194 protein-coding genes, 4 tRNA genes, 1 pseudogene and 1 riboswitch are annotated in these 217,586 nt (G+C 73.9%); of the genes and pseudogenes, 76 read left to right on the top strand and 123 right to left on the bottom strand.

Annotation, left to right across the window (positions count from 1 at the left end):
• Nucleotides 1-267: 267 nt before the first annotated feature.
• From EJK16_RS17440 to EJK16_RS17430, 3 genes are all read right to left on the bottom strand, one after another.
• Entirely contained in the window at nucleotides 268-1,704 is a 1,437-nt protein-coding gene (locus EJK16_RS17440; RefSeq protein ID WP_164737401.1) for a M48 family metallopeptidase, read from the bottom strand.
• A 200-nt stretch (nucleotides 1,705-1,904) separates the two neighbouring features.
• Nucleotides 1,905-2,282, bottom strand: a complete 378-nt coding sequence (locus EJK16_RS17435) for a type II toxin-antitoxin system VapC family toxin (protein ID WP_127131623.1) — start codon at nucleotides 2,280-2,282, stop codon at nucleotides 1,905-1,907.
• Nucleotides 2,279-2,536 carry a ribbon-helix-helix domain-containing protein gene (locus tag EJK16_RS17430; protein ID WP_127131621.1) on the bottom strand — a complete coding sequence of 86 codons (258 nt, stop codon included), beginning with the start codon at nucleotides 2,534-2,536 and terminating at the stop codon, nucleotides 2,279-2,281. The genes EJK16_RS17435 and EJK16_RS17430 overlap by 4 nt, the downstream gene beginning before the upstream one ends.
• A gap of 92 nt (nucleotides 2,537-2,628) precedes the next feature.
• Between EJK16_RS17430 and EJK16_RS17425 the strand changes: the two genes are divergently transcribed.
• Nucleotides 2,629-3,765, top strand: a complete 1,137-nt coding sequence (locus EJK16_RS17425) for an LOG family protein (protein ID WP_240646134.1) — start codon at nucleotides 2,629-2,631, stop codon at nucleotides 3,763-3,765.
• Nucleotides 3,766-4,237: 472 nt separating this feature from the next.
• A pseudogene (locus EJK16_RS17420) lies at nucleotides 4,238-4,375 on the top strand (zinc-binding dehydrogenase); the annotation flags it as partial.
• 16 nt (nucleotides 4,376-4,391) lie between these two features.
• Here EJK16_RS17420 and EJK16_RS17415 read toward each other — a convergent pair.
• Nucleotides 4,392-4,889 carry a MarR family winged helix-turn-helix transcriptional regulator gene (locus tag EJK16_RS17415; RefSeq protein WP_127131619.1) on the bottom strand — a complete coding sequence of 166 codons (498 nt, stop codon included), beginning with the start codon at nucleotides 4,887-4,889 and terminating at the stop codon, nucleotides 4,392-4,394.
• Nucleotides 4,890-4,921: 32 nt separating this feature from the next.
• Between EJK16_RS17415 and EJK16_RS17410 the strand changes: the two genes are divergently transcribed.
• Together EJK16_RS17410 and EJK16_RS17405 are read left to right on the top strand one after the other, a co-directional pair.
• On the top strand, nucleotides 4,922-5,812 hold the full coding sequence (locus tag EJK16_RS17410; protein WP_164737400.1) for an NmrA family NAD(P)-binding protein: 891 nt from the start codon (nucleotides 4,922-4,924) through the stop codon (nucleotides 5,810-5,812).
• A gap of 221 nt (nucleotides 5,813-6,033) precedes the next feature.
• On the top strand, nucleotides 6,034-7,350 hold the full coding sequence (locus EJK16_RS17405) for an MFS transporter (RefSeq protein ID WP_127131615.1): 1,317 nt from the start codon (nucleotides 6,034-6,036) through the stop codon (nucleotides 7,348-7,350).
• Nucleotides 7,351-7,365: 15 nt separating this feature from the next.
• Here the strand turns inward: EJK16_RS17405 and EJK16_RS17400 are convergent, their stop codons facing one another.
• Both EJK16_RS17400 and EJK16_RS17395 read right to left on the bottom strand, forming a co-directional pair.
• Nucleotides 7,366-8,031: a response regulator transcription factor gene (locus EJK16_RS17400; protein ID WP_127131613.1), complete on the bottom strand. Its 666-nt coding sequence runs from the start codon at nucleotides 8,029-8,031 to the stop codon at nucleotides 7,366-7,368.
• Complete coding sequence (locus EJK16_RS17395; RefSeq protein ID WP_127131611.1) at nucleotides 8,028-9,197, bottom strand: sensor histidine kinase; 1,170 nt, start codon at nucleotides 9,195-9,197, stop codon at nucleotides 8,028-8,030. Before EJK16_RS17395 ends, EJK16_RS17400 begins: the two co-directional genes overlap by 4 nt.
• 131 nt (nucleotides 9,198-9,328) lie before the next feature.
• Between EJK16_RS17395 and EJK16_RS17390 the strand changes: the two genes are divergently transcribed.
• Together EJK16_RS17390 and EJK16_RS17385 are read left to right on the top strand one after the other, a co-directional pair.
• A complete protein-coding gene (locus EJK16_RS17390) occupies nucleotides 9,329-10,282 on the top strand; it encodes an ABC transporter ATP-binding protein (RefSeq protein WP_127131609.1) in 954 nt (317 codons plus the stop codon).
• Nucleotides 10,279-11,136, top strand: a complete 858-nt coding sequence (locus tag EJK16_RS17385) for an ABC transporter permease (protein ID WP_127131607.1) — start codon at nucleotides 10,279-10,281, stop codon at nucleotides 11,134-11,136. Before EJK16_RS17390 ends, EJK16_RS17385 begins: the two co-directional genes overlap by 4 nt.
• A gap of 461 nt (nucleotides 11,137-11,597) precedes the next feature.
• Here EJK16_RS17385 and pgi read toward each other — a convergent pair whose 3' ends face one another.
• Nucleotides 11,598-13,250, bottom strand: a complete 1,653-nt coding sequence (pgi, locus tag EJK16_RS17380; RefSeq protein WP_370276084.1) for a glucose-6-phosphate isomerase — start codon at nucleotides 13,248-13,250, stop codon at nucleotides 11,598-11,600.
• Between the two features lie 159 nt (nucleotides 13,251-13,409).
• A complete protein-coding gene (locus EJK16_RS17375; protein ID WP_127131603.1) occupies nucleotides 13,410-14,075 on the bottom strand; it encodes an SPFH domain-containing protein in 666 nt (221 codons plus the stop codon).
• A 438-nt stretch (nucleotides 14,076-14,513) separates the two neighbouring features.
• On the opposite strand from EJK16_RS17375, the gene EJK16_RS17370 reads away from it, so the two are divergent.
• A complete protein-coding gene (locus tag EJK16_RS17370; RefSeq protein WP_164737399.1) occupies nucleotides 14,514-17,282 on the top strand; it encodes a glycoside hydrolase family 2 TIM barrel-domain containing protein in 2,769 nt (922 codons plus the stop codon).
• Between the two features lie 114 nt (nucleotides 17,283-17,396).
• On the opposite strand, the gene EJK16_RS17365 is transcribed toward EJK16_RS17370, so the two are convergent.
• The 3 genes from EJK16_RS17365 to EJK16_RS17355 form a co-directional block, all read right to left on the bottom strand.
• Nucleotides 17,397-17,891: a hypothetical protein gene (locus EJK16_RS17365; RefSeq protein WP_127131599.1), complete on the bottom strand. Its 495-nt coding sequence runs from the start codon at nucleotides 17,889-17,891 to the stop codon at nucleotides 17,397-17,399.
• Nucleotides 17,892-18,069: 178 nt separating this feature from the next.
• Entirely contained in the window at nucleotides 18,070-18,639 is a 570-nt protein-coding gene (locus EJK16_RS17360; RefSeq protein WP_127131597.1) for a hemerythrin domain-containing protein, read from the bottom strand.
• Between the two features lie 214 nt (nucleotides 18,640-18,853).
• Nucleotides 18,854-19,543, bottom strand: a complete 690-nt coding sequence (locus EJK16_RS17355) for a beta-L-arabinofuranosidase domain-containing protein (RefSeq protein WP_127131595.1) — start codon at nucleotides 19,541-19,543, stop codon at nucleotides 18,854-18,856.
• Here EJK16_RS17355 and EJK16_RS17350 point away from each other — a divergent pair.
• The gene (locus tag EJK16_RS17350; protein ID WP_127131593.1) at nucleotides 19,521-19,883 is read left to right on the top strand and encodes a nucleotide pyrophosphohydrolase; all 363 of its coding nucleotides are present in this window, start codon (nucleotides 19,521-19,523) and stop codon (nucleotides 19,881-19,883) included. The genes EJK16_RS17355 and EJK16_RS17350 overlap by 23 nt on opposite strands.
• Nucleotides 19,884-19,980: 97 nt before the next feature.
• Nucleotides 19,981-21,045, top strand: a complete 1,065-nt coding sequence (locus EJK16_RS17345) for a DMT family transporter (RefSeq protein WP_127131591.1) — start codon at nucleotides 19,981-19,983, stop codon at nucleotides 21,043-21,045.
• Between the two features lie 145 nt (nucleotides 21,046-21,190).
• On the opposite strand, the gene EJK16_RS17340 is transcribed toward EJK16_RS17345, so the two are convergent.
• Complete coding sequence (locus tag EJK16_RS17340) at nucleotides 21,191-25,588, bottom strand: ExeM/NucH family extracellular endonuclease (RefSeq protein WP_127131589.1); 4,398 nt, start codon at nucleotides 25,586-25,588, stop codon at nucleotides 21,191-21,193.
• 203 nt (nucleotides 25,589-25,791) lie between these two features.
• On the opposite strand from EJK16_RS17340, the gene EJK16_RS17335 reads away from it, so the two are divergent.
• On the top strand, nucleotides 25,792-28,104 hold the full coding sequence (locus tag EJK16_RS17335) for a glycoside hydrolase domain-containing protein (protein WP_240646133.1): 2,313 nt from the start codon (nucleotides 25,792-25,794) through the stop codon (nucleotides 28,102-28,104).
• Complete coding sequence (locus EJK16_RS17330; protein ID WP_127131587.1) at nucleotides 28,101-29,423, top strand: glycosyltransferase; 1,323 nt, start codon at nucleotides 28,101-28,103, stop codon at nucleotides 29,421-29,423. Before EJK16_RS17335 ends, EJK16_RS17330 begins: the two co-directional genes overlap by 4 nt.
• Here EJK16_RS17330 and thiD read toward each other — a convergent pair.
• Both thiD and EJK16_RS17320 read right to left on the bottom strand, forming a co-directional pair.
• Nucleotides 29,411-30,211 (bottom strand): bifunctional hydroxymethylpyrimidine kinase/phosphomethylpyrimidine kinase, encoded by an 801-nt coding sequence (gene thiD / locus EJK16_RS17325; RefSeq protein ID WP_127131585.1) that lies wholly within the window; start codon nucleotides 30,209-30,211, stop codon nucleotides 29,411-29,413. The two genes, EJK16_RS17330 and thiD, sit on opposite strands and share 13 nt — an antisense overlap.
• 69 nt (nucleotides 30,212-30,280) lie before the next feature.
• Nucleotides 30,281-30,356 (bottom strand) — tRNA-Ala (locus EJK16_RS17320).
• Nucleotides 30,357-30,597: 241 nt separating this feature from the next.
• Between EJK16_RS17320 and EJK16_RS17315 the strand changes: the two genes are divergently transcribed.
• Nucleotides 30,598-31,032: an ankyrin repeat domain-containing protein gene (locus EJK16_RS17315; protein WP_127131583.1), complete on the top strand. Its 435-nt coding sequence runs from the start codon at nucleotides 30,598-30,600 to the stop codon at nucleotides 31,030-31,032.
• Between the two features lies 1 nt (nucleotide 31,033).
• On the opposite strand, the gene EJK16_RS17310 is transcribed toward EJK16_RS17315, so the two are convergent.
• The 7 genes from EJK16_RS17310 to EJK16_RS17285 form a co-directional block, all read right to left on the bottom strand.
• A complete protein-coding gene (locus EJK16_RS17310; protein WP_127131581.1) occupies nucleotides 31,034-31,654 on the bottom strand; it encodes a histidine phosphatase family protein in 621 nt (206 codons plus the stop codon).
• The gene (rsfS, locus tag EJK16_RS17305; protein WP_127131579.1) at nucleotides 31,651-32,064 is read right to left on the bottom strand and encodes a ribosome silencing factor; all 414 of its coding nucleotides are present in this window, start codon (nucleotides 32,062-32,064) and stop codon (nucleotides 31,651-31,653) included. Before rsfS ends, EJK16_RS17310 begins: the two co-directional genes overlap by 4 nt.
• Before the next feature lie 37 nt (nucleotides 32,065-32,101).
• Nucleotides 32,102-33,853, bottom strand: a complete 1,752-nt coding sequence (locus EJK16_RS19935; RefSeq protein WP_205739818.1) for a hypothetical protein — start codon at nucleotides 33,851-33,853, stop codon at nucleotides 32,102-32,104.
• The gene (gene nadD / locus EJK16_RS17295) at nucleotides 33,850-34,554 is read right to left on the bottom strand and encodes a nicotinate-nucleotide adenylyltransferase (RefSeq protein ID WP_127131577.1); all 705 of its coding nucleotides are present in this window, start codon (nucleotides 34,552-34,554) and stop codon (nucleotides 33,850-33,852) included. Before nadD ends, EJK16_RS19935 begins: the two co-directional genes overlap by 4 nt.
• A gap of 13 nt (nucleotides 34,555-34,567) precedes the next feature.
• Entirely contained in the window at nucleotides 34,568-34,726 is a 159-nt protein-coding gene (locus EJK16_RS19715) for a hypothetical protein (protein WP_164737398.1), read from the bottom strand.
• A 132-nt stretch (nucleotides 34,727-34,858) separates the two neighbouring features.
• Nucleotides 34,859-36,181 (bottom strand): alpha-amylase family glycosyl hydrolase, encoded by a 1,323-nt coding sequence (locus tag EJK16_RS17290; protein WP_127131575.1) that lies wholly within the window; start codon nucleotides 36,179-36,181, stop codon nucleotides 34,859-34,861.
• 84 nt (nucleotides 36,182-36,265) lie between these two features.
• Entirely contained in the window at nucleotides 36,266-36,502 is a 237-nt protein-coding gene (locus EJK16_RS17285) for a hypothetical protein (protein ID WP_127131573.1), read from the bottom strand.
• 242 nt (nucleotides 36,503-36,744) lie between these two features.
• Between EJK16_RS17285 and EJK16_RS17280 the strand changes: the two genes are divergently transcribed.
• Together EJK16_RS17280 and EJK16_RS17275 are read left to right on the top strand one after the other, a co-directional pair.
• Complete coding sequence (locus tag EJK16_RS17280) at nucleotides 36,745-37,461, top strand: aspartate/glutamate racemase family protein (RefSeq protein ID WP_127131571.1); 717 nt, start codon at nucleotides 36,745-36,747, stop codon at nucleotides 37,459-37,461.
• A gap of 110 nt (nucleotides 37,462-37,571) precedes the next feature.
• Nucleotides 37,572-38,417, top strand: coding sequence for a class II glutamine amidotransferase (locus EJK16_RS17275; RefSeq protein WP_205739817.1), 846 nt, complete (start codon nucleotides 37,572-37,574; stop codon nucleotides 38,415-38,417).
• 96 nt (nucleotides 38,418-38,513) lie between these two features.
• Here the strand turns inward: EJK16_RS17275 and EJK16_RS17270 are convergent, their stop codons facing one another.
• The 5 genes from EJK16_RS17270 to EJK16_RS17250 form a co-directional block, all read right to left on the bottom strand.
• A complete protein-coding gene (locus EJK16_RS17270) occupies nucleotides 38,514-39,563 on the bottom strand; it encodes an LLM class flavin-dependent oxidoreductase (protein ID WP_127131569.1) in 1,050 nt (349 codons plus the stop codon).
• Nucleotides 39,564-39,754: 191 nt separating this feature from the next.
• Nucleotides 39,755-40,747, bottom strand: a complete 993-nt coding sequence (locus EJK16_RS17265; RefSeq protein WP_127131567.1) for an LLM class flavin-dependent oxidoreductase — start codon at nucleotides 40,745-40,747, stop codon at nucleotides 39,755-39,757.
• A 35-nt stretch (nucleotides 40,748-40,782) separates the two neighbouring features.
• The gene (locus tag EJK16_RS17260) at nucleotides 40,783-41,616 is read right to left on the bottom strand and encodes an SDR family oxidoreductase (protein ID WP_127131565.1); all 834 of its coding nucleotides are present in this window, start codon (nucleotides 41,614-41,616) and stop codon (nucleotides 40,783-40,785) included.
• A 143-nt stretch (nucleotides 41,617-41,759) separates the two neighbouring features.
• Complete coding sequence (locus tag EJK16_RS17255) at nucleotides 41,760-41,996, bottom strand: hypothetical protein (protein WP_127131563.1); 237 nt, start codon at nucleotides 41,994-41,996, stop codon at nucleotides 41,760-41,762.
• Nucleotides 41,997-42,064: 68 nt separating this feature from the next.
• Nucleotides 42,065-42,349 (bottom strand): hypothetical protein, encoded by a 285-nt coding sequence (locus EJK16_RS17250; protein WP_127131561.1) that lies wholly within the window; start codon nucleotides 42,347-42,349, stop codon nucleotides 42,065-42,067.
• Between the two features lie 266 nt (nucleotides 42,350-42,615).
• On the opposite strand from EJK16_RS17250, the gene EJK16_RS17245 reads away from it, so the two are divergent.
• The gene (locus tag EJK16_RS17245) at nucleotides 42,616-44,586 is read left to right on the top strand and encodes a patatin-like phospholipase family protein (protein WP_127131559.1); all 1,971 of its coding nucleotides are present in this window, start codon (nucleotides 42,616-42,618) and stop codon (nucleotides 44,584-44,586) included.
• A 106-nt stretch (nucleotides 44,587-44,692) separates the two neighbouring features.
• Here the strand turns inward: EJK16_RS17245 and EJK16_RS17240 are convergent, their stop codons facing one another.
• A complete protein-coding gene (locus EJK16_RS17240; RefSeq protein ID WP_127131557.1) occupies nucleotides 44,693-45,598 on the bottom strand; it encodes a glycosyltransferase family 2 protein in 906 nt (301 codons plus the stop codon).
• A gap of 267 nt (nucleotides 45,599-45,865) precedes the next feature.
• On the opposite strand from EJK16_RS17240, the gene EJK16_RS20540 reads away from it, so the two are divergent.
• The 3 genes from EJK16_RS20540 to nhaA all read left to right on the top strand — a co-directional run bounded on the left by EJK16_RS20540 (nucleotide 45,866) and on the right by nhaA (nucleotide 50,672).
• Nucleotides 45,866-47,818 (top strand): HNH endonuclease signature motif containing protein, encoded by a 1,953-nt coding sequence (locus EJK16_RS20540; RefSeq protein WP_164737397.1) that lies wholly within the window; start codon nucleotides 45,866-45,868, stop codon nucleotides 47,816-47,818.
• A 294-nt stretch (nucleotides 47,819-48,112) separates the two neighbouring features.
• Complete coding sequence (locus EJK16_RS17225) at nucleotides 48,113-49,057, top strand: CAP domain-containing protein (RefSeq protein ID WP_164737396.1); 945 nt, start codon at nucleotides 48,113-48,115, stop codon at nucleotides 49,055-49,057.
• Between the two features lie 235 nt (nucleotides 49,058-49,292).
• Entirely contained in the window at nucleotides 49,293-50,672 is a 1,380-nt protein-coding gene (nhaA, locus tag EJK16_RS17220) for a Na+/H+ antiporter NhaA (RefSeq protein ID WP_127131551.1), read from the top strand.
• On the opposite strand, the gene EJK16_RS17215 is transcribed toward nhaA, so the two are convergent.
• Both EJK16_RS17215 and EJK16_RS17210 read right to left on the bottom strand, forming a co-directional pair.
• A complete protein-coding gene (locus tag EJK16_RS17215) occupies nucleotides 50,619-51,458 on the bottom strand; it encodes a thioredoxin domain-containing protein (RefSeq protein ID WP_240646131.1) in 840 nt (279 codons plus the stop codon). The two genes, nhaA and EJK16_RS17215, sit on opposite strands and share 54 nt — an antisense overlap.
• 3 nt (nucleotides 51,459-51,461) lie before the next feature.
• Nucleotides 51,462-51,758, bottom strand: coding sequence for a UBP-type zinc finger domain-containing protein (locus tag EJK16_RS17210; protein ID WP_127131549.1), 297 nt, complete (start codon nucleotides 51,756-51,758; stop codon nucleotides 51,462-51,464).
• 140 nt (nucleotides 51,759-51,898) lie between these two features.
• Here EJK16_RS17210 and EJK16_RS17205 point away from each other — a divergent pair, with 140 nt between their 5' ends.
• Nucleotides 51,899-52,651, top strand: a complete 753-nt coding sequence (locus EJK16_RS17205) for a DsbA family protein (protein ID WP_127131547.1) — start codon at nucleotides 51,899-51,901, stop codon at nucleotides 52,649-52,651.
• On the top strand, nucleotides 52,648-52,875 hold the full coding sequence (locus tag EJK16_RS17200) for a hypothetical protein (protein ID WP_127131545.1): 228 nt from the start codon (nucleotides 52,648-52,650) through the stop codon (nucleotides 52,873-52,875). Before EJK16_RS17205 ends, EJK16_RS17200 begins: the two co-directional genes overlap by 4 nt.
• 277 nt (nucleotides 52,876-53,152) lie before the next feature.
• On the opposite strand, the gene EJK16_RS17195 is transcribed toward EJK16_RS17200, so the two are convergent.
• The gene (locus EJK16_RS17195) at nucleotides 53,153-53,722 is read right to left on the bottom strand and encodes a GNAT family N-acetyltransferase (protein ID WP_240646130.1); all 570 of its coding nucleotides are present in this window, start codon (nucleotides 53,720-53,722) and stop codon (nucleotides 53,153-53,155) included.
• Between the two features lie 198 nt (nucleotides 53,723-53,920).
• On the opposite strand from EJK16_RS17195, the gene EJK16_RS17190 reads away from it, so the two are divergent.
• Together EJK16_RS17190 and EJK16_RS17185 are read left to right on the top strand one after the other, a co-directional pair.
• The gene (locus EJK16_RS17190; RefSeq protein ID WP_127131543.1) at nucleotides 53,921-54,274 is read left to right on the top strand and encodes a YciI family protein; all 354 of its coding nucleotides are present in this window, start codon (nucleotides 53,921-53,923) and stop codon (nucleotides 54,272-54,274) included.
• A gap of 69 nt (nucleotides 54,275-54,343) precedes the next feature.
• Nucleotides 54,344-55,135, top strand: a complete 792-nt coding sequence (locus EJK16_RS17185) for an alpha/beta fold hydrolase (RefSeq protein ID WP_127131541.1) — start codon at nucleotides 54,344-54,346, stop codon at nucleotides 55,133-55,135.
• 95 nt (nucleotides 55,136-55,230) lie between these two features.
• Here the strand turns inward: EJK16_RS17185 and EJK16_RS17180 are convergent, their stop codons facing one another.
• The 4 genes from EJK16_RS17180 to EJK16_RS17165 all read right to left on the bottom strand — a co-directional run bounded on the left by EJK16_RS17180 (nucleotide 55,231) and on the right by EJK16_RS17165 (nucleotide 61,314).
• Nucleotides 55,231-57,600, bottom strand: coding sequence for a DUF3488 and transglutaminase-like domain-containing protein (locus EJK16_RS17180; protein ID WP_127131539.1), 2,370 nt, complete (start codon nucleotides 57,598-57,600; stop codon nucleotides 55,231-55,233).
• Entirely contained in the window at nucleotides 57,597-58,907 is a 1,311-nt protein-coding gene (locus EJK16_RS17175) for a DUF58 domain-containing protein (protein WP_127131537.1), read from the bottom strand. The genes EJK16_RS17180 and EJK16_RS17175 overlap by 4 nt, the downstream gene beginning before the upstream one ends.
• Entirely contained in the window at nucleotides 58,904-59,878 is a 975-nt protein-coding gene (locus EJK16_RS17170; protein WP_164737395.1) for a MoxR family ATPase, read from the bottom strand. Before EJK16_RS17170 ends, EJK16_RS17175 begins: the two co-directional genes overlap by 4 nt.
• Nucleotides 59,879-59,967: 89 nt before the next feature.
• Entirely contained in the window at nucleotides 59,968-61,314 is a 1,347-nt protein-coding gene (locus EJK16_RS17165; RefSeq protein ID WP_127131533.1) for a glutamate-5-semialdehyde dehydrogenase, read from the bottom strand.
• Nucleotides 61,315-61,482: 168 nt separating this feature from the next.
• On the opposite strand from EJK16_RS17165, the gene EJK16_RS17160 reads away from it, so the two are divergent.
• From EJK16_RS17160 to trxA, 3 genes are all read left to right on the top strand, one after another.
• Nucleotides 61,483-62,331: an alpha/beta fold hydrolase gene (locus EJK16_RS17160; protein ID WP_205739816.1), complete on the top strand. Its 849-nt coding sequence runs from the start codon at nucleotides 61,483-61,485 to the stop codon at nucleotides 62,329-62,331.
• 189 nt (nucleotides 62,332-62,520) lie between these two features.
• Nucleotides 62,521-62,670, top strand: a complete 150-nt coding sequence (locus EJK16_RS19710; protein WP_164737394.1) for a hypothetical protein — start codon at nucleotides 62,521-62,523, stop codon at nucleotides 62,668-62,670.
• A 108-nt stretch (nucleotides 62,671-62,778) separates the two neighbouring features.
• Entirely contained in the window at nucleotides 62,779-63,171 is a 393-nt protein-coding gene (gene trxA / locus EJK16_RS17155; protein ID WP_127131531.1) for a thioredoxin, read from the top strand.
• A gap of 158 nt (nucleotides 63,172-63,329) precedes the next feature.
• Here the strand turns inward: trxA and EJK16_RS17150 are convergent, their stop codons facing one another.
• From EJK16_RS17150 to EJK16_RS17140, 3 genes are all read right to left on the bottom strand, one after another.
• A complete protein-coding gene (locus EJK16_RS17150) occupies nucleotides 63,330-64,172 on the bottom strand; it encodes an LLM class flavin-dependent oxidoreductase (protein ID WP_127131529.1) in 843 nt (280 codons plus the stop codon).
• 145 nt (nucleotides 64,173-64,317) lie between these two features.
• Nucleotides 64,318-65,148, bottom strand: a complete 831-nt coding sequence (locus EJK16_RS17145) for an LLM class flavin-dependent oxidoreductase (RefSeq protein ID WP_127131527.1) — start codon at nucleotides 65,146-65,148, stop codon at nucleotides 64,318-64,320.
• 90 nt (nucleotides 65,149-65,238) lie between these two features.
• Complete coding sequence (locus EJK16_RS17140) at nucleotides 65,239-67,155, bottom strand: penicillin-binding transpeptidase domain-containing protein (RefSeq protein ID WP_240646129.1); 1,917 nt, start codon at nucleotides 67,153-67,155, stop codon at nucleotides 65,239-65,241.
• A gap of 365 nt (nucleotides 67,156-67,520) precedes the next feature.
• Here EJK16_RS17140 and EJK16_RS17135 point away from each other — a divergent pair, with 365 nt between their 5' ends.
• The 3 genes from EJK16_RS17135 to EJK16_RS17125 all read left to right on the top strand — a co-directional run bounded on the left by EJK16_RS17135 (nucleotide 67,521) and on the right by EJK16_RS17125 (nucleotide 70,320).
• Complete coding sequence (locus tag EJK16_RS17135) at nucleotides 67,521-68,240, top strand: head GIN domain-containing protein (protein ID WP_164737393.1); 720 nt, start codon at nucleotides 67,521-67,523, stop codon at nucleotides 68,238-68,240.
• A 102-nt stretch (nucleotides 68,241-68,342) separates the two neighbouring features.
• The gene (locus EJK16_RS17130) at nucleotides 68,343-69,533 is read left to right on the top strand and encodes an MFS transporter (protein WP_127131521.1); all 1,191 of its coding nucleotides are present in this window, start codon (nucleotides 68,343-68,345) and stop codon (nucleotides 69,531-69,533) included.
• Nucleotides 69,534-69,609: 76 nt separating this feature from the next.
• Nucleotides 69,610-70,320, top strand: coding sequence for a head GIN domain-containing protein (locus EJK16_RS17125; RefSeq protein WP_127131519.1), 711 nt, complete (start codon nucleotides 69,610-69,612; stop codon nucleotides 70,318-70,320).
• 18 nt (nucleotides 70,321-70,338) lie between these two features.
• On the opposite strand, the gene EJK16_RS17120 is transcribed toward EJK16_RS17125, so the two are convergent.
• The 3 genes from EJK16_RS17120 to EJK16_RS17105 all read right to left on the bottom strand — a co-directional run bounded on the left by EJK16_RS17120 (nucleotide 70,339) and on the right by EJK16_RS17105 (nucleotide 72,041).
• On the bottom strand, nucleotides 70,339-71,070 hold the full coding sequence (locus tag EJK16_RS17120; protein ID WP_127131517.1) for a VIT1/CCC1 transporter family protein: 732 nt from the start codon (nucleotides 71,068-71,070) through the stop codon (nucleotides 70,339-70,341).
• A 13-nt stretch (nucleotides 71,071-71,083) separates the two neighbouring features.
• Nucleotides 71,084-71,572, bottom strand: a complete 489-nt coding sequence (locus EJK16_RS19705; RefSeq protein ID WP_164737392.1) for a hypothetical protein — start codon at nucleotides 71,570-71,572, stop codon at nucleotides 71,084-71,086.
• A gap of 166 nt (nucleotides 71,573-71,738) precedes the next feature.
• Nucleotides 71,739-72,041: a hypothetical protein gene (locus EJK16_RS17105; protein WP_127131511.1), complete on the bottom strand. Its 303-nt coding sequence runs from the start codon at nucleotides 72,039-72,041 to the stop codon at nucleotides 71,739-71,741.
• Between the two features lie 115 nt (nucleotides 72,042-72,156).
• On the opposite strand from EJK16_RS17105, the gene EJK16_RS17100 reads away from it, so the two are divergent.
• The gene (locus tag EJK16_RS17100) at nucleotides 72,157-72,612 is read left to right on the top strand and encodes an SRPBCC domain-containing protein (RefSeq protein WP_127131509.1); all 456 of its coding nucleotides are present in this window, start codon (nucleotides 72,157-72,159) and stop codon (nucleotides 72,610-72,612) included.
• 627 nt (nucleotides 72,613-73,239) lie between these two features.
• Here the strand turns inward: EJK16_RS17100 and EJK16_RS17095 are convergent.
• The 3 genes from EJK16_RS17095 to EJK16_RS17085 form a co-directional block, all read right to left on the bottom strand.
• On the bottom strand, nucleotides 73,240-74,061 hold the full coding sequence (locus tag EJK16_RS17095) for a hypothetical protein (RefSeq protein WP_127131507.1): 822 nt from the start codon (nucleotides 74,059-74,061) through the stop codon (nucleotides 73,240-73,242).
• Nucleotides 74,062-74,281: 220 nt separating this feature from the next.
• Nucleotides 74,282-74,560 carry an isoamylase early set domain-containing protein gene (locus EJK16_RS17090; protein WP_127131505.1) on the bottom strand — a complete coding sequence of 93 codons (279 nt, stop codon included), beginning with the start codon at nucleotides 74,558-74,560 and terminating at the stop codon, nucleotides 74,282-74,284.
• Nucleotides 74,561-74,868: 308 nt separating this feature from the next.
• Nucleotides 74,869-77,799: an ATP-dependent DNA ligase gene (locus EJK16_RS17085; protein ID WP_127131503.1), complete on the bottom strand. Its 2,931-nt coding sequence runs from the start codon at nucleotides 77,797-77,799 to the stop codon at nucleotides 74,869-74,871.
• Nucleotides 77,800-78,027: 228 nt separating this feature from the next.
• On the opposite strand from EJK16_RS17085, the gene EJK16_RS17080 reads away from it, so the two are divergent.
• The 4 genes from EJK16_RS17080 to EJK16_RS17065 all read left to right on the top strand — a co-directional run bounded on the left by EJK16_RS17080 (nucleotide 78,028) and on the right by EJK16_RS17065 (nucleotide 83,866).
• Entirely contained in the window at nucleotides 78,028-79,662 is a 1,635-nt protein-coding gene (locus EJK16_RS17080) for an ABC transporter substrate-binding protein (RefSeq protein WP_127131501.1), read from the top strand.
• A gap of 99 nt (nucleotides 79,663-79,761) precedes the next feature.
• Nucleotides 79,762-80,841 (top strand): ABC transporter permease, encoded by a 1,080-nt coding sequence (locus EJK16_RS17075; protein WP_370276082.1) that lies wholly within the window; start codon nucleotides 79,762-79,764, stop codon nucleotides 80,839-80,841.
• A complete protein-coding gene (locus EJK16_RS17070) occupies nucleotides 80,841-82,055 on the top strand; it encodes an ABC transporter permease (RefSeq protein WP_127131499.1) in 1,215 nt (404 codons plus the stop codon). Before EJK16_RS17075 ends, EJK16_RS17070 begins: the two co-directional genes overlap by 1 nt.
• Complete coding sequence (locus EJK16_RS17065; protein WP_127131497.1) at nucleotides 82,052-83,866, top strand: ABC transporter ATP-binding protein; 1,815 nt, start codon at nucleotides 82,052-82,054, stop codon at nucleotides 83,864-83,866. Before EJK16_RS17070 ends, EJK16_RS17065 begins: the two co-directional genes overlap by 4 nt.
• Before the next feature lie 111 nt (nucleotides 83,867-83,977).
• Here EJK16_RS17065 and EJK16_RS17060 read toward each other — a convergent pair whose 3' ends face one another.
• The 8 genes from EJK16_RS17060 to EJK16_RS17025 form a co-directional block, all read right to left on the bottom strand.
• The gene (locus EJK16_RS17060) at nucleotides 83,978-84,277 is read right to left on the bottom strand and encodes a DUF6510 family protein (protein WP_127131495.1); all 300 of its coding nucleotides are present in this window, start codon (nucleotides 84,275-84,277) and stop codon (nucleotides 83,978-83,980) included.
• Complete coding sequence (locus EJK16_RS17055) at nucleotides 84,277-85,026, bottom strand: ferredoxin reductase (protein ID WP_127131493.1); 750 nt, start codon at nucleotides 85,024-85,026, stop codon at nucleotides 84,277-84,279. The genes EJK16_RS17060 and EJK16_RS17055 overlap by 1 nt, the downstream gene beginning before the upstream one ends.
• On the bottom strand, nucleotides 84,996-85,601 hold the full coding sequence (locus EJK16_RS17050; protein ID WP_127131491.1) for a molybdopterin-dependent oxidoreductase: 606 nt from the start codon (nucleotides 85,599-85,601) through the stop codon (nucleotides 84,996-84,998). The genes EJK16_RS17055 and EJK16_RS17050 overlap by 31 nt, the downstream gene beginning before the upstream one ends.
• Before the next feature lie 33 nt (nucleotides 85,602-85,634).
• On the bottom strand, nucleotides 85,635-86,264 hold the full coding sequence (locus EJK16_RS17045; RefSeq protein WP_127131489.1) for an NADPH-dependent F420 reductase: 630 nt from the start codon (nucleotides 86,262-86,264) through the stop codon (nucleotides 85,635-85,637).
• 276 nt (nucleotides 86,265-86,540) lie between these two features.
• Complete coding sequence (locus EJK16_RS17040; protein ID WP_127131487.1) at nucleotides 86,541-87,416, bottom strand: SDR family oxidoreductase; 876 nt, start codon at nucleotides 87,414-87,416, stop codon at nucleotides 86,541-86,543.
• A 210-nt stretch (nucleotides 87,417-87,626) separates the two neighbouring features.
• Nucleotides 87,627-88,505, bottom strand: coding sequence for a dioxygenase (locus EJK16_RS17035; protein WP_127131485.1), 879 nt, complete (start codon nucleotides 88,503-88,505; stop codon nucleotides 87,627-87,629).
• A gap of 222 nt (nucleotides 88,506-88,727) precedes the next feature.
• Complete coding sequence (locus tag EJK16_RS17030) at nucleotides 88,728-89,360, bottom strand: NADPH-dependent F420 reductase (RefSeq protein ID WP_127131483.1); 633 nt, start codon at nucleotides 89,358-89,360, stop codon at nucleotides 88,728-88,730.
• A gap of 131 nt (nucleotides 89,361-89,491) precedes the next feature.
• A complete protein-coding gene (locus EJK16_RS17025) occupies nucleotides 89,492-89,860 on the bottom strand; it encodes a DoxX family protein (RefSeq protein ID WP_127131481.1) in 369 nt (122 codons plus the stop codon).
• Nucleotides 89,861-90,030: 170 nt separating this feature from the next.
• On the opposite strand from EJK16_RS17025, the gene EJK16_RS17020 reads away from it, so the two are divergent.
• The 5 genes from EJK16_RS17020 (at nucleotide 90,031) to EJK16_RS17000 (ending at nucleotide 94,109) form a co-directional block, all read left to right on the top strand.
• Nucleotides 90,031-90,549 (top strand): MarR family winged helix-turn-helix transcriptional regulator, encoded by a 519-nt coding sequence (locus EJK16_RS17020; protein ID WP_127131479.1) that lies wholly within the window; start codon nucleotides 90,031-90,033, stop codon nucleotides 90,547-90,549.
• Nucleotides 90,550-91,194: 645 nt separating this feature from the next.
• Nucleotides 91,195-91,599, top strand: a complete 405-nt coding sequence (locus EJK16_RS17015) for a VOC family protein (RefSeq protein ID WP_127131478.1) — start codon at nucleotides 91,195-91,197, stop codon at nucleotides 91,597-91,599.
• Nucleotides 91,596-92,450: an alpha/beta fold hydrolase gene (locus tag EJK16_RS17010; RefSeq protein WP_127131476.1), complete on the top strand. Its 855-nt coding sequence runs from the start codon at nucleotides 91,596-91,598 to the stop codon at nucleotides 92,448-92,450. The genes EJK16_RS17015 and EJK16_RS17010 overlap by 4 nt, the downstream gene beginning before the upstream one ends.
• Nucleotides 92,451-92,630: 180 nt before the next feature.
• Nucleotides 92,631-93,476: an aldo/keto reductase gene (locus tag EJK16_RS17005; RefSeq protein ID WP_205739815.1), complete on the top strand. Its 846-nt coding sequence runs from the start codon at nucleotides 92,631-92,633 to the stop codon at nucleotides 93,474-93,476.
• Between the two features lie 96 nt (nucleotides 93,477-93,572).
• A complete protein-coding gene (locus EJK16_RS17000; protein ID WP_127131474.1) occupies nucleotides 93,573-94,109 on the top strand; it encodes a GNAT family N-acetyltransferase in 537 nt (178 codons plus the stop codon).
• A 113-nt stretch (nucleotides 94,110-94,222) separates the two neighbouring features.
• On the opposite strand, the gene EJK16_RS16995 is transcribed toward EJK16_RS17000, so the two are convergent.
• Entirely contained in the window at nucleotides 94,223-95,455 is a 1,233-nt protein-coding gene (locus EJK16_RS16995; RefSeq protein WP_127131472.1) for an NAD(P)/FAD-dependent oxidoreductase, read from the bottom strand.
• Between the two features lie 150 nt (nucleotides 95,456-95,605).
• On the opposite strand from EJK16_RS16995, the gene EJK16_RS16990 reads away from it, so the two are divergent.
• The 5 genes from EJK16_RS16990 to EJK16_RS16970 all read left to right on the top strand — a co-directional run bounded on the left by EJK16_RS16990 (nucleotide 95,606) and on the right by EJK16_RS16970 (nucleotide 101,391).
• Nucleotides 95,606-95,794 (top strand): DUF6191 domain-containing protein, encoded by a 189-nt coding sequence (locus tag EJK16_RS16990; protein WP_127131471.1) that lies wholly within the window; start codon nucleotides 95,606-95,608, stop codon nucleotides 95,792-95,794.
• Nucleotides 95,795-96,078: 284 nt separating this feature from the next.
• Nucleotides 96,079-98,262, top strand: a complete 2,184-nt coding sequence (locus EJK16_RS16985; protein WP_127131469.1) for an AMP-binding protein — start codon at nucleotides 96,079-96,081, stop codon at nucleotides 98,260-98,262.
• Nucleotides 98,259-99,443: a dimethylsulfone monooxygenase SfnG gene (gene sfnG, locus EJK16_RS16980; RefSeq protein WP_127131467.1), complete on the top strand. Its 1,185-nt coding sequence runs from the start codon at nucleotides 98,259-98,261 to the stop codon at nucleotides 99,441-99,443. The genes EJK16_RS16985 and sfnG overlap by 4 nt, the downstream gene beginning before the upstream one ends.
• Complete coding sequence (locus EJK16_RS16975) at nucleotides 99,440-100,897, top strand: O-acetylhomoserine aminocarboxypropyltransferase/cysteine synthase family protein (RefSeq protein WP_127131465.1); 1,458 nt, start codon at nucleotides 99,440-99,442, stop codon at nucleotides 100,895-100,897. The genes sfnG and EJK16_RS16975 overlap by 4 nt, the downstream gene beginning before the upstream one ends.
• Complete coding sequence (locus EJK16_RS16970) at nucleotides 100,894-101,391, top strand: CoA-binding protein (protein WP_127131463.1); 498 nt, start codon at nucleotides 100,894-100,896, stop codon at nucleotides 101,389-101,391. The genes EJK16_RS16975 and EJK16_RS16970 overlap by 4 nt, the downstream gene beginning before the upstream one ends.
• A 142-nt stretch (nucleotides 101,392-101,533) precedes the next feature.
• On the opposite strand, the gene EJK16_RS16965 is transcribed toward EJK16_RS16970, so the two are convergent.
• Genes EJK16_RS16965 through folE form a run of 4 tightly spaced genes read right to left on the bottom strand, consistent with a single transcriptional unit; the run spans nucleotide 101,534 to nucleotide 105,652 of the window.
• Nucleotides 101,534-102,373: a pyrimidine reductase family protein gene (locus tag EJK16_RS16965; protein WP_240646128.1), complete on the bottom strand. Its 840-nt coding sequence runs from the start codon at nucleotides 102,371-102,373 to the stop codon at nucleotides 101,534-101,536.
• A gap of 27 nt (nucleotides 102,374-102,400) precedes the next feature.
• Entirely contained in the window at nucleotides 102,401-103,537 is a 1,137-nt protein-coding gene (gene folP, locus EJK16_RS16960) for a dihydropteroate synthase (RefSeq protein ID WP_127131649.1), read from the bottom strand.
• On the bottom strand, nucleotides 103,537-104,808 hold the full coding sequence (locus EJK16_RS16955) for an NAD(P)/FAD-dependent oxidoreductase (protein ID WP_127131461.1): 1,272 nt from the start codon (nucleotides 104,806-104,808) through the stop codon (nucleotides 103,537-103,539). Before EJK16_RS16955 ends, folP begins: the two co-directional genes overlap by 1 nt.
• Before the next feature lie 22 nt (nucleotides 104,809-104,830).
• On the bottom strand, nucleotides 104,831-105,652 hold the full coding sequence (folE, locus tag EJK16_RS16950; protein WP_370276081.1) for a GTP cyclohydrolase I FolE: 822 nt from the start codon (nucleotides 105,650-105,652) through the stop codon (nucleotides 104,831-104,833).
• 90 nt (nucleotides 105,653-105,742) lie between these two features.
• Between folE and EJK16_RS16945 the strand changes: the two genes are divergently transcribed.
• Both EJK16_RS16945 and EJK16_RS16940 read left to right on the top strand, forming a co-directional pair.
• Nucleotides 105,743-106,438, top strand: a complete 696-nt coding sequence (locus EJK16_RS16945; RefSeq protein WP_127131459.1) for a metalloregulator ArsR/SmtB family transcription factor — start codon at nucleotides 105,743-105,745, stop codon at nucleotides 106,436-106,438.
• Between the two features lie 118 nt (nucleotides 106,439-106,556).
• The gene (locus EJK16_RS16940; RefSeq protein ID WP_127131457.1) at nucleotides 106,557-107,639 is read left to right on the top strand and encodes a Ku protein; all 1,083 of its coding nucleotides are present in this window, start codon (nucleotides 106,557-106,559) and stop codon (nucleotides 107,637-107,639) included.
• Nucleotides 107,640-107,689: 50 nt separating this feature from the next.
• On the opposite strand, the gene EJK16_RS16935 is transcribed toward EJK16_RS16940, so the two are convergent.
• Nucleotides 107,690-108,685, bottom strand: a complete 996-nt coding sequence (locus EJK16_RS16935) for a TIGR03557 family F420-dependent LLM class oxidoreductase (RefSeq protein WP_127131455.1) — start codon at nucleotides 108,683-108,685, stop codon at nucleotides 107,690-107,692.
• Between the two features lie 151 nt (nucleotides 108,686-108,836).
• Here EJK16_RS16935 and EJK16_RS16930 point away from each other — a divergent pair, with 151 nt between their 5' ends.
• Nucleotides 108,837-110,225, top strand: a complete 1,389-nt coding sequence (locus EJK16_RS16930; RefSeq protein ID WP_164737391.1) for an HNH endonuclease signature motif containing protein — start codon at nucleotides 108,837-108,839, stop codon at nucleotides 110,223-110,225.
• A 105-nt stretch (nucleotides 110,226-110,330) separates the two neighbouring features.
• Here the strand turns inward: EJK16_RS16930 and EJK16_RS16925 are convergent, their stop codons facing one another.
• A complete protein-coding gene (locus EJK16_RS16925; protein WP_127131451.1) occupies nucleotides 110,331-111,407 on the bottom strand; it encodes a hypothetical protein in 1,077 nt (358 codons plus the stop codon).
• A gap of 287 nt (nucleotides 111,408-111,694) precedes the next feature.
• Nucleotides 111,695-111,815: riboswitch (SAM riboswitch) on the bottom strand.
• Nucleotides 111,816-112,136: 321 nt separating this feature from the next.
• Here EJK16_RS16925 and EJK16_RS16920 point away from each other — a divergent pair.
• Nucleotides 112,137-112,670, top strand: a complete 534-nt coding sequence (locus EJK16_RS16920; RefSeq protein WP_127131449.1) for an NADPH-dependent FMN reductase — start codon at nucleotides 112,137-112,139, stop codon at nucleotides 112,668-112,670.
• The gene (locus EJK16_RS16915; RefSeq protein WP_127131447.1) at nucleotides 112,667-113,206 is read left to right on the top strand and encodes a flavin reductase family protein; all 540 of its coding nucleotides are present in this window, start codon (nucleotides 112,667-112,669) and stop codon (nucleotides 113,204-113,206) included. Before EJK16_RS16920 ends, EJK16_RS16915 begins: the two co-directional genes overlap by 4 nt.
• A 36-nt stretch (nucleotides 113,207-113,242) precedes the next feature.
• On the opposite strand, the gene proB is transcribed toward EJK16_RS16915, so the two are convergent.
• Together proB and EJK16_RS16905 are read right to left on the bottom strand one after the other, a co-directional pair.
• Nucleotides 113,243-114,388 (bottom strand): glutamate 5-kinase, encoded by a 1,146-nt coding sequence (proB, locus tag EJK16_RS16910; protein WP_127131645.1) that lies wholly within the window; start codon nucleotides 114,386-114,388, stop codon nucleotides 113,243-113,245.
• A gap of 63 nt (nucleotides 114,389-114,451) precedes the next feature.
• Nucleotides 114,452-114,955 carry a cupin domain-containing protein gene (locus tag EJK16_RS16905; RefSeq protein WP_127131445.1) on the bottom strand — a complete coding sequence of 168 codons (504 nt, stop codon included), beginning with the start codon at nucleotides 114,953-114,955 and terminating at the stop codon, nucleotides 114,452-114,454.
• A 406-nt stretch (nucleotides 114,956-115,361) separates the two neighbouring features.
• Between EJK16_RS16905 and EJK16_RS16900 the strand changes: the two genes are divergently transcribed.
• Entirely contained in the window at nucleotides 115,362-116,759 is a 1,398-nt protein-coding gene (locus tag EJK16_RS16900; protein WP_127131443.1) for an FAD-binding oxidoreductase, read from the top strand.
• A gap of 120 nt (nucleotides 116,760-116,879) precedes the next feature.
• Here EJK16_RS16900 and EJK16_RS16895 read toward each other — a convergent pair whose 3' ends face one another.
• The 5 genes from EJK16_RS16895 to rplU all read right to left on the bottom strand — a co-directional run bounded on the left by EJK16_RS16895 (nucleotide 116,880) and on the right by rplU (nucleotide 121,094).
• The gene (locus EJK16_RS16895; protein WP_127131441.1) at nucleotides 116,880-117,080 is read right to left on the bottom strand and encodes a hypothetical protein; all 201 of its coding nucleotides are present in this window, start codon (nucleotides 117,078-117,080) and stop codon (nucleotides 116,880-116,882) included.
• A 162-nt stretch (nucleotides 117,081-117,242) separates the two neighbouring features.
• A complete protein-coding gene (locus tag EJK16_RS16890) occupies nucleotides 117,243-118,640 on the bottom strand; it encodes a hypothetical protein (protein WP_127131439.1) in 1,398 nt (465 codons plus the stop codon).
• Nucleotides 118,641-118,772: 132 nt separating this feature from the next.
• Nucleotides 118,773-120,290 (bottom strand): GTPase ObgE, encoded by a 1,518-nt coding sequence (gene obgE, locus EJK16_RS16885; protein ID WP_127131437.1) that lies wholly within the window; start codon nucleotides 120,288-120,290, stop codon nucleotides 118,773-118,775.
• 178 nt (nucleotides 120,291-120,468) lie between these two features.
• Nucleotides 120,469-120,726, bottom strand: a complete 258-nt coding sequence (rpmA, locus tag EJK16_RS16880; RefSeq protein WP_127131435.1) for a 50S ribosomal protein L27 — start codon at nucleotides 120,724-120,726, stop codon at nucleotides 120,469-120,471.
• 59 nt (nucleotides 120,727-120,785) lie between these two features.
• A complete protein-coding gene (rplU, locus tag EJK16_RS16875) occupies nucleotides 120,786-121,094 on the bottom strand; it encodes a 50S ribosomal protein L21 (protein ID WP_205739821.1) in 309 nt (102 codons plus the stop codon).
• Nucleotides 121,095-121,530: 436 nt separating this feature from the next.
• Between rplU and EJK16_RS16870 the strand changes: the two genes are divergently transcribed.
• Both EJK16_RS16870 and EJK16_RS16865 read left to right on the top strand, forming a co-directional pair.
• Entirely contained in the window at nucleotides 121,531-121,980 is a 450-nt protein-coding gene (locus tag EJK16_RS16870; protein WP_127131431.1) for an SRPBCC family protein, read from the top strand.
• Between the two features lie 61 nt (nucleotides 121,981-122,041).
• A complete protein-coding gene (locus EJK16_RS16865; protein WP_127131429.1) occupies nucleotides 122,042-122,545 on the top strand; it encodes a hypothetical protein in 504 nt (167 codons plus the stop codon).
• On the opposite strand, the gene EJK16_RS16860 is transcribed toward EJK16_RS16865, so the two are convergent.
• The 6 genes from EJK16_RS16860 to EJK16_RS16835 all read right to left on the bottom strand — a co-directional run bounded on the left by EJK16_RS16860 (nucleotide 122,496) and on the right by EJK16_RS16835 (nucleotide 127,782).
• Complete coding sequence (locus EJK16_RS16860) at nucleotides 122,496-123,152, bottom strand: SDR family oxidoreductase (protein WP_127131427.1); 657 nt, start codon at nucleotides 123,150-123,152, stop codon at nucleotides 122,496-122,498. The two genes, EJK16_RS16865 and EJK16_RS16860, sit on opposite strands and share 50 nt — an antisense overlap.
• Nucleotides 123,153-123,186: 34 nt before the next feature.
• Nucleotides 123,187-124,005 carry a carbohydrate ABC transporter permease gene (locus EJK16_RS16855; protein ID WP_127131425.1) on the bottom strand — a complete coding sequence of 273 codons (819 nt, stop codon included), beginning with the start codon at nucleotides 124,003-124,005 and terminating at the stop codon, nucleotides 123,187-123,189.
• Nucleotides 124,002-124,901, bottom strand: a complete 900-nt coding sequence (locus tag EJK16_RS16850) for a carbohydrate ABC transporter permease (protein ID WP_370276085.1) — start codon at nucleotides 124,899-124,901, stop codon at nucleotides 124,002-124,004. Before EJK16_RS16850 ends, EJK16_RS16855 begins: the two co-directional genes overlap by 4 nt.
• A 106-nt stretch (nucleotides 124,902-125,007) precedes the next feature.
• The gene (locus EJK16_RS16845) at nucleotides 125,008-126,387 is read right to left on the bottom strand and encodes an extracellular solute-binding protein (protein WP_127131422.1); all 1,380 of its coding nucleotides are present in this window, start codon (nucleotides 126,385-126,387) and stop codon (nucleotides 125,008-125,010) included.
• A 188-nt stretch (nucleotides 126,388-126,575) separates the two neighbouring features.
• Nucleotides 126,576-127,175, bottom strand: a complete 600-nt coding sequence (locus tag EJK16_RS16840; RefSeq protein ID WP_127131420.1) for a hypothetical protein — start codon at nucleotides 127,173-127,175, stop codon at nucleotides 126,576-126,578.
• Nucleotides 127,176-127,368: 193 nt separating this feature from the next.
• Entirely contained in the window at nucleotides 127,369-127,782 is a 414-nt protein-coding gene (locus EJK16_RS16835; protein ID WP_240646138.1) for a DUF6318 family protein, read from the bottom strand.
• Here EJK16_RS16835 and EJK16_RS16830 point away from each other — a divergent pair.
• Nucleotides 127,679-127,987, top strand: a complete 309-nt coding sequence (locus EJK16_RS16830; protein WP_127131416.1) for a hypothetical protein — start codon at nucleotides 127,679-127,681, stop codon at nucleotides 127,985-127,987. The genes EJK16_RS16835 and EJK16_RS16830 overlap by 104 nt on opposite strands.
• A gap of 192 nt (nucleotides 127,988-128,179) precedes the next feature.
• Here the strand turns inward: EJK16_RS16830 and EJK16_RS16825 are convergent, their stop codons facing one another.
• Entirely contained in the window at nucleotides 128,180-131,851 is a 3,672-nt protein-coding gene (locus tag EJK16_RS16825; protein ID WP_127131414.1) for an Rne/Rng family ribonuclease, read from the bottom strand.
• Between the two features lie 489 nt (nucleotides 131,852-132,340).
• Here EJK16_RS16825 and EJK16_RS16820 point away from each other — a divergent pair, with 489 nt between their 5' ends.
• The 5 genes from EJK16_RS16820 to EJK16_RS16800 all read left to right on the top strand — a co-directional run bounded on the left by EJK16_RS16820 (nucleotide 132,341) and on the right by EJK16_RS16800 (nucleotide 140,806).
• Nucleotides 132,341-133,831, top strand: coding sequence for a cytochrome ubiquinol oxidase subunit I (locus tag EJK16_RS16820; protein ID WP_127131412.1), 1,491 nt, complete (start codon nucleotides 132,341-132,343; stop codon nucleotides 133,829-133,831).
• A gap of 39 nt (nucleotides 133,832-133,870) precedes the next feature.
• Complete coding sequence (cydB, locus tag EJK16_RS16815) at nucleotides 133,871-135,067, top strand: cytochrome d ubiquinol oxidase subunit II (protein ID WP_127131410.1); 1,197 nt, start codon at nucleotides 133,871-133,873, stop codon at nucleotides 135,065-135,067.
• Nucleotides 135,068-135,071: 4 nt separating this feature from the next.
• A complete protein-coding gene (gene cydD / locus EJK16_RS16810) occupies nucleotides 135,072-136,934 on the top strand; it encodes a thiol reductant ABC exporter subunit CydD (RefSeq protein ID WP_127131408.1) in 1,863 nt (620 codons plus the stop codon).
• A complete protein-coding gene (gene cydC / locus EJK16_RS16805; protein ID WP_240646127.1) occupies nucleotides 136,931-138,886 on the top strand; it encodes a thiol reductant ABC exporter subunit CydC in 1,956 nt (651 codons plus the stop codon). Before cydD ends, cydC begins: the two co-directional genes overlap by 4 nt.
• A gap of 84 nt (nucleotides 138,887-138,970) precedes the next feature.
• Nucleotides 138,971-140,806 carry a GAF domain-containing sensor histidine kinase gene (locus tag EJK16_RS16800; RefSeq protein WP_205739814.1) on the top strand — a complete coding sequence of 612 codons (1,836 nt, stop codon included), beginning with the start codon at nucleotides 138,971-138,973 and terminating at the stop codon, nucleotides 140,804-140,806.
• A 136-nt stretch (nucleotides 140,807-140,942) separates the two neighbouring features.
• On the opposite strand, the gene EJK16_RS16795 is transcribed toward EJK16_RS16800, so the two are convergent.
• From EJK16_RS16795 to rsmD, 8 genes are all read right to left on the bottom strand, one after another.
• The gene (locus EJK16_RS16795) at nucleotides 140,943-141,869 is read right to left on the bottom strand and encodes a DNA-3-methyladenine glycosylase (protein ID WP_127131406.1); all 927 of its coding nucleotides are present in this window, start codon (nucleotides 141,867-141,869) and stop codon (nucleotides 140,943-140,945) included.
• A 137-nt stretch (nucleotides 141,870-142,006) separates the two neighbouring features.
• The gene (locus EJK16_RS16790; protein WP_127131639.1) at nucleotides 142,007-142,621 is read right to left on the bottom strand and encodes a response regulator transcription factor; all 615 of its coding nucleotides are present in this window, start codon (nucleotides 142,619-142,621) and stop codon (nucleotides 142,007-142,009) included.
• A 136-nt stretch (nucleotides 142,622-142,757) separates the two neighbouring features.
• The gene (gene mutM, locus EJK16_RS16785) at nucleotides 142,758-143,798 is read right to left on the bottom strand and encodes a bifunctional DNA-formamidopyrimidine glycosylase/DNA-(apurinic or apyrimidinic site) lyase (RefSeq protein WP_127131404.1); all 1,041 of its coding nucleotides are present in this window, start codon (nucleotides 143,796-143,798) and stop codon (nucleotides 142,758-142,760) included.
• A gap of 2 nt (nucleotides 143,799-143,800) precedes the next feature.
• Complete coding sequence (rnc, locus tag EJK16_RS16780; protein ID WP_127131402.1) at nucleotides 143,801-144,568, bottom strand: ribonuclease III; 768 nt, start codon at nucleotides 144,566-144,568, stop codon at nucleotides 143,801-143,803.
• 28 nt (nucleotides 144,569-144,596) lie between these two features.
• Nucleotides 144,597-145,205: a DUF177 domain-containing protein gene (locus tag EJK16_RS16775; protein ID WP_127131400.1), complete on the bottom strand. Its 609-nt coding sequence runs from the start codon at nucleotides 145,203-145,205 to the stop codon at nucleotides 144,597-144,599.
• A 112-nt stretch (nucleotides 145,206-145,317) separates the two neighbouring features.
• Entirely contained in the window at nucleotides 145,318-145,821 is a 504-nt protein-coding gene (locus EJK16_RS16770; RefSeq protein WP_127131398.1) for a hypothetical protein, read from the bottom strand.
• Complete coding sequence (gene coaD / locus EJK16_RS16765) at nucleotides 145,818-146,321, bottom strand: pantetheine-phosphate adenylyltransferase (protein ID WP_127131396.1); 504 nt, start codon at nucleotides 146,319-146,321, stop codon at nucleotides 145,818-145,820. Before coaD ends, EJK16_RS16770 begins: the two co-directional genes overlap by 4 nt.
• Before the next feature lie 33 nt (nucleotides 146,322-146,354).
• Nucleotides 146,355-146,930, bottom strand: a complete 576-nt coding sequence (gene rsmD / locus EJK16_RS16760) for a 16S rRNA (guanine(966)-N(2))-methyltransferase RsmD (protein WP_127131394.1) — start codon at nucleotides 146,928-146,930, stop codon at nucleotides 146,355-146,357.
• A gap of 545 nt (nucleotides 146,931-147,475) precedes the next feature.
• Between rsmD and EJK16_RS16755 the strand changes: the two genes are divergently transcribed.
• Nucleotides 147,476-148,462 (top strand): LLM class flavin-dependent oxidoreductase, encoded by a 987-nt coding sequence (locus tag EJK16_RS16755; protein WP_127131392.1) that lies wholly within the window; start codon nucleotides 147,476-147,478, stop codon nucleotides 148,460-148,462.
• A gap of 71 nt (nucleotides 148,463-148,533) precedes the next feature.
• Here EJK16_RS16755 and EJK16_RS19700 read toward each other — a convergent pair whose 3' ends face one another.
• The 5 genes from EJK16_RS19700 to EJK16_RS16730 all read right to left on the bottom strand — a co-directional run bounded on the left by EJK16_RS19700 (nucleotide 148,534) and on the right by EJK16_RS16730 (nucleotide 156,512).
• Nucleotides 148,534-150,093, bottom strand: a complete 1,560-nt coding sequence (locus tag EJK16_RS19700; RefSeq protein ID WP_164737390.1) for a DUF6297 family protein — start codon at nucleotides 150,091-150,093, stop codon at nucleotides 148,534-148,536.
• A 7-nt stretch (nucleotides 150,094-150,100) separates the two neighbouring features.
• Nucleotides 150,101-150,796: an ABC transporter ATP-binding protein gene (locus tag EJK16_RS16745; protein WP_127131390.1), complete on the bottom strand. Its 696-nt coding sequence runs from the start codon at nucleotides 150,794-150,796 to the stop codon at nucleotides 150,101-150,103.
• A 195-nt stretch (nucleotides 150,797-150,991) separates the two neighbouring features.
• Nucleotides 150,992-152,494 (bottom strand): aldehyde dehydrogenase family protein, encoded by a 1,503-nt coding sequence (locus EJK16_RS16740; RefSeq protein ID WP_127131388.1) that lies wholly within the window; start codon nucleotides 152,492-152,494, stop codon nucleotides 150,992-150,994.
• A gap of 125 nt (nucleotides 152,495-152,619) precedes the next feature.
• Nucleotides 152,620-154,902: an ATP-dependent DNA helicase RecG gene (locus EJK16_RS16735; protein WP_127131386.1), complete on the bottom strand. Its 2,283-nt coding sequence runs from the start codon at nucleotides 154,900-154,902 to the stop codon at nucleotides 152,620-152,622.
• Complete coding sequence (locus tag EJK16_RS16730; RefSeq protein WP_127131384.1) at nucleotides 154,899-156,512, bottom strand: DAK2 domain-containing protein; 1,614 nt, start codon at nucleotides 156,510-156,512, stop codon at nucleotides 154,899-154,901. Before EJK16_RS16730 ends, EJK16_RS16735 begins: the two co-directional genes overlap by 4 nt.
• A gap of 295 nt (nucleotides 156,513-156,807) precedes the next feature.
• On the opposite strand from EJK16_RS16730, the gene rpmB reads away from it, so the two are divergent.
• The 3 genes from rpmB (at nucleotide 156,808) to EJK16_RS16715 (ending at nucleotide 158,331) form a co-directional block, all read left to right on the top strand.
• Nucleotides 156,808-156,999 carry a 50S ribosomal protein L28 gene (rpmB, locus tag EJK16_RS16725; protein ID WP_127131382.1) on the top strand — a complete coding sequence of 64 codons (192 nt, stop codon included), beginning with the start codon at nucleotides 156,808-156,810 and terminating at the stop codon, nucleotides 156,997-156,999.
• A 101-nt stretch (nucleotides 157,000-157,100) separates the two neighbouring features.
• Nucleotides 157,101-157,883: a class I SAM-dependent methyltransferase gene (locus EJK16_RS16720; protein ID WP_127131380.1), complete on the top strand. Its 783-nt coding sequence runs from the start codon at nucleotides 157,101-157,103 to the stop codon at nucleotides 157,881-157,883.
• 37 nt (nucleotides 157,884-157,920) lie between these two features.
• Nucleotides 157,921-158,331, top strand: coding sequence for a YkvA family protein (locus EJK16_RS16715; RefSeq protein ID WP_127131378.1), 411 nt, complete (start codon nucleotides 157,921-157,923; stop codon nucleotides 158,329-158,331).
• Between the two features lie 78 nt (nucleotides 158,332-158,409).
• On the opposite strand, the gene EJK16_RS16710 is transcribed toward EJK16_RS16715, so the two are convergent.
• Nucleotides 158,410-159,507 (bottom strand): thiamine-phosphate kinase, encoded by a 1,098-nt coding sequence (locus EJK16_RS16710; protein WP_127131377.1) that lies wholly within the window; start codon nucleotides 159,505-159,507, stop codon nucleotides 158,410-158,412.
• Nucleotides 159,508-159,572: 65 nt separating this feature from the next.
• Here EJK16_RS16710 and EJK16_RS16705 point away from each other — a divergent pair, with 65 nt between their 5' ends.
• Nucleotides 159,573-160,097 carry a DUF3515 family protein gene (locus tag EJK16_RS16705; protein ID WP_240646126.1) on the top strand — a complete coding sequence of 175 codons (525 nt, stop codon included), beginning with the start codon at nucleotides 159,573-159,575 and terminating at the stop codon, nucleotides 160,095-160,097.
• Between the two features lie 63 nt (nucleotides 160,098-160,160).
• Here EJK16_RS16705 and EJK16_RS16700 read toward each other — a convergent pair whose 3' ends face one another.
• The gene (locus EJK16_RS16700; protein WP_164737389.1) at nucleotides 160,161-161,639 is read right to left on the bottom strand and encodes an HNH endonuclease signature motif containing protein; all 1,479 of its coding nucleotides are present in this window, start codon (nucleotides 161,637-161,639) and stop codon (nucleotides 160,161-160,163) included.
• 378 nt (nucleotides 161,640-162,017) lie between these two features.
• On the bottom strand, nucleotides 162,018-163,199 hold the full coding sequence (locus tag EJK16_RS16695; protein ID WP_127131373.1) for a D-alanine--D-alanine ligase family protein: 1,182 nt from the start codon (nucleotides 163,197-163,199) through the stop codon (nucleotides 162,018-162,020).
• A 200-nt stretch (nucleotides 163,200-163,399) separates the two neighbouring features.
• Between EJK16_RS16695 and EJK16_RS16690 the strand changes: the two genes are divergently transcribed.
• Nucleotides 163,400-164,596 carry a PLP-dependent aspartate aminotransferase family protein gene (locus tag EJK16_RS16690; protein WP_127131371.1) on the top strand — a complete coding sequence of 399 codons (1,197 nt, stop codon included), beginning with the start codon at nucleotides 163,400-163,402 and terminating at the stop codon, nucleotides 164,594-164,596.
• Nucleotides 164,597-164,782: 186 nt separating this feature from the next.
• Complete coding sequence (locus EJK16_RS19695) at nucleotides 164,783-165,454, top strand: hypothetical protein (protein WP_164737388.1); 672 nt, start codon at nucleotides 164,783-164,785, stop codon at nucleotides 165,452-165,454.
• Between the two features lie 6 nt (nucleotides 165,455-165,460).
• On the opposite strand, the gene EJK16_RS16680 is transcribed toward EJK16_RS19695, so the two are convergent.
• From EJK16_RS16680 to leuC, 11 genes are all read right to left on the bottom strand, one after another.
• Nucleotides 165,461-165,667 carry a dodecin gene (locus EJK16_RS16680; RefSeq protein ID WP_127131369.1) on the bottom strand — a complete coding sequence of 69 codons (207 nt, stop codon included), beginning with the start codon at nucleotides 165,665-165,667 and terminating at the stop codon, nucleotides 165,461-165,463.
• Between the two features lie 99 nt (nucleotides 165,668-165,766).
• Complete coding sequence (locus tag EJK16_RS16675) at nucleotides 165,767-166,783, bottom strand: NAD(P)H-dependent glycerol-3-phosphate dehydrogenase (RefSeq protein WP_127131367.1); 1,017 nt, start codon at nucleotides 166,781-166,783, stop codon at nucleotides 165,767-165,769.
• On the bottom strand, nucleotides 166,780-167,577 hold the full coding sequence (locus EJK16_RS16670; protein WP_240646125.1) for a 1-acyl-sn-glycerol-3-phosphate acyltransferase: 798 nt from the start codon (nucleotides 167,575-167,577) through the stop codon (nucleotides 166,780-166,782). The genes EJK16_RS16675 and EJK16_RS16670 overlap by 4 nt, the downstream gene beginning before the upstream one ends.
• Before the next feature lie 63 nt (nucleotides 167,578-167,640).
• Nucleotides 167,641-168,246 (bottom strand): response regulator transcription factor, encoded by a 606-nt coding sequence (locus tag EJK16_RS16665; RefSeq protein ID WP_127131365.1) that lies wholly within the window; start codon nucleotides 168,244-168,246, stop codon nucleotides 167,641-167,643.
• A complete protein-coding gene (locus tag EJK16_RS16660; protein WP_127131363.1) occupies nucleotides 168,243-169,541 on the bottom strand; it encodes a sensor histidine kinase in 1,299 nt (432 codons plus the stop codon). The genes EJK16_RS16665 and EJK16_RS16660 overlap by 4 nt, the downstream gene beginning before the upstream one ends.
• A gap of 121 nt (nucleotides 169,542-169,662) precedes the next feature.
• The gene (locus EJK16_RS16655; protein ID WP_164737387.1) at nucleotides 169,663-170,505 is read right to left on the bottom strand and encodes an ABC transporter permease; all 843 of its coding nucleotides are present in this window, start codon (nucleotides 170,503-170,505) and stop codon (nucleotides 169,663-169,665) included.
• Between the two features lie 38 nt (nucleotides 170,506-170,543).
• The gene (locus EJK16_RS16650) at nucleotides 170,544-171,518 is read right to left on the bottom strand and encodes an ABC transporter ATP-binding protein (protein ID WP_127131359.1); all 975 of its coding nucleotides are present in this window, start codon (nucleotides 171,516-171,518) and stop codon (nucleotides 170,544-170,546) included.
• A 120-nt stretch (nucleotides 171,519-171,638) separates the two neighbouring features.
• Nucleotides 171,639-172,157, bottom strand: a complete 519-nt coding sequence (locus EJK16_RS16645) for a DinB family protein (RefSeq protein WP_127131357.1) — start codon at nucleotides 172,155-172,157, stop codon at nucleotides 171,639-171,641.
• A gap of 35 nt (nucleotides 172,158-172,192) precedes the next feature.
• Nucleotides 172,193-173,542, bottom strand: coding sequence for a UDP-N-acetylglucosamine 1-carboxyvinyltransferase (gene murA, locus EJK16_RS16640; RefSeq protein WP_127131355.1), 1,350 nt, complete (start codon nucleotides 173,540-173,542; stop codon nucleotides 172,193-172,195).
• Between the two features lie 204 nt (nucleotides 173,543-173,746).
• Nucleotides 173,747-174,430, bottom strand: a complete 684-nt coding sequence (gene leuD, locus EJK16_RS16635) for a 3-isopropylmalate dehydratase small subunit (protein WP_127131353.1) — start codon at nucleotides 174,428-174,430, stop codon at nucleotides 173,747-173,749.
• 20 nt (nucleotides 174,431-174,450) lie between these two features.
• Entirely contained in the window at nucleotides 174,451-175,878 is a 1,428-nt protein-coding gene (leuC, locus tag EJK16_RS16630) for a 3-isopropylmalate dehydratase large subunit (protein WP_127131351.1), read from the bottom strand.
• 89 nt (nucleotides 175,879-175,967) lie between these two features.
• Between leuC and EJK16_RS16625 the strand changes: the two genes are divergently transcribed.
• Entirely contained in the window at nucleotides 175,968-176,690 is a 723-nt protein-coding gene (locus EJK16_RS16625) for an IclR family transcriptional regulator (protein ID WP_127131349.1), read from the top strand.
• Nucleotides 176,691-176,849: 159 nt separating this feature from the next.
• Here EJK16_RS16625 and EJK16_RS16620 read toward each other — a convergent pair.
• From EJK16_RS16620 to EJK16_RS16600, 5 genes are all read right to left on the bottom strand, one after another.
• Nucleotides 176,850-176,922, bottom strand: a tRNA-Glu gene (locus EJK16_RS16620).
• Between the two features lie 237 nt (nucleotides 176,923-177,159).
• Nucleotides 177,160-177,232, bottom strand: a tRNA-Glu gene (locus EJK16_RS16615).
• 48 nt (nucleotides 177,233-177,280) lie between these two features.
• A tRNA-Gln gene (locus EJK16_RS16610) sits at nucleotides 177,281-177,352 on the bottom strand.
• Nucleotides 177,353-177,566: 214 nt separating this feature from the next.
• Nucleotides 177,567-179,099, bottom strand: coding sequence for a glutamate--tRNA ligase (gene gltX / locus EJK16_RS16605; RefSeq protein ID WP_127131347.1), 1,533 nt, complete (start codon nucleotides 179,097-179,099; stop codon nucleotides 177,567-177,569).
• A gap of 74 nt (nucleotides 179,100-179,173) precedes the next feature.
• Complete coding sequence (locus EJK16_RS16600) at nucleotides 179,174-179,947, bottom strand: fumarylacetoacetate hydrolase family protein (RefSeq protein ID WP_127131346.1); 774 nt, start codon at nucleotides 179,945-179,947, stop codon at nucleotides 179,174-179,176.
• Nucleotides 179,948-180,090: 143 nt separating this feature from the next.
• Between EJK16_RS16600 and EJK16_RS16595 the strand changes: the two genes are divergently transcribed.
• From EJK16_RS16595 to EJK16_RS16580, 4 genes are all read left to right on the top strand, one after another.
• A complete protein-coding gene (locus EJK16_RS16595) occupies nucleotides 180,091-181,035 on the top strand; it encodes a 3-methyladenine DNA glycosylase (RefSeq protein ID WP_127131344.1) in 945 nt (314 codons plus the stop codon).
• 123 nt (nucleotides 181,036-181,158) lie between these two features.
• Nucleotides 181,159-181,710 carry a hypothetical protein gene (locus EJK16_RS16590; protein WP_127131342.1) on the top strand — a complete coding sequence of 184 codons (552 nt, stop codon included), beginning with the start codon at nucleotides 181,159-181,161 and terminating at the stop codon, nucleotides 181,708-181,710.
• Between the two features lie 158 nt (nucleotides 181,711-181,868).
• Nucleotides 181,869-183,164: an APC family permease gene (locus EJK16_RS16585; RefSeq protein WP_127131340.1), complete on the top strand. Its 1,296-nt coding sequence runs from the start codon at nucleotides 181,869-181,871 to the stop codon at nucleotides 183,162-183,164.
• Nucleotides 183,161-184,546 (top strand): heparan-alpha-glucosaminide N-acetyltransferase domain-containing protein, encoded by a 1,386-nt coding sequence (locus tag EJK16_RS16580; protein ID WP_127131338.1) that lies wholly within the window; start codon nucleotides 183,161-183,163, stop codon nucleotides 184,544-184,546. The genes EJK16_RS16585 and EJK16_RS16580 overlap by 4 nt, the downstream gene beginning before the upstream one ends.
• A 121-nt stretch (nucleotides 184,547-184,667) precedes the next feature.
• Here EJK16_RS16580 and EJK16_RS16575 read toward each other — a convergent pair whose 3' ends face one another.
• The gene (locus EJK16_RS16575; RefSeq protein WP_127131336.1) at nucleotides 184,668-185,066 is read right to left on the bottom strand and encodes a VOC family protein; all 399 of its coding nucleotides are present in this window, start codon (nucleotides 185,064-185,066) and stop codon (nucleotides 184,668-184,670) included.
• A gap of 236 nt (nucleotides 185,067-185,302) precedes the next feature.
• On the opposite strand from EJK16_RS16575, the gene EJK16_RS16570 reads away from it, so the two are divergent.
• Complete coding sequence (locus tag EJK16_RS16570) at nucleotides 185,303-185,773, top strand: hypothetical protein (RefSeq protein WP_127131334.1); 471 nt, start codon at nucleotides 185,303-185,305, stop codon at nucleotides 185,771-185,773.
• Nucleotides 185,774-185,788: 15 nt separating this feature from the next.
• Here the strand turns inward: EJK16_RS16570 and EJK16_RS16565 are convergent, their stop codons facing one another.
• Nucleotides 185,789-187,258 (bottom strand): sodium:alanine symporter family protein, encoded by a 1,470-nt coding sequence (locus EJK16_RS16565; RefSeq protein ID WP_127131332.1) that lies wholly within the window; start codon nucleotides 187,256-187,258, stop codon nucleotides 185,789-185,791.
• 159 nt (nucleotides 187,259-187,417) lie between these two features.
• Nucleotides 187,418-188,863, bottom strand: a complete 1,446-nt coding sequence (locus EJK16_RS16560) for an APC family permease (protein WP_240646124.1) — start codon at nucleotides 188,861-188,863, stop codon at nucleotides 187,418-187,420.
• Nucleotides 188,864-189,036: 173 nt separating this feature from the next.
• Here EJK16_RS16560 and EJK16_RS16555 point away from each other — a divergent pair, with 173 nt between their 5' ends.
• The 3 genes from EJK16_RS16555 to EJK16_RS16545 all read left to right on the top strand — a co-directional run bounded on the left by EJK16_RS16555 (nucleotide 189,037) and on the right by EJK16_RS16545 (nucleotide 192,939).
• Entirely contained in the window at nucleotides 189,037-191,715 is a 2,679-nt protein-coding gene (locus tag EJK16_RS16555) for a DEAD/DEAH box helicase (protein ID WP_127131330.1), read from the top strand.
• 67 nt (nucleotides 191,716-191,782) lie between these two features.
• Complete coding sequence (ybaK, locus tag EJK16_RS16550) at nucleotides 191,783-192,283, top strand: Cys-tRNA(Pro) deacylase (RefSeq protein WP_127131631.1); 501 nt, start codon at nucleotides 191,783-191,785, stop codon at nucleotides 192,281-192,283.
• Nucleotides 192,280-192,939 carry a pentapeptide repeat-containing protein gene (locus EJK16_RS16545; protein ID WP_127131328.1) on the top strand — a complete coding sequence of 220 codons (660 nt, stop codon included), beginning with the start codon at nucleotides 192,280-192,282 and terminating at the stop codon, nucleotides 192,937-192,939. The genes ybaK and EJK16_RS16545 overlap by 4 nt, the downstream gene beginning before the upstream one ends.
• A 2-nt stretch (nucleotides 192,940-192,941) precedes the next feature.
• Here the strand turns inward: EJK16_RS16545 and EJK16_RS16540 are convergent, their stop codons facing one another.
• Both EJK16_RS16540 and EJK16_RS16535 read right to left on the bottom strand, forming a co-directional pair.
• A complete protein-coding gene (locus EJK16_RS16540) occupies nucleotides 192,942-193,520 on the bottom strand; it encodes an HhH-GPD-type base excision DNA repair protein (protein ID WP_127131326.1) in 579 nt (192 codons plus the stop codon).
• A gap of 19 nt (nucleotides 193,521-193,539) precedes the next feature.
• Nucleotides 193,540-194,139: a hypothetical protein gene (locus EJK16_RS16535; RefSeq protein ID WP_127131324.1), complete on the bottom strand. Its 600-nt coding sequence runs from the start codon at nucleotides 194,137-194,139 to the stop codon at nucleotides 193,540-193,542.
• A 57-nt stretch (nucleotides 194,140-194,196) separates the two neighbouring features.
• Between EJK16_RS16535 and EJK16_RS16530 the strand changes: the two genes are divergently transcribed.
• Together EJK16_RS16530 and EJK16_RS16525 are read left to right on the top strand one after the other, a co-directional pair.
• The gene (locus EJK16_RS16530) at nucleotides 194,197-194,967 is read left to right on the top strand and encodes an endonuclease/exonuclease/phosphatase family protein (RefSeq protein WP_127131322.1); all 771 of its coding nucleotides are present in this window, start codon (nucleotides 194,197-194,199) and stop codon (nucleotides 194,965-194,967) included.
• A 109-nt stretch (nucleotides 194,968-195,076) separates the two neighbouring features.
• Nucleotides 195,077-195,880 (top strand): YggS family pyridoxal phosphate-dependent enzyme, encoded by an 804-nt coding sequence (locus EJK16_RS16525; RefSeq protein ID WP_240646123.1) that lies wholly within the window; start codon nucleotides 195,077-195,079, stop codon nucleotides 195,878-195,880.
• A gap of 22 nt (nucleotides 195,881-195,902) precedes the next feature.
• Here EJK16_RS16525 and EJK16_RS16520 read toward each other — a convergent pair whose 3' ends face one another.
• From EJK16_RS16520 to EJK16_RS16480, 8 genes are all read right to left on the bottom strand, one after another.
• Nucleotides 195,903-196,952: a lipoate--protein ligase family protein gene (locus EJK16_RS16520; RefSeq protein ID WP_127131319.1), complete on the bottom strand. Its 1,050-nt coding sequence runs from the start codon at nucleotides 196,950-196,952 to the stop codon at nucleotides 195,903-195,905.
• A 237-nt stretch (nucleotides 196,953-197,189) separates the two neighbouring features.
• Complete coding sequence (gene cimA / locus EJK16_RS16515) at nucleotides 197,190-198,833, bottom strand: citramalate synthase (RefSeq protein ID WP_127131317.1); 1,644 nt, start codon at nucleotides 198,831-198,833, stop codon at nucleotides 197,190-197,192.
• Between the two features lie 349 nt (nucleotides 198,834-199,182).
• Nucleotides 199,183-200,340 (bottom strand): branched-chain amino acid aminotransferase, encoded by a 1,158-nt coding sequence (locus tag EJK16_RS16510; RefSeq protein ID WP_127131315.1) that lies wholly within the window; start codon nucleotides 200,338-200,340, stop codon nucleotides 199,183-199,185.
• A 273-nt stretch (nucleotides 200,341-200,613) separates the two neighbouring features.
• A complete protein-coding gene (locus tag EJK16_RS16500) occupies nucleotides 200,614-201,657 on the bottom strand; it encodes a 3-isopropylmalate dehydrogenase (protein WP_127131311.1) in 1,044 nt (347 codons plus the stop codon).
• Nucleotides 201,658-201,911: 254 nt separating this feature from the next.
• Nucleotides 201,912-202,940 (bottom strand): ketol-acid reductoisomerase, encoded by a 1,029-nt coding sequence (ilvC, locus tag EJK16_RS16495; RefSeq protein ID WP_127131309.1) that lies wholly within the window; start codon nucleotides 202,938-202,940, stop codon nucleotides 201,912-201,914.
• Nucleotides 202,941-203,034: 94 nt separating this feature from the next.
• Nucleotides 203,035-203,562: an acetolactate synthase small subunit gene (gene ilvN / locus EJK16_RS16490; protein WP_127131307.1), complete on the bottom strand. Its 528-nt coding sequence runs from the start codon at nucleotides 203,560-203,562 to the stop codon at nucleotides 203,035-203,037.
• A gap of 10 nt (nucleotides 203,563-203,572) precedes the next feature.
• Nucleotides 203,573-205,429 (bottom strand): acetolactate synthase large subunit, encoded by a 1,857-nt coding sequence (locus EJK16_RS16485; RefSeq protein ID WP_127131296.1) that lies wholly within the window; start codon nucleotides 205,427-205,429, stop codon nucleotides 203,573-203,575.
• A 224-nt stretch (nucleotides 205,430-205,653) separates the two neighbouring features.
• Nucleotides 205,654-206,343, bottom strand: coding sequence for a 4a-hydroxytetrahydrobiopterin dehydratase (locus tag EJK16_RS16480; RefSeq protein ID WP_127131294.1), 690 nt, complete (start codon nucleotides 206,341-206,343; stop codon nucleotides 205,654-205,656).
• 160 nt (nucleotides 206,344-206,503) lie between these two features.
• Between EJK16_RS16480 and EJK16_RS16475 the strand changes: the two genes are divergently transcribed.
• Nucleotides 206,504-208,084, top strand: coding sequence for an aspartate:alanine exchanger family transporter (locus EJK16_RS16475; RefSeq protein WP_127131292.1), 1,581 nt, complete (start codon nucleotides 206,504-206,506; stop codon nucleotides 208,082-208,084).
• A gap of 26 nt (nucleotides 208,085-208,110) precedes the next feature.
• Here EJK16_RS16475 and EJK16_RS20355 read toward each other — a convergent pair whose 3' ends face one another.
• The 6 genes from EJK16_RS20355 to EJK16_RS16445 all read right to left on the bottom strand — a co-directional run bounded on the left by EJK16_RS20355 (nucleotide 208,111) and on the right by EJK16_RS16445 (nucleotide 217,012).
• The gene (locus EJK16_RS20355) at nucleotides 208,111-208,374 is read right to left on the bottom strand and encodes a YbdD/YjiX family protein (RefSeq protein WP_240646122.1); all 264 of its coding nucleotides are present in this window, start codon (nucleotides 208,372-208,374) and stop codon (nucleotides 208,111-208,113) included.
• Complete coding sequence (locus tag EJK16_RS16465; RefSeq protein WP_127131290.1) at nucleotides 208,371-210,656, bottom strand: carbon starvation CstA family protein; 2,286 nt, start codon at nucleotides 210,654-210,656, stop codon at nucleotides 208,371-208,373. Before EJK16_RS16465 ends, EJK16_RS20355 begins: the two co-directional genes overlap by 4 nt.
• 232 nt (nucleotides 210,657-210,888) lie before the next feature.
• On the bottom strand, nucleotides 210,889-211,125 hold the full coding sequence (locus tag EJK16_RS16460) for a YbdD/YjiX family protein (protein WP_205739819.1): 237 nt from the start codon (nucleotides 211,123-211,125) through the stop codon (nucleotides 210,889-210,891).
• Between the two features lie 5 nt (nucleotides 211,126-211,130).
• Complete coding sequence (locus EJK16_RS16455) at nucleotides 211,131-213,428, bottom strand: carbon starvation CstA family protein (protein WP_127131288.1); 2,298 nt, start codon at nucleotides 213,426-213,428, stop codon at nucleotides 211,131-211,133.
• A 245-nt stretch (nucleotides 213,429-213,673) separates the two neighbouring features.
• On the bottom strand, nucleotides 213,674-215,383 hold the full coding sequence (gene ilvD, locus EJK16_RS16450; RefSeq protein WP_127131286.1) for a dihydroxy-acid dehydratase: 1,710 nt from the start codon (nucleotides 215,381-215,383) through the stop codon (nucleotides 213,674-213,676).
• 72 nt (nucleotides 215,384-215,455) lie between these two features.
• On the bottom strand, nucleotides 215,456-217,012 hold the full coding sequence (locus EJK16_RS16445; RefSeq protein ID WP_127131284.1) for a peptide MFS transporter: 1,557 nt from the start codon (nucleotides 217,010-217,012) through the stop codon (nucleotides 215,456-215,458).
• Nucleotides 217,013-217,586: the final 574 nt, after the last annotated feature.

Raw genomic sequence — 217,586 nt, 5'->3', positions numbered from 1 at the left:
CGCCACCCCGCTGCGCGAGCTCGCCGAGACCATGCCGCACGTCAGCGTCGGCTCCTACCCGTTCCGCGACGGCGACGTCCGGGGCACGAACATCGTCGTGCGCGGCACCGACCCGGCCCTCCTCGACGAGGCGGTCGCGCGGCTCGAGGCGCTCAGGGCCGCCGTCGGCTGAGGCAACCGGAGCCTCGCGCCCTTGACTCCACGGTGGAGCGAGCGATCCGCTGCCCGGTGGGCAGCGGACTTCAGCCGTCGCTGCCGTACCCAGGATCACCCCTCGACGGACGCGGGCCTCCTTCGCTCATGCTCGCGTACCTGCGCCTCGAGGTGCGCCACAAGATCGGCGCGACTCCCACGTGACTCGGCCAGCGCCAGCTCGAGCGCGAGCCGAGCACCGCCGGCGTGCTGCAGGGCGAACTGCAGGCCCGACGGCTTCTGCCGGTTGGTCACCTGGATCAGCACGGCGTCGCCACCGAGCACCCCGGACCGCCACGAGTGGTCGTAGGCCTTGTCCCAGCGCCACTCGGTGCGCCCCGCGGGCCCGCTGAAGACCACTCGGGCAGTGGTGAGCACGGCGACCCCGTCGTCGGCCACTATGAACGAGAGCTGCCCCTGCCGCGTGCGGGGCTTCACCAGCTTCGCTGGGATCGTCGCCCAGACCTGCTCGTTGCGCATCGGCGCAAAGGGCGCCGGCCCGACGATCTCCGACGGTTGAGCGTTGCGCGCGTGCGCGACCTGCGCCTCCAGTGCCGCATGCGCGTGGTCCCAGTCCCGGGCGGCGGCAGCCCCGTTGCTCTCGATCGCGCGCTCCGCACCGACCAGCCTCTCGAGCCGCTTGATGCGGCGGTCGGTGCTCGGGTGCGACGACACGATGCTGGACAAGAACCCCGGCACGAACGGCTGCACGATGCACAGCGCCGCGACTGACGCCGGAACCTCGCCCACACGCCACCGGCGGCTCGCCGAAGCCATGCGCTGCAGCGCCCTGCCCAGCGCGAGCGGATCTGGGTGGACCTGCGCCGCGAGTCGGTCTGCCATGAACTCCCGCGACCGTTGCCCCGCGGTGACCAGGAGGTATGCCGCGCCAGCACCCAAGGCAGTCAGCGCGCCGACGAACGCGGTCGACAGCCCGAGTGCGCCGCGCGCGCTCCGGCTGAACATCGCCAGGACTGCCATGCAGACCACGACGATGACGCCGAGCACCGCAATGATCGCCGTCAGCGACCACCGCACGGCATCGAAGAAGGTCATGTATGCGGAGTCGCGGTTCTTCAGGTGGCCCACCTCGTGCGCCACCACGGCGGCGAGCTCATCGTCGGGCAGCGCGTCGATGGTGGCCTGAAAGAGGCAGATGGCCCCGCCTTCTCGGTCCGTCGTGGCGAAGGCGTTCAGGACCGGCTGCGGGCTGACATAGACGGCAGGCATCGCGATGCCGAGCCTCTCCGCTGCCGCCTGGACGTGACCGAGCAGCGGCGCGTGACCGATGGGGTCGGCGGGCACCGCGTTCACCGAGGCGAGCGACGACTCATTGCGAGCGCTGAACCACCGCCATGCGAACACCACGAGCGGGACCGGCAGCAAGAACCACAGGCCCGAGTACGTGGACAGGAGGACGAACATCAGCAGGCACAGCACGATCGAGAGGATGCTCCCGGCGCCCCACCGCGCCTTGATCACCGAGGTGTGCGCGCCGTTGACGGCGTGCACGGGGGGCTCCACGGACATGGTCGATCCTCCAGCGCTGTGTGAAGCGAGACATGCCAGAGGTTAGCGGACAGTGAAGGCACGAATACGCCGACGACGAGCATCCATACGTCTCCCCATCGGGCCAGGAACGTGATGCCGGCTCGGGCACGGGACTGATGTCGAGCGGACGTGCCGCTCGAGCCCGCGCCTCGTTCGGATGCTCAGTACGGGCTGGACAGCTCCTCGAACATCGGGAAGTGCCGGACATTGCGGGTGAGCAGGTGCGCGCCGAGGGCGACGGCCGTCGCGGCGATGGCGAGATCTGCGGAGTCGATCCCGTGGTTCCCAGGGAGCCATGCGCGCCCGAGGCTACCGGCGAGCTCGGCGAGCTCCTCATCCAATGGATGCCAGGTGAGCACGCCCAGCAGCGCACGGGTCGCGCCCTCCTCTGGCGCACGCATGCCGGCCAGCACCTCCAACCGGGTCACCTCGCTCGCGTGCAGCGGGCCGACCGTCCGCGCTTCTCGGAGCACTGCGGCGGCAGCCGTATTTCCCCGAAGCACATCGATGAGCACCGACGTGTCGACGACGACCGTCACCGTGAGCCCGCCTCGTTCAGCCGGCCGCCGGTTCGCAGGCTCTCGACGTACGCCTCGCCGTCGACATCACGGCCCGCCCACGCACCCGACGCGCCGTCGATGGCCCGGAGGTCGGCATCGACGTCCCCCTGGGAGCCATAGACCTTGGCTACGGCATCGCGGATGAGGGCGGAGATTGACCGACCCGTCCGGGCGGCCTCCGCGTCGAGGAGCCGCCGGTCCGCTTCGGTTAGCGAAATCTGGGTACGAAGCATGATGTAAGATTACATCACTTCGCGGTCCCAGGCGCGCCGATCCGGCGGCGTTCCACGGCAGGGTGCACCGCGCCCGGGTAGGTTCCCCCGGTGTGAAACAACAGCGCGGGCGCACGGTCGAGATCGAGTCGTTGGCGGACTTCGACGAACGCGTCGCCTCCGGGGCGCGGGCCATGGCGGGTTGGCACCTGCAGAACGTCGACCTGCGGGAGCGCGGCCCGGTGCTGCGCCGCCTCGACCCCACCGGGGCCCTGTTCCTCGGCTGCGGGCTCGCGGAGGTGGACGAGCAGAGCCTGCGCGCCCGCGGCGCCCTGGTCTTCCCGGAGGTCCCCGACGTCCCGGTCAACCAGTACCGCGCACACCTGTACACCCCCGGTGAGCTGTACGACCACCTGGTGGCGGGCTACCACGACACCCTCGACGCGCGGGTGTACGCCTGGTCGAAGCAGGAACCGCAGCTCGACCGCAGCCTCGCCAAGGCGCTGCACGACCACTCCATCGACGACGCGCTGGACGAGTTCGTCCTCGGTCGCGGCCTCGTCGGTATCATGGGCGGGCATGCCCTGGCCCGCGGCTCGGCGTCCTACGCGGCGGCCGCCCGCCTGGCCCACCGGCTCGCCGGGGCCGGGCTCACCGTGGCCACCGGCGGCGGCCCGGGCGCCATGGAGGCGGCCAACCTCGGCGCCTACCTCTCGGCCCGGCCGGCCCGCGAGCTCGACGCCGCGCTGGAGATGCTCGCCGTCGTCCCGGGCTTCACCCCGTCGGTGGACGACTGGGCCATGACCGCGTTCGAGGTGCTGAACCGGTGGCCGGACGGCGTGCGTTCCCTCGGCATCCCCACCTGGCACTACGGGCACGAGCCGCCCAACGCCTTCGCCACGGACATCGCCAAGTACTTCAAGAACGCGATCCGCGAGGACGTCCTCCTGCACCTGGCCTCGGCCGGGATCGTGTTCCTGCCCGGCGCGGCCGGCACCGTGCAGGAGATCTTCCAGGACGCGTGCGAGAACTACTACGCTGACCGTTCCGCGGTGGCGCCCATGGTGCTCGTCGGGCGGCGGCACTGGAGCGAGACCGTGCCGGTGTGGCCCGTCCTGGAGGCCCTCGGCCGCGGCCGGGACATGGGCGCCCGCCTCCACCTGGTGGACGGCGTGGACGAGGCCGTCAGTGTGCTCGCCGCAGATGCCGGCGAGGCGGACCTTCCTGATCTGAGCGAGAGCGCCCCCTGAGCCCTGCCGCGCGAGCCGGTCGAAGCTTCTCGCGGCGGCGGGACGAACGTCCCCGTGATCCCCGTCACGGGGGTGCCAGGATGATGGCAGTTGGACGGCACGACGATCGAGCTGGTTGCAGCGGCTCGGGGGCCCACCTGGGCGACCCGAAGACGTCGCTGAGGACGGCACCCGGTCGCCGGGCTCGCTCAGCCGCAGGGAGGCATCGACGCCTCCCGAAGTCAGCGAGTGGAAGCGGGTGATGTGCACGTAGTGGGTACTCGGACATCGCTATCAGGCCGTCAGGCGACTCGCGAACGAACCGGCCGTTGATGCTGATCGAAGCACCGGCACAGTCCATGATCGGGCATAAGTCGAGCGACTGACCCTCCAGATGGTGCAAGCAGCGGCTCGGGCCCTCGTGCCCGGGCCGCTTCGCTGTGGGCCTCCTTCCGTCCCGCCGGCCGTCGAGGTGCGCCGGTGAACGCCGGACGAGGTGGTCGCCATGTACCGCGCGGGCCAGATCCGCCCCGAGGTGGAGCGCTACTCCATGGACGACGCCCTCGAGGCGTACCGCAGGCTCGAGTCCGGCCAGCTCTCGGGCCGCGCCGTCGTCGTCCCGCACGCCTGAGCGCTCGCGCCTTCGTTCACCGAGGACCGGTGGATGGCCGAGGCGGGCGGGGCGCGGTGCGCCGGGTCTGCTCGGCGAAGCGGCCGAGGGTCCGTGCCAGCTGGGCGGCCTCGGCGGGTGCCCACTCGGCGAGGATCGCGGCGAGGTGGGCCTGCCGGTGCTCGCGGGCCCGGGCGGCCAGCTCCCGGCCCGCGGTAGTCAGGTCGACGGCGCGTCGGCGCGCGTCGTGGTCGCTGGTGGTGCGGGTGACCGCGCCGGTGGCGGCGGCACGGTCGACCAGCCGGCTCGCGGTCGAGTGCGCGACGTCGAGCTCGTCCGCCAGCTCCCGGACCGACAGGGGCCGGCCGGCCGCCATGAGGACCTCGACGATGAGCAGGGTGGAGGACTCGATCACCCGATCGCCGTCGTGCACCTGCGGGGTGACAGCCGTGACGAAGCGCCGCAGCTGCAGGAGCGCGCGGTCGAGGGCGGCGAGGTCGTCGTCGTGGACGCCCGGGGTCGGGAGGGTGGTCATGCACGCAGCCTAGTTGTATGTACGCTACATACATGATGCGCGCGCCCGTCCTCGTCACCGGAGCCAGCGGCAATGTCGGCCGCGCCGTGGTCGACGCCCTCGTGCGCGCGGGCGCCGACGTGCGCGCGGCGAGCCGCGACGGCCGCACACCGCGTCCGGGTCGCGGCCCGGCACCACGGCCGGGGCAGATGACGGGCGTCCGGTTCGACTTCACCGACGAGGCGACGTGGCCCGGCGCCTTCGCCGGCATCGAGGTGATGTTCGTAGTGCGCCCGCCGGCGCTGGGCAACGCCAGGCGCGACATCATCCCGGCGTTGGCCGCGGCGCGGGACGCGGGGGTGCGCCACATGGTGCTGCTGTCGTTGCAGGGCGCCGAGCGCAACCCCGTCGTGCCGCACGCGGCGATCGAGAGGTGGCTGCGCGCCTCGGGGCTGGGCTGGACGTTCGTCCGCGCCTCGTTCTTCGACCAGAACCTCTCGACCACGCACGCGGCCGACATCCGGGACCGGGACGAGATCGTCGTGCCGGCCGGCCGCGGGGCTACGGCGTTCGTCGACGCCCACGACGTCGGCGCGGTCGCTGCCGCAGCCCTGCTCGACCCGGACCGCCACGCCGGGCGCGCGTGGACCGTCACCGGGAGCGAGGCGCTCACCTACGACCAGGCCGCCGCCATCCTGACCGCCGAGCTCGGCCGACCGATCCGGTACGCCCGGCCCGGCGTCCTGCGGTACGCCCGGCACGCACGCCGCGCCCTCCACATGCCGTGGGGCATGGTCGCGGTCACCGCCGCCATCTACACCACCGCCCGGGTCGGGCTGGCCGCCGGCCTGACGGACGACGTGCGCACGGTCCTCGGCCGCGAGCCCACCACGTTCGCGCAGTTCGCCCACCGCGAGCGCGCCGCATGGGCGCGCCCGCGGTGAGCGCGCCCGTGGGCGCGCCGAGACCAGGCAGGGTCCTGACGCGCACGGCGGGGTGTGTCGGCTGAGCGGACCGGCGCCGCCGCCGCCGCCGTAGCGGCTCTCTCACCAGCGCCATCGCGACACCGGCACCCGAAATTCCGTGGACGGCGACGGCGTTAAGGTCTCACGCTGGAGAGATCCACCGATCCGCGCCTACCCGGCGCGCGCACGAAAGAGGCACCATGTCCCGCGCCACGACGCCCGGCCGCGCCCGCCCGGGCCTCCCCCGCGCGCTGCGCCCGTTCGCCGTCGCCCAGTACCGGGTGCTGATCGGCGCCCTGACCCTGTCCCTGCTGGGGACCGGGATGTGGCTCGTCGCCGTCGTCTGGCAGGTCATCGCCCTCGGCGGCGGACCGGTCCAGCTCTCCCAGGTCGCCACGGGCTCCGCCGTCGGCGCCGTCGCCGCCGTCCTGCTCGGCGGGGTCCTCGCCGACCGGGTCTCGCAGCGCTGGATCCTCATGGGCGTCGAGGCCACGAAGGCCGTCTGCATCGGCGCCGGCGCCTGGCTCTCGCTCACGGGCAACCTCGAGCTGTGGCACATGGTGGTGCTCGCGGTCGTCGTCGGCGCGACCGACGGGTTCTTCTACCCGGCCTACTCGGCCCTCCTGCCCACGATCCTGCCGTCCGAGCAGCTCCTCGCCGCCAACGGCGTCGAGGGCATGATGCGCCCGGCGCTCATGCAGGCCGCCGGCCCGGCGCTGGCCAGCGCCGCGCTCGCCGCCGCCTCCCCCGGGCTCGCCCTGGTGCTGGTCGCCTCCCTCCAGGTGCTCGCCGTCGTCGGTCTGGCGCTCATGCGCACCCGCCCGGTGTGCCGGGAGCCGAGCGCCGCCCACCCGCTGCGCGCCATGGGCGCCGACCTGGGCGAGGGCGTCGCGTACATGGTCCGCACGCCGTGGTTGCTGGGCACGCTGCTGTTCGCCTGCGGTTGGGTGCTGCTGATGATGGGCCCCATCGAGGTGCTGCTGCCCTTCGCGGTGCGTGACCAGGCCGGCGGCGGCCCCGAGCACTTCGCCCTCGTGCTCGCGGCGTTCGGCGTCGGCAGCGCGATCGGCTCGCTCGTCGTCGCGTCCTGGCGGCTGCCGCGCCGGTACCTCACCACGCTGGTGCTCTCCTGGGCCCTGGGCAGCGTGCCGTTCGCCGCCGTCGGGCTGACCGACCGGCTGTCGGTGATGGTGGCGGCGGTGTTCGTCGTCGGCCTGACCAGCGGCGTGGGGAACGTCATCTGGGGCACGCTGCTGCAGCGGCGGGTGCCCCCGGCGCTGCTCGGCCGGGTCTCCAGCCTGGACTTCTTCGTGTCCCTGCTGCTCATGCCGGTGTCGATGGCGCTGGCCGGGCCGGTGGGCGAGGCGGTCGGGCTGCGGCCGGTGTTCGTGGTGGCGTCGCTGGTGCCGGTGCTCTTCGGCGCTGCGGCGTGGCTGCTGGCCCGGATGCCTGGCGACGAGATCGCGCACCCGCTGGACCGGACGATCCCGGAGCCGGTGCAGGTGGCTGCGGGCTGAGGTGCCGCCCGCGCCTCACCCGCCGTCGTCGACCCGCAGCCCGGACTCGTACGCGAACACCACCAGCTGCGCGCGGTCCCGCGCGCCGAGCTTGAGCATCGCGCGGCCCACGTGCGTGCGCACGGTTGCCGGGCTGACGACGAGCGCGCGGGCGATCTCGTCGTTGGACCGGCCGGTGGCGACCCACGCCACCATCTCCCGCTCGCGCTCGGTCAGCCGACCCAGCCCGGGGTGCGGCGCGGGCGCCTGCCGCGCCCGGCCGGCGAACGCCCGGATGACGGTCCGGGTGACCGACGGCGCGAGCAGCGACCCGCCGTCGGCCACCGCGCGGATCGCGCGGAGGAGCTCGGCCGAGTCGGCGTCCTTGAGCAGGAACCCGCTGGCGCCGCCGCGCAGCGCCTCGAACACGTACTCGTCCAGCTCGAACGTGGTCAGCATGATGACCCGGACGTCCGCGAGCGCCGGGTCGGCGGAGATCTCCGCGAGCGCCGCCAGCCCGTCCAGCCCCGGCATGCGGATGTCCATGAGGACGACGTCGGGCCGCACCTGGCGCACGGCCGCGAGCGCCTCGCGCCCGTCGGCGGCTTCCGCGACGAGCGCGACGTCGTCCTCGGCGTCCAGGATCGTGCGCAGCCCGAGGCGGATGAGGCTCTGGTCGTCGGCCACCACGACGCGGATCACGGCGCGTCCCCCGCCAGCGGCGGCCGGGACAACGGTCCGGCCAACGGCAGCCGGGCACGCACCCGCACCCCGCCGCCGGGGCGGCCGGCGACCTCGAGCGTGCCACCGGCCCGCTCGGCCCGCGCCCGCATCCCGGCGACCCCGCTGCCCGGCGCCAGGCCCCCGGGTGGCGGCCCGGCCCCGGTGTCCGCGACCTCGACGAGCAGCCGGCCGCGCGCCGGGTGGACGCGGACGACGGCGGCGGCCCCGGCGCCGGCGTGGCGCAGCACGTTGGTCAGGGCCTCCTGCACGATCCGGTAGGCGGCGTCCCCGACCGCCGGCGCCACCTCCGGGTCCGGCCGCGCGAGGTCCAGGCGCACGTCGAGCCCGCCGGCGCGGACCCGCCCGACGAGCGCCTCGAGGTCGTCGAGGCCCAGGGCCGGCCGGCGGGCGGCGTCGCCGCGCAGGCTCGCCAGCTCGGCGCGCAGCCCGTCGAGGGACTCCCGGCTGGTGTCGCGGATCGCCTCGAGGGCGGCGCGGGCCCGGGCGGGGTCGTGGTCGAGCACGTGCAGGCCGGCGCCGGCCTGCAGCGCGATGACGGCGAGGCCGTGGCCGACGACGTCGTGGACCTCCTGCGCCATGCGCAGCCGCTCCTCCGAGACCACCCGCAGCGCCTGCTCGGCCCGCACCCGCGCCGCGGCGTCCCGGCGGGTGCGGACCGTGACCCCGATGGCGAGCGGCAGCGCGGTCCAGACCAGCACCCCCAGCAGCTGGACGCTCACCGCGCCGGGTGCCGTGGGGGCCAGCACCGTGCGGAAGAGCACCGCCAGGGCCAGGACGACGACGGCGGCGCCGCCCGCGACCACCGCCGTGCGCAGCGGGCGGGCCGACGCCATCAGCCCGGCGGCGACGGCGCCGGTGATCATGATCGGCCCGTAGGGGTAGCCGAGCGCGAGGTAGGCCCCGAGGACGACGGCGACCGTCGCGAACACGCCAGCGGGTGCGACCCGCCAGAGCACCAGCGCCGCGGCCGCGAGAGTGGTGAGCACGTACGCGATGACGTCGGGCGGGAGGGCCTCCGGCTGGTTGAGCCCCGCGGGCACGGTGCCGCCCGCCGCGAAGAGCGCCAGGGCCCCGGCGAGGAGCACGTCCCCGGGCCTGACGCCCGACCGCCCCACGTCCGCCACGGCCCCACGATAGGCGCGCGCCCCCCGGCCGTCGTCCACCTGTGGGCGTGCCCGGCGTACGCAGATCCTCGTACGTCCCGGCCGACGCGTGGGGGACGACGGCGACGCCCCCGCCGCGGACGCTGGAACGCATGAACACACCGATCGTGACCACCAGCGGGCTGACCAAGGTCTACGGGCCGCGCCGCGCCGTCGACGCCGTGTCGATGACGGTGCGCGCCGGAGAGGTCTACGGCTTCCTCGGCCCCAACGGCGCGGGCAAGACCACCACGATGCGCATGCTGCTCGGGCAGGTCCGGCCCACCGCCGGCACCGCCGCCGTGCTGGGCGCGCCGCCGGGCACGCCCGCCGCGCTGGCCCGGATCGGCGCGCTCGTCGAGGGCCCGGGCTTCTACCCGTACCTCTCCGGCAGGGAGAACCTCCGCGTCCTGGCCCGCTACCGGGGCCTGGACGCGCGGGCCGCGGACGCCGCGCTGGCGCGCGTGGACCTCGCGGCGCGCGGCCGGGACCGGTTCCGCACGTACTCCCTGGGCATGAAGCAGCGCCTCGGCGTGGCCGCCGCCCTGCTCGGCGAGCCGGACCTGGTGGTGCTCGACGAGCCCACCAACGGCCTCGACCCCGCCGGCATGGCGGACATGCGCGACCTCCTCCTGGACGTCGCCGCCGGCGGGCAGACGGTGCTGCTCTCCAGCCACCTGCTGGCCGAGGTCCAGCAGATCTGCGACCGGGTCGGCGTCATCGCCGGCGGCCGGCTGCTGGTCGAGAGCACCGTCGCCCAGCTGCGCGGCGGGACCTCCCTGCGGCTGCGGGCCACCCCGCTGGATGCTGCGCGCGCCGTCGCCGCCCGGGTGGTGGGGGCCGGCGCCGTCGCCGTCGAGGGCGCGGCGGGCGGGGCGGACACAGCGGGTGCTGCGGGCGCGGCGGCGCTGCGGCTGGCCGCCGGCTCCGCCGTCGTGCCTGGGTTGCTCCGCGCGCTCGTGGGCGCCGGCGTCGACGTCCACGAGATCAGCCCCGTCGAACGCTCCCTGGAAGAGGTCTTCTTCGAGATGACCGCCGACCCCCGCCCCATGGAGGTGGCCCGATGAACACCGACCTGGCCCGTTCCGCCCGAGCCGAGCTGCGCCGCCTGTGGCGCTGGCCCACCACCTGGGTGCTCGTGGGGGTCTGGACGATCCTCAACCTGCTCTTCGCGTACGTCTTCCCGTACATCGGCTACCGCGGCGGCGGCGGCCCCGACGCCGCCGGCGGCCTCCCGCCCGAGGCGCTGCTCGCCGGGCTGCTGCCGGCCGCGGTGCCGGGCACGCTCGTGCAGGGCATGCCCATGTTCGGCGGCGCGATCGTCATGATCCTCGGGGCGCTGGCCATCGGCAGCGGGTACTCCTGGGGGACCTGGAAGACCGTCCTCGCCCAGGGCCCCGGGCGCGTGGCCGCGTTCGGCGGCACGCTGGTGGCGCTCGCCGTGGCGGTGGTCGGCGTCGTCCTGCTCACCACGGCCGCGGACCTGGCCGCCGCCGGGGTGATCGCCGCCGTCGAGGACGCCTCCACCGCGCCGCCCGCTGTGGGCGACCTGGCCCGGTCGGTGGGCGGCGGCCTCCTCGTGCTGGGCATGTGGGCCGCCGGCGGGGTGCTCGTCGGCGCCCTGGCGAAGGGGCCGGCGCTGGCCGCCGGGCTCGGCCTGGTGTGGGCGCTGGTGATCGAGAACCTGCTGCGCGGGGTCTCCGGCCTCATCGACGGGATGCCCGCGGTGACCGACCGGCTCCCCGGCTCGGCAGCCGGGTCCCTGGCCGGGGCGCTCGGCGCCGAGGGGATGGGCGCCGGCGGGGCGCCGGGCGTGCTGGACGTGCTCGGCGGGCCGGCGGCGGCCTGGACCTTGGCGGCGTACCTGATGGTGTTCGCGGGCGCCGCGCTGGCGCTCCTGCGGCGGCGGGACCTGACCTGACCTGCGCAGCTGCCGGGCCGGGCGGACCGGCGTCCGGACGGGGCGGAAGGCGCGGTGGCGGCGTGCGAAAGGTTCGCGGGCGGAAGAGCCCTAAGGCCTACCGCATGCCCGCCGCGGTGACTAACCTGGACGCATAAGACCGAGACTCCCCCGGGCGGAGGGGCGAGAGTGCACCCGCCTCGTCGGCGGTGGAGGATCGGTGCGGAGCCACCCTGGCAGGTGATGCGTAGCAGTGACGAGTACCGACATCGCTACCCGGCCGTCTGGCGACTCGCGACAAGTTGGCCGTTGATGCATCGCAGAGCACCTGATGCTTCGCAGAGCACCGGCACCGCCCATGATCGGGCATAGGTCGAGGAACCAGACCCACTGACGTAGCACACGCGAACGGCCCGGGACCAGAAGGTCCCGGGCCGTCCCACGTCCTGCCCCGCCGTCGGCGTCGAGCGCCCGCCGTCGGCTCAGCGCCCGCCGGCTCCGTCAACGCGGCGCTGGTCGCGGTAGCGGCGGATGAGCGCGTTGGTCGACGAGTCGTGCGCCAGGTCGGGCTCGGCGTCGTCGGTGAGCGACGGCACGATCCGGTTGGCCAGCACCTTGCCCAGCTCGACGCCCCACTGGTCGAAGGAGTTGATGTTCCAGATCGTGCCCTGGGTGAAGACCTTGTGCTCGTACAGAGCCACGAGCTGGCCGAGCACCGACGGCGTCAGCCTCGGCGCCATGATGAGTGTGGTCGGGTGGTTGCCCGCGAAGGTCTTGTGCGCCACGAGCTCCTCGGGCACGCCGTCGGCCCGGACCTCGTCGGGCGTCTTGCCGAAGGCGAGCGCCTCGGTCTGCGCGAGGAGGTTCGCGGTGAGGAGGTCGTGGTGGCCGGGCACCTCGTCGGCCGGGTGGATGAAGCCGATGAAGTCGGCCGGCACCGTCTGCGTGCCCTGGTGGATGAGCTGGTAGAAGGCGTGCTGGCCGTTCGTGCCTGGCTCCCCCCAGACGACCGGGCCGGTCTGGTAGGTGACGGGCTCGCCGTCGAGCGTGACGGACTTGCCGTTGGACTCCATGTCGAGCTGCTGCAGGTACGCGGGGAACCGGGAGAGGTACTGGTTGTAGGGCAGCACGGCGTGGGTGGAGGTGCCCTGGAAGTTGCGGTACCAGGTCCCGACGAGCCCGAGGAGGACGGGGACGTTGCGCTCGAGCGGCGCGGTGCGGAAGTGCTCGTCCATGGCGTGGAAGCCGGCGAGCATCTCGCGGAAGCTGTCCGGGCCGACGGCGATCATCACGGACAGCCCGACGGCGGAGTCGTAGGAGTACCGGCCGCCGACCCAGTCCCAGAAGCCGAACATGTTGGCGGTGTCGATGCCGAACTCGGCGACCTTCTCCGCGTTTGTGGACACGGCCACGAAGTGCTTGGCGACGGCGGCGTCGTCGCCCAGGGCGTCGAGGAGCCAGGCGCGGGCGGTCTTGGCGTTGGTGATGGTCTCGATGGTGGTGAAGGTCTTCGACGCGATGATGAACAGCGTCTCCTCGGGGTCCGCGTCCTTCAGGGCGGCGGCGATGTCGTCGCCGTCGACGTTGGAGACGAACACCGAGGTGATGTCGGGGTCGGCGTAGGGCGCGAGCGCGATGGTGGCCATCTTGGGGCCGAGGTCGGAGCCGCCGATGCCGATGTTGACGATGGTCGTCAGCCGCTTGCCGGTGTGGCCGGTCCACTCCCCCGAGCGGACCTTGTCCGAGAAGGCGGCCATGCGGTCGAGGACCTCGTGGACGTCGGCGATGACGTCCTGGCCGTCGACGACCAGCTTCGCGTCGCGCGGGGCCCGCAGGGCGGTGTGCAGGACGGCGCGGTCCTCGGTGGTGTTGATGTGGTCCCCGCGGAACATCGCCTCGATGCGCTCGGGCAGGCCCGCGGCCCGGGCCAGGTCCACCAGCAGGCCGAGCGTCTCCTCCGTGACGAGGTTCTTCGAGTAGTCGACATAGAGGTCGACGGCCTCGGCCGCGAGGCGGGTCCCGCGGTCCGGGTCGGCCGCAAACAGGTCGCGCAGATGGCTCCCCCGGGCCTCCTCGGCGGCGGCGGCCAGTGCCCGCCACTGCTCGGTCCGGGAGATGTCCTTGGTATCGGTCACGATGGTGCCTCTCGGTCGCGTTCAGCCGGCGCCGCTCGCGCGGGCGCCCCGCACCATGATGGCCCGTGGCCGACCGCTCGTCCCTCGGACGGGCGGCGGGGCGCCGGGCCGGGCCCGGCCCGGCCCGGCCCGGGAGGACTCTCCCGGGCGGGGCCGGCGTCACTGCTGCGAGTGCCGACCGCCGACCTGCAGCACGACCTGCGTGCCCGGCGGCGCCGCCTGCACCAGGCGCAGCTGGGCCAGCGCCGGGTGGTCGTCGAGCAGCCTGGCGGCGTTGGTCATCGAGCGCAGCGCCGCCGTCTCGGAGCGTGCCTGCTCGAGCATCGCCAGCCCCCGCTGGCGCGCCACGGCGACCTCGACGGCCGCCGCCCGCAGCTCGCGCGGGACGATGACGTCCTTGACCACCACCTCGGTGACCGCAACCCCGACGGCCCGCGCCGCCGCGTCGGTCGCCGCCGTCAGCTGCGCGGCGGGCAGCGCCGAGCCACGCCCGAGGTCCTCGACGGTCAGCCCGGCCAGGGCCGCGCGGAGGGCGACCTGGGTCGCCAGGTAGACGTGGCCGACCGGGTCCGTGGTCTGCTCGAGAAACCTGACGGGGTCCGTGACCGACCACCTCACGACGGCGGTGGCCTTCACGGAGACGCCGTCCGCGGTGGGCACCTCCTGAGGAGCGAGGCTCAGCAGGTTCTCGCGGAGCTCCACGACGACGTCCCGCGCACCCCAGGCCCGCGGGTGGCGGCCGACCTCGAGCACGCGCTCGGGGCGCCCGTGGCGGTACCTGACCGCCGCGCGGCGCGACTGCACCGTCATCGTGAACAACGCCATGCCCTGCTTCCTCCTTCTGATTCGTGCTCGCCTCGTGATGCGCCTCGTCGCGGTGGACGGCGCCGCCCGGCGCGGCCGGCGCGGGGGCCGTGGCTCCGTAGGGGCAGCCGCGGTCCGCTGGCGTTCAGCTCGCGTGCACCCGGGCGGCGACGTCCCCTGGGGAGTCGAACCCCTCGGTGACGAGCACCTTTGCCAGATCTGCTCCGCAGGCAGACGTCCCGGCGGGTCGACCCGCAGGACCGGGACCCGCCACGGCGGGCCGGCTGCTGACTCACCCGGACGACCCGAATGTGCCACCGGGGCGTTGCGGCGGCAACGCATTTTCTGGCGGAGGCTCACGCGGCAACTCATGGCAACTAATAGGTCCGTTGTGTCCGATACCGGAGGGTCGTCCGGGTGGCGCACGGAGGGGTGCGCCCGTGACGAGAGGACTCGATGATGATCCCCACCCAAGAGCCGACCGGCCCAAGACGCCGCAGCGTGCTGACCGGCATGGCCGCCGGCGCCGCTCTGTCCGTCCTGGCGCAGCCCGCCTACGCCCAGAACCGCCGGCCCCCGCAGGCCACCCGCCAGCGCGACCGCGAACTCCTGGGTGAGGGTTGGCGGCACATGCTCGGCGACCCCGCGGGCGCGCAGCAGCCAGGGCTCGACGCCGCGGTCTGGCAGCCAGTCTCGATCCCCCACACCTGGAACGCCGAGGACTCCCTCGATGACACGCCGGGGTTCTACCGCGGCCCCGGGTGGTACCGCCGCTCGGTGAAGATGACGGGCGCGCTGAAGAAGAAGCGAGTCTTCCTGTACTTCGAGGGCGCCTTCCAGGTCGCCGACGTCTACGTCGACGGCGAGCGGGTCGGCGGGCACGTCGGCGGCTACACCGCCTTCAGCGTCGAGATCACCGACCAGCTCCGCCGCGTCGGCCCCGGCAAGGACGCCGTCGTCGCCGTGCGCGTGGACAACACCCACATGGATGACGTCCCGCCGTACTCCGGCGACTGGACCTACTACGGCGGGCTCTACCGCAACGTCTGGCTCGTCGCCACGGACGAGGTCCACCTCGACGTCCTCGACCACGCCTCCCCCGGCGTGCGGGTCGACACGCCCGTGGCCACGGCCTCGCAGGCCACGGTGCGGGTCCGCGGGCGCGTGGTCAACGACTCCGCGCGCGCGGAGACGGCGCAGGTGCGCGCCACGGTGCTCGACGCCGACGGCCGCACAGTGGTCGAGGCCCGAACCGAGGTGCGCCTGGGCGCCGGGACCGCCGGCGAGTTCGAGCTGCGGCTGCCGGCGATCGTACGCCCGCACCTGTGGTCGCCGGAGTCGCCCTACCTGTACCAGGTGGCGACCGTCGTCGACTCCGGACAGGGCGGTCGTGACCGCGTCGACAGCCCGCTGGGCGTGCGCTGGTTCTCCGCCGACCCGGCAACGGGCTTCTCCCTCAACGGCCAGGCCTACCCGCTCCGCGGCACCAACCGCCACCAGGACATCGTCGGCCGGGGCAACGCGCTCACCGACGCCGACCACATCCGCGACCTCGAGATCATCAAGGCCATGGGCGCCAACGTCATCCGCCTGGCCCACTACCCCCAGGCGCCGGCCGTCCTCGAGGCCGCCGACGAGCTCGGCCTCCTCCTCTGGGAGGAGGCGCCCATGGTCAACAGGGCGACGATGACCCAGGCGTTCGTCGACAACCACCTCAACAACATCCGGGACATGGTGCGCCAGCACCACAACCACCCCTCGATCGTCGTGTGGGGAACGATGAACGAGATCCTGCTGCGGCTGCCCAGCCCGCAGCCCGCCGGCTACGTCGAGTTCATCCACGACATGCTGCGGCAGGGCGACGAGCTGGTCCGGGCCGAGGACGCCACCCGCCTGACCGCGATGGTCGGCCACCAGGCGGCGCTGTACAACACCTCGGGCATCGCGGACATCCCGATGGTGTGGGGCTGGAACCTCTACCACGGCTGGTACGGCGGCAAGGCGGAGCAGTTCGGCCCCTACCTCGACGCCGAGCACGCCGCTCACCCCGAGCGGGTCCTGTGGATCTCGGAGTTCGGCGCCGACTCCGACCCGCGCCTGCACCGGGTGGTCCCCGGCGACCTGCCCCGGCTCGCCGGGTACGCGAACTACCAGGACCAGAGCATCGAGTTCCAGCAGTACTACCTCGAGAGCTACCTCCGCCAGATCGACGAGCGGCCCTGGCTGGCCGGCACCACGTACTGGTCGCAGTTCGACTTCGGCTCCGAGTCCCGCACCGGCTCCGTGCCGCACGTGAACACCAAGGGCCTCATGCTCTCCGACCGCACACCCAAGCCCGTCTACCACCTCATGCAGGCCTGGCGGGGCGTCGACGTGCTCCACATCGCCACCGACCTGTGGGACCACCGCGCCGGCATCGGCCCCGACGGCGCCGCCGGCTACCAGCCGGTGGAGCAGACCGTGACGGTCTACTCCAACGCCGCCGAGGTCGAGCTTTTCCTGGGCGGCGTCTCGCTCGGGGTCAGGCCGACCGACTCCATCGGGTACGCCGCCTGGATGGTGCCCTTCGTCCACGGCACCAACGTGCTCTCGGCGACGGCCACGAGCCCCTCGGGCGACCGGCTCAGCGACGAGGCGATCGTGGACTTCACGTACCACGCCCCGCTCCTGGCCGACCCGGAGGTGCCCTTCGAACGGCTCGCCGTCTCCACCGGCGCGATCGTGCAGTACACCGACCCCGACGGCACGGTGTGGGTCGAGGACCGCGAGTACACCCCCGGGGCGTGGGGCGCGGTGGCGCCCGACTTCACCGCCGGGTACGGCTGGATGAAGAACAACTGGGTGAACGGCAGCGACGAGGACCCGCTGTACCAGACCTACCGCAAGGGCATGTCCGCCTACCGGTTCGACGTGCCCGACGGCGCGTACGAGGTCACGCTTCGGATGGCCGAGATCACCTCGGTGGGTGACGTCGGCGGCGACGGGTACGCGGTCCCCGCGCCCGACGGCACCGTCCAGGTGCCCGTGGGCTGGCGCATCTTCGACGTCGCCGTCAACGGCGCACCGGTGGAGACGGGCCTCGACCTGGTCGCCAAGGTCGGCCAGCACACGCCCTACGACGTCACCACGACGGTGACGGCGGCCGGCGGCGCCGGGATCGAGATCGCTTTCGCGCCGGTGAAGAACCTGCCGGTGGTCAGCGCGATCGACGTCCGCCGCACCGCCTGAGGTAGCGCCCCCGGCCCTCGGCGGACCCGCACCGGTTGCGGTGCGGGCCGCCGACGGCGTGGGCATCCGGCACGGGCCGCCCGGCTCGCGGCGGACGGTGTGACGGCCGCGCGCTCAGGCCGTCGGCGCGGTGCCGGCCGCCCTGCCGCCGTCCGGCTCGCCGGAGGGGCACATGCTCGGGACGCCGTCGGATCCCGCCGTGTAGAGCCACTCCCGGTCACCGCGGGCGAGGATCACGCGGTATCCCTCGGTGAGGACCTGGGTGTAGCTCATGCCGGGCTTCGGGCAGCCCAGGGCACTGTCCGGGAAAGTCTCCCGGCGAGCAATCAGGACCCGGACGGGCTCGCCGCCGGTCTCGGGTCGCGCCTTGAGGTCGGCGACTGCCGCGTCCGCGGCCGACTGCGCCTCGGGTTCCACACTCACCTCCGGGGACTGGGTCGGCGGCGTGGACCTGGGCGGGGCCGCGGGCGTGGTCGGCGCCGAGGCGCTTGGTCCCGGGCCGGGCTCGTTCCCGCCGCCGCCGCAGCCGGCCAGGAGCGCGCCGCCACAGGCCAGGACGGCGACGAGCCGCACGCCGCGGGTGGGCACGATCGCTCTCGTCCGAGACATCTTCGTCCCCTTCAGCCGAACCCGCTGCCCTCAGCCACCACCATAGGGCGCCCGGGGGCACCGGTACGGCAAAGTGTGGCGCCCGGATGAGGCACAGACGTAGCGCGGCGCGGGTGCCGGGGCAGACAGCGCGCGGCGCCGGCCAGCCCTTCGGGCTGACCGGCGCCTGCGACGGACCTCAGTCGGACTGGACGGCGTCCTTGAGCTCGTCCTTGGTCATGCTCGAGCGGCCGGGAACGTCCTGCTCCTGCGCCTTCTCGTAGAGCTCCTCCTTGGTCGGCTCCTTGCCGCCGGCCTCGGTGGCGGCCGCGGCCGGGCGGTCCCCGGCGCCCGTCTCGCGGGCGAACCGCTGCCCCATCTCCTCTCGCTCCTCCGCGCTGAGGACCTTCGCGAGCACGGGCAGGAGGTCCTGCTCCTCCTCCTCGACGTGGTGGCTCAGCTCGCCCACCAGGGCCGCGAGCTTCCCGTCGTAGCCGGGAGTCTCGGGGTCCGTGCTGACGAGCTCCTCGAGGAGCTCCTCGATGTGATGGTGCTCGGCAACGCTGTCGTGGACCTGGTCCGCCTCGTCCTCCCGGCGCTCCCGGATGGTGGGATAGACGAAGGACTCCTCCGCCTCGGAGTGCGGCTTGAGCAGGTCGTTCACCTGCTGCAGGAATCCCGCGGCCGCCGGGCCGCCCTCCTCCGCCTTCTCGAGCAGCTTCTCCACCTCGCGGTGCTGAGCCTTGATGACATCGACGATATCTGCCATGACGGTCCCTTCTTGACGTCCGTGAGTTTGCCATCTTCCCGGAGCCTGGCCGCGCGGCAACCCCAACGGTGGGGGCCACGCACCGATGTGCTGCCCGGCGCGGTGAAATCGCGCCACAAAGCCGACGGGAACGGGCCGGGCCTAAAGTCGGCACCCGCATGATTCCGCCAATTGCCCGCGACCGTGAAGCGTGTTTGTGGCGCGATCCGATCGCTCACGGCTCCGATCCGCCTGCGAACGGATCCAGAGCCACCGTCACCGGGATGAGCGCGGACAGGTGGCCCACACCGGTCGAACGGTTCTCGCGACGAGCGTGATCAGCATGGACGCGAGCATGCGCGCTGCTACGTCCCACCCGCACGGGCACGAGCACCCGGCTGTCCTCGTCCACTGGCGGCTCGACCACGACCACCTCGGCCGTCTCGACGTCGTGGCCCATGTCCACGGACTCCAGGCGGTACACGACCGGGCCGCGCTCGACGGCCACCTTCCCCCGCAACGCGTCGATCTCGGGGTCCGGCCACGTCCACCGCGCCCGCATCGGCAGGTCCAGCTCGACCGTGTCACCAGCGGCCCGCGGCCCCTCGACGGTCGCGTCACCGGGGCCCACCTCCCGGGTCACATCGCCGCGGCGCAGCGTGACCCGGTCCGCCCAGCCCGGCACCCGGAGGGAGAGCTTCCAGGCCCGGTCCGGCGTCTCGGTGACGGTGACCCGGATGAGCCCCTCCTCGGGGTAGCGGGTGCGGACCTCGAGGCCTACCACGCCGCCACCGGGGAGCTCCGTGCGGATCCCGCACTCCGCGTACTCCGCCGGCCGCGGTGGCGTCGGCCGCGTGACGCCGCGTACCGGCGGTGTCGGCGCCGTGCGGTAGACCATCCCCATGGACATCTCCGACGTGCTCACCCGGCTGCGTGCCTTCACCGACGAGCGCGACTGGGCGCAGTTCCACACGCCGCGCAACCTCACCCTCGCCCTGGTGGGCGAGGTCGGCGAGCTGGCCGAGCTCATGCAGTGGCGCACCGACGAGGAGGTCCGCGCCCACGCACGGACCGACGCGGGCCGCGACGCGCTGGCCGACGAGCTCGCCGACGTCTTCACCTACCTCGTCGAGATCGCCGACTCGCTCGGCATCGACCTGGACGCCGCCGTCCACGCCAAGATCACGAAGAATGCCGCCAAGTACCCCGTCGACCTCTCCCGCGGCTCGAACGCGAAGTACACAGAGCTGGGCGAGCCAGGATGAGGGCGGGGCTCCGGTCGGGTACGTCGCCCGCGCGCCGGAATGCGCGCCCTTGCGCCGCTGTTGACGCCCCGGGGTTCAAGCCGACCGGAAGAAGACCATGACCGCCGCCGCCCGGCCCCAGCGGGCCACCCTGCTCAAGTTCGCCGCGCTCGCGGTGATCTGGGGCGCGAGCTTCCTGTTCATCCGCGTCTCCCTCGACGGGCTCTCCCCCACCCAGGTCGTGCTCGGCCGGCTGGTGACCGGTGCCGTCACGCTGACGCTCATCATGCTCGTCACGAGGCGCCGCTGGCCCCGGGAGCCACGGGTCCTGGGGCACCTGACGATGATCGGCATCCTGCTGTGCGTGCTGCCGTTCCTGCTCTTCGCCTGGGCCGGGCAGTACATCCCGTCCGGCCTGTCGAGCATCTACAACGCCACCACCCCGATCATGACGCTGCTCTTCTCGCTCGTCGCGCTGCCGGCGGAGCGGCTGACCCGGGGGCGGACCGCCGCGCTCAGCCTCGCGGCGGCCGGCGTCGTGGTCGTCGCGGCGCCGTGGACGCTCGCCAGCGCCCCCGCGGGCGAGCACCACTACCTGGCCCAGCTCGCGGCCCTCGGCGCGACCGCCTGCTACGGACTCGGCTTCGTCTACATGCGCCGGTTCCTCACCGGGCACCGCTACGACGCCGTCACCGTGGCCGCCACGCAGATCGGCATCGCGGCGCTCATCATGCTGGTCCTCGCGCCGTTCGTCGCCACCTCGCCGGTGACCCTGACCCCGGCGATCGTGGCCTCGATCGTCGTGCTCGGCGCCCTGGGCACCGGGGTCGCCTTCATCTGGAACACCGACGTGGTCATCGCCTGGGGTGCGACCCTCGCCTCGACGGTCACCTACCTCACGCCCGTCGTCGGGGTCGTGCTCGGCGTCGTCGTCCTCCACGAGACCCTCAGCATCAACCAGCCCATCGGCGCCGCCATCGTCATCCTCGGCATCCTCATCGGCCAGGGTCACGTGCGCCTGCGGCCGCGACGGCACCACGCCGACGCTTCGACGGGCACGGGCACGGGCTCGGCGGGCGCCGTTCCGGCCGGGCTCGGCCGCCCGGACCCCGCGCGAACGGAGGGCGGGGCCCGGGAAGAGAGTGTCGGTGTCGCGGGTGGTGCGCCGGCCGACGCGGCGTGAGGTCGGGTAGACGGCCAGTCAGGGCCGTGCCGGACCGCCCGCGACGCACGAGGTCCCGCCCGCCGCGCTGTGCGCGGCCGACGGGACCTCGTGCTGGGGTGGCCGGCACCACTCGCGCTCCGCAGCGCCGTCCGCCCTCACCCGATCAGCGCCACCAGGGGAACCACGGGAGGAACTTCTTCAGCAGCTTGCCCAGCCAGCCGCGCAGCTGCTGCCCCGGCGACGGCGGCTTCTCCTCCTCCGCGTCGGCGACGGTCACCGGCACCGTCACCGTCGTGCCGTTGGAGTCCGTGACCACCAGGTCGAGCGCGCCCGTGGCGTCCGCGGGCACGGTGACCCGCACCGCCGCGCGGCCCACCTCGTCGGTGGTGTCCACCACCGCCGGGTCGACCGGGGCGGTGGCGACCTGCGTCCCGCCTAGGGTCGCGGTCGCCGTCGCCGGCTTGGGCTCGGTGGTGGAGAACGCCAGCGACGAGAGGTCGAGGGAGACCTGCTCGCCCGCCTTGTACGTGGCGCCGGGGTCGGAGACCCAGTTCACGCCGACCGCCCGCTGGCCGTAGTCGGGGCTCAGGGACGTGAACTCGCCCAGGTAGTCCACCATCGCCGTGAGGTCCGACTGGCCGGTGTCCGCGGCGTTCGTGCCCTTCCCCAGGGTGGAGAAGTTGTCCCCGCCGGCGGCGAGGAACGAGTTGGCCACCACGGTGTAGGTCGCGGCCGGGTCGAGGGCCGTGCCGTCGAGCGTCACGGAGAGGATCCGCTGCCCGGCGGCCGCGTCCGGGTCGTAGGTGTAGAACAGCCCGTCCGAGACCCCGAGCTTGAGGAACGGCCGGCTGGCGCCCGCAGGCTGCCACTGCTGCTCGAGCACCTGTGTGATCTGCTCGCCGGTGAGGTCTGTGGTGACCAGGGTGTTGGCGAACGGCTGGACGACGGCCGCCTCCTTGTAGGTCACCACGCCGTCGCCCTCGGCGCCGGAAGCGGCGAACTTCAGGTCCGCCCGCAGCCCGCCGGGGTTCATGAACGCGACGTCGGCGCCCGGGTTGGTGCGCTGCGCCGCCCAGAGCTGGACGTCCGCGACGGCGTTGCCCAGGGTGGACTCGCCGCCCCGGTTCTCCGTCTTGCCGTCGGCCTGCCGGGCCCGGTTGAGGTCCGCGATGAGGCCGCCGAGGGGCTGGGAGCCGAGCTCGTTCGCCTTGGCGGTCGCGGCGTCGACGATGCCCTTGACCGCGGGGTCGCCGGCGCAGTGCGGGCCGCTGGCGGTGACCAGGTCGACGTTCTCGGCCGTGGCCGCGGTGACGTCGCCGGTGGCGCGGTCCACCGTCAGGGTCAGGTGCCCCAGGGCCTCGCCGTACTGGCCGGTCTGGGTGACCCACATGCCGCCCACGTCCTGGACGTAGGCCTGGTGGGTGTGGCCCGAGATGATCGCGTCGATGTTCTCGTCCGCCCCGGCGACGAGGTCACCGTAGGCGGTGCCTGCGGCGCCGGCGAGGTCCGGCGTGGCCGAGCCGTCGTGCGCGAGCACGACGACGACGTCCGCCTCGCCGTTCGCCGCGTCACCGTCGGAGAGCTGCTTGGCGTAGGTGTTGGCCGCCTCCCCCATGTCGGTGAAGGTCAGCCCCGCGATGCCGGCCGGGGAGACGAGGGCGGGCATCTCCTCGGTGATGACGCCGACGAAGCCGACCGTGACGCCGTCGACCTCTCTGACGACGTACGGCTCGTACGCCGGCTTGCCGGAGGCGTCGACGATGTTGGCGGCGACGTAGGGGAAGTCCGAGGCGTCGGCGACGCGGCCGTTGACGTCGTCCTGGCCCTGGTCGAACTCGTGGTTGCCCAGGGCCGAGACGTCCAGGCCGATGGCGTTCAGGGCGTCCAGCGTGGGCTGGTCCTGCTGGATGAACGACGTGAACGTCGAGGCGCCGATGTTGTCTCCCGCGGAGACGAACAGCGTGTTCGGGTTCTGCGCCCGGAACTGGTCGACGGCGCAGGAGAGCACCGCGGCGCCGGCCGACTGGCCGTCCGCCTCGATCCGGCCGTGGAAGTCGTTGATGGACAGCAGCGAGAGGTCCACCGTCGGCGCGGCGCCCGGCACGTCCAGCGCGACGACGATCGGGTCGTGGTCGGAGGAGCGGTACGGGGTGCCGTCGACGACGTGCTCGCTGGCGAAGTAGTTGTGGCGCGAGTACTCGGCGAGCACGGACTCGGGGGCGTTGATGCGCCACACGTCCACGTCGGCGACGCGCGCCGCGGCCGAGGCGCTGGCGAAGACGTGGTCGAGGGACCCGACCTTGCCGTCGAAGACGTAGGTCGGCTCCTCCGTGTTGAGCGCGGTGTAGCCGGCGCCGGTGATGGCCGTGATCGGGGACTCCTGCGAGTAGGCGTTGAAGTCGCCCAGCAGGAAGATGTCCTCGATCCCGGCGTCGGCCGCGGTGGCCTCGGCGAAGGCGACGAGCGCGTTCGCCTGCGCCTCGCGGTCGGCGTTGAAGCAGCCCTCGACGGGCGTGCCGCAGCTCCCGCCCTTGGACTTGAAGTGGTTGGACACCGCCAGGAACGCGTAGTCGCTGCCGACCCTGAAGGCCTGGGCCAGCGGCTCGCGGGCGTTGTCGAACGCCGCGTCGGCGAGCATCACCGACTCGCCGACCGGCTCGACGGCCGCGGGCTGGTAGATGAAGGCGTTGCGGATCACGTCCTGCTCCGCCAGGTCCGGCTGCGCGGCCGGGGACTTCGCGTAGGCCCACGTCCCCGCGCCCGCCTGGGCGTTCAGGGCGTCGACCAGCGCGGCGAGGGCGGCGTCGCGGTCCTTGCCGAAGTGCGCCGAGTTCTCGATCTCCTCGAGGGAGACGACGGCGGCACCCAGGCCGTTGATGGCCGTGACGATCTTGCCCTGCTGGCGCTGGAGGTCCTCGCCCTCCCAGGCGCCGCGGGCGTCGCAGCCGCCGCTGACGGTGACCGGGTCGCCGGCGCGGTCGGTGTACGGCGTGCAGCCGGGCAGGTCCGCGCCCAGCGTGGTGAAGTAGTTGAGCACGTTGAACGAGGCGAGGCGCAGGTTGCCGCCATCCAGCTGCGGGGCGGCGTTGGCCGCCTGCGTGTTGCCGCCGTCGAAGCTCACCATGCCGTCGGCGTTGCCGGTCACCGGCGCCGTGGGCTGGAAGTTCCACTGGAAGCGGTAGTCGAGGACCACTGGCTGGTGGAAGGTCAGCGTCGCGCCCGTGCGCACGTCGGGCTCGCCGGTCAGGTACGGGACCTGGGCGCCGGCGGCCGTGCGGGCGGACTGCCCGTCGTCGAGCGTGATGGCGCGGGCGGCGTTGTCCGCCGCGATGGCGTCGATCTCGGGGGTGCCGGGGGCGGCGACGTCGCTCTCCTGCACGAGCGGCTTGTCGCCGTAGGCCAGGCCGATGGACCCGAACGCGCTGGTGCCGAAGCCGCCGAGGCCGTACGTGTCGGAGACGACGTACCCGGCGTCGGGCTCGACGAGCATGCCCTCGAAGGCCTCGCGGCGGTCCTCCGCGCGGGGCAGCGCGAAGGGCACGGGCTTGACGGCCTCGGCCGGCTCGGTCAGGACGGCGGCGCCGCCGGCGGCCACGGTAATCTGGGTCAGCCCGTTGTACTCCGACACGGCGCCGGTGACCTGCACGTGGTCGCCGGTCCTGACGCTGCCGACCGTGGCGGCGGAGTAGACGAAGAGGCCGTCCGAGGTGGTGCGGGCGCTGAGGTCCGTGTCGCCGCCGGTTCCGGGCGTCTGGAGGTAGTACCCGTTGAAGCCGCCGGTCGGGTAGACGGCGGTGACGACGCCGGAGGTGGTCACGGTCGTGCCGGCCAGCGGGCTGGCGGCACCGGTGCCCTGGACCTCGGCAATGGTGTGGGTGTCCGTGCCGGGCTCGACGGGGTCGGTCGTGGGCTCGGGGTCGGGGTCCGCGGCGCCGCCGTTGAGGGCGCCGAAGGTGCCGGCGGACGGGCCGGTCCAGGCTCCGTCGATCTTCTGCAGAGAGTGGCCCTCGGGGGTGCTGTTTGTCTCGGCGACCCCGATGTCCGTGCTCGTCCGCCCGCTCGCCGGGCCGTTCGTCGCGGCGAAGGAACCCTCGTAGGACAGGAACTCGGCCACGGTGCCGTCGGGCCGGACGAGCGCCACGCCGTCGGGCGAACCGTTCTGCAGACCGTCCTTCGCGTAGTGCTGGACGACGACGCCTGCCTCCGGAACCACGCCACCGAACGAACCCTGTGCGGCGGGGCTGCTGTAGGTGGCCCCACCGTTGCCGTTGTAGCGGACAAGCTGCCACCCGGTCAGGTCGGTGCCGGCCGGAGCCTGCACCTCTACGGCCTCCCCCGTGTCCGCCGGACCGGCGTTGTCGTAGTGGATCTCGCTGATGAAGACAGCCCCGCCGGCGGCCGCGGCTGTGTGTGCCGCCGTGGTGCTGCCTGCGTCATGCGTGGCTGGATCGACTGCGGCGAACGCCGGCGTTGCCGCCCCGGTTCCCGCCAGCGCCAGCGTGGTGAGGGCCGCCAACGGCCCCCAGGCACGCGTGCGCCCCCTGCTCCCAGTGCGTGGCATCGGTTCCCTTTTGTCGTTTTTCGGATAACTCCCTCGGCAACGTAGCGCCTCCGAGACGGAGAGATTGCGCTGGCCCGCGCTCCCGCTCAAGCGTTCACGAGATCGTCATCCCGCATTTCTGCGGACGAAACCTCGGGGTCATGACGGACACGCGACGGACGCTTCTCGCCCTATCGTCTGGCCATGGGCGACGACACGAGCGGGTGCGCGGTCCTGACCACGGGCCGGGCGCGGGTGCGGGCGCGGACGCGGACCCGGGCACGAGCGGCGACCCGGACGCGCGGATGATCGAGCGCGTCGACCCGTTCCTCGGGACCGAGCCCACCGACCTGCCCCCGCCGGTCGGGCTGGCGGCGACGTGGTGGTGGCCCAAGCCGCAGGTCGGCAACACCCACCCCGGCGCGACCTACCCGCTGGGTATGGTCTCGGCCTGCGCGTACTCCGGCGCCTACCCCACCGGCTACGGCCGCTACGACCTGAGCACCGAGGGCGTCCCGCCCCTCCTCCACGACCGCCAGCTCGCCTCGGGCTTCACCCACTTCCAGCAGTCCGGCACGGGCGCCATCCGGAAGTACTACAACTACTTCCGCGTCACCCCGATGATCGAGCCGCTCGACGCCCTGGGGACGCGGTGGGAGGTGCACGAGGAGCAGGCCGAGCCCGGCTGGTACGCGGCGACCCTCGGCCCCGGCATCCGGTGCGAGATCACCGTGGGCCCCAAGAGCGCCGTCCACCGCTACACCTTCCCCCGCCACCGCGACGCCCGCCTGGTCGTCGACCTCTCCCTCGGCGGCCTGGACATCCCCTTCGGCGCGACCGTCCCGCTGCGGGCCAAGCTCCGCTCGGTCGGCCCCGGCGTCGCGCAGGGCGAGATCGTCGTCGAGGGCGCGCCGCTGGCCGTCCACCTCGAGTGCGACCACGACCAGTGGCGCCAGATGCTCTGGTACGACCGGCGCCTCATGCCCGGCGGGACACGCCTTGACTTTGACTACATCCGCCCCACCACGCTGCGCCCGTTCGGCCTCATGTGGGCGGGCCCGAGCGAGTCGGGCCAGACGGTCGAGCTGCGGATGGGCTTCTCCCTGCGCGGCGTCGAGCAGGCCCGCGCGAACCTCTACCGCGACTGCGGGCCCGGCCCGTCGAGCTTCACCGCCCGCCGCGAGAGCACCACGAGCGCGTGGCGCGAACGCCTGCAGCTGGTCACGGTGGACACGCCCTCGCGGGACCGGCAGGCCGTGTTCTCCACGGCGCTCTACCACTCCCTCATCAAGCCCTGCCTCGCGCCCGCGGAGAGCCCGTTCTGGCCCTCCGACGGGCCGTTCGTGTTCGACATCAGCACGATGTGGGACATCTACCGCACCCAGCTGCCGCTGCTGACCACCCTGCTGCCCGAGCGGGCCGTGGAGATCGCCCGGGCGCTCCTGACCATCTGCGAGGAGGAGGGCAACTTCCCCATCGGCTACCGCATGGCCCGGGGCGCGGACCGGTTCTCCCGGCAGGGCAGCGCCCTGGCCCACACGTTCCTGGCCGACCTGTGCCAGCTCGGCCTGCCGGGCATCGACTGGGAGTGGGCGCTGGCCCACATGCACAACGACCTGCGCCGCACCTACGGCGAGGACTTCCTCCTGCGCGGGGAGGCCCACCCGATCAGCCACACCCTCGACCTCGCGTTCGGGTACTGGTGCACCGCCAGGGTGGCCCGGCACGTCGGGGACGAGGCGCTGGCCGGGGAGTTCGACGAGCTCGCCACGCGGTGGGTGAACGCCTTCGACGCCGGCACCGGGCTGCTCAAGGACTCCACGTTCTACGAGGGCGGCCGGTGGAACTACTCCTTCCGTCTGGTCCACGACATGGCCGCCCGCATCGCCCTGGCGGGCGGCGACGACGCCTTCGTCGCCCTGCTGGACGAGTTCTTCGGCGTCGGCGCCGAACCGGTCACGCAGCCGGGCGTGCGGCCCACGATCGACGAGCTCGCGCGCGGCTACGCCCTGCACCGGTTCGAGGGCCTGAACAACGAGCCCGACATGGAGTCACCCTGGGCCTACCAGTACGCCGGGCGTCCGGACCGCACCGCCGACGTCGTCCACGCCGTGCTGCACCAGCAGTTCGGGACCGGCCGCGGCGGGCTACCGGGCAACGATGACTCGGGGGCGCTCAGCTCGTGGTACGTGTGGGCCTCCCTCGGCCTGTTCCCGGTCGCCGGCCAGAACCTGTTCCTCATCAACGCCCCCTCCTTCGCGCAGTCGCGGATCCGCGTCGGGGAGGAGTCCTTCGCGGTCGAGACACGCGGCTTCGTCGAGCCGCGGCCCACCGGACCGGCGCAGTATGTACAGTCGGTCCAGCTCAACGGCGAACCCCTGGGACGCACGTGGCTGCGCGGCGACGAGCTGCACCGAGGCGGACGGCTCATCGTCGAGCTGGGACCCGCCCCCGGTGGCTGGGGAGCCCGTAACCGACCACCGTCCAGGGGCCGCCGCGCCCCGACGTCCCCGCTACCGGAGGTAACCACACCGTGACCAAGCCCCAGAACCGCCTCGTGATCATCGTGCGCGCCGACCCGGTGATCTGCGGCCACTCCGGCGAGGCCCGCAACCTCGCCGAGGCCGCCCTGACGCGGGGCTTCGACGAGGTGCGGATCGTGACGTGGCCGATCGAGCGCCTGCAGGAGGCCGGCCTGCCGCTCAAGCCGCTGGACCGCGTCCTGCCCTACAGCGAGGGCATCATCGTCGAGCGGCCCGCGCCGGTCGGGGACTACAAGGTGCCCGACGGGCGCTACCTCGCCGGCCTGACCGGCCGGCTCGTCGAGCTGTTCACCGACGGCGTGCCCACCGTGTGCCTGTCGCTGTACCTCAGCCCGCACACCGTCGTCGTCGCCGACGCCGTCCGCGCCGCCCGGGACACCGGGCTGCCGGTGAACGTCACGACCATCGCCGAGGCGGTCGGCTCCGACGTGACCAACGTGGTGCGCGCCTGCGTCGACGAGGACCGGTTCGGCGCCGCGGCGCACGTCCTGTCGAGCTACCTCAGCCAGGACCACTGCGTGGCCGTGTCCGCGTACACCCGCGACCTCATCATCGCCGAGGCCACCCAGATCGACGACCGGCACGGCACGACCTTCGCGCGGCGCTGCCGGGAGCGGGTCGGGATCTCCTACCCGGCGATCGACACCGGTGCCTACCTCGACCTCGACGACGGCGAGCTGGGCCGGACGCTCGCCCGCCGCGGCCTGGACCGCGACGGCTACGTCCTGTTCCTGTCCCGCCTGAGCAAGGCCAAGGGCGTCGACGACCTCATCGCCGGCTTCGCCCGCAGCCGCTCCCGGGAGGGGCTGCGCCTCGTGATCGCCGGCCGCGGCCCGGAGGCCGAGACCCTGCGCGAGGTCGCCGCGGCGTCCGGCGCCCGGGACCGCATCACGTTCCTCGATGACGTCGACGACGGCGAGAAGCCCTACCTCATGGCCGGCAGCGCCGCGTACGTGCTGCCCAGCAAGCCGCTGCCGGAGTTCGTCGAGACGTTCGGCATCGCCCTGGTCGAGAAGATGCTCGCCGGGGGCGGCCCCGTGATCACCACCGACGTCGGCGGCATCCGGGAGGCGGTCGGCGACTGCGCGATCTACGTACCCGCCGGGGACGCCGACGCCATCGCGGCGGCCCTGGACCGGGCCGTGCTCGAGCTCTCGCCGCAGGAGCGCCGGGTGTGGGAGGAGCGGGCCCGGGCCCACGCGCTGCAGTTCGACCGCGCCGAGGTCTTCGACCGGCTCTTCGCCCGGCTGCCCGCCGACCAGTTCCCGAACCTGCTGGCCTCGCGGGGCGTGCTGGCCGCTCAGCCCGCGTAGGCGCCCTGCCACACGGTGTCGAACGGGGTGTGGGCGGCTACCCGGCCGTTGATCCCGGCGGTGACGAAGTCCTTCGCCAGGGCGACGGCGGAGCGGACGTCCGCGCCCTTGGCGAGCTCGGCGGTCACGGCCGCGGCGAGGGTGCACCCGGCGCCGGAGACCCGCTCCTGGCCCACCTTGGGCGCGGACAGGACGGTGACGTCCTCGCCGTCGAAGAGGACGTCGACGGCGTCCTCGCCCGGGAGCTCGACGCCGCCCTTGGCCAGGACGTACTGCGGGCCGAGCGCGTGGATGCGGCGGGCGGCCTCGGTGAGCTCCTCCACGGTCTCGATCCGGTCCATGCCGGCGAGGGTGCGCGCCTCGAACAGGTTGGGGGTGACCATGGTCGCCAGCGGCAGGATCGACTCGCGCAGCGCGTTGTCCGTGTCCAGCGCCGCGCCGGCCTCCTGGCCCTTGCAGATGAGTACCGGGTCGAGGACGACGTGGCGCCAGGGCTGACGCCGCAGCCCCGCCGCGACCGTCTCGATGGTGGCGGGCGTGCCGAGCATGCCGATCTTGACGACGTCGAGGTCGTGGGCGGAGGTGGCCGCCTCCATCTGGTCCGCGATGACCCCCGGGGGCACCGGCACGAAGCGGTGTCCCCAGCCGTTCTTCGGGTCGAACGAGACGATGCAGGTGAGCGTGCCGACGCCGTAGACGCCGAGCTCCTGGAAGGTCTTGAGGTCGACCTGGATGCCGGCGCCGCCGGTCGCTTCCGAGCCGGCAATGACATAGGCGAGCTGGACCACGAACTTCTCCCTTCGGACACCCCGGAAACGACGAAGAGCCGCCCATCACGGACGGCTCTTCGGTACTGCTGGTGGAGCTAGAGGGATTCGAACCCTCGACCTCTTCCATGCCATGGAAGCGCGCTACCAACTGCGCCATAGCCCCTTGCTGTGCCCCGCGGGGCGTTGACAACTTTAAGCCATCGCCGGCCCGAAGTGCCAATCCGCGGGGCCCCTGGGCGGCGTGACCCTCGCCACTCTCCTCCCGCGGCCCTGGTTCGCCCCTTTGCTGCGGAGTACATCCCTCGGCGGCCTTCCTCCCGAGCACGTGCTTGGCCGCTCGCACGGGCGCGCGTCGGGCGCGCGCACCCCGGGACCTCATCGGCGCCGGCCTCTACCCTTGCCTCATGACCGACCAGCCTGAGGAGACCGGCCAGCCCGAGACCGGCCGGCCCGACGACGCCGCCCTGGCCTACGCGGAGCGCCTGTTCGACCTCGCCCGGGAGGGCGCCACGGCCGAGCTCGCCGCGGGCATCGACGCCGGCGTGCCCGTGAACCTCACCAACTCCAAGGGCGACACACTCCTCACGCTCGCCGCCTACCACCAGCAGGCGGACACGGTGCGGGCCCTGCTCGAGCGCGGGGCGGACGTGCACCGCCTCAACGACCGCGGCCAGAGCGCGCTCGTGTGCGCGGTGTTCCAGCAGGACGAGGGCATCACGTCGATGCTGTTGGAGGCAGGGGCGGACCCGGACGCCGGGACGCCGTCGCCCATGCAGGCGGCGCAGATGTTCAACCTGCCGCGCATGGCGGTGCTGCTCGAGGCGAGCAGGCGGTCCTGACCTACTCCTCGGCTCCGATGTTGTAACCGGCCAGGCGCCATGCGGGCTCGCGCCCGGGGTTCGGGTGCATCGAGGTCCAGCGGCAGTTGTCCAAGCCCGTCAGGCCGAACCACGCCGCCGGGTCGAGGCCGAGGAGCACCGACTGGCCCAGCGTGATCGCGGCGCCGTGCGCGACGACCACCAGGACGTCGTCGCGGCCCAGGTCGGCCGCCACCTCCTCGACGGCCTCGGCGACCCGCCGGCCGGCGTCGGAGCGTGTCTCCGCGCCCACGCCGTCGGGCTCCTTGCCCTGGCGCCACGCGGCCCACGCCTCGGGCCAGCCCGACCTGATCTGCTCGGCGGTCAGGCCTTCCCAGTCACCGAAGCTGCGCTCGCGCAGGCGCGCGTCCGGCGCCGGCTCCAGGCCGGTCAGGTCGCCGAGCGCCCGCGCGGTCGCGGCGGCGCGCACGAGGTCGGACGTGACGATCCGCGTCGGCTCGAGGGCGGCGAGGACCTCGGCCGCCCGGGCGGCCTGCGCCCTGCCCGTCTCGTTCAGCGCGATGTCCACCTGCCCCTGAAGGCGCTTGCTCGCGTTGTACTCCGTCTGCCCGTGACGCCACAGGACGATGGTGCCGGCGCTCATGCCTGCGCGGTCTCGCCCTCGACCTCGGCGTCCTCCTCGGCGGCCACGTACAGGTCGGTCGGCAGGTCGACGACGGGGCAGTCCTTCCAGAGCCGCTCGAGGGCGTAGAACTCGCGGTCCTCCTCGTGCTGGACGTGGACGACGATGTCGCCGTAGTCCATGAGGATCCAACGGGCCTGGGTCATGCCCTCCTTGCGGACCGCCTTGGCGCCCTCCTTGTGCAGGGCCTCCTCGATGGCGTCGACGATGGACTTCACCTGGCGCTCGTTGGCGCCGGAGACCACGAGGAAGACGTCGGTGAGCACGAGCTGCTCGCTGACGTCGAGGGCGATGATCTCCTTGGCCTTCTTGTCGGCGGCGGCTCGGGCCGCGACGACGGCGAGATGGCGGGAACGATCGTCAGCAGACACGGGTCTCCTTGAGAAAATTGGGGCGGTCTGGTCGATCTTACGCGAGCAAGCCCGGCGCCAGTCCGCCCGTGAGCACCATCACCCGCTGCGCGAGGGCCGCCGCGGCCGCGCCGCTGTTCTCGTTGAAGGCGAGCAGGCCGATGAGCAGGCCGATGATCACGGCCGCGAGGACGAGGATGACAATCTTGACGACGGAGGCAGCGGTGTTGCGCCCGTCGTCGTGGTCGTCGTCCTCCAGGTCCTCGTCGTCCGCCTCATTCGCGGAGGCCGCGGTCATGTTCCGCGCGGCGGCGGTGACGCGGTCGCGCACCGACGGGCGTGGGGTGGGCTCGCGCATGGCCCGGCGGCTCGCGATGGACTCGGCCTCGTCCGGGGACGCACCGGTCGCGCCGCTGTACTCCGCGAGGGAGGGCCACTGCGGACGCAGCGGCTCCTCGTCGTCCTCGGGCTCGGCCGGGCGGCGGGACGGCGGCGGTGCGTCGTCTCGGACCGGCACGGGCATGGCGACGGTGCGCTCGGGCTCGTCCTCGACGGGGCCGCCCCCGGGCCGGGCGGTCGACACCGAGCCCGCAGCCGGGCGGGCGGGCGAGATGGGCCGCGGGTCACGCGGCGCCGGACGCGGAGCGTCCGACGGCGTCGGCCGCTCGGACCGCGTCGGCCGCTCGGACGGCGTCGGCCGCTCGGACGGCGTCGGCCGCTGCGACGGCGCAGGCCGCTCCGACCGCGTCGGCCGCTTCGAGCTGGCGGAGGCCGTCGACGCCGTCGACGGCGACCGTGGGGCCGGCGATCTGGTCGGGATGGTGACGGTGTGCTCGTCGTCGCGCACCGCCGGCAGGGCCGCGGCCGACTCCCACCCCGCGGGGTCGGTCGTGACCTCGGACTCGGGTGCAGATTTCGCGGAGGGCGCGGCCACCCCCTGGGGCGGCGTGGGCGCGCCGGGCGGCACGGGCCGGATGCCGGTGAGCGTGCCGGTGGCGTCGAGCGTGCGGATGCCCTTGGCGGTGTGCGGGGCGCGGACGACGGGTCGGCGGGTCGCCGGCCGGGGCTCGTCCTTGGGCTCGGCGGCCTCCGCCGCGGCAGCGGCCCGCGCGGCGGCAGCGGCCTGGGCGGCGCGCATCGCCCGACGGGAACTCACGGCCTGAGGCGCGCCCGCAGGTGGTGCGGCGACGGGCTCCGTGGGCACGGACTGCCCGGGGGCGGGCTTCCTGGGCGCGGCCGGCTCGTCCTCGGGCGTCTTGGGTGCCGCCGGCTTGGGCTCGGGCGCTTTGGCTGCGGCCGGGTTGGGCTCAGGCGTCCTAGCCGCCGCCGGCCTGGCCGCGAGCGCAGACTTCACCTGGCCGCGTTCGGGCGCGCCCGAGCGTGCCTGCCCAGCCGCGTCCACCGAACCGGCCTGCGCTCCAGCACGGACACCGGGTGCCGTCGGGCGTGAGGGCTCCGCCGCCGTCGGGCGGGCGGACTCCTCCGCCGTCGTCCCGTCCGCGGGACGGCGGCGGGAGCGACGCGTGGAAGGGGGCTGCGCGGCGTCGCCCACGCCGGCGGCCTCGGCCGCGCGCGCCGCCTGCTCGTGCGTGAGCGGGTTGCCGGCCTCGTCCACGGGCAGGTACTCGCCGGTGGCGATGGCCTCGAGGCGCGCCTGCTCCTCCTCCTGGAGCCAGCGCAGCTCCTTACGGCTGGGCGGCGTGCGCGTGCCCTCACGCTCGGCGGCGAGGCGGGCGGCGCGGGCGGCCTCGCGTCGGCGACGCCGCTCCCCCAGCCCGTCGGTGTCCGTGGACGGTTCGCGCCCGTTCACTGCCCGGCCCCCACGGCGCGCGGAGGCGCCTCGGCCGTGGCCGTGCCCGACCGCTTGGGGGCCGCCGCTGCATGCGGGCGCGCGGGGTGGGACGGGGCCGCCGGGCGATAGAGCCGGTGCTTGCCGATGTACTGGACCACGCCGTCAGGCACGAGGTACCACACGGGCTTGCCCGCCCGGACGCGCGCGCGGCAGTCCGTGGAGGAGATCGCCATGGCGGGCACCTCCATGAGGGACACACCGTTGGCGGGCAGGCCGGCGTCGTCGAGCATGTGGCCGGGGCGGGTGACGCCGATGAAGTGCGCCATGGACCACAGCTCGTCGGCGTCCTTCCACGTCAGGATCTGCGCGAGGACGTCCGCACCGGTGATGAAGAACAGCTCCGCGTCGGGCATCTGCTCACGCAGCAGACGCAGCGTGTCGATCGTGTACGTCTTGCCGGGGCGGTCGATCTCCATGCGTGACACGTTGAACCGCGGGTTGGACGCCGTGGCGATCACCGTCATGAGGTACCGGTGCTCCGCCTCGGTCACGTCACGGTCCTGCTTGAAGGGCTGCTCGCCCGCGGGGACGAAGACCACCTCGTCGAGGTTGAACGCGTCAAGCACCTCGCTCGCGGCGACGAGGTGCCCGTGGTGCACGGGGTCGAAGGTGCCACCCATGACACCTACCCGTCGCTTGCGATCCTTGCCCCACGCCATGGCTACCCCGAGGTCAGTGGCGGGTGCCGACGTTGCGGAACGCGTACGTCACGAGCAGCAGGAAGATGAACCCGCAGAGGGTCAGGCCACCCAGCAGGTACGGGTTAATCGTCAGGCCGCCGGCGGCATGTTCCGTCTCCTGGGCGGCGAACATCACGAGAGAGCTCTTCATGGGGTTCCTTCCTGGTCGCGCCCCGACGGGCATGCAGGGCTCCAGTGTGTCACGTCGGCGAGGGGCGCTGCGGTGAGGCTCGCGCGCGGCGGGTCGTCCGCGCGGCGGGTCGCCCGCCGCCCCGGGTGCCGCCTACTCCAGGACGGCCCAGCCGTGCGGGGGGACCTGGGCCCGGCCGTCGCCTCGCATCTCGGCGCCGCCGGCCACGACCGCGGTGGCCCGCTCCGCCGGCACCTCCGCCGGGGCGTCGCCGAGGTTGAGGATGACGACCAGCCGCCCGGCGCCGCCGTCGGGCAGTCCGCCGGCGACCTCGTAGGCAAGGACCTCGTTGGACAGCTCCAGCTGGCGGGTCTGGGCCCGGTGGAGCCAGAGGTGGCGCCGGCGCAGCGCGATCAGCTCCTGGTGGAGCCGGTAGGTCGCCCACCCGCCGGCCGGCAGGTCGCCCGGGCCGGCGGGGAAGGCGGGACGGATGGCATCGTCACCGCCGAGCCGCTCCTCCTTGACGCCCTCGAAGCCCTGCTCGTCCCCGTAGTAGACGGAGGGTGTGCCGCCGAGCGTCAGGAGCAGGACGACGGCGTGCGGGAGGTGGCGCGCGTCGGTGACCTGGGTGGCCACGCGGGTGACGTCGTGGTTGCCGACGAACGTCAGCGGCGCGAAGGTCTCCAGCAGGGTGTTGTGCCGTCCCAGCGTGTGGGCGAGCTCGTAGAGGTTGCGGTCGTTCAGCGAGCTCCAGACGGCCTTCCACAGCTCGTACTGGGTCACGGCGTCCATGCCGGAGTCGGCCACGATCTGGGCGTAGTCCCCGTGGATCACCTCGCCGACGACGTAGCTCTCGGGGAAGTCCGCGCGCACGGCGGGCAGCACCCGCGCCCAGAAGCCGGTCGGGACGGCGTACGCCGCGTCCAGGCGCCAGGCGTCGGCGCCGGCGTGCAGCCAGTGCCGCATGACCTCGGTGACGAGCTCGGCGACGCGGTCGTCGTCGTGGTTCAGCGCCACCAGGCCGTCGTGGCCCTCGAAGGTGCGGTAGCCGGGCCGCTCCCCCGGCCGGTCGGGCCAGGTGAGGTGGAACAGCCTGCCCTCGGGGGCGTCGGGGCCCTCGTCGAGGGCGCGGAGGAAGGCGGGGTGGTCGCGGCCGACGTGGTTGAAGACGCCGTCGAGCATGATCTTCAGGCCACGCCGGTGGGCGGCGGCGACGAGGGCGTCGAAGTCGGTGCGGTCGCCGAGGCGCGGATCGATGGTGAAGTAGTCGAGGGTGTCGTAGCCGTGGCTGGCGGAGGTGAAGATCGGGCCGAGAGCAAGGCCGGAGACGCCGAGCTCGACGGCGTAGTCGAGCCAGTCGATGAGCCGGCGCAGCCGGTGCTGCGGCTGCGCGCCGTCGGGCAGGACGTGCTCGGCGCCAAGGAACCCCAGCGGGTAGACGTGCCACCAGATCGCGTGCTCGTGCCAGGTCGTCATGCCGAGCATTCTCGCGCGCCGGGCGGCGGCGTCACCAGTCGCGGGGGTGGTGGGGCCGCCGGACGCGGCCCACCGGCAGCGGTGTCAGAGCACCTCGAGCTTGGCGGAGTCGAGCTGCACCCGGCGACGGTTGCCGCCGCCGAAGTCGACGATGACCGCGCGCGGGCCGTCCAGCGCGACCACCTTGCCGAGACCGTGACGCTCGTGGAGCACCTGCTCACCGACGGGGATCGGGACGAACTTGGCCTCTGCGGCCTCCCGGGCGGCGTTGAACGGGCTGTTCTTCAGGAACGGACGGTTTCCGGTGTGAGTGGTGGCCATTCCTTCATGGTCCTCCCCCGCCAAGCCGATGGGAACGTGACGGCACCGACTGTCGCCAATGACACACACCGCGACGGCTGCACCGGCCGGACGGCCGAGCCCCTTGCCCGGTGTGGCGGGGCAGCCCGGCACCGCCGTCGCAGGCCGCCTCGGGGCGACGCCGGTGGGCGCGAGCATTCCCTCAGCGGTTCGCGTGGCGGAGCATGGAGCCATAGCCGCGACCCGCCTCGGGAGGGACGACCATGCAGACGATCGGCATCATCGGGGGCATGAGCTGGTACTCGACGGCCGAGTACTACCGGGTCATCAACGCCGAGGTGCAGCGCCGCCTCGGGGGACACCACTCCGCGCGGATCGTGCTGTCCTCCCTGGACTTCCAGGAGGTGCGCGACCTCCAGGAGCGTGAGGACTGGGCGGGCGCGGGTGAGCTGCTGTCCGACGCGGCGGTCCGGCTCGAGGCCGCGGGGGCGGACTTCGTCCTGATCGGCACGAACCTCATGCACAAAGTCGCCGACGCGGTGGAGGCCTCGATCGGGGTGCCCCTGCTGCACATCGGCGACGCCGTAGGAGCCGCAGCAACGTCCAAGGGGTGCCGGACGCTCGGGCTGGTGGGGACCCGGTGGGTCATGTCGGAGCCGTTCTACGCGGACCGGCTCGCCCGCCACGGCGTCGCCACGACCGTCCCCGCGCCGGAGGACCGGGAGATGATCGACCGCGTCATCTGGGACGAGCTCACCCAGGGCATCGTCACCGACACCTCGCGCCAGGCGTACGCCCGGGTGCTCGCGTCCCTCGCCCGCGCGGGCGCCGAAGCGGTCGTGCTCGCGTGCACCGAGATCGAGCTCCTCATCAAGCCCGGTGACAGCCCGCTGCCGCTCATCGACTCCATGCACGTCCACGCCCTGCGGGCCGCCGAGCTCGCGCTGGGCGCGCCGCTCACCGCACGTCCGCAGGCCTGAGCCGCCGACGTCGCGCGCCTGCTCCCGTCGACAGGGCACCCTGCGCGCCCCGTGGTGCGGTGCGGTGGGGGAACCGCTGTACTGGCCCCATCCGTGAAGGGGAGGGAACGATGTGCCGTTGGCTGGCCTACTGCGGGTCCGTGATCCTGGCCGAGGAGCTGCTGTTCAAGCCGACGCACTCCCTCATCGACCAGAGCCTGCACTCCCGGCTCGGTGCCACGACGACGAACGGGGACGGGTTCGGACTCGGCTGGTACGGCGAGGGGCCCGTGCCCGCTGTGTTCAAGAGCATCGAGCCGGCCTGGAACGACCTGAACCTGCGCGAGGTCGCCAGCCAGGTCCGCACGCCGTTGTTCTTCGCGCACATCCGCGCCTCGACGGGCTCCCCCGTGCAGCGCAGCAACTGCCACCCGTTCCGTCATGGCCGGTGGCTCTGGATGCACAACGGCGGCATCACCGGCTTCCACCGCCTCAAGCGTGACCTCGTCTCGGCAGTCGACCCGGCCCTGTTCCCCGACATCGAGGGGTCGACCGACTCGGAGGTGCTCTTCTTCCTCGCGCTCACGTTCGGCCTGGCCGACGATCCCCCGGCGGCCGTCGAGCGGGCGGTCGGCCTCGTCGAGGACGTCGCCCGCCGCCACCAGGTGAGGCACCCCGTCCAGATGACCGTGGCGACCACCGACGGCTCGTCGATCTGGGCGTTCCGGTACTCGAGCGTGCGTCGCACGCGGACCCTGTTCTACTCCACCGACGTCACCACGATGCGGCTCCTGCACCCCGAGCTGCCGGTGCTGGACCGGCTCAGCGACGAGAGCCGGATGATCGTCTCCGAGCCGCTGCGGGACCTCCCCGGGGCGTGGCACGAGGTGCCGGAGTCCAGGTGGGGGCTCGTGCGGCCGGACGGCCACGCCGAGATGCACCGGTTCCGGCCGGTCGGGGCCGCGCGCTCCCTGTAGCGCGCGGCCCGCGGCGGCGGCCGGGCGGCGGCGCGGCGCCCCCGACGGCTGGGCGGTCAGGCTCGGACGGCGGCGCTCAGCCCCGGACTGCTGCGATCAGGCACGGGCCGGCGCCCACCCGATGGCCGGGGCCACGTGGCGCGCGATCGACTCCAGCAGGTGCACGTTGTAGTCGACGCCGAGCTGGTTGGGGACCGTGAGCAGGACCGTGTCGGCGGCCTGGACCGCCGCGTCCTGGCTCAGCTGCTCGGCGACGACGTCTGGCTCCCCCGTGTAGCTCTTCCCGAACCGGGCTCGCACCCCCTCGAGGTTGCCCACCTGGTCCTCGTTCTCTGCCGACCGGATGCCGAAGTAGCGGCGGTCGACGTCGGTGGTGATCGGGATGACGCTGCGGCTCACCGAGACGCGCGGCTCCCGGGCGTGCCCCGCATGCGTCCAGGCCTCGCGGTACAGGGCGATCTGCTCGGCCTGGAGCTCGTCGAAGGGCACGCCCGTGTCCTCGCTCAGCAGCGTCGAACTCATGAGGTTCATCCCCCGCTCGGCGGCCCACCGGGCGGTCTGACGCGTGCCGGACCCCCACCAGATGCGGTCCGCGAGCCCGGGCGACTGCGGCTGGATGCCGAGGACGCCGGCGGAGCCCGTCATCTGAGGGTTGGCGCGCACCACGGGCGCGCCCGCGATCGCGGCCCGGAAGAGGGCAGTGTGGGCCCGGGCGAGGTCGGCGTCGCTCTGGCCCTCCTCCGGGACGTACCCGAAGGACTCGGAGCCACGCATCGCCGGCTCCGGGGAGCCGCGACTGACACCGAGCTGAAGGCGGCCGCCGCTGATGAGGTCGGTGGCCGCGGCCTCCTCCGCCATGTACAGGGGGTTTTCGTAGCGCATGTCGATGACGGCGGTGCCCATCTCGATGCGGGTGGTGCGTGCCGCGATGGCGGCGAGGAGCGGGAACGGCGAGGCCAGCTGGCGGGCGAAGTGGTGCACGCGGATGTAGGCGCCGTCGATGCCGAGCTCCTCCGCCGCGACCGCGAGGTCGATGGTCTGCAGGAGGGCGTCGCTCGGCGTGTGCGTCTGCGAGCCGGGGATCGGCTGCCAGTGGCCGAAGCTGAGGAACCCGATGCGCTTCTTGTCGGCGTGAGGTGGTGCCATCTCTGGTCCTTCCGGTCGGGGCTCAGGTTCGGGGTGGCGCCGCGGCCCGTGTGCCGCTCCGCCCGCCGGAGGCGGCGCCGGCCGAGCTGCCACGCGGTCCATGGTGGTCCCTCACCTGCAGGATGACACGCCCCGCCGACAGACCGGCGCCCGCAGTGCGCACCAGTGGGGACGACCGGGCTCCGCCGTCGTCAGCCCGCTGCGAGCCGGGGGCCGATGACGTCCCGGAAGGCGGCGACATCACTGGCGGGGAGGTCGTAGCCGCTGTCGGCGGTGTGCGAGGGGAAGAAGAACACGTGCTCGACGCCGGTCTCCCGCTGCGCGCGGAGCAGGCGCTCGGCGCAGTGCTCCGGCGGCCCGAAGAGGCCGAACGCGTCACAGACCTGGGCCGCGACCGCCGGGGAGAGGTTTTCGGGCCGGTGGTCGTCGGCGATGTCGATCCCGGCGATGCGCAGCCAGTGAAGGTTGGACGCGCTGGGATAGGTCAGGAACGACTTGCCGGGCCGGAACCATCGCCGCGGCCACTCGCGCGCCGCCTCGTAGGGCTCCACCGCCGTCGGGACGATGAGGACCTCCTCGACCTCCCCCCGGACGCGCCCCGCGCGCTCCAGCCCCGCACGGACGTGGCCGCGGGCGGCCTCGACCGCCGCCGGGTGGAGCCCGACCAGCATGAGGACGCCGTCGGCGACCTCGCCGGCGAGCTCGAGCATCTTGGGCCCGGAGGCGAGGACGAAGACCTTCGCGGTCGGCGTCGCGGGGTTGTTCATGCGCAGCTCGGCGCCGTCGACCACCGCCGGTCTCCCGGCGAGGAGCTGGCGCACCGCCAAGACGACCTCGCCCAGCTGTTGGCGCCTCGCCTGCGGCTTGCCCGCCTTCTCCACCGAGAGGAAGCCGGGCGCGAGGGTGAGGAGCACCCGCCCGGGCGCGAGCTCCGTCAGGGCGTTGGCGGTAGCCGCGAGCACCAGCGGGTGCCGGGTCACCGGGTTGGTGGTCGCCGGGTAGAGCGCGAGCCGGGTGGTCCGGACCGCGGCCGCCGCGAGCGTGACGTAGACGTCCCGCCCGGAGTGGTGGTGGTCGTGCACACCGACACCGTGGAAGCCCGCGTCCTCGCACGAGGCGATGAAGTCCACGACCTCGGGCACCGGGCGGCCCACGGGCACCCGGATGTCGACCTTGACCGTCATCACGCCTCTCTGTCCCCCGCACGTGCGACGGGCCTTTACGGCCGCCGCCAGTCGTTGCTGGTCAGGTGCGAGCCGGCCTGCGGGCCCATCTGGAGCATCCCGCCGTCGACGAGCCAGGACGCGCCGTTGACGTACCCGGCGTCCGGCCCGCACAGGAACGCGACGACGGCGGCGACCTCGCGCGCGTCCCCGGGGCGCGCCACCGGGATGCCAGGGCGCTCCTTGCCCACGAGCACCGACTCGTCCTCCTGGCCGGTCATCGGGGTGGCGATCTCGCCGGGCGCGACGGCGTTGACGGTGATGCCGTGCTCGGCGAGCTCGAGGGCGGCGACCTTGACCAGCAGCCCGAGGCCGCCCTTCGCGGCGCAATAGGGCGCCGCGCCCACCCGCGGGGCGTGCTCGTGGACGGAGGTGATCGCGACGATCCGGCCGCCGCGTCCGCCGTCGACCATGTGCCTCGCGCCGGCCTGCAGACAGCAGAAGGCGCCGTCGAGATCCACCGAGACGACCTCCCGCCAGCGCGCGTAGTCCATCTCCATCAGCAGGGTGGCGGTGCCGGTGCCGGAGCACAGGACCAGCGTGTCCAGGCCGCCCATCGTCGCTGCCAGCTCGTCCACCACGGCGGCGCCCTCCTCGGGCCGGGTCAGGTCGAGGTGGCGCACGTGCGCCTTGGCGCCGTGGTGCTCGACCTCCTCGCCCGTGCGCGCGGCGCCGTCGGCGTCGCTGTGCCAGGTGATGCCGATCTGGCGGCCGTGGCCGGCCAGGGTGACGGCGACCGCCTTGCCGATGCCGGAGTCGGCGCCCGTGACGATGACCCGCCGGGGCGCGGCGGCGGCGGGTGCCTCGGTGGGGCTGGGTGAAGCGGCCATGCGTCGACCTCCGTCTCGGTCGGGTGCCCCGCCGCCGGTGAGGTGGCGGGGCACCGCGTCGCCGGTGAGGTGGCGGGGCACTGCGTCACCGGGGGTCCCGGCGGCGACCTGTATGTGCGGCTACCGGGTGGGCCGGTACGGGCTCAGCTCCGGCCCCCGAAGCGGCTGGCGAGCATCTGCTTGCCCTTCTCGGCCCCCTTGCGGCTGTCCGCCTGTGCCCGGCGGAAGAATTCGGCGAGCTCGTTGTCCCCGTCCCGCTCGGCGTCCTTGACGTAGGTCTCCAGGCGCAGGGCGTTCGAAAGGCACTGCTCGGTGAACCAAATGATGTTGTAGTCCTTGTCCTTGGTCCCGGTGACGTCACCGGTCTCGCTGCTGCTCATGACATTCTCCTTGGGGTTGGGTGCGGGTCGGTCGCGTGTCGTGCCTGGTGCCGTCTGTGGCGGGGCCATCACCCCTCACGCGAGACGAGCTTGAAGAAGGTGCTGTCCGAGCCGTCGGCTTTCTGTTCCTGGTAGAGGAACGCGAGCGACCCGTCGTCGAACTTCGCGAACCAGTCGTCCCAGCTGATGTGCTCGAGCTCCATCTGCCCGGCGCCGCCGGGGAAGTCGATGCGCAGCACGCCGGGTTCGCCGGACCTCTCCGTGCCACGCACGCTGGCCGGCTTGCCGTCGTGCTCCTCCACCCACCTGCGGATCTCGTCGTGGTCCGTGGTTGTGTGGCTCTTCGAGGCCATGGCGCCTCCCGGTGCCTCGTCATCGTGGCTCTGCGGGTGTGCTCCGACGTTACGAGCGTCGGCGGGCGGGCGCACGCCGAGGGCGACGCCGACGCGTGCGGCGGGCGACGACGCGCATCGTGCTTGACGGGCGGCGCGGGCGCCGAGGACGCTGAAAGGCGAGGCGGGCAGCGGCGTGGCGGCGCGCGGAGGCGGGCAGCGGCGTGGCGCCGCGGAGGCGCTCAGTGGCCCTCGCTGTGCGGCGGCCGTGGCCGGAAGGAGTCCCGATGACGAGCACCCCATGCGCGCCCCATCCTTCTCGGGGGAACGCGGCGCACGGCCCCACGCCGGAGCAGCGTTCGGCCGAGCCGACGGCGATGTGCGACGTCGTCATGAAGGGCGGGATCACCTCGGGGGTCATCTACCCGCGGGCGCTGAGGGCGATCGGGGCCAGGTACCGCCTGCGCGGCGTGGGCGGGGCGTCGGCCGGCGCGATCGGGGCGGCTCTCGGGGCCGCGGCCGAGCACGGGCGCGCCTCGGGCGGCTTCGACCGGCTCGACGCGCTGCCCGCCGACCTCTCGGACGGCAGGCTCGCGGCCCTGTTCCAGCCGGAGCGGTCGACACGCCGGCTGCTCGGCCTGCTGCTGACCGCCACCGGCAACGACCGTCCCGGCCCTGCTCGGGAAGGGGTGGGCCGGTTCGGTGCCGTGCTCGGGTGCCTGGTCCGGTGCTTTCCGTGGGCCGGGCTCCTCGGCGTGCTGCCCGGCGCCGCGCTCGTCGGCTACGGCGTCGTCGTGGGGGGTGCGCCCGGGGTGGTCCTCGTGCTGGCCGGGCTGGTGATCGCCGTCGTCGGCTGGATCGCGGGAATTGGCGCACGGCTGACCCGCCAGCTGACGGTGGACGTTCCGGAGAACCTGTTCGGCATCTGCCGCGGTCTCTCGGCCGACGGACAAGATCCGGGGCTGACCGACTGGCTCGCGGAGCGCATTGACGACCTCGCCGGCATCGGCCCACGCGACTGCCCCCTCCGCTTCGGTCAGCTGTGGACGGGCACGAGCGAGTGCGCCGACGTCTCGCGGCGAAAGCGGCGCGTCGACCTGCGGATGATCAGCACGTGCCTGAGCCAGGGCCGGCCGTACGAGATGCCGTGGGAGGCGCGACACTTCTTCTACGACCCGGAGGCCTGGGCGACGCTGTTCCCGCCGCACGTCATGCGGGCACTGGTCGACGCGCCGCCGGCCGCGCCGCCGGCGGGTGACGGCGCCGCGGCGTGGCAGCGGGAGGAGGAGCTGGCCGCCACGCACTCACCCGCGCTCCGCCGTCTTCCTGCTCCCGAGCACCTACCCGTCATCGTGGCGGTCCGGCTCTCCCTCAGCTTCCCGCTGCTGATCTCGGCCGTGCCGCTGTGGACGGTCAGCGGCCTTCGGGCCTCCACGGGTGCGCGGCATCGGAGCGCGACGGCGCCGGCGCCGGCCGACGGCGCGACAGCTCCGGCGTCGGACCTGGAATTCATCAAGCTGTGGTTCACCGACGGCGGCCTGTGCTCGAACTTCCCGGTCCACCTCTTCGACGCGCCGCTGCCGACCCGTCCCACGTTCGACATCTCCCTCGGGCCGTTCCCCGACGGGCGCGCACCGGCCGCGGACGAGCGCGAGAACGTCGAGCTCGCGACGACCAACCGCCGAGGGCTGCCGCCGACGTTGCTGAAGATCCCCGACCGGGGGTTCCCCGCCGTCGTCGGGTTCGTCAGCGCCGCCCTGAACACGGCCCGCAACTGGCAGGACAGCTCCCACCTCGACTTCCCCGGGTTCCGCGACCGGATCGTGCGGGTGCTGCAGACGCCGCGGGAGGGCGGGATCAACCTCAACATGGACGGGCCCACGATCGCCCGGCTCGCCGGGCGCGGCCGCGCCGCCGGGATGGTGATCGTCGAGCAGTTCACCGAGCCGCGCTACCCGCCCGGCGCGCCAAGAGCGACGGGCTGGGACAACCACCGCTGGGTGCGGTACCGGGCGCTGATGTCCGTCCTGCCGGCGTGGCTCACGGCGTACGCGGACGGTCGCCAGGCGCTGGACGTCGATCCCGCGTCCCCGCCGGGATACCCGCTGAGCATGCGCGGCATCGCGCTGGCGGACAGCCTCTCGGACGCGCTCGACGCCGCCGCGCGGGTCGTCACGACGGCGGACGAGGACGCGGTCGGTGAGCTGACGGAGGAGCCGCGCCCGGTCGGGGTGATCAGGCGGATCCCCGTGACGTGAGGTGGTGCTGCGCCGTCGTCAGGTGTGGTGACGCTTCAGCGTCGTAACGCGACGTGACGCTTGAGCGCCGTGACGCGACGTGACGGCTCAGCGTCGAGGTGACGCTTCAGCGTCCGTAGCGGCGGGCGGTCGACCGTCGCTGTGCGTCCTCGAGGGCCAGGAAGCGGGCCTCGACGTGCGGGGGCAGCACGCGACGCTCCCGCAGCACCCAGGGAAGCCCCCGCACCGCGGCGAGGACGCCCCCGAAGGCCGGACGCCCAGGGTTCATCTGGCGAAGGACCACACCGGTGCGGCGGACCGCCGCCGGCCAGGGGCGCCGCAGCCACGTGAACCAGAGGGTGTTGCGGACGCCGTCGTGCAGCCGGCGGTCGCCGTCGCGCAGGACCGAGGCCTGGTGGTGGACGGTGAGCGCGTCGAGGTAGCACAGCTCCCAGCCGGCCGCCGCGAGGTCGGCCGCGAGCAGCTCCTCCTCCCCGCCCAGCCACAGCCGCGAGCTGAACCCGCCGACCTCGCGGAAGGCCGCCCGCCGGACCACCGACGCGCCCGCGAGGAAGCTGCCGAGCGCGGGGCCGGGCAGCCCCGGGAGCCCGCGCACCGGGGAGTCACGCAGCTCCGCGACGATCGGGTCCTCCGTGCCGGCCGGCTCGACCACGATCCGGGCCGTGATCACCGCGAGGTGCGGGCAGGCGTCGAGGGCGTCGGCCGCGGCGCGCAGCGAGCCGGGCTCCCACCAGGTGTCATCGTCGCAGAATGCGACGTACGGCGTGTCCAGGTGTTCGACACCGACGTTTCGCCCGACCGCGCCGAGGTTGGTCCCGGGCGTGATGAGCTCGGCCCAGGGGAAGTCCGCACGGACGCTTGCCGCCGTGCCGTCGACCGAGGCGTTGTCCACCACGACCACCCGGGGCCGTTCGGGAACCTGACCCAGCGCCGTCAGCGTCCGGTTCAGCTCCTCACGCCGGTTGTGGGTGATGACGACGACGCCCACGCGCGGGTCGGGTTCGCTCGGCATGGTGGCGTTATACCGCTGCGGGTGGCGGCGGGCACCCCGGGGCGGCGCGCGGGCGACGGATGGGGTCGACGCCGAGCGCTGGCTGCCTAGGCTGCGCGAGCCTGGGGGCCGGGCTCTTGCCCTGGGCCGACGTCCTCGGGGTCGGTGGCTGGCTCGGCGGGACCGGCCCGCCGGCCCTCTTGATGCTTGTCCACACCCCCGGCGCGGATGTCAGCGGGTTGCCATAACCTTCAAACATCCGTTCGAAGATGAGTGGGGGTGAGGGAGATGGCGGCACTGCCCGTCGGGGAGGGCGTGAAGGCCACCGCGGCCGATGGCACGCGGCCGCCGGCCGCCCTCGCCCTTGCCGGCGGGGACGCCGCTGCTGGCCCGGGGCTCGCCGCTGCGAGCGGGGACGCCGCCGACACCGCCGAGGCGCCGGGTGCCATCGGCGCACTGGTGGGGCCGACGGTGTTGCTGGCGGGGGTGCGGGCGGCGGTGGCGGCGCTGGCGCTCGGGGCGCCGGGGAGCGGGGCGTCGGGGTGGGAGCACGGTGAGCGCGAACGCATGATCGCTGGGGTGGACGCGGCCATCCGGGAGCTGACGGTGTACCGAGGCGGTGTGCTCCTCGCGCACAAGGAGGACGGGCGCTGGGGCATCGGGCTGGACCGGGACTTCACGGACTGGCGGGCCCGGGTGACCGGGACCGGGCGTGGGCCCGCGGCCGGTGAGCTCCAGGTCGCCGAGGGCCTGGCGGCGATGCCCGAGGTCGCCCGGGCCGTGGCGGACGGGGACCTGAACCTCGAGCACGCCAAGGCCCTGACCCGGCTGCGCGCGGGTGCCTCGGCGGAGGTCAAGGACGCCCTGGACCACGGGGTGGCGGCCGACCTGGTCGAGCGGGCCAAGGAGCTCTCGGCGCCCGAGCTGGCCCGGGCGGCCAAGGCGGTGGCCGCGGGCATCGACGCCCAGGCCGCGCAGGCCTCGTTCGCGGCGGTGTGGCGGCGCCGGTCGGTGACGTCCCGGCGCGGGGCGGGCGGGCGGGCCGGGACCTGGTTCCTCGACGACGTGGGCGGCACGATCGTGGACACCGCGCTGGACGCGGTCGTGGGGACCCTGGCTGCCGGGGATGACCGTACCCGTGAGCAGCGCCGCGCCGACGCCCTGGTGACCATGGCCGCCCGCGTCCTGCAGGTCGGGGCGGACCTGAACGGGGCGCAGGTCCGCCCGCACCTAGCCGTGCTGGCCACCGAGGAGACCTGGACCGCGCTGCGCCGGCGCCGCCAAGCCATCGAGGCCGGCGACCGCCGCGCGATCGAGGACGCCGCGAGCGCGGCCGGGGCCGCCGGGACCGCCTTCCGCCCCGACCCCGGCGCCAGCCCCGGGGTGGGGTGCGGTGGGGTGATCGCCCCCGTGCTGCCCATCCTGGCACCGGTGCCGCTGCTGCCAGACGTGGCCCCGGCCGAGCTCGAGGACGGCTCCCTCGTCCCGCTCGGCGAGCTCGAGCGGCTCATGTGTGACTGCGAGCTGACCCGCATCGTGATGGACGCCCAGGCCGTGCCGCTGGACGTGGGCCAGTCCGTGCGGACCTACACCAAGGAGCTGCGCCGGGGGGTGACCAGCCGGGACCGGAGCTGCCAGTGGCCCGGGTGCACGCTGCGCGCGTCCTGGTGCGAGGTCCACCACATCTGGCACTTCTCCCACGGCGGCCCGACCTCGGTGGAGAACGGGTGCACGCTGTGCACGTACCACCATCACCGTGTCCACGACCAGGACATCCGCATCACGATCCTGGCCGACGGGTTCGACTTCCACTACCGCGACGGGCGCCACATCGGCACCACACACCGAAGACCAGGCCCCGCCCGGGCGGGGCGCACCCCGGACGCGCTGACCCCGCCGCGCCCTGTGCCCGGCGACCTCGGCACCGTCCTGGCCGCCTCCTGGCCCCCCAGCCCCACCACCGCGAACATCCCGGCCAGCACCGGTTTAGGGACGACGGAGGCGGGACCGACCGGGGCGGGGACGACCTCCCGGGCAGGCGGCGCCGGGACGAGCACCACGACGTCCGGCGCCCCGCGCCCCGGCGTCCCCACAAATGGGCCACCCCCGCCGTCCGCCGACGGCACAGCCCCGCCCGCCCCACCACCGCACAGGGCCGCCGCACGACCGGCGCCACCCCCACCGGCCGGCCTCTGGGACGACGACATCCCACCCGGCCAGGACCCCAACCCACCCTTCTGAACCGGATCACGTTCGCCTCGCTGGCACGCGCCCCGCGAGGCGAACGTGCTGCCGTCAGCACCGAACGGCGCAGGGGTCGAAAGCGCCCCGGTGTGAGGGCGAATGTCAGGTGGTCGGCACCCACGTGACCTTCCGCACGTTCGCGGGCCGGTCGCGCACCCTCAGGCGGCATCGATGCTGGCCCGCGGCGACGTACCGGCGTCGCTACTCGCCGCACCCCGGGCACGGGACGATGAGCGTCCTGATTGCCGTTACCCTTTTGTGACCTTCCCATCGTCACAAACGGAGACTCTCTTGTCCGTCCAGTCCGCCCGTTACCGCCGCACCCTCGCCGCCGTCGCCGCGGCCGCAGTCGCGATCCCGGTGGGCCTCGCCACCGCCCCGGCCTTCGCCTCGCCGGCCCCGAGCCCCGTCATCACCGCCACGCAGGCGGCCTGGACGCTCGAGGTCGAGGCCGAGGTCTTCAACCGCATCAACGAGTACCGGCAGTCGCAGGGCGTGGCCCCCCTGACGCGCAACTCCGCCGTGGACGCGCTCGCACGTGGGTGGAGCGAGACGCAGGCCGCCCAGTCGAACATGTCGCACAACCCCCAGTACGGCCAGCAGATGCCGGCCGGAGCCTCGAGCTGGTCCGAGAACGTCGCGTACCTCTCCGGCTACAGCACGGCGGAGATGGCGGGCGTCTTCGTCGACGGCTGGATCGACTCCGAGGGTCACCGCCGCAACCTGCTCGACCCCAAGGCCACCCACACGGGCGTCGGCGTGGCGCAGAACGCCGGCGGCGAGGTGTACGCCACGCAGAACTTCGGAAGCTACGCCGGCGCCCTGCCGGGCGACGCTGAGCTCGCCCCCGCCCCCATCGAGCAGCCCGCCCCGGCCGCGCCCGCCGAGGAGCCCGCCCTGGCTCCGATGCCGGTGCCGGCGCCCGAGGCCGCTACCGAGCAGGAGCCGGCGAAGGAGCCCGCCGAGCAGGAGCCGGCGACCGAGCCCGCCGAGGGTGCGGATCCCGCGCCCGCTGAGGAGCCGGCTTCCTCCGAGGAGCCCGCTTCCGCCGAGCACCCGGCGCCTACCGCGCCCGCCGACGAGGCCGCTGGAGACGGCGCGCAGGCGCCCGCCGAGGAGGAGCAGGCTCCCGCCGACGGGCCGGCGGCGTCGGAGGAGGAGAAGCCCGCACGCGAGAAGCTCGGTCACTTCGAGCGGCTCGTTCTCGAGTTCCTCCTCAGCGTCTTCCGTCGATAGGGACGCCGGCGCCGCTCGGCGCACCACCTGGAGGTCCGCACCGGCAGGGTGCGGACCTCCACGTGTCTCGCGTCCGAACCGTCGGGGCCGTTCGGGACGATGCCGCCCGGGTCCCTTTGCCCCGGCCGCCGGCGCGCAGGCTGGCCGTACCGCCGTCGGACGAATCCCGGCCCGGCCACCGGCGCGGCGTAGCCTGGCCGCGAGCGCCCGAGAGGTCCACGTCTGGAGGCCGCCGATGACCCAGGCACCACGGCCCGGGCCGGCCCCCCGCGTCCGCGTCCCCGCACCCTCCCCGGCCCTGGGCCGCTTCCTCGCGACCGAGGCCGGCGGCGCCGCGCTCCTGCTCGCCGCCACCGTCATCGCGCTCGTGTGGGCCAACGCCCCCTTCGCCGAGACCTACCACCAGCTCTGGGACGCGCCCGCCGACCTCCGCCTGGGCGACCTCACGGTGCACCTCGACCTGCACGGCTGGGTCAACGATGCCGCCATGTCGGTGTTCTTCCTCGTCGTCGGTCTGGAGATCACCCGCGAGCTGACCACCGGCGAGCTGCGCGACCGGCGCGCCGTCGCCGTGCCCGCCCTCGGCGCGGTCGGCGGGCTCCTCGCGCCCGCGGTGATCTACTCGGTGTTCAACCCCGCCGGGGAGGCCGCCCGCGGTTGGGGCATCGCGATGTCCACCGACACGGCGTTCGTCATCGGGGTCCTCGCCCTCGTCGGCCCGCGGTGCCCGGACCGGCTGCGCCTGTTCATGCTCACCCTCGCGATCGTCGACGACCTCGGTGCCATCACCGTGATGGCCGTGTTCTACAGCGAGGGCCTGTCCTTGCCGGCGCTGGCGACGGCGGGCGCCGTCGTCGTCGTCCTCGCCGCGATGCGCTGGATGCGGGTCTGGCGCCTGAGCCCGTACCTGCTCGCCGGGGTGCTCCTGTGGCTGGTACTGCACGAGTCCGGGGTGCACCCCACCCTCGCCGGGGTCCTGCTCGGGCTCCTAATCCCGGCGCGCCCGCCGCAGCAGGAGAACGTGGACCAGGTGCCCACCTACAGCCGGGCCGTGCAGGAGCAGCCCGACGCGGAGCGGGTCAACCTCGCCGTCCTGGCCGCCCGGGCGGCCGTCCCGGCCAACGCCCGCCTGACATACGTGCTGCACCCCTGGTCCGCGTTCCTCGTGGTCCCCGTCTTCGGCCTCGCCAACGCCGGCGTCTCGCTCGACGGCGCGACGCTGCGCGCGGCCGCCGCCTCGCCCGTGACCCTCGGCGTCGTCGTCGCCCTCCTCGTCGGCAACACCGTCGGCATCACCGCCGGCGCCACCCTGGCCCTGCGCGCCGGGTGGGGCGTCCTCCCGGGCCGGGTGCGCTACACCCACCTGGTCGGCGGGGCGACCCTCGCCGGGATCGGCTTCACCATCGCGCTGTTCATCACGGGGCTCGCGTTCAGGGACCCGGCGCTCCAGGACCAGGCGAAGATCGGGATCCTCGTCGGCTCCCTGGTCGCCGCCGCGCTCGGCACCCTCGTCCTGCGCACGCTCGGCGAGCGCTCGTCGCTGTGCAGCCCGGACACGGCCTCAGTCCCGACGCTGCCCCCACGGCCGTGGTACGAGCCGGCGCCGGGGCGGTGAGTCCCCGCGGGGACGGAGACCGCCGACGCGGCGCGGGGCGAGGGCTGCCGAGGTGGCCTGGCGCAGCGCCGCGACCTCCATGCGACCGAGGTAGTGCTCGCCGTTCACGAACAACCACGGCGTCCCCCGCACCCCCAGCTCGACGCCGGAGGCGAAGTCGGCCTCGACCCGGTCACCGAAGACCTGGGCCCGGTCGCCGACCACAGCGTCGCCGTCGACGCCGAGGGACTCGGCGTAGCTGCGCAGGTCGACGTCGCGCAGGCGGTCCTGATGGGTGAAGAGCAGGTCGTGCATCTCCCAGAACACCCCGTACGGGCTGACCGCCTCGGCGGCGAGCGCCGCGGTGAGCGCGTAAGGATGGACCTGCGCGAGCGGGAAGTTGCGAAACTCGAGCCGGACGCCGCCGTCCGAGCCGTCGACGACCTCATGCAGGACCGGCGCGGCCGCCGCGCAGTAGGGGCACTCGAAGTCGCCGTACTCGACGACGGTCACCGCAGCATCGGGGTTGCCCCGGAGGTGGCGGACCGGGACCGCGGGCTGGTGCGGCGTCGGTCGCTCCCCCGGCTCGCGCCCACGCTCGCCCGTCGCGAAGAGCGCCCCGGGCGCCGGCGGCTCGCACACGTCCCATGCCTCCGCGGAGACGCCGTGCTCGGGGAACTCGCGCGCCTCCTCCACGTGCCGCCCCGCGTCGCCGTCCCCCTCGGCGAGCACCTCGACCTGGTCCGGGGCCTCTGCCGCGTCCGCGTCGGCGCGCGCCATCGGGCGTCGCTCCGTGCCGTCGGACATGGCTCACGCGTGCGACGGCGCGGGTGGTGCGCCGTCGAGCTCGAAGGTGACGTCCTCGGGGAAGCAGTAGTACCAGGCCTCCCCGGGCTCGTAGGAGCGGACCACGGGGTGACCGACGTCGTGGCTGTGGACGCGGGCGTGCCGGTTCGGCGACGAGTCGCAGCAACCGATGTGGCCGCACTGCTGGCAGGCGCGCAGGTGCAGCCACTGCCCGCCCATCGCCAGGCAGTCCACGCACCCCGGGGCGCCGTCTGCGGTGACGCCGTGGTCGATGGTGTCGAGGTGCGAGCAGAAGGTCATGCCCCATCACATCTCATTGCCGGGCGATCGCCAAGGCCCCCGGGGCGGGAGCACGGGCATCGGGCAGCCGCCTCCCCCCGGCCCGACGCCGGACCGGACCGGCCCGGAATGATAGGGGGCGCGCGGTGGTTGGACCCGGCATGACTGAACCCATCAACGTGCACGTGTGGTCCGATATCGCCTGCCCCTGGTGCTTCATCGGCAAGCGCCGGTTCGAGAAGGCCGCGGCGGACTTCGACGGCGAGGTGACCCTGGAGTATCACTCCTTCGAGCTCGCCCCCGACACCCCCGTCGACTTCGAGGGCAGCGAGGTCGACTTCCTCGCCGGCCACAAGGGCATGGCCAAGGAGCAGGTGGCGCAGATGCTCGGCCAGATGACGCAGCTGGCCGCCGGCGAGGGCCTCGCGTACGACTTCGACAGCGTGAAGCACACCAAGACCCTCAAGGCCCACCAGGTGCTCCACCTCGCCAAGGCGAAGGGCCTGCAGCTCGAGCTCATGGAGAAGCTCTTCTCCGCCTACTTCGAGCAGGGCAGGCACGTCGGCCACGACGAGGACCTCGTTGAGGTGGCCGTCGAGGCCGGCCTCGACGCCGACGAGGTGGGCCGGGCGCTGCGCGAGGGCACTTACGCCGGGGCCGTCCAGGCAGACATCGCCGCGGCGCAGCAGATCGGCATCCAGGGCGTGCCGTTCTACATCATCGGCGAGAAGTACGGCGTCTCCGGCGCCCAGAGCCCCGAGATCTTCGGCGAGGCGCTGCGCCGCGCCCGCGCGGACATGGCCGCCGAGGCGGCGCAGCCGGGAACCGCCGAGGCGCCGCAGCCGGGAAGCGCCGGGAGCGCCCAGGCGGAGACGGCGCAGCCGGAGACGGCGCAGCCGGAGACCGCGCGATGAGCGCGACCACGCCTTCGGGTGCGCCCGTTGCGGGGCTCGGCCTCCCGGCGTCGCGCGAGTTGGGCACGTCGCTCGAGAGCTTCGGCACGTCGCTCGAGGCGATTGGCACCTCGCTCGAGACCCTCGGGGGTGCCGACGCCGGCTACTGCGCCGACGGAGTTTGCTACGTGCCCGTCACGGGATACGGCGGCGCGGCGGCAGGACCTCACCTGACGGCCATCTAGCGCAGGGCGCTCGGCCCGCGACGGGAGACCGTTTACCTTGTGCCGGGGGATGGCGGGATCCTGGCGCCGGCCGCGCGCTGCCTCACGGCGCGCCGCCTCACCGCCGGCCTCACGGCGCGCCGCCTCACCGCCGGCCTCACGGCGCGCCGCCTCACCGCCGGCCTCACGGCGCGCCGCCTCACCGCCGGCCTCACGGCGCGCCGCCTCACCGCCGGCCTCACGGCGCGCTGCCTCACCCGCCACGGCCGGCCACGTCGCCACCCCCGGCCGGTCGCGGCTACGCGTCGAGCGGCCCGGCGTCACGCGCCGGCTCTGCCGGGTGGTCCACGAGCGCGTAGCCGAAGGCGAGCAGCCGGCCGTCCGCGACCACGACGGTCTCGCGCTCGGGCAGCCGCACGAAGCCCAGGCCGAGGTAGAGGGCGTGGGCCCCGAGCATCTGAGGCCCGGAGTTCATCACCACCGCCGAGGCGCCGCGGCGCCGGGCGACGTCGAGCACGTGACGCGTCAGTGCGCTGCCGACGCCGCGGCCACGCGCGGCCGGAGAGACGGCCAGGAAGCGGAAGTCGAGCTCGCCGGCCCGGGCGAGCGGGGTGAGCGTGCGCCCCTCGCGCGGCGTGACGACCGTGCCGACGATCGTTCCGCCGTCGTCCAGGGCGACCCAGACCTCCTGCTCGGCCACGCGGCCGGCGACGTCACGGAGGTGCGCGCGGTACGCCCCGCCCATGCCGTACTCGTCGTACGCGGCGAGGAGCAGCTCACCGACCGCGTCGTGCTCCTCGGGCCGGACGAGCCGGAAGTGGAGCGCCGCGGGCGGGCGCGCGACCTGGACCGGCGAGTGCTGGGACAACGGTTCCTCCTCGGGGATCGGCAGTGACAACCGCACGGGCACGGTCGTCCATTCCCGCCGCCGCCCATCCCCGCCGCCGAGCGTCCGCACCGCCGAGCGTCCCCACCGCCGAGCGTCCCCACCGCCGAGCGTCCCCTGCCGTTCCCTCGAGGGGCCGGCCGTGGGAGGGTCGTGGTGTTCCCGGCTCGAGGAGGAGATGTGCGATACCTGCTGCTGATCGCCGTGCCCGAGGGCGAGGACGCCTCGGACGCCGAGCCGCCGGGCTGCGGCACCTGGAGTGAGGACACCGAACGCCTGGGCGTCATGCGCGGGACGAGCCAGCTGCGCCCGAGCCGGGAGGCGACGACCGTCCGGGTCCGCGGCGAGCGGGTGGTGCTGTCCGACGGCCCGTTCACCGAGTCCAAAGAGGTCATCGCCGGATACGCGCTCATCGAGTGCGCCAGCCTGGACGAGGCGGTCGAGGTGGCCGCGCAGCACCCGGTCGCCGGCTACGGCGCGGTGGAGATCCGGCCGCTGCTCGAGCGCCCGGCCCCGGCGAACGCGCACGGATGACGGCGGACCTGCCACCTGCCCCCTGACGAACCGGGCAACGCCACCGAGGACCGCACCAAGGAGACCCGCATGGAGATCGTCACCTCCCGCGACGGCACCCCCATCGCGTTCGACCGCACGGGCGGCGGTCCGCCCGTCGTCATCGTCGTCGGCGCCTTCAACGACCGCAGCCGCGGCGAGCCCCTCGCCCGCGAGCTGGCCCCGCGGTTCACGGTCTACACCTACGACCGGCGCGCGCGGGGTGACAGCGGCGACACCCCGCCCTACGCCGCCGACCGGGAGGTCGAGGACCTCGCCGCCCTGATCGCCGAGGTCGGCGCCCCCGTCTCGGTCCTGGGGTACTCCTCCGGCGCGGTCATCGCGCTGCGGGCCGCCGCGACCGGGCTGCCGATCACCCGTCTCGCGCTCTTCGAGCCGCCGGCCGTCACGGGCGACGGCAGCGCCCGGTCGCCGTCCGACCTGGCGGCGCGGATGAGCGACCTCATCGGGGCGGGACGCCCCGGCGACGCCGTCTCACTCTTCCAGGCCGAGGGCGTCGGCCTGCCCGCCGAGGTCATCGCCCAGATCCGCCAGGCGCCGTTCTGGCCGGCGCTCGAGGCCATGGCGCAGTCCGCCGTCTACGACGCGTCACTGACCGCGGAGCCGGTCCCCGCGCAGGTGCTCGCCGCCGTGACCGTGCCCACCCTCGTGCTCAGCGGCGACGCGACCTGGCCGAGGCTCGTGGACGCCGCGGCGGGCGCGGCGGGCGCCCTGCCCGACGCCGAGCACCGGGTGGTCCCCGGCACGGACCACGACATGGTCCCCGAGGCCGTCGGCCCCGTGCTGGCGGAGTTCTTCGCGGCGGCTGAGCGCGCGCGGTGAGCGACGTCTCCCCCGCTCCCGGCAGCGCCGCCGCAGCGCGACCCCGGCCGCGGCGCGTCGCGCCGCCGCAGCGCGCCCCCACGCGACGCCGCCGCTCACCCCCTGCGGTGGCCGCCCCGCACACGCTCACGGACCACTCCGGCGACCTCGCCGAGGCCGGCAGTGATCTCGTGGAGCGCGGCCACGCCGCTGCGCGGCCACAACCCCGCCCGCAGTCGGATTCGCCACGGCCGGGTGCTCCGCACCCGGGTGGCGACCTCCCGCACGTCCTCCGCCATCGTGCCGAGATTCGCGCGTCCCGGGGCGTACCGGGCGTCCTCGAGCCGCGTGGCGGCCCGGGACAACGCGTCGGCGCTCGGCCCGTCCAGGCCCGTCGCCCGCGCGTAGTGGGCGCGGGCCTGCCGGGGCGTGGCGCCCGCCGGCGCGGCGACCCCGAGGTCCGCCAGCGTGGCCGTCAACGCCTGCCACTCGCCCTCGACGCGGGCGGCGTCGTCGCCGGCCCGCCGCCGCCCCGCCGAGCGGCGCCAGCGCCCGGCGGCCGGGACCACGGACACGGCCAGGAGGACGGCGAGCGCCAGCACGCCCGCGCGGGCGATCTCCGGTCCGACGGCGGAGAGCCCCCCGCCGCCCGTCTCGCTCTTCACGGCCCCGACGTCCGGCGCGCCGTTCCGCCGCTCCGGGGCCACCGTGGGCGCCTCCGCGGTGGGTACGGGCGCGGCCGCGTCCTGCTCCGTGACGTACGCCGTGGCGGCGCCGGTGCGCGTGCCGGGGGTGGGTTCGAATCGGGTCCACCCGAGGCCGGTGATGTACAGCTCCGGCCAGGCGTGCGCGTCGGCGGCCACCACCGTGCGGGAGCCGTCCGCCCCGCGCGTCCCCGGCAGGAAGCCGACCGCCAGGCGCGCCGGGATGCCGTGGGCCCGCGACAGCATCACCATGGCGGAGGCGAACTGGACGCAGTACCCCTGCTTCGTCACCAGGAAGTGGCTCAGCGGGTCCAGGGTCCGGCCGTCGGGCCCGGCGACGGGGTCGGCGAGCGTGAGGGAGTACCGGAAGGCGGCGCCGCGCAGGTAGGCCTGGATCGCCATCGCGGCCTGCACCTGGTTGGTGGTGCCGGCGGTGAGCGTGGCGGCGAGCTCGTGGACGCGGTCCCAGGACGCCTCGTCGACGCGGAGCAGCTCCGGGTCGACGGGCCCGAGCGCCGCGGGGTCCCCGACGCCCACGGGCAGCGGCCCGGTGGTGCGCCAGTACGTCGCCTCGTAGCTGTCGGGCTGGCCGGCCACGAGGACCGTTCCTGTGACGGGGTCCAGCTCCCAGGGGATCTCCCCGAAGTCGGCGTCGCCCAGCGGCTGGGGCAGCGCCACCTGCGGCGCCGTCAGCTCGTTGTGGACCACGGTCAGGGACATCGTGGCCCGCTCGACCTCCGGCCCGCCGGTCGGCGAGAGCGCGGGCTGCGCCGCGCCGGACGCGCCGTCGCTCGCCGGCGGCCACCACCGGCCGTCGTCGTACCGGGTGCTCACGGTCACGCGCAGCGGCGGGGGCCGGACGTCGTCGGTGCGGTAGCGCAGCACCGGCCGCCGGCTCGGGCTCCTCAGGTCGGCGGCGAGGTCGAGGGTGTCGGTGAACGTGACCCGGCCCGAGGCGAACCCGGGTCCGCGTCCGGCGCCCGGCGCCTGCCCGAGCGCCACGGGCGGCAGGTGCGGCACGACACCGGGGAGGAGAACGGCGAGGAGCACCGTGACCACGCCGAGGGTCTGCGCCCACGACCGGTACGTGCGTGCGCCGCCCGCCGCGACGTCGGCGCCGTCTCCCGCGTCGGCGCCGCGGCCCGCGACCACGTCGCCGTGCGCCGCCGTCGGCCCGTGCTGCTCCGCCCAGGCGCGCACCGACCCGATGCCCTGGCGCGCCACGAGCAGCAGCCAGACGGGGGCGGTGACGAGGAAGTACCTGGCGGGCAGCGGCTGCCCCGTGTTCGACGCGGTGATGCTCAGCACCACGAGCAGCGGCAGCCCCGCCAGCGCCGGGGACCGCAGGGTCACGGCGATGACGTCGACCGCGAGGCCCACCGCGGTCATGGCCATGACGACGATGAGCACCAGGCCGGGGCTGGAGCGGGCCGGGACGGACTCGACCTGGATCGCCGCGACCCCCTGCCACCACAGGTCGGCCATCGCCGCGAAGGCCGAGGGCAGCGGGACGCCGAGCACGTGGTGGCCCGGCACCAGGAACCAGGACACGACCAGCGCGGCGGCGTACGTCTGGACGGCCACCACCGCCCACGCCGGGAACCGCGCCGTGCGGGCCAGCGCCCCCGAACCGGCCACGACGACGAAGGCGGCGAACGTGGGCCCCACCCACGCCTGCTCCTGCATCAGGCGGGTCAGGGGCCAGCTCGCCACGGCCGTGGTCAGCGCCGCCAGCGCCGCGTCGCCCCACCGGCCGTCGCCCCACCGGCCCCCCGCGTTCACGCCGGCACCGGCCTCGGTCCGGTGGCCGTGACCCGGTCCCAGGTCTCGGCGACGCCGGCGCCCGGCCGGACGACGGCGGCCCGCCAGCCCGCGGCGCGCGCGGCACGGACCAGGTCGGCGACGCCGTTCGCGCCGGCGGGTCCCGGGACCGGGGCCTGGCCGCCGGGAGCCCCCGACGCGCCGTCGAGGAGCAGGACGCCGATCGTGCCGGGCGCGCGGGCCCGGGTGAGCCGCCGGACCGCGGGCCCGTCGTCGGCGGTGACCGCGGCGACCAGCACCCCTGCCGTGATCGCGCGGGCGGCGCGGAGGACGGGCTCGACGTCGCCGGCGTCCGGCGCGGCTACGGCGAGGCACCGCAGGACGGCGTCGACGCCCAGCGCCCGGGCCGCCCTGCCCTCGCGCACGGTCTCGGCGCTGACGAGGTGGACGGCATACCCCTGCCCGGCGAGATACACGGCGACCGAGGCCAGCGCGCTCACGGCCCACTCGAAGCTCGGTCCGCCGCCCGCCGGAGGGTCTGCGGGACGCGGGCCGAGCACGAGCACCGCCCGGCGCCGGGCGGGACGCTCCTCCTGGCGGACCATGAGCTCGGCACGGTGGGCGGTGGCGGGCCAGTGGATGCGCCGCAGGTCGTCGCCCTGGCGGTAGAACCGCGTGCTGAGGTCGTCCTCCCCCTGCGACGCGACCATGTGCGGCATCGGCCGCTCCCCCGCCCCGCCGTGCCACCGGTGCCCACCGCCGCCGAGTGGTTCGACGCGCGGCAGGACGAGCACCTCGGCCGTCTCGCGCAGCGCCCCCCGGCTCAGGGTCAGGCCGAACGGATCCTGCAGGCCCAGCGCGACAGGGCCGAGAACGTACCGGCCGCGCGCGGCGCCGCGGATCGTGTAGGTGAGGTCCTCGCGCTCGCCCGGAGCCAGACGCGGCAGGACGACGTGGGGGCCGTGGCCCAGCTGGGGGTCGACGTGCTCCCTTGCCAGGTGGGGCAGGGTGCCGCGGCGTCCCTCGTTGCGCAGCTCGACCCGCACCTGCGCCGACTCTCCCGGGCGGAGCACCGCCGGCGCCAGGCGCCGCGCCGCGATCTGCGGGGTGCGTCGCCAGACGCTGGCCAGCGCGAGCAGCGGGAGGACGGCGAGGAGGACGCCGATCCGGGTGAGGTCCGGGAAGCCGAGCAGCGCGGCCCCGACCACGATGGTCACGCCGGCGCCCAGGAACGCCCAGCCGCGCGCCGTCAGGCCCCGCACGGTCGCGCCGGGCGGCGTCGCGCCGGGCGGCGTCGGGCCCGGCGGCGTCGGGCCGCGCGCGGTCATCTGGGGCCGATGGGGACTGGGACGGTGGCGACGAGGGATGTCAGCACGTCGTGGGCGCCCATCCCGCCCACCTCGGCCTCGGTGCTGAGGATGACGCGGTGCCCGAGCACCGGCACCACGAGGTCCTGCACGTCGTCGGGCAGCACGTGGTCCCGGCCGTGCAGGGCGGCGTGGGCGCGGGCGGCGCGGAGGAGCTGGAGCCCGGCGCGCGGCGAGGCGCCGAGACGCAGGTAGCGGCTGGTGCGCGTCGCCCCGACGAGGTCGACGACGTACTGGCGCACGGCGGGGCTGGCGTACAGCCGCTGCACACCCCTGACGAGCGCGGCGATCGTGGTGCCGTCGGTGACGGGCAGCAGGTCGGTCAGCGGCGAGCCCGCGCCGTGGGTGTCGAGCATGCGCAGCTCGGCGCGCGGCGACGGGTACCCCATGGAGATGCGGGCCATGAACCGGTCGCGCTGCGCCTCCGGGAGCGGGTAGGTGCCCTCCATCTCGAGCGGGTTCTGCGTGGCCATGACGATGAACGGGTCGGGCAGGACATAGGTGCGTCCGTCGATGCTGACCTGACGCTCCTCCATGGACTCCAGCAGCGCGGACTGCGTCTTGGGCGAGGCCCGGTTGATCTCGTCGCCGATGACCACGTTGGCGAAGATGCCGCCGGGCCGGAACTCGAAGGCGTGCGTGTCCTGGTTGAACACGCTGACCCCGGTGATGTCGCTCGGGAGCAGGTCGGGGGTGAACTGGATGCGCCGGACCGTGCAGTCGATGGTCCGCGCCAGCGTCTTGGCGAGCATCGTCTTGCCGACGCCGGGGACGTCCTCGATGAGCAGGTGGCCGCCCGCGAGGAGCACGGTCAGCGCGGTGCGGACCACCTCGTCCTTGCCCTCGATCACCGACGTCATGGCGCGCGCGGCATCGCCGGCGACGGCGTGCAGGCGTTCCAGCTCGACGTCCAGGTCCACGGCCGGTTCCATCCCCAGATGGTGCCTCATCTACGGTGTGGCCCGCATCACTATCGCACTCCCGCGACGGCGCGACCGGCCCGGCAGGTCCGCGACCCCGCTCACTCGCGGATCTGACCGTCCCCCTCGACGATCCACGTCGTCGTCGTCAGCTCGGCCAGCCCCATGGGGCCGCGGGCGTGGAGCTTCTGGGTGGAGATGCCGATCTCCGCGCCGAGACCGAGCTGGCCGCCGTCGGTGAAGCGGGAGGACGCGTTGACGATCAGCGCCGCGGAGTCGAGCTCGGTCGTGAAGCGGCGCACCGAGGTGACGTCCTGGGTGCAGATGACCTCCGTGTGGCCGGAGGAGTAGCGGGAGATGTGCTCGAGCGCCTCGTCGAGGGAGTCGACGACCTTGACCGCGAGGTCGAGGGACAGGTACTCGGTCTCCCAGTCCGCCTCGGTCGCGGCCTCGAACCGCAGCCCGCCGGGGACGGTCGGGGCGACGGCGGCGACGTCGTCGTCGCCGTGGATGGTCACGTCCTCCTCCCGCAGCGCGGCGAGCACGGCGGGCAGGAAGGCACGCGCGACGTCCCGGTGGACCAGCAGCGTCTCGGCCGCGTTGCACACGCCGGTGCGCTGGGTCTTGGAGTTGAGCACGATCGGCACCGCCTTGGCGACGTCGGCGCTGGCGTCGACAAAGATGTGGCAGTTGCCCACCCCGGTCTCGATGACGGGGACGACGGACTCGCGCACGACGGTCTGGATGAGGTCCGCGCCGCCCCGCGGCACCAGCACGTCCACCAGGCCGCGGGCGCGCATGAGCTCGACGGCGCCAGCGCGGCCGTAGGCGTCGATGGACTGGATGAGCTCCCGCGGGAGGCCCCGGGCCGCCAGCGCGTCGCCGAGGACGCCCACGATGACGGCGTTCGAGCTGGCCGCGGCCGAGCCGCCACGCAGGATCACGGCGTTGCCGGACTTCAGCGCCAGGCCCGCGGCGTCGACGGTGACGTTGGGACGGGCCTCGTAGATCATGCCGACCACGCCCATGGGCACGCGCACCTGGCGCAGGCGCAGGCCGTTGGGCAGCGTCGACCCGCGGACGACCTCGCCGACCGGGTCGGGCAGCGCGGCGAGCTCCCGCAGGGCGTCCGCGATGGCGCCGATGCGCGTCTCGTCTAGCGCGAGGCGGTCCAGCAGCGAGGTCGTCATGTTGGTGGCGCGGCCGCGCTCGAGGTCCTCGGCGTTCGCCGCGACGATGCGCGGCGCGTCGGCGACGAGCGCGTCGGCCATCGCGAGGAGGGCGGCGTCCTTGGTCGCGCGGGTCGCGGTCGCGAGCACCCGGGACGCCTTCTTCGCCGCGCGGGCCACGTCGGTGACGGCGACGCCGACCGAACCACCTGGGGTCGCGGCACTGCCGATGGCCGCGGACGCGGGCTCCTGCGCGGGAGTGACAAGGGTCTCGCTCATGGGACCAGCGTAGATGGGGCCATCGCCGGCGGGTAGCGCGGCGCCACCTGGTGGGCACCGCCGTCGGGCGCCACCTGCTGGGCACCGCCGTCGGGCCGGCGCCACCGGCGCGCGACGCCGCATGGTTCCCGGATGGGGCGCGGCCAGCAAGTTCGTTAAGTTCTGTCCATGGCAACTCTGTCCGACGGCGGCGCAATCATCCAGGTCAACGGCTGCGGCCTGCACTACTGGGCCCACGGGCAGGGCGACCCGGTGGTGATGACCCACGACGCCGGCATGGACCACACGGTCTTCGACGCGCAGGTCGCGTACCTCCTCGAGGCGGGGTACCGGGTCGTGACGTGGGACCTGCCGGGGCACGGCCTCTCGCAGCCGTCGGAGGTGCCGTTCGGCCCGGGCACGCCGGCGGAGCCGTTCGACCCCGCGCGGGCGGTGGACGACCTGCGCGTGCTGCTCGAGACACTCTCCATCGTGCGTCCGGTCCTGGTCGGCCAGGGCCTCGGCGGCAACATCAGCCAGGCCTTCGTTCGACGCGCCCCGGACCATGTCCGCGCCCTCGTCGTCATCGGTGCGGCGTCCAACACCGGCCGGATCTCCCTCGGCGAGCGACTCGTCCGCCTCGTCAAGGCCGCGGTGGTCCGCCGCGTGCCGGCGGGACGGCTGCCCGCCGTCCTCGCGAACCGGGCGACCACGACCCGGACGGCACGCGCCTACGCCGAGCGGTGCTACGCCCGCGCGGGCCACGAGGAGCTGCTGAACCTGTGGCGCTCCCCCGACCTGCTCCGCGCCCGTAAGCGCTTTTACCGCACCCCCGTCCCGCTCTGCCTGATCCGCGGCGAGCGTGACAAGACCGGCACGGTCGCCACCTCCATGCGCCGCTGGGCCGGCAAGGACCTCGTGAGGGTGAACACCGTCCCCGACGCCGGGCACCTCGCGACGCTGGACGCCCCGAACGGCGTCAACGCCGCGCTCGGCACCTTCCTGGAGAGCCTGCGGCCCGCCGCGCGCGACTGGTGACCGGCCGGCCGGCGACTTCACGCGGCCGGGCGCACCCTGCCCGCCCCGCGCGCCATGGCCGGGCGCACTTCGCCCGCCGCGCGTGTCATCGGGGCAGCTCCTCCGGTGGCCGCCTCCCGGTTGTGTGACGTAACGTCGCAAGGGCTAGTCCTGCGGACGCCTCCGGGCGTCCCGACCCGAGGAGGACCCATGGGCTTTCTGGGAAAGGCCGCCAAGAGCGGCCTGGCCATCAAGGCCATCCAGATCATCAAGCGTGAGGCAGCCAAACCCGAAAACCAGCGCAAGGCGAGGGAGCTGCTGGCCAAGGCCACCCAGCGCCGGGGCAAGCCCAAGATCTGACCCGGCGGAGCCCCGGACACGCGCCGCGCTGCCGCGGCCTGTAGGCCAGGAATGTCTGGGGCGCCCAGGCGTTGTACTCCCTGAGCCACCGGACGAAGGAGATACAGCATGGCGACGAAGAACCTCACCACCGCAGAGTTCGAGAAGACGGTCGGCACCGACGGCATCACGCTGGTCGACTTCTGGGCCGACTGGTGCGGCCCGTGCAAGCAGTTCAGCCCGATCTACGAGAAGGCGTCGGAGACCCACACCGACATCACCTTCGCCAAGGTCGACACCGAGGCCGAGCAGCAGCTCGCAGCCCAGCTGCAGATCACGGCGATCCCCACCCTCATGGCGTTCCGCGACGGCATCCTGGTGTTCTCCCAGGCCGGCGCGCTGCCGGCGAAGAGCCTCGAGCAGCTCGTCGAAGGCGTCCGAGGGCTCGACATGGAGGATGTGCGCAAGCAGATCGCCGAGCACGAGGCCGGTCACGACCACGAGGCCAGCCACCAGCACTGAGGCGCAGCAGCACTGAGGTGAGCCCTCACCACTGAGCTGCTTCCGCTCTCCGGCGCGCGGTCCACCGATGGTGGGCCGCGCGTTCGTCATCCCGGCCGCGCAGCGACCGAGAGGGCGGTGACCTTCAGGGCCGCGGCCTCGGCCGCAGCCGCGAGGGGCTATCCGGGCTGGACGCTCGGCACCGGCCCCTGCCGGATCCGGTCGAGCAGCGTCTGCGGCGTCTCCCGGTCGAAGTCCCACCGGGACTCGATCCACCAGGTGGCTCCGGCGTCGGCCAGGCCCTGGATCCTCGCGTGCGCCTCGCCGGGGTCGGCCGGCAGGATCCCCTCGACGACGACGTCGAACGGCCCCGCGTCCGGCGGGCGGTGCTCGGTCACCCACGCGAGCATCTTCGCGATCTCCTCGGGGGGCAGCGGTTCCATCGGGTTCGCGATGTTGGCCGGGAGGACGCCCTGCCGCGTGCTGGCACGGCGCATGGACCGCGGCGCCGGCCAGGCGCCCACCACCCAGATAGGGATGGGCGACTGGACCGGCGTCGGACGGAAGACCATGTGGCGCACGTGGTGATGCGTGCCGTCGTAGCTGAACGGCTCGCCCGTCCAGGCGCGGTCGAGGATGGCGAGGGTGTCGTCGAGCAGCTGGGCGCGCGTGCGGATGTCGGTGGTCTCCCCCGACACCCGGCTGTACCCGCCGTCGTCGACGGCACCGAGGCCGACCGGCATGACGAGCCGGCCGCCGGAGAGGTGGTCGACGGTCACCGCCTGGCGGGCAACTTCCCAGGGCTTGCGCCGCGGGAGGGAGAAGACCATGGCACCGATCCGGATGGTCGACGTCGTGGCCGCGACCGCGCCCAGCAGCGCCCAGGGGTCGAACGTGTCGTACGGGCCGACGCTGATGCCGTCCCACGTGAAGAACCCGTCCCAGCCCGCCCGCTCGGCCTCGACCGCCATCTGAAGGATCTGGTCGGTCGAGCCGCAGGTCGCCACGAAACCGAACTTCATGGGCCGACGGTAGCGGGGACCGCTCCGCCACGTCCCCTCGATCACCGCACTTTCGCGTCCTACGGTCGCGTCATGACGCCGTCGGCCCGGGCGGCGGTCAGAACGGCGGCTAGGACGGCCGTCAGAGCGGCGGTCAGAACGGTGGTCAGAGCGACGGCGGGCCGCGGCGGGCGAGCTCCAGGAGACGGTCGGGGGTGTCCCGGTCGACGTCCCAGCGGGACTCGATCCACCAGGTGACCCCCGCGTCCGCGAGCGCGCGCAGGTGCCCGCACCCGGCGGCCGGGTCGTCGGGCAGGACGCCCTCGACCACGACGTCGAACGGTGTCGGCGCGTCGGCCGGGCGGCGCTCGGCCACCCATGCCACCAGCTCACCGATCTCGGCGGGGGCCAGCGGATCGATCGGGTCGCACAGGCGCGACGGGAGGACGCCGTCCCAGGTGATGGCCCGGCCCATCGAGTCCGGCGCGGGCCAGGACGCCGTGAGCCAGATCGGGATCCGGGGGCTCTGCACCGGCCTGGGGCGCAGGACGAGGTCGTGCACCTGGTACTCCGGGCCGGCGTAGCTGAAGCTCTCGCCCTGCCAGGCCAGGTCGAGGATCGCCAGGGTGTCGTCCAGCTCCATGACGCGCCTGCGCGGGTCGGAGATCTCCCCCGAGACCCGGCTGTTCCCGCCGTCGTCGAACGGCCCCAGCCCCACCTGGACGACGAGCCGGCCCTCCGAGAGGTGGTCAACCGTGAGGGCCTGCCGCGCCACGACCCAGGGACGGCGGAGCGGGAGGGTCAGGAGCGTCGCGCCCAGCCGGATGGTGGAGGTGCTGACCGCGACGGCCGCGAGGAGGCTCCACGGGTCGAAGGCCTCGATCTCCGAGATGCCGTCCCACGTGAAGAAGCCGTCCCAGCCCGCGTGCTCCGCCTCCACAGCGAGGTCGAGCATCTGCCGAGCGGAACCGAAGCTGCCGGTCAAGCCGAACCGCATGGGTTGACGCTACGCCGTAAACCGGGGCCGTTGTAGGGCCTCATGCACCGCGTCGTGGGCGTGGCGGCCGGACGGCCTCCGGCGTCCCCGTCACCCCGCCTGGCGGAGGAACTCCTCGAGCAACGGGCCGGCCGTGTGCGCGCCAGAGTAGCCGTCCCCCACGAACACGGCGACGGCGAGGTCGCCCCGGTACGCGATCATCCAGGCGTGCGCGCGCGGCGGCACCTCGGTGCCGTACTGCGCGGTGCCGCTCTTCGCGCTGACCGGCTCGCCCGGCACGTCCAGGAGGAACGTGGAGGTCCCGTCGACGACGACGGCGCGCATGAGCCGCTGCAGCGCCTGGGCCTCGCCGGCCGCGAGTGGCGTGACGTCGTCCGCCGGCGCCGCGGCCCGGGCGCCCGCGCCGGCCGGCGCCGTCCCGCCGACGTCGGTGACGAGCACCGGGGAGACCCGTTCGCCGCGGGCCACCGACGTGGCGACGGTCGCCATGGCCAGCGGCGAGGCCTCCACCCGGCCCTGGCCGATCATCGAGGCGGCGTGCTCCGTGCCCGCGGCGTCGGTGGGCACGTTGCCGGCGAAGGACGGCACGCCGAGGTCGGCCGCGACGCCCAGGCCGAGAGAGGCTCCGGCGTCCGCCAGCTCCGCGGCGCTCACCCGGTCCCGGGCCGCGACCAGCGCCGTGTTGCACGAGGACGCGACGACGCCCTCGAGCGTCGTCGTCCCGGTGTCCCCGGCGGGGAAGTCCGGGTAGTTCCTGAACTCGCGTCCCTCGGCCGTGACGGTCGGCGTGCACTCCATCGGGCTGGCGACGTCGAGCCCCGAGCGCAGCAGGGCCAGGGCGGTGACGACCTTGAACGTGGACCCCGGCGCGAACGCGCCCACCGTCGCCGTGCTGAGCCCGTCCCCGCCGGGCCCGCTCGCGGCGGCGAGCACCTCACCGGTGGAGGGGCGCACCGCCACGATCGCGCTGGCCGGGACGACGGGCTCGAGCACCTGCTCGGCGAGCATCTGCAGCCGGGCGTCGAGGGTGAGCGTCACGTCGGCGCCGGCGGTCGGCTCCGAGCGGAAGATTTCCTGCTCGGTGCCGTCCCCGTGACGGATGACCATCGTGGTGCCCGGGGTGCCGCGCAGGGTGTCGTCGTACAGACGCTGCAGCCCGGACAGGCCCGCCTCGTCCCCGGGGCGGACGGCGCCGCCGGACTCCTCCACGATCTCGGCCGTCGCCTGCCCCACCGTCCCGAGGATGGGACGCGCGAAACGGCTCGTGGGCGCCAGGGGCAGCTCCCCCGCCACGGCGAGGACGCCGGGCAGCCGGCGGACGGCGGCCAGGTCGATGTCGCCGGGGTCCTCCGTCCGCACCACGATCGCCTCGACGAACGCGCGCGGACCCGCTGCCGCGACGCGCTCCGCGTACGCGTGCGAGTCGTCGAGCCCCACCGCCTCGGCCAGCGCGGCGGCGGCCCCGGCCGCGGCGTCCGGGTCGAGGTTGGCCTTGTCGATCCCCAGGCGCTGCACGGGCCGTGACGTGACGAGCACGCTCCGGCCGGCGCCCAGGATCTCTCCGCGTGCGGCCGGCGCGCGGCTGACGCCGAGGGTCCCGTCCGCGCCCAGGTTGGGGTGGATGAGCGCGGGTGACCAGGACGCCGACCAGTCGTCGCCGTCGTGGCTCAGCACGGCGAAGGTGCGGTAGGACACTTCCGTGCCGGTGCCGTTCACGCCCCACGTCCACTCGAGCTCGACGGACGCGGTCGGGTGCTCGCCGGAGTCGTCCACCTCGCCGATCTCGGCGACGACGACCGCGCGGGGAAGGTCCGCGACGTCGGCCAGAGCGAACTCAAGGCCTGCGGCCGCGGCCTGTCGCGCACCGGCGTCCAGGGGCGCGCCGGTCACCTCGCCGGACTCGAGGGCGGCCGCGAGCTGCTCGGCCGCCCCGGCAGGGTCGGGCGTCGCCGGAGAGCATGCAACCAGGCCGCCCGCCAGGACGACGAGGCCGGCCAGGGCGGCCACCGGGCGTCGTCGGGCGGTGGACCCCGCGGGCCGCGCGGGCCGAGCGGGCCGAGCGGGCCGCGCAAGCCGCGCGAGCCGCGCAGGCCGCGCGGGCGCCGCGGGCGGTGCCGCGGCGGCCTCCCCCGAGAAGGTGCGTCGGTGCGTCATGGGTGCAGCCAATCCCAGGCGATCGGGCTTGTCGAGCCCATAACGGCCGGTGTTCATAGTGAATGGCGGGGGCGTTCGTCTCGGGGAACGTTCGGCGCGATTTCAGGGGCCGTTCAGGGAGAACCCCGATATCGCCGTCCGACGACCGCTGCCAGGCTCGACGTAGCCCCCCGGCTCCCGCCGGACCACCACCCCTCATCCACGGAAATGGGACTCTCATGGACCTCCGCAAGGTCGCCTTCTGGGCCGTCTTCGTCACCGCCCCGACACTCGCCCTCGCCGGGTGCGGCACCGCCCTCGACGGACGTGCGGGCGCGCCCACCACGCAGGAGCGCGAGGTGGAGGCGGTCACCGCCGTGTCGCTCGCGGCCACCGGCCACCTCGACATCCGGGCGGGCGCCACGCCCTCGCTCCGGGTGACCGCCGGGGAGGACGTCATCGACCGGATCACCACCGACGTGCGCGACGGCGTCCTGGTCCTCGGCATGGATGACGCGGGATGGCGCCATCCCGGGGAGATCACGTACGAGCTCGTCCTCCCCGCCGTGGACACGATCACCGTCGCGGGCGCGGGCGACGTCGACGCGGACCTCGTCCCGACCCGGACGCTCGCGATCAACCTCGACGGAGCCGGCGACATCACGGCGCGCGGCATCGACGTCGACGAGCTCACCGTGCGGGTGGGAGGCGCCGGCGGCATCACCCTCACGGGTGCGGCCGACCGTCAGGTGGTGGCCATCGACGGGCTCGGCGAGTACGACGGCGACGAGCTCACCGCCCGGGACGCCGACGTCTCGATCGGCGGCGCGGGCGACGCCCACGTCCGCGTGACCGACACGCTCAGCGCCACGGTGGACGGCGCCGGGGAGATCACCCACTCCGGCGGCGCGCACGTGGTCAGCGAGGTCTCCGGCGTCGGGGACGTCCGCGAGGCGTAGCGCCGGGCACGTCTTCCGTGGACGGCCGCCGCCGCGCTGCCTAGCCTTGACGGCATGCGATGTTGACGCTCGTTCCCCCGTGAGGCACGCAGGCTCGCCCGGCTGAGCACCGGGTGGGCGCTTCTCGCGGAGAGCCTCCCGCTCTACCCGCTGTATGCCCTCCTCTTCGCCGACGCCGGCCTGAGCGACGCGCAGATCTCCGCCCTGTTCGCGATCTGGTCCGCCGTCGCCGTGCTGGCCGAGGTCCCGACCGGGTTGCTGGCGGACCGGTTCTCGCGGCGCGCCTCCCTCGTGGCGGCCACCACCGTGCAGGCCGCCGGCTTCGCGCTGTGGATCGTCGTCCCCGACTTCACCGGCTTCGCCGCGGGCTTCGTCCTGTGGGCGATCGGCGGCGCGTGCTCCTCGGGCGCGCTGGAGGCCCTGCTGTACGACGGCCTCGCCGCGGTCCGCGCGGAGGCGCACTACGCACGGCTGCTCGGGCGGGTCACCTCCGCGGGGTTGCTCGCCCAGCTCCCGGCCGCCGTCGCCGCGGCGGTCCTGTTCGGCGTGGGCGGGTACGCGCTGGCCGGCTGGGTCAGCGTGGGGTGCTGCCTCGCCGCCGCCGCGCTGGCGACGACGCTGCCCGAGCCGCCGCGCGCGAGTGTCGTCCGAACCCGTGAGCCCGACGACGCCGGCCGTGGCTACGTCGCGACGGTGGCCGCCGAGGTCCGGGGCATCGCGGCCCGCCCCGGGGTGCGTGGCGCCGTCGTCGCGGTCGCCCTGCTCACCGCCGTCGACGGGCTCGAGGAGTACTTCCCGCTGGCGGCCCGCGACATGGGCCTGCCCGTCGCGGGCATCCCCGTCGCCCTCATGGCCATCCCCGTGGCGGGCGCCGCCGGGGCGGCCCTCGGCGGCGCGGCACGCCTGCGGCGGCCGCTGCTCCTGGCGACCCTGCTGGGCATCGCCGCGCTCGTGCTCGGCGTCGCGGGCAGCACGCCGCACGTGGCCGGGCTGGTCGGCGTCGCCGCGTTCTATGGCGTCTACCGGATGGTGCTCGTGGCCGTGGACGCACGCCTGCAGGAGCGGATCCCGAGCGCCTTGCGGGCGACCGTGACGTCGGTGGCCGGCTTGGGCAGCGAGGTCGCGACGTTCGCGGTCTACGGCGCCTGGGCGGCCGGGCGCCTGACGGCCGCCGCCGCGCTGGTCGCCGCGCTCGCCGTCGCGCTGCCGGTGCTGCTGCGCGGGTCGGCGGTGGGCGTCGCCCGCGCTCGCGCCGGCCGATCTCGGGGTCCCGCTCAGGGAGGACCCCGATGACGCGCGAGGGCGGTGGGTGCCACGCTAGGGCCTTCACCGACTCCCGTCGCCCGAAACCAGAACCGAGAGGACCCCGATGGCGCTGGCCCGGATCCCTGCCCTGCTCACCCTCGCCGCCGTGACGGCGACGCTCGCCGCTTGCGGGAGCATCGCCGACGTCGGCCCGACGGCGAGCGAGGAGCGCGACATCGCCGACGTGACCGCCGTCCAGCTCTCCACGAGCGGCCGGCTCACCATCTCGACCGGGGGCGAGCCGTCCCTGACCGTCACCGCCGGGCGGAACGTCCTCGACCGCCTCACCAGCGAGGTGCGTGACGGCGTGCTCGTCCTCGGCGCCGAGCGCGGCATGCGCGGCACCCTGGGGGACGTCAGCTACGAGCTCGTGCTGCCGGAGGTGGAGGCGCTCACGGTCGAGGGCTCGGGCGACGTCGACGCCGACCTCGTCGCCACCGACGGCCTGAGCGTGACGGTGAACGGCTCCGGTGACGCCACGGTCCGCGGCGTCGACGTCGCCGACCTCGACGTGACGGTCGCCGGTTCGGGCACGGTCGACGCCGCCGGCACGGCGGGGCGCCAGTCGGTGCGCATCGACGGCTCGGGCGAGTACGACGGTGCCGACCTCGCGAGCACGGACGCCGAGGTCTCGGTGGACGGCTCCGGCGACGCGGCAGTCCAGGCCTCCGGCGCGCTGGACGCCAGCGTCTCCGGCAGCGGCTCCATCGTGCACTCCGGCGGCGCGAGCGTGCGCAGCGCGGTCAAGGGCTCGGGCGACATCTCGCAGCGGTAGGGCCGGGCGCCCGGGCCGCTACACCAGGCCGGTGGTTCCCAGGAGGTTACCGATCAGGAATGTGGCCGCGAGCGCCAGGGCGCCGCCGGCGACGACGCGCACGGCGGCCCGGGTCCTGGACCCGCCGCCGATCCACGCGGCGACGGCGCCGGTCAGCCCGAGGGCGAGGAGCGTGACGACGAACGTCACCGGCACCCGCGCCGCCTCCGGCGGGAGCAGGATCGCGAGCAGCGGCAGGATCGCGCCCAGGGTGAACGAGACGGCGGATGCCAGGGCCGCGTGCCAGGGGCTGACGACGTCGTCCTGGTCGATGCCCAGCTCCGCCGCCAGGTGGGCGGCGAGCGCGTCACGCTCGGTGAGCTCGACGGCGGCCTGGTGCGCCGTGTCCGGGGAGATGCCCTGGGACATGTAGATCTCGGTGAGCTCGCGCAGCTCCCCCTCCGGGTCCTCCTCGAGCTCGCGGCGCTCCTGCTCGATGAGGTGGCGCTCGGAGTCGCGCTGGCTGCTCACCGAGACGTACTCGCCCAGCGCCATGGACACGGCCCCGCCGACGGCCGCGGCGACGCCAGCCGTGACGATCGCGCCGGTGCTCGCCGTCGCGCCGGCCACGCCGACGACGACGGCGGCCGTGGACACGATGCCGTCGTTCGCCCCGAGGACGCCGGCGCGCAGCCAGTTGAGCCGCTGGGCGAGGTTGGCGCTGCCGTGGGGCTCGTCCTGGCGGGACGCGGCGGGGGCGTGCTCAGTCATGACGGTCAGCGAATCACTCGGGGGCGCTCGGGGCAACGCCGGCGGCGGCGCTCGCGCCGCCACCCGCCGGCAGCACCATGCCGAAGCAGACACTGATGTCCGTGATCGCGGCGTAGTCGCCGTAGGCGGGGAGGCGGCGCCAGCCACGCGCCGCGTACAGGGCGATGGCCTCAAGCTTTTTCACCTCGAGCGACGCGGGGACGCCGTCGACGTCGACGGGCTCGGGCATCGCGCGCAGGGAGCCGCACGCCACCGCACGGTCGCCGTCGAAGGCGGCCAGGGTCATGACGATCTCCGAGGCCGCAGGGACCAGCGCGCGGCCGAGCCGGTCCTCGTGGGCGGCGTAGCGCGGATCGAGCTCCGCGCCCATGGCCGCCCGCAGCCCGGTGGCGTCCGCGCCGTCCCAAGCGACCGCCCGGATGGCGATCTCGGCGAAGCCCACCGCCGTCCCAGGGCAGGCTTCCGCCGTCGCCGGGATCCCGGCGTCTTGCTCGCGTGACATGGGCCCGATGCTAGGCATCCCGGTGCCCGGGCTCCCGCGCCGTCCGCGGCCGGGAGTGACACGCCGCGCGCCGTCAGGCACTGCACATGGCGGGAGGGCGGCCGGTTGTCCCGGCCACCCTCCCACCGTGTGCGCCGCCGACGGGTCGACGGGGCTTTCAGGGACGTCAGTGCATGAGGTGACGGTCCCACTCCCGCCAGAACTCGCGGCTGTGCTTCTTCCAGAACTTGTGGTCGTGGATGCGGTACCACTCGCTGCTGTGGCGGTGGCGCATCTCCCGGTGGTGCGAGTCCCGATGGTCTGTCTCTCGGTGGTTTGTCTCCCGGTGGTCTGTCTCCCGGTGCTGCTGCACCGTGACCGTCTGCGATGCCGGCGCCGCGGTCGAGGCGAACGCCGTACCGCTCGTGCCGAGGACTGCCACGCCGATGGCCGCCGCGGCAACGCTGCTCAGGATGGTCGTGTGACGCATGATGTGTCTCCCATGACGATTGCTTCGGGCGACATCCACGGTGCGCACCCACCGTGAGAGGGGCCCAGGCGGCGCCTATCAGTACGCTGTGAACTTTCGCCACGAGAGGCGCCCCATGGCCACCACCACGCCGCATCCCGCCGACCCGCTGGTCAAGTCCGTCACCGTGACGGCGCCGCCCGCGCGGGCGTTCGAGATCTTCACCCGTCGCATGAGCGAGTGGTGGCCCCTGACCACGCACTCCGTCGGTCGGCGCGAAGGCGCGGCGATCACCGTGGCGGGACGCGTCGGCGGCGAGATCACGGAGGCGCTGCCGGCTGGCGGCACGTCGGTGTGGGGGACCGTGACGCGGTGGGAGCCGCCGCACCTCGTGGCCTGCACGTGGCACCCCGGGCGCAGCGAGGCGGACGGCACGCTCGTGGAGGTCACCTTCACCGCCGTCGCCGACCGCACGAGGGTCGAGCTCACGCACTCCGGCTGGGAGGGGCGGCCCGACGCCGACCGCGCGCGGGCCGACTACGACGCCGGCTGGGAGCACGTGCTGAGCCTGTTCGCGGCGCACGCGGCCTGACGGCCGGGGATCACGCAGCGCCCACCTCTCCGCTCCGGAGTACATCCCTCGGCCATAGGCCTGAGGCATCTACTCCGGAGCAGAGCCGGCCACCGGCATGCCCCGGGAGTGCGGGGTCGCGCCGGGTTGGGCGGTTTGCGGCTCGAGGCTGCGCGGCCCGAGTCGGCCCGGGTCGCCGTCGCGGGCGACGACGAGGAGGTCGGCGTGCCGGGCGGCCTCCACCACCACCGCTCGACGCGGCCGCGTCGCAGCTCGGTCGCGGCCGGACGGCCCAGCACGGCGACGGCGTCCATAAGGATGTCGCGTCGCGCGCGGTCGGCGAGCTCGCGCACACGCCGCACCGGGTCGCCGCGCCCCGGGCGGTCGCGGTCGCCGCGCCCTGGGCCGTCGCGCCCCGGGCGGTCGCGATCGGGCCGGTCGCGATCGGGCCGGAGGCGCCCCCGGCCCAGGAGCCCGGCGGCGGCCGCGCCGGCTGCCCCCACCACGTCCTCGCTCTCGACGACCGCGGCGCCTCTCGCGGCGCCACGGCCACGGGACGGCCCCGCAGCGCGAGCCGCAGGCCCCCGGGCAACGGCCGGCCCCGGCTCCCCCGAGGGACGCCGGGGCCAGCCGCCTACGCGGAAGCGATCACGGGGCCGCGGTGAAGAACACCGGGTCGCCCCACCCGGCGGACAGCGTCCAGAGCCCGTCGGCGCCCGAGGGGACCGCGACGCAGACGTTGCCCTCGGCCACGCCGCCCGTGTACAGCTCGTCGACGTCGGTGAGGCTGCCCGGGATGACGCCGCAGCTGTCCGAGTACGTGCGGGAGTCGGACCCGACGAACGCGACCCGGAGGTCCAGCCAGGCGGTGCCCGACTCGGCGCCCGTGTAGGTCGCGCTCACCGGCACGATCCAGAAGGCCATGCCGTCCGCGGGCGGGTCGTTGAACCGGTTCTCCGCCTGGATCTCGGCCAGCGCCTCGCGGGGCTGACCCAGGACGACCTCCCAGTCCTCGCTGGAGACGACGTCGCCGATGACGAACGGGTTCGCGCGCGTGCCCTCGTCGCCGTCGGCGGGCGCCGGCGCCGGGGCGACGGCGGAGTCCGCCGTGGCGGGCGGCTCCTCGGGCGCGTCGCTCTCGGGTGCGGCCGCGCTGGACGACGGCGCGGCGGAGGGCGCGGGCTCCCCGCCCGCGCTGCCGATGGCCAGGCCGAGGGCGAGCCCGACGACGCCGGTCGCCGAGGCGATCAGGGCGACCTTGCCGCCGCTCATGCCCTTCTTGCCCGCGCCGCCCGTGGGAAGCGCCGATGCCTCCCACGGCGCGCTCGGCCGGCCGGCCTGCGGGTCGACGGTCGGAGCGGCCGGCGGGTACGTGGTGCCGTAGTACTCCGTGGACGGTGACGGCGCGGGGACGTGCGGGTCCTGCTGCTGACCGGGTCCGTACGGCGACCAGTCGGGGGGCGTGCTCATCTGTGGCTCCTTGGGCTAGGCGGCGCGAGACGCCGCGTCTACCCGACCATAATTACAGACGGCACAATTCTATATCTCGCGCACACGCGCGACGCCCCGCCGGCGCGGCACCTGCCGCCCCGGGAGGCGGCGGTCGCCCCACAGCCGACGAGGCGGCCGCGGCCCCGCGTGCCCCCACAGCGGACGAGACCCTCGACGGCCCCGCCGGCGCGCTTGCCTGTCAGGCGTGGATGAGGCTGCCGTCCGCGGTGATCGCGTCGGCGTCGGGGTCGTCGAACCAGTGGCCGTTCTCGCCGAGGTAGCGGAACTTCACGCTGGTCCCCTCGGGCACGGTGACCGACGTGCTGATGGTGCCGTTGCTGCGCTTGCGCAGCACGTGCTCGCCCGGCGTCCAGTCGTTGAACGTGCCGACGACGCTGATCGTGCCCGCCGGGTGGTCTGCCGGGAGGACGAAGGTGAGCTTCCGGCCCTTCTTCGGTGCGCGCGACTGCTTGATCACAAGACTTCCCGTTTCGTGAGAGGAACGCTTCGAGCGTGATGGTGGCAGGCCTCCGAGAGGTCGCCCATCACCGACACGCCAAGCGTAAGGCTCACCGATACCGGGACCCGTCGCGCCGCCGCGCCCGGGCGGGCACCCACCTCAGGGCCATGCCCCGTAACACTGCAGGTCACAGCGGTAACCAGGACGGATCGCCACGCTGCGCAGCGTCGCCGTGACCGTCCTGTGATCTGCGACACATGTCCCGGACGTCGTTCCCGGCCCGAGGCCACGTTACCCGCCCGGCGCACCCGCGCACCCCGGCCTCGTCACTCGGGCGCCACCTCCAGCACGACGTCGTCGACGCTTTTGTCCGGGCGCCACCCGCGCCAGCGGGGGTGGCGCATGCGCCCCTCCCCCGTCCACTCGGACAGCTCGACCTCCGCGACCCGGCCGGGCGTGACCCACCGGGCGTCGCGGGCGTCCGGCCGGGGGACGTCGGGCGCGGGCGGGGTGGCGCGCTCCGTCCGCACCAGCTCGTGCAGCCACTCCTCGGCCTCGCGGAGCGTGAAGCCGGTCCCGACCCTCCCGGCGTAGCGGAGGGTCCTCTCGGCGTCGCCGGGGGCGCCGTCCGGCACCGCGATGAGGAGGGACCCGACCGCGCCGGCCCTGTTCCCCTGCCCGGGGCGCCAGCCGATGACCACGACCTCCTGCGTGAGGGAGTGCTTGATCTTGACCCACGACGGCGAGCGCCGGCCCGGCGTGTACCTCGAGTCCCTGCGCTTGGCCATCACCCCCTCCAGCCCCCAGGTGCGGCTGGCGCGCACGGCTGAGGCGACGTCGCCCTCGAACACGTCGGGGATGTCGACGAGCGGGTGCGCACCGGGGTCGACGAGCCCGCGCAGCGCCTCGCGGCGCGCGTCGTACGTACGGTCCGTCAGCGGCTCCCCGTCGGCCTCCAACGCGTCGAAGAGGAGGAGACGGACGGGGTTGTCCGCCGCGAGCGCCTCGACCTGACGGTCGTCGGTCAGGTTGAACCGCTTCTGCAGGCGCGCGAAGCTCGGCCGTCCGCGACCGTCGAGCGCGACGATCTCGCCGTCCAGCACGGCGCGCCCCGCACCGGTCAGGACCGGGGCGATGCCCGCGAGCTCCGGGTACAGGCGCGTGACCTCGTTGCCGTTCCGGCTGACCAGCCGCACCTGGCCGCCCTCGATCTCGACGACCGCCCGGACGCCGTCCCACTTCATCTCGAGCGCCCAGTCGTGATGGTCCGACAGGTCCGCGACGGTACCCAGGGTCGCGAGCATCGGCGTCGGCAGCCGGGCCGACCGGCCGCCGCGCGCCGTGGCCGTTCGCGCGTCGCCGGTCCGACGCCGGACCGCGCCCCGGGTCTCGGGACGCAGGTCGGCGCCGCTGCGTGCGGTGCCGTGGTCGGCGCCGCCCCGGCCGGCTCGCTGACCCGCGGCGTCATGCTCGGCGCCGCCCCGGCCGGCTCGCTGACCCGCGGCGTCATGCTCGGCGCCGCCCCGGCCGACAGTCCCCCGGCCGGCGCGTCCGCCGTCGTCCCCGCCCCGGCGTGCCGCGACGGCGTGGGCGCCGGTGGCGTGCGGGCGCCGCCAGCGTGAGGGCGCCTCCGGGTCCATGAGGTGGATGAGCCAGTGGTTGCCGTCCTCGCCGCCGCGCCCACCGGTGCGGATGAGCGCCAACTTGGCGGTGCGGCCGGGCCCGTCCGTCGCGAGGCCGCCGTCCTCCCGGCCGGTGAGGGTGACGATGACCTCCTTGCCCTCGCGCCACTTGTGCAGCTCGTACGTGCCGGAGTCCCAGATGGTCACCTCACCGCCGCCGTACTCGCCCCTGGGGATGGTGCCCTCGAAGGTGCCGTACTCCATCGGGTGGTCCTCGGTCTGCACGGCGAGGTTGTTCCGCGCCCGGTCGACCGGGACGCCCTTGGGCAGCGCCCAGCTCACGAGCACGCCCTCGTGCGCGAGGCGGAAGTCCCAGTGCAGCCGGCGGGCGTGGTGCTCCTGGATGACGAACGTCTGGGCCGCCTCGCTGAAGTCGCTGAGGATCGCCTCGGGGACCGGCTCGGGGGTCCTGGCCGGGTCGCGCATGGCGCGGTACGTCGCCAGCCGGTCGCGGCGCCGCCGGAGCCCCACCCGGGTCGACGGCGCAGGTCCGGGCGCGTCGCGCGCTTCGCCGCCGCCCGGGCCGCCGTCACCCGGGCCGCCGTCACCCGGGCCGCCGTCACCGGGGCCGCCACCGCCCGGGCCCCCGTCACCCGGGCCGCCGCCGCCCGGGCCGTCGCCGCGGAGGGCCTCGCGAGCCGCCGGGGTGCGCTCGCCGGGATCGTCGTAGGGCGCGTCGTAGGCGCCGAGCAGCACGGCCATCGGGTCGCCGCCGCGCCGCACCCGGCGCAGCACCTCGGGGTACTCCAGCTGCGCGAGGTCCGGGGAGTCGAGCTCGCGCCAGGTGCGCGGCGCCGCCACGGTGGGGTGGGGACGCCCGCGCAGCGAGTACGGGGCGATGGTCGTCTTGCTCGAGTTGTTCTGCGACCAGTCCACCAGCACCTTGCCGCCGCGCAGGGCCCTCTTCATGTCGGAGACCACGAGGTCCTTGTGGTCGGCCTCCATGGCGCGGGCCAGCTCGTGCGCGATCGCGTTGATCTGGTCGGAGGTGTGCGAGCCGTCGAGCGCGGCGTACAGGTGGATCCCCTTCGAGCCCGACGTCACGGGCACCGGCTCCAGCCCCATGCCCTCCAGCAGGGCCCGGGCGATGCGGGCGACCTCGGCGCACTCGGGCAGGCCGACGCCGGAGCCCGGGTCGAGGTCCAGCACCAGGCGGTCGGGGTTGCGAGGCTCACCGTCGGAGCCGAACCTCCACTGCGGCACGTGGATCTCGAGGGCGCCCATCTGCCCGAGCCAGGCGAGCGTCGCCGCGCCGTCGACGATCGGGTAGGCCTTGGGGCCCGTGGAGTGCTCGATGTCCGCGCGCACCACCCAGTCCGGCGCGCCCTGCTCGAGGTTCTTGATGAAGAAGACCTCGCCCGGCTCCTCCGCGGTGCCCACGCCGGCCGGCCAGCGCTTGCGGGTCGCCGGGCGTCCCGCGCAGTGCGGCAGCATGACGGGTGCGATCTCGGCGAGGTAGCCGAGCACATCAGCCTTGGTCGTGCCGGTCTCCGGGTAGAGCACCTTGGACAGGTTGGTCAGGCGCAGCCGGCGCCCCTCGATGGTCACGGTCTCGCTCTGCTCGCGTGCGGGCATGCCCCATCGTGGCCCCTGACCTGCGGCGGCGCACGTGCTCGACCGCCGCGGCACCCAGAGGTGGGCCGCCGAGTCACAACACGGTTGCAGATCCGCCGTCAGGCACCAGTCGGTCATTTCTGGAAACACCGCTGTGTTAGAACAGGTCACCTTGCGACGGGCGTCACACCCGTCGCGCCCCCCTTGCCGGGCACATCCCGTGCGCGGACGGACTGAAGAGGACACTCCATGGCATTCGCTGGACACCGCCACCGCGCCTCGGGCGTCGTCGGCATCTCTGCCGCTCTGGCCCTCGTGCTGGCTGCCTGCGCAGAGACCGAGGGCGCCGACGAGGGCGACACCGCCGCCGCCGCGGGCATCACCATCGGCACCACCGACGTCATCACGGCGCTCGACCCGGCCGGCAGCTACGACAACGGCTCCTTCGCCGTGCAGAACCAGGTGTTCCCGTTCCTCACGAACACCCCGTACGGCAGCCCCGACGTCGAGCCGGACATCGCCGAGAGCGCGGAGTTCACCGCTCCGACGGAGTACACGGTGACGCTGAAGGAGGGCCTGACCTTCGCCAACGGCCACGACCTGACAGCCTCGGACGTGAAGTTCACGTTCGACCGCCAGCTGGCCATCGCCGACGGCAACGGCCCCTCCTCGCTGCTGTACAACCTGGAGAGCACCGAGGCCGTGGACGACCGCACGGTGGTCTTCCACCTCAAGACCGCTGACGACCAGATCTTCCCGCAGATCCTCTCCTCCCCCGCGGGCCCGATCGTGGACGAGGAGGTCTTCTCGGCCACCGAGCTGACCCCGTCGCAGGAGATCGTCGACGGCGAGGCGTTCGCCGGCCCGTACACGATCACCGACTACACCGAGAACGAGCTCATCAAGTACGAGGCCTTCGACGGCTACCAGGGCCTGCTGGGCGCCCCGAAGACGTCCTCGATCACCGCCAAGTACTTCACCGAGGAGACCTCGCTGAAGCTCGCGGTGCAGGAGGGCGACGTCGACGTCGCGAACCGCAGCCTGAGCCCCACCGACCTCGCCGACCTGCGCGAGGACGAGAACGTCACCGTCCACGACGGGCCCGGCGGCGAGATCCGCTACCTGGTCTTCAACTTCAACACCCAGCCGTTCGGCGCCGCGACGCCCGAGGCCGACCCCGCCAAGGCCCTGGCCGTGCGCCAGGCCGTGGCCAGCTCCATCGACCGCGAGGCGCTCTCCACGGAGATCTACAACGGCGCCTACGTGCCGCTGTACTCCTACGTGCCGGACGGCCTGACCGGTGCGGCCGAGCCCCTCAAGGAGCTCTACGGCGACGGGCAGGGCGGGCCGGACACGGACAAGGCGGCCGCCGCGCTGGCCGCCGCCGGCGTCGCGACCCCCGTCACCCTGGACCTGCAGTACAGCCCGGACCACTACGGCAAGTCCTCGGACGAGGAGTACGCCATGATCGAGGCGCAGCTGGAGGCCACAAAGCTGTTCGACGTCAACCTGCAGTCGACGCTGTGGGACACGTACTCCTCCGAGCGCCGCGAGGACCTCTACCCCTCGTACCAGCTCGGCTGGTTCCCGGACTACTCCGACGCGGACAACTACCTCACGCCGTTCTTCCTCACCGAGAACTTCCTGGGCAACCACTACGAGGACGCCGAGGTCAACGACCTCATCCTCAAGCAGGCGACCACGCCGGACGCCGGCGAGCGCACCGCGCTGATCGAGCAGATCCAGCAGCTCGTCGCCGAGGACCTCTCGACCGTCCCGTACCTGCAGGGCGCGCAGGTCGCCGTCGCCGGCACGGACATCACGGGCGTGGAGGACACACTCGACGCCTCGTTCAAGTTCCGCTACTCGGCGCTCGGGCGCTGACCGGCCCGTTCGCGCCACCGCCGGCGCCGGCCGCGCTCCACGGGGCGCGGCCGGCGTCGGCCGGCTGGGATCGCCACGACCTGAGAGGACAACCGCACGGTGACGATCGTTGACGAGCGGACCGTCGGCAGCACGGCTGCCGCGAAGACGGGAGGGGGCTCGGGGCTCGGCCGGTACATCCTGGTGCGGTTCCTGCTCATCATCCCCACCGTGTTCATCCTGGTGAGCCTGGTGTTCTTCCTCATGCGGGTGGTCGGCGACCCGATCACCGCGTCCGTGGGAGGGCGCCTGACCGAGGCGCAGCTGGCCGAGCGGCTCCACGCGGCCGGCTACGACCGCCCGATCCTGGTCCAGTACCTCGAGTACCTGGGGCAGGTCTTCACCGGGGACTTCGGCCGGACCATCACGGACAACCGGGCGATCAGCGAGGTCCTGACCACCTACGGCGCGGCGACCGTCGAGCTGGTCTTCTTCGCCCTCGTCGTCGCGCTGGTCGTCGGCATCCCCCTGGGCATGCTGGCGGGCTACCTGCGCGACCGCTGGCCCGACGCCCTGCTGCGCATCCTCGCCATCCTCTGCTACGCCACTCCCGTCTTCTTCGCGGGCCTCCTGCTCAAGCTGATCTTCTCGGTCGGGCTCGGCTGGTTCCCCCTCGGCGGCCGGGCGAGCACCGACGTCCAGCTCGTCCTCGGCCGCATCCAGGGCTCCACCGGCATCAACATCGTCGACGCCCTGCGGACCGGCCGCTGGGACCTGATCAGCGACATCCTCATGCACGCGGCGCTGCCGGCGACGGCGCTCGGGCTGCTCACCGCGGGCATCTTCCTCCGCCTCGTGCGCACCAACCTCATCGGGACGCTGGGGATGGACTACGTCGACGCCGCCCGCTCCCGCGGCGTGGGCGAGCTGCGCCTGGTGCGCAAGCACGCGTACAAGCCCGCGCTCATCCCGATCGTCACGGTCATGGGCATGCAGATCGCCCTCATGCTCGGCGGCGCGATCCTCACGGAGACGACGTTCGAGTGGCGCGGCCTGGGCTTCCAGCTCGCGCAGTACCTGGCCACCCGCGACTTCGTCGCCGTCCAGGGCATCGTCGCGTTCCTCGCGGTCATCGTGGCGGTCACCAACTTCGTCGTGGACGTCATCGCCGCGCTGATCGACCCGAGGGTGAGGTACTGATGAGCGACACCGACCTGGCCGGGCGCCCGGGCGCCGGGTCACCCGAACCCGGCGGCTCCCCTCAGCCCGCCACCTCCCTCGACCCCGCAGGGTCCACCGAGGCGGTCGCCGTCGCGCACGGTGGCTCGTCCGAGGCGAGGTGGAAGACGCTGCCGCTGGTCTGGCAGCTGCGCCGCAGCGTCGGCCTCCAGCGCGGCATGCTCGTCGCGGGCCTGGTCCTGTGCGCCGCCTTCGTCGTCCTCGCGGTCCTCGCGCCGGTCATCGCGCCGTACGCCTACAACCAGCTCAGCGGCCCGGACGGGAACTTCCCGCGCCAGGCGCCGCCGTCGGCCGAGCACCTCTGGGGCACGACGGTCGGGGGCTACGACGTCTTCTCCCGGGTGGTCTGGGGCTCGCAGACGGCGATCCTCACGGTGATCATCGCCGTCGTCGCCTCGATCTTCGTCGGGATCGCCCTCGGGCTGGTGTCGGGCTACCTCGGCGGCTGGGTCGACCGGGTGCTCGTGACGATCTGCGACGCCATCTACGCCTTCCCCACGCTGCTGCTGGCCATCGTCGTCTCGATCATCATCAGCGGCGGGCAGTCGAGCTTCTGGGGCGGGATCGTCGCCGCGGCCATCTCCATCACCGTGGTGTTCATCCCGCAGTACTTCCGCGTGGTCCGGGCCGAGACGGTGCGCCTGAAGGCCGAGCCCTTCGTGGAGTCCGCGCGGGTGGTCGGCACCTCCACGGCGCGGATCCTGGGCCGGCACGTCCTGCGCAACGCCACCCGCTCCCTCCCCCTCATCCTGACCCTCAACGCCGCCGAGGCCATCCTCACGCTGGCCTCCCTCGGCTTCCTGGGCTTCGGGATCAACCCGACGGCGGCCGCCGAGTGGGGCTACGACCTCAACCGGGCCATCGCCGACGTGGCCAGCGGCATCTGGTGGACCGGCATCTTCCCGGGCGCCGCGATCGTGCTGCTGGTCCTCGGCGTCACGCTGGTCGGTGAGAGCCTGAACGACCTGTCCGACCCACGTCTGCGCATCCGCCGGCGCGCCCCCAGGGCGCCGCGCGGGGGACGGCGGCCGGGCCCGTCGCTGCCGGCCGCGCCCGCGGCCGCGCTCCCGACGCCGATCTCGCCGTCCCCTGCGTCCTCCCCCGCGTCGACCGGCGCGTCGACCGGCGGGTCCGAGCCACACCCCACCGAGCCCAGGCATGGAGCCGAGTCATGACCGCCGTCGTCGAGATCACCGACCTCCGCGTCTCCTTCGCCACCGACGCCGAGCCCGTGCGCGCCGTCGACGGCGTCTCCCTCACCGTCGAGCCCGGCCAGGTGCTGGCGATCGTGGGCGAGTCCGGCTCGGGCAAGACCGTCACGGCCAAGACGATCCTCAAGCTCCTGCCGGAGACTGCGGACGTCTCCGGCGCCGTGGTGCTCGCGGGCCGGGACATCGTCCGGCTCGACGGCGCCCGGCTGCGCGCGGTGCGGGGCAGGGACGTCGCCATGGTCTTCCAGGAGCCGTCGACCGCGCTGAACCCCGTGTACACGGTCGGCTGGCAGATCAGCGAGGGGCTGCGCGCCCACGGCAAGGTCTCCAAGAAGGAGGCCCGCGAGCGCGCCATCGAGATCCTGGGCCGGGTCGGGATCCCGGAGCCGGAGACGCGGGTCGACTACTACCCGCACCAGTTCTCCGGCGGTCAGAAGCAGCGCATCGTCATCGCCATGGCGCTCGTCCTCGGGCCCAAGGTCATCGTGGCCGACGAGCCCACGACCGCCCTGGACGTGACCGTGCAGGCGGAGATCCTCGACCTGCTCCGGCGCGTCCGGGACGAGTTCGGCTCCGCCATCGTGCTCATCACCCACAACATGGGCGTCGTCGCCGACCTCGCGGACCGCGTCGCCGTGATGTACCAGGGCAAGGTGGTGGAGGAGGCCGACGCGCGCGAGCTCTTCGCCAACCCCCGCCACGAGTACACCCGCAGCCTCCTCGCCGCGGTGCCCCGCCTCGGTGGCGGGCACGGCGCAGGCGGGCACGGCGCAGGCGGGCACGGCGCAGGCGTGGCGCCCGCGCACGCCGCCGCGCCGTCCGCCCCCCGGACCGTGGCGACGCCGGCCGCGCACGCCCACGCGGCCCCCGCATCGGCCTCCGTCGGCCAGACCATGGCGACGCCGTCGCCGGGCCCCACGGACGACGCCGGAGCCTCGGGGCGGGCCGCCGTCGTCGAGGCGCGCGACCTGGAAATCGTCTACCCCGGGCGCCTCCGCCAGCCCGGTTTCCGCGCCGTCGACCGCGTGAGCCTGTCCATCGCGCCCGGCGAGGTGCTGGGGCTCGTCGGCGAGTCGGGGTCGGGCAAGACGACGATCGGCCGCGCCATCGCGGGCCTCACGCGCGCGACGGGCGGGTCGCTGCGCGTGCTCGGTCACGAGATGGTCGGGTACAAGGAGCGCTCGTTCCGCCCCCTGCGGGCGAAGATCGGCTTCGTCTTCCAGGACCCGGCGACCAGCTTCAACCCGCTGCTGACCATCGCGGACGCCATCGCCGAACCGCTGATCGTGCACGGCAGGGCCCGCGACACCGCCGCGGCCCGCCCGCGTGTGCGGGAGCTGCTCGACGCCGTCCACCTGCCCGCGCACTTCGGCGGGCGGTTCCCGCACGAGCTCTCGGGAGGGCAGCGCCAGCGCGCGAGCCTGGCCCGGGCGCTCACGCTCGACCCCGAGCTCCTGGTCGCCGACGAGCCCACCTCCGCCCTCGACGTCTCCGTGCAGGCCAAGGTCCTCGAGGTCTTCACCGAGCTCCAGGAACGCCTCGGCTTCGCGACGCTGTTCATCAGCCACGACCTCGCCGTCGTCGGCATGCTCGCGAACCGCATCGCCGTGCTCTACCGTGGCGAGCTCGTCGAGGAGGGCCCGGGCCAGCAGGTCCTCGGGGCGCCGCGGCACGCCTACACGCGGCGCCTGTTGGCCTCGGTCCCGGTGCCGGACCCGGTCGAGCAGGAGACACGGCGCGTGGCCCTCGCCGCGCTGGCGGCCCGGCCGCACTGACCGACCGCGGCGCTGGCGGCCCGGCCGGACCGACCGCAGCGGCAAGCGGCGGACGGACCGACCACACCGACCACACCGGCAGGTGCGCGGGGCGCGGTGGGCGTCGCCGGATCACCCCGCCGCTGACGGCTCCGCCGGCGGGGTGACCGTGATCAGCCGGGCGCCCGTGAGATCGAGGCGCAGGCCGGCGCCGTCGGCGGCGAACCGCAGGACCACGTACGTGCAGCTCGGACAGCGCACCACCATGGCGGGGGCGTCGGCGTAGAGAACGTGGGCGGCCAACGGCGCGGTGCTACCGCACCCGGCGCAGGTGGCCATGGCGGCGGTCAGGTCCACGGTGAACAGCTCGGCGAGCGGGCCGGCGGCGGCGTTGCCGTCCAGGCGCCGGTCCTGCGCCTCGGGTGCGGGCATCACTGGCCTCCGGTTGCTCCGAAACGTTCCGTCTTGACCCGGGCCTGGTCGTGCCCGAGAGCCACCAGCTCGCGTGCGACCGTCTCGACGAACGCGGTCGGGCCGCACACGAGCACGTGGGGTCGGCGGGCGGGCTCGAGCGTGCGCGCCGCGAGCGTCACGGCGTCGACGCGCCCCGTCAGGCCCGTCCAGCCGGGTGGCGCCCCGCGGGTGAGCGTGAGGTCGACCCGCACCCCGTCCGGAGGCCGCTCGAGCTCGTCCTTGCCGATGACGTCGTCGACGGTGCGCGCGGAGTACAGGAGCCGGACCTCCCCGGCGCCGCCCGTCGCGCGGCGGTGCCCGAGCATCGCGAGGAACGGCACCACCCCGGAGCCGCCGGCGACGAGCTGCACGGCTCCGCCGTCGGGCTCCTCCGGCCAGACGAAGTAGCCGCCGATCGGGCCGCGCAGCTCGAGGAGGTCACCGGGGCGCAGGACGTCGGTGAGGTAGGGCGAGACCTCGCCGTCCTCGAGGCGCTCCACGACCAGCTCGACGCCGGGGCTCTCCGGTGCCGACGCGATGGAGTAGCTGCGCTGCGCGGTGTAGCCGTCGGGCGCGGTGAGGCGGACGTCGAGGTGCTGGCCGGGCGCGTGCCCGGGCCAGGCCGGGGGGTCGAGGCTCAGCCGGTACGCCCGTGCGGCCTCGCGCCGCAGGGCGACGACCTCGGCGCGCTGCCAGGTCAGTCGCCGGCGTAGCGCTGCTGTCGCCATGGGTCACCGTGGTTGTGGTAGCCGAAGGTCTCCCAGAATCCCGGCTCGTCGGTGGCGCTCAGGGCGAGGCCGCGCACCCACTTCGCCGACTTCCAGAAGTAGAGGTGGGGCACGAGCAGGCGGGCGGGGCCGCCGTGCTGGGGGTCCAGCGGCGCGCCGTCGTAGGTGTCGACGACCCAGGCCTTCCCGTCCGTGAGGTCGGCGAGCGGCAGGTTGGTGGTGTAGCCGCCGTCGCTGAACGCGACCACGAAGCTCGCGTCGGTCACCACCCCGGCCAGGAGCGTGTCCACCGAGACGCCCTCCCAGTGGGTGTCGAACTTCGACCAGCTGGTCACGCAGTGGATGTCCACCGTGAGGGGCTCGCGCGGCAGCCGCCGGAACTCGTCCCAGCTCCAGCGGCGCGGCTGGTCGACCTGTCCCTGGACGGTGAAGTCCCACAGCTCGGGCGGGGTGTGCGGGGTCGGGCCGGCGGAGAGGACGGGGAACCCCTCCCCCACGTCGTACTGCCCGGGCGGCAGCCGGCCCGGCGGCCCGGTGCGACGCCGTCCGGTGAACCCGCGGGACACGAAGGACATGCCGTCGCCTCCTCGTGGTCGGGACGCCCGAGATCAGGCGCCGAGGACCTTGAAGGTCGTGCCCCACGTGTTGCCCAGCGCGCCCTGCATGGCCATCTGCAGGAAGCCGAGCGCCTCGAGCTCGCGGGCGCGCCGGAGGGGGCCGGCGTCCAGGGCCCGCAGGCCGGCGGACTCGACGAAGGAGGTCACCGCGGCCTTGGCGTCGGCGTCGTCCGCGGCGACGAGGACGTCGAGCGGCTGGCCGTCGACCTCACCCGCGGTGAGCGGCCCGGCCAGGGTGGTGTTGAACGCCTTGACCACCGTCGAGCCCGGCAGGCGCTTCTGGATCTCCTGCGCGCCGGACGAGTCTCCGGCCGGGAGCATGCCGTCGAACGTGGCGGTGTCCACCGGGTTCGTGATGTCGACGACAACCTTGCCGTCGAGGCCCGCGCCGTGCTGCCCGATCACCTCGAGCGCGGGCTCGTAGTACAGCGCCAGGACGACGAGGTCACCGCTCGGCGCGTCGTCGAGCGGCCCGGCCGTGGAATCGGCGCCCAGGTCCTTGGCGAGCGCGTCGGCCTTGGCGGGATCCCGGTTGAGGACCTGGACGCTGTGGCCGCCGGCGACCGCGCGCGTGCCGATCGCGCGTGCCATGTTCCCGGTGCCGATGATGCTGATCTTCATCGCTGCTCCTCGTCGCTGAGCTGGCGTCGGGACCCGACGTCGTCGTCGACGGGCCGCGCTCGACCCGGTCGAAGCACCTCGAAAGGTAGTCCTGGGAGTCGCTCACGTCGACCGTCCCGGCCGCCGGCCCGCCGGCCCCGGCCCGCCGATCGGCGCTGAGCCGGCCGGTTTGGCGCGGAGCCGGCCCGGCGGGGAGCCGGCCCGGTCTGCTCCCCCGTGGCACCGTGAGGCGCGCCGGGCGCACCGCACGCCGGCCGCGCCGGCTGCAGCCGACGGTCAGACCGCCTGCGGCGCCTCGACGAGCGCAGCGCGGACGGCGTCCGTGAGCGAGGTGACCGGGCGCCCGAGCAGGCGCTCGAGCTCAGCGGAGTCGCCGTCGAGGTCGCCGCGGGCGATGTCGCCGTCGACGGTCACGAGGAACCCGACAAGACCGGCGTCGAGGCCGGCGCCCGTGAGGATCTCCGTGAGCTCGGTGGCGAACACGGCGCTCGCGACCACGGACGTCCCGGTGACCTCGGTGAGCGCGGAGGCGAGGTCGTCGTAGGTGAACGCGGGCCCGGCGAGCTCGTAGACCGCGCTCTCGGCCCCGTCCTCGAGGAGGGCGACGGCGGCGGCCTCGGCGAAGTCGGCGCGGGTCGCCGCGGCGATGCGGCCCTCGCCGGCGGCGTGGACCACCACGCCCTGCGCGAGGTAGGTGGCGAGCTGGTCGGTGTAGTTCTCCGTGTACCAGCCGTTGCGCAGCAGGGTCGACGTCAGACCGGAGGAGAGGATGGCCTCCTCGGTGGCCTTGTGCTCGGGCGCGAGCACGAGCGCGGTGGTGTCGGCGCGCAGCACGGAGGTGTAGAGGATCCGGGAGACGCCAACCCGCTTCGCCGCCTCGATGACGTTGGTGTGCTGAGGGACGCGCCGGCCGACCTCCGAGCCGGAGACCAGCAGCAGCGTGTCCACGCCGGCCAGTGCGGCGTCGAGGGTCTCCGGCTTGTCGTAGTCGCCCTCGCGCACCTGGATGCCGCGCCCTGCGAGGTCGGCCGCCCTCTCGGGGGTGCGCGCGACGGCGACCACGTCGCCCGGGGCCACGCCCCGCTCGAGCAGCTGGTCGATGACGAGGGGGGCGAAGAGCCCCGTCGCTCCGGTGATGGCGTAGGTGGTCATGTCACTCCCTGGGGATCGGTGGAACACGTGGTGGCGGAACGGGAAGAGCTCTTCCGGAATTCCGTGGGCGGGGGCCGGTGCGCTCCGAGTGGCGGGGGCGGCCACACGCGGGCAGCCAACGCAGCACACGGGTTGGGCGGCCTTGACGGGGCCGCCCGCCACGCGATCTGGAACGACCGCTTCGCCACGCGACCTGGAAGGACCGCTTCGTCACGCGACCTGGAAGGACCGCTTCGCCATACCCATCATGTAGCCGTCGATGACGGTCGTGACCGGGGCGTCGGCGGACGTGGCGGCACCGAGGGTGACGAACAACGGGATGTAGTGGTCGACCGTGGGGTGGGCATAGGGCATGCCCGGCGCCTTGGTGCGGAAGCCGGCGAGGGTGTCGACGTCGCCGCGGGCGAGGGCGTCCGCGGCCCAGGCGTCGAAGTCCGCGGACCAGGCCGGGACGGCGCCGTCGAGCATCTCGCGCGTGAGGTACGGCAGCCCGTGCGTCATAAAGCCCGACCCGATCACGAGCACGCCCTCCTCGCGCAGCGACCGCAGGCGTGCGCCGAGCCCGAGCAGTGTGTCCGGGTCGTGCGTGGGCATGGACATCTGCAGCACCGGGACGTCGGCGAGCGGGTACATCACCTTCAGCGGCACCCAGGCCCCGTGGTCCAGGCCGCGGCCCGCGTACTGGTGGATCGGCTCGGTGTCCGGCATGACCGCGACCACGCGCCGCACCAGCGCCGACGCGTCCGGGGTGGCATAGGTCATCTCGTAGTAGCGGCGGTGGAACCCGCCGAAGTCGTACACGAGGGGCGTGCCGGCGTCCGAGCCGCTCAGCGACAGCGGGGCGTTCTCCCAGTGGGCGCTGACGATGAGGATGGCGCGTGGCTTGGGCAGCGCGAGCGCCCAGTCGGAGAGCTGCTTGATCCACACCGGGTCGTCGAACAGCGGCGGGGCGCCGTGGCTGATGTAGAGGGAGGGGAACGGCCCGTCTGCGGGCGTCCAGGGGCGCTGGAGGCGGCTGGCCGCCGCGGCGGTCGGCAGGTACGCGTCGAAGGCGCCGGCCGGGACGGCGGGGTGCAGCAGTGAGCTCATGGCGTGTCCTCCGGGTGGAAGCAGCGGCCCGCGCCGCACGGGGACGCGCGGCGCGGGCAGGGTGCGAGACGGCGGCGGGGTGCGCCGTCGGGCGTGCGAGACGGCGGCGGGGTGCGCCGTCGGGCGTGCGAGACGGCGGCGAGGTGCGCCGCCGGCGCGAGACGACGGGATGCGCCGCCAGAGTGGCTCCGCCGCCGGCGTGCGACGGCGGAGCCGCGGTGCTCAGGCCCCGATGACCTTGACGGCCGTGCTCCAGGTGTTGCCGAGCTGGCCCTGGATCGCCATGTGCAGGAAGCCGACGCCCTCGAGCTGGTGCGAGCGCTTGAGCGGACCCGCGTCGATGGCGCGCATGCCCGCGGACTCCACGAGGGCGACGACGGCGGCCTTGGCCTCCGCGTCGTCCGCGGCGATCGCGACGTCGAGCTTCTGGCCCTCGACCGCGCCGGACACGAGCGTGCCGGCGAACGTGGTGTTGAAGGCCTTCACGACGGCGGACGCGGGGATGACCTTCTGGAGCTCCTGCGCGGCGGAGGAGTCGTCCGGGGTCACGAGGCGGTCGAAGGTGGCGAAGTCGACCGGGTTGGTGATGTCGATGACGACCTTGCCGGTCAGCACGTCGCGGAGCTGCTCGGCCACGCTCAGCGCGGCGTCGTAGGGCAGCGCGAGGACGACGATGTCGCCGGTGATAGCGGCGCTGAGGGTGCCGGTGGTGACCGTGCCGGTCAGCTCGTTCGCGAGCGTGCCGGCGTTCGACTCGTCGCGGGAGAGGATCTGCACGCCGTAGCCGCCGGCGAGGGCGCGGGTGGCGATGCCGCGGGCCATGTTGCCCGCACCGATGATGGTGATGGTGCTCATTGCTGTGCTCCCTGTGGCGATGGGGGCCGGCGCCGAGGAAGACGTCGGAGTGGAGGTGTGCTTCGCCGCGGTGTCCTTGCGGCGGAAGACGTCGAACAGGCCCATGGAACGGGTCCTCTCGTGGTGGTGGATCAGAAGGCGTAGGTGCCGAAGCGGAAGACCGCGACGACGAGGGCGAGCAGGCCGAGGACCAGCGCGGGCACGAAGGTTTCCTTGCGGCGGATGTGGACGACAGCGGCGCCGACCATGACCAGGAACAGGCCGGTCGCGGCCAGGGGCACGAGGACGGTGGCGGTGTCGAGCACGGCCGGCAGGATGAGGCCGAGGGCGCCCAGCACCTCCACGGCGCCGATGCCCTTCATGGCGCCGTCGGAGAAGTCCTCGGCGTACGTCATTCCCGAGGCGACGAGCTTGGGCCTGGGCTGGGCGACCTTCATCAGGCCGGCGGCGAGGAACGCCGCAGCGAGGATGCCGGCGACGACCCACAGGGCGATGTTCATGTCAGATCCTCCGGCTGCGGCTACGGTTCACCGCCTTCCGACTTCGGGAGGCGGCGCGTCGCTCACTTGAAGCGACAAGCGTCAACGTAGACCCGAATCACTTGAGTCGTCAACCAACTGTGCGAATCGGGTCACTTGAAGCATCAAATTCCCGGCGGTACGCTGTCAGCATGACGGACGAGACCGTGTGGCTTACCTCGGACCAGGAGGACGCCTGGCGGTCCCTCATGGCCGCGATCATGCTCCTGCCGGGCGCGCTCGACGCCCAGCTGCAGCGCGACGCCGGGCTCACCCACGCCGGGTACGCCGTGCTCTCGGCACTCTCCGAGGCCCCGGACCGGGCGATCCGCATGAGCCGGCTGGCGCACATGGCGAGCCTGAGCATGTCACGCCTGTCCCACCTCGTCGACCGTCTTGAGAACCAGGGCTGGGTCGAGCGCAAGCCCGTCCCCGAGGACGGGCGCAGCACGATGGCCGTGCTGACGGATGCTGGCTGGGAGAAGGTCGTGGCCACCGCGCCCGGGCACGTGGAGACGGTGCGCACCCTGATCTTCGACAGCCTCAGCCCGGCGCAGACGCGTCAGCTGAAGAAGATTTTCGACCGGATCACGCCAAAGATCGACCCCGAGAACCGCCTCTCGAGCTGCCGCGTGACGCCCGCTCGGAAGCGGGCGGCGCCGGAGGGCTGACGCCGGCGAACGCGTCGGCGTCAGCCGGCCGTCGCCCTGCCAACCACACCCGCCCGGCCACACCCGCCCGCCGACCGTAGGTCACCGCCACACTCGGCCGCGGGCCGCCGCCGAGCTCGGCTCCCAACCGCCGCCGAGCTGTCGCGCCCACCTCATCGCCTCGCCCGCGGACTCACCCATCTGCGCGGCGCCGCCCCACCCACCGACTGACACCTTCCACACCGGTCCCCGCGGCAAGACCCGGCCAATTCGTGCCATTCGACGGAGTTCACCGCGGCTTCATCCGGCTCTTCCGGGCGCCTCCTGCCTCTCTCCGCACCCCAGCCGGGCCGCCTCGCCGCCTCGCAGCCTCGCGCCGGGAATTTTCGTCCGGCATGGCCTGACGGAGTTACCCCGGGGCGGCGACCACCGATCCGCGCCGCACATCGAGCCGCAGACGGCAGAGTCCGACTACGTCACGCATCTGTTCTTCCGCGCGCACGGGCACAACAATGGTGCCGACCGATGAGCACCTGCGGGGCTCATTCGTTCTGCCCGCGGCGCGCACCGGCGCGCACCGTCGGCCGGCGAGGGGCAGACCGGGGAGGCGGCGCAGCGACAGCACGGCAACCCATCACCCAGCGGCACCGACGGAAGGGACCGATCATGCTCGGCAACAGCAACGCCTACAGCAGCTTCGCGGTGGACGACATGGCCAAGGCTCGCGAGTTCTACACCCAGACGCTGGGGTTGGAGGTCAGCGACACGGAGTTCGGCGAGGCGGAGAGGGAGGCCGGGCTCCTGGCCCTGCACCTCGGGGGCGGCACACGGGTCCTCCTCTACCAGAAGCCCGACTACACCCCGGCGACCTACACGGTCCTGAACTTCCCGGTCGACGACATCGAGAAGACCGTGGACGGCCTCACCGCGCGTGGTGTGGCGTTCGAGCACTACGAGGGCACGGACCTGGAGACCGACGAGAAGGGCATCTTCCGCAAGTGGGGACCCCCGATCGCGTGGTTCACGGACCCGGCCGGCAACATCTTCTCGGTGCAGGACCAGCGGGGGTGACGACGTTCGCGATCGTGCACGGGGCCGGCGGCAGCGCGTGGGAGTGGCATCGCACGGCCGCCGAGCTCCGCACACGGGGCCACGACGTCGTCGCCGTGGACCTTCCGTGCGAGGACGAGTCGGCCGGCCTCGCCGACTATGCGGCCGTCGTCACCGCCGCGGTGCGTGATCACACCCAGCGGTCCGCGTCGGCAGATCCCGGCGGCGCGGCTTCGGACGGAGAGCACCCGGGCGGCGCGGCCCGGGACGGCGCGGAGCCGGACGCCACGGGTTCGGACGGAGAGCAGCCGGGCGGCGCGGAGCCGGGCCTCGTCGTCGTGGCGCACTCCCTCGGCGGCTTCACCGCGCCGCTCGTGTGCGAGCACCTGCGGGTCGACCGCCTCGTGCTCGTCGCCGCCATGGTGCCCCTGCCCGGCGAGCGCGGGCGTGACTGGTGGGAGACCAGCGGCTACCAGGCGGCCGCCCGTGAGGGTGCCGAGAGGGACGGCGTCGCCCTCGCCATGGACGACGACGCCGGACTGGTTGCCACGTTCATGCACGACGTCGAGCCCCGGCTCGCCGCCGAGGCGCTGCGCCGCTCGCGGCACCAGTCCGTGCGACCTATGACCGAGCCGTGGCCGCTCGCTGCGTGGCCCGACGTGCCGACGTCGTACCTGGTCTTCGCCGACGACCGGTTCTTCCGGCCCGACTTTCTGCGCGCGATGGCGCGTGAGCGCCTGGGGGTCGAGGCCGACGAAATGCCGGGCAGCCACGCCGGCTACCTCTCGCACCCGGCCGAGCTGGCGCTTCGGCTGGAGCGCTACGCCCACGCGTCGCATCCCGCAACGCCGCGGGCCGCACCGGGGCCATGACACCGCGGGCCGGCCCGCGCGCCGCAGGCCACGACGCGGCGTAGGGCACGACGCCGGCGTGCGTCACGACGCCGGCGTAGGCCACACCGGGTCATGACACTGCCCTCCTTGGCGCCGGGGCCCCAGGACGCCGGTGCCGCCGAGATGCGGGAAGAGGTGGGCAGGCGGTAAGCAGGAGTCATGACCGGCATCCATGTCCCGCCCCTCACCCTCAACAACGGCGTCGCGATCCCCCAGGTGGGCTTCGGCGTCTTCCAGGTCCCCGAGGAGAACACGCAGCACGTAGTGGAGACGGCTCTCGAGGCCGGTTACCGCCACATCGACACCGCGGCGGGCTACTACAACGAGGCAGGCGTCGGAGCGGCCCTGAAGGCGACGGGCCTGCCGCGCGAGGACGTCTTCGTGACCACCAAGCTCCGCAACGGGGACCAGGGCTTCGACGCCGCCCTGGCCGCCTTCGAGAACTCCCGCCGGGCGCTGGGGCTGGACGTCGTCGACCTCTACCTCATCCACTGGCCCGTCCCAGCCCGCGACCTCTACGTCGAGACGTGGCGGGCGTTCGAGAAGCTGCTGTCCGACGGCGCGGTCCGGGCGATCGGCGTCTCGAACTTCCTCCCCCGGCACCTGCGCCGGCTCCTGGCCGAGAGCGACGTCATCCCCGCCGTCAACCAGGTGGAGGTCCACCCGACCTTCCAGCAGCGCGAGACGCTCTCCGCGACCGAGTCCGCCGGCGTCGCCGTCGAGGCCTACTCGCCCCTCGGGCAGGGCCGGGACCTGGGCTCGGAAGCCGTAACCCGGATCGCCGCCGCGCACCATGTCACGCCCGGCCAGGTGGTCCTGCGCTGGCACCTTCAGGAGGGCCGCGTCGTGATCCCCAAGTCCGTGACTCCCGACCGCATCGCCGCCAACCTCGACCTGTTCGGGTTCGAGCTCGACGAGGACGAGGTCGACGCCATCAGCGGCCTGGACACCGAGAGCCGGATCGGCGCCGACCCCGACGTCGCGGCTTTCACCCAGTATCGCTGAGGCGGTCGCTGACCGCCCGCGGGCCCCGGCTGGAGGCCAACGGGACCTGGGCCCGCAACCGCGGCCGGGAGGAGAGGCTGCGGCTACGATCGCGGGATGCCCGAGCCCGCCCTCCTGACCGAGTCCGTCACGATGCGGGTCCTCGCGCCGGGCGACGGGGACGCCCTCGCGGAGGCGTACGCCCGCAACCGTGAGCATCTGGCGCCGTGGGAGCCGGTCCGGCCGGAGGCGTTCTACACCGGTGCGGGCCAGGGCACCGAGGTCGCCAGCAAGCTGGGCCAGCTGGGCGCGGGCACGGCGCTCCCGTGGCTGCTCTGCGACGGCGACCGCGTGGTCGGCACCCTGACCGTCAGCGGCATCGTCCGCGGCCCGTTCCTGAGCGGCAACGTGGGCTACTGGGTCGACGGGGACTACGTCGGGCGTGGCATCGCGACGGCGGCCGTCGAGCACGCGGCGCGTGCGGCGCGTGAGGAGGGCCTGCACCGGCTGCAGGCAGGCACGCTGGTGCACAACATCGCGTCGCAGACGGTGCTGCGCCGCGCGGGCTGCGAGCGGATCGGCCTGGCGACGCAGTACCTCCAGATCGCCGGCCGCTGGCAGGACCACGTGCTCTACGAGCGCATCCTCCGCTGACCCGGGTGTCCTCCCCGACGCCGGCGTCCTCCCTGACACCGGGTCACTTCCCCGACGCCGGCACCCTCCCCTGATCCGGGCGGCCTCCCTACGCGCGTGTCGCTGCGCCACCCTCAGGCCGCGAGGTCCTCCAGCGGCACCGCCGGGTCGGCGAGGCGCGCCGGGTCGACCGGTGCGCCCGAGCGCACCAGCCGCTCGATGGCGGGGCTGACGTCCTCGACGTTGACGTTCATGCCCGCCACGACTCGGCCGCCGGCGACCCAGAACGCGATGAACTCCCGCGCCTCGCGGTCGCCGCGGTAGACGACCTGGGCGTCGGCGGCGAGCTCGGGGTAGCCCGAGTACTCCATGCTCAGGTCGAACTGGTCGGTGTAGAAGTACGGCGGCCGGTCGTTGGCGACGTCCTGGCCCAGCATCGAGCGCGCCGCCACGGGGCCGCCCCGCTGCGCGTTGGCCCAGTGCTCCACCCGGATGTGCTGGCCGAGCGCTGGGTGGAAGAACCGCGCGACGTCGCCGACGGCGTAGACGTCCGGGGCTGCCGTGCGCAGGTGCTCGTCGACGACCACCCCGCCGTCGACCGCCAGGCCCGCGGCGGCCGCGAGCGCCACGTTGGGGACGGCGCCGATGGCCACCAGGACGACGTCTCCCCCGACCGCGGTGCCGTCGCCGAGCACGACGCCGTGGGCCGTGCCAGCCCCGGTGATCCGCTCCACCGCGGCCGCACCGCGCAGGTCGACGCCGTTGGCGCGGTGGAGGTCCGCGAACACACCGCCCAGCTCGGCGCCGAGGGCCGCCCGCAGCGGGACGGGGTCGCGGCCGAGCACCACCACCTCGTTGCCGTAGCCGCGGGCGACGGCCGCGACCTCCAGGCCGATCCAGCCCGAGCCCACGATCACCAGGCGGCGGCCGCCCGCGCTCAGGTCCGCGCGCAGCGCCTCGGAGTCGCCCGCGGTGCGCAGGTAGTGCACGCCGCCGAGGTCCTCGCCGGAGCCGGGGCCGAGACGGCGCGGGGAGGCACCGGTGGCCAGGAGCAGCTTCGTGTAGCCGAGGACCTCGCCGTCGTCCAGGTCGACGACGTGCCCCGCGAGGTCGAGCCCCGTCGCCCGACGGCCGAGCAGCAGCTCGACACCGTTGTCGGCATACCAGCCGGCGGGGTGGACGTCGGCTTCGGCGCGCTCCGCCGCGCCGCGGAGGTACTCCTTGGACAGCGGCGGGCGGATGTACGGCGGGTCGGTCTCCGCGCCGACGATGACCACGCGGCCGTCGAACCCCTCCTTGCGGAGGAAGGTCGCGGCACGCGCCCCGGCCAGACCGCCGCCGACGATGACGAACGTGCGCTCCGGCATGGGACCTCCTCGGTCGGCGCTGACGTCGTCATCGTGCCCCGCGCGGGACACCGGCGCCAGGGGCCGACGCGTGCCTCGGGCCGACGTGCGGCGCGCAGCAGCTCGTCGGACGCTCGGCGGCACCTTCATCCACGGAGTAGCGTCCGTCACATGTTCGAGGACGTGTTCGAGATCTTCGAGCCGGGCATGAAACACCTCTTCGCGGAGCGCGAGCGCCAGCGCCTCGAGATCCAGCGACCCGGCGACGGCGCTCCACCCTTCGGGGTCGACCTGGACGCCGGCGTCGCCTACTTCGACTTGCCGCCCGCCGAAGCGCACGGCGACGAAGCCCCGCCCTGACCGGTCCGCTCGAGTTGCCGTGCGCCGCCGAAACCGATGTAGCGCTCGGTGACCGCACGCCCCCGCTTGACGTAGCGGTCGGTGGCCCCAGCGCCGCTGGCCCGCGCCGGCGCCAGGTCCCCCGATGTGCAGAGCCTCGGGCCAGGCGCCCGGCCGGCGCCGGCTCATAGACCGATCGACCGCATCGTGAGATCGGCGAGGACAGCCACGTCCCCGCGCCCAGAGTGCGAGATTTCCCGGGCGGGCCCCGCGCGCCGCCCCCGCGTCGGGCAATGTGGCCAGCCATGACCTCCCAGGCACTCGCCCCCACCCCGACGGCGAGCGCCGCGACGCCCCACCCGGCGCCCGCGACGCCCCACCCGGCGGCCGCGGCGCCCTCGGCCGCGCGCCGCGACAACCCCCGCGACGCCACCAACCCGGCCCTGGAGTCCGACGCCGCGCGCGTCGCCTTCTGGGAGAAGCAGGCCGGCCGGCTGGACTGGGCGCAGCCCTGGCACACCGCCCACACCTTCGCCAAGGCCGAGCGCACCGGCACCGAGGAGGACGGCACCCCGCGGTTCTCGGTCCCCCAGATCTCCTGGTTCGCCGGCGGCACGCTCAACGTCGCCCACAACTGCGTGGACCGCCACGTCGAGAACGGCCGCGGCGACCACGTCGCCCTGTTCTTCGAGGGCGAGCCCGGGGACCGGCGGACGTACACCTACGCCGAGCTCCAGCGCGAGGTCAGCCGGGCGGCGAACGCCCTGCTCAGCCTCGGCGTCGGCAAGGGAGACCGCGTCGTGGTCTACCTCCCGGTCATCCCCGAGACCGTCATCGTCACCCTCGCCTGCGCCCGCATCGGCGCGATCCACTCGCTGGTGTTCGGGGGCTTCTCGGCGGAGGCGCTGCGGTTCCGCGTCGAGGACACGGGCGCCAAGGTGCTGGTCACCACGGACGGCCAGAACCGCCGCGGCGCGGTGGTGCCGGTCAAGGCCGCCGCCGACCAGGCCTGCGCCGGGGACAACGCCATCGAGCACGTCCTCGTCGTCCGGCGCACGTCCGGCGCGGACGCCACCGACGCGCAGGCCGCGCGGGAGGCCGCGGCGCAGGTGCCGTGGACGCCGGGCCGTGATCTGTGGTGGGACGAGCTCCTCGACGGCCAGCCGGACACGCACGTCGCGGAGGCGTTCGACGCCGAGACGCCGCTGTTCATCATCTACACCTCCGGCACCACGGGGAAGCCCAAGGGCCTGGTGCACACCATGGGCGGCTACCTCGTCCAGACGGCGTACACCCACGCCCTCCTCTTCGACCTGCTCCCGGAGGTGGTCGGCGAGGACGGCCGGGTCCGCCCTGACGAGCTGGCTGCGATCAACGACCCGGCCAAGGTGGACTCCACCGTCCACTGGTGCACCGCCGACCTGGCCTGGGTCACGGCCCACACCTACGAGATCTACGGCCCCCTGGTCAACGGCGTCTCCCAGGTCATCTACGAGGGCACCCCCAGCTCGCCCCACCACGGCCGCCACTTCGAGGTCATCGAGCGCTACGGCGTGACGAACTACTACACCGCCCCCACGCTGATCCGGTCCCTCATGGCGGCCTTCCCCGACGGCGTGCCCGCGCACTACGACCTCTCCTCCGTGCGCCTGCTGGGCTCGGTGGGCGAGTCGATCAACCCCGAGGCGTGGCGGTGGCTCCGCAAGCACGTCGGCGGCGGGACGGCGTCGTTCATCGACACGTGGTGGCAGTCCGAGACGGGCTCGACCGTCCTGTCCCCCCGCCCCCACGACCCCGTCTTCGCGCCCGGGGGCCGGCCCAAGCCGGGGTGCGCGACCCGCGCCGTGCCCGGGCTGAGCACCCTGATCGTGGACGACGACGGCGCCCCGGTGAGGCCCGGCGTGCAGGGCTACGTCGTGGTCGACAAGATCGGCCCGTCCATGGCGCGCACCGTGTGGGGGGACCCGCAGCGCTACCTGGACTCCTACTGGCGCGCGTTCGCCGACCAGGGCTACTTCCTCGCCGGGGACGGCGCCCGGTACGACGCCGACGGCGACACCTGGATCCTCGGCCGGGTGGACGACGTCATCAACATCTCGGGCCACCGGCTCTCCACCATCGAGATCGAGTCCGCCCTCGTGACCCACCCCTGGGTGGTCGAGGCGGGCGTCGCGCCCACCGTCGACGCGCGCACCGGCCACGCCGTCACCGCCTTCGTCGTCCTCCACGGCGGCGTCACGAAGCCGGCGGACGCCGTCACGGCGGCCCTCCGCGCGCACGTGGCCAGCCAGATCGGCCCGATCGCCAAGCCGTCCGACGTCATCGTGGTGCCGGACCTGCCCAAGACCCGCTCCGGCAAGATCATGCGCCGCCTCCTCGCCCAGCTCTACGAAGGCACCCCGCTGGGCGACACCACCTCGCTGCAGAACGAACCCGCAGTCGCCGCCATCGCCCACGTGCTGGCGGCACGAACGAAGGAAACGTCATGACCACCATCGACCTGCGCACCCCCCTCAAGTTCGCGTACTGGGTCCCCAACGTCTCCGGCGGCCTGGTGGTGAGCACCATCGAGCAGCGCACCAGCTGGGACTTCGAGTACAACAAGACCCTCGCCCGGATCGCCGAGGACAGCGGCTTCGAGTACGCCCTGACCCAGACCCGTTACGCGGCCAGCTACGGGGCGGACAAGCAGCACGAGGCGACGAGCTTCTCCCTGGCGCTGCTGCTCGCCACCGAGCGGCTCAAGGTGATCTCGGCCGTGCACCCGGGGATGTGGCACCCGGGCGTCCTCGCCAAGTTCATCATCACCGCGGACCACCTCTCCGGCGGCCGCGCGGCGGTCAACGTCGTCTCCGGCTGGCTCAAGGACGAGTTCGTGAACTTCGGCCTGCCGTGGCTCGAGCACGACGAGCGCTACGTGCGCACCGAGGAGTTCATCCGCGTGCTCCGCGGCCTGTGGACCGAGGAGGACTTCTCCTTCCCCGGGAAGTACTACGACATCAAGAACTTCACGCTCAACCCCCCGCCCATCGACGTGCCCGGCCGGCCCCACCCGGAGATCTTCTTCGGCGGCAACTCCACCGCAGCCCAGGCCGCGGCGGGACGCACCGCGGACTGGTACTTCTCCAACGGCCGCGACATCGAGGGCTTCAAGGAGAACATCGCCGGGGTCACCCGCGCCGCCGCGGAGGCGGGGCGCGCGCCCCGGTTCGGGCTCAACGGCTTCGTCATCGCCCGCGAGAGCGAGAAGGAGGCCAGGGAGACCCTCCGCGAGATCGTCGCTAAGGCGCACCGGCCCGCCGTCGAGGGCTTCGCCTCCGCGGTGAAGGAGGCCGGTCAGTCCACCAAGGACGGCAAGGGCATGTGGGCGGACTCGACCTTCGAGGACCTCGTCCAGTACAACGACGGCTTCCGCACCCAGCTGATCGGCACCCCCGAGCAGATCGCCGAGCGGATCGTGGAGTACAAGAAGATCGGCGTGAACCTGTTCCTCACCTGCTACCTGCACTTCCAGGAGGAGGTCGAGGCCTTCGGCCGGGACGTCCTGCCGATCGTCCGCGAGCTCGAGGCGGACCTGGCCCGCAAGAACGGGACCGAGCTCGACACCGGCCTGCTGCCCCCGATCGGCGCCGCGCGCGACGCCCGCCACAGCCTGGCGACGGCCCGATGAGCGACCACCAGTTCGGGTTCCGCACGCGGGCGCTGCACGCCGGCGGCACGCCCGACGCCGAGCACGGCGCCCGCGCGGTGCCCATCTACCAGTCCACGTCCTTCGTGTTCAGCAGCACGGACGACGCCGCCAACCTCTTCGCGCTGCAGAAGTACGGGAACATCTACTCCCGCATCTCCAACCCCACGGTCGCCGCGTTCGAGGAGCGCGTCGCCTCCCTGGAGGGCGGCATCGGCGCGGTCGCGACGGCGTCCGGCATGGCCGCGGAGTTCATCACCTTCGCGGCGCTGACCCAGGCGGGCGACCACATCGTCGCGTCCTCCCAGCTCTACGGCGGCACGGTGACCCAGCTCGACGTCACCCTGCGCCGCTTCGGGGTCGACACGACCTTCGTCGCCGGCACGGACCCGGCCGACTTCGCGGCGGCCATCCGCCCGGAGACGAAGGCGCTCTACACCGAGACGGTGGCGAACCCGTCCGGCGAGGTGGCGGATCTCGAGGGCCTGGCCAAGGTGGCGCACGACGCCGGCGTCCCGCTCGTCGTCGACGCCACCCTGTCGACGCCGTACCTGCTGCGCCCCTTCGAGCACGGCGCGGACATCGTCATCCACTCGGCCACGAAGTTCCTCGGGGGTCATGGCACCACCCTGGGCGGCGTCGTCGTCGAGTCGGGGCGCTTCAACTGGGGCAACGGGAAGTTCCCCACGATGACCGAGCCCGTCGCGTCCTACGGCAACATCTCGTGGTGGGACAACTTCGGCGAGTACGGCTTCCTCACCAAGCTGCGCTCGGAGCAGCTGCGGGACATCGGGCCGTCGCTCTCGGCGCAGTCGGCGTTCCAGCTCCTCCAGGGCATCGAGACGCTGCCCCAGCGGATGGACGCCCACCTGGCGGGCGCCAAGGAGGTCGCTGCGTGGCTGGACACCGATCCCCGCATCGCCTACGTCAACTACGCGGGGCTGCCGGGGCACCCCCACCACGAGCGCGCCCGGAAGTACCTGCCGCTCGGTGTCGGGTCCGTCTTCGCCTTCGGGGTCGCGCCCACCGGTGAGCGGTCCGCGCGGGAGGTCGGCGAGGTCTTCATCGGGTCCCTCCAGCTGGCCAGCCACCTCGCGAACGTCGGCGACGCCAAGACGCTCGTGCTGCATCCGGGCTCGACGACGCACCGCCAGCTGACGGCCGAGCAGATGGTGTCCGCGGGCGTCGGCGAGGACCTGATCCGCCTCTCCGTGGGCCTGGAGGACGTCGAGGACATCCTCTGGGACCTCGACCAGGCGCTGACCCGGGCGACCGGGCGCACCCGGGAGGGCCGAGCCGCCGGAGCGGCGCAGGAGGAGGCCGCCACCGCGGCGGTGCCCGCCTCCGCGCCGGCCCCGGCCGGCGGGGCCGCCCCGGTCCCGGTCGCCGCGCGCGTCGCGCCGGCCTGCGCGATCACGTCGGGGGTGCAGGCATGAGCGCCGTCGCCGAGCGGACGTGGGTGGGACCGTCCGCCGTCGAGCGCCTGGGCATCCTGCGCGGCACCAGGTCGATCGCGATCGTGGGCGCCTCGGACAAGCCGTCGCGCGCGTCGTACTTCGTGTCGACCTACCTGCTCTCGTCCTCGCCGTACACGGTGTACTTCGTCAATCCCGTGGTCAAGGAGATCCTCGGCCGGCCGGTCTACCCCTCCCTCGCCGACCTGCCCGAGGCGCCGGACCTCGTCGACGTCTTCCGCAGGCACGACGACCTCCCGCAGGTCCTGGAGGAGACCAAGGCGGTGGGCGCCAAGACCCTGTGGCTGCAGCTGGGGTCCTGGCACGAGGAGGTGGCGCGCGACGCCGAGGCGGCCGGCGTGCAGGTCGTGATGGACCGCTGCCTCAAGATCGAGCACGCCCGCTTCCACGGCGGGCTCCACCTGGCGGGCTTCAACACGGGCGTGATCTCCTCCGCGCGCCAGGTCAGGGCCTGACGCGCCAGGCCCGGGCCTGAGGGGGCGGCGCCGCGCCCGGTCGGGACGCGGCGCCGGGCCGGGGCCGCGTTGCGCGTGGCGGCGGACCGTAAGCGCGTACGTGCGGCGCCGGGCCGCAGCCGCCTTTGCGCGCGGCGGCGGCTCACCGCAGGTAGCGCAGCATGAGCATGTCGTCGGCGGTAAGGACGTGCGCGAGCCGCATCCGCCGGGCGGCCGGGGCGCCGCCCGTGGTGATGCGCCCCGCGCCGCCGCCCTCGAGCACGGGACTGAGCGTCAGGCACAGCTCGTCGACGGCGTCCGCCTCGACCAGGGTGCCGAACAGGTGCGGGCCGCCCTCGCACAGCACCTGGCGCAGCCCACGGCGCACCAGCGCGGCCACCATCGCGCGGGGGTCGACCGCGCGCTCCCCGCACAGCACGACGTCCGCGACCGTCCCGAGCTCCTCGCGCCGGGCCGCTGGTGACGCGCCGTGGGTCAGGACTACCGGCCGCACCGGGGCGTCCGCGAGCATCGGGTCGTCGGCGCGCAGCTCGAGGCGGGAGGACACGACGGCGAGCGTGGGGTGCGCCGCAAGCCCGTGGGTCTGCCGCCAGGCGACGGCGACGTCCCCCAGGCGGAGCGCGCCATAGCCCTCCGCGCGCAGCGTGCCCGCCCCCACCATGACGACGTCGCTGAGCATGCGCAGCGTGTCGAAGACTTGCTTATCGTCGGCGTTGTTCAGCCCGCCGGAGAGGCCGTCATGGGTGGCGGCGCCGTCGAGGCTGGCGATCATGTTCACGCGCACGTGCGGCGCCAGGCGGTCGGCGACGGCGTAGCGGCGCACCAGCTCCTCCAGCGGCCACCGGGGCGCCAGGTTCGACAGGCGCTCCCGGGCCTCCTTGGTCGCCGGGCCCGGCGTGGTGAGCAGGGCGGTGCCCGTCGCGGCGCCCGGGGTGGTGAGCAGAGCGGTGTCCGTCATCGTCAGCTCGTCGGTCTGGGACATGGTTCCCTCCTGGGCACGATCCGCACGTCACACGTTGTGGCGGGCGTACGCGGGTTCGCGCAGGCCGAGCACCGCCTCGGCGAGGCGGACGGCGTCGACGGTCGGGCCAACCTCGTGGGCCCGCACGAGGCGGGCGCCCTGCTGCACGCACAGCGCGGCCGCGGCCAGCGAGCCCGCCAGCCGCTCCTCGCGGGGACGGCCCAGCGTCTCGCCGACGAAGTCCTTGTTGGACAGCGCCACGAGGGTCGGCATGCCGATCGCGGTGATCTCGTTCAGGCGGGCGGTGAGCGCCAGGGAGTGGCGGGTGTTCTTGTTGAGGTCGTGCCCGGGGTCGACGAAGATCCGGCCGGCGGGCACTCCGGCGTCGAGGGCAAGGGCCACGCGTGCGCGCAGGTGCCGGCCCACCTCGGCCACGACGTCGGTGTACCGCGGCGCGGGATGCCGCGCGTGCGGGGCGGCCAGGGAGTGGACGATGACCACGCTCGCCCCCGCTCGCGCCACCACCTGCGCCATCGCGGGATCACGCAACCCGCTCGTGTCGTTGATGACGGCGGCGCCCGCGTCGAGGCACCGCCGGGCCACCTCCGGGCGGGACGTGTCCACGGACACGACGACGTCGGAGCGGGCGCGCACGCCGGCGACGACCGGCAGCACCCGGTCGAGCTCCTCCTGGGCGGAGACCGCGGCGACGTCCGGCGAGAACGGCACCCCGCCGACGTCGACCCAGTCCGCCCCCTCCGCCGCCGCCGTCAGCGCCCGGTCGATGGCGGCGTCGAGCGCGTAGGTGCGGCCGCGGTCGTAGAAAGAGTCGGGCGTCCGGTTGACGATCGCCACGACGGCGACCTCACGGGAGAAGTCGAACGTCCGCCCGCCGATGGTGCGGCGTGGCTCGATGAGGTCCGGCAGGTAGGCGCGCGCGCCCGGGGCGGTGCCGGCGTCCGTGTCGGCGGATGGCGCGCGGCGGCCGGCGCCCGGTTCGTCGGCCAAGAGGACCGTCCCGCCGTCCCGGGCGCCCGCTCGCCCGACGCCGAGCGCCTTGCCGTCCCGCCTGCGCGGGCTCGGGTGCACGGCGTCGACGAGCGTCTCACCGCTCTGGACGGCCCGGCCGCCCGCCTCGGGCGGGCACGGCGCGGCGAGCTCCGGGAACCGCACCCGGCCGGTCATCACGCGACCCCCTCCGCCGCCACGGCGTCCGCCGGGACGAGCTCCGTGAGCGGGATGCTCGCGTCGGCGAGCCGGGCCTCGTCGACCGGCGCGGCCGAGCGCACGAGCCTCTCGATGTCCGGGCTGACGTCCCACACGTTGACGTTCATCCCCGCCACCACGCGCCCCTCGGCCACCCAGAACGCGATGAACTCCCGCGCGTCCCGGTCGCCGCGGTAGACCACGCGGGCGTCGCGGGCGAGGCTGAAGTAGCCGGTGTACTCCATCCCGAGGTCGTACTGGTCGGTGTAGAAGTAGGGCACGAGGTCGTCCACGACCGGCTGCCCCAGCATCGCCCGCGCCGCGAGCGGGCCGGTGTTCAGGGCGTTCGCCCAGTGCTCGACGCGCAGCTGGCGCCCCAACGCCGGGTGGAACGCGCTCGCGACGTCGCCGGCCGCGTAGACGTCCGGGTGCCCGGTGCGCAGGTGCTCGTCGACCACGACGCCGTTGTCCACCGTCAGGCCGGCCACGCAGGCGAGCTCGTCGTTGGGGACGGCGCCGATCGCGACCACGACCACGTCGGCCGGGACGACCTCGCCGTCGCGCAGGACCACGCCGGTCACGGCGCCGAGGATGCCGCGGATCTCCCGCACGCTCGTCGACGTCCGCAGGTTGACGCCGTGCTCGCGGTGCAACGCCGCGAAGATCCCGCCGATCTCGTCGCCCAGCGCGGCGCTCAGCGGCACGGTCTCCTGGCCGAGCACGGTGACCGCGTTGCCGTAGGTCCGCGCCGCCGCCGCCACCTCGAGCCCGATCCAGCCGGACCCGACGATCACGACGCGGCGGCCGCCGTCGGCCAGGGCCGCGCGCAGCGCGTCGGACTCCTGCCGGGTGCGCAGGTAGTGCACGCCGGTCAGGGAGGCGCCGGAGCCGAGCCCGGTCAGGCGCCGCGACCGGGCGCCGGTGGCCAGGAGGAGCGCGTCGTAGCGCACGCGGCCGCCGCCGGTCAGGGCGGCGGTGTGGTCCCCGAGGTCCACCCGCGTAACGCTCGTGCCCAGCAGCAGCTCGACGTCGTGCTCGGCGTACCACCGCTCCGGGTGCACGAACCCCGCCTCACGCTCCGCCGTGCCGGCGAGGTATTCCTTGGACAGCGGGGGCCGGATGTAGGGACGCTCCGCCTCCTCCCCCGCGATGAGCACCTTCCCGGCGAAGCCCTCCTCGCGCAGCGTCTCGGCGGCGCGTGCCCCGGCGAGCCCGGCACCGGCGATGAGGAACGTGCGTGCCTCGGTCATGGCAGTCTCCTTGTTGCTGTCGTCAGGCCCGCGGGCCCTGCGGTCGTGCGCCCGTGAGCGCGAGGAACTCGGCGCGGGTGCGGGCGTCCTCGCGCAACGTCCCGTGCAGCGCGCTCGTGATCGTGCGAGACCCGGGCGCCCGGGCTCCGCGCAGCGCCATGCACATGTGCTCCGCCTCGAGCACGACGCCGACGCCGCGCGGCTCGAGCCGCTCCTGCAGGAGGTCGGCCACCTGCTGGGTGAGGCGCTCCTGCACCTGCAGGTCCCGGGCGAAGTGCTCGAGGACCCGGGCCAGCTTGGACAGCCCCACGAGCCGCTCCTCCGGCAGGTAGGCGATGTGCGCGACGCCGTGGAACGGCAGGAGGTGGTGCTCGCAGAGGGAGTGGAACGGCACGTCCCGCACCAGGACGAGCTCGTCATAGCCCTCCTCGTTCGGGAACGTCGTCAGGGAGAGGGCGTGGGGCGTGAGCATCTCGATGAACGCGTCGGCCACCCGGCGCGGCGTCTCGGCCAGGTGCGGGCCGGCCGTGTCGCGTCCCAGCGCGGTGAGGAGCCGGGCGACGGCGTCCATCGCGCCCGCGCGGTCCAGGCTCACCGGCGCGGGCGCCACCTGGGGTGCCGCGTGCGCGCCGAGCGGTGTGGGGCCGTGCGGTGCAGGGTAGTGCGGTGTGGCACCAGGCGGCTCGCTGCGGAGTGAGTTCACTCCGTCCTCGCGCCGCCGCACGCCGTCCGTGTGCTCGCCGGTGAGCGCTCCGGGGGCAGAACTGTCGGTGAGCGCTCCGGGGGCAGAACTGTCGGTGAGCGCTCCGGCTGCGGGGGCGTCCTTGAGTGCCGTGGTAGTCACGTCGTACCTCCTCGTACCGATGACCTCGACGCTAGAAGTCCCCGCCCACTTGGTCAACCAATGTTGTTTTTAGAAGCGTAGGCTTTCGCCATGACCGAGCGATCCAGGAGCGAGCGCGTCAGCGCCGTCTCCGCGCTGGACGACCCGACCCGGCGCGCCCTGTACGACCTCGTCTCCGCGCGCGGGCGGCCGACCAGCAGGGACGACGCCGCGGCGGCACTCGGGCTGAGCCGCAGCACGGCCGCCTTCCACCTCGACCGGCTGGCCGAGGTGGGCCTCCTCGCCGTCGAGTTCCGCCGGCTCTCCGGCCGGACGGGACCGGGCGCGGGGCGACCGTCCAAGCTCTACTCCAGGGCCGTCGCCGAGGTGGCCGTCTCGGTGCCCGAGCGCCGCTACGAGACGGCGGCAGAGCTCTTCGCGCGCGCGATCGAGCAGTCGGCGACGAGCGGACGGTCCGTCCGCGCCGAGCTTCGGCGCGTGGCGGCCGAGGCGGGGCGGGCGGCGGCGGCGAACGCCACGACGTTGGAGCAGGCGCTCGAGGAGGGCGGCTTCGAGCCGCGCGAGGACCCGGGCGGCGGCATCGTGATGGGCAACTGCCCGTTCCACCAGCTCGCCCAGCGCCACACCGAGCTCGTGTGCGAGCTCAACTACGAGCTCGTCTGCGGCGTCGCGTCGGGGGTCCACGACGAGCGGCACACGATCGTCTCCGACCCGCACGCCGGCCGGTGCTGCGTGCGCGCCATCGAGCGCCCGACCGGGCCAGCGGCAGCCGCCGCAGCGCCCTGACCACCAGCGATACGCCATACCGGTGGCGTCCCCGCACCCCTTCGGGTTCACTGGTGCGAGGTCGGGCGGACCGCCGCGCGACCGTTCTGCCGACGGCTCGACGACGAGGGAGCGTTCGATGCGCGCGATCTGGAAGGGGTCGATCACCTTCGGCCTGGTCAACGTCCCCATCAAGCTCTACAGCGCCACCGAGAGCCACGACGTCGAGCTGCACCAGGTTCACAACGCCGACGGCGGCCGCATCCGCTACCAGCGTCGGTGCGAGGTGTGCGACAAGGTCGTCAGCTACGAGGACATCGCCAAGGCCTACGACGACGGCGACCGCACGGTCGTCCTGACCGACGAGGACATCGAGTCGCTCCCCGTCGAGCGCTCGCGCGAGATCACGGTGCTCGAGTTCATCCCCTCGGACCAGCTCGACCCGATCATGATGCAGAAGACGTACTACCTCGCCCCGGACTCGAAGTCGGTGAAGTCCTACGTGCTGCTGCGTCGCACGCTGGAGGAGACCGACCGCACCGCGATCGTCAACTTCACGCTCCGCGAGAAGACCCGCCTGGGTGCCCTGCGGGTGCGCGACGACGTCCTGGTGCTCCAGTCGCTGCTGTGGAACGACGAGGTGCGGGAGGCGGACTTCCCGGAGCTGGACGAGCGGGTGCGGGTCAGCAGCAAGGAGCTGGAGATGTCGGCCGCGCTGGTCGCCAGCTACGAGTCCGACTTCGACCCGGAGTCCTTCACCGACGAGTACCAGGTCCAGCTGCGCCAGCTCATCGAGGCCAAGCTGGAGCAGGGCGACGCGCTCGACACCGGCGCAACCTTCGGCGAGCCCGAGGAGGAGGGCGGCGAGGTGCTCGACCTCATGGAGGCGTTGCGACGCTCGGTCGAGGAGTCCCGCAAGAGGAGCGGCGCCAAGGCCGCCGCCCGCACGGGTACGGACGACGCGGAGGCGGACGAGGAGTCGGACGAGGAGAAGCCCGCCCGCAAGACGCCGGCCCGGAAGGCGTCCACCCGGAAGTCTGCGGAGGGCAAGGCGTCGGACGGCAAGGCGGCGGCCGGGGAGGCACCGGCCCGCAAGACCGGGACCTCCACGCGCAAGACCGCGTCTGCGAGCGCAGACGCGGAGAAGAAGCCTGCGGCGCAGAAGACGACGAGCCGCACCACGACCGCCCGCAAGAAGGCTCCGGCGAAAAAGACGGCCTGACCTACGCCGTCGGGCGGCCAGGCTGAGCCACGCCGCGCGCCCTCACTTCATCAGTGCGCGCCGTCCGGCGCCGCGGCGCGCAGCTTCTCCAGCAACGGCCCGGCGGCGTTGTCGAGGAAGGCCTGCTGGCCCTCGTCCCCCACCTGCACCAGGGCGATGTCGGTGAAGCCGGCGTCCCAGAAGGTCGAGACCGCCTCGACGATGGCGTCGAGGTCGGGGCCGCAGGGGATTGATGAGGCGACGTCCTCCGGCCGGACGAACTGGCTGGCATCCGTGAACCCGCGGGTGGTGGGGAGGTCCGCGTTCACGCCCCAGCCGCCGCCGAACCAGCGGAAGGTCCGGTGCGCACGTTCGACGGCGGCGTCGACGTCGGGGTCCCAGCAGATGGGGAGCTGGCCGATCGAACGGGAGGCGCCCAGCCCGGCCTCGCCGCGCACCTTCGCCCACAGCTTGAGCGGCTCCGCCGTCGGCTGGGTGGAGACGAGATGGTCGGCCATCGTCGCGAACCGGTGGACGGACTGCTCGCCGGAGACCGCCACACCGATCTCCACGGGCCGCGCCGGCACGTCCCACAGCCGGGCGGAGTCGACGCGGAAGTGCTCCCCCTCGTAGGTGAGGTGCTCGCCGTCGAGCAGCTCGCGGATGATGTGAAGCGCCTCCTCGAGCATGTCGTGGCGCTCCCCCACGGCGGGCCAGCGCTCCCCGACGACGTGCTCGTTGAGGTTCTCCCCCGCCCCGAGGCCGAGGATGAACCGCTCGTCGGAGAGCACGGCGAGCGTCGCGGCCTTCTGGGCCACGACGGCCGGGTGGTAACGCATGGTCGGGCACGTCACGTACGTCATGAGCTCGACCCGCTCGGTGGCCTGCGCGACCGCGCCCAGCACCGTCCACGCGTAGGGCGAGTGCCCCATCGAGTCCAGCCACGGGAAGTAGTGGTCGGAGGAGACCTCGAAGTCGAAGCCCACGCGCTCGGCGCCGACGGCGTAGCGCACCAGCTCCTTCGGTCCGCTCTGCTCGGTCATGAGGGTGTACCCGAAGCGAGTCATGCGTCTCAGGCTCGCACCGGATCAGGTCCCGGGCACGCCGAGCCGGACCGCTGATCCACAGATGAGACCGTTCCCCTCACAACCCTTGCGCATTCGAACGCGCGTTCGATACGATATGGGCATCCGCAGCACCGCACAAAGGGGTGGTGAGATGAGCGTCTTGGACACGGTCACCGACCCGGGCATCGCGGCGTCGCTCGGCCTGTCCGACGTGTCCGAGACCCTGACGGCCCTGTGTGCGTTGGACCTGCAGGCTCTCCCCTCCCAGGGCCTGCTCGACGCGGTGGCCCAGCTGGAGATCATCACGCGCAAGGTCGAGGCCCTGACCGCCAAGGCGCTCGTCGCCGCCGAAGCCGACGGGCTGTGGGCGACCACCGGCGCCCGGTCCTTCGGTACCTGGTATCGCGGCACGAGCCACCGCCACGGCGCTAGCGCCCACCGGCAGGTCAAGGCCGGCCGTGCCCTGCGGGACCACCTGCCCCTCACGGCCGAGGCGCTGGCCGACGCGCAGGTCACCGGCGACCACGTCGCCGCCCTCGTCAAGCACGCGACCGACACTCCCGCCCGCCGGGCCCAGCTCACCGACCATGCGCTGGGTGAAGCATTCCTCCTCAGCCACGCCGTCGTGATGGACGCGGAAGCCTTCACCCACCTGGTGAAGCACTGGGCCACCCGCACCGACCCCTCGGCCGCGGACCGCGCCTGGAAGGACGAGGCCGTCCGTGAGGAGCTCGTCCTCGCCAAGACCACGGGCGGCTACCACGTCCAGGGCTGGCTCTCCCAGATCAACGGAGACCTGGTCGCCATGGCGATCGACGCCCGCGTCGGCGTCCCCGCCGCCGACGACCACCGCAGCGTCGGTCAGCGCCGCGCCGCCGGCCTGACGTCGCTGGCGCACCTCGTCCTGGACTCCGGCGTGCTCAAGCCAGGCGCCCGGATCCGGCCGCACGTCACCATCACCGCCGATATCGGCACCTTGCTTGCCACCGTCGCAGCCCAGGCCGGCGGCGCCGACGCACTCCCTCCCGGGAGCGGCGCCGTCCCCGGCGTCCTCGGCTGCGCCCGGCACCAGGGGGCGGAGTGCACGCTCGCCACGATCAACACCGCCCTGAACTACCGGTCGTTGACCGGCGTCGCCCCCGCTACCGCCGAGGACGGCACGCCCATCCCGTTCGGTCTCTTCGCCCGCCTCCTGTGCCAGTCACAGATCCACCGCGTCGTCTTCGGCGCGGACTCCGAGGTCCTCGACGCAGGCCGCGAAGAACGCCTCTTCACCGTCGCCCAGACCCGCGCCATCATCGCCCGGGACAAGACCTGTCAGTACCCGGGCTGTCACGCCCCACCCGGCGAGGGCGAGATCCACCACTCGGTCTGGTGGTACGCGCAGAACGGCACCACCGACCTGCTCAACGGCCTTCTGCTCTGCTGGTACCACCACGACGACGTGCACCTGCACAGCATCACCATCGAGCGCTATGCCCACCGATGGCGGTTCATCCGGCCCGACGGCCACCAGATCGGCGAGACGCTGGCCGCCTGACGTCTCACCTCACGACCCCCCACCGCTCGTGCACGGTGAGGGGTCGTGCGCGGCCAGGAGACTCCGGGCGACACCCCGGCGCCACGCGGGCGTCGCGCACCCGGCTCAGGCGACGGGGACCGCGGCCAAAGCGCCGCGGCGCGCGGCCGGCCGCGCGCCCACGCGGGCCGCGGCAGAGGCGGCGCGAGCCTGACCCGGGTCCTGGGGACGGCGCACGGGGGCCCGGTTGCCCACGGCCTGCTCGCTGACGAGCCCGCGTGCGCGGAGCTCCGGGACCACGCCGCGCAGGAGGGCCACCACATCCGCGGGCAGCGAGCCGGGCAGGACGACGAACCCGTCCGCCGCGCCGGCCCGCACCCAGGTCTGGATGACGTCGGCCACGTCACACGCCGTGCCGACCGCGCTGAGCGCACCGGTCCACGGCGCGTTCTCCCCGGCGATGTCGGCCACCAGCGCCGCGCGCTCCTCGGCGGCCTGACGGTCGGCCGACACGACCGTGTGCAGGTCGACGAGTACGCGGACATCCTGACGGCCGGCGGCGCGGGCCGAGGCCCGCACGGCGTAGCGCAGCTCGCGCGCCCACTCGAGGTCGTGCTCGCGGATGCGGACGACGTCGGCGAACTCGCCCGCCAGCTCGATCTCGGACTCCGTGCCCACCGGCACGACGACCTGCGGACGGGGCGCGCGCTGCGAGCCGGCCCGCGCCGACGGGAACGAGCGGCTCACGCCGGCGAGGGTGTTGGCGAGGGCGTCCGCGCTGCCGGCGTGCCCGGCGAGCTCCAGCCCGGCCCAGGTGCCACCGGCGCGGGTGACCTGCGCGAGCTCGCCGGCGACGAGGCCCAGGTCTGCGCCCTGGATCGGCACGGTGGCGACGAGGCCCGCCGCTCCCGCGTGGGGGCTGATCCGGCGGGCGGCGACGACCGGGTCGAGCCAGGCGTCCGTGCGCAGCGCGCGGTCGCTGCGCAGGCGGAACTGCTCACCGATGGAGACGAACGAGAGCCCGCCGTCGTGCGCCGCGCGAGTGTAGGACGCGAGCTTGGCGAGGTTGGCCTTCTCGACGGGAAGGTCGGCGGAAAAGCCGTCGGAGGACGGGTTGACGCCCAGCCCGGTCAGGTCCAGGCCGAGCGTGGCCTGGGCGGAGGAGGGGCCGGAGGAGCGAGAGGGAAGGCGGGAAACAGACATGGGTGCACACATCCAGGGGTGTCGTCGCGCATGGCGCTGCATGAAGGAAGGCTGACCGGCCAGTCCCTTGCCGTGGTGTGCCACTCACCCGGCGAGGGGGCTCTGGTCAGGGGTGACGCGTCAGCGCGAGGTGCGCCGGGGCGTCGCTGGGAATGTCGTCAGAGGGACATTCGCGAACGGCACATGCACATGCACATCGAGCGGCGAGGCGAGAAGACGTTCTGCCTGGGGCTCACGGGCGTGTTCATGGTCGTCCTGGTTTCCTTCGTGCTCATGCACCCTGGGGTGCCACTGCCTTGCCCTGCCTCGTGGCAGGGCCTGGTTGTCACCCGGGGCACCCCCCGCACGTGGGGGGTTGTCGACCAGCAAGCCGGGGCTTTGCGCGGATGCGCACTGGCACTCTGAACCTTTAGCCCGACGCTAGGGAAACTTCTTTCCCGTGTCAATTACCGCTCACCTGGTGTCATGCTCCCGGGCGGGCCCGCCGCGACCGCCGCGCCCCGGGCGCCGCCCGGCCGGGTCGGCGTTGGCCCGAGGACGGCGTCCGCCGCCGGCCGCCAGTCGCGCTCGCCGGTCGCCCGGATTCTCGCGATGTGAGAACGGGCTCGGATCTGGCGGCCGGCGTCTCCCGTGGCGAGACGGTGCCGGGCGGCGGCGCCGGGCCGTGAGAGCGGGACCTAGCGTCATGATCGGCCACTTCCTACAAGGCCCCCGAGCCGGAGGTTCGTCATGAGCACAACACCAACCGTCGTCGCCCTCTCCGGCAACCCACGTCCCGGCTCGCGCACCCGCGCGGTGGCCGAGCGGGTCGCCGCACGCGTGGCCGACGATCTGGACGCCGGTGAACCCGCGGTCATCGACCTCGCCGAGGTGGCAGAGGAGATCTTCTCCCCCGAGCACCCCCGCGCGGACGCGGCCAGCGCCACGGTGTCCGGCGCGAGAGTCCTCATCGTCGCCACCCCGACCTACAAGGCCACCTACACGGGCCTGCTGAAGTCCTTCCTCGACCTGTACGGCAACAACGGCCTCGCCGGCGTCGTCGCCGTCCCGCTTCAGGTCGCCGGCAACCCGGCCCACCTCCTTGCGGCCGAGGTCCACCTGCGCCCGCTCCTCGTCGAGCTCGGCGCCGAGGTCCCCACCCGGGCGCTGGTGCTGACCGAGGCCCAGCTTCCCGAGCTGGACGCCGTGATCGACGCCTGGCTCGAGGCCAACGGCGCGGCGCTCCGGGGCGCGGCGGCGCGCCGCGAGCGGAGCCTGGCATGAGCGTGGACCACAGCCTCGAGCTTCACCCCATCGTCGCGGGCGCGGGCGAGGTCGGCGAGGACGACTTCAAGGCGATCTTCCGTCACCACCCCGCCGGCGTCGCCGTCATCACCCTGCGCACGCCCCACGGACCGGTGGGTTTCACCGCGACGTCGGTCATCTCCGTCTCGGCCGCCCCGCCCATGCTCGCGTTCTCCCTCGCCGCCACGTCCTCCTCGCGCCGCGCGCTCGAGGAGAACGACACGGTTGTGGTCAACCTCCTCGCGGCCGAGCAGCACGACGTCGCGACCCGGTTCGCCGCGCGCGGCGTGGACCGGTTCGCCGGCGTCGACTGGTGCCCCCTGCCCGCCGGCGAGCCCGTGCTCGGCGGAACCACGGCCTGGGTCCGCGGGCGGATCGAGCAGCGGGTACCCGTGGGTGACAGCCTCCTGATCACGGTCCACGCGCTGCTCGCGGAGCACAGCCGCAGCGAGAACCCGCTGGTGTACAAGGGCCGCACCTACCACCACCTGGGCACGCACAGTCGGCTCGCCTGACCGCCGGTCGCGCGTCGACGCAGGCCGGGACGGACCTCAGCGCCGGCGGGGACGCACCTGGGCGAGGTCGTCGCGGTGCACGACGGCGCGCGGGTGCGCGTCCGAGCCGTCGTCGCGCAACTGGACCGAGGACTTGCCCATCATCTCCGGGATCTCGGCCGACCCGTACGCGGTGAGCCCACGGGCGACGAGGCCGTCGGGGCCGACCAGCTCCACGGCGTCGCCCGCCTCGAACTCGCCGTCCACCCCGACGATCCCGGCCGCCAGCAGCGAGCGCTTCCCGTCGGTCACGGCCCGGGCCGCGCCGGCGTCGAGGTGGAGCCGGCCGCGGACCTGTGCGGCGTGGGCGAGCCAGAGCCGGCGGGCCGACTTGCGCCGTCCCGTCACGGCGAACCACGTGCCGACCTCCTCGCCGGCCAGCGCGGGCTCGACGTTGCCGGCCGAGGTGAGCACCACCGGGATCCCGGAGCCGGTGGCGATCGACGCGGCGTCGAGCTTGGTCACCATGCCGCCGGTCCCGATGTCGCTGCCGCGGCCGGTGACCTCGACGCCGGCGAGGTCCGCCGGGGAGGTGACGGACCGGATCAGCCGGGTCCCGGGCCGGGAGGGCGGCCCGTCGTAGAGCCCGTCGACGTCGGTGAGCAGCACCAGGGCGTCGGCGCGGACCAGGTGGGAGACCAGCGCGGCGAGGCGGTCGTTGTCGCCGAAGCGGATCTCGTCCGTGGCCACCGTGTCGTTCTCGTTGACGATGGGCACGACGCCGAGGGTCAGCAGCCGCTCCAGCGCGCGCTGCGCGTTGGCGTAGTTGGTGCGCCGGATCAGGTCCTCGGCGGTGAGCAGCACCTGGCCGACCCGCTGGCCGTGGCGCGCGAAGGCCTCCGTGTAGCGCGCGACCAGCAGGCCCTGCCCGACGCTCGCCGTCGCCTGCGCCGTCGCCAGGTCCTTCGGCTTCCCGGGAAGGCCCAGCGGGGTGATGCCCGCGGCGATGGCGCCCGAGGAGACGAGGACCACCTGCTGGCCCTGCGCGCGGCGGGCCGCGATCACGGACACGAGGTGCCGCAGCGAGGGCAGGTCGAGGCTGCCGTCGGGCGTCGTGAGGGAGGACGAGCCGATCTTGACGACGATGCGCGGGGCCGTCGCGACCCCGGACCGGTGGGCCAGCGGGAGGTTCACGCGGGCCATCATCCCGCACGACGCCACGACGTCGGAGCCGCGTCCATCGCGGCACGAGGCGGTGCGTGCGGGTCAGGCCGGAAGGATCAGGCCGTAGCGCTCGACGAGCGCCGGGACCGACGTCAGATCCATCCGCACCCCGAACCGCCCGGCCAGGGCCACGAGGCGGTCAGCGGCGGGCGGCCCGTCGGCGACGACCTCGCCCAGCTCGCGGAAGTACGCCGCGAACGCGCCCGGCACGATGATCTCGAGCAGTCGCGCGGGCCGCTCCGTCGGGTTCCAGAAGGCGTGCGGGACGCCGCGCGGCTTGGCCACGACGTCGCCAGGGCCGGCCTCGATGACCTCGTCGCCGACCTGGATCCCTACCAGCCCCTCCTCGACGAGCGTGTACTCGTCCTCGCGGGTGTGGGTGTGCATCGGCGCCCCGAGCGCGCGCGGTGCCAGCGGGTGCTGGACGACGGCCAGCCGCCCGTCGGTGACGGCGCCGGGCAGCATCTCGACCGCGCCGAGGGCCCCCTCGAGCAGCACGGCGTGCTCGCCGGCGGGGACGAGGCCGGCGAACGGGGTCGTGGTCATGTCGGCCCTCCAGCTCCGGCGCGTGGGTGCTCCCGATCATCCTCCCCGCCCAGGGCGCCCGGTAGGGGCCAGCGCCCTCATGCACGCCCGCCCACCAGGTCGGCCGCGCCGCCCCTACCGCGCCAGGCCTGCCCCACCGCGCCTGCCGCCTTCCACTCCTTACTCACCGCGCCTGCCCCACCACGCCTGCCGCGCGTCCGCGACCCTTGTCCCGGCCACGACCCCAGTGGAGAATGCCAGGCACCGGTCCGGCGTCCCAGGGCGCCGCGCCGCCGAAGCCGACGGCACGACGTCACGCTCGGCCGTGAACGGTGGTTTCCTCCATGACGCGGACCGGTCCGAGGACGGGCCGCTCGAACCGTCCGCGCCGGCTCATCCACGGTGGCCCGGACAGGTGGTGGACGAGATGGACGACCGCAGGACGACCGTTCCCGGCGCCCTCGACGAGCTGCGCGACGTCGCAGGCACGGTCGTGCGCGACGGCGACCCGGACTACGACGAGGCGCGCCGCGTGTGGAACGGGTTGATCGACAAGCGGCCCGCCGCCGTCGTGCGGGCCGGCGCCCCGGAGGATGTTGCCCCCGCGATCGCGTATGCGCGCCGGCACGACCTCCCGCTGGCCGTGCGCGGCGGCGGCCACGGCGTCGCCGGCAACGGCACCGTGGACGGCGGTGTCGTCATCGACCTCGCTGGTCTTCGCACCGTGGAGGTGGATCCCGAGGCCCGGACGGTGCGCGTCGGCGGCGGCGCGACCTGGGGCGACGTCGACCGCGCCACCGTGCCGTTCGAGCTTGCCGTCCCGGGCGGCGTCGTCTCCACGACGGGCGTGGGCGGGCTGACGCTCGGCGGCGGGGTGGGTTGGCTGACCCGGCCGTTCGGCCTGAGCATCGACAGCCTGCTCGGCGCCGACGTCGTCACCGCGGACGGGCGGCTGGTGCACGTCAACGAGGCGGAGCACCCGGACCTGTACTGGGGCCTTCGCGGGGGTGGCGGGAACTTCGGCGTCGTCACGTCCTTCACGTTCCGCGCCCACCCGCTGCCCGCCACGGTCTACGCGGGCAACCTCATCTACGCTCGGCCGCACTGGGAGGATGCGCTTCGCGCGTGGGATACGTGGACCCGCGAGATCCCCGACGAGATGCAGTCCATCTTCTCGTTCATCTATCCGCCGCCGGACGCAGGGTTCGGGGAGGACCCTTTCTACCTGCTCGCGTTCGCGTGGGCGTCCCCGGACCAGGACGAGGGCGCGCGGCTCGTGGAGCCCCTGCGCCGGGCCGCGCCGCCGGACATGGAGGAGGTCGGGCCGACGCCGTGGGTCCAGTGGCAGTCCGCGTTCGACCCGTTGATCCCCCGGGGCACCCGCTGCTACATGAAGAACGTCGCCTTCGATCGGCTCGACGCGGAGGTGGCCGGCGTGCTCGTCCGCCGTACCGCGGCGCAGACCCTGCCCGTGGCGGCGTTCGACATCCACCACATGGGCGGCGCTGCCGCGAGGGTGCCGGCCGGGTCCACGCCGTTCCCGGCGCGTTCCTCGCGGTTCCTGACGAACATGTACGCGTTCTGGTTTGGGCCCGAGCACGACGAGCAGCAGATTGCCTACACCCGCGCGCTCGCCGCCGACATGGCCCCGTTCGCGACCGTCGGCAGCTACGTCAACTTCGTCGGCCAGGACCGCGTCGAGGACTGGCGTGCGCAGTCGCTCGCGGCGTACGGCCAGGCCACGCTCGACCGGCTGGTCGAGGTCAAGCGCGCGTGGGACCCGGAGAACGTCTTCCGGCTCAACCACAACATCCCGCCGGGCTGAGCGGCGGCGGATCGAGGCCGAAAGCGACGCGGGCCGCCGGCGCCAGGTGCCGCCCGGCCGCGCCAGGTGCCGCCCGGCCGCGTCAGGTGCCGCCCGGCCGCGTCAGGTGCCGGGGCCGTGTCAGATGCCCTGCCGGGGCCGCTTCGAGGCGGAGTCCTCCTCGGCCCCCGCGGCCAGGTCTCCCCCGCCCTCGTCGCCGTGCACCGCGGGCGACGGGCTCAGCTCGTCGTCGCGGTCGGTCTCGGTGTCGGCGCCGCCGAAGGTCAGGTCCGCGGCGCCGGGCTTGTCGGTCTTGTGCGGGTCGATCTCGTGCTCGCTCATGCGCACTACCGTCGCACCGATCGCCCCCGGCAGCAGCCCGAGAGGCGCGCACGGGCCGCGAGGTCGCCCCGCCCGGGGCCGCGCACAGGTGCGGGCCCGGCCAAAGCCGGGACGCCGACGGGCCCTCTGCCTGGTGGCAGAGGGCCCGTCGAGGTCCGTGCGTCAGCGAGCGGGGCGCGGCCCGTCGTCAGACCCCGGCTCGGTCGCGCCGGGGGTGCGGGCCGCGACGCCGCCGCTCATGTCGCCGTCGGCCGTGCCGCTCTCGTCCGCGTCGCTCTCGAGCGCCGCGATCTCCGCCTCGACGGCACGGCGCCGGCTCGCGCTCCTCGTCCTGGCGGCGGCGAGCCACACGAGCAGCGCGCCCACCACCAGCCAGCCGACCAGGACCAGCAGCGGGCGCAGCGCGCCGCCGCCGCCGAAGAAGGCCAGCGACTTCACCAGCGAGCCGAACGCCCCCTGCGGCAGGAACTGCCCGAGGGCGCCCCATCCGGATGGCAGCATCTCCGGGGCGGAGGACAGGCCGGACAGGCTCATGCCCGGGACGACGATCACGAGCAGGAAGAGCGCCGCGCCCGCGACACCGGCCAGCGCGGTCACGCCGATGGCCGTCACACCGACCGCCAGCACCGCGAGGGCGGCGGCGGCCGCGACCGTGAGGAACCCGCCGTCGACGGTGCCCACGGCCTGCAGGACGCCGGAGAGCGCCAGGCCGAGCACGACGGCGAGGGTCAGCATCCCGACGAGCTGCTCGCGGGGGCGGCGCGGGGCCACCCGGGCCAGCACGACGCCACCCGCCAGTGCCGCGAGCACCGCGATGGTCGCCGCGACCTGGAGGCCGTAGGAGCTGGGGTCGGCCTTCGCCGCGGGGGCGACGTCCTCCACGGAGGCGCCGAAGGACGAGCCGAGCGAGCTCAGCACCTGGGCGACCGCCCCGCTGCCGCCGCTGGCGGTCACGGCGTTCGCGGACGTGTCGTCGACGGCGAAACCGCCGTATACCTCGCGGTCCTTGGTCGCCGCACGGAGCTCGTCCGCGTTGGCGTACGTGGTGACGTCGAACGCGCCGGGCTGCACCTGGTCGAGGACCTGCTGGAACTGCGAGACCATGGCACCCTCGCCGGCCACGCCGACCGGGATGTTGCGGAGCGCGATGTTCTGGTAGGGCACCACGAGCGCCATGAGGGCGAAGCAGGCCGCGATGGTCAGTGCCAGGACGACGCCGAGGAGCCGCGGCAGGTCCGTGGCGTCCTCCTCCGGGGACGCGGATGCGGAGCCGTCGGCGCCGGTTCCTGCGACGGCGACGGCCGCGGGCCGGGCGGTGTCGGGCCCGGCCGCAGTCTGGGCGGCATGGGGCCCGGCCGCGGTCTGGGTGGCGTGCGGCTCCACCGCGGTCTGGGCGGTGTCCGGCTCCACCGCAGTCTGGGCAGCGTCCGGCCTGACCGCCGTCTCGGCGGCGTCGGGCCCGACCGCGGGCCGGGCGTCGGCGTCCGCGAGCGGCTCGTCCGTGCCGGCCGCCCCGGTGGCACCCGTGCGCGGGGGGCGCGCGCGATCTTGTTCAGACATGACGAAATCTCCTGCCGTGTGGCACGGCAGAACTCTTCCACCGCCGTCATCCAGCCTATGCGACCGGCCTGGGAGCCCGCTGACGGCCTGCCCCGGCACGGCCGCGGGCTCCGACACCGGCCTGAAGGGGTGCTACTCCTTCTCGGGGTCGTCCCAGTGGCCGGACTCGCGCTCGTTCCACAGCTCCTGACGGGCCGCCGCCTTGGCGTCCATGAGGTCGTGGTAGCCGCGGCGCTTGTCCGCGCGGGTCGGGCGGTTGGACTCCTCCACCCGCAGGTCGGTCCCGCGCGGGCCGAGGAGCTCGGCGCCCGTCTGCAGGGTCGGCTCCCAGTCGAAGATGACGCCCCCCTCGACGGGGCCGATGACGACGGTGCTGCCAGCGACGGCACCGGCCTTGTACAGCTGCTCCTCGACGCCCACGCGGGCCAGGCGGTCGGCGAGGTAGCCGACGGCCTCGTCGTTGTTGAAGTCCGTCTGGCGCACCCAGCGCTCCGGCTTGGAGCCGCGGACCTGGAAGAACTCGCCGTCCTGGCCGTTGCGGCGCGTCACGGTGAAGCCGGCGTCGTCCACGGCCGTGGGCCGCAGGATGACCCGGGTGGACTCGGCCTTGGGCGCCTCGGCGCGGGCCTTGACGACGATCTCGGCCAAGGCGAAGGAGAGCTGGCGCAGCCCCTCGTGGGAGGCGGTGGAGATCTCGAAGACCCGCAGGCCCCGCTTCTCGAGGTCCGGGCGCACGAGCTCGGCGAGGTCGCGGGCCTCGGGGACGTCGATCTTGTTCAGGACCACGACGCGGGGCCGCTCCATGAGCGGCACGCGGCCGCCGGCGATCTCCAGGTCGCCCGCGTAGGCGGCGAGCTCGGCCTCGATCGTGTCCAGGTCCGAGACCGGGTCGCGGCCCGGCTCGAGGGTGGCGCAGTCGAGGACGTGCACGATGACGGCGCAGCGCTCGATGTGGCGCAGGAACTCCAGGCCGAGGCCCTTGCCCTGGCTGGCGCCGGGGATCAGCCCGGGGACGTCGGCGATGGTGTAGCGCTCGCTACCGGCCTGCACGACGCCGAGGTTCGGCACCAGGGTCGTGAAGGGGTAGTCGGCGATCTTCGGGCGCGCGGCGGACATCGCGGCGATGAGCGAGGACTTGCCGGCGCTGGGGAAGCCCACGAGGGCGACGTCCGCGACGGACTTCAGCTCGAGGACGAGGTCGACCGTCTCCCCCTCCTCGCCCAGCAGGGCGAAGCCGGGGGCCTTGCGCCGCGGGGACGCCAGGGCGGCGTTCCCCAGGCCTCCGTGCCCGCCGGTGGCGGCGACGAACCGGGTGCCGGCGCCCACGAGGTCGGCGAGGATCTCGCCGTCGGCGGACTTGACCACGGTGCCGTCGGGCACGGGCAGGATGAGGTCCTCACCCGTCCGGCCGCCGCGGAAGTCGCCGGCGCCCTGCGTACCGGACGTGGCCCGCTGGTGCGGGCTGTGGTGGTACGCGAGGAGGGTCGTGGTCTGGGGGTCGACGACGAGCACGACGTCCCCGCCCCTGCCGCCGTTGGCGCCGTCGGGGCCCGCCAGGGGCTTGAACTTCTCGCGCCGGATCGAGGCGCAGCCGTTCCCGCCGTCACCGGCGGCGACATGCAGAACCACGCGGTCTACGAAGGTGGCCATCGTCGTCGTCCTCTTCCTTGCTTCTGGTGGCGCGCCGCGGCGATGTGCCGTGGTGGGCGCCCGGCGACCCGGAGGTCGGTGGGCCCGTGGCCGCCGAGGTGACGACGGACGGGGCCGGGACATGCAACAGGGGCGGACGGCTTCACGCCGTCCGCCCCTGCCAAGGCTTGCACTGCGGTCAGGCGTCGGCCAGGACCACGTCGATGACCTTGCGGCCGCGACGGTTACCGAACGTCACCGCGCCGGGGGTCAGGGCGAACAGCGTGTCGTCCTTGCCGCGGCCGACGTTGATGCCGGGGTGGAAGTGGGTGCCACGCTGACGCACGATGATCTCGCCGGCCTTGACGACCTGACCACCGAAGCGCTTCACACCGAGGCGCTGGGCGTTGGAGTCGCGGCCGTTCCGGGAGGCGCTGGCGCCCTTCTTGTGTGCCATCTCGAACCTGCTTTCGTCTTCGTCTAAATGTCAGGAACGGGCCCGAGAGGGCCGCGAAACTAGTTGATGCCGGTGACCTTGAGGCGGGTCAGCTTCGCGCGGTGACCCATGCGCTTGCGGTAACCGGTCTTGTTCTTGAACTTCATGATCGAGATCTTCGGGCCCTTCTCGGCCCGCACGATCTCAGCAGTCACCTTGACCTTGCCCAGGTCACCGGCGTCCGTGGTGACCTTGTCACCGTCGACGAGCATGATGGGCTCGAGCTCGACGGTTCCGCCGACCTCACCGGCCAGCTTGTCGACGACGACGACGTCGCCGACGGACACCTTCTCCTGACGGCCGCCGGCCTTGACGATCGCGTACACCACGTTGCTGCTCATCTCTGTCGAAACGGGTCGTCCCCACGCCGCGCTCTGGACGAGGTCCCGGAGGGCGCAAGAGACGGACGGGATAGGCGCACCCATGAGGCGCACCGACGCTCTAGGTTACGCGGCGCGGCCCCCCGGGGCAAATGCCTCAGGCCCGGTGACGTGCCACGGCGGGTGTGGGATCGGGCACAGGCGACAGCCTCGCCGCTCGCATCCCGCGTCGCCCGAGGAGGTTACCGCGCCCACCGACTCCCCCACCATTCCCGGCATCGTCCGGCGGGTCCGTCCCCGGTGAGCGGGTGCGCGGGAGTCTCGCCCGTTCGTGAGCCGCGCGAGAAGGACCTCTTCGGCGGGAGCGCGCACGACGGCGGTGCTGGAGGAGCGCCTCGGACCGGTGCTGCTCCTGGGTGGCTGACCGTCCCCTAGGCTTCGGCGCATGCGCTACACCGAGGAGATCGAGATCAACCTGCCCCGCGACGAGGTGGTGCGGATTTTCATGGATCAGGACGCCATGGCCGAGTGGCAGTTGGGGCTCCAGTCCGTCGAGCTCCTCTCGGGCGAGCCGTGGCAGGCCGGCACGCGCACACGGCTCGTCTTCCTCACCGGCAGGCGCCGAATGGAGATGGTCGAGACGGTTGTCTCCAACGACCTGCCCGAGTCGTTCCACGCGACGTACGACGCCAAGGGGGTGCACAACGTCTGCGAGAATCACCTGCACGAGGCGGGTCCCGGTCGCACGCGCTGGGTCACGGCGAACCTCTTCGAGTTCTCCGGCCCGATGAAGGTCGTGGGGCTGCTCTTCCGAGGCTCCTTCCCGAAGGAGACGCGGGCGCAGATGGCGCGCTTCAAGGCCTTCGCCGAGAGCGCGGAGGCCGCCCGCGACTGACCCCCCGGCGGAGGAGCCGCGCCTCGGCGCCGATGTGGGTGGCCGGTGGGAGGCTGCCGGCATGGACGAGACGATGGTGCCCCTCTCCGCCGCGCAGGTCATCGGCGCGTTCTACGCGAGCTCGGCCCTGCTGCGTCACCCAGCCCTGCGGTCCCGGGCGCGGCGGGTCCGCGGCCATCTCGAGGTGTACCTCGACACGGAGGCCGAACGCTGGCTCACGTCGAACGAGCTCACGCTCGTGGAGGCGGAGCGGCAGGTGGACCCGGCCGACGCGGTGGCCCGCGTGACGGGGCCGGAGGCGCTCGTGGCCACCCTGCCGGGGTTCGTCGACCGTGACTGGCTCATGCCGACAGTCCCCGAGGCCCGGGTCCAGCTGCGGGTCGTCGCCGAGCTCGTCCGCTGGTTGGTCGCCACCGGCCTGGTCGACCGTCACGAGATGGCGTGCTCGGTGCTCGAGATCGAGGTGCGGCTGGACCTGGCCAGCGCGTGGCTGGACGAGCGCGCCCGCGCTGAGGTCAGTCCGTCAGGTCGGCGAGCGCCATCGCCACCCGGTTCGGCCCCGTGATGACCTCCGCGACGAGCCCGGCGGTCGCCGGGTCGTCGAGCACCGCGCAGATCACCCGGGCGACGTCCTCACGGGGCACGGCGCCGCGACCCGTCTCCTGCGCCATCGTCACCAGACCGGTGCCGGGCTCGTCGGTGAGCATGCCGGGCCGGAGGATCGTCCAATCGAGCCTCCTGGCCATGAGGTCCTCGTCGGCGGCCTTCTTCGCGTCCTGGTACGCGGCGAAGACCTCGTCCTCGATGCCCGCACCGCCCTTCGCCGCCCCCATGGAGGAGACCATGACGTAGCGGCGCACCCCGGCGCGCTCCGCCGCGTCGGCGAGCAGCACGGCTCCGCCGCGATCCACGGTGTCCTTGCGGGCCGCGCCGCTGCCGGCACCGGCGCCGGCCGCGAACACCACAGCGTCGGCGCCCCGGAGGATGTCCGCGAGCTGGTCGACCGTGCCGGTCTCCAGGTCGAACAGCACGGGAGTCGCGCCGGCGCCGAGCAGGTCGGCGGCGTGCTCGGGGTTGCGGATGAGCCCGACCACCTCGTCACCGCGCCCCGCCAGGTGACGCTCGAGGATGCGTGCGATCTTTCCGTGCCCACCGGCGATGACGATCTTCATGACCGCGACGTTACGTGCTCGTTGCCCGGCGGGGCTATTCGCGCACGGCGCCCTCGAGCATCCCCCGGATGAAGTGCCGCTGCAGGAAGAGGTAGAGCACCACCACGGGCAGCGCCACCAGCACGGCCCCGGCGGCCAGGAGGGTCGTGCCCTGGACGTACTGCCCCTGGAACAGGGCCAGGCCGAGCGGGGCGGTGCGCAGCTGGGAGTTGGGGGACATCACGAGCGGGATAAGGAACTCGTTCCAGGTCCACATGAAGGTCAGCAGCACGAGGGTCACGATCGCGGGGCGCGCCACCGGCACCAGGACCGACCACAGCACCCGGACGTGCCCGGCCCCGTCGAGGCGGGCGGCCTCGATGATCGACCGGTTCGCCCCGCGGAAGTACGACCGCATCCAGAACGTGCCGAACGCGACCGACTGCGCCACCTGCGGCAGGGCGATGGCCCAGACCGTGTTCGTCAGCCCGACGGCCTGGAAGTCGAAGAACAGCGGCACGACGATCGCCTCCGTCGGCACCATCAGGCCGAGGAGGAACAGGTAGAAGAACGCCTGCGAACCACGGAAGTCGAACGCCCCCAGGGCGTATCCCGCCATGACCGAGCACACCGTGGCCAGGACCACGACGACGACCGCCACGACGACCGAGTTGAGCATGTACTCCCCGAAGCGGCCCTGCACCCAGGCACGGCCGAAGTTCTCCCAGTGCAGGGCGGCGCCCGTGGCGGCGTCTCGCGGGGTCTCCGGCGCGAGCGCCCGCTGCAGGATGGTCACCACGGGGGTCAGCGCGACCACGCTGAAGAGCAGGAGGATGGCGTAGTTCCCGGCACGCTCGGCCGCCGAGATCCTCACCGCTCCCGCTCCCCGATCCGGTTGACACCGACGTTGATCACGAAGATCAGGACCGTCAACACGACGGCGACGGCGGTGGCGGAGCCGACCTCACCGAGCTGGAAGGCGCGGCGGTACACCTCGAAGCTGGGCACCGTCGTCGTGCTCCCCGGGCCGCCGGAGGTGGTGACGTAGATGAGGTCGAACGTCTTGAGGGCGGCGATGATCGTCAGCGTCAGGGCGACGACGATCTCGGCCCGCACGGACGGCAGGGTCACCGCGAAGAACCTGCGCACGGCGCCCGCGCCGTCGAGCGTCGCCGCCTCGTAGAGCTCGCCCGGGACCCGGCTCATGCCGGCCATGAGCAGCACCGTGACCAGGCCCGTGCACACCCACGTGCCGATCAGGCCCACGGCCGGCAGCGTCAGGGTGAAGTCGCCCAGCCACGTCCGGGTCCACGACTCCAGCCCCAGCCACCGCAGGAACGTGTTGAGCGTCCCGTCCGGGGCGTAGATCTGGCGCCAGGCGACCGCCACCACGACCATCGCGATGACCTGCGGGAGGAAGACGATGGTGCGGAAGAACGCCAGCCCCCTGACCTGCCCGCGCGTCAGGACGGCGGCCAGCACCAGCCCGAGCCCCAGCGGCAGGACGGCGAAGAAGAAGATCAGCACAAGCGCGTGCTCGAACGCGGCGCGGAGCTGCGCGTCGGTGAAGACGTCGACGTAGTTCGCGAGCCCGACGAACGTGGCCAGGCTCAGCCCGTCCCAGTCGTACAGCGAGATCTGGACCGACCGGCCCAGCGGGTAGAGCAGGAACAGCGCGTAGACGGCGAACCCGGGGAGCAGGAAGCCGTACGGCGCGAAGCCGTACTTCCCGCCTCGTCGCCGCGTCACCGTCCCGTCGGCCGGCGGCAGGGCGACGGGGCCGCCGGGGCCGCTCGCCGCGCCCGGCACGCCGCCCGGGCGCGGTGCGCCGCCCGGGCCCGGTGCGGGGCGCACGGCCGCGCCCCGCACCGGCTCGTCACTTGTTGGACCCGACGAACGCCGCATAGTCCGCTTCGACGGTCTCGGTGAACTGCTTCGGCGTCGACTCCCCCGCCATCAGGGACTGCAGCGCCTGACCGATCGTCGTGTTCATCGTCGGGGTGGCGTAGTCGAGGTACGGCAGGAGCTGGCCCTTCTCGGTGACGTCCGCGTAGGCGGTGAACACGTCCTTCATCACCCCGGACCCGGGGGTGTGCGCAGCCGTGTCGACCACCGGCAGGTTGCCCGTCTCGGCGAGGACGCCCATGGCCTCCTTGCTGGTGATGAAGTTGATGTACGCGGCGGCGACGTCGGGGTTCTCGGCCTTCGAGGTGATCGCGAAGGGGATGCCCGTCCCGCCCGTGGTGACCGGGCCCTTCCCGGCCTCGGCGGGCGGCGGGGCGAAGAAGCCGACGTCGTCGCCCATGGCGGCCTTCAGGTCGGCGGCGAGCCAGGAGCCGCCGATGAGGTAGACGCCGCCGCCCTTGGTCAGGGACTGCCACGCGGCGTCGTAGTCCGTGCCGTTGAAGCCGTCGTTGAAGTAGCCCTGCTGCGCCCACTGCTGGATGGTCGTGGCCGCCTGCACGTTGCTGTCGTCGGTCCAGCTGCCCCCGGAGTTGCCGAAGCCGAGGGTGTGAATCTCGTCGGCGGGGACGAGCGCCCCCTGGATCGGCCCGAAGACGTGCAGCGCGGGCCACTGCTCGATGTTCCCCAGGAGGAGCGGGGTCTGGCCGGCGGCCTTGATCGTGCCGAGCTGGTCCTCGAACTCGCCCCACGTCGCGGGCACCTGCAGGCCCAGCTCCGCGAGCTTGCTCTTGGAGTAGAAGACGCCGACGACCTCGCCGACCTGTGGGAGGCCGTAGACGGAGCCCCCGCCGAAGGTCTTGCCGTCGGGGCTATAGCTGGAGTAGCTGAGGACGCTCTCCGGGTAGCGGTCCCCCCAGCCGTAGGCCTCCGCGTACGGGTCGAGCGAGACCAGCTGCTTCGCGGCGACGAACTGCCCCATCTGCGAGCGGGCGTTGTTGGCCTGGGTGACGTCGGGGGCGTCGTTGCCGGTCAGCGCCAGGCGCAGCGTCGTCGTGAGATCGTCGTTGGACTGCGTCTTCCGGTCGATCGTGATGTTGGGGTACTTCTTCTCGAAGGCCGCGTTGAGGCGCTCCATCTGCTCGTTCTGGCCGCCGCGGACCTCCTGGTCCCAGACCGTCAGCGTCTGGTCCGCCACCTTGGAGATGTCGGTCTGGACCTCGCTCGCGGTCGCCGCCGACGTGCTGTCCGAGGACGAGTTCGACCCCGGTGTGCATGCGGCGAGTGCAAGTGCGGCGGTCGCAAGCACGGCGACGCCGGCGGCGACGCGTCTCGAACGCGCGGATCTGCTCATGATGCTGGTCTCCTGTCTGATGCCTTAGGCACTCATTCTGGAGGAGCATCTCTCCCGAACGCGCATCCGACGCGGATGTCGCCCCCCATCATTGTTGGTGACAGGTCATCTCCTCACGCCCCCGCCGCCGACAGGTCAAGTCCTGACGGGGCCCGCGAGGGCACGGAGCGCGACGACGGTCGCCGCTGTCAGCGGGTGGTGAGCGCGGCGTGGGCCGTGCGGACCTCGAAGGGTGCCGAGCTCTCCTGGGTTGTCGCGAAGCCCGCGACCGGCTGCCACACCCCGGAGCCGTCGACCTGAAACTCGCCGACCCACCGCGTGGTCAGGGTGACGCGGGCGTCGGCCGCGGCACGGGTGTACGGATGGCTGACGGAGTGGTCGGGGTATGGCGCGCCGGGGTCGGTCGTGCGCAGCGGTGCCGAGCCGTCCCCGAAGCCCCAGGTGTAGTCCACCGGCTCGACCCTGACCTGAACCGGCGTGTCGAGCACGACCGTGCTGAACGTCTGCGCACCCGTCTCTACCCAGACGATCGTGTCCATGTTGACCAAAACCCAGCCCCGGTCGGGCTGGACCACGAGGGCGCCGGGCGCGATCGGCAGACGTTGAAGGTCTTCGCGGGTGACGACGACGGGTGGCGCGGCATCGATAGCCGGATCGCCCGGCGTGAAACCAACGACGAAGTTGCCACCGAGACGGCTCAGCTGCTCCTCGGTGAAACATCCGCTGAGATCGATGTGGTACTGGCCTCCACCGAGATTAGAATACGTTTCGCACGGTGGAGCCTCCAATCCACCTCCCCTGTTTCCATCTGACGCCGGCTTCGCGTCTCGTCCGGGGGTTTCCCGTTGCTGTTCTCCGACCACTTGGGTTGCGCCACCATCGTGGTAGGCGTCCCAAGTGTCCTTGGCCGACGCTACAGGGCCTGTCGCGCTCAAGAAAACGACAAACAGGCCAGCGGCCCCAAGACCGACAACCCGGGCGCTACCCAACGAAGTCCTCATCCTCGATCTGCACCTCACGAATGATCCAATTATCAGCTTCGCGGCCCACGGCAACGATTAGATGGTTCACTCCTTCGGCCGTTGACTCGCTCGCACCGGATGATGTAACGCGAGTTAAAGAACTCTTTGTAGCATCGATGTCCACTCGAAAGTATGGATTGCCGCTTAACGGATTACGACCTTCGACCCCGGTGATGACCACCTCACCTCCCGAAGCGTGGCCGCCGGCGTCAAACAATTCCGAAACGCCGTCCGCGACACTCTTGCAGAAGATGCATTCTGGATCCGCCATGGCCCTCCACTCGGTCAAGTCACCCGTCCTGTGCACGTACGGATACAGCTCCAAGAAGTACTGCGCCGCCGCCTCCGCCCCCGCCACGTCGTCGCGGCGCATCGATGCCGGAGCGACGGGCTTCTCCACGGCGGGAGGCTTCGGCGTCGCGGACGCCGTCGGCTCCGCGGGCTGGGTGGCCGCCGGTCGGCTCGGCGACGGCGACGGCGTCGGCTCCGCGTCCGCCTCGGCGCTGCATCCTGCCAGCAGGGCAGCCGCGAGCAGCAACCGTGCCGCCGCTCTCCCTGCTGGACATCTGTCCCCGTGAGGCATGGCCAGACGCTAGCGGTGCGCACGCGCGGGCGGCTACGGAATGGACGCCCTGTGCATGAATTGCGCGGCCGCCCGATGTCGCCCAGTCACCTGGCGCCTCACGGGCCCCGACGGCCCCACAAACAACCGCGCAGGGTCGGGACCTCACGGTCCCGGCCCTGCGCCATCGTTCTGGTGGTGCGCCGACCTACTCGGCGGCCGGCTCCACGGTCACGATCTTCGTCTCCCCCGGCGTCACGACACCGCTGGAGACCGCACGGCGGCTGCGACGGGCCCGCTTGGGCGCGGGCGCTGCGGGCGCCTCGTCCTGGGGAACCTGTGCGGCGTCTGCCCCACCAGCGCCCGTGACCGGCGCCGATGCGGAGACTGAGGCCGACGGTGTCCCGGCGGCGACGGGAGCCGGGCTGCCGGTCGAAGCGGCGGGCCCACCGATGACACCGGTGACCACCGGCGCGGGCGCGGCTCCACCGATCACCCCGGTGACGGCCGGCGCGGACGTCCCTACGACAGGCGCCGCGGCGGGTGCCGGAGCCTCAGCCCCAAGTGCCGGAACCTCCGTCGCACGTGCCGGAACCTCCGCCGCGGGAGCGGTCGCCTCACTCGCGGCTCCCGTCCCCCTGGTGGCGCGCGCCCGGTCCCTCGAGGCCCCAGTGCCTGCCTTGCCGCCGTCGCCCGACGTCGCGTCCGCGATGCCGTCGTGCGCGCTGGCGGCCGCGGCCGCGATCGTCGCGAGCGTGGCCTTCACGGCCTCGCGGGCCGCGACGGCGGCGGGATCCTCGGCAACCTCTGGCGCCTCAGCCGAGGCCTCGGCGGAAGGGGCGGAACCACCGCGGCGGCCGCGGCGGTGCGAGCCCGCGCCCTCGTCGTCGTCGTGCCCGTGGTGCGCGTGCGTGCCCTCGGAGGAGCCACCGGACCTCTCGACGGGGGCGTCGTGCACGATGAACCCACGCCCGTTGCAGTGCTCGCAGGGGGTGGAGAAGGCCTCGACGAGGCCCTGCCCGACGCGCTTGCGGGTCATCTGCACCAGGCCCAGCGAGGTCACCTCCGCCACCTGGTGGCGGGTGCGGTCGCGGCCCAGGCACTCGAGCAGTCGGCGCATGACCAGGTCGCGGTTGGACTCGAGCACCATGTCGATGAAGTCGATGACGATGATGCCGCCGATGTCGCGCAGCCTGAGCTGCCGGACGATCTCCTCGGCCGCCTCGATGTTGTTGCGGGTGACCGTCTCCTCTAGCGTGCCGCCGGAGCCGGTGAACTTGCCGGTGTTGACGTCGATGACGGTCATGGCCTCGGTGCGGTCGATGACCAGCGACCCGCCCGAGGGCAGCCAGACCTTGCGGTCCATGGCCTTGGCGAGCTGCTCGTCGACGCGGTGCGCGCCGAAGACGTCCTTCTCGGAGGTCCAGTGGTGCATCCGGTCCGCGAGGTCCGGGGACAGGTCCTTGACGTAGCCGGAGATGGTCTGCCACGCGCCGCCGCCGGAGACGACGAGGGACTCGAAGTCCTCGTTGAAGACGTCGCGGACCACGCGCACGGCGAGCTCCGGCTCACCCTTGAGCAGCAGCGGCGCGGCCTTGGCGCCCTTGGCCTTGGCCTCGATGTCCGCCCACTGCTTGGTGAGCCGCTCGACGTCGGCGCGGAGCTGCTCCTCGGAGGCGCCCTCGGCGGCGGTGCGCACGATGACGCCGGCGCCGTCCGGGACGATCTGCTTGAGCAGCTTCTTCAGCCGCGCCCGCTCGGGCTCGGGCAGCTTGCGGGAGATCCCGGTCATCGCGCCCGAGGGCACGAGCACGAGGTGGCGGCCCGCCAGCGTGATCTGCGAGGTCAGGCGCGCGCCCTTGTGGCCGATCGGGTCCTTGGTGACCTGCACCAGGACGGCGTCGCCGGACTTGAGCGCCTGCTCGATGCGGCGCGGCTGACCCTCCATGCCCGCGGCGTCCCAGTTGACCTCGCCGGCGTAGAGGACGGCGTTGCGCCCCTTACCGAGGTCGATGAACGCGGCCTCCATCGAGGGCAGCACGTTCTGCACGCGGCCCAGGTAGACGTTGCCGACCATTGAGCTCTGCGTGTGGCGGGCGACGTAGTGCTCGACGAGGATGCCGTCCTCGAGCACGGCGATCTGGTTGAGGCCGTCCTTCTCGCGCACGAGCATCTTGCGGTCCACGGCCTCGCGCCGGGCGAGGAACTCGGCCTCGCTCAGCGTCGGGCGGCGACGCCCGGCCTCGCGGCCCTCGCGGCGGCGCTGACGCTTGGCCTCCAGGCGTGTCGAGCCCTTCAGGGCGGTGACCTCGTCGCGGGCGGTGCGGCCGCCCGCCTCGATGTCGACCGTCCGGCTGGTCTCGCTGCCGCCGCTGCTGCGGCGACGGCGACGACGGCGGCGCGAGCTGGACCCCGCCTCGTCACCCTCGTCGTGGCTCTGCGGCGCGGGCTCCTCCTCGGCCTGCTCCTCGTTCGCCTCGGCGTCCTCGGCGCCGTGGGCGTCCTCGTCCTCGTCGGTGCCGGCGTCGGACTGGCCTCCGCGGTTACGGCGTCCGCGGCCGCCGCGGCGGCGACGACGGCGGCCGCCGGCCTGCTCGTCCTCGGTGGTCTCGTGGGCCTCGTCCTCGACGACGGCGTCCGCGTCCTCGACGACGACGTCCATGTCCGCGTCCTCGGGGGCCTCCTCGCCCGTGCTCGGCGCGGCGACCGGGGACTGTGCGCGCCGGCGGCGCGTCCGTGCCCTCGTGGGGTCGGGCGCCTGGAACAGCAGGGCGGTCGCGGCGAGGCGGGGCTCCTCGTCCTCGGCGGCGGCGGGGGTTGCGGCCGTTGCCACGTCCTCGGGAGCGGTCTCCTCCGGCTCCGCGTCCTCCTCCGCGCCGGTCTCGGCCGCGCGGCCGACGCCGAGCTCGGCGAGGACATCGAGGCGCTGCTCGGGCGAACGAGCGGGGGCGGAGGCGCGGCGGCTGCGGCGCGCGGGGCGCCTGGCCGGCTCCTGCTCGTCCACCGCGGTGGTGGGCTCGGAGACGGCGACCCCAGGGGTGAGGTCGGAGAATGCGGGTCCGGCGAACTCGTCGGCGGCGCCACTGGAGGAGGGCTCGACGCCGGTCGGCTCCGCGGTGACGCCCTCGGTGGGCGCAGTGGGCGCGCTGGCGCCGGCCCTGGCGCTGGTCCGGGGCGCCCTGGGCGCGGTCGCGCCGGCGCCGGCCTCGGTGGAGGCGCCGGCCTCGGACGCGGGGGTCGTCGTTGCGCCAGCCCCGGAAGCGTCGCTCTCCGGTGCGACCTTGCTCGTCGCACGCCGGGCGCGGGTGCGCTTGGGGGCGGCCGGCGCGGCGTCGGTCGCGGCAGCCTCGGCGGCAGGCGTCTCGACGGCGGCAGCCTCGGCGGCAGGCGTCTCGACCGCGGCAGCCTCGACGGCGGCCGTCTCGCCTGCGGGCGCCTCGGCCGGCGCCTCGGCGGCGGACGCCTCGGCCGCAGACTTGGCCGCGGTCTTCCGCGGCGCCCTGCGGGCGGGGGCCTTCTTCAGGAGCGCCTGGGCGGGCGGGGTCGGTCCAGCCTCGTCCTCCGCGGGGGACGTCGGGGCCGTCTCCGGTGCGGCCGCGGCCTTCTTGGCCGGTGCGCGCCGGGTGCGGGGCTTCTTGGCCGGGGCCGGCGCAGCCGCCCCGTCCGCGCCCGGCGCCGCGGCGCCCTCGCCGGCAGGCGCCGTCGTAGCGGGGGCCGGGGCCTCGGGTGCCTCCGCCGTCGTGCCGTCGTCGCTCGGCGCCGCTCCCGGCGAGAGCACCGGGCTGGTGGCCCGGCGTGCTCGGCTCCGGCGCGGGGGCGTCGCGGGCTGCTCGCCCACGGTGGCCTGTTCGGTGCTGGTGGTGCTGTCCTGCTCGGTCATGGGGTACTCCCCTTGCCCCCGGCCGCCGCCCACACCCATCGGCGCCCGTGGGCGGTTCGTCGTCCCCGGCCCTCGGCCGCGGACGGAAGTCCTTGAGTTACGTCCGGTGCGCGTTGCCGCGTACATGGACGCCGACTGGCGGGCGGCCTGCCCGATCTGCCCGCGAGGGCTGTTCGGTTTCGCTCCGGGCTCGAGGCTTCTGCTGCAGCGCACTCGCCGGGATGGCGAGGCGGCGCGAGATGGGCCCGGACCGGTGAGGTCACGACGTCGTCGGACCGGAGAACGGGGTGTGGGGCTGCTCTCCGACCAAGGAGAAGTATCGCACAACCCGCCGCCGGCGCGGCGGAACACGCCACCGAGATCATGACAAGGCGTCAGGACGAGGGACGTAGGTCCTAGATCACGCAGGCCGGGCGGACCCTACGTTTAGCGAAGCCACGTCCGCGACGTACGTTGGTTGCTCACCCCATAGATTCGAAGGGCAGACAGGTGGAAACGCTTGACCTTGCTCGGTGGCAGTTCGCGATCACCACCGTCTACCACTTCATCCTCGTCCCGCTGACGATCGGTCTCGCACCGCTCGTGGCGATCATGCAGACCGCGTGGGTGCGCACCGGCAAGGAGAGCTGGAACAAGCTCCGGAAGTTCTTCGGCAAGATCCTGCTGATCAACTTCGCCCTCGGTGTCGCCACCGGCATCGTCCAGGAGTTCCAGTTCGGCATGAACTGGTCGGAGTACTCCCGCTTCATGGGCGACATCTTCGGTGCGCCGCTCGCGATCGAGGCCCTGGCCGCCTTCTTCCTCGAGTCGACCTTCCTGGGCCTGTGGATCTTCGGCGAGGGCCGGCTGCCCAAGTGGCTCCACACGACCTGCATCTGGCTGGTCGCGGTCGGCACGAACCTCTCCGCCTACTGGATCCTCGCCGCCAACTCGTGGATGCAGCACCCCGTGGGCGCCGTCTACAACCCGGAGACCGGCCGCGCCGAGCTCGACGGCATCGGCGGCTTCTTCCAGATCATGACCAACAACACGCTCCTCGCGGCGTACTCGCACACCGTCGCGACGTCCTTCCTCGTCGCCGGCACGTTCGTCGCCGGGATCTGCGGCTGGTGGATCGTGCGGTCCGTGCGCGCCGGGCGGACCGAGGAGGCCAGGGGCATCTGGCGCCCGGGCGCCTATGTCGGCCTCATCGCCACCGTCGCGGCCGGGCTGGCCGTCATGGGCACCGGGGACTTCCAGGGCAAGCTCATGTACGAGCAGCAGCCCATGAAGATGTCCGCCGCCGAGGCCCTGTGCGAGGGCGAGGAGTCGGCCGCCTTCTCCATCCTGACGATCGGTGACCTCTCCAACTCGTGCGAGGGGGTGCGCCACCTCATCCAGCTCCCCGGCGTGACCTCGTATCTCGGCACCGGCCACTTCACCGGCGAGGAGAGCTACCTGCCCGGCGTGAACGACCTGCAGAAGGAGTACACGCAGCGCTACGCCGACCAGTTCGGCACGGACGTGGACTACCAGCCGAACCTCGCGCTGACCTACTGGAGCTTCCGCCTGATGATCGGCCCCGCCGCCTTCTCCGCCGCCCTGGCGCTGGCCGGGCTGTGGCTGCTGCGCAAGGGCCGGGTCACCGACAGCGTCTGGTTCTCCCGCCTGTGCCTGGTCGCCCTGCCCATGCCGTTCATCGGGGCCTCCTTCGGCTGGATCTTCACCGAGACCGGCCGCCAGCCCTGGGTGGTGGCCCCCAACCCCGCCAACCCGGTGGACCAGGTGTACCTGCTCACCCAGGACGGCGTGTCCACCGTGGTCTCCTCCGGCTCGGTGATCACCTCGATGGTCCTGTTCACGCTGCTGTACGCCGGGCTCGGCGTGACCTGGTTCCTGCTCATCCGCCGGTACGTGCGCGAGGGCGTCGAGCCGCCGCCCACCAGGGTCGACGACTCGGAGGTCAGCGGGCCCGAGCCCACCCTGACCTTCAGCTACTGACCGCCCGCCCGCCGCACCGCCGACCTGGAGAACTGACCGATGGACCTGCCGCTGCTGTGGTTCCTCATCATCGCCGTCCTGTGGACGGGGTACTTCGTGCTGGAGGGCTTCGACTTCGGCGTCGGGATGCTGCTCAAGCCGTTCGCGCGGGCCGAGAAGGAGCGCCGGGCCCTCCTCGGCACGATCGGCCCCGTCTGGGACGGCAACGAGGTCTGGCTCATCACCGCCGGCGGGGCCACGTTCGCGGCGTTCCCCGAGTGGTACGCCACGATGTTCTCCGGCTTCTACCTGCCGCTGATGATCATCCTGCTGGCCCTGATCGTGCGGGTCTGCGCCATCGAGTGGCGGGGCAAGATCAACGACGACGCCTGGCGCAGCCGCGCCGACTGGGGCCACACGTTCGGCGCCTGGGTGCCCGCGGTGCTGTGGGGCGTGGCGTTCGCGAACCTCGTGCAGGGCATGCACATCGAGGTCGTCGACGGCAACCACCAGCTCACCGGCGGGTTCGTCTCGCTGATCACGCCCTTCACGCTCGTCGGCGGCGCCGTGACCGCGTGCCTGTTCCTCACCCACGGCGCCGTGTTCCTGGCGCTGAAGACCGACGGCGACGTCCGCCGTCGCGCGGGCCGCCTCGCGCGGCGCATGTCCGTCGTCTCGCTCGTCGTCGCGGGCGGGTGGGGCCTGTGGGCGCAGCTGGCCTTCTCCGCCAACACCTTCTCCTGGGCCCCGTTCGCGGTGGCCGCCGCCGCCATGGTGGGCGTCGTCGTCGCGACGCGGGCGGACCGGGAGGGCTGGGCGTTCACGCTCAACGCCCTGGTCATCGTCGCCGGCGTCGCGCTCGTCTTCTGCATCATGTTCCCGAACGTCATGCCGTCCTCGCTCAACCCGGCATGGTCCCTGAGCATCGACGCCGCCGCCTCCACGCAGGCCACCCTCACGCTGATGAGCGTGGTCGCCCTGATCCTCGTGCCGGTGGTTTTGCTCTACCAGGGCTGGACCTACTGGGTGTTCCGCAAGCGGCTCACGGCGGACCAGTTCGACGAGCACGAGGGCCTGCACCCCACCCGCATCCGCGCCTTCGAGCCCGCCGGGGCCCGCCCCACGCCCGCCCTGCCCGACGGCGCAGCCCGGCCGGGCGGCATCACCCCCGGGCAGGGCAGCGCCGCCGGGCCGGCGGGGACCTCCGGGCCGGACGGGAGCGCCCCCGGGCCGGCGGACACCTCCGGGACCAGCTGACCCGGTGAAGCCGCTCGACTCCCGCCTGCTCCGCCACGCCCGCGCCGCCCGCCGCTACATCGCCTTCACGGCCGCCACCGGCTTCGCGACGGCGGCGCTCGTGGTGGCCCAGGCGCTCCTGATCGCCCACGCCGTCTCGCCCGTCATCGAGGGGCGCGCCGGCTGGGACCAGGTCGCGCACCTCGTCGGCTGGCTCGCGGCCGTGGTGGCGGCGCGCGTCGTGGTGCTGGTGGCCCAGGAGTCCTTCGCGCACCGCGCGGCGGGCGACGTCATTGCCGAGCTGCGCGCGCAGGTCTTGGCCCGGGCGGTCGAGCAGGGGCCGCGCTGGCTCGCCAGCGGGCACGGCGCCCAGGTGGTCACGCTGGCCACCCGCGGCCTCGACGACCTCGAGCCGTACTTCGTGCGCTACCTGCCCCAGCTGCTGCTGGCCGCCACCGTCACCCCCGCGTCGCTCGTGGTGGTCTTCGGCCTCGACCTCGTCTCCGCGCTCATCATCACGCTCACCATCCCGCTCATCCCCGTCTTCATGTGGCTCATCGGCGTGCTCACGGCGACGTTCGCCGCGGAGAAGCTCGAGGTGATGCAGCGGCTCGGCGCCCAGCTGCTCGACCTGCTCGCGGGTCTGAGCACGCTCAAGGCCCTCGGCCGTGAGCAGGGCCCCGGCAAACGCGTGGGCGACCTGGGCCGCGCGTACACCCGCACCACCATGAGCACCCTGCGCGTGGCGTTCCTCTCCGGCGCGGTGCTGGAGTTCCTCGCGTCCATCTCGATCGCGCTCGTGGCGGTCGTGATCGGGACCCGCCTGGTCGCCGGCGACCTCGACCTGACCACCGGGCTGGCCGTCCTCATGCTCGCCCCGGAGATCTACAAGCCCATCCGCGACGTGGGCTCGCAGTTCCACGCGTCCGCGGACGGGGTCGCCGCCGCGGAGCAGGCCTTCGGGATCCTTGAGCTCCCCCTCCCCGCGGCGGGCACGAGCCCCGCGCCGGACCTGCGCCGCACCGACATCGTGCTCGACGGCGTCTCCGTCGCCGCCCCCGGGCGCGCGACGTGGGCTCCCGCCGGGCTGAGCGCGCGGCTGCGGCCCGGGCGCGTCATCGCCCTGGTGGGCCCGTCGGGGGCCGGGAAGACGACGGCGGCCGCCGTGGTCCTGGGCCTGCTGCGGCCCGACGCCGGCACCGTGCGCCTCGTCCCCGACGGGGCCGGCCGGGCTGCCGGGGCTGCCTCGGCCGGCCGGGCCGACGGGCCCGACGGAACGGGCAGGGCGGGCAGGGCCGTCCCCGCCGCCCCGGCGGGCGTGCTCGACCTCGCCGACGTCGAGCCGGAGTCCTGGCGCCGTCAGGTGGCCTGGGTGCCGCAGCGGCCGGTCATCCTGCCGGGCACGGTCCGCGAGAACGTCCTTGGCGGCGCCGGGGACGCCACCGCGGCGTCGGGCAGCACCGGCCGGGCGATCGGGGCCCGCGCCGCGGCGGCCGCGCGGGCGACGGGTCTCGACGCTGTCGTCGCCTCCCTGCCGGAAGGGTGGGACACCGTCCTCGGCCACGGCGGCGTGGGCCTGTCCGTCGGCCAGCGCCAGCGCCTCGCCCTCACCCGCGCGCTCCTCGGCGAGGAGACGCTCGTCGTCCTCGACGAGCCCACCGCCCACCTCGACGCCGCGGCCGAGCGGCACGTCCTCGACGCCGTCGCCCAGCTGCGCGACCAGGGACGAACCGTCCTGGTCATCGCCCACCGGGCCGCCCTGGTGGCCCTCGCCGACGACGTCGTCACCCTCCGCTCGCGCCCCGCCGACGGGGCCGGCGCCGACCGTTCCGAGACCCGACCCGGGGCCGCGGGCGCGGCCGCCCGCGCCGAGGAGGTGACCCCGTGAGCCGACCGGCCTCCCCTGCGCGCTCGACCCACGCCCGAGCGACCCCCGCCCGGGCCACGCCCGCCACCGGCCGCCCCCGCGGCCAAGGGCCGTCCCGTGCGCAGGTGCTGCCGGCGGAGGAGCGCCACGCGCTGCGCCGGGCCGTCCGGCTGCTCGACCTCGACCGGGTCCGGCTCCTGTGGGCGGTCCTCGCCGGCAGCGCCGGCCTGGGCAGCGCGGTGGCCCTGAGCGCCTGCGCGGCGTGGCTGATCGCCCGCGCGTCGCAGATGCCGCCGGTCCTCGAGCTCTCCGTCGCGAGCGTGGCGGTGCGCACGTTCGGCATCTCCCGGGCGCTCATGCGCTACCTCGAGCGTCTCGCCTCCCACGAGGTCGCCCTGCGCGGCATGGCGTCGCTGCGCGAGCACGTCTACCGCACCCTGGCCGACGGGCGCACCGACGCCGTGGCCGGGCTGCGCCGCGGCGACCTCCTCGCCCGCACCGGCGCCGACGTCGACGCCGTGGGCGACGTGGTGGTCCGCGCCATCCTCCCGGCCGCCGTCGCGGCCGTCGTCGGGGCGGGCTCCGTCGTCCTCGTGAGCTGGCTGCACCTGGGCGCCGGCGCGGTGCTCGCCGCGTGCCTCCTGCTCGCCGGCGTGGCGGGACCGTGGCTGAACATGCGGGCGGCGCGCCTGGCCGAGCACGCCCAGACGGCCGCCCGGGGGGACCTCAGCGCCACCGCCATGACGATGGTCGACGGCGCCGCCGAGCTGACCGTCTCCGGTCGCGTCGACGCGATGCTCGCGGGCCTGCGCCGCACCGAGGGCACCCTCGCCCGGGCGAAGGACGCCGCCGCGCGACCGGCCGCCCTGGCCGCCGGCGTCGACACCCTCGCCATGGGCATCGCGGTCATCGGCGCCCTGGTCCTCGGCATCCCCGCCACGGTCGCCGGCTCCATGGCGCAAGTTGAGCTCGCGGTCATCGTCCTCACGCCGCTCGCGGCGTTCGAGGGCACCGCCCTCCTGGGCCCCGCGGCCGTCCAGCTCGTGCGCTCGGCCGGCTCGGCGCTGCGGATCATGGCGCTGCTCGACGCGGCCGGCTCCCCCGCCGCGCCGAGCGGCACCGGCGCCGGTCCGGGCGCCGCACCCGGAGGCGCGACGGCCGCACCCGCGGGCGTGCCGCACCTGGCGGCCCGCGGGCTGGGCGTCGGCTGGCCGGGCGGCCCGGTGGTGGCGCGGGGCATCGACCTCGACGCCTCGCCCGGCAGGGCCGTCGCGGTCGTCGGCCCCAGCGGCATCGGCAAGACCACACTCCTGCTCACCCTCGCGGGGCTCCTCCCGCCCCGCGAGGGCGTGGCGGACCTGGGCGGCTCGGCGCTGTGGGGCGCGGACCGCGGCCGCGTCAGCCGCCAGGTGAGTCTCACTGCCGAGGACGCCCACGTCTTCGAGACCACCGTGCTGGAGAACCTGCGCGTGGCCCGCGGCAACGTCACCGAGGCGGAGGCCACCGCGCTCCTCACCCGCGCCGGGCTCGGCCCGTGGCTCGCCGGGCTGCCGGATGGCCTCGACACGCTCCTGGGCACCGACGCGTCCACCATCTCCGGCGGCGAGCGGCGCCGGCTCCTCCTGGCCCGCGCCCTGGCCAGCCCGGCGCCGCTCCTGCTGCTCGACGAGCCCGGCGAGCACCTGGACCCCGCCACCGCGGACCGGCTCGTCACGGACCTGCTCGGCGCCGGGCGGGTGCCGTCCGCGCCGGGCGCGGGCCCGGGCGCGGGGCGTGACGGCGCCCGCGGCGTGGTGCTGGTGACGCACCGGCTGGCCCCGCTCGGCGCGGCGGACGAGGTCGTCCTCCTCGGCCGCCCGGACGGGGGCGCGGGACCCGCCACCGTCGTCGCGCGTGGCCCCCATGCCGAGCTGCTCGACTCCGTCCCGTCCTACCGCTGGGCCGCCGAGCAGGAGGCACGCCCGGATCGGTGACGCCGCCCGGGCGCGGTGGCGGGACCGCGGCGACGGTTACGGTACTTCCAGCGGCCGCGCGCGCGGCGCACGCAGGAGGAGAGCATGAACCCCCACGGACAGCACGACGCGGCCACCGCGGGCACGGCCGGCGCCTGCCCGTTCCACGCCGCGGCACCCGACGTCGACCACGAGGCCGCCCTGGTGAGCGCGAGCCACCCGAAGCAGGCCACCGACGCGACGGGCGCGAGCGCCGATGACCGGGCCGGTCGGCGCCACACCATCGCCACCGACACCTCCTCCCTGCTCGGCGCCGCCCTCGACCTCACGTCCCACCTCGACGTGGCCGAGGCGCTGCGCAACTTCGTGGACCGCGCCGCCCGACTCACCGGCGCCCGCTACGCCGCCCTCGGGGTGCTCGACTCCCGCGGCACCACCACCGCGTTCGTGCAGGTCGGCATGAGCGAGGAGGAGCAGGAGATCCTCGGTCACCCGCCCCGCGGCCACGGCGTCCTCGGCGCGATCCCGGTGGACGGCCCGCTCCTCCTCGAGGATCTCACCACGCACCCCGAGTTCGGGGGCTTCCCGCCCGGGCACCCGCCGATGCACTCCTTCCTCGGCGTGCCCGTGCGGGTGCGCGAGAAGGTCTACGGCCGGCTGTACCTCGCCGAGAAGCCCGGCGGGTTCACCGGGCACGACGCGGACGACATGATGACCCTCGCCGAGGCCGCCGCCGTCGCGATCGAGAACTCCCGCCTCTACGCCGAGGCGCGCAGCCGGGAGCGCTGGATCGCCGTCAGCCAGGACATCACCACCACCCTGCTCGAGGGCACCGAGGAGGAGGAGGCCCTGGAGATGATCGCCGCGCGCCTGCGCGAGGTCGCGGAGGCGGACACGGCGCTGATCATCCTGCCCTCCGTCGGCGAAGCGTGGGCGTGCGAGATCGCCGAGGGGTTCCTGGCCGAGGACCTCATCGGCCTCGTCTTCCCCCCGGACGGGCGCGCGATGACCGTGCTCAAGGAGAAGGCCGGCCTCATCGTCGACTCCCTCACCCGGTTGCGGACCCTGCGCCTGCGCCAGCTCGCCCAGTTCGGCCCGGCGCTGTACGCACCGATGATGCTGCGGGGCGAGGGCCGCGGCGTCGTCCTGCTGCTGCGCAAGATCGGCCGGCCGGAGTTCGACCAGAACGACCTGGCCATGGCGGAGTCCGTCGCGGACCAGGCCGCCCTCGCCCTGGAGCTGGCGGGCGCGCGTCACGCCCAGGACGTGGCCTCCCTCCTGGACGAGCGCGCCCGCATCGGCCGGGACCTGCACGACCTCGCCATCCAGCAGCTCTTCGCGACCGGCATGCAGCTGGAGTCCGCCCGGGCCTCGCTCGCCGACCGGGGCGAGGCGGGGCTCGCCACGCTCCTGGAGGAGTCGCTCACCAGCGTCGACGAGGCCGTCAAGCAGATCCGGGCCATCGTGCACTCCCTGCGTGAGCCGGACACCGCCGTCGTGCTCGTGGAACGCCTGCGCCGGGAGGCTTCGCTGGCCCGCACGGGCCTGGGCTTCGCGCCGTCGCTGCTCATCGACGTCGACGGCGCGATCCTGAGCGGCGACGACGCCGAGCGCTCGCTCAGCGACCTCGTCGACAACCGGGTCGACGCCGACATCGCCGACGACGTCGTCGCCGTCGTCCGCGAGGGCCTGTCCAACGCCGCGCGCCACGCGCGGGCGTCCTCCGTCCAGGTGCGCGTCAGCGTCCTGGGCTACGGGCCCACGGGCCGCGTGGTCGTCGACGTCGAGGACGACGGCGTGGGCGTTGACCCGTCCGTGAGCCGCCGCTCGGGCCTGGCGAATCTCGCCGCCCGCGCGCGGCGCCACGGCGGGACGTTCTCGGTGGGCGCGAACGAGCGGGGGCAGGGCAGCCTGGTGAGCTGGCAGGTGCCGCTGAACTGAGGGCTCAGGGCGGCCTCGCCCGGCGGCGCGGCACGGTCGGCCGCGGCATGGGGGGTCGCGGCACGCGGGGGGCCCCGGCACGCGGGGGGCCGCGGCACGGCGGGCCCCAGCACGGCCGCGGTCGCAGCCCCTTGAGCTAGCCGCTCCAGGTCGGCAGGTGCGCGCGGGGCGCCATCCGTGGCCCGCGCCGCGGCGGGCGCTGGCCGGACAGCTCCACCAGCCGTTGCGCCCGGAGCCGGTGCGGCCGGTAGGGCTCGAGCAGCTCGGCGAGCCCGTCGTCGTCCACCGGCGCCCCGGTCAGGGCCCACCCGACGTCCTTGGCGACGTGGAAGTCGCCGAAGCTGACCGCGTCGGCGTCGCCGTGCGCCCGCGCGCGCACCTCGGCGGAGGTCCACCGCCCGATGCCGGGGACCGACTGCAGACGCCGGTCCACCTCGTCGACCGGGACGCCCACCGTGCGCTCGAGCGCGGGCGCGACCTGTGCGGCGCGCACCACCGTGCGCGAGCGCGCCGGGTCCACGCCCAGGTGCAGCCAGTCCCACGACGGGATCGCGAGGAGCTGGGCCGGGCTCGGAGCCACCCAGAGCTGGTGCTCGGCGCCAGGGCCGGGCGCGGGCTCGCCGAAGCGGCGCACGAGGTTCCGCCACCCGGCGAACGCCTCCCGGCCGGTGACCTTCTGCTCGATGATCGCGGGCACCAGGGAGTCCATGACCAGACCCGTCCGTGGGACGCGCCAGTGGCGGAAGCGTCGGTAAGCCCGCACCAGCACCTCGTGCCGCGGGTCGAACCCCCCGGGGTCGTCCTCGGCTCCGAGCATGGCCGGCACCTGGTCGAGCACCCAGGCAGCGCCCGGTCCCCACGCCTCGCAGAGCACCTCCGCCAGCGCGGGCCGGGGCTCGATCCGCAGGGTCACCACGCCTGCCGGGGTGCGCAGGCCGCGCCAGATGCTGCCGTCCAGGGAGCGGTACGTCGGGTCCCCGGCGCCGTGCCGCAGCTGGCCTGAGATCTGCCCCACCGGGCACGGCCAGGCGGGGCGCCAGGTGCGCGAGCGGGAGGTGGTCACTGCCGGCAAGCGTAGTCCGGCGCACCGCGCCCCGGCCGGGGCCGCCCGGGCCCCGGCGGCGGCGTGCTCAGGAATCGCGGGAGCCACCCGCCCGGGCGGCTCGGCGCCGGGCGTTCAGGCCCCGGCCGCGCGAGACCTCAGCTGCGCCAGCCGGCGGCGCGCTGGCCCGCGACCCAGGCCGCGACCTGCGTGCGGCGCTGCAGGCCCATCTTGCTCAGCAGCGCGGTGATGTGGTTCTTCACGGTCTTCTCCGCGACGCCGAGCCGCTCGCCGATCTCACGGTTGGACATCCCGTCACCGATGAGCTCGAGGACCTTGCGCTCGGAGGGCGTCAGGTCCGCCGTCGGGTCGTCGTGGTCCGCGCGCCGCCGCGTGACGGTCCGCTCGTCCAGGAGCGTCCGGCCGGACGCCACCGCCTTGACGACGTCGGCGATCTCGGCGCCGCGCACGGTCTTGAGGAGGTAGGCCTTCGCGCCGGCGTGCAGCGCCGCGGCCAGGGCGTCGTCGTCGTCGAAGGACGTCAGCACGATGGGACGCGCGGCGGGCACGTGCTCGCGCAGCGCGGTGATGATGTCAATGCCGGTGCCGTCCGGGAGCTGGAGGTCGACGAGGACGACCTCGGGGCGCACGAGCGGGGCGCGGCGCACGGCCTCCGCGACAGACCCGGCCTCGGCGACGACGGTCAGGCCGTCGGAGCGGTCGACGATCTCGGCGATGCCGCGGCGGACGACCTCGTGGTCGTCGACGATCATGACGCGGATGTCGCGCTCTGCTTGTTTCTCGTACGGGGTGGGCACGAGGTGAGCCTACCGAATCCGCCCGCCGAACATCCGCGGGCGCGACCTGGCGCGGCGCCCGGCGGTGCGGGTCACCGGGCGGCGGGGCGGGTCACCCGGCGGCGGGGCGGCGCTGGCACCGGGGGCACGAGAACGACCCGCGGTTCATGAACTGCTCGCGGCGCACCGGCGCGCCGCACCGCGGGCACGGCAGGCCGGCGCGGCCGTACACCGCCAGGGACCTCGCGAAGAAGCCGGCCGCGCCCTCGACGTCGACGTACAGGGCGTCGAAGCTCGTCCCGCCCACGGCGAGGGCCTCGCGCATCACCTCGGCGGCGGCGTCGAAGAGCTCACCCAGCCGGGCCGGGCTCAGGCGGTCGGTGCGCCGCGCGCCGTGCAGGCGGGCGCGCCACAGCGCCTCGTCGGCGTAGATGTTCCCGACGCCGGAGACGAGGCTCTGGTCCAGCAGCGCGCGCTTGACCTCGGTGCGGCGGGTGCGGGTGCGGCGCACGAGCGCGGCGCGGTCGAGGGCGGGGTCGAGCAGGTCGCGGGCGATGTGCGCGACCGGCGCCGGCAGCACGGGTGCGTCGGACCCGAGCCCGCCGGCGGCCCCGTCGTCGGTCGGCACCGTGCCCACCGCCATGAGGTGGCCGAAGGTGCGCTGGTCGACGAACCACAGCTGGCCGCCGTCGTGGAACGTCAGGCGCGCACGCAGATGCGCGGTGGTGGCGGGGATGGTGCGCACCAGGGTCGGGGGGAGCGTGGCGGTCAGGTCTAGGGGCCGCTCCCCCGGCGCGGCGAGGAACCGGCCCGGGTCTCCGACCGCCGCCGCCACCATGCCGGGCTCCCCGATGCTCGCCCGGGCGCCGTCGGGCTCCTGGACGAGCAGCTGGCCGCTCATGCCAAGGTGGGCCAGGAGCGCCTCGTCGGGCGCGGCCGCGACGTCCTCGCCGTACGTGAGCCAGAGGTACTTGCCGCGGCGCACCGCGGCGGTGAGGGTGCGGCCCCGCAGCCGGGCCGCCAGATCCGTGGCGCCACCCGGCTGGCGGCGGACGCTGCGCGGGTGGAGGACCTCCACGTCGGCGACGGTGCGGCCGACCACGCGGGCGGCCAGCCCGGCGCGGACGGTCTCGACCTCGGGTAGCTCGGGCACCGTCAGGCGGTCTCGCCCGCGGTGAGGTCGTCGGCGCCGGCCACGGCGTCGCCCGCGAGGCGCGCGTAGGCGTCCTCGGCGGCGTTCTGCTCGGCAAGCTTCTTGGAGCTGCCCACGCCGCGTCCGCGCTCGGCGCCCTCCAGCATCACGACGGCGGAGAACGTGCGTGCGTGGTCGGGGCCGGAACCGGTGACGACGTAGCTGGGGCTGCCGAGGCCGCGCTCGGCCGCCAGCTCCTGCAGCGACGTCTTCCAGTCCAGCCCCGCGCCCAGGCGCGCCGCCTGCACGAGCAGGCGCCCGACGAGGCGCTCGACGACCGTGCGGGTGTGCTCGAGACCGTGGCACAGGTACGTCGCGCCGATCAGGGCCTCGACGGTGTCGGAGAGGATCGAGTCCTTCTCGCGCCCGCCGGTCACGAGCTCGCCGCGGCCCAGCAGGATGTACGCGCCGAGGTTGAGCTCGCGCGCGACCTCGGCCAGCGCCCGCTGGCTGACGGTGGCCGCGCGCATCCGCGCGAGGTCGCCCTCGGGCATGTCCGAGTGGGCGCGGTAGAGGAACTCGGTCACGATCAGGCCCAGCACCGAGTCCCCGAGGAACTCCAGGCGCTCGTTGGTGGGGATGCCGCCCGCCTCGTGGGCGAAGGAGCGGTGCGTCAGGGCCAGCACGAGCAGCTCGGGGTCGATGGTGGTGCCCAGGGCCGCGGTGAGGGTCTCCACGTCCGCGCGCGCGGGCTCCTCGACCGTCGCGGTCCGCAGGTGCTTCTTGCTCATGGCGTGCTCCTCGACGTGCGTGCCGTGCTCACCGGGCGGCGCCGTCGCCCGGCGTCGCCTGTCCCGTGTCCTCGCGCCCGGCCTCGTCGGGCTCGGTGGCGAAGACGGAGCCGAGGACGGACCAGCGCGGGTCCAGCTGCTCGTGGTGGTGGTCGGCCGGGAGGTCGTCGAGGCGCTCCCCGCACTCCGGGCACAGGCCCGCGCAGTCCGGCCGGCACAGCGGCCGGAACGGCAGAGCGAGCACCACGGCGTCGCGCAGGGTGGGCTCGAGGTCGAGGAGCTCGCCCACCAGCTCGGGCAGGTCCTCGGCCTCCTCGTCGCCGTCGGCGGTGAGGTGCTCGCGGGTGCCCGGGTAGTAGTAGAGCTCGGAGAGGTCCACGGTGAGCGTGTCGTCGATGTCGCGCAGGCACCGCACGCACTCACCGTGCAGGTCGACGCCGGCGCGGCCGGTCACCAGGACACCGTCCATGACGGCCTCCAGGCGCAGGTCCAGCTCGACGTCGGACCCGACGGGCACCCCGATGACGGTGGTGCCGAGGTCTGCCGGGGCGGGCACGGTGCGCTCGTACGTGCGCATCGTCCCCGGTCGGCGGCCGAGCTCGTGCGTGCTGACCACGAGCGGCGATCGGGCGTCCATGAGGCTCCTGAGTGTGTTGCGGGCCCCGCCGGGGCGGGGCCGGGGTTCGGCCGGGCTGCCCGATCGGCGCGATGGGCCGCCGGGCCAGCCTTCGATGGTACTCGCGCGGCCGCTACTCGTCGGCGGCCGGGGCGCGGCCGGCGCGGGCCGCGATCGCCTCCCGGCCGGCGCGCACCTGGGTGGTGATCGCGCCGAGGTCGATCTCGAACTGGGCGAGCTGGCGGTCGCAGTAGTCGTTGGCGTCGGCGGCGAGCTTGGCGGCCTGCGCCTTCGCGTCCGCCACGACCTGGCGCGCCCGCTCCTCGGCGAGGGCGACGATGCGCTCGGCGGCGACGAGGCGCTCGGCCTCGGCCGCCGCGTCCGCCACGATCTGCTCGGCGCGCTCGCTCGCGCGTTCCAGGACGGCGTCGGCGTCGGCCACGATGTCGTCCGCCGCGTGGATCTCCTCGGGCACGACGGCGCGGGCGGCGTCGAGCAGGTCCAGGGCCTCGGCCTTGTTCACGAGCACGGACGCCGACATGGGCATCGCGCGGGCGTGGTCGAGCATCTCGGTGAGCTCGTCGAGGATGGAGATGAGCGAGTAGCCCTCTTCCTCGGTCTGGCTGCTGGCGGTCATCGGTTGCTCTCCTGCGGGCTCGGCGGACGGGGAAGGATCTGCTGCAGCGCGGCGGCCACCGCGGGGGGAACGAGGTCGTCGACGCGGCCGCCGTGGCTGGCCACGTCCTTGACCAGGGAAGACGCCACGTGCCCGAGGGTCGGGTCCCCCATGATGAAGACGGTCTCCACGCCGGCCAGGTGCCGGTTCATCAGCGCCATGGACTGCTCGGCGTCGAAGTCGGCGGCGCCGCGCAGCCCCTTGACGATGGCCGCGGCGCCGACGTCGGCGCAGTAGCGCGCGAGGAGCCCGGGGACGAGCGCCACCCGCACCCCGTCGAGGTCGGCGAGCGCGGCGCGGGCGAGCCCGACCCGCTCCTCGGGCGCGAAGAGGTACCGCTTGGCCGGGTTGTGCGCGACGGCGATGACCACCTCGTCGAACATCTCCCGGGCGCGGCGCACGACGTCCACGTGGCCCAGCGTGATGGGGTCGAAGGACCCCGGACAGACAGCCAGGCTCATGCCCGTCCTCCCTCGGTGCGCATGACGGCCACGTTAGCCGTCCTCGCCCACACGCTCGCCGAACCACACGACGGTGTCCCCGTATCGGCGCTCCCCGCCCCGCGCCAGGCCCGCCGGCCACGCCGGCTCCGGGCTGCGGCGCGAGCGCTCGACGGCGACGACGGCGTCCGCGGCCAGCCACCCGCCGTCGGCCAGCTGCGCCAGCACGCCGCCCAGGTCGTCCTCGGTGACGTCGTAGGGCGGGTCCAGCAGCACGAGGTCGGCCGGGGCGGCGCCCGGGGTGGGCGCGCCGGCAAGGAAGGTCTGCACGCGCGCGGCCACCACGTCGACCCCCGAGAGGCCGAGCTGGGCCGCGTTGCGGCGGCACAGGTCGGCGGCCGGCTTCGCGGACTCGACCAGGGTCACGTGCGCGGCTCCCCGCGAGGCGGCCTCCAGCCCGAGCGCCCCCGAGCCCGCGTACAGGTCGAGGACGCGGGCTCCGTCGACCACGCCGAGGTGCCCCAGCCGGGAGAAGAGGGCCTCGCGCACGCGCTCCGACGTCGGCCGCGTGCCGCTGCGGGGCACCTGCAGGGTGCGTCCTCCGGCGCTGCCCGCCACGATCCTGGTCATCAGGCCAGCCTAGGGCGACATCCCGGGGCGCCTGCGCGGGGCGTGCGCGCCGGGGCTCGCGCGGGAGCTGCGCGCAAGGGCCCGCACGGACCCGCCAGTGAGGGCTCTCGGATCTGCCAGTGAGGGCTCTCGCGGACCCGCGAGCGGGCACGGTGCCGGTCGTACACGGGCGGCGACGGCGGTGCGTGCCACTTGGCGCACCGAGCCCGCCGGGCGACACCTTCCGCACCGGTCCCCGCGCCGAAACCCGACGATGACGTGCCACTCGACGCACAGGCCCCCGGCACCCGCCGTCGGCGCGTGGCGTGGCACCGGCGCGCTGCGGCAAGTCCGGTGGCGGCACGCACGGCGGCGGCGCACGTTGCCCCACGCTGCCGCGCGCGCCCTGCCGCGCGCGCCCGGCGGAAGCGCCCGGCGGAAGCGCCCGGCGTGGCGCCGCCCACGTCCCACGGGGCTGGCCCTGGCGCGGCGGGCGACGTAGCGTGGAAATGACGCGGACGGTCGTCCGGAAGCGGCTGCCGCTACGTCACCGACCTAGGAGCTCCATGTCCGTCCCCCTGTCCATCCTCGACCTCGCCACCGTCCACACGGACGGGACCATCCGGGAGACGCTCGACGCGAGCGTGGACCTCGCCCGACACGCCGAGGCGTGGGGCTACACGCGGTACTGGTTCGCCGAGCACCACAACATGCCCACCGTCGCCTCGTCGGCCACGAGCGTGCTCATCGGCCACGTAGCCGGGCACACCTCGACCATCCGCGTCGGTGCGGGCGGGATCATGCTGCCCAACCACTCCCCCCTCGTCATCGCCGAGCAGTTCGGCACGCTGGAGACGCTGTATCCCGGGCGGATCGACCTGGGCCTGGGACGCGCGCCGGGCGGCGACATGAACATGCTGCGCGCCCTGCGCCGCGACCCCACCGCCTCCGACCACTTCCCGCAGGACGTCGTCGAGCTGCAGGCCCTCCTCGGCCCGGCCGCCCAGAACCAACTGGTGCGCGCCGTCCCGGGGGCCGGCACCGACGTGCCGCTGATCATCCTCGGCTCGTCGTTGTTCGGCGCCAGGCTCGCGGCGGCGCTGGGCCTGCCCTACTCCTTCGCGTCGCACTTCGCGCCGAACGCACTCGTCGACGCGGTCCGCGCGTACCGCCGCGAGTACACGCCGTCCGAGCAGCACCCGGAGCCGCATGTCATCGCCGGCATGAACGTCTTCGCCGCGGACACCGACGCCGAGGCGCAGGACCTCTACACCGCAGTCCTGCGGGCCAACGCCGGGCGCCTGACCCGGCGCGGGCTCCCGCTCTCCGACGCCGACGCCGACGCCCTGCTCTCCTCCCCGGCCGGCGAGCAGATCCGCCAGATGACGCGCTACTCCGCCGTCGGCGCCCCGGCCACGATCCGGGACCAGGTCGAGGAGTTCGCCCGGCACGCCGACGCGGACGAGGTCATCGTGGCGACCAGCGCCCCCACCCACGCCTCCCGGCTTCGCTCCTACGAGCTGCTCGCCGACGCCATGGGCATGGCGGGCTAAGCGGGGGGCGCCCAGCTGCGGCGCACCGGCGGGGAGCGTCGGAGCAAGCGCGTGCGCAGCCTCCAGCTCAGCTACGTCGCCGGCCGGCCCGGCCGGGCGACGATCGCCAGGACGATCGCGCTCAGCGCGGCCTGCACCACGAGCAGCGCCGGCGCGGCGGCACCGACGAGCAGGGCGATGAGCACGGGGATCGCCCCGAGGCTCGCGACGTCGGGACCCTTGACGATGACCGTGCTGAGCCCCGGCGGCAGGGACCCCATCGGGGAGTGGATGAGCGGTCCGGAGAAGTCCGGCAGGGGCCGGTACGCCGCCCGCACCGCCGCGCCCGCCCACACCGGCGCGGCGAGCAGCCCGAGCACCAGCCAGTACCCGGCGCCGCCGTAGCGCCATGCCACGGCGGCGAACACCAGGAGCGACCACGCCGCCATCGCCGCCGTCGGCACGGCGAGGCGCAGGCGCCGGACCTGCGCCTGGCTCAGCGGCAGCAGGGCGTCCAGCGCGGGTGAGACCTGCGCCCGTCGCGCGCCGTCCGCCGTCGCGAGCGCGCCCACGTACGCGCCGAGGACGAGCAGGAGCAGCGTGACCACCGGGCGGGGCTGCGGCACCGCGAGCGCCACGACCGGCAGGAGCGCGGTGGCGACCAGCTGGACCAGGTGCCGGGGGCTGCGCGCGAGCACGAGTGCGTCGGCGGTGACCAGGGACGCGTGGGCACGCCAGCGCGGCGGCACCCGCGCCAGCCACGCCATGGACGTGGAGCGCCGGCGGACCGGGCGGAGCGTGTTCTCGGTCAGCGCCCTGCCCAGCGCCCGCGTGTCGAGGGACAGCACCGCGCCCAGCGCCTCGCCGCTCACCGCGCCCCGTTCGCGCAGGACCGAGTCGCGGAACGTCACCAGCCGCCGGTCGAGGAGCAGCGCGATCGCGCACACCACCGCGACGGCGACGGCCGCGGCCAGCACGACGGCGGAGGAGACCGCCGGGACGGGCGGCGCGAGGACCGCCAGGACCACGCCCGCCGCCGGCACCGCCGCGAGCGCGGAGTCGGCCACCCGGCGGGCCCACCGGTGCGCCCGCCGCGAGCCCTCGGTCAGCCCGATCGCGAGGACCAGCGCGGCGGCGACCGCCCCGCCGAGCACGGCCGCCGCCAGGGCGACCGCCGGGTCGGGCCGCGGCGCGAGCACGAGGATCACGGCCGCGCCCACGCATGCGCCCGCCGCGGCGGCGACCGCGGGCCAGCGGACGGCGGCCGGGCGCAGCAGCGAGCGCCGCTCCCCCGGGAGCGGCAGCCACCAGCTCGACTCGGGGCCGCTCAGCGCGACCGGCCCGAGCCGCGCCGTCAGCCCGGCCAGGCCGGCGAGGGCGGCGAGGGCGGCGAGCACCGCGAGCCAGCCGGGCGCGAGGGACACGCCCTCCCCCGCCACCGCCGGGGCCCCGGCGAGGTCCGCCCCGAGCCGGGCGGAGATCGAGAGCACCATCGCCACGGTGACGGCCACGGCGAGCAGCGCCGTGTACACGTCGCCCAGCAGCTCGCCCATGCCCCTGGTGGAGCGGGGCCGGGTGCGGCTGCGGGTCCAGCGACGCACCGCGCGCCCGCTGGGCGCCGGGGCCACCGGGACGTCGGCGGGCGCGCTCATCGCCCCGTCACAGGTGCGCGACGGCGGCTGCCCCGGCCGCCGGGTCGACGGTGCGGACCCCGGACTCGGTGATGACGACGACCTTGGTGGCCGCGCCGGCCACGACCTCGGGGTCGTGGGTGGCCAGCAGCACCGCGCCGCCGCCCGCACGCTCCCGGGCGAGCCGCGCGGTCAGGTGCGCGCGCATGGCGGTGTCGAGGCGCTGCTCGGGCTCGTCCAGCACGAGCAGCGACCGGGGGCGGGAGAAGACGGCGGCAAGGAGCAGGCGGCGCCGCTGCCCCGAGGAGAGCGCGGACGGCAGCGCGTTGACCCGTTCGCCCAAGCCGAACTCGTCGATCAGCTGCCCGGTGACCTCCTGCGGCGCCGGGACGCCGTGGCCGTAGCAGGTCAGCAGCAGGTGCTCCTCGACCGTGAGCGCCGGGAAGAACGCCTCCTCGCCCAGGTCGACGGCGACGTCCGCGCGGAACCGGGCCGCGCGCTCGTCGACCTTGCCGCCGAGCACCTCGAGCTTGCCGGCGACGGGCTCGAGCTGGCCGACGACAGTGCGCAGCAGCGTGGACTTGCCCGTCCCGTTGGCGCCGACGACCGCGACGACCTCGCCCGGGCCGACCGAGAGGGTCACCGGCGGGCACACCGCCAGGTTGTACCCCACCTCGAGCGCGTGCGTGCGCACGAGCTTGGCCTGGGGCTTCGCCTTCCTCACGAGGTGAGACTACGACGCCGTCGCTCGCCCGCCGACACGCCGCCCGGCGAACCGCCCGCACGTGGCGCGCGGGCGCGGCGCCGGGCCAGGGCGGGGCCGGTTCGGGCCAGGGCCGGGTCGGGCCAGGGCCGGTTCGGGTCCGACGACCGGGCCCGGCCCGACGACCGAGATCGTCCGGGTCGGGCCGACGACGGGTCAGAACGGGTAGCGCTCGATCGTGGACTGCACGGTGATCCACTGAAGGTCGGTGAAGGACTCCAGGTTGGCCCGCGCGCCGCCGAAGTGGCCGCCCACGCCGGAGGCCTTGACGCCGCCGAAGGGGATGGTCGCCTCGTCGTCGACCGTCTGGTCGTTGATGTGCACGATGCCCGACTCGATGCGGCCGGCGAGCTCGAAGGCGCGGAACGCGTCCGAGGTGAGGATGCCCACGGAGAGCCCGTACTCGGAGCTGTTGATGAGGTCGATCGCCTCGTCCACGGTGTCGTAGGTGATCACGGGCGCGACGGGCCCGAAGATCTCCTGCGTGAGCGCGGCGCTGTCCAGGGCCAGGTCCGCGAGCACGGTCGGCGCGTAGAACAGGCCCTCGTACGTGCCGCCGGCCGCGAGCGTGGCGCCGCCCTCGACGGCCGCGGTGACGATGCCGTGGATCTTGTCCCGCTGGCCGGCGTCGATGATCGGCCCGAGCGCGTTGGCCGGGTCGGTCGGGTCGCCGACGGGGATGTTCCGCGCCTTCTCGGCCAGCTTCGCCGTGTACTCCGCCGCGATCGAGGAGTGGACCAGGTGACGCCCCGTGGTCATGCAGACCTGCCCCTGGTGCAGGAACGACCCCCACGCGCCGGCGGACGCCGCGGCGTCGACGTCGGCGTCGGGCAGCACCAGCAAAGCGTTGTTGCCGCCCAGCTCGAGGTGGACCTTCTTCAGCAGCGGCGCGGCCGCCGCGCCGATCTTCCGGCCCGCGGCGGTCGAGCCGGTGAAGGACAGGCACGGCACCCCGGGGTGGACCACGAGCGCGTGGCCGACCTCGGCGCCGCCGGGCAGCACGTGCAGCAGCCCCTCGGGCAGGCCCGCGTCGGCGAGCAGCTCGGCGAGCGCGAGGCCACCGGAGATCGACGTGCGCGGGTCGGGCTTGAGGATGACGGCGTTGCCGACGGCCAGGGCGGGCGCGACGGAGCGCAGCGCGAGGATCGCGGGGAAGTTGAACGGCGAGATCACGCCGACCACCCCGACGGGCACGCGCCGGGCCAGGGACAGGCGCGGCTTCGAGGAGTGCAGGAGCTCGCCGTAGGGGTGGGAGGCCAGCGCGGCGCTCTCGTTCAGCTCGGCGACCAGGAGGCCCACCTCGAACGCGGCCTTGCCCTGGCCGGAGCCGGACTCGGGCACGAGCCAGCGCAGGAGCCGATCGGGATCGGCCTCCAGCAGCTGGGCCGCCCGGCGGAACACCGCGGCGCGCCGGTCGTAGGTCGCCGCGCCCCAGGCCTTCTGCGCCGCCGTCGCCGCCTCGACGGCGGCGTCCAGGTCCGCGGTGCTGGCCGCGCCGACCGTCGCGATGACCTTGCCGGTGGCGGGGGCGACGACGTCGATCGTCCCGCCGTGTCCCTCGGACCAGCGGCCGGTGAAGATCTTGCGGTCCCAGGCCGCCGGGGCGACGGCGGTGCCCGCGGTGGTGTCCGTGGCGGCGGGGTCGGTGGTGAGCGTCATGGGTGGGTCTCTCCTTCGAGGCCGGGGACTGCGGTGTCCCGATGCGTGTGCGTGTCACGTGCGGTCCCCCACCCTACGGGCGCCGGGGCGCCGCCGGGCCGCGGCCGGGCGAGGGTGCGACGCTGTCAGGTCCGTTCGAGGTACTCGGCGGTCTCCTCGTCCACCGTCCGGGCGATGACCTCGGCGAGGTCGGGGTAGGTGAGCAGCTCCGGGTCGTGGTCCACCACCGCGCGGGCGGCGGTGCGCGCGGCGTCGATGATGGCGGCGTCCTTGGTCACGCGCAGCAGCCGCAACGACGTGCCGCTGCCCGACTGCGTGGCGCCGAGGACGTCGCCCTCCTTGCGCATCTCGAGGTCGAGGTCCGCGAGCGCGAAGCCGTCCGTCGTGCCGGCGAAGGCCTGCACCCGCTTCATGGTGGGGGTGTCGGGCTCGGCCGACGTCACGGCGAGGCACATGCCGGGCTTCGCGCCGCGGCCGATGCGCCCGCGGAGCTGGTGGAGCTGGGACAGCCCGAAGCGGTCGGCGTCGAGGATCACCATGACGGTCGCCGCGGGCACGTCCACGCCGACCTCGATCACCGTGGTGGACACCAGGACGGGCACGCGCCCGGACGCGAAGTCGCTCATCGCGGCGTCCTTGGCCTCGGTGGAAAGCTGGCCGTGCATCTCCCCGACGGCCACGCCCGCCAGGGCCGGCTCGGCGCGCAGCTGCGCGGCGACCTCCTCGACGGCGGCCAGGGGCGGGCGGGGCTGCCCGGCGTCCGATAGCTCGAGCAGGTCCGCCATGTCGGGCACGTCGTCGCCGGTGCCGTCGTCGACGCCCGCGGAGGGGGCCTCGCCCGGGGTGATGCGGGGGCACACGACGTAGGCGCGGCCGCCGGCGTCGACCTCCTCGCGGACACGCTCCCACACGCGCCGCACCCACGCGGGCTTGCCGGCGGGCACCACGACGGTCTCGACCCCGGCCCGGCCGACCGGGAGCTCGGCGAGGGTCGAGGTCTCCAGGTCCCCGAAGCTCGTCATCGCCACGGTGCGCGGGATCGGGGTGGCCGTCATGACCAGGAGGTGCGGGGTGGTCACCGCCTTGGCGCGCAGCGCGTCGCGCTGCTCGACGCCGAACCGGTGCTGCTCGTCGATGACGACGAGCCCGAGATCGGCCAGCTGGACGTTCTCGCTGAGCAGGGCGTGGGTGCCGACGACGATGCCCGCCTCCCCCGACGCCGCCTCCGCCAGCGCCTTGCGCCGGGCCGGGGCGCTGAGCGACCCGGTCAGCAGCGTGAGCCGGGTGGCGACGTCGGCGCCGCCGAGCATGCCGGCCTCGGCGAGGGGGCCCAGCAGGTCCCTCAGGGTGCGCAGGTGCTGGTGGGCGAGGACCTCGGTGGGTGCCAGGAGCGCGGCCTGCCCGCCGGCGTCGACGACCTGAAGCATGGCGCGCACCGCCACGACCGTCTTGCCGGAGCCGACCTCGCCCTGCAGCAGGCGCTGCATCGGGACGGGCCGGGCGATCTCCGCGGCCAGGACCTCGCCGACCTCGCGCTGGCCGTCGGTGAGCGTGAACGGCAGCCGCGCGTCGAAGGCCTCGAGGATGCCGCCGGGGCGCGACGCCCGGGCGGTGGCCGGCTCCGCGAGGGCGGCGGCGCGACGCTGCGCGAGCACCGTCTGGAGCACGAAGGCCTCCTCGTGGCGCAGGCGCAGCCGGGCACGCCGGTAGTCGGCGGTCTCGTGCGGCTCGTGGATGAGCTGCAGGGCCTCCAGCGCACCGACGAGCCGGTGCTCCTCGCGGTACGCGACGGGCAGCGGCTCGGGCACGTCCCCGTCCCGCTGGGCGCTGAGCACGGTCTTGACCGCGCCCGCGACCTTCCAGCTGGGGATGCTGGCGCTGGCCGGGTAGATCGGGATGGGCCAGTCGACCTTCTGCATCGCCGCGAACTCGTCGCTCAGGTCGTCGAAGGTCTCGTACTGGGGGTGGGTGAGCTGGCGGGTGCCCTTGAAGGTGCTCACGGTGCCGGTGAACATGCCCGTCGCGCCCGGGCGCAGCTGCCGCTCGTGCAGCGTGAACGCCGCGGCGTGCTTGCCGAAGAACGTCAGCGTCAGCTCGTCGCTGCCGTCGGTGATCGTGGCGGTCAGGATGGCGCCGCGCCTCGCGCGCATCGCGTGCACGGAGACGTGGGCGACGCGGGCGATGACCGTGACGTGCTCCCCCACCCCCAGGTGAGCGAGGTCGGTGAGCTTGCCCCTGTTGCCGTAGCGGCGCGGGTAGTGCCGCAGCAGGTCCTCGACCGTGTTCAGGCCCAGCTTGGCCAGCGCCTTGGCCGTCTTCTCCCCCAACGCCTTGGGCAGCGGCGTGGTCAGACGGCCTCGGTGGTCCCCGGCCACGGCGGGCAGGTGGTGACTCGTGCGCTCGTTCATTCCGCCCCCAGCAGCAGCCCCGGGGCGGCCTGCCCACCCTGGATGACGACGACCTCGGCTCCCGGGGCCGCCTGCGCCACGAGCTCGCGCACGACCTCGGGGCTGTCCTCGTCCGCGCCCGCGCCCAGCAGGGCGGTGACCAGCTCGTCCCCCGGCGAGAGCAGCCCGGCGAGCGCGAGCTCCGTCCCCACATCGGGCCAGCCGAGCTCGGCGGTCCGGGTGCGCCGCACCGCCTCGTCGGCGACCTCGACAAGGTGCCGCCCCTCCCCGGCCCCGGCGACCTCCACCGCGGCCGCCAGGACATGGATCTCGTTGCGGGTCGTGGCCACGTGCAGCAGCTGGCGCCCGCCCAGGTGCGCGGCCGCCCGGCCGTCGGCGGCCTGGACCCCCGCCTCGGCCGCGACGGCGGCGGAGTGCTCGTCGCAGGGCAGCACCAGCACCTCGGGGGCACCCGTGTCCGCGGCGGCGCGCAGGACGCCGGCGGGGTTGGCGCCGGGGCCGAGCACGACGACGGCGCCGGTGCGTGCCAGCGGCTCCAGGAGTCCTGGGGCGCGGGTGCACGCGACCACGCCCGTGCGGGCGCCCGCCGCACCGGACGCGCCGGCGGCGCGTTCCGTGCCGTCGACCGGGGCGCCCAGCAACGGCTTGAGGTAGCGCACGCAGACCTGCTCCATGACGTCCGGCTCGGCCAGCACCGACAACGGGGCGTCCGTGTGCACGTGCACCTGCCACAGGCCCGCGCCGGCGTCGTCGGACCAGCCGACGACCGCGACCGAGTGGCCCACGCGGCCGAGGTGGGCGCGCAGCGCCGCGGCCCGCGCGGCGCCGGCGCGCAGGACGTACATCACCTCGAAGTCCCCGGCGCCGTCGTCCCCCGGCTCGGCAGCGGGGACGGGCACGCCCTCGGCCGTCGGGGCTGCGGTCCCGAGGCCGGCGAGCAGCTCGCTGACCGCCGCGGCGCGCGCCGTCCCGGCGTCGCCGGTGCCCCGGACGACGTCCAGCAGCGAGGTGAGCAGGACGACGTAGCCGACGCCGCCGGCGTCGACGCCGCGCCCGTGAGCCCCGCGCGTGCCCACGAGCGCCTCGCGGGCCGACAGCGAGGCCGCCCCCACCACGGCGGCGAGGCCCGTGGCCCCCCGCCCGGCACCCGACGCGGCAGACGCGCCGGCTGCGGCGGCCGCCGCGGCTCGGGTGACGCTGAGGATGGTGCCCTCCACCGGGTGCCCCACCGCCGCACGCGCGCCCTCGTCGGCGGCGCCCAGCGCCCGGGTGACGAGCGCCGGACCCGCCTCGCGGGCGCCGTCGAAGGTCTCGGCCAGCGCCCGCAGGCACTGGCTGACGATGATCCCGGAGTTCCCGCGGGCCCCGAGGAGGGCGCCGTCGGCGGCCGCGCGGGTCAGGGTGGACAGGTCGGCATCGGTCTCGAGTCCGTGGACGGCCTCGGCGGCGCCGGCGAGCGTGAGGACGAGGTTCGTGCCGGTGTCCGCGTCCGGCACGGGGAAGACGTTGAGACCGTCGACCTCGCGGCGCAGCAGGAGGAGGGACCGCAGGGCGTGCTCGAACCAGCTGCGCACCGCACGAGCGTCGAGCACGGCGAGCGGGGTGGTCACGAGCTTCCTCCTACGGCGCGGACGGGGTCACCGGCGCCGCGGCGCCGGCCACTTCTGGCGGTCGTCAGCAGGCTATCCGTTCGCACCGACAACCGGCCCGACGGGCTGGGGAGGGATGTTTTTGTGGCGTACCGCACGAGAGGATCGGGCCGCGACGTTTGGGCGCGGGGCCTTCCTCAGGTACTCTTTTCAGGTTGCCCGTCCCGGGCAGGCACGTGCCTGCGCCCCGACCGGCTCACAGACCCCAGCACGGTCGATCCGTCCGTGCTTCAGCGAGAAGATCAGGAGAACGACCGTGGCTGCCAACTGCGACGTCTGCGGCAAGCGTCCGAGCTTCGGCAAGAGCGTCTCGCACTCCCACGTGCGGACGAGCCGCCGTTGGAACCCGAACATCCAGCGCGTGCGCGCCCTTGTCAACGGAGCCCCCAAGCGCGTGAACGTGTGCACCTCGTGCCTCAAGGCCGACAAGGTTATCCGCGCCATCTGACGCACCCGCCGGCCCGGTCGGCGAACGCCTGAGGCCGCCAGCCCCACCGGGTCGGCGGCCTTTCGCGTGCCCGCGCCGCCGCGCCTTGTAGCGTGGCACGCATGACGGCGCGGCAGCTCGCCTGGCGGGCGTGCTACGAGCTCCTGGCGGCGCGGGTGCGCAGACCCGAGTGGGCGTTCATGAACTACGGCTTCGCCTCCCGCGAGGCGCCCCCGCTCGCGCTCGACGACGCCGACGAGCCGGACCGCCTGTGCATCCAGCTCTACGACCACACCCTCTCGGGCACCGACCTGCGCGGCAGGGACGTCCTGGAGGCTGGCTGCGGGCGCGGCGGGGGCTCGTCCTACGTCAGCCGCTACCTCGGGCCGCGGTCGATGACGGGTCTCGATCTCTCGAGCCGCGCCGTCGCCCTGTGCACCCGCACGCGCCGGGCGCCGGGCCTGGTCTTCGTCCAGGGCGACGCGCAGGCGATGCCGTTCCCGGACGCCGCCTTCGACGCCGTGCTCAACGTCGAGTCGTCCCACTGCTACGGCTCCATGGAGTCCTTCCTCGCGGAGGTGCACCGTGTGCTGCGGCCCGGAGGCGACTTCCTCTTCGCCGACCTGCGTGACCGGGGCGACGTGGGCACCCTGCGTCGCCAGCTCGCGGCGTCCGCCCTGACGGTCCGCCGGGACCGCGACATCACGTCCGAGGTGCTCGCGGCGCTGCGCGCGGACAACGCCCGCAAGCTGGCCCTCATCGACGCGTGGATCCCCCGCGCGTTCCACCGCCTGGTCAGGCCGTTCGCCGGGATCGAGGGCACGAGGAACTACGTCCGGCTCGAGAGCGGGGACATGCGCTACCTCAGCGCCCACCTCGTCAAGGAGCCCCTTCCACCCGGGTGACCCCGCCCTCCACGCGCGGGGCGGCACACTGGTCCGCGTGGACCAGTGGTGGTGGACCCTCGCGGGCGTGGCGGGTGGTCTCCTCCTGCTGTGGGCCGTGCTCGTCGTGGCGCTGTGGCTGGCCAAGCCGGACGACGTGCGGCTCAAGGAGGTCATGCGGCTCCTGCCCGACGTCCTGCGCCTCGTGGGCCGGCTCGCCCGGGACGGTTCCCTGCCCCGCGGCGTCCGGGTCGTGCTCTGGCTGCTGGTGGCCTACCTGGCGATGCCGTTCGACCTGGTCCCCGACTTCGTTCCTGTCCTCGGGTACGCCGACGACGCCGTGGTCGTGACCCTGGCGCTGCGGGCGGTGGTGCGCCGCGCGGGCCCGCAGGCGCTGGAGCGGCACTGGCCGGGGTCCCCCGGCGGCCTGGCCGCCGTCCTGCGCCTGATCGGTGCCCGCGAGCGGTAGGCGCCCAGCACGGTGAGCGGCCCGCGGTAAGCGGTCCGCGGTACGCGGTCCGTCCGGTCATCAGCGGCGAGCCGCCGCCTACCGGAAGTGGTCCCACCCCGTGGAGACGAGATCGGGGATCTGCCCGCCCACCAGCACAGTGCCCGCAGGGTGCGCGTCCTCGGGGGCCCGCACGCGGCCGAGCGGGCGGAAGCCCTGGGGCAGCGCGGCGCCGGCCGGGAACGTCGCCAGCATCCCGTGGTCCTCGCCGCCGGTGAGGACCCACTCGCGCGCGTCGGCGCCCAGCCGGGCCGCGGCGTCCGCCAGGGCTTCCAGCGCCCCCGGAGAGCTGGCCTCGAGCGGATCCAGGTCGAGGACGACGCCGGAGCGCCTCGCCAGCCTTCCGGAGTCGCGCAGCAGCCCGTCGGAGACGTCCATCATGGCCGTGGCGCCGGCTCGGGCGGCGGCCGGCCCGGCCTCGAGCGGCGGGCGGGGTCGCAGGAAGTCGGCGACGAGCGCCTCGTCCGCGTCGCGCAGCCCGGCGGCCAGCAGCGCGTTGCCGGCCGCCCCCCGCCCCAGCTGTCCGCAGTGCGCGACCACGTCGCCGGCGCGGGCGCCGGAGCGCAGCACGGGGGCCCGTCCGCCCAGGTCGCCGTGGACCGTGACGGCGACGACGATCTCCTCCCCCGCGCTGAGGTCACCGCCATCGACCCCCACGCCGTGGGGACCGCACGCCTGCGCCAGGCCGCGGGAGAAGTCGTGCACCCACGCCACGGGCGTCGTCGTCGGGAGCACCAGCGAGACGACCATGGTGGTGGGCTCGGCACCCATGCCCGCGACGTCGGCGAGGTTCTGCATGGCGGCGCGCCAGCCGACGTCGGCCGCGGTGCCCCAGTCGCGGCGGAAGTGGTGACCCTCGACGAGCACGTCCGTGGAGACGCAGAACCGCCCGTCGGGGGCCTCGATGACGGCGCAGTCGTCACCGGTGGGGACGAGCGTGCGCCGGCCCACAGGCAGCAGGGGCACGAACGAGGCGATGAGCTCGTCCTCGGTCAGGTCCGCGACGGTGGGGCCGGCGGGGCGCGGGTCGGCCCCACCAGCGTCGAGGGGACCAGCGTCGAGGGGACCCGCGTCGACGGGACGCGGCTCGGAGGCGGCCGGCTGAGAGGTGGGCGGCTCGACGGGGGTGGCGGTCACCGCCTCACGCTACCGGCCCACCGGCCGAGGGCAGCCGTGGCCGAGGCGCGCCGTACAGTGGTCGGGTGCCCCTGACGTCTCCTCAGCGCCGCGGCGCACTCCTGGTCCTTGCCGCATCCGGGCTGCTCGCGGGGTGCGCGAGCGGGGTGACCCTCCAACCGGGCGAGGCCGCACCGGACCCCACCTGCGCGCGCGTCATCCAGGCCACGCCGGACGAGCTGGTCGGGCTCGAGCGCCGCTCCACCACCGCCCAGGCCACCACGGCGTGGGGTGACCCCGCCGTGACCCTGCGCTGCGGTGTCGCCGTGCCGGGCCCGACGACGGATCGCTGCCTCAGCGTGGGGCTCGACGACGGCACCGCCGTCGACTGGATCCAGCTGGAGGCCGACGACGAGTCGCTGCCCGCGAACGCCCGTGAGGGACAGGGGTCGTGGGCCTTCGTCACGTACGGCCGGCAGCCGGCCATCGAGGTGGTCGTGCCCGTCGAGCACGTCACCGACCAGCCCACGGCGTTCCTCGTCGACCTCGCCCCGGCCGTGGAGATCACCCCCGCCGAGCGGCACTGCGTCGGTGCCACGGACGTTCGGTAGCGACCGCCGCAGAGCTACACCAACCTGTGGGTCCTCAGGCTGGACGGCACGAGGCCGATGTCCTCAGGCGGCCAGTGCCGTGTCACCGATGACGCTGCCGTCCTGTCGGATGAACACCCACTGGCCGTGGCGGCGTTCGATGGTGATGGCGTGGGCATGGACCCAGTCGTGGTGGTACCAGCAGAGCAGGACGCCGAGGTTGATGTTGGTGGAGCCGAACTGGGCCCACCAGGCGATGGAGTGGTGGATCTCGCCCTCGCCGGGCGGGGCGTGGCAATTCGGGTACTGACATCGCTTATCCCGGGCGATGATCGCGCGGGTCTGGGCGGCGGTGAACAGGCGCTGCTCACGGCCGGCGTCCAGGATTTCGGAGTCGGGGCCGAAGATGACCCGATGCATCTGACTGCCGCACGCCAGGCGGGCGAGCAGGGCGGGCGAGAGGGGTGCGCCGTCCTCGAAGGTGGCCGGCTCGACCCCGACCATGGCGGCCGCATCGATCCCGGCGTCGATGATCGTGTCGGAGAGTTCAGGGCAGGTGCAGCCCTTGCTGCCCTCGCCCGCTGGCTCCGGTCCAGGCTGCCCGTTCGCCCGCTCGCCGCCGAGGTCGGTGGTCCGGGCGAGGTCCAGCGGGAGCCCGAACGCCGCGCCCGGGTAGGTCCCGACCAGCCGGCAGCCAGGCCGGTGGGCTCTCCCGGCGGCGGCGACGAGGCGTTGGAGGGTGTCGAAGGGGACGGTGATGCTCAGGTGGGGGCGGATCCGGGCGCCGGGACGCAGGGTCCCGGAGTCCAGCGCGAGGTGGGCCAGGCCCACGAGCGCGTTGGCGCGGCGCTGCGCCGGGGTGCGGGTGTCCGTCTTGGCCGGCGTTCCGGTGCGGGCCGCCAGGGCGGTGAGCAGGAGCTTGCCGCTGGAGGTGGACAGCCAGCCGGATGGGACGTACCCGTCGGTGGTCTCGGCGAGGGTGAACTCCTCGTGGAGGGTGTCTTCCTGGTAGGCGCGGTCGGCGGCGTCCGGGTCGGCCCGGGTGCCCCACTCCTGCGCCGCGAGGGTGAAGTCCGACGCGTCCAGCTTCTTGGCATGCTCGAGGAGGAAGCCCTCGCCTACCTCGGGGTCGACGAGCCGGTCCCGACGGGCCTCGGTGTCCGTCGTGAGCTTGACCATTGCGGCGGCGTGGTCGGTGCTGATCTCGCCGGCCGCAAGGGCCTTGGCGGTGGCGGGCAGGTGGTCGCGCAGCGCCCGGGCCTGCTTGACCTCCCGGGCGGCGGAGGCGCGGTGCTTGCCCGTACGGGCCCGGTACCACGCGGCCATCGACCGGGCCCCGTCCAGGGCCCACATCCCGTCCGCCTCGATCGTGGCCAGCGTCCGGGCGCTGAGGGACTCCGTCTTGCGGCGGACCTGCTCGATGCCGTCCAGCGCCGCCAGGACCGCGGGGCCGGGGACCGCGTGCAGGTCGATGGTGTGCAGCTGGGCGAGGACGTCCTGCATCGTGGCCAGCCCCGCCGCCAGCGCCGCGGCCGGGTCCCCGGTCTCCTCGGTAAGCGACATCCAGCCACCTCCCCACATCGCGGGCGGACGAGCACCTAAGACAAATCTATCGAACACACGTGCGACGAGACAAGGGTTCTAAGCCTGTGAATTAAATTGTGGAAACGGTGGCAACAAGGCCCCTGTGGACAAAAGCACCTGCGGAGGGGACGCCCCGAAGAATGGGGGCTCTAGGACGCGTGTGGCGGCACAGCGTTCCGAGAAAGGCGTGGCCACCGGCCACAAACAATGCCAATGCACGGAATGACGACGCAAGCCGAGCCGATGAACGACCTGGTCAGCTTTCTCGCGATCATTCTCCACTGGAATGTCTGACCGGCCCGATATTGGCAGCCCGCGAGGGCGCCGCCGCGCGCCCCTGCCGGGACCCGCGCGCTCCTACCGCAGCCCGGCGGGCCGCTCCAATGCCAGCTGGATGAGCTCGTCGATGAGCTCCGGGTAGGTCATGCCGCTCTTCTCCCACATAAGCGGGTACATCGAGAACGGGGTGAAGCCCGGCATCGTGTTGACCTCGTTGATGACGACGTTCCCGCGCGCGTCGTAGAAGAAGTCCACGCGGGCGAGGCCCTCGCAGCTCAGCGCCTCGAACGCCCGGCCGGCCAGGTCCTGGATCCGGGTGGTGACGTCGTCGGGCAGGTCCGCCGGCACCGCCATGGTCAGCGGGGCGGTGTCGAGGTACTTGGTCTCGTAGTCGTAGAAACCGGCCGTGGGCGCGTCCAGGACGATCTCCCCGGGCAGGCTGGCGCGCGGGGCGTCGTCGCCGTGGCCCTGGAGGACGCCGCACTCGATCTCGCGGCCCTCGATGCCGGCCTCGACGATCACCTTGGGGTCGTGGCGCTGGGCCTCGGCCACGGCTGCCTCGAGGTCCTCCGGCCGGTCCACCTTGGTGATGCCGAGGGAGGAGCCGGCGCGCGCCGGCTTGACGAAGACGGGGAAGCGCAGCGACGCGACGGCGTCGAGCGCGACGGCCCTGTCCGTGCGCCACAGGCGCGGGGTGATGACCGTGTAGGGGCCCACCGGCAGGCCGTGGCCGGCGAGCACGACCTTCATGTAGTGCTTGTCCATGCCGACGGCGGAGGCCAGGACGCCGGAGCCGACGTAGCGGGCGCCGGCCATCTCGAGCAGGCCCTGCAGGGTGCCGTCCTCCCCGTAGGGGCCGTGCAGCAGCGGCAGGACGACGTCGACCGCGCCCAGCTGCTGCGGGATCTTGCCGGGCTCGGCCACGACGAGGCCGGCCGGGCTCTCCCCCAGGGGGACGAGGACCTGGCCGTCGGCGCTGCCGATCTCGGCCCTTCCGCCCTCGAGCCGGGCGGGGTCGTCCGGGACGAGGACCCACTCCCCGGCGCGCGTGATCCCGATGGGCAGCACGTCGTACTTGTCACGGTCGATGGCGCGCAGCACCCCGGCCGCGGTGGCGCAGCTGACGGGGTGCTCGCCGCTGCGGCCGCCGAAGACGACGGCGACGCGGACCTTGCCGCCCGCTCCTGCCGCGGCAGCAGCCTGGCTAGCAGTGGCAAGGGCGTCGCCGTCGGAGGGCGCGGGGGCGGGTGCGGTGTCCATCGCGTGCGAGGTTACCCGTCCGGGCTTGCGGTCCGCTGACGCCCCGCGCGGGCCCGGCAGCCGGGCGGGCAGCCCACCCGGCTGCCGGGCCTGCTCATAGACGCCCCAGCACCGAGGCGACCGGGTCGCCTGCCCAGCGGGGTGTCTCACTCCTCGCGCGCCGGTGCGCGGGCCCCGCCGCCCCGGCCTAACGTCACCCTGTGAGCGCCACAGACCAGCCCAGCTCCCCCGCGGCCGTCCCCACCCCCCGCCCCGCGCGCTCGGCGGCCACCGCCGCCGTCGCCGCCGGCCGCCCGCCGCGCGAGCAGGGCGCCCCGGTCAACGCCCCGGTCGTGCTCTCAAGCACGTACGTCTCCGCCGGCGTGCCGGGCGGCGAGAACCTCTACGCCCGCTACAACACCGAGACGTGGCTGCCGCTGGAGGAGGCGATCGGCGAGCTGGAGGGCGCCGCCCACCCCGCCCTGGTCTTCTCCTCCGGCATGGCGGCCATCGACGCGGTGCTGCGCCTGGCCACGCCCGGCACGGCGATCGTCGCGCCGCGCCACGCCTACCTCGCGACCCTCACCGCCGCCAACGAGCAGACCGCCCGCGAGGGCGGCGTGGTCCGCGAGGTCGACATCGCCGACACCGACGCGGTCGTCGCGGCGCTGACCCCGGCGGGTGAGCCGCCCGCGAGCATGCTGTGGATCGAGTCCCCGACCAACCCCATGCTCGAGGTGGCCGACATCCCGGCCCTGACCGCGGCGGCCCGCGCCCGGGGCATCCTCACCGTCGTGGACAACACGTTCGCCACGCCGCTCGGGCAACGGCCGCTCGCCTGGGGCGCGGACGTCGTCGTCCACTCGGTGACCAAGTACCTCGCCGGGCACTCCGACGTCCTCCTCGGCGCCGCCGTCACGGACGACGGCGACCTGCGCACCCGCATCCACGCCCGCCGCACGACCGGCGGCGCGATCGCCGGGCCGTGGGAGGCATGGCTCGCCCTGCGGGGGCTGCGGACCCTGGCGGTCCGGGTCGAACGTTCCCAGGCCTCCGCGCTCGAGCTCGCCCGCCGGCTCGCCGGGCACCCGCTCGTGGTGGAGGTCCAGCACCCGGGCCTGCCGAGCCACCCGCAGCACGCGCGCGCGGCGGAGCTCATGGACGGCTTCGGCTCCATCCTGACCCTCCGCCCCGCCGGCGGCGCGGACGGCGCCGACGCCCTGACGCGCGCGGTCCGGCTGTGGCTCCCGGCGACGAGCCTGGGCGGGGTCGAGTCCAGCATGGAGCGACGCCGGCGCCTCGCCGGCGAGGCGCCCACCGTCCCCGAGGACCTCCTGCGCCTGAGTGTGGGCATCGAAGACGTCGAGGACCTGTGGGCGGACCTGGACCAGGCGTTGCACGCCGCCGCCCGCGCCTGACCGCCGCGACGCCGCCCGCCCGCCACCGCGCAGACCGCCGCGACGCCCACCGACCGCCCACCGCTTCGTCGGGGTCACAGATCGGCATCGGCGCGGCCCGCCTCCACGCCCTGCTGGGTGGGGGCCCTACTGTGACCTGAGGCGGTGCCGCAACGGCCGCCCCCGGGACGGAACGCTGGAGGAGCCATGAAGACATCGACGCGGGTGGCCACGGCCATCACCGCCGGCCTGGTGCTCACGCTGGCCGCGTGCGGCAGCGAGCCGGCCACAGACACCAGCCCGTCGGTGCCGAGCACCAGCGCCGCCAGCGAGCCCGCGACCGGCTCCGCGACGGAGACGACGGCGGGCGAGGGCTCGACCGGCGAGGCCACGGCCGCCCCCGCCCAGGAGAGCGACGAGCCGGGCGCCGACGTGGCGTTCACCGTCGACCCCCAGCAGAGCCCCGCCTTCCCCGGCGGCGGCGGCGACCTCCTGCCCGTCGACGTCCGCGCCGGCACACACCCGGGCTACGAGCGCGTGGTCTTCGACCTCGAGGGTGCGGACACGCCGCAGTGGCGCGTCGAGTACGTCGACTCCGCCATCTCCGAGGGCAAGGGCGACGAGATCGACGTCGCCGGCGACGCGACCCTCCAGGTCATCACGACCGGGTTCCGCATGCCCGAGCCGTCCGAGACCGGCAAGCTCGCCCAGGGCGCCTACGCGCCCGGCGGCACCGACCTCGTCAAGGAGGTCTTCGTCTCCGGCATCTTCGAGGGGCAGAACCAGGCCTTCATCGGCCTGGACGCGCAGGCCCCGTTCCGGGTGTTCACGCTGAGCGACCCCGCCCGCATCGTCGTGGACGTCCAGACCGGGAGCTGAGCGCGCTCAGTCCAGCTTGAAGCCCACCTTCAGGAGCACCTGGACGTGGGCGATCGCGCCCTCGGCGATGACGCCGCGCACCTCCTCGACCTCGAACCAGTCGAGACCGTGCAGGGACTCGCTCGCCTTGGCGATCGCGTTCCGGATGGCCTGGTCCACCCCGTCGGGCGACGTGCCGACGATCTCGGTGACCTTGTACGTGTTGTCCGTCATGGCGTGGCTCCTCCGCGTGGGTGAGCCACCAGGCTGCCGCAGGCGGCCGGGACCGGCAACACCTCGGCGCCGCCGCCGGCCCCGGGACCGGCACGCCCGTCAGGCGCGCTCGTGCTTGAGCGGGCGCGAGAGCAGGCTCGCCGTCATCTCCTCGACCGCGAGGCCCTCGTACAGGGCCGCGACGACCGCCTCGGTGATCGGCATGTCCACCCCGTGCAGGCGCGCCAGCTCGAGCACGGACCGGCACGACTTCACGCCCTCGGCGGTGCCGCCGGTCAGCCGGGTCGCCTCGTCCAGCCCGCGCCCGGCGCCGATGTGCGCCCCGAGCGTGTGGTTGCGCGAGAGCGGCGAGGCGCAGGTGGCCACGAGGTCGCCCATGCCCGCCAGCCCGGCGAAGGTCGCCGGCTGCGCGCCCAGGGCGGCGCCCAGGCGGGCCGTCTCGGCCAGCCCCCGCGTGATGAGGGTGGCCTTCGTGTTGTCCCCGAAGCCGCGGCCCTGCGCCATGCCGACGGCGAGCGCGATGACGTTCTTGACCGCCCCGCCCAGTTCCACGCCCACGACGTCGGTGGTGGTGTAGGGACGGAAGTACGCCGCCGCGCAGGCGCCGGCGACGAGCTCCGCGACCTCGGGCCGCTGGGCGGCGACCACCGCGCCGGCGGGCTGGTGCTCGGCGATCTCGCGGGCCAGGTTGGGGCCGGAGAGCACCGCCACCCGCGCCGGCGCGACGGCGAGGGCCTCGCCGAGCACCTCGCTCATGCGCTGGTGCGTGCCGAGCTCGACGCCCTTCATGAGGGAGACGACCACGCAGCCGGCGGGCAGCGTGCCGGAGAGGGGGGCGAGCACGGCACGCACCGACTGGGAGGGCAGGGCCACGACGACGAGGTCCGCGTCGGCGACCACGCCGGCGAGGTCGGTCGTGGCACCCAGTCCCTCGGGCAGGCGCGCGCCCGGCAGGTTGCGGGAGTTGCGGTGGGCGCCGTTGATCTCGTCGACGACCTCGGCGCTGCGGCCCCACAGGCGCACCCGGGTGCCGGCGTCGGTCATGATCGCGGCGAAGGTCGTGCCCCACGCCCCCGTGCCGAGCACGGCGGCGCGCAGGCCGGTCGCGGCGCTCATCGGCCCGCCCCGGTGGGCCTCGGACGGCGCCTGCCCGCCGCGCTCCTCGCCGCCTTGGCGGCCCGGGCGGCGGTGTCCGCGGCGCGCGGGTCGCCGTCGCGGCGGATGTCGTAGGGCCGGGACGGCGCCTGGTCACGGATCTCGGCGAGCTGCGCCCGGATCGCGGCCATGATCCGCGCCGTGGCCTCCTGGAGGATCGCCTGGTCGGGCACGCGCCCGTACAGGTCGTCCAGGGGCACGGGGGGCCCGGCCACGACGGTCACGGGCTTGCGCGGCAACGGCCTGAAGCGCGCCGTGTACGGCGGCAGCACGAGGTGCGCGCCCCACTGGGCGATGGGGATGACGGGCACCCGGGTGCTCAGCGCCAGGCGCGCGACGCCGGTCTTGCCGGTCATCGGCCACATGGCCGGGTCACGGGTGAGCGTGCCCTCCGGGAAGATCGCCACGCACTCCCCCTGCCGGAGCGCGGCCTCGGCGGCCACGAGGGCGTCGGCCGCGCGGGCGGTTCCGCGGTAGACGGGGATCTGGTCGGCGCGGCCCAGGAGCGTGCCCAGCACGGGCACGTCGAACAGCGAGGACTTGACGAGGAACTTCGGGACGGCGCCGTTGTCGTAGAGGAAGTGCGCGAACGTGAGCGGGTCGAAGTTGGAGACGTGGTTGCCCACGGCGATGAAGCCGCCCGTGGGTGGCAGATGCTCGGCGCCGCGCCACGTGTGCCGGGTGGTGGCCCTCATGGCGGGTCGGAGGAGCCCGGCGAGGAACCGGTAGACCGCGGACTGCTTGCGTACATGCACGTCCGAGATCGTAGTCGCCCGGCCCCGCGGTCCCGATCGGGTGGGTGCCCGCGGTGCGGTCGCTCAGATCCAGCCGTGGCGGCGCGCGACGTGGACCGCCTCGTGGCGGTTCGCCGCACCGAGCTTGGTGGCCGCCGCGGACAGGTAGTTCCGGACCGTGCCCGGGGAGAGGTGGGCGCGCTGGGCGATCTCCTCGACCGCCGCGCCCTCGGCGGCGAGCTCGAGCACGTCGGCCTCGCGGGGCGTCAGGGGGGACTCCCCCGCACTGATCGCCTCCGCCGCCAGCTCGGGGTCGACGTATCGTCCGCCGGCGTGGACCTGGCGCACGACGTCCGCGAGGACCCGCGCCGAGACCGTCTTGGGCAGGAAGCCGGCGACGCCGGCGGCGAGGGCCTTCTTGAGGTAGCCGGGGCGCCCGTGGCTGGTGACGATGATGCTGCGGCACCCGGGCAGCTCGGCGGCGAGCCGCTGCGCCGCCTCGATGCCGTCGAGCCCGGGCATCTGCAGGTCGAGGACGGCGACGTCGGGAGTGTGCTTGAGCCCGGCGGCCACCGCCTCCGTGCCTGACGCCGCCGTCGCGACGACCTCGAGGTCGTCCTCGAGGCCGAGCAGGCCGGCGAGGGCGTCGCGGATGAGGTTCTCGTCGTCGGCGAGCAGGATGCGGATCATCGTGGCCCCATCGTGCCAGGGCTGTGGGCCGGTCCTGGACCGGGTTCCACCGCCGCCCCCGCCACCTGGGCGGGAGGCCCTGCGTCGCCGAGGGCCAGGCCCAGCGGGACGGTGGCCTCCAGGGTGAACACGTCCCCGTCCCGGGAGGTGGTGAGCGCGCCGCCGACCTGGTCGAGCCGTTCGGCAAGCCCGAGCAGGCCCGACCCGCTCTCCCCCCGGGCCGGTGTGGCGCCGTCGTTGACGATCCGCAGCCGGGCCACCGCGCCTCCACCTGCGGGCAGCACCTCCAGGTCGAGGGTGCATGCGGTCGCGCGGGCGTGACGCACCACGTTGGTGGCGCCCTCGCGCACCACCCATGCCAGGGTCTGCTGCACGTCCGGCGCCAGGCGCGCGCCGTCGCCGAGGACGCGTGTGCCCACGCCGGCCGAGCGAAGCACGGACCGGGCGCCGGCGAGCTCGGCGGCGAGGTCGGTCGTGCGATAGCCGGCGACGACGCCGCGCACCTCCCGCAGTGCCTCGGCGGCCAGCTCGCGGACCTCGAGCATCTGCTCCGCGGCGCCGTCGTGCCCCCGCCGGGCGAGCTCGGCCCCGAGCTCGCTCTTGACGGCGATGGCCGAGAGCGTACGCCCGACGACGTCGTGGAGGTCGCGGGAGAACCGCAGCCGCTCCTCGGCCACGGCCAGGCGGGCGTGGACGGCCCGCGCCCGCTCCTGCTCCCACACCACGCCGAGCATCCAGGCCGAGGCGCGGAAGCTCACGGCGAGCCCGCCGACGATGAGGAAGGCGGACACGACGGTGGGGACGAACCGCTCGACCCCCGGCGGGGTCTGCTCGGCGAACCCCGCGGCCACCGCCGCGACGAGCGAGGCGGTCAGGATCGCGCCGGTGCGCAGCACGGGCGCGACCGCCAGCAGGGCGGCGCCCAGGGCGGCCGCCACCGCCCCGGCGCGGCCGGCGAGCCCGGGCGCGCCCTCTGCGGGCAGCGCGGCCACGGCGAGGGCGGCCGCGAGGACCGCGACCGGCGCGAGGAGGACGAGACCGCGCCGTGGGACCGGGACGCCGCCGAGGGCGCGGTCGATCGAGCGGCGCAGGACGGCGATCGCGAGCACGCACTCCACGAGCATCGCGACGAGGTAGAGGGCGGCGACCGCCGGCGCATGGGTCAGCCCGGCCGGCATGACGCCGAGCACGACCAGGGGGACGATGCCCATGATGAGGTAGAGCGACCAGCGGGTGTAGGTGTCGAACCGTTCGGGGTCGCTGCGCCGGCGCCACGCCGTGAAGATGCTCGTCACGAGGATCCAGTCTCCCAGGTGAGGTGGGGCGTGTCGGGCCGCCCGTGCAAGGGGCCGCCTGGGCCGACACGGGCCTGCAGGGCCGGCTTCGGCCGCTGCCGGGCCTGTCGTGGTGCGCCGGTCAGCGGCGCGGCTCCCAGCGCATCCAGCGTCGCGCGCCGAGCACGCCGAGCGCGAGCCACAGCGCCAGGCAGACGAGCGGCTGCGTCACGTCGGCCAGCGCGCCCGAGGCCACCGTGCCGTCCAGCGCGGTGGCGCCGAGTCCGTGCTGGACGAGCGCGACCACCGGGTACATGGGCGTCCACATGGCGACCTGCCCGACGACGGGCGGGAGGATGTGCAGCGGCACGGCGGCGCCGGACAGCGCCGTGGCGCCGAGGAGCACCGGCATGGCGGTGAGCTGGACGGACTCGACGGTGCGGGTGAGCCCGGAGCTGACGACCGCGAGCAGCACGAACACGGCCGTACCGCCCATGAGGCCGATCAGCAGCCAGACGGGGTTCGCCAGGGCGGGGAGCTCGAACCAGACGGCCGTCGCGGCCACCCCGAGCAGCACCTGCGCGAGCATGATGAGCACCGCCGGGGTGGCGCAGGCGAGGACGACCTCGGCCCGCGTGACCTGCCCGGTGAGCAGCCGCTTGAGGACCAGCTCCTCGCGCCGGGCGACGAACGTGGTGGTCAGGTTGTAGTACACGACCACGACCATGGCGAGGGTGAGCAGCGTCATGAGCAGGATCGTGCCGAGGTGGCGGGCGGCCGTGGTGTCGCCGCTGAGGTCGCCGAAGCTCCACGCGACGATCGGGATGAACACGGGGACCAGCACGACGGCGTTGAACAGGGTGGTCCGGTTCCGGATCAGGAGGAGGACCTCGGCGCGCATGAGGGAGCCGACGCGGGCGGCGGCCGGGGCGGGGCGGGGCGGCTGCGCGGACGGGCGGGCGGGGGACGGCGTGCGGACGGTCATCACGGAACCTTTCGAGGTGGTGGGGGCGGCTGGGGTGCTCATGCGGCGACCGCCGCGCGCTGCCCGCTGGCGGCGCCGGCCGCCTCGCCCTCCGCGACGGCCAGGAAGGCGCGTTCGAGGGACGCCGCGCTGGCGTCGAGGCCGACCAGCTCGGCCCCCGCGTCCTGGGCTGCGCGCAGCAGGGCGGTGAGGGTGGCCTGCAGGTCCGTCGTCGCCAGCTCGACGCCGGTGGCGTCGCAGCGCGGCGCACCCGCCAGGGCGGGCAGCGACGCGAGCGTCCCGGTCGCCGACAGTGCGGCGTCGGCGGTGCGGAACCGGATGCGGGCCGGCTCACCGGCCACGATCTCGGCGACGGTGCCGGCCCGGACGATCCGGCCGCCGTGCATGATCGCGAGCCGGTCCGCGAGCTCCTCGGCCTCCTCGAGGTAGTGCGTGGTGAGCACCACGGTGGTGCCGTCGGCGAGCAGGCGGCGCACGAGCGTCCACGCGTCCCGGCGCGACTGCGGGTCCAGGCCCGTGGTCGGCTCGTCGAGGAAGAGCACCTCCGGTCGGCCCATGAGGGCCAGGGCCAGGTCGAGGCGGCGGCGCTCCCCGCCGGAGAGCGACTTCACGGGAACCGCGCGGCGGGGTCCGAGGCCGACGAGGTCGAGCGACTCCGCCACCGTCACGCCCCCGGACAGCGTGCCGTGCCACATGCGCGCCGTCTCCGCCGTCGTCAGGTCCGACGGGAAGCCGGCCTCCTGCAGCATGATCCCGGTCCGCGGCCGCACCCGGCGGCGCTCGCGGTAGGGGTCGAGGCCGAAGACCTCCACCCGGCCGCCGCCCGCCGGGGCAATGCCCTCGACGACCTCGAGCAGTGAGGTCTTCCCGGCGCCGTTGGTGCCCAGCAGCGCGAACAGCTCGCCGCGACGCACGTGCAGGTCCACGCCGCGCACGGCCTCGAAGGTGTCCCGGCCCGTGCCGTAGGACCGGCGCAGGCCCCGGGCGGTGATGACGGAGTCGTAGGAGCTCATGCCTCTACGCTCTCGCGGGTTCCTGCTCCTCCCCCGTGCGCCGGCTCACCGGCTGCGCTGACGCCGTCACGGACCGGCCATGACAGATGTCATGCCGGCCCGCCCTGCAGCCCCCCTGCACTACTGGCCGCGCCCGGACCGCTCGTAGAGGCCGCGGACGTACTCCGCCTGCCCGAGATGCTGGAGGCCGTCCCCGACGATGCTCACCAGCCGCACCCCGAGGGTGACGGGCGGGTCCCACGCCTCGTCCACCACCTGCTCGAGCTCCGCGTCGTCCAGGGTGCTGAGGAACTCCAGGGTCCGGCGCTGGACGTCGTCGAGATAGCCGCGCAGGTCGGCGACGCTCGCACGGACCTGCGCCACCTCGTCCGGGTGCTGACCGTAGCCGGTGGCGCGGTCGTCGAAGGGCAGCTCGAAGCGGCCGGCCCAGCCGTCGGCCGTCCAGGCCTGGTCGGTCCCGGCCACCTGCGCGACCTGCGCGTCCTGCCCGCGGGCGATGTGCCACACCAGCCAGGCGATCGTGTTCGCCTCGGGGTCCGGACGCGCCGTCAGCCCGGCCTCGTCGAGACCGTCGAGCAGGCGCCCGACGCCGTCGGGCACGCGCGAGTAGATCTCGATGAGCAGCTCAGCGGTGTTCATGACCTCAGTGTGTCGAGACCGGGCACCGCGCGCACCTACTTGGCGAGCGTGGCGCTCACACCCACCGACTCGGCGAGCGTGACCTTGGCGCCGAGCGCCTCCAGCTTGTCCATGAAGTACTCGTAGCCGCGGTTGATGATGTCGATCCCGCGCACGTGGGACGTGCCCTCGGCCGCCAGCGCCGCGATGAGGTGGGAGAACCCGCCCCGCAGGTCGGGCACCTCGATGTCCGCGGCCTTGAGCGGCGTGGGCCCGGAGATGACGGCGGAGTGGTTGAAGTTCCGCTGGCCGAAGCGGCACTCCAGGCCGCCGAGGCACTCCCGGTAGATCTGGATGGTGGCCCCCATGCCCCGCAGGGCGTCCGTGAAGCCGAACCGGTTCTCGTAGACCGTCTCGTGCACGATCGAGAGGCCGTTCGCCTGGGTCAGCGCCACGACGAGCGGCTGCTGCCAGTCGGTCATGAAGCCGGGGTGCACGTCGGTCTCGAGGACGATGGAGTGCAGGTCCCCGCCCGGGTGCCAGAAGCGGATGCCGTCGTCCCTGACGTCGAAGGCGCCGCCGACCTTTCGGAACGTGTTGAGGAAGGTCATCATCTCGGGCTGCGAGGCGCCGCGGACGAAGATGTCGCCGTGGGTGGCCAGCGCCGCGGAGGCCCAGGAGCCGGCCTCGATGCGGTCGGCCAGCGCGGTGTGGCGGAAGCCGTGGAGGCGCTCGACGCCCTCGACGCGGATGGTGCGGTCCGTGTCGACCGAGATGATCGCGCCCATCTTCTGCAGGACGGCGATCAGGTCCACGATCTCAGGCTCGATGGCCGCGTTGGACAGCTCGGTCAGCCCGCGGGCGCGCACGGCCGTCAGGAGGGTCTGCTCGGTGGCGCCGACGCTGGGGAAGGGCAGGTGGATCTTGGTGCCCACGAGGCCGCCCGGCGCGGAGAGGTGGATGCCCTGGACGCGCTTGTCGACGACGGCGCCGAACTGGCGCAGGATCTCCAGGTGGTAGTCGATCGGCCGGTCGCCGATGCGGCACCCGCCGAGGTCGGGGATGAAGGCCTCGCCGAGGCGGTGCAGCAGCGGGCCGCAGAAGAGGATCGGGATGCGGCTGGAGCCGGCGTAGGCGTCGATGTCCGCGACGTGCGCGGACTCGACGTTGCTCGGGTCCAGGTTGAGGATCCCGGCCTCGCGGTCGTGCTCGACCGTCACGCCGTGCAGGCGCAGCAGGTCGGCGACGACGTCGACGTCCCGGATCATCGGGATGTTCCTGAGCTCGGAGGGTCCGTCCCCGAGGAGCGAGGCCACCATCGCCTTGGAGACGAAGTTCTTGGCACCGCGCACGGTGATCTCGCCGCGCAGCGGCGTGCCGCCCTCGACCGTCAGAAGCCCGCTCATACACACCTCACCGGCCCCGCGCGAGGCGGGGCGCTGATCCGAGCGGGCCGGACGGCCCGCGATCCCCAGGATACGTGGGCGCCCCGGGGGCCCGGCACCCCGCGGGCGTGTCGCCTCGGACACAGCGACGCCGGGCGCCCGCGGATGGCTGGGCGCCCGGCGTCAGGCGGAGTGCGTCAGGCGGGGTGCCTCAGGCGGGGTGCGTCAGGCGAGCGGGGCGTCGGCGTGGGCGGGCAGGCCCTCGCCGTCGCCGCCCACCGGGCGCGCCGCCATGATGTGGACGGGCGGCAGGTGCTTGGCGGGCAGGGTCTTCGGGCGCCACGTCGCCCGCGTCTGCTCGTAGGCGGTGATGTCCGGCTCGTTCTTCAGGGTCAGGCCGATGTCGTCCAGGCCCTCGAGCAGCCGCCAGCGGGTGTAGTCGTCGATCTGGAAGGTGGCGTGCACGTCCCCGCACACCACGGTCCGGTGCTCGAGGTCGACCGTGATCTCGGTGCCCGGGGCGTTCTCGAGCACCTTCCAGATCATCTCGGCGTCCTCCTGGCTGATGACGCCGGCCACGAGGCCCTGCTTGCCGGCGTTGCCGCGGAAGATGTCCGCGAAGCGCGGCGCGAGGACGACGCGGAAGCCGTAGTCCTTCAGCGCCCACACGGCGTGCTCGCGCGAGGAGCCGGTGCCGAAGTCGTGACCGGCCACGAGCACCGAGCCGGCCGAGTAGGCGGGCTGGTTGAGGACGAAGTCCGGGTCGCCGCGCCAGGCGGCGAAGAGGGCGTCCTCGAAGCCGGTCCGGGTGACCCGCTTGAGGTAGACGGCCGGGATGATCTGGTCGGTGTCGACGTTGCTGCGCCGCAGCGGGACGCCGACGCCGGTGTGCTGGGTGAACTTCTCCATCGTCGTGCTCTCCTTCAGGCTCAGGCGTTGACGGGCTGGGCGGGCGCGGCGAGGTCCGCGGGGGCCGACAGCGTGCCGCGGATCGCGGTGGCCGCGGCGACCAGCGGGGACACGAGGTGGGTGCGGCCGCCCTTTCCCTGGCGTCCCTCGAAGTTGCGGTTTGACGTCGAGGCCGCGCGCTCGCCCGGCTTGAGCTGGTCGGGGTTCATGCCCAGGCACATCGAGCAGCCCGCGTTGCGCCACTCGGCGCCGAAGTCGAGGAAGACCTTGTCGAGGCCCTCGGACTCGGCCTGCAGGCGCACGCGCGCCGAGCCCGGCACCACGAGGACGCGCACGTCGTCGGCCTTCGTGCGGCCCTTGACGATGTCGGCGACGGCGCGCAGGTCCTCGATGCGGCCGTTCGTGCAGGAGCCGATGAAGACGGTGTCGACGTGGATGTCCTTCAGCGGCGTGCCCGGGACCAGGCCCATGTACTCCAGAGCCCGCTCGGCGGCCTTGCGCGGCCCCTCCTCGGGGATGTCGACCGGGTCGGGCACCGAGGCGGACAGCGGCAGCCCCTGGCCCGGGTTGGTGCCCCACGTGACGAACGGCTCGAGCGAGTCGGCGTCGAGGCTCACCTCGACGTCGAAGACGGCGTCGTCGTCGGAGCGCAGCGTCTTCCAGTACTCGACGGCGGCGTCCCAGTCGGCGCCCTCGGGGGCGTGCGGGCGTCCCTTGATGTACTCGAAGGTCGTCTCGTCGGGGGCGATCATGCCGGCGCGGGCGCCGGCCTCGATCGACATGTTGCAGATGGTCATCCGCGCCTCCATCGAGAGGTTCCGGATGGCCTCACCGCGGTACTCCAGGACGTAGCCCTGGCCGCCGCCGGTGCCGATCTTCGCGATGATCGCCAGGATGATGTCCTTGGCGGTCGTGCCGGGGCGCAGCGTGCCGTCGACGTTGATCGCCATCGTCTTGAACGGCGCCAGCGGCAGCGTCTGGGTGGCGAGGACGTGCTCGACCTCGGAGGTGCCGATGCCGAAGGCGAGGGCGCCGAACGCGCCGTGCGTGGAGGTGTGGGAGTCGCCGCAGACGACGGTCAGGCCCGGCATCGTCAGGCCGAGCTGCGGGCCCACGACGTGCACGATGCCCTGGTCGGCGTCGCCCAGGGAGTGCAGGCGGATGCCGAACTCCGCGGCGTTGTTGCGCAGCGTCTGGATCTGGGTGCGGCTCGTCGGGTCAGCGATCGGCCGGTCGATGTTCAGCGTCGGGGTGTTGTGGTCCTCCGTCGCGATCGTGAGGTCCGGCCGGCGCACGCCGCGCCCGGCCAGCCGCAGACCCTCGAAGGCCTGCGGGCTGGTCACCTCGTGCACGAGGTGGAGGTCGATGTAGAGAAGGTCGGGCGCTCCGTCGGTGCCCTTGCGCACCACGTGCGCGTCCCAGACCTTCTCGGCCAGCGTTCCGCTCATCGCGTTCTCTCCTCCTGGGCCACGCCCCACCTTGGGCCGTCTCGCCATCCGCGCTTGCATCTCACTCACTGAGATGCGAATATCGATCCATGGACAACTCTAGCGGAGTCGGCGTCCTTGACAAGGCTGCCACGGTTCTTGGTGCGCTAGAGGCCGGGCCTGCGACCCTCGCCCAGCTTGTAAGCGCCACCCATCTCGCCCGCCCGACGGCGCATCGCCTCGCCGTCGCGCTCGAGCACCACCGCCTCGTCGCGCGCGACATCCAGGGACGGTTCATCCTCGGTCCCCGGCTCGCAGAGCTGGCCTCGGCGGCCGGCGAGGACCGGCTGCTCGCCGCGGCCGGGCCCGTGCTCACGGCGCTGCGCGACCACACCAACGAGAGCGCGCAGCTCTACCGCCGCCAGGGCGACCAGCGCATCTGCGTCGCCGCCGCGGAGCGCCCCATGGGCCTGCGCGACTCCATCCCGGTGGGTGCCACGCTCAGCATGCTGGCGGGCTCGGCCGCCCAGGTGCTGCTGGCGTGGGAGGAGCCGGACCGGCTCCACCGCGGCCTGCACGGCGCCAACTTCACCGCCACGGTGCTCTCCGCCGTCCGCCGGCGCGGGTGGGCGCAGTCGGTCGCCGAGCGCGAGCCCGGCGTGGCCTCGATCTCCGCGCCCGTGCGGGGGCCGTCCGGCCGCGTGCTCGCCGCGGTCTCGATCTCGGGCCCGATCGAGCGCATGGGCCGCCAGCCCGGCCGCCTGCACGCGGCCGCCGTCGTCGCCTCCGCAAACCGGCTCACCGAGGTGCTCAAGCGCACCGAGGAAGGCTGAACCCGCCCCTGCGATGCGAAGGCCTCCGTCCCGCGGGACGGGGGCCTTCGTCGTCCCCGGCGGACTCGGCACGACGGGCCCGGCCACGACGGGCCTGGCACGACGCCGGGCCAGGCACGACGAAGGCCCCGCACCGTGGTGCGGGGCCTTCGCCCGGAGTACCCCCAGCCGGATTCGAACCGGCGCCGCCGCCGTGAGAGGGCGGTGTCCTAGGCCACTAAACGATGGGGGCGTGTGTGTTTTGTTTTGTCACCACCTCGCGGCGGCTCAGAAGAGACTACCAGAGCCCCTCCCGCACATTCGACCCGAGGGCGTCCCTTGCCGCTGTGACCTCACGCACAGGCCGACGCCGCCCGAGCCGGCCGCCGAGCAAGACTGGCAGCACGCCCGAGCCGGCGGCACGAAGTGGCGGCTCGTGCGTGCCGGGAAAACAGCGAGGGCCCCGCTCTCGCGGGGCCCTCGCCGGTCGTACCCCCAGCCGGATTCGAACCGGCGCCGCCGCCGTGAGAGGGCGGTGTCCTAGGCCACTAAACGATGGGGGCTCGGCACCCGAGGTGCCTGACGGCCGATGCTCGCGCACCAGCCGCTCGCTGGGGTACCAGGACTCGAACCTAGACTAACTGGACCAGAACCAGTCGTGCTGCCAATTACACCATACCCCACGGAGGTATGACTTCCGTGCTCCCGCAGCTGCGGGGCGGATGCCTTACCGACGAGAGACATTACCCGAGCGTCGGGGCTGGACCAAACCAGGAAGGCCATTCGTGACCGACCTCACCGCCCGCGCCACCGGCCCGTGACGCCGGTCACGCGTCCCGCTCGGACGCCGGGCACGACGACGGCCGGCCACCGGGGTGACCGGCCGCCGTCGCGGATCTACGCGGAGGGCTGGGCGGCCAGCTGGGCGTGCAGGGCGCGCAGCCTCGCGAGCGTCGAGTCCCGCCCGAGGATCTCCATCGACTCGAACAGCGGCGGCGAGACGCGCCGTCCGGTCACGGCCGTCCGCAGCGGCGCGAACGCGAACTTCGGCTTGATGCCGAGGCCGTCGACCACAGCCGCGCGCAGGGCCTGCTCCGCGGCCTCGGTGGAGAGCTCGGGCAGGGCGTCGACGGCGGCGATGCTCGCCTCGAGCACCTGGGGCGCCTCCGGGCGGAGCGCGGCGAGCGCGGACGGCTCGATCGTGTGCGCGTCGTCGCCGACGAAGAGGAAGCCGAGCATCCCGGGCGCCTCGCCCAGGAGCGTCATGCGCTCCTGGACCAGGGGCGCGGACTGGGTGAGGATCTCCTGCTCGCGGGGCGTGAGCGCGCCGTAGGTCTCGGCGGAGACGAGGCCGGCGGCGTGCAGGTACGGCACCAGCCGGGACCGGAAGTCCTCCGGGGCGAGCATGCGCAGGTGGGTGGCGTTGATGGCCTCGGCCTTCTTCAGGTCGAACCGCGCGGGGTTCGGGTTGACGTCGGCAACGTCGAAGGCCGCGACCATCTCGTCCTTGGAGAAGATGTCATTGTCCGCGGAGATGCCCCAGCCGAGCAGGGCGAGGTAGTTGAGCAGCCCCTCGGGCGTGAAGCCGCGCTCCCGGTGGAGGAAGAGGTTGGACTCGGGGTCCCGCTTGGACAGCTTCTTGTTGCCCTCCCCCATGACGTAGGGCAGGTGCCCGAAGACCGGCATGACGGTCGCGACGCCCAGGTCGAGCAGCGCCTGGTACAGGACCACCTGGCGCGGGGTGGAGGAGAGCAGGTCCTCGCCGCGCAGCACGTGGGTGATGCCCATCAGGGCGTCGTCGACCGGGTTGGTCAGCGTGTACAGCGGGAAGCCGTTGCCGCGGACGATGACGAAGTCGGGGATGGACCCGCCCTTGAACGTCACGTCGCCGCGGACGACGTCGGTGAACGTGACGTCGGTCTCGGGCATGCGCACGCGCAGCACCGGCTGGCGGCCCTCCGCGCGGTAGGCGGCCTTCTGCTCGTCCGTCAGGTCACGGTCGAAGCCGTCGTAGCCGAGCTTCGGGTCGCGCCCGGCCGCCCGGTGGCGCGCCTCGATCTCCTCCGTGGTGGAGAAGGACTCGTACGCGTACCCGCCCGCGAGCAGACGCGCCGCGACATCGCGGTAGACGTCCATGCGCTCGGACTGCCGGTAGGGCCCGTACGGGCCGCCGACCTCCACGCCCTCGTCCCAGTCCAGGCCGAGCCAGCGCAGCGCGTCCAGGAGCTGGTTGTAGCTCTCCTCGGAGTCGCGCTCCGGGTCGGTGTCCTCGATGCGGAAGACGAAGGTGCCGCCCACGTGGCGCGCGTACGCCCAGTTGAACAGGGCGGTGCGGATCAGGCCGACGTGGGGGGTGCCGGTCGGTGAGGGGCAGAACCGCACCCGGATGGCGGAACCGGTGGGCGTGGGGGCTTCAGTGGTGTTCTCCATGGTGCGACCAGCCTAGCCGCGCCCTGGCGGCGCGGGCCGGGCCGATCGCGGCCCCGGCGGCGCCCCCGACGGTGTCAGTCGCGGCGGACGACGGGGTTGGACATCGCGCCGATGCCCTCGACCTCGACCTCGACGCGCTGGCCCACCGTGATGGGGCCTACCCCGGCGGGGGTGCCGGTGAGGATGACGTCCCCGGGCAGCAGCGTGAAGATCGACGAGACGTAGGCGACCAGCTCCGGGACGGAGCGGACGAGCTGGCTCGTGCGCCCGTCCTGGCGGAGCTCGCCGTCCACGCGGGCGCGCACGGCCAGGTCGCTGACGTCGAGGTCCAGGGCGATGTACGGGCCCAGCGGGCACGACGTGTCGAACGCCTTGCCGCGCGTCCACTGCCCGTCGGTCCGCTGCACGTCACGCGCCGTGACGTCGTTGGCGACCGTATAGCCGAAGATGACGTCGTCGGCCTTCTCGACCGGCACGTACTTGCACAGCCGGGAGATGACGACGGCGAGCTCGGCCTCGTGGTGGACCTCCTGGGAGTACGGGGGCAGCACGATCGGGTCGTCCGGGCCGATGACCGAGGTGTTCGGCTTGAGGAACACGATGGGCTCCTCGGGGACTTCGTTGCCCAGCTCGGCGGCGTGGTCGGCGTAGTTGCGTCCGATGCCGATGACCTTCGAGCGGGGGATGACCGGGGAGAGGAGCCGGACCTCGTCCACCTTGACCCGCCGGCCGGTGGTGTCCAGGTCGCCGTAGATGGGGTCGCCCTTGAGGACGATCAGCTCGTTCGTCTCCTCGTCGAGGATGCCGTAATGGGGGTTCTCCCCCGCCGTGAACCGTGCGATGCGCATGCGGCCACACTAGTTGGCGCGGTCCCGGCGGCGCGCGGGTGAGGCCTGCGCCTCGTCGGCGCTCGCGGCACGCCGGTAGTGCCGCCTCGTCGACGCGGTGCGGGCGGCGCGGGCCGACACCTGCGCCGCCTACCCTGGTGGGCATGTCCGCGCGCGTCGAGCCCTGCCGGGCGCCGGTCCCCCGGGACGCCTGGGTCGCCGCGGCCGCCGCGCACGCGGCCCGCGCCGACGACCTGACCGCGGGGCGCCGGGCGCGCGCCTCCCAGCACGCGAAGGACCCCGTCGAGGACTTTCTGTTCGACTACTACAGCCTGCGCCCGGCCCAGCTGCGGCGGTGGCACCCGGGCGCCGGCGTCGCCCTCGCGGCCGCCCCCTCCGACGGCGGCGGCCGGGGCGGGGCCGCGGAGGACGTCCAGGTGGAGGACAGGGCCGCCTGGCGCTGGCACCACGAGGTCGACGTCGCCGGCGTCCGCGCGGTGACGCTGGACACGGTGGCCTTCATGGCCGACCGCGGCGACGGGGTGCGGTGGATCCACGGCCTCTTGCAGCGCACGGCCTCGCGCACCCCGCACCTGGGCTGCCTCGGGCTGCACGAGTGGGCGATGGTCTACCGCCAGGAGGCCCACCGGCACCCGCTGCCCCTGCGGCTGGGCCAGGCGGGCACCGACGCGGTCGTCGAGGCGCACCCGATCCGGTGCAGCCACTTCGACGCCTTCCGGTTCTTCACGACGCCGGCGCGCCCGCTGAACCGACTCCGGCCCAGCCGCGGGACCCAGCAGGCCATGGAGCAGCCCGGCTGCCTCCACGCCAACATGGACCTGCTCAGGCACGCCCTCAAGCTCGGCCCGGCGTGCCCCGGCGCACTGCTGCTGGACTGCTTCGTGCTCGCGCGGGACATCCGTGTCCTCGACATGCGGGCCTCGCCCTACGACCTGAGCGCGCTCGGCCGCGCACCGGTGCGGATCGAGACCGGGGCGGGCCGGGCGGAGTACATCGCGGCACAGCGCGGCTTCAGCGAGCGTGCCGAGCCGCTCCGCGAGCGGCTGCTGGCAGCCACCTCCGCCCTGGTCGGCTCATCCCCCATATAGCCCGCACCCTGCCCCCACAGGCCTGGGGGATTGTTACCGCATCGACGCCGAACGCATAGGGTCCGACACCTGTCGTCGAGCGTAGCGTCGTGCCTTGCAGGGGGTTTCTGAGAGGCGATGGTCATGAGGCGTCTTGTCAAGATGTTGCTCGTGCTGGTCTTCGGGCTGGCACTCGTCGCTCCCGCAGCCACGGCCGCCCAGGCCGCGCCTTTCTGCGGGATCCACTGGGGCTCGTCCGAGAAGCGGTCGGGCTCCGTGACCGGTGAGGAGTACCTCACCAACGTCCGGGCGGGGCGGCACGCCTGCTTCGACCGGCTGGTCCTGGACGTCCGTGGCGGACGCGTCTCCGGCTACGACGTCAGGTACGTCAAGAACGTCGTCAACGACCCGCGCGGCGACGTCGTCCCGCTCCGCGGCGGCGCCAAGCTCCAGGTCACCGCGGACGTGCACGCCAACACGCCGTCCGGTCACGCGTCGTACGTCCCCGCCGACAAGCAGCACCTGGTGCGTGTCTCGGGCTTCCGGACCTTCCGTCAGGTCGCGTGGGCCGGCAGCTTCGAGGGCGTCACCACCGTCGGGCTCGGCGTGCGCGCACGCCTGCCCTTCCGCGTGTTCGTCCTGAACGGACCGCACCACACCTCCATGCTCGTCGTCGACGTCGCGCACCGCTGGTAGCGCGTCGCCGCACCCCGGACCGGCGGAAGCCGCCGCGGGCCGGAGACCGACGCCGCGGCCACGACCGCGGCCACCAGGCGGCCGGCCGTGACACCCGATCGCGGCCGGCGGCCGTGCCCGCCTGCTGCGGGCCACCCGCGGGCGCTACCCTGCCGGCCGTGAGCACCCCGCCCGGCGGCCTCGCCCGCCGCCTCGGCCTGCGCGACGCCGTCGTGCTCGGCATGAGCGCGATGATCGGCGCCGGGGTCTTCGCCGTCTTCGCGCCCGCCGCCCGGGCCGCGGGCGTCTGGTTGCTCGCGGGGCTGGCGGTCGCCGTGGTCGTCGCCCTGTGCAACGCCACCTCCAGCGCGCAGCTCGCGGCCGCGTACCCGACCTCGGGCGGCACGTACGTCTACGGCCGCGAGCGGCTGGGGCCGTGGTGGGGCTTCGCCGCGGGCTGGTGCTTCGTCATCGGCAAGACCGCCTCCTGCGCCGCCATGGCGACCACCTTCGCGGCGTACACCGTCCCCGGCCCGTGGCAGCGCCCCGTGGCGGCGCTGGCCGTGGTCGCGCTGACGGCGGTGGGCTGGCGCGGCATCACCCGGACCGCGGCCCTGGCCAGGGGGCTCGTGGCCGTCGTGCTGGTCGCCCTCGCGGTGGCCGTGGTGGGCGCGCTTCTCGGGGGCCCCGCCGGCGCGGGCGCGGGGGCCGCGGGTGTGGGCCCGGCCGGGTCGGGCGGCGCGGGCGGCCCGGCGGGCGTGCTGCAGGCGGCCGGGCTGATCTTCTTCGCCTTCGCGGGGTACGCGCGCATCGCGACGCTCGGCGAGGAGGTGCGCGAGCCGGAGCGGACGATCCCGCGGGCGATCGTCACGGCGCTTGCCCTGGTCGCCGCGCTCTATGCCGTCGTCGCGGCCACCCTGCTCCTCACGCTGGGCCCGGACAGGCTCGCAGCCTCCCCCGCACCGCTCGTCGACGCCGTCGCCGCGGGCGCGCGGTGGGCCGTCCCTGTGGTCCGGGTCGGCGCGGCCGTCGCGTGCCTCGGCTCGCTCCTCGCCCTCCTCGCCGGGGTCGGGCGCACGGCCTTCGCTATGGCCCGCGAGCGCGACCTGCCGGTCTGGCTCGCGGCCGTCCATCCCCGCTTCCACCTCCCGCGGCGGGCGGAGGCGGGGGTCGCGGCCATCGTCGTCGTGGCCGTGCTGGTGGCCGACGTGCGCGAGCTCATCGGCTTCAGTTCCACCGGCGTCCTGCTCTACTACGGCATCGCCAACCTGGCGGCGCTCACGCAGGGCGGCGACGCGCGGCGGTACCCGCGGCCCCTGCAGGTGCTCGGGCTCGTGGGCTGCCTCGCCCTCGTCGCGTCCCTGCCGCCGGCCTCCGTCCTGCCCGGGCTGGGTGTGCTCGTGCTCGGGCTCGCCATCCGGGCGGCGCGACGCCCCGGCCCTGGGCGGACCGCGGCGTCTACCCTCGACCCATGAGCTCGCCATGGTCCCCGCGCCCCGAGGACCCAGCGGCGCGCTCCGGGCAGGCGGCGACCCGGCACCAGCCCGCGCCGTCCTGGCAAGAGCGCGCGCCGACCCGGCAGCAGCCCGCGCCGACCCGGCACCAGCCCGCGCCGTCCTGGCAAGAGCGCGCGCCGACCCGGCAGCAGCCCGCGCCGACCCGGCAGGAAACCGCGCAGCCCCGGCAGGAGCGCGCGCCGACCCGGCAGGACATCACGCACCCCCGGCAGGCGCCGCGCCGGGCGGGGACGGCGGTCGAGGAGCGCCACGCCGGCCGGCCCCGGCTCGTGGGCATCGACATCGCGCGCGGCCTCGCCATCCTGGGCATGTTCGTGGCGCACCTCGGCGACGACGCGCCCGACGGGACCCACGACCCGGCCTGGTTCGTGGTCGCCGACGGGCGCTCGGCGGCCCTCTTCGCACTCCTGGCCGGGGTGTCCCTCGCCCTGGCGAGCGGCCGCGAGCGCCTGCCCGCGGGGCCGGCGCTCGCCCACGCGCGCCTGGTCACGCTGGCGCGCGCCGGGTTGCTGCTGGTGCTCGGCTGGTTCCTCGTCATGCTCGGCACGCCCGTCGCGGTGATCCTGCCGGCCTACGCGGTGCTGTTCGTCCTCGCCCTGCCCTTCCTCGGGCTCCGGCGCCGCTGGCTCCTGCTCGGGGCCGCCGCCGCGGCGACCGTCTCCCCCACCCTGATCGCGCTCGTCAGCACCCCGGTGGGAGGGGCGACGCGCAGCCTCCTTGCCCGGGCGCTCGGCGCGGCCGACCCGGTGCGGATCGCCGGCGATGAGCTCGTCACCGGCATGTACCCGGCGCTCGTCTACCTCGCCTACGTGCTCGTGGGCCTGGCGCTCGGCCGCTCGGACCTGTCCGCCGTGCGCACCGAGGTCACCCTGCTCGGCGGCGGAGCGGTGCTGGCGGTCCTCGGATGGGGTACGTCTCGGCTAGCCCTGGACGCCGCCGGGCCCGACGCCGCACCGCTGACCGTGCGGCTCGTCGGCGCCGCGGCGCACGACGACTCGACCCTGGAGGTGGTCGGCAACGTCGGCACCTCCCTCGCCGTCATCGGCCTGCTCCTGCTGCTGACCCGGGCGACGGCGACGGGCCGCGCGTTCCGGCCGCTCCTCAGCCCCGTGGCGGCGGCGGGCTCCATGAGCCTGACCGTCTACTCCGTGCACATCGTGGCGATCTCCCTTCTCGGCGACGAGGTGGTGTGGTCCCCGGACTCGAACGCCGTGCTGGTGCGGTTCGTCGTGGTCGCGCTGGCCGGCGCTTGGGTCTGGCGGCGCTACCTGGGCCGAGGGCCGCTCGAGCGTGCGCTGCACGCGGGCGCGACGGCGGTCGCCGGGCCGCGGCCCGCCTGACCGGCCCCGCCTGACCCGCGCCGCCTGACCCGCGCCGCCTGACCCGCGCCGCCTGACAGGCACCGGCCGGTGCCGCCAGCCGGGGCCGTGGGAGCGGCCCGGCTGCCGCGACCCAGGAGGTTCAGTCCCGCGGGGACAGCACGCAGAACTCGTTGCCCTCCGGATCCGCGAGGACGACCCAGGTGACTTCGGGGCCCTGGCCGACGTCCACCCGGACCGCCCCCAGGTCGAGCAGGCGCTGCACCTCGGCCGCCTGGTCGTCGTGCGCCCGGGGCGCAAGGTCCATGTGGAGGCGGTTCTTGACGGACTTGCCCTCGGGCACCGGGACGAAGGTCAGCTCGGGCCCGCGCTCCTCGACCGCGAGCTTCCTCGCCCGGTCCGTCAGCGCGTGCGGCGGCACGAGCACCACCTCGTCGTCCGCCTCGTAGGCCGGCCGCCAGCCGATCGCCTCGGCCCACCAGCCCGCCTGGGCCCGCACGTCCTTGCAGTCCACGACCACCGAGTACCACCGCACCGCCATCACAGGCCTCCTCGCCGGGGAGGCACGGTGCCTCCCTGCCCCGGAGGTTAGCGGCGCCCGCCGACACCGGCGCGCGCGTGCGATCGCCCCGAGGAAGCGGCCGCCGCGGCCGCCCACTGCCGGTCCAGTCCCCACACGCGCCGGGCGGACCGAGCAGCCCCGAAAACAGGGGGATGGCGGGGCGGCCAGTCCTCGATACGCTCCGCCTGAGCGCCCGCCTCGAGAACGGACACGCCGTGCCCCTACGCCGCGCAGGTACGCGCCTCCTCGCCGCGACCGTGACCGCCATGGCCGCCGGCATCGTCGCCGGCCTCCTCGCGCGGCTGCTCATGCGGGCGGTCACGGTGCTCGCCGGGGGCGAGCCGGGCTTCTCGCTCGCCGGCACCCTCGCGATCCTTCTCGTCTTCGCGGGTGCCATGCTGCCCGGCGCGGTCGCCACCGCCTTCGGGCGCAGGCGGTCCGGCCTGGTCCTCCTCGGCCTGGGTGCCGCGGTGCTGATGCTCGAGAGCGTGGCCATCGGCCTCCAGGAGAACCCGGGTCAGCTCTTCGGGTCCGGCGGCACGACCACCGTGCTCGTGGTCCTGGTGATGCTCGCCTTCCCGCCGGTCATCCTCGGTGAGGCGCTCGCCGTCTGGCGGATGACGTCCGCCCTGGCCGCGCGGCGCACGGTCCCCGCACCCCGGGACGACGCCCGCGCGCGGAGATAGGGCCTGCCCCTCCGATCAGGCCCGGGCGCCGGCCGCGACGGGCTCGCCCGCCCACACGTCCCCGGACAGCTCCCCCGGCAGCCCGGGATGCCCGGTGGCGACGAACCGCACCTCGTCCGCGGGGTCCAGCCCGCCGCCGCGCCGCGCCGCGACCTGGTCCTCGTAGTCGCGTAGCACCCCCGTGACCCAGGGCACGAGGCGGACCAGCGCGACGAGGTTGATCACCGTGATGACCGCCATGGCGGTGTCCATGAGCGCCCACACGGTCTGGAGCGCCAGCACGGACCCGATGCCGGTGGTCAGCACGACGACGACGCGCAGGACGTGGCGCGCGTGCCCGCCCGCCCGTAGGAAGTCCATGTTGACCTCGGCGTAGGCGTACGCCCCCAGGATCGAGGAGAAGCCGAAGAAGAAGATCATGACCGTCATCGGCCAGGCCATCCAGCCGCCCAGCTGGGTGGTCACCGCCAGGGTGGTGAGCTCGGCGCCGACGTCGATGCCGGTCACGCCGGGGACGTAGGTACCGGCCCCCGAGGCGAGGATGATGAACGCCGTCGAGGTGCACACGAACATCGTGTCGACGAAGACCCCGAGCGACTGGATCAGCCCCTGGTGCACGGGGTGCGCCACGGTGGCCGTCGCGGCGGCGTTGGGGCTGGTGCCCATCCCGGCCTCGTTGGAGAAGAGCCCGCGGCGCACCCCGTTGAGCACCGCCGCGACGACCCCGCCGCCGACGCCCGCGAGGCCGGCGCGCAGCCCGAACGCCCCGGCGAAGATGTCGGAGAAGAACTGCGGCACGCTCTCGAGGTTGAGCGCGATGACCGCGAGCGCGGTGAGGACGTAGGCCAGCGCCATCGCCGGCGTCATGATCTCCGCGACGCGGGCCACCAGCTTCACGCCGCCGAACACGACGAGCGCGGTCAGCAGCAGCAGGACGAGCGCGCTGGCCCAGGTGGGCACGCCGTGCGAGTGCTCCACGGTGCCGGCGATCGTGTTCGCCTGGACCATGGGCATCGCCACGGCCATGGACAGGACCAGCATGACCGCGAAGGCCGTGCCCCACCGGTGGGAACCAAGCCCCCGGGCGATGTAGTACGCCGGGCCGCCGACGAAGGTGCCGCCGCGGGCCCGGACCTTGAAGACCTGCGCGAGCGTCGCCTCCGCGAACGCCGTGGCCATCCCGACCAGGGAGACCAGCCACATCCAGAAGATGGCGCCCGGCCCGCCGAGGATCAGCGCGATGGCCACGCCGGTGATGTTGCCGATGCCGATGCGTGTCGCCATGCCGATGGCGAAGGCCTGGAACGAGGAGATCCCGCCGTCGGCGCCCCGGCGCGACCGGGTGACGTGGCGCAGCATCTGCCCGAACAGGCGTACCTGCACGGCACGCGTGCGCCACGTCATCAGCACCCCGACGGCCACAAGCAGCGCGACGAGCAGGTAGGTGTAGGCGGCGTCGTTGACGGCGGTGAGCAGCTCGGTCATGGAGTTCCGTTCCGGGGGTGAGACGACGGTGCAGGCCGGTGCGGCCGTCCTGTCCGTGGTCGCGGACCCGCCTGGTCCACCGTCGATCGTGACACACGCCGCCCGCCCCGGGCCCCGTGAGCCTCCTCACCGCGCGCGGCCGGCCAGGGCGCGCGCAGGTCAGCGGACGGGTCCGCCGTCGCCCGTGGCCGCGGTCACGTCACCGGCGCCGCCCCCGAGCGCCCGCGCCGCGGATGGGCGCAGCACCATGGCCGCCAGGCCGAGGACGAACCAGCCCGCCGCGATGACCAGCGCCAGGCGGCTCGCCTCGACGAGGACCGCGACGATGACGAGCGACCCGACCACCGGCACGACCACGTGCCAGACCGTGCGCCCCAGGCGGCGCCGGAAGAAGCCCACCACCGAGGCGTGCAGGAACACGAATGCCGTCAGCGCGCCGACGGTGACCATCGAGGAGAGCACGTCCAGCCCGTCCGGGCGGGTGGCGGCCAGCGTCGCCACCACGAGGGTCACGACGGCGGAGAGCAGGATCGCGTTGCGGGGCGTCCGTCCCGTGGTGCCGAGGCGGGCCAGCGGCGCGGGCAGCGCCCGCTCCCGCGCCATGGCGTAGAGCAGGCGGGAGACCGCGGCCTGCGCCACGAGCGCGGAGAACACCGGGCCGACCGCCCGCACCACCGTGACCACGGTGGAGAACCACGGCCCGATCGACGCGTCGAGCATCGCGAAGAACGCCGTGCCCTGCGCCTCGGGGTCCGCGGCGAGCGCGGCCGGCGTCGCCGTGCTGAGGAGGGCGCCGAGGTAGGTCTGGGTCACGAAGAGCAGGCCGGCCAGCACGAGGCAGAACTGCAGGGCACGGCCCACCTGCCGCGAGGAGCCTGTGGTCTCCTCGGCGAAGGTCGCGATCGCGTCGAAGCCGAGGAATGCCAGCACCGCCACCGACGCGGCGCCCACGACGCCGGCGGGGCCGAGCCCGCCCACGCCGGTCAGCGGCGTCAGCCACCCGCGGGTGGGGCCGTGCTGGGCGAGGTACACGACGGCGAGGACGGCGAACGCGCCCAGGACCACGAGCTCGACGGCGAGCATGACGAGGCCCACGCGCGCCGCCAGCCTCACGTCGCGCAGGTTCAGGCCGGTGGTCAGCGCGACGGCCACGAGCGTGAAGACCCACACCGGCACGGCCGGCACGAGCGCGTGGCAGGCGATGCCGACGAACAACGAGGCGAGCGCCGGGATGAAGAGGTAGTCCAGGGTGACCATCCACCCCGCCAGGAAGCCCGCGCGCCTGCCCAGCCCCGCGCTCGCGTAGGCGTAGACCGACCCCGCCTGCGGGACCGCCTCGGACATGCGGGCGTAGGACCAGGCGGTGAAGGACATCGCGACCGTGGCGACCACGAAGACCAGCGCGATGGCTCCGCCGCTGCGCGCGTCGAGCACCCCGAAGGTGCCCATGGGCGCCGTCACGCCGATGAAGAGGAGGCCGTAGACGACCAGGTCGCGCCAGGTCAGCTCGCGGCGCAGCGCCAGGATGGTGGTCCCGTCAGCGCCGGCCGCGCCGGCGGGGACGCCGGACCCCTCGCCGGGGGCGCCGTCGGCAGGAGTGCTCACACGCCGAGCGTAGGGACCCGCCCGCGCGCCGTCACGGGCAGCCAGCCCCCCACATGCGCCGACAGGTCATCTACCGACGCGGCACCCCACATGCGCCGACAGGTCATCTACCGACAGCGACCTCGCGGCCCGCGGATCGGCGCGTTGTCAGCGCCGTCTGAGAGGATCAGGGCGTGCCCCAGTCCTCCCCCGCCCTTAACCTCGCGCTCGACGACCTGCTGCCCGTCGACGCCGGGGGGCCGCTGGCGTCGCCCGACCCCGACGCGATCTACGAGGCGTTCGCGTCCTGGGCGACCGACACGGGCATCACCCTCTACCCCCACCAGGAGGAGGCGGTGATGGAGCTGGTCTCCGGCTCCCACGTCATCCTCGCCACGCCGACGGGCTCGGGGAAGTCACTCGTGGCCATGGGCGCGCTCTTCACGGCGCTGGCCACCGGCCGCACCGGCTACTACACCGCCCCGCTCAAGGCCCTGGTCTCGGAGAAGTTCTTCGACCTCGTCGACCTCTTCGGCTCGGCCAACGTCGGCATGGTCACCGGCGACTCGGCCATCAACCCCGACGCACCCATCATCTGCTGCACCGCGGAGATCCTCGCCAACCAGGCGCTGCGCGACGGCGCCGCCACGGACGCGGGCGTGGTGGTCATGGACGAGTTCCACTTCTATGCCGACCCGCAGCGCGGCTGGGCGTGGCAGGTGCCGCTGCTGGAGCTGCCGGACGCCCAGTTCCTCCTCATGAGCGCCACCCTCGGCGACGTCTCGTTCTTCGTGGAGGACCTCCAGCGCCGCACCGGCAAGGACGTCGCCGTCGTCGCCGACGCCGAGCGGCCCGTGCCGCTGACCTACACGTACTCCCTCGAGCCCATCCAGGACCTGCTCCTGGAGCTGGTGCAGACCCACCGGGCCCCCGTCTACGTCGTGCACTTCGCCCAGAAGGACGCCGTCGAGCGGGCCCAGTCCCTCACCTCGGTGCAGGTCGCCACCCGCGAGCAGCGCGACCGGATCGCCGCGGCCCTCGGGGACTTCCGGTTCGGCCCCGGCTTCGGCGCGATCCTCTCGCGGCTGCTGCGCCACGGCGTGGGCGTGCACCACGCCGGGATGCTCCCGCGCTACCGCCGCCTCGTCGAGCGGCTCACGCAGGCGGGCCTGCTCGGCGTCATCTGCGGCACCGACACCCTCGGCGTGGGCATCAACGTGCCCATCCGCACCGTCGTGATCACCTCGCTGACCAAGTTCGACGGCGAGCGGTCGCGGCACCTCTCGGCCCGCGAGTTCCACCAGATCGCCGGCCGGGCGGGGCGCGCCGGCTTCGACACCACCGGCGAGGTGATCGTCCAGGCCCCCGAGCACGTGATCGAGAACGCCAAGGCCCTGGCCAAGGCCGGCGACGACGAGCGCAAGCGGCGCAAGATCGTGCGGAAAAAGGCCCCCTCGGGGCTGGTGAACTGGACCGACAAGACGTTCGAGCGCCTGCGCGACGCCGCCCCCGAGCCCCTGACCAGCCAGTTCCGGGTGACCCACACCCTGGTGCTCTCGGTCCTCGCCCGTCCGGGTGACCCCGTCGCCGCCATGTACCGGCTGCTCACGGACAACCACGAGCCGAAGACCGACCGCAACCTCCACGTGCGCCGGGCGATCGAGATCTACCGGTCGCTGCGGGCGGCGGGCGTGGTCGAGCACGCGGACGCGTCCTGGCGCCGCGCGCACCCGGGCCGCCCGTACGTGCGCCTGACCGTGGACCTGCCGCGCGACTTCGCGCTCAACGCCCCCCTCTCCCCGTTCGCGCTGGCCGCGCTGGAGCTGCTCGACGCGGAGAGCCCCGACTTCGCCCTCGACGTCGTCTCCGTCATCGAGGCCACCCTGGAGGACCCGCGCCCGGTGCTCTACGCCCAGCAGCGCGCGGCCCGCGGCGAGGCCATCGGGGCGATGAAGGCCGAGGGCATCGAGTACGACGAACGCATGGCGCTGCTGGAGGACGTCACCTGGCCCCGGCCGCTGGCGGAGGTCCTCGAGGCCGCGCTGGCGACGTACCGCCAGACCAACCCGTGGGTCTCCGACTACGAGCTCCAGCCCAAGTCGGTGGTCCGGGAGATGGTCGAGCAGGCCATGACGTTCTCCGAGCTGGTCTCGCGCTACCAGCTCGCCCGCTCCGAGGGCGTGGTGCTGCGCTACCTCACCGACGCCTACCGGGCGCTGCGCCAGGTGGTCCCGGACGCGGCCCGCACCGAGGAGGTCGCGGCGGTCATCGACTGGCTCGGCGAGCTCGTGCGCGCCGTCGACTCCTCCCTGCTGGACGAGTGGGAGGCCCTCTCCGCCGGCGCCGCGGCCGCCGCCGGGGCGCTCGTGGTGCCGGAGGACGCCTCCACCGCCGTCGCCGAGCGCCGCTTCGGGGAGGGCACGGACGGGCAGGTCGCGTTCACCCGCAACCGGCACGCCTTCCGCGTGGCCGTGCGCAACGCCCTCTTCAAGCGCGTCGACACCCTGGCGCGGGAGGCCTACGTGGCCCTGGGGCACCTGGACGGCGACGCCGGGTGGGACGCCGAGCGCTGGGAACGCGCGATCGCGCCGTACTGGGCGGAGTACGACTGGCTGGGCACCGGGCCGGAGGCGCGCGCCGCGTCCCTGGTCCACATCGTCGAGCAGCCCACGGACGCGGACCTGCCCGCCGCGCTCGCCGGCGCCCACGTGGGCGACCTCGCCGCCGGCTCCGAGCGCGTCTGGCTCGCGCGCCAGACCTTCGACGACCCGGCCGGCGACCGCGACTGGGGCCTGACGGCGCTGGTGGACCTGGACGCCTCCGACGCCGCGGACCGCGCGGTGGTGCGCGTCCTCGACGTCGGCCCCCGGTGACAACCCCCGTGAGCGGTCAAGTCCTCACGTGCCGGCCCCCGGTGAGCGCCGCGCCGCCCCGGAGGGCATCGCTGCCGTGACGAAGAAGCAGCCGGCGGGCACCCCGGCCCTGCGCGCCCTGGTCCGGGCGGGCACGTGGCACGAGGTCCGCGCGTACGAGCACGACCCCCGCAGCGGGCTCGGCTTCGGTGAGGAGGCGGCCGCCGTGCTCGGCCTGGACCCGGCACGGGTGTTCAAGACGCTCGTGGCCAGCGTCGACGGCGCGCTGACCGTGGCCGTGGTGCCGGTGGCCGGGCGCCTGGACCTGGGCGCCCTGGCCGGCGCGGTCGGCGGCAAGCGCGCGGTCATGGCCGACCCCGCCGCCGCGGAGCGGGCGACCGGCTACGTGGTGGGCGGCATCTCGCCGCTCGGGCAGCGCAGGTCGCTGCGGACCGTGGTCGACGCCTCCGCCCTGGACCACCCCACCGTGCTGGTCAGCGCCGGCCGGCGCGGCCTGGACGTCGAGCTCGCGCCGGCGGATCTCGTCGCCCTCACCGGCGCCGTCACCGCCGCGGTGGCGCGCCCGTGAGCCCCGCGGCCCGCGGGGCCGGCGCCCTGCGCCTGCCCGAGCCCGACGTCGCCCGTCACCTCGAGCGGGTGGACCCGGCGGCCCTGCACTCGGTGACGCTGGCCGGCGTGGACCTGACCGGGGCGGACCTCACGGCCCTCGACGAGGTCCAGGTGGAGGGCTCGTCCCTCGAGCGCGCCCTGGCCGCCGGCGGCCGGTGGCGCCGCACGACCCTGGTCGACTGCCGCCTCGACGGCGCCGACCTGGCCAACCTGCGCACCGAGGAGCTGACCCTCATGCGGGCGAGCCTGCGCGGGGTGCGCCTGACCGGCGCCCAGCTCACGTCCGCCCGGCTGCGCGCCGTCCGGCTAAAGGACTGCCAGGGGCGGCTCAGCAGCTGGCGCGGGGCGCGGCTGCAGCAGGTGGTGCTGCGCGGCTGCGACCTGTCCGAGGCCGACCTGGCCGACGCCGTCCTGACCGACGTCCTGCTCGAGGAGTGTGACCTGACCGGCGCGCAGCTGTCCGGCATGCGCTGCGAGCGCGTGCAGCTGCGGGGCTGCCGGCTCTCCGGCGTGGGCGGCGTCGCCTCGCTGCGCGGCGCGCGCGTGGGCGAGCAGGACGCCCTGGAGCTGCTCCCCGCGATGGCCCGGGAGCTCGGCGTCGCGATCGACGGCTGAGCTCAGCCCTTCGCCTTCGCGGCGGCCTTCACCGCCCGTTTGGTCTCGCGGACCTCGGCCAGGGAGTCGGCGTCGACGATGTCGGCGACGGAGCGCCGGGACCCGTCCTCGCCGTACGCGCCGGCCGCCTCGCGCCACCCCGGCGCCTGCAGGTCGAGCTGCTTACCCAGCAGCGCGAGGAAGATCCGCGCCTTCTGGTCACCGAACCCGGGCAGCGCCTTGAGCCGGCGGAGCACCTCCGCGCCGTCGGGGTCCCCGGCGGTCCACAGGGCCGCGGCGTCGCCGCCGTGGTGCTCGAGCAGGTACGCGCACAGCGCCTGGATCCGCCCGGCCATCGAGCCGGGGTAGCGGTGCACGGCCGGCGGGGTGCGGCACACCTCGGTCAGGGCGTCGGGGTCCATGTGGGCCAGGGCCGCGACGTCGAGCCCGCCGAGGCGGTCGCGGAGCTTCTTCGGCCCGGCGAAGGCGGTCTCCATCGCGACCTGCTGGTCGAGCAGCATCCCGATGAGGAGCGCCAGGGGGTCGGAGGACAGCAGGGCGTCCGCGTCGTCGTCGCCGGTGATGTGCAGCTCGAGGGCCATGGCCCGATCCTGCCAGGCCTCATCCGCCGGCGCCCGCGGCGTCCGTCCGGCGCGGCGCCCCCGATGCCTCGGGCAGGATCGCCAGGCGGGCGAGAAGGAACAGGAACGCCTCCGCGAAGGGGTTCCCCGCCGTCTGGGCACGGACGTGGGCCCAGTCGACCTGCTCGCGCAGGGCACGGGCGACCGGGAGCAGGTTCCCGAAGTTGCAGTGGTGCTCCGCGAGCACCGCCACCTTGGCCGTGAGGATCTCCGTGGCCTGCATGACGGGCATCGTGACGCCCAGCACCTGGATCGGGTCGCTGCGGGCGAGCAGCTCGGGGGTGACGGGCCGCCCGCACATCCGGAACAGCACGTCCACGAGGGCGCCCTTGTAGTACGCCTTGAAGAGCCAGTCCTCGACCGGCTGCTCCACCTCCAGGCCGGCGCCGACCACCGCCTCCTTCGCCCGCTCGACGTCCGCCTCCAGGATGGTGAAGTCGGCGTCGTGCGCGGGCTCCGGCGCGCCACGCACCCACGCCGCGTAGCCGCCGGCGAGCGCGAACGGGACCTGCGCCGCCCCCAGCGCCGCCCCGGTGCGGCGCATCCCCTCGCGGAGCGGCGGGTACTCCGTCCCGGCCATGCCCCGGGTCTACACGACGGCGCGCGTGCTCGCACCATCACCGGAACAATCAGGGCGGTGCAGATCGCGACGTTCAACATCCTTCACGGGCGCTCGCCCGCGGACGGCCGGGTGGACCTGCGCAGGTTCGCCGGGGCGGTGCGCGCGCTCGACGCCGACATCCTCGCCATGCAGGAGGTGGACCGGGTCCAGCCCCGCTCCCACGGCGCCGACCTCACGGCCGTGGCCGCCGAGGCCATGGGGGCCGACGAGCACCGGTTCGTCGCCACGATGTCCGGCCTGCCGAGCCTGTGGACCGCCGCCACCGGCGACGAGCAGCCCGACTCGGCCGGCTACGGCATCGCGCTGCTGAGCCGCTTCCCGGTCGAGCGGTGGCGCGTCCTCGCCCTGCCCGGGCCCGCGCGCCGCGTGCCGATGGTCTTCCCCGGACGGCTGCGCCCCGTGCTCGTGCAGGAGGAGCGGCGCGCCGCGGTGGCCGCCGTGGTCGTCACCCCGGAGGGCCCGCTCACGGTCGTCGCCACGCACCTGACCTACCTGCCGGGCTGGAACGCCGTCCAGCTGCGCCGCCTCGCGTACCTGGTCCGGGACATGCCGCGGCCGCTGGTGCTCCTCGGGGACCTCAACATGGGCGGCCGCCGGCCCGTCCGCCTGTCGCGGCTGCGTCCGCTCGCGACGGCGCCGACGTTCCCCGTCGACCTCCCCCTGCGTCAGCTGGACCACATCCTCGGCGATGGCGCGGTGTGGGCGTCGACGTCCGGCGTCGCCCTGGACCTGGGTGTCTCCGACCACCGCGCCCTCAAGGTGGGCGTGGCGCTCAGAGCTGCGTAGCCCTTGTCGGCGGCGCGGCTCGGAGGGCCGGCGCGAACCGCTCGGCGCGGCGTGCCCGTGGGCTGGGCCGCCGGGCGTGGCAGGCCCGACGGGCGGATATGGTCGGGGCGTGGACGAGGACCGGCGCACGCGCATCGAGGCGAACGCCGCCGCCGTACGACGCCGGATCGCCGCGGCCGCCTCCGCCGCCGGCCGTGACCCTCACGAGGTCAGCCTGCTGCTGGCGGTCAAGACGCAGCCGGCCGAGGACATCCTCGCCGCGCTCCGGGCCGGCGCCCACCTCCTCGGTCACAACCGCGCCCAGGAGCTGGCGGCGACGGGCCCGGCGCTGGCCGTGCCCGGGGTGCCCGCGCACGAGATGCACTTCATCGGCCACCTGCAGGGCAACAAGGTCAACCAGGTCCTGCGCTGGGCGACGTGCGTGCAGACCGTGGACTCGCTGCGCCTGGCACAGCGGCTGGACCAGGCCGTCGCGCGCGCGGCGGGGAGTGCCGGGGCCGACGCCGCAGCCGGGGTCGGCACCACGGCCGCGGACGGTGGCGGGACGCCCGTCCTGGACGTGTTCGTCCAGGTGAACACCTCGGGCGAGCCGACCAAGGCGGGCACCCACCCCGACGAGGCCCCGGAGCTGACGGCCGCCGTCGGCGCCCTCCCCCACCTCCGGCTACGCGGCTTCATGACGGTGGGGGCGCACTCCGACGACGACGGCGTGGTCCGCGAGTCCTACGAGCGCCTCGCCGCCCTGCGCGGGCAGGTTCTCGCGTCCGGCGCCCCCGGCACGGCCGGGGCGACCGAGCTGAGCATGGGCATGAGCGGCGACCTGGAGATCGCCGTCGCGGCCGGTGCCACGATGGTGCGCGTGGGCACCGCCGTCTTCGGGGCGCGTCCCACGCCTGAGGCCGCCGGCGCCTGAGAAGGGCCCGCCGCACCGCCGGTCAGGGCACTCGGTAGGTCCAGTCGTCGGCGAGGAACTTGGTCTCCATGAGCTCGCGCGCCCGTGCCAGCTCGGCCGGCGTGTAGTCCGACATCTGCGTGCGGTACCGGCCGCGGAAGTGGGCGATGAAGGCGTCGATGATGGCCGCGCGGGCCATGCCCGTCTGCGAGCGCATCGGGTCCACCCTCTTGTTGGCGCTCTTGGTGCCCTTGTCCGACATCTTCTCCCGGCCGATGCGCAGCACCTCGAGCATCTTGTCGGCGTCGATGTCGTAGGCCATCGTCACGTGGTGGAGGACGACGCCGCTCGCGAAGCGCTTCTGCGCCGCGCCGCCGATCTTGCCCTGCTCCGAGGCGATGTCGTTCAGCGGCACGTAGCGGGCCCGGACACCGACGTCCGCCAGCGCGCCGAGGACCCAGTCGTCGAGGAAGGCGTAGGAGCGCTCGAAGCTGAGCCCCTCCACGAGGGAGTCGGGCACGACGATGGAGTAGGTGATGCAGTTGCCGGGCTCCATGAACATGGCGCCGCCGCCGGACACCCGGCGCACGACCATCATGTCGTTCTTCCTCAGGCCGTCCGGGTCGATCTCGTTCCTCACGGACTGGAACGAGCCGATGACGACGAGGGGGGCGTTCCACTCCCAGATCCGCATGGTCGGCCCGCGCCGTCCCGCGGCGACCTCCTCGGGGATCACCTCGTCCAGCGCCACGTTCATGGCCGGGTGCACGGGCGCGCCGTGGATGACGTCGAAGGTGTGGTCCGACCAGCTCGTCGCGTGGCCGAGCGCCCGGCGCACCGCGATGCCGACGGACTCGGGCGTGAACCCGACGAGGTTGACGCCGTGGTCGATCGCGCCGGTGATGGCCTGGGCGAGCTGCTCGGCGGAGGCGTGCTCGGGCATGCCGTCCAGGGCGGCGTTGATGTCCTCCAGCGCCGTGTCCGGCTCGAGGAAGAAGTCGCCGGAGACCTTGGCGCGCGTCAGGCGCCCGTCCTCGACGTCGACGTCAACGGCGACGAGCTTGCCACCAGGGACCTTGTACTCACCGTGCATGGCAGCAACTTTAGGCGCCGCGGCGTCCGATCACGGTGTGCGGTCGCTCACGCGGCGGCGGGGCGCCGGGCGGTAGAACACCGCGAGGCGGGCTGGCGGACGCCCGGCCCCCAGGTTACATCCGTCAGGCATGTCCGGACGGATGTTGCCCGGAGGGCGGGCGCGGGTCCGCGGGCACCGGGTGACGGCGCGTACCAGTCCGCCGGGTGCGCCGGCGGCGGAGCCGGCCGGCCCAGCTCAGCGCGGCTCCACCCCGTGGTGGAGCAGGCCCCAGACGATCGCGTCGTTCAGGGCCTCCCAGCTGGCCTCGATGATGTTGGTGCCCACCCCCACGGTCGACCAGCTCCGCACGCCGTCGGAGGTCTCGATGAGCACCCGGATGGTGGCGTCCGTGCCCTGCTGCGTGTCGAGGATGCGGACCTTGTAGTCGATGAGCTCGAAGTCCTCGATCTCGGGGTAGGCGCCCACCAGCGCGCCGCGCAGCGCGTGGTCGAGGGCGTTGACGGGCCCGTTGCCCTCCCCTGTGCTGATCTCCCGGCCGTGCCCGGTCCGCAGCTTCACGGTCGCCTCGGAGTCGCTCTGGCCGGTGGCGGGGCGGTGCTCCACGTAGGTGCGCCAGCTCTCCACCTCGTAGAAGCTCGGCCCGCGCCCGTCCATCTCGGAGCGCAGCAGCAGCTCGAAGGAGGCGTCGGCGGCGTCGTACGTGTAGCCCTGGGCCTCGGCGTCCTTGATGCGGTTGGTCACGCGGCCCAGCAGCTCGGCCTGACCGGTGAGGTCGAACCCGAGCTCGCGGCCCTTGAGCTCGATGGAGGCGCGGCCCGCCATCTCGGAGACGAGCATCCGCATGTCGTTCCCGACCGTGACGGGATCGATGTGCTGGTAGAGGTCCGGGTCCACCCGGATGGCGCTGGCGTGCAGGCCCGCCTTGTGCGCGAACGCGGAGGCCCCCACGTAGGGCTGGCGCCCGTAGGGGCTGATGTTGGTGATCTCGGAGATCGCGTGGGAGATCCGGCTGGCCTCCTGCAGCCCCTCCCCCTGCAGCACGGGCGTCCCGAGCTTGAGCTCGAGGTTGGCCACGCAGGTGAGCAGGTCCGCGTTGCCCGTGCGCTCGCCGTAGCCGTTGACCGTGCCCTGAATGTGTCCCGCCCCGGCGGCGACCGCGGCGAGGGTGTTGGCGGCCGCGCAGCCGGAGTCGTTGTGGGCGTGCATGCCCAGGCGTCCCTCGGTGGCCGCGCGGACCTCTCCCACGACCTCCGTGACCCACTCCGGCAGCATCCCGCCGTTGGTGTCGCACAGGACGACGGTCGCGGCTCCGGCGTCGAACGCGGCCGTGACCACCTGCAGCGCGTACCCGGGGTCGTAGCGGTAGCCGTCGAAGAAGTGCTCCGCGTCGAGGATGACCTCCCGTCCCAGTCCCGCCAGGTACCGCACCGTCTCGGCCACCATGCGGAGGTTCTCCTCCCCGGTGGTGCGCAGCGCCCGCTCGACGTGGCGGATGTCGCTCTTGGCCACGAGCGTGATCACCGGCGCCTCGGAGTCCACGAGCGCCTGGACCTGCGGGTCCTCGCGCGGGTCGGTGCCCGCCTTGCAGGTGGCGCCGAACGCGGCCAGCCGCGCATGGTTCAGCTCCAGCTCCTTGGCGGCCCGCGCGAAGAACTCGGTGTCCTTCGGGATGGCGCCCGGCCAGCCACCCTCGATGTAGCCCACGCCCAGGGCGTCCAGCAGGGGCGCGATGGCGAGCTTGTCGGCCACCGAGAGGTTCATGCCCTCCTGCTGGGCGCCGTCCCGCAGCGTGGTGTCGTAGACCTGGACGACGTCGACGGCGCCGGCGGGGTCGCCGGCGGGGTGGGCGAGCCCGGAGGGGGCCACGGTGCTGGGCATGCGGGTGCTCCTTGCGACGGGCCACGAGGTGGCCGGCGGTCGTTCTGCGACGCTGCCCCAGCGTAGGCCGACGGGGTGGTGCCGGTACCGGTCGCCGTCGGACCGGTGCCCGGCGGCTGCGTCGCCGGGAGGGGTGGCCCCAGCAACAAAAAGACCCCCCGTGGTACGGGAGGTCTGCGCACCGGGCGGATGTGCCCGATGCGCTAGCCGATAATGAGCTGGGACTGCGTCACGTCGCCCAGTGTGCCACATGACACGCCCCTGCGGGGACGCCGCCCGGCGGTGGGCGGGCGGCGGCCGGCACGGGACGGTCCCGGGCGGGTGCCGGATGGGCCCGCCCGGGCCGGCGTCAGACGATCCGGTACATCCAGTCGTGCGGGTCGGCCCGCCGGCCGAGCTGGATGTCCGTCAGGGCGGTGTACAGCTCCGTGGTCACCGGACCCGGCCGACCGTCGGCGACCGTCACGTCGAAGCCCTCCCCGGCCAGGCGGCCGATGGGCGTGATCACGGCGGCCGTGCCGCACGCGAAGGTCTCGGCCACCTCGCCGGAGCGGATCTGGTCGAGCAGCTCGGAGAGCACGATCGTCTCCTCGCGGACGGTGCGACCGGCGTCGCGCAGCAGCTGCAGGATCGAGGAGCGCGTGCCGCCCTCGAGGATGGTGCCGGTCAGCGCCGGCGTGCGCACCGTGCCGTCCGCGTCGACGACGAACACGTTCATGCCGCCGAGCTCCTCGAGCTGGGTGCTCGTGGCGGCGTCGAGGAAGCAGACCTGCTCGAACCCCTTGTCGTAGGCGTCCTGCTGCGGCAGGAGTGACGCGGCGTAGTTGCCGCCGGTCTTGGCGGCCCCGAGCCCGCCGGGGCCGACCCGGTGGTAGTCCTGGGCGACCCAGATCGAGACCGGCTCGAACCCGTGCGCGAAGTAGGGGCCCACCGGGGACGCGATGACGAGGTACTCCATCTGGTGCGCCGCGCGCACACCGAGGAACGGCTCGGTGGCGATCATGAGCGGGCGCAGGTACAGGCTCGAGCCCTCGGCGTCCGGGACCCAGCGCTCGTCCGCGGCGACGAGCGCGGCGAGCGAGCCGACGAAGTCCTCCTCGGGCAGCGGCGGCATCGCGAGCCGGCGCGCGGAGGCGGCGAACCGCGCGGCGTTGAAGCCGGGCCGGAAGGTCCACACGGACCCGTCGGCGTGCCGGTACGCCTTGAGCCCCTCGAAGATCTCCTGGCCGTAGTGCAGGACGGCGGCGGCCGGGGACAGCGTCAGCGGGCCGTACGCCTCGGTGCGGTGGCCGTGCCAGCCCTCCTGCGGCGTCCACGCGGCGCGGACCATGTGGTCCGTGTGGGCCACCCCGAAGGTGAGGTCGCCCATGATCTCGGCGTGACTGGCCGCCGTAGCGGGCTCGGCGTTGGGCGTGAGGGGGAAACGGGCGGCGAGCTCACCGGCGCCGCGCAGCTCCGCGGCGGAGAGCCCGGAGAGTGTCGCGACCTGGTCGGACGAGGTGCTCATGACAGACCTTCTCGGGTGTGGATGGCGAATGCTGGGATGACGGTATCGCCAGCAGGCCCGCCGGTGGAGCACCGACGGGCGGAACGGACGGGGCCGCGCGCCGGACACCGCGGCGCGCAACGTTGGTGCGCGCGTCGCGGGGTGGGAGCACGCGCGTCACGCGCCGGCGGCGCGATCGCTGGGTGGAGCCGCGCTTGGCAGAGCCGGCGCACGCCGGCTCGGTGGGGCCGGCGCACGCCGGCTCGGTAGGGCCGCGCGCGATGGCTCGGTGGGTCAGCCGGATACTCGGGCGGCGAGGGCGTCGCCCACGGCGCTGGTCGAGCGGGCAGACCCGTCGCGCCCGGCGATGTCCGCGGCGACGGCGTCGCTGACGCGGCGCGCCTCGTCGGCCAGGCCGAGGTGCTCGAGCATGAGCGCGACGGACAGGACCGTGGCGGTCGGGTCGGCCTTCGCCTGCCCGGCGATGTCCGGGGCGGAGCCGTGAACCGGCTCGAACATGGAGGGGGTGGTGCGCTCGGGGTTGATGTTCGCCGAGGCGGCCAGCCCGATGCCGCCGGTGATCGCGCCGGCCAGGTCGGTGAGGATGTCGCCGAAGAGGTTGTCGGTGACGATGACGTCGAACCGCGCCGGGTCCGTGACGAGGAAGATCGTCGCGGCGTCGACGTGCAGGTAGTCGACCGTCACGTCCGGGTACTCCGCGCCGACGGCGTCGACGGTGCGCCGCCACAGGTGGCCGGCGTGGACGAGGACGTTGTGCTTGTGCACGAGGGTGAGCTTCTTGCGGGGACGGGCCTGGGCGCGCGCGAACGCGTCACGGACCACCCGCTCCACACCGAAGGCGGTGTTGACGGAGACCTCGTTGGCGATCTCGTGCGGCGTGCCCACGCGGATGCCGCCGCCGTTGCCGACGTAGGGGCCCTCGGTGCCTTCGCGCACGACGACGAAGTCGACGTCGCCGGGGTCGGCCAGCGGCGTGGGGACGCCCGGGTACAGGCGGGAGGGGCGCAGGTTGACGTAGTGGTCCAGCGCGAAGCGCAGCTTGAGCAGCAGGCCCCGCTCGAGGACGCCGGAGGGCACGGTCGGGTCACCGATCGCGCCGAGCAGGATCGCGTCGTGCTCGCGGATGGCCTCGAGGTCCGCGTCGGTGAGGGTCTCCCCCGTGCGGTGCCAGCGGGCGGCGCCCAGCTCGAAGTCGGTGCGCTCGACGGTGACGTCGGAGCCCGCGAGCACGGCATCCAGGACCTTGAGGCCCTCGGCGACCACCTCCGGCCCGATGCCGTCGCCTGCCACCACTGCCAGCTTGATCGTGCGCGTCATGGCTCTGACCCTATCTGCTACGTCCATCCATCGGGACGATTATCTCAACATGCGAACGAGGGAACGGGGTGGCGCGCTGCGTGAGCGCCCCGGCGAGGGCGCCGGGAGCGGCGCGATCCGCTGGGACAACCGGCCCACGGGCGTCGGGGGCGGCGCGATCCGGCCGGGACACCCGGACGCCCGGGCGACCGGGCTCCCGGACAGGAACGCCGTCCCACCCGCCAGCGGGTGGGACGGCGCCCCGGCGTACGGGCTCAGCGCCCGACGTGGCCCTCGGTGTAGTCGGCGTCCTTCGTCTCGACCCAGGCGAACAGCTTGCGCAGCTCGCGGCCCGTCGCCTCGATCGGGTGCGCCTCACCCTTGGCGCGCAGCTCCTTGAACTCGGGCGCGCCGGCGTCCTGGTCCTTGATGAAGCGGTCCGCGAAGGCACCGGACTGGACGTCCGCGAGGACTGCCTTCATGTTCTCCTTGACCTCCGGCGTGATGACGCGCGGGCCGGAGACGTAGTCGCCGTACTCAGCGGTGTCGGAGACGGACCAGCGCTGCTTGGCGATGCCGCCCTCGTAGATGAGGTCGACGATGAGCTTGAGCTCGTGCAGCACCTCGAAGTAGGCCACCTCGGACTGGTAGCCGGCCTCGGTGAGGGTCTCGAAGCCGTACTGGATCAGCTGCGAGACGCCGCCGCAGAGCACGGCCTGCTCGCCGAAGAGGTCGGTCTCGGTCTCCTCGGTGAAGGTGGTCTTGATGCCGGCGGCGCGCAGGCCGCCGATGGCCTTGGCGTAGCTGAGCGCGAGCTCCCAGGCCTTCCCGGAGGCGTCCTGCTCGACGGCGACGATCACGGGGACCCCGCGGCCGGCCTCGTACTCGCGGCGCACGAGGTGGCCCGGGCCCTTGGGGGCGACCATGCACACGTCGTGGCCGGCGGAGGGCTTGATGTAGCCGAAGCGGATGTTGAAGCCGTGCGCGAAGAACAGCGCGGCGTCGTCCTTGAGGTTCGGCTCGATCTCCTCCGCGTACACCTTCCGCTGCACCTGGTCGGGGGCGAGGATCATGACGACGTCGGCGGCCTTGACGGCCTCGGCCACGGTCGCGACCGCGAGGCCCTGCTCCTCGGCCTTGGCGCGGGAGGCGGAGCCCTCGCGCAGGCCCACGACGACGTCGACGCCGGAGTCGCGCAGGTTCAGGGCGTGCGCGTGCCCCTGGCTGCCGTAGCCGATGATGGCGACCTTCTTGGACTGGATGACGGCCAGGTCGGCATCGTCGTCGTAGAACAGCTCAGCCACGGTGGTTCTCCTTCATGTTGGTGCGATCGGGATGGAAAGGATCGTGCGGTGCCCGGCCGGTGCGCGGCGCGCCGGCGGTCGGGCGGGTCTGGGGTCAGGCGGAGCGGACGTTGCGCTCCAGGGTCCGGTCAGTCATCGACCGGGAGCCCCGGGCGATGGCCACCGCGCCGGACTGGACGATCTCGCGCACGCCGTGCGGCTCGAGCGCCGCGAGCAGCGCCTTGACCTTGCCCTCGGAGCCCGTGGCCTCGATGGTCACGGCGTCCGGGGCGACGTCGACGACGTGCGCCCGGAACAGCTCGACGACCTGCAGCACCGCGGTGCGCGAGGCGTCGTCCGCGCGGACCTTCACGAGCAGCAGCTCGCGCTGGACGGAGCTGTCGGGCTCGAGCTCGACGATCTTGAGCACGTTGACCAGCTTGTTCAGCTGCTTGGTGACCTGCTCGAGGGGCAGCTCCAGGGCGTCGACCACCACGGTGATCCGGGAGATCTCCGGGTGCTCGGTGGGGCCCACGGCGAGGGAGTGGATGTTGAAGGCCCGCCGGGCGAAGAGGGCGGCCACGCGCGTGAGCACGCCCGGCTTGTTCTCCACCAGCACGGACAGCGTGTGCCTGTCGCTCATCTGCTGCTCCTCACTCGTCGCGATCGAACGCCGGGGTGATCCCGTGCGCGTACTGGATGTCGTCGTTGCTCACGCCGGCGGCGACCATCGGCCACACCATCGAGTCGCGGCTGACCACGAAGTCCACGACGACGGGCTGGTCGTCGATCTCCATGGCCCGCTTGATCGTCGCGTCGACGTCGCCGGTCGAGGTGCACCGCAGACCGACGCAGCCGTAGGCCTCCGCGAGCTTGACGAAGTCCGGGATGTGCCGCGTGTCGTGCCCGGTGTGCAGGTCCGTGTGGGAGTAGCGGCCCTCGTAGAAGAGCGTCTGCCACTGCCGCACCATGCCGAGGGAGGAGTTGTTGATCAGCGCCACCTTGATCGGGATGCCCTCGAGGGCGCAGGTCGCCAGTTCCTGGTTGGTCATCTGGAAGCAGCCGTCGCCGTCGATCGCCCACACCGTGGCGTCCGGGCGGCCGACCTTGGCGCCCATGGCCGCCGGGACGGCGTAGCCCATGGTGCCCAGGCCGCCGGAGTTCAGCCAGGTACGGGAGTGCTCGTACCGGATGAACTGGGCCGCCCACATCTGGTGCTGGCCGACACCGGAGACGTAGACCGCCTCCGGGCCGACGATCTCCCCGAGGCGGGAGATGACGTGCTGCGGGGCCATGAGCCCGTCCTCGGTGGGCGCCCAGCCCAGCGGGTACGTGGCCCGCAGCTCGTCGAGCTGCTTCCACCAGCCCTCCAGGTCCGGGCGGCCGTGCTGGGCCTGCGCCGCCGTCAGCTCGACCACGAGGTCGGTGACGATCTCCTTGAGGTCGCCCACGATGGGCACGTCCGCGTAGCGGTTCTTGGAGATCTCGGCCGGGTCGATGTCCGCGTGGACGATCGTGGCGCCCGGCGCGAAGCTGTCGAGCTTGCCCGTGACGCGGTCGTCGAAGCGGGCGCCGAGCGCGACGACCAGGTCCGCCTTCTGCAGCGCGGCGACCGCCGGGACGGTGCCGTGCATGCCGGGCATGCCGAGGTTCTGCGGGTGGGAGTCGGGCACGGCGCCGCGGGCCATCAGCGTGGTCACGACCGCCGCGCCGGAGAGGTTGACCAGCTCGAGCAGCTCGGGCGAGGCGTTCGCGCGGACCGCTCCGCCGCCGACGTAGAGCACCGGACGGCGGGCGGTGGCCAGCAGCCGGGCGGCCTCGCGCACCTGGCGCGCGTGCGGGCGCGTGACGGGGTGGTAGCCGGGCAGGTCCATCTCCGGGGGCCACACGAATGTCGAGCCGGCCTGCTGCGCGGACTTGGCGATGTCGACCAGCACCGGGCCGGGCCGGCCGGTCGAGGCGATGTGGAAGGCCTCGGCGATGCGCGCGGGGATCTGGTCGGCGTCGGTGACGAGGAAGGAGTGCTTCGTCACGGGCATCGTGGCGCCCACGATGTCCGCCTCCTGGAAGGCGTCCGTCCCGATGAAGGACGCCCCCACCTGGCCCGTGATCGCCACGACGGGGACGGAGTCCATGTGGGCGTCCGCGAGCGCGGTGATGAGGTTGGTCGCGCCCGGGCCCGACGTCGCCATGCACACGCCGACCCGCCCGGTGGCGGCGGCGTAGCCGGTGGCCGCGTGCCCCGCGCCCTGCTCGTGGCGCACGAGGATGTGCCGCAGCCTCGTCGAGTCGAACAGCGGGTCGTAGGTGGGCAGGATCGCCCCGCCCGGCATGCCGAAGATCGTGTCGACGCCCGCCTCCTCGAGCGCGCGCACGATGTTGCGCGCGCCGGTGGACGGCTCGTTGATCGCCGCCTGCGCAGCGGCGACCGCCGGGGCGACCCGGACGGGAGCTGCTTGCGTCGTGGGCGCGGCCGGGCGAGGCGGCGCCGGGTGAGGAGCCTTGGCCATCGTGTGCCTCCTGTGGTTCGGTCATGCGAATGCGTACGTGCCGGGCATGAAAAAACCCCTCGTCCCGCCAGACGGGTGCTCGAGGGGTGCGCGCAGGTTCGACTCAGCGAACGGCTGCGCGCCGCGGAAGTACGTCAACTCGGATCTCCATGAGGTTCACCATAGCGCCCCGCCCGGCCCAGGTCACACCACGCGCCGGCCGTCTCACATCGTGGATCACGGACTCAGATGGTGGACCCCTTCTTCGTTGCCGGCCGCGGCCCGGCGGGCTCCGCCAGCACGGCCTCGTTGCCCTCGGCGTCCGCGACCACCCACCGGGCTGGCGTGGCGTCGTCGACGAGGCGGCCGCCCGCGTCGAGGACGGCCCTCAGGCGTGCCGGCGCCTGACCCGCCGGGACCTCGATGACCACGCGGGTGCCGCTGCGGCCCGCGCCCGGCGCCGGCGCGAAGGACAGCGACGGGCCCCGTCCGTCCGCGTCGACGAGCGCGCGGGCGGCGGTCGGGTCCTCCCCCGGGCCCACGAGCGGCTTGTACCCGAGCGCGGCGCGCCAGAACGGCACGAGCGCGCCGGCGTCCCGGGCGTCGACCGCGATCGCGACCTGCCGCGCCCGTTCCGGCTCCGCCCCGATGCCCATCTCGGAGGCGATGTCGGAGACGCGGCGGGCGAGCGCGACGTCGCGCTCAGTCAGCCCACCGGCGTCGTGGGTGACCAGCGCGACGTGCACGCGGAAGTAGCGCAGGTCGATGTCCGGATGGTGGTCCAGCTCGTCGGCGACGGCGCCGATCCGGCGCACGAGCTCGATGCCGCGCGCCATCGTCCGGGTGCGGAACGTGCCGCGCAGCCGGCCCGCGACGACGCGCCAGTCCCCCAGCCCCGGGCGGGACTGGACCTCGGCCGCGGCCAGGGTGCGCATCGCACCAGCGTCGCACCGCGGGCGGCGGCGCGGAAGGGGACACGACAGGCGTGACACGGACGCGTGACGCGGCCCACGCCGCGCGCGTGACCTCCCGCCCGGCCGGGTGCCCCACGGGGTCGTTAGGCTCCGGTGGCGGACCTCGAACCGGGAGCGGCACGTGCACACGATCTTCCAGGCGCTGGCGGACCAGCCGCTGCTCCTGCTCTTCCTGGTCGTGGGCGTCGGCGCGCTGGCCGGGCGGGTGTCCGTGCGCGGCGTGTCCCTGGGCGCCGCCGCCGTCCTGTTCACCGCGATCGGTCTCGCGGCGTGGGGCGTGGGTGCCGGCGTGACCCTCGCGATCCCCGAGGTCCTCGGCTCCCTCGGCCTCGCCCTGTTCGCGTTCGTCACCGGCATCTCGGCCGGGCCGAACTTCTTCCACGCCCTGCGGACCGCCTACCCGCTCATGACCGCCGTGGCGGTCCTCCTCGTCATCGGTGCCGGCACCGCCGTCGCCGTCGGTCGCCCCCTGGGCCTGGACGCGGAGACGGTGGCCGGGACGTTCGCCGGCGCCCTGACGTCCACCCCCGCCCTCGCCGCCGCGGGCGGGACGCCGGCCGCGACGGTGGGGTACTCGGTGACGTACCTGTTCGGCGTGGTGGGCATGCTCGCCGTGACGAGCCTCGCGCTGCGCTACCGCGCTGCCGACACCGACGCCCCCTCCCCCGTCGTCGACCGCACCGTGCGGGTGGAGCGGACCGACAACCCGACCGTCGCGCAGGTGCAGGACCGCCACGGCGGGCAGCTGCGGTTCTCCCGCATCCGCCGGTCCGAGACGGGCCCGGCCGAGCCCGTGCCGGCGGACACTGTGCTCCACACCGGCGATGTGGTCACGGTCGTGGGCCCCGCCACGGTCGTCGCCGCGCTCGTCGCCGAGCTGGGGCACCTCTCTTCCCACGACCTCGTGGCCGACCGCCGGGACCTGGACCACCGGCGGATGACGATCTCGTCGCTGCGCCACGCCGGCCGCACGGTCGCCCAGCTCGGGCTCGAGCGGCAGTTCCACGCCACCGTCGTGCGGGTGCGGCGGGGCGACGTCGACATGGTCGCCGTGCCCGACCTCGTCCTCCAGCTCGGGGACCGGGTCCGGGTGGTCGCGCCGCGCGCCGCGATGGACACGGTGACCCGGTACCTCGGCGACTCCGCCCGCGGGCTGACGGACCTCAACCCGGCGGCCCTCGGGCTGGGCCTGGTCGCGGGCCTCCTGCTCGGCGCGGTCCCCGTCCCGCTGCCCGGCGGCGAGACCTTCGCGATCGGGGCCGCCGCCGGCACGATGATCGCGGGGCTCGTCCTCGGGCGGATCGGCCGCATCGGCCCGGTCGTGACGTCGCTGCCGCAGACCGCCGCCGCCGTCCTCTCCGAGATCGGCCTGCTGGTCTTCATGACCTCCGCGGGCGTGAACGCCGGCTCGCACATCATCGACGCGTTCGCCTCCGGCGACGTGCTCAGCATCCTGGCGGTCGGCGTCGTCGTCACGCTCGTCGTCGGGCTGGCGGCGTACGCGCTGCTCCGCTGGGGCCTGCACGTGGGCGGCACGCGCCTGTCCGGGATCCTCGCCGGCATGCAGACGCAGACGGCGCTGCTCGCCTACGCGAACGGGCGCACCGCGCACGACCCGCGGGTGGCGCTCGGGTATGCCCTTGTCTACCCCATGGCCCTGATCGTCAAGATCCTCTGCGCCCACGTGCTCGCGGGGCTCTGACCCGGGGCCCGGCGGCCGGAGCCGGGTCAGCAGCAGCGCGCGCCCGGGTTCGCCTCCTGCTCGGCCCAGCGCCGGCACCAGAACTCCTTCTCGGTGGGCACCTCGGCATCCGGATGGGCGCGCCGGAGGTACGCGACGTAACGCTCGTAGTCGCCGTCGCCCATCAAGGCCCGCACGTACCAGCGCACCGCGCGGGCGGCGCGGACGGTCGCCGCGCGCGCCGTCCCCTCGGTGCCCGGCGCCCCGGCCGCGCTGGTCGCCGCACGCGGCGCCCGGGCCTCGGCGGTCACCGTGCCGCCTGCTTCGCGTGGTCGCCCGCGTGGCCCTGCGCGCCGTGGAAGACGCCCTCGGGATCGACGGCGAGCCACTCGGCCTCGATCTCCTTCTCCGTCTTCGTGGCGATCAGACCGGTCGGCGCGAACCGGTGCGAGGGCTCGTCGCCCTCCTCCGAGGTCGGCAGGCCGCCGGCGCGCACCGACCGCACGACGACGACCATGCCCGCGAGGAACACGATGAGCACGAGCACGGCGAACAGGGCCTGCAGCGTCGTCTGGATGTAGGTGTTGCGGATGACGGCGTCCATGGCGGCGGGGTCGGTGGCGCTGCCCAGGCTGGTCTCGCCCGCCTCCCGCGCACCGACGAACCGGCGGTTCTGCGCCCAGTACCCGATCGCCGGGTCGGCGCTGAAGACCTTCTGGTACGAGGCGGTCATCGTCACGATCAGGTCCCACGCCAGGGGCACGCCCGCGATCCAGGCCCACCGGTACAGCTGCTTCTTCATGATCACGACGAACACCACCGTCAGCGCGATGGCGGCGAGCAGCTGGTTCGCGATGCCGAAGAGCGGGAAGAGGGTGTTGATGCCGCCGAGGGGGTCCGTGACGCCCATGAGCAGGATCGCGCCCCACGCGGCGACCACCACGAGGGAGGCCACCCAGGCGCCCACGCGCCACGACGGATCGCGGAACTTCCGGAAGGAGCCGCCCAGGTTGCCGAGGGTGTCGGTGAGCATGAACCGCGCGACGCGGGTTCCGGCGTCGACCGTGGTGAGGATGAACAGCGCCTCGAACATGATGGCGAAGTGGTACCAGAACGCCTTGAGCGCATCCCCGCCCAGGGCGCCCGAGAGGACCTGCGACATGCCGAACGCCAGCGTGGGCGCGCCGCCGGTCCGGGAGATGATCGACTCCTCCCCCACGCCCGAGGCCGCGCCGGCGATCGTGCCGGGCGTGACGTCGACGCCGCCGAGGCCCAGCCCGTTCACGTAGGCCGCCGCGGTCTCCGGGGTCCCGCCGGTCACGGCGTCGGGGGCGTTCATGACGAAGTAGAGGTGCTGGTCGATGACGACGGCCGTCAGCAGCGCCATGATCGCGACGAAGGACTCGGTGAGCATCCCGCCGTAGCCGATGATGCGCGCCTGGCTCTCCTTCTCGAGCATCTTCGGCGTCGTGCCGGAGGAGATGAGGGAGTGGAACCCGGAGAGCGCGCCGCACGCGATGGTGATGAACAGGAACGGGAACAGCTTCCCGGCGAAGGCCGGGCCTGTGCCGTCCAGCGCGAAGTGGCTGACGGCGGGCGCCTGGACGTGCGGGCCGACCAGGAGGATCCCCAGCGCCAGCAGCACGATGGTGCCGACCTTCATGAACGTCGAGAGGTAGTCGCGGGGCGCGAGGAGCAGCCACACCGGCAGCACGGACGCGGCGAAGCCGTAGACGATCAGGCACCACGCGAGGGTGACCTTGCCCAGCGTCAGGTACTCCTGGCCCCAGCCGGTGCCGTTCACCCAGCCGCCGGCGATGATCGCCAGCAGGAGGAGGACCACGCCGATCAGGGACACCTCGGTCACCTTGCCCGGGCGCAGGAACCGCAGGTAGATCCCCATGAACAGGGCGATCGGGATCGTCATCGCGATGGAGAACACGCCCCACGGGCTCTGGGCGAGCGCGTTGACGACCACCAGGCCGAGGACCGCGATGATGATGATCATGATGGCGAAGACGCCGATGAGCCCGGCGACGCCGCCGACCGTGCCGGTCTCGTCGCGGACCATCTGCCCGAGCGACCGGCCGCGCCGGCGCACCGAGAGGGTGAGGACGAGGTAGTCCTGGACGGCGCCGGCGAGCACCGCGCCGATGACGATCCAGATGGCCCCGGGCAGATAGCCCATCTGGGCGGCGAGGACGGGGCCGACGAGCGGGCCGGCCCCGGCGATGGCCGCGAAGTGGTGGCCGAAGAGCACGCGCCGGTCCGTCGGCTCATAGTCCTTCCCGTTGCGGTACAGCTCCGCCGGGGTGGCGCGGTCGTCGCGGGGCCGCACGACCTTGTACTCGATGAGCCGGGCGTAGAAGCGGTAGCCGACGATGTACGTGCCGACCGCGGCCACGACGAACCAGCGCGCGTTGACGGTCTCGCCGCGCACGATCGCGATCATCGCCCACGCCACCGCCGCCACCAACGCGATGACCGCGAAGACCAGCTTCTTGCGGGGGGTCATCGGGCTGCGGTCGATCACCGCCACCGGCGGGCGGGACGGGTCGGTGCGGACCGTGTCGACAACATCGGAATGAGACATCAGGCTCTCCCGGCGACTCACCGGCGGGCTGCGGCACCGCACCGGACCACGACGGCGGGGCGGCCGTCGAAGCAGTCATACACCGCCGGTGCGCGCCCTGCCACTTCGCGGCGGGCCGCCGCGACGGGCGACCGGCCGCGCCGGGATCCGGCCCGCGCCCGGGGTCAAGGCCCCCGAACGGACGAGGGGCCGCCACCCGTGGGTGACGGCCCCTCGCCGGTGCGAGCTGCGCTCAGCAGCAGCGCGCGCCGGGGTTGGCGTCCTGCTCCGCCCAGCGGCGGCGCCAGAACTCCTTCTCCGTGGGGACGGGCGCGCCCGGGTGCACGCGCTGCTGGTGGGCGACGAAGCGCGCGTAGTCGTGGTCACCCATCACCGTGGTGATGTACCAGCGCACGGCGCCCAGGGCGCGTCCCGCGGCGGACGAGGCGCGCACGAGGACGTCCCGTCCGCCGCGCGCGCCGTCGGCCACCGCCGTCAACGCACCGCCTCCTCGTGGTCGCGCTCCTCGTGGTCGCGCGCGTGGCCCTTCGCGCCGTGGAAGACGGCGTCCGGGTCCACCTCGAGCCACTCGGCCTCGATCGCCTTCTCGGCCTCGGTCGCCCTCAGGCCCCGCGGCGCGAACCGGTGCGAGGGCTCGTCCCCCTCCTCCGACGTCGGAAGGCCGCCGGCGCGCACGGAGCGGACCACGACCACCATCCCGGTGACGAAGACGACGAGCACGAGCACCGCGAACAGGACCGACAGCGACGTCTGGATGTAGGTGTTGCGGATGACCGCGTCCATCGCCTCCGGCGTGGCGGCGGTGCCGAGCGAGGTCTCGCCGGCCTCGCGCGCGGCGACGAACCGGCGGTTCTGCGCCCAGTACCCCAGGGCCGGGTTGGCGGAGAAGATCTTCTGGTACGAGGCCGTCATGGTGACCAGGAGGTCCCAGGCCAGCGGCACGCCGGCCATCCACGCCCACTTGTACAGCTTCTTCTTCATCAGGACCACGAAGACGAGCGTCAGCGCGATGGCGGCGAGCAGCTGGTTCGCGATGCCGAAGAGCGGGAAGAGGGTGTTGATGCCGCCGAGGGGGTCCGTGACGCCCATGAGCAGGATCGCGCCCCACGCGGCGACCACCACGAGGGAGGCCACCCAGGCGCCCACGCGCCACGACGGGTCACGGAACTTCCGGAAGGAGCCGCCCAGGTTGCCGAGGGTGTCGGTGAGCATGAACCGCGCGACGCGGGTTCCGGCGTCGACCGTGGTGAGGATGAACAGCGCCTCGAACATGATGGCGAAGTGGTACCAGAACGCCTTGAGCGCGTCCCCGCCGAGCATCTGCGAGAGCACCTCGGACATCCCGAAGGCCAGCGTGGGCGCGCCGCCGGTGCGGGAGATGATCGACTCCTCCCCCACGCCCGCCGCCGCCCCGCTGATCTGGTCAGGGGTCACGGGCGAGGACCCGACGCCGAGCGAGTTGACGTAGGCGGCCGCCGTCTCCGGCGTGCCTCCGGTCAGGGTGGCCGGCGCGTTCATCGCGAAGTAGAGGTTCTGGTCGACGACGACGGCCGTCACGAGCGCCATGATCGCGACGAAGGACTCGGTGAGCATCCCGCCGTAGCCGATGATGCGCGCCTGCCCCTCCTTCTCCAGCAGCTTGGGCGTGGTGCCGGAGGCGATGAGCGAGTGGAACCCGGAGAGCGCGCCGCACGCGATGGTGATGAACAGGAACGGGAACAGGGTGCCCGCGAAGGCGGGCCCGTCGCCGTTGATCGCGAAGCTGCTCACCGCCGGGGCCTGGACCTGCGGGCCGACCCACAGGATGCCGATGGCGAGGAGGGCGATGGTGCCGACCTTCATGTAGGTCGAGAGGTAGTCGCGGGGCGCGAGGAGCAGCCACACGGGCAGGACGGAGGCGGCGAAGCCGTAGATGATCAGGCACCAGGCCAGGGTGACCTTGCTCAGGGTCAGGTACTCCTGGCCCCAGTCCGAGCCGTTCACGTAGCCGCCGGCGATGATCGCGGCCAGGAGCAGCACGACGCCGATGGCCGAGACCTCGGCGACCTTGCCCGGGCGCAGGAACCGCAGGTAGATCCCCATGAACAGGGCGATCGGGATGGTCATCGCGATGGAGAACACGCCCCACGGGCTCTCGGCGAGCGCGTTGACGACGATGAGCCCGAGCACGGCGATGATGATGATCATGATGGCGAAGACGCCGATGAGCCCGGCGACGCCCCCGACCGTGCCGAGCTCGTCGCGGACCATCTGCCCGAGGGAGCGCCCGCGACGGCGGACGGAGAGCCACAGGACCAGGTAGTCCTGGACCGCGCCGGCCAGCACCGCGCCGATGACGATCCAGATCGTGCCGGGCAGGTAGCCCATCTGGGCCGCCATGACCGGACCCACCAGGGGCCCCGCGCCGGCGATGGCCGCGAAGTGGTGGCCGAAGAGCACGCGCCGGTCCGTCGGCTCGTAGTCCTTGCCGTTGTCGTAGAGCTCGGCCGGGGTGGCGCGGTCGTCGCGGGGCCGCACGACCTTGTACTCGATGAGCCGGGCGTAGAAGCGGTAGCCGATGATGTACGTGCCGACCGCGGCCACGACGAACCAGCGGGCGTTGACCTCCTCGCCGCGGACGAATGCGATGATGGCCCACGCGACCGCCGCCACCAGCGCGATGACGGCGAAGAGAATCTTCTTGCGGGGGGTCATCGGGGTGCGATCGATCACGGCGACCGGTGGTCTCGCGGGATCGGTGCGCACGACATCGACGTGCTTCTGTCTCAACATGTGCGTCTCCAGCGTTCGGCCGGGCCGCAGCGTCGCCGCCCGGATACACGGAACGACTAACGGACGTTCCACGTACCTTATACACCCGCGCGGTGGCGAGGTCACATCGTTATCTGACGGCCTTCACGGCACGGAGACGGCCCGCACCCCGTGGGGTGCGGGCCGTTCGTCACCGGCACGGAGGCCTCGGGCGCGCGGCGTGCGGGGTGCGCGGTCCTGCCGCCGCCGGCGCCCGAGGGCGGCCGCTACTCGAGGATGGCGCCGCGCGAGGCGGACTGCACGAGTTTGGTGTACTTACCGAGCACGCCCTTGGTGAACTTCGGGGCCAGCGGCTCCCAGCCCTGCTTGCGCGCCTCGAGCTCGGCCTCGTCGACCAGGAGGTCCAGCCGGCCGTTGCCGACGTCGAGGCGGATCCGGTCGCCGTCCCTGATGAAGGCGATGGGGCCGGCGTCGACGGCCTCGGGCGCGACGTGGCCGACGCACAGGCCGGTCGTGCCGCCCGAGAACCGGCCGTCGGTGAGGAGGAGCACGTCCTTGCCGAGCCCCGCGCCCTTGATGGCGCCGGTGATCGCGAGCATCTCCCGCATGCCGGGGCCGCCCTTGGGGCCCTCGTAGCGGATGACGACGACGTCGCCGTGCGTGATGGTGCCGTCCTCGAGGGCGTCCATGGCGGCACGCTCGCGGTCGAACACGCGGGCCGTGCCCTCGAAGACGTCGGTCTCGAAGCCCGCCGACTTGACGACCGCGCCCTCGGGCGCCAGCGAGCCGTGGAGGATGGTGATCCCGCCGGTCTTCGCGATCGGGTCGCTCGTGGAGCGCAGCACCTTGCCGTCGGGGGCCTCGGGCGCGAGCTTCTCGAGGTTCTCGGCCACGGTCTTGCCGGTCACGGTCATGCAGTCGCCGTCGAGCAGGCCCTCGTCGAGCAAGGACTTCATGACCACCTGGATGCCGCCGACCTTGTCGACGTCGTTCATGACGTACTGCCCGTAAGGCTTGAGGTTGGCCAGGTGCGGCACCTTGGCGCCGATGCGCGCGAAGTCGCCCAGGGTGAGGTCGACGTCCGCCTCGTGGGCGATGGCGAGCAGGTGCAGGACGGCGTTCGTGGAGCCGCCGAAGGCCTGGACGACGGCGATGGCGTTCTCGAACGCCCCCTTGGTCATGATGTCGTGCGAGGTGAGGCCCTGGCGCAGCATCTCGACGACGGCCTCACCGGCGCGGTGGGCGCCGGCGTCGCGCCGGCGGTCGGCCGACGGCGGCGTGGCCGACCCCGGGATCGACATGCCCATGGCCTCGGCGACGGTCGCCATGGTGTTCGCGGTGTAGTACCCGCCGCAGGCGCCCTCGCCCGGGCAGATCGCGCGCTCGATGCGGCCGAGGTCCTCGGTGCTCATGAGCCCGCGGGAGCACGCGCCCACCGCCTCGAAGGCGTCGATGATCGTGACGTCCTTCTCGGTGCCGTCGGAGAGCCTGACGTAGCCGGGCATGATCGAACCGGCGTAGATGAACACGCTCGCCAGGTCGAGGCGCGCCGCGGCCATGAGCATGCCGGGCAAGGACTTGTCGCAGCCGGCGAGCAGCACGGAGCCGTCGAGACGCTCTGCCTGCATGACGGTCTCGACGGAGTCGGCGATGACGTCGCGCGAGACGAGGGAGAAGTGCATCCCCTCGTGGCCCATGGAGATGCCGTCCGAGACCGAGATCGTGCCGAACTGCATCGGGTAGCCGCCGCCGGCGTGCACGCCCTCCTTGGCCGCCTGCGCGAGACGGTCGAGGGAGAGGTTGCAGGGCGTGATCTCGTTCCACGAGCTCGCGATACCGATCTGGGGCTTGGCGAAGTCCTCGTCCCCCATGCCCACGCCGCGGAGCATGCCGCGGGAGGCTGTGGCTTCGATGCCGTCGGTTACCTGGCGGCTGCGGGGCTTGATGTCGGGACGTGCTGGGGCGTCAGTGCTCATGCGGCGAGTCTAGGGCGCGCACGGCACCGTGACCGGCACGGATCGCAGGACGGACGCCGTCCCGGGCGGGGGTCACGACTCGAGCTCGACCTCCTCGACGGTCTCGGCGCCGGCCTTGATGTGCCGCGTGACCCACGGCGAGAGGGTGAGGAGCGCGATCGCGAAGATCATGGCGACCACGCCGATGCCGCCGAAGTACGTCGAGTCCGACGTGCCCTCGGTCACCTGCACGAGCTGGGCGGTGATGGCCTGCCCCGCGGCGGGGGCGAGGAACCACAGCGCCATCGACTGGCTGCGGAACGCCGCCGGCGCCAGCAGCGTCGTCGCCGCGAGGCCGACGGGCGACAGGCACAGCTCGCCGAGGGTCTGGAGCAGGTAGGTCACGCCGAGGACCCACGCGGGTGCGAGGGTGTCCGCGTAGCGGGCGGACATGCCCGCGAGGAACAGGAACGAGAGCGCGGCGAGCCCGAGGCCGAGGGCGAACTTGATCGCCGTGGGCGGGTGCCCCTTGAGCTTGACCCAGAGGCCCGCGAACACGGGCGCCAAGATCACGATGAGGGCCGGGTTGATGGACTGGAACAGCTCCGGCGGGAGTGTCCGGCCGAACAGGTTCAGCTGCGTGCGGTTCTCGGCGAACGCCGCCATCGTCGTCGCGGCCTGCTCGAAGATCATCCAGAAGATCATGGCCGTGACGAACAGCGGTATGTAGGCGAGCACCCGGGACCGCTCGTGCGCGGTGACCCTCGGGGAGCGGTACATGACGACGAAGTACAGGACCGGGGTGGCGAAGGCGAGGATCGACATCGTGTCGATGAACGTCGAGAGGAGTGAGCCCTGCGTCACGAGCTTTACGGCGGCTACGAGCGCGATGATCACCACCACGCCGATCACTCCCCACCTGATGACGGCGGGGCCCTCGTGCGGCTGGAGCGGGTTGGTCACCGTGTCACCGGCACCGCCGAGGAGGCGACGGCCGGCCACGAAGAAGATCAGCGCCAGCGCCATGCCGACCGCCGCCACGGCGAACCCGGCGTGGTAGCCACCCCAGGTGCGGGCCAGCCCGACCAGGAACGGCGCGGCGAGCGAGCCGAGGTTGATGCCCATGTAGAAGATCGAGAACGCGCCGTCACGGCGGGGGTCGCCGCGATCGTAGAGCTCCCCGACCATGCTCGAGACGTTGGGCTTGAGCAGCCCCGTCCCCAGGGCGACGCAGGCGATGCCCAGGTAGGAGGACGCCGCGATGGGGACCGTGAGCAGGACGTGGCCGGCGGCGATGATGATGCCGCCGTAGAGCACCGAGCGGCGCGCGCCGATCATCCGGTCGGCGAGCCAGCCGCCCACCACCGAGAGCAGGTAGACCGACGTGCCGTAGATCGAGACGAGCGCCAGCCCGCTCGTCTGCTCCATGGCCAGGCCGCCCTTGGCGACCGTGTCGGTGAGGTAGAAGAGCAGGATCGCGCGCATGCCGTAGTAGCTGAACCGCTCCCACAGCTCCGTCCCGAACAGGGTCAGGAGGCCGAGCGGGTGCCCGAAGAACGCCGTGTTCCTGGGGACCTCTCGCGTGTCTCCCGGCGCCGGCGAATGGTCTCCGGTGACGGCCGGGTTGCTCGGTTCGTGATTGTCAGGCATCTTCTCGACCAATCGAGTCGCGGCGTTGACGGCCCAGCGCGCTTCAGCAGGCGCCCGGGCTACTGACGATGCGCTATCCGCCCCCGACGGCGCAATAGGGGCTTCCCCGCACGCACATTCGGACGGCGCGCCCAAGAACGAACGCCTGGCCGCCCCGCCGCGCAGGGCAAGTGCGCGGAGCGGCCGAGTCCCCACCCCACCCCACGTCGAGCGGTCAAGTCCTAACCGTGCCGGGCGCTCCGCCCGCGGTCCGGCTTTCGGCGCCGAGCGGTCAGGTCCTAGCGTCTAACGCGGACCCGACGTCGGCTGCGGGCGTGACGCCTGGCGTCCTGGGGCGTCGCTCGTCGACCGGCATTGTTTGCGGCCCTGAAGAGGCCGCCACCTGCCGGTGGGTCCCGTTTCGTTGGACCCCCGGGAAGGCGACAAGACGGGATTCTCACGTCCGGGATGCAGAAAGGCCCCCACCGGTGGTGGGGGCCTTTCTGTTGATGGGTGTTCGGCGGTGTCCTACTCTCCCACACAGTCTCCCGTGCAGTACCATCGGCGCTGAGGGGCTTAGCTTCCGGGTTCGGAA

This window comes from Georgenia sp. SYP-B2076 (genome assembly GCF_003991205.1).
In the GTDB taxonomy this organism is placed as follows: Bacteria; Actinomycetota; Actinomycetes; order Actinomycetales; family Actinomycetaceae; genus Georgenia.
This window is presented reverse-complemented; position numbering and strand designations above follow the sequence as displayed.

Bases quoted from the DNA above. Each gene is read 5' to 3' on its own strand.
- EJK16_RS17430 (WP_127131621.1), bottom strand. From the start codon at position 2,536: ATGCTTCGTACCCAGATTTCGCTAACCGAAGCGGACCGGCGGCTCCTC.
- EJK16_RS17415 (WP_127131619.1), bottom strand. From the start codon at position 4,889: ATGACCACCCTCCCGACCCCGGGCGTCCACGACGACGACCTCGCCGCC.
- EJK16_RS17410 (WP_164737400.1), top strand. From the start codon at position 4,922: ATGATGCGCGCGCCCGTCCTCGTCACCGGAGCCAGCGGCAATGTCGGC.
- EJK16_RS17405 (WP_127131615.1), top strand. From the start codon at position 6,034: ATGTCCCGCGCCACGACGCCCGGCCGCGCCCGCCCGGGCCTCCCCCGC.
- EJK16_RS17390 (WP_127131609.1), top strand. From the start codon at position 9,329: ATGAACACACCGATCGTGACCACCAGCGGGCTGACCAAGGTCTACGGG.
- EJK16_RS17385 (WP_127131607.1), top strand. From the start codon at position 10,279: ATGAACACCGACCTGGCCCGTTCCGCCCGAGCCGAGCTGCGCCGCCTG.
- EJK16_RS17375 (WP_127131603.1), bottom strand. From the start codon at position 14,075: ATGGCGTTGTTCACGATGACGGTGCAGTCGCGCCGCGCGGCGGTCAGG.
- EJK16_RS17370 (WP_164737399.1), top strand. From the start codon at position 14,514: ATGATCCCCACCCAAGAGCCGACCGGCCCAAGACGCCGCAGCGTGCTG.
- EJK16_RS17365 (WP_127131599.1), bottom strand. From the start codon at position 17,891: ATGTCTCGGACGAGAGCGATCGTGCCCACCCGCGGCGTGCGGCTCGTC.
- EJK16_RS17360 (WP_127131597.1), bottom strand. From the start codon at position 18,639: ATGGCAGATATCGTCGATGTCATCAAGGCTCAGCACCGCGAGGTGGAG.
- EJK16_RS17350 (WP_127131593.1), top strand. From the start codon at position 19,521: ATGGACATCTCCGACGTGCTCACCCGGCTGCGTGCCTTCACCGACGAG.
- EJK16_RS17345 (WP_127131591.1), top strand. From the start codon at position 19,981: ATGACCGCCGCCGCCCGGCCCCAGCGGGCCACCCTGCTCAAGTTCGCC.
- EJK16_RS17340 (WP_127131589.1), bottom strand. From the start codon at position 25,588: ATGCCACGCACTGGGAGCAGGGGGCGCACGCGTGCCTGGGGGCCGTTG.
- EJK16_RS17315 (WP_127131583.1), top strand. From the start codon at position 30,598: ATGACCGACCAGCCTGAGGAGACCGGCCAGCCCGAGACCGGCCGGCCC.
- EJK16_RS17310 (WP_127131581.1), bottom strand. From the start codon at position 31,654: ATGAGCGCCGGCACCATCGTCCTGTGGCGTCACGGGCAGACGGAGTAC.
- nadD (WP_127131577.1), bottom strand. From the start codon at position 34,554: ATGGCGTGGGGCAAGGATCGCAAGCGACGGGTAGGTGTCATGGGTGGC.
- EJK16_RS19715 (WP_164737398.1), bottom strand. From the start codon at position 34,726: ATGAAGAGCTCTCTCGTGATGTTCGCCGCCCAGGAGACGGAACATGCC.
- EJK16_RS17290 (WP_127131575.1), bottom strand. From the start codon at position 36,181: ATGACGACCTGGCACGAGCACGCGATCTGGTGGCACGTCTACCCGCTG.
- EJK16_RS17285 (WP_127131573.1), bottom strand. From the start codon at position 36,502: ATGGCCACCACTCACACCGGAAACCGTCCGTTCCTGAAGAACAGCCCG.
- EJK16_RS17280 (WP_127131571.1), top strand. From the start codon at position 36,745: ATGCAGACGATCGGCATCATCGGGGGCATGAGCTGGTACTCGACGGCC.
- EJK16_RS17275 (WP_205739817.1), top strand. From the start codon at position 37,572: ATGTGCCGTTGGCTGGCCTACTGCGGGTCCGTGATCCTGGCCGAGGAG.
- EJK16_RS17270 (WP_127131569.1), bottom strand. From the start codon at position 39,563: ATGGCACCACCTCACGCCGACAAGAAGCGCATCGGGTTCCTCAGCTTC.
- EJK16_RS17265 (WP_127131567.1), bottom strand. From the start codon at position 40,747: ATGACGGTCAAGGTCGACATCCGGGTGCCCGTGGGCCGCCCGGTGCCC.
- EJK16_RS17260 (WP_127131565.1), bottom strand. From the start codon at position 41,616: ATGGCCGCTTCACCCAGCCCCACCGAGGCACCCGCCGCCGCCGCGCCC.
- EJK16_RS17255 (WP_127131563.1), bottom strand. From the start codon at position 41,996: ATGAGCAGCAGCGAGACCGGTGACGTCACCGGGACCAAGGACAAGGAC.
- EJK16_RS17250 (WP_127131561.1), bottom strand. From the start codon at position 42,349: ATGGCCTCGAAGAGCCACACAACCACGGACCACGACGAGATCCGCAGG.
- EJK16_RS17245 (WP_127131559.1), top strand. From the start codon at position 42,616: ATGACGAGCACCCCATGCGCGCCCCATCCTTCTCGGGGGAACGCGGCG.
- EJK16_RS17240 (WP_127131557.1), bottom strand. From the start codon at position 45,598: ATGCCGAGCGAACCCGACCCGCGCGTGGGCGTCGTCGTCATCACCCAC.
- EJK16_RS20540 (WP_164737397.1), top strand. From the start codon at position 45,866: ATGGCGGCACTGCCCGTCGGGGAGGGCGTGAAGGCCACCGCGGCCGAT.
- nhaA (WP_127131551.1), top strand. From the start codon at position 49,293: ATGACCCAGGCACCACGGCCCGGGCCGGCCCCCCGCGTCCGCGTCCCC.
- EJK16_RS17215 (WP_240646131.1), bottom strand. From the start codon at position 51,458: ATGTCCGACGGCACGGAGCGACGCCCGATGGCGCGCGCCGACGCGGAC.
- EJK16_RS17210 (WP_127131549.1), bottom strand. From the start codon at position 51,758: ATGACCTTCTGCTCGCACCTCGACACCATCGACCACGGCGTCACCGCA.
- EJK16_RS17205 (WP_127131547.1), top strand. From the start codon at position 51,899: ATGACTGAACCCATCAACGTGCACGTGTGGTCCGATATCGCCTGCCCC.
- EJK16_RS17200 (WP_127131545.1), top strand. From the start codon at position 52,648: ATGAGCGCGACCACGCCTTCGGGTGCGCCCGTTGCGGGGCTCGGCCTC.
- EJK16_RS17185 (WP_127131541.1), top strand. From the start codon at position 54,344: ATGGAGATCGTCACCTCCCGCGACGGCACCCCCATCGCGTTCGACCGC.
- EJK16_RS17175 (WP_127131537.1), bottom strand. From the start codon at position 58,907: ATGACCGCGCGCGGCCCGACGCCGCCGGGCCCGACGCCGCCCGGCGCG.
- EJK16_RS17170 (WP_164737395.1), bottom strand. From the start codon at position 59,878: ATGGAACCGGCCGTGGACCTGGACGTCGAGCTGGAACGCCTGCACGCC.
- EJK16_RS17165 (WP_127131533.1), bottom strand. From the start codon at position 61,314: ATGAGCGAGACCCTTGTCACTCCCGCGCAGGAGCCCGCGTCCGCGGCC.
- EJK16_RS17160 (WP_205739816.1), top strand. From the start codon at position 61,483: ATGGCAACTCTGTCCGACGGCGGCGCAATCATCCAGGTCAACGGCTGC.
- EJK16_RS19710 (WP_164737394.1), top strand. From the start codon at position 62,521: ATGGGCTTTCTGGGAAAGGCCGCCAAGAGCGGCCTGGCCATCAAGGCC.
- trxA (WP_127131531.1), top strand. From the start codon at position 62,779: ATGGCGACGAAGAACCTCACCACCGCAGAGTTCGAGAAGACGGTCGGC.
- EJK16_RS17150 (WP_127131529.1), bottom strand. From the start codon at position 64,172: ATGAAGTTCGGTTTCGTGGCGACCTGCGGCTCGACCGACCAGATCCTT.
- EJK16_RS17145 (WP_127131527.1), bottom strand. From the start codon at position 65,148: ATGCGGTTCGGCTTGACCGGCAGCTTCGGTTCCGCTCGGCAGATGCTC.
- EJK16_RS17135 (WP_164737393.1), top strand. From the start codon at position 67,521: ATGGACCTCCGCAAGGTCGCCTTCTGGGCCGTCTTCGTCACCGCCCCG.
- EJK16_RS17125 (WP_127131519.1), top strand. From the start codon at position 69,610: ATGGCGCTGGCCCGGATCCCTGCCCTGCTCACCCTCGCCGCCGTGACG.
- EJK16_RS17120 (WP_127131517.1), bottom strand. From the start codon at position 71,070: ATGACTGAGCACGCCCCCGCCGCGTCCCGCCAGGACGAGCCCCACGGC.
- EJK16_RS19705 (WP_164737392.1), bottom strand. From the start codon at position 71,572: ATGTCACGCGAGCAAGACGCCGGGATCCCGGCGACGGCGGAAGCCTGC.
- EJK16_RS17105 (WP_127131511.1), bottom strand. From the start codon at position 72,041: ATGCGTCACACGACCATCCTGAGCAGCGTTGCCGCGGCGGCCATCGGC.
- EJK16_RS17100 (WP_127131509.1), top strand. From the start codon at position 72,157: ATGGCCACCACCACGCCGCATCCCGCCGACCCGCTGGTCAAGTCCGTC.
- EJK16_RS17095 (WP_127131507.1), bottom strand. From the start codon at position 74,061: ATGAGCACGCCCCCCGACTGGTCGCCGTACGGACCCGGTCAGCAGCAG.
- EJK16_RS17085 (WP_127131503.1), bottom strand. From the start codon at position 77,799: ATGCCCGCACGCGAGCAGAGCGAGACCGTGACCATCGAGGGGCGCCGG.
- EJK16_RS17080 (WP_127131501.1), top strand. From the start codon at position 78,028: ATGGCATTCGCTGGACACCGCCACCGCGCCTCGGGCGTCGTCGGCATC.
- EJK16_RS17070 (WP_127131499.1), top strand. From the start codon at position 80,841: ATGAGCGACACCGACCTGGCCGGGCGCCCGGGCGCCGGGTCACCCGAA.
- EJK16_RS17065 (WP_127131497.1), top strand. From the start codon at position 82,052: ATGACCGCCGTCGTCGAGATCACCGACCTCCGCGTCTCCTTCGCCACC.
- EJK16_RS17060 (WP_127131495.1), bottom strand. From the start codon at position 84,277: ATGCCCGCACCCGAGGCGCAGGACCGGCGCCTGGACGGCAACGCCGCC.
- EJK16_RS17055 (WP_127131493.1), bottom strand. From the start codon at position 85,026: ATGGCGACAGCAGCGCTACGCCGGCGACTGACCTGGCAGCGCGCCGAG.
- EJK16_RS17050 (WP_127131491.1), bottom strand. From the start codon at position 85,601: ATGTCCTTCGTGTCCCGCGGGTTCACCGGACGGCGTCGCACCGGGCCG.
- EJK16_RS17045 (WP_127131489.1), bottom strand. From the start codon at position 86,264: ATGAAGATCAGCATCATCGGCACCGGGAACATGGCACGCGCGATCGGC.
- EJK16_RS17040 (WP_127131487.1), bottom strand. From the start codon at position 87,416: ATGACCACCTACGCCATCACCGGAGCGACGGGGCTCTTCGCCCCCCTC.
- EJK16_RS17035 (WP_127131485.1), bottom strand. From the start codon at position 88,505: ATGAGCTCACTGCTGCACCCCGCCGTCCCGGCCGGCGCCTTCGACGCG.
- EJK16_RS17030 (WP_127131483.1), bottom strand. From the start codon at position 89,360: ATGAGCACCATCACCATCATCGGTGCGGGCAACATGGCCCGCGGCATC.
- EJK16_RS17025 (WP_127131481.1), bottom strand. From the start codon at position 89,860: ATGAACATCGCCCTGTGGGTCGTCGCCGGCATCCTCGCTGCGGCGTTC.
- EJK16_RS17020 (WP_127131479.1), top strand. From the start codon at position 90,031: ATGACGGACGAGACCGTGTGGCTTACCTCGGACCAGGAGGACGCCTGG.
- EJK16_RS17015 (WP_127131478.1), top strand. From the start codon at position 91,195: ATGCTCGGCAACAGCAACGCCTACAGCAGCTTCGCGGTGGACGACATG.
- EJK16_RS17005 (WP_205739815.1), top strand. From the start codon at position 92,631: ATGACCGGCATCCATGTCCCGCCCCTCACCCTCAACAACGGCGTCGCG.
- EJK16_RS17000 (WP_127131474.1), top strand. From the start codon at position 93,573: ATGCCCGAGCCCGCCCTCCTGACCGAGTCCGTCACGATGCGGGTCCTC.
- EJK16_RS16995 (WP_127131472.1), bottom strand. From the start codon at position 95,455: ATGCCGGAGCGCACGTTCGTCATCGTCGGCGGCGGTCTGGCCGGGGCG.
- EJK16_RS16990 (WP_127131471.1), top strand. From the start codon at position 95,606: ATGTTCGAGGACGTGTTCGAGATCTTCGAGCCGGGCATGAAACACCTC.
- EJK16_RS16985 (WP_127131469.1), top strand. From the start codon at position 96,079: ATGACCTCCCAGGCACTCGCCCCCACCCCGACGGCGAGCGCCGCGACG.
- sfnG (WP_127131467.1), top strand. From the start codon at position 98,259: ATGACCACCATCGACCTGCGCACCCCCCTCAAGTTCGCGTACTGGGTC.
- EJK16_RS16975 (WP_127131465.1), top strand. From the start codon at position 99,440: ATGAGCGACCACCAGTTCGGGTTCCGCACGCGGGCGCTGCACGCCGGC.
- EJK16_RS16970 (WP_127131463.1), top strand. From the start codon at position 100,894: ATGAGCGCCGTCGCCGAGCGGACGTGGGTGGGACCGTCCGCCGTCGAG.
- EJK16_RS16965 (WP_240646128.1), bottom strand. From the start codon at position 102,373: ATGTCCCAGACCGACGAGCTGACGATGACGGACACCGCTCTGCTCACC.
- folP (WP_127131649.1), bottom strand. From the start codon at position 103,537: ATGACCGGCCGGGTGCGGTTCCCGGAGCTCGCCGCGCCGTGCCCGCCC.
- EJK16_RS16955 (WP_127131461.1), bottom strand. From the start codon at position 104,808: ATGACCGAGGCACGCACGTTCCTCATCGCCGGTGCCGGGCTCGCCGGG.
- EJK16_RS16945 (WP_127131459.1), top strand. From the start codon at position 105,743: ATGACCGAGCGATCCAGGAGCGAGCGCGTCAGCGCCGTCTCCGCGCTG.
- EJK16_RS16940 (WP_127131457.1), top strand. From the start codon at position 106,557: ATGCGCGCGATCTGGAAGGGGTCGATCACCTTCGGCCTGGTCAACGTC.
- EJK16_RS16935 (WP_127131455.1), bottom strand. From the start codon at position 108,685: ATGACTCGCTTCGGGTACACCCTCATGACCGAGCAGAGCGGACCGAAG.
- EJK16_RS16930 (WP_164737391.1), top strand. From the start codon at position 108,837: ATGAGCGTCTTGGACACGGTCACCGACCCGGGCATCGCGGCGTCGCTC.
- EJK16_RS16925 (WP_127131451.1), bottom strand. From the start codon at position 111,407: ATGTCTGTTTCCCGCCTTCCCTCTCGCTCCTCCGGCCCCTCCTCCGCC.
- EJK16_RS16920 (WP_127131449.1), top strand. From the start codon at position 112,137: ATGAGCACAACACCAACCGTCGTCGCCCTCTCCGGCAACCCACGTCCC.
- EJK16_RS16915 (WP_127131447.1), top strand. From the start codon at position 112,667: ATGAGCGTGGACCACAGCCTCGAGCTTCACCCCATCGTCGCGGGCGCG.
- proB (WP_127131645.1), bottom strand. From the start codon at position 114,388: ATGGCCCGCGTGAACCTCCCGCTGGCCCACCGGTCCGGGGTCGCGACG.
- EJK16_RS16905 (WP_127131445.1), bottom strand. From the start codon at position 114,955: ATGACCACGACCCCGTTCGCCGGCCTCGTCCCCGCCGGCGAGCACGCC.
- EJK16_RS16900 (WP_127131443.1), top strand. From the start codon at position 115,362: ATGGACGACCGCAGGACGACCGTTCCCGGCGCCCTCGACGAGCTGCGC.
- EJK16_RS16895 (WP_127131441.1), bottom strand. From the start codon at position 117,080: ATGAGCGAGCACGAGATCGACCCGCACAAGACCGACAAGCCCGGCGCC.
- EJK16_RS16890 (WP_127131439.1), bottom strand. From the start codon at position 118,640: ATGTCTGAACAAGATCGCGCGCGCCCCCCGCGCACGGGTGCCACCGGG.
- obgE (WP_127131437.1), bottom strand. From the start codon at position 120,290: ATGGCCACCTTCGTAGACCGCGTGGTTCTGCATGTCGCCGCCGGTGAC.
- rpmA (WP_127131435.1), bottom strand. From the start codon at position 120,726: ATGGCACACAAGAAGGGCGCCAGCGCCTCCCGGAACGGCCGCGACTCC.
- EJK16_RS16870 (WP_127131431.1), top strand. From the start codon at position 121,531: ATGCGCTACACCGAGGAGATCGAGATCAACCTGCCCCGCGACGAGGTG.
- EJK16_RS16865 (WP_127131429.1), top strand. From the start codon at position 122,042: ATGGACGAGACGATGGTGCCCCTCTCCGCCGCGCAGGTCATCGGCGCG.
- EJK16_RS16860 (WP_127131427.1), bottom strand. From the start codon at position 123,152: ATGAAGATCGTCATCGCCGGTGGGCACGGAAAGATCGCACGCATCCTC.
- EJK16_RS16845 (WP_127131422.1), bottom strand. From the start codon at position 126,387: ATGAGCAGATCCGCGCGTTCGAGACGCGTCGCCGCCGGCGTCGCCGTG.
- EJK16_RS16830 (WP_127131416.1), top strand. From the start codon at position 127,679: ATGGCCCTCCACTCGGTCAAGTCACCCGTCCTGTGCACGTACGGATAC.
- EJK16_RS16835 (WP_240646138.1), bottom strand. From the start codon at position 127,782: ATGCGCCGCGACGACGTGGCGGGGGCGGAGGCGGCGGCGCAGTACTTC.
- EJK16_RS16825 (WP_127131414.1), bottom strand. From the start codon at position 131,851: ATGACCGAGCAGGACAGCACCACCAGCACCGAACAGGCCACCGTGGGC.
- cydB (WP_127131410.1), top strand. From the start codon at position 133,871: ATGGACCTGCCGCTGCTGTGGTTCCTCATCATCGCCGTCCTGTGGACG.
- EJK16_RS16800 (WP_205739814.1), top strand. From the start codon at position 138,971: ATGAACCCCCACGGACAGCACGACGCGGCCACCGCGGGCACGGCCGGC.
- EJK16_RS16790 (WP_127131639.1), bottom strand. From the start codon at position 142,621: ATGATCGTCGACGACCACGAGGTCGTCCGCCGCGGCATCGCCGAGATC.
- rnc (WP_127131402.1), bottom strand. From the start codon at position 144,568: ATGAGCAAGAAGCACCTGCGGACCGCGACGGTCGAGGAGCCCGCGCGC.
- EJK16_RS16775 (WP_127131400.1), bottom strand. From the start codon at position 145,205: ATGGACGCCCGATCGCCGCTCGTGGTCAGCACGCACGAGCTCGGCCGC.
- EJK16_RS16770 (WP_127131398.1), bottom strand. From the start codon at position 145,821: ATGACCGCCAGCAGCCAGACCGAGGAAGAGGGCTACTCGCTCATCTCC.
- coaD (WP_127131396.1), bottom strand. From the start codon at position 146,321: ATGAGCCTGGCTGTCTGTCCGGGGTCCTTCGACCCCATCACGCTGGGC.
- rsmD (WP_127131394.1), bottom strand. From the start codon at position 146,930: ATGACCAGGATCGTGGCGGGCAGCGCCGGAGGACGCACCCTGCAGGTG.
- EJK16_RS16755 (WP_127131392.1), top strand. From the start codon at position 147,476: ATGTCCGTCCCCCTGTCCATCCTCGACCTCGCCACCGTCCACACGGAC.
- EJK16_RS19700 (WP_164737390.1), bottom strand. From the start codon at position 150,093: ATGAGCGCGCCCGCCGACGTCCCGGTGGCCCCGGCGCCCAGCGGGCGC.
- EJK16_RS16740 (WP_127131388.1), bottom strand. From the start codon at position 152,494: ATGACGCTCACCACCGACCCCGCCGCCACGGACACCACCGCGGGCACC.
- EJK16_RS16735 (WP_127131386.1), bottom strand. From the start codon at position 154,902: ATGAACGAGCGCACGAGTCACCACCTGCCCGCCGTGGCCGGGGACCAC.
- EJK16_RS16720 (WP_127131380.1), top strand. From the start codon at position 157,101: ATGACGGCGCGGCAGCTCGCCTGGCGGGCGTGCTACGAGCTCCTGGCG.
- EJK16_RS16700 (WP_164737389.1), bottom strand. From the start codon at position 161,639: ATGTCGCTTACCGAGGAGACCGGGGACCCGGCCGCGGCGCTGGCGGCG.
- EJK16_RS16695 (WP_127131373.1), bottom strand. From the start codon at position 163,199: ATGGACACCGCACCCGCCCCCGCGCCCTCCGACGGCGACGCCCTTGCC.
- EJK16_RS19695 (WP_164737388.1), top strand. From the start codon at position 164,783: ATGAAGACATCGACGCGGGTGGCCACGGCCATCACCGCCGGCCTGGTG.
- EJK16_RS16680 (WP_127131369.1), bottom strand. From the start codon at position 165,667: ATGACGGACAACACGTACAAGGTCACCGAGATCGTCGGCACGTCGCCC.
- EJK16_RS16675 (WP_127131367.1), bottom strand. From the start codon at position 166,783: ATGAGCGCCGCGACCGGCCTGCGCGCCGCCGTGCTCGGCACGGGGGCG.
- EJK16_RS16665 (WP_127131365.1), bottom strand. From the start codon at position 168,246: ATGATCCGCATCCTGCTCGCCGACGACGAGAACCTCATCCGCGACGCC.
- EJK16_RS16655 (WP_164737387.1), bottom strand. From the start codon at position 170,505: ATGACCGTCCGCACGCCGTCCCCCGCCCGCCCGTCCGCGCAGCCGCCC.
- EJK16_RS16650 (WP_127131359.1), bottom strand. From the start codon at position 171,518: ATGAGCTCCTACGACTCCGTCATCACCGCCCGGGGCCTGCGCCGGTCC.
- EJK16_RS16645 (WP_127131357.1), bottom strand. From the start codon at position 172,157: ATGAACACCGCTGAGCTGCTCATCGAGATCTACTCGCGCGTGCCCGAC.
- murA (WP_127131355.1), bottom strand. From the start codon at position 173,542: ATGAGCGGGCTTCTGACGGTCGAGGGCGGCACGCCGCTGCGCGGCGAG.
- leuD (WP_127131353.1), bottom strand. From the start codon at position 174,430: ATGGAGAAGTTCACCCAGCACACCGGCGTCGGCGTCCCGCTGCGGCGC.
- leuC (WP_127131351.1), bottom strand. From the start codon at position 175,878: ATGAGCGGAACGCTGGCCGAGAAGGTCTGGGACGCGCACGTGGTGCGC.
- EJK16_RS16625 (WP_127131349.1), top strand. From the start codon at position 175,968: ATGGACAACTCTAGCGGAGTCGGCGTCCTTGACAAGGCTGCCACGGTT.
- gltX (WP_127131347.1), bottom strand. From the start codon at position 179,099: ATGGAGAACACCACTGAAGCCCCCACGCCCACCGGTTCCGCCATCCGG.
- EJK16_RS16600 (WP_127131346.1), bottom strand. From the start codon at position 179,947: ATGCGCATCGCACGGTTCACGGCGGGGGAGAACCCCCATTACGGCATC.
- EJK16_RS16595 (WP_127131344.1), top strand. From the start codon at position 180,091: ATGTCCGCGCGCGTCGAGCCCTGCCGGGCGCCGGTCCCCCGGGACGCC.
- EJK16_RS16590 (WP_127131342.1), top strand. From the start codon at position 181,159: ATGAGGCGTCTTGTCAAGATGTTGCTCGTGCTGGTCTTCGGGCTGGCA.
- EJK16_RS16580 (WP_127131338.1), top strand. From the start codon at position 183,161: ATGAGCTCGCCATGGTCCCCGCGCCCCGAGGACCCAGCGGCGCGCTCC.
- EJK16_RS16575 (WP_127131336.1), bottom strand. From the start codon at position 185,066: ATGGCGGTGCGGTGGTACTCGGTGGTCGTGGACTGCAAGGACGTGCGG.
- EJK16_RS16565 (WP_127131332.1), bottom strand. From the start codon at position 187,258: ATGACCGAGCTGCTCACCGCCGTCAACGACGCCGCCTACACCTACCTG.
- EJK16_RS16540 (WP_127131326.1), bottom strand. From the start codon at position 193,520: ATGGCCCTCGAGCTGCACATCACCGGCGACGACGACGCGGACGCCCTG.
- EJK16_RS16535 (WP_127131324.1), bottom strand. From the start codon at position 194,139: ATGGCCGGGACGGAGTACCCGCCGCTCCGCGAGGGGATGCGCCGCACC.
- EJK16_RS16520 (WP_127131319.1), bottom strand. From the start codon at position 196,952: ATGCACGGTGAGTACAAGGTCCCTGGTGGCAAGCTCGTCGCCGTTGAC.
- cimA (WP_127131317.1), bottom strand. From the start codon at position 198,833: ATGCCCAGCACCGTGGCCCCCTCCGGGCTCGCCCACCCCGCCGGCGAC.
- EJK16_RS16510 (WP_127131315.1), bottom strand. From the start codon at position 200,340: ATGAGCACCTCGTCCGACCAGGTCGCGACACTCTCCGGGCTCTCCGCC.
- EJK16_RS16500 (WP_127131311.1), bottom strand. From the start codon at position 201,657: ATGACGCGCACGATCAAGCTGGCAGTGGTGGCAGGCGACGGCATCGGG.
- ilvN (WP_127131307.1), bottom strand. From the start codon at position 203,562: ATGAGCGACAGGCACACGCTGTCCGTGCTGGTGGAGAACAAGCCGGGC.
- EJK16_RS16485 (WP_127131296.1), bottom strand. From the start codon at position 205,429: ATGGCCAAGGCTCCTCACCCGGCGCCGCCTCGCCCGGCCGCGCCCACG.
- EJK16_RS16480 (WP_127131294.1), bottom strand. From the start codon at position 206,343: ATGCGCACCCTGGCCGCGGCCGAGGTCCAGTCCCGCCCGGGGCTGGGG.
- EJK16_RS16465 (WP_127131290.1), bottom strand. From the start codon at position 210,656: ATGTCTCATTCCGATGTTGTCGACACGGTCCGCACCGACCCGTCCCGC.
- EJK16_RS16455 (WP_127131288.1), bottom strand. From the start codon at position 213,428: ATGTTGAGACAGAAGCACGTCGATGTCGTGCGCACCGATCCCGCGAGA.
- ilvD (WP_127131286.1), bottom strand. From the start codon at position 215,383: ATGAGCACTGACGCCCCAGCACGTCCCGACATCAAGCCCCGCAGCCGC.
- EJK16_RS16445 (WP_127131284.1), bottom strand. From the start codon at position 217,012: ATGCCTGACAATCACGAACCGAGCAACCCGGCCGTCACCGGAGACCAT.